This is a genomic window from Polaromonas sp. (assembly GCF_029945685.1).
In the GTDB taxonomy this organism is placed as follows: domain Bacteria; phylum Pseudomonadota; class Gammaproteobacteria; order Burkholderiales; family Burkholderiaceae_C; genus Polaromonas.
Map to the genome: position 1 here is coordinate 1 of NZ_JAQSDA010000020.1, position 226364 is coordinate 226364.

The 226364-nt window shown below is 62.5% G+C and carries 217 protein-coding genes and 2 pseudogenes (1 of these 219 running past the window's edge); 80 read left to right on the top strand and 139 right to left on the bottom strand.

Going from position 1 to position 226364, the window contains the following annotated elements; all coding sequences use genetic code 11:
- Window positions 1-31: 31 nt before the first annotated feature.
- The 14 genes from PSV26_RS11615 to PSV26_RS11680 all read right to left on the bottom strand — a co-directional run bounded on the left by PSV26_RS11615 (window position 32) and on the right by PSV26_RS11680 (window position 12316).
- Entirely contained in the window at window positions 32-550 is a 519-nt protein-coding gene (locus tag PSV26_RS11615; protein ID WP_300570830.1) for a lysylphosphatidylglycerol synthase transmembrane domain-containing protein, read from the bottom strand.
- Window positions 547-987 (bottom strand): hypothetical protein, encoded by a 441-nt coding sequence (locus PSV26_RS11620; protein ID WP_300570833.1) that lies wholly within the window; start codon window positions 985-987, stop codon window positions 547-549. Before PSV26_RS11620 ends, PSV26_RS11615 begins: the two co-directional genes overlap by 4 nt.
- Window positions 988-1413: 426 nt before the next feature.
- Window positions 1414-3366 (bottom strand): M48 family metallopeptidase, encoded by a 1953-nt coding sequence (locus PSV26_RS11625; protein WP_300570836.1) that lies wholly within the window; start codon window positions 3364-3366, stop codon window positions 1414-1416.
- A 28-nt stretch (window positions 3367-3394) separates the two neighbouring features.
- Window positions 3395-3991 carry a LemA family protein gene (locus PSV26_RS11630; protein WP_300570839.1) on the bottom strand — a complete coding sequence of 199 codons (597 nt, stop codon included), beginning with the start codon at window positions 3989-3991 and terminating at the stop codon, window positions 3395-3397.
- Between the two features lie 90 nt (window positions 3992-4081).
- Entirely contained in the window at window positions 4082-4342 is a 261-nt protein-coding gene (locus tag PSV26_RS11635) for a DUF5676 family membrane protein (protein ID WP_300570842.1), read from the bottom strand.
- A 9-nt stretch (window positions 4343-4351) separates the two neighbouring features.
- Window positions 4352-4591: a DUF2933 domain-containing protein gene (locus PSV26_RS11640; protein WP_300570845.1), complete on the bottom strand. Its 240-nt coding sequence runs from the start codon at window positions 4589-4591 to the stop codon at window positions 4352-4354.
- Window positions 4592-4615: 24 nt separating this feature from the next.
- Window positions 4616-5293 (bottom strand): isoprenylcysteine carboxylmethyltransferase family protein, encoded by a 678-nt coding sequence (locus tag PSV26_RS11645; RefSeq protein WP_300570848.1) that lies wholly within the window; start codon window positions 5291-5293, stop codon window positions 4616-4618.
- 244 nt (window positions 5294-5537) lie between these two features.
- A complete protein-coding gene (gene ppk2, locus PSV26_RS11650; RefSeq protein ID WP_300570851.1) occupies window positions 5538-6413 on the bottom strand; it encodes a polyphosphate kinase 2 in 876 nt (291 codons plus the stop codon).
- Entirely contained in the window at window positions 6410-6652 is a 243-nt protein-coding gene (locus PSV26_RS11655) for a heavy-metal-associated domain-containing protein (RefSeq protein ID WP_300570854.1), read from the bottom strand. Before PSV26_RS11655 ends, ppk2 begins: the two co-directional genes overlap by 4 nt.
- A 24-nt stretch (window positions 6653-6676) precedes the next feature.
- Window positions 6677-7270 carry a ubiquinol-cytochrome c reductase iron-sulfur subunit gene (gene petA, locus PSV26_RS11660; RefSeq protein WP_300570857.1) on the bottom strand — a complete coding sequence of 198 codons (594 nt, stop codon included), beginning with the start codon at window positions 7268-7270 and terminating at the stop codon, window positions 6677-6679.
- Window position 7271: 1 nt separating this feature from the next.
- Window positions 7272-10028 carry a heavy metal translocating P-type ATPase gene (locus PSV26_RS11665; protein WP_300570860.1) on the bottom strand — a complete coding sequence of 919 codons (2757 nt, stop codon included), beginning with the start codon at window positions 10026-10028 and terminating at the stop codon, window positions 7272-7274.
- On the bottom strand, window positions 10025-10417 hold the full coding sequence (locus tag PSV26_RS11670; RefSeq protein WP_300570863.1) for a cation transporter: 393 nt from the start codon (window positions 10415-10417) through the stop codon (window positions 10025-10027). Before PSV26_RS11670 ends, PSV26_RS11665 begins: the two co-directional genes overlap by 4 nt.
- Before the next feature lie 70 nt (window positions 10418-10487).
- Window positions 10488-10892 carry a hypothetical protein gene (locus PSV26_RS11675; protein WP_300570865.1) on the bottom strand — a complete coding sequence of 135 codons (405 nt, stop codon included), beginning with the start codon at window positions 10890-10892 and terminating at the stop codon, window positions 10488-10490.
- On the bottom strand, window positions 10889-12316 hold the full coding sequence (locus tag PSV26_RS11680) for a glucoamylase family protein (RefSeq protein ID WP_366946002.1): 1428 nt from the start codon (window positions 12314-12316) through the stop codon (window positions 10889-10891). Before PSV26_RS11680 ends, PSV26_RS11675 begins: the two co-directional genes overlap by 4 nt.
- Window positions 12317-12817: 501 nt before the next feature.
- On the opposite strand from PSV26_RS11680, the gene gnd reads away from it, so the two are divergent.
- The 12 genes from gnd to PSV26_RS11740 all read left to right on the top strand — a co-directional run bounded on the left by gnd (window position 12818) and on the right by PSV26_RS11740 (window position 30280).
- Window positions 12818-13846 carry a phosphogluconate dehydrogenase (NAD(+)-dependent, decarboxylating) gene (gnd, locus tag PSV26_RS11685; RefSeq protein WP_300570868.1) on the top strand — a complete coding sequence of 343 codons (1029 nt, stop codon included), beginning with the start codon at window positions 12818-12820 and terminating at the stop codon, window positions 13844-13846.
- A 214-nt stretch (window positions 13847-14060) separates the two neighbouring features.
- Window positions 14061-14792: a PRC-barrel domain-containing protein gene (locus PSV26_RS11690; RefSeq protein WP_300570871.1), complete on the top strand. Its 732-nt coding sequence runs from the start codon at window positions 14061-14063 to the stop codon at window positions 14790-14792.
- Window positions 14793-14808: 16 nt separating this feature from the next.
- Entirely contained in the window at window positions 14809-15723 is a 915-nt protein-coding gene (locus tag PSV26_RS11695; protein WP_300570874.1) for a PRC-barrel domain-containing protein, read from the top strand.
- A 143-nt stretch (window positions 15724-15866) separates the two neighbouring features.
- A complete protein-coding gene (locus PSV26_RS11700) occupies window positions 15867-16094 on the top strand; it encodes a hypothetical protein (protein WP_300570876.1) in 228 nt (75 codons plus the stop codon).
- 110 nt (window positions 16095-16204) lie between these two features.
- Window positions 16205-20167, top strand: coding sequence for a hypothetical protein (locus PSV26_RS11705; RefSeq protein WP_300570879.1), 3963 nt, complete (start codon window positions 16205-16207; stop codon window positions 20165-20167).
- Window positions 20164-20883, top strand: a complete 720-nt coding sequence (locus PSV26_RS11710) for an HAD family hydrolase (protein WP_300570882.1) — start codon at window positions 20164-20166, stop codon at window positions 20881-20883. The genes PSV26_RS11705 and PSV26_RS11710 overlap by 4 nt, the downstream gene beginning before the upstream one ends.
- Window positions 20880-21986 carry a transaldolase gene (gene tal / locus PSV26_RS11715; RefSeq protein ID WP_300570884.1) on the top strand — a complete coding sequence of 369 codons (1107 nt, stop codon included), beginning with the start codon at window positions 20880-20882 and terminating at the stop codon, window positions 21984-21986. The genes PSV26_RS11710 and tal overlap by 4 nt, the downstream gene beginning before the upstream one ends.
- Window positions 21983-22942, top strand: coding sequence for a 2-deoxy-5-keto-D-gluconate 6-phosphate aldolase domain-containing protein (locus PSV26_RS11720; RefSeq protein WP_300570887.1), 960 nt, complete (start codon window positions 21983-21985; stop codon window positions 22940-22942). Before tal ends, PSV26_RS11720 begins: the two co-directional genes overlap by 4 nt.
- Entirely contained in the window at window positions 22939-25089 is a 2151-nt protein-coding gene (gene tkt / locus PSV26_RS11725) for a transketolase (protein ID WP_300570889.1), read from the top strand. Before PSV26_RS11720 ends, tkt begins: the two co-directional genes overlap by 4 nt.
- A gap of 7 nt (window positions 25090-25096) precedes the next feature.
- Entirely contained in the window at window positions 25097-26788 is a 1692-nt protein-coding gene (gene pgm, locus PSV26_RS11730; protein WP_300570892.1) for a phosphoglucomutase (alpha-D-glucose-1,6-bisphosphate-dependent), read from the top strand.
- 11 nt (window positions 26789-26799) lie between these two features.
- The gene (locus tag PSV26_RS11735; protein ID WP_300570895.1) at window positions 26800-29178 is read left to right on the top strand and encodes a phosphoketolase; all 2379 of its coding nucleotides are present in this window, start codon (window positions 26800-26802) and stop codon (window positions 29176-29178) included.
- 10 nt (window positions 29179-29188) lie between these two features.
- Complete coding sequence (locus tag PSV26_RS11740) at window positions 29189-30280, top strand: acetate/propionate family kinase (protein WP_300570908.1); 1092 nt, start codon at window positions 29189-29191, stop codon at window positions 30278-30280.
- A gap of 147 nt (window positions 30281-30427) precedes the next feature.
- On the opposite strand, the gene PSV26_RS11745 is transcribed toward PSV26_RS11740, so the two are convergent.
- The 3 genes from PSV26_RS11745 to PSV26_RS11755 all read right to left on the bottom strand — a co-directional run bounded on the left by PSV26_RS11745 (window position 30428) and on the right by PSV26_RS11755 (window position 33300).
- Window positions 30428-30811 carry a hypothetical protein gene (locus PSV26_RS11745; protein WP_300570910.1) on the bottom strand — a complete coding sequence of 128 codons (384 nt, stop codon included), beginning with the start codon at window positions 30809-30811 and terminating at the stop codon, window positions 30428-30430.
- A complete protein-coding gene (locus tag PSV26_RS11750) occupies window positions 30808-32655 on the bottom strand; it encodes an N-acetylglutaminylglutamine amidotransferase (RefSeq protein ID WP_300571740.1) in 1848 nt (615 codons plus the stop codon). Before PSV26_RS11750 ends, PSV26_RS11745 begins: the two co-directional genes overlap by 4 nt.
- A gap of 450 nt (window positions 32656-33105) precedes the next feature.
- Entirely contained in the window at window positions 33106-33300 is a 195-nt protein-coding gene (locus PSV26_RS11755; protein ID WP_096698832.1) for a heavy-metal-associated domain-containing protein, read from the bottom strand.
- A 175-nt stretch (window positions 33301-33475) separates the two neighbouring features.
- On the opposite strand from PSV26_RS11755, the gene PSV26_RS11760 reads away from it, so the two are divergent.
- Together PSV26_RS11760 and cueR are read left to right on the top strand one after the other, a co-directional pair.
- The gene (locus PSV26_RS11760) at window positions 33476-35905 is read left to right on the top strand and encodes a heavy metal translocating P-type ATPase (protein WP_300570913.1); all 2430 of its coding nucleotides are present in this window, start codon (window positions 33476-33478) and stop codon (window positions 35903-35905) included.
- A complete protein-coding gene (gene cueR / locus PSV26_RS11765) occupies window positions 35902-36357 on the top strand; it encodes a Cu(I)-responsive transcriptional regulator (protein ID WP_300570915.1) in 456 nt (151 codons plus the stop codon). Before PSV26_RS11760 ends, cueR begins: the two co-directional genes overlap by 4 nt.
- Before the next feature lie 25 nt (window positions 36358-36382).
- Here cueR and PSV26_RS11770 read toward each other — a convergent pair whose 3' ends face one another.
- The 3 genes from PSV26_RS11770 to cadR form a co-directional block, all read right to left on the bottom strand.
- Window positions 36383-36799, bottom strand: a complete 417-nt coding sequence (locus PSV26_RS11770; protein WP_293595772.1) for a DUF305 domain-containing protein — start codon at window positions 36797-36799, stop codon at window positions 36383-36385.
- Window positions 36800-36822: 23 nt separating this feature from the next.
- Window positions 36823-37158, bottom strand: a complete 336-nt coding sequence (locus PSV26_RS11775) for a four-helix bundle copper-binding protein (protein ID WP_300570917.1) — start codon at window positions 37156-37158, stop codon at window positions 36823-36825.
- Window positions 37159-37358: 200 nt separating this feature from the next.
- Window positions 37359-37865 carry a Cd(II)/Pb(II)-responsive transcriptional regulator gene (cadR, locus tag PSV26_RS11780; protein ID WP_293595770.1) on the bottom strand — a complete coding sequence of 169 codons (507 nt, stop codon included), beginning with the start codon at window positions 37863-37865 and terminating at the stop codon, window positions 37359-37361.
- A gap of 239 nt (window positions 37866-38104) precedes the next feature.
- Between cadR and PSV26_RS11785 the strand changes: the two genes are divergently transcribed.
- Window positions 38105-40339 carry a heavy metal translocating P-type ATPase gene (locus tag PSV26_RS11785; RefSeq protein ID WP_300571742.1) on the top strand — a complete coding sequence of 745 codons (2235 nt, stop codon included), beginning with the start codon at window positions 38105-38107 and terminating at the stop codon, window positions 40337-40339.
- The gene (locus tag PSV26_RS11790; protein WP_300570919.1) at window positions 40329-40766 is read left to right on the top strand and encodes a DUF3703 domain-containing protein; all 438 of its coding nucleotides are present in this window, start codon (window positions 40329-40331) and stop codon (window positions 40764-40766) included. Before PSV26_RS11785 ends, PSV26_RS11790 begins: the two co-directional genes overlap by 11 nt.
- A gap of 82 nt (window positions 40767-40848) precedes the next feature.
- Here the strand turns inward: PSV26_RS11790 and lspA are convergent, their stop codons facing one another.
- The gene (lspA, locus tag PSV26_RS11795; protein ID WP_300570921.1) at window positions 40849-41376 is read right to left on the bottom strand and encodes a signal peptidase II; all 528 of its coding nucleotides are present in this window, start codon (window positions 41374-41376) and stop codon (window positions 40849-40851) included.
- 237 nt (window positions 41377-41613) lie between these two features.
- On the opposite strand from lspA, the gene PSV26_RS11800 reads away from it, so the two are divergent.
- From PSV26_RS11800 to PSV26_RS11820, 5 genes are all read left to right on the top strand, one after another.
- Entirely contained in the window at window positions 41614-41994 is a 381-nt protein-coding gene (locus tag PSV26_RS11800; RefSeq protein ID WP_300570923.1) for a hypothetical protein, read from the top strand.
- 87 nt (window positions 41995-42081) lie between these two features.
- On the top strand, window positions 42082-43362 hold the full coding sequence (locus PSV26_RS11805) for a TolC family protein (RefSeq protein ID WP_300570925.1): 1281 nt from the start codon (window positions 42082-42084) through the stop codon (window positions 43360-43362).
- Window positions 43359-45038 carry an HlyD family efflux transporter periplasmic adaptor subunit gene (locus PSV26_RS11810; protein WP_300570927.1) on the top strand — a complete coding sequence of 560 codons (1680 nt, stop codon included), beginning with the start codon at window positions 43359-43361 and terminating at the stop codon, window positions 45036-45038. Before PSV26_RS11805 ends, PSV26_RS11810 begins: the two co-directional genes overlap by 4 nt.
- 16 nt (window positions 45039-45054) lie before the next feature.
- A complete protein-coding gene (locus PSV26_RS11815; RefSeq protein ID WP_300570930.1) occupies window positions 45055-48168 on the top strand; it encodes an efflux RND transporter permease subunit in 3114 nt (1037 codons plus the stop codon).
- 44 nt (window positions 48169-48212) lie between these two features.
- On the top strand, window positions 48213-48590 hold the full coding sequence (locus PSV26_RS11820; RefSeq protein WP_300570933.1) for a hypothetical protein: 378 nt from the start codon (window positions 48213-48215) through the stop codon (window positions 48588-48590).
- Window positions 48591-48734: 144 nt separating this feature from the next.
- Here the strand turns inward: PSV26_RS11820 and PSV26_RS11825 are convergent, their stop codons facing one another.
- Window positions 48735-50057 (bottom strand): MFS transporter, encoded by a 1323-nt coding sequence (locus PSV26_RS11825; RefSeq protein WP_300570936.1) that lies wholly within the window; start codon window positions 50055-50057, stop codon window positions 48735-48737.
- 112 nt (window positions 50058-50169) lie between these two features.
- Between PSV26_RS11825 and PSV26_RS11830 the strand changes: the two genes are divergently transcribed.
- From PSV26_RS11830 to PSV26_RS11860, 7 genes are all read left to right on the top strand, one after another.
- A complete protein-coding gene (locus PSV26_RS11830; protein WP_300570939.1) occupies window positions 50170-50448 on the top strand; it encodes a metal-sensing transcriptional repressor in 279 nt (92 codons plus the stop codon).
- 30 nt (window positions 50449-50478) lie between these two features.
- Window positions 50479-50826, top strand: coding sequence for a hypothetical protein (locus tag PSV26_RS11835; RefSeq protein ID WP_300570941.1), 348 nt, complete (start codon window positions 50479-50481; stop codon window positions 50824-50826).
- Between the two features lie 99 nt (window positions 50827-50925).
- Window positions 50926-52056 (top strand): efflux RND transporter periplasmic adaptor subunit, encoded by a 1131-nt coding sequence (locus PSV26_RS11840; RefSeq protein WP_300570944.1) that lies wholly within the window; start codon window positions 50926-50928, stop codon window positions 52054-52056.
- Complete coding sequence (locus PSV26_RS11845; protein ID WP_300570947.1) at window positions 52056-55139, top strand: CusA/CzcA family heavy metal efflux RND transporter; 3084 nt, start codon at window positions 52056-52058, stop codon at window positions 55137-55139. The genes PSV26_RS11840 and PSV26_RS11845 overlap by 1 nt, the downstream gene beginning before the upstream one ends.
- Window positions 55132-55434: a DUF3240 family protein gene (locus tag PSV26_RS11850; protein WP_300570949.1), complete on the top strand. Its 303-nt coding sequence runs from the start codon at window positions 55132-55134 to the stop codon at window positions 55432-55434. Before PSV26_RS11845 ends, PSV26_RS11850 begins: the two co-directional genes overlap by 8 nt.
- Window positions 55431-56669, top strand: a complete 1239-nt coding sequence (locus PSV26_RS11855; protein ID WP_300570951.1) for a TolC family protein — start codon at window positions 55431-55433, stop codon at window positions 56667-56669. Before PSV26_RS11850 ends, PSV26_RS11855 begins: the two co-directional genes overlap by 4 nt.
- A gap of 101 nt (window positions 56670-56770) precedes the next feature.
- Complete coding sequence (locus PSV26_RS11860) at window positions 56771-57127, top strand: hypothetical protein (RefSeq protein ID WP_300570953.1); 357 nt, start codon at window positions 56771-56773, stop codon at window positions 57125-57127.
- Window positions 57128-57463: 336 nt separating this feature from the next.
- On the opposite strand, the gene PSV26_RS11865 is transcribed toward PSV26_RS11860, so the two are convergent.
- From PSV26_RS11865 to PSV26_RS11875, 3 genes are all read right to left on the bottom strand, one after another.
- Window positions 57464-58138 (bottom strand): transmembrane anchor protein, encoded by a 675-nt coding sequence (locus PSV26_RS11865; RefSeq protein WP_300570955.1) that lies wholly within the window; start codon window positions 58136-58138, stop codon window positions 57464-57466.
- A 20-nt stretch (window positions 58139-58158) separates the two neighbouring features.
- On the bottom strand, window positions 58159-58896 hold the full coding sequence (locus tag PSV26_RS11870) for a HupE/UreJ family protein (RefSeq protein ID WP_366946005.1): 738 nt from the start codon (window positions 58894-58896) through the stop codon (window positions 58159-58161).
- 65 nt (window positions 58897-58961) lie between these two features.
- Window positions 58962-59366 carry a hypothetical protein gene (locus PSV26_RS11875; RefSeq protein ID WP_300570958.1) on the bottom strand — a complete coding sequence of 135 codons (405 nt, stop codon included), beginning with the start codon at window positions 59364-59366 and terminating at the stop codon, window positions 58962-58964.
- Window positions 59367-59435: 69 nt separating this feature from the next.
- Here PSV26_RS11875 and PSV26_RS11880 point away from each other — a divergent pair, with 69 nt between their 5' ends.
- The 4 genes and pseudogenes from PSV26_RS11880 to PSV26_RS11895 all read left to right on the top strand — a co-directional run bounded on the left by PSV26_RS11880 (window position 59436) and on the right by PSV26_RS11895 (window position 64003).
- Window positions 59436-59714 (top strand): metal-sensing transcriptional repressor, encoded by a 279-nt coding sequence (locus tag PSV26_RS11880; protein ID WP_300570961.1) that lies wholly within the window; start codon window positions 59436-59438, stop codon window positions 59712-59714.
- Between the two features lie 47 nt (window positions 59715-59761).
- Window positions 59762-61104 (top strand): annotated as a pseudogene (locus PSV26_RS11885) (MFS transporter).
- Between the two features lie 693 nt (window positions 61105-61797).
- The gene (locus tag PSV26_RS11890; RefSeq protein WP_300570966.1) at window positions 61798-63516 is read left to right on the top strand and encodes a ThiF family adenylyltransferase; all 1719 of its coding nucleotides are present in this window, start codon (window positions 61798-61800) and stop codon (window positions 63514-63516) included.
- Window positions 63509-64003 carry a Mov34/MPN/PAD-1 family protein gene (locus PSV26_RS11895; RefSeq protein ID WP_300570969.1) on the top strand — a complete coding sequence of 165 codons (495 nt, stop codon included), beginning with the start codon at window positions 63509-63511 and terminating at the stop codon, window positions 64001-64003. Before PSV26_RS11890 ends, PSV26_RS11895 begins: the two co-directional genes overlap by 8 nt.
- 35 nt (window positions 64004-64038) lie before the next feature.
- On the opposite strand, the gene PSV26_RS11900 is transcribed toward PSV26_RS11895, so the two are convergent.
- A complete protein-coding gene (locus tag PSV26_RS11900; protein WP_300570972.1) occupies window positions 64039-64476 on the bottom strand; it encodes a helix-turn-helix transcriptional regulator in 438 nt (145 codons plus the stop codon).
- Window positions 64477-64608: 132 nt separating this feature from the next.
- On the bottom strand, window positions 64609-65673 hold the full coding sequence (locus PSV26_RS11905) for a tyrosine-type recombinase/integrase (protein ID WP_300570974.1): 1065 nt from the start codon (window positions 65671-65673) through the stop codon (window positions 64609-64611).
- Between the two features lie 124 nt (window positions 65674-65797).
- On the opposite strand from PSV26_RS11905, the gene PSV26_RS11910 reads away from it, so the two are divergent.
- From PSV26_RS11910 to PSV26_RS11925, 4 genes are all read left to right on the top strand, one after another.
- Window positions 65798-66721 carry a DNA-binding protein gene (locus tag PSV26_RS11910; RefSeq protein WP_300570978.1) on the top strand — a complete coding sequence of 308 codons (924 nt, stop codon included), beginning with the start codon at window positions 65798-65800 and terminating at the stop codon, window positions 66719-66721.
- Between the two features lie 141 nt (window positions 66722-66862).
- Window positions 66863-67363, top strand: coding sequence for a hypothetical protein (locus tag PSV26_RS11915; protein WP_300570981.1), 501 nt, complete (start codon window positions 66863-66865; stop codon window positions 67361-67363).
- The gene (locus PSV26_RS11920) at window positions 67356-68057 is read left to right on the top strand and encodes a hypothetical protein (protein WP_300570984.1); all 702 of its coding nucleotides are present in this window, start codon (window positions 67356-67358) and stop codon (window positions 68055-68057) included. Before PSV26_RS11915 ends, PSV26_RS11920 begins: the two co-directional genes overlap by 8 nt.
- A gap of 24 nt (window positions 68058-68081) precedes the next feature.
- Window positions 68082-68579, top strand: a complete 498-nt coding sequence (locus PSV26_RS11925; RefSeq protein WP_300570987.1) for a hypothetical protein — start codon at window positions 68082-68084, stop codon at window positions 68577-68579.
- Window positions 68580-68636: 57 nt separating this feature from the next.
- Here the strand turns inward: PSV26_RS11925 and PSV26_RS11930 are convergent, their stop codons facing one another.
- From PSV26_RS11930 to PSV26_RS11950, 5 genes are read right to left on the bottom strand one after another with little or no spacing between them, the layout of a single operon-like run.
- Window positions 68637-70055, bottom strand: a complete 1419-nt coding sequence (locus tag PSV26_RS11930; protein WP_300570990.1) for a CBASS cGAMP synthase — start codon at window positions 70053-70055, stop codon at window positions 68637-68639.
- Between the two features lie 28 nt (window positions 70056-70083).
- Window positions 70084-70548, bottom strand: coding sequence for a Mov34/MPN/PAD-1 family protein (locus PSV26_RS11935; protein ID WP_300570993.1), 465 nt, complete (start codon window positions 70546-70548; stop codon window positions 70084-70086).
- Window positions 70545-72182, bottom strand: coding sequence for a ThiF family adenylyltransferase (locus tag PSV26_RS11940; protein WP_300570996.1), 1638 nt, complete (start codon window positions 72180-72182; stop codon window positions 70545-70547). Before PSV26_RS11940 ends, PSV26_RS11935 begins: the two co-directional genes overlap by 4 nt.
- A gap of 39 nt (window positions 72183-72221) precedes the next feature.
- Window positions 72222-73391, bottom strand: a complete 1170-nt coding sequence (locus PSV26_RS11945; RefSeq protein WP_300570999.1) for a CBASS cGAMP synthase — start codon at window positions 73389-73391, stop codon at window positions 72222-72224.
- A gap of 2 nt (window positions 73392-73393) precedes the next feature.
- On the bottom strand, window positions 73394-74440 hold the full coding sequence (locus tag PSV26_RS11950) for a CBASS cGAMP-activated phospholipase (RefSeq protein ID WP_300571002.1): 1047 nt from the start codon (window positions 74438-74440) through the stop codon (window positions 73394-73396).
- A gap of 171 nt (window positions 74441-74611) precedes the next feature.
- Between PSV26_RS11950 and PSV26_RS11955 the strand changes: the two genes are divergently transcribed.
- On the top strand, window positions 74612-75559 hold the full coding sequence (locus tag PSV26_RS11955) for a WYL domain-containing protein (protein WP_300571005.1): 948 nt from the start codon (window positions 74612-74614) through the stop codon (window positions 75557-75559).
- 92 nt (window positions 75560-75651) lie between these two features.
- Here PSV26_RS11955 and PSV26_RS11960 read toward each other — a convergent pair whose 3' ends face one another.
- The 7 genes from PSV26_RS11960 to PSV26_RS11985 all read right to left on the bottom strand — a co-directional run bounded on the left by PSV26_RS11960 (window position 75652) and on the right by PSV26_RS11985 (window position 80481).
- Entirely contained in the window at window positions 75652-76443 is a 792-nt protein-coding gene (locus PSV26_RS11960; RefSeq protein WP_300571008.1) for a hypothetical protein, read from the bottom strand.
- Window positions 76444-76740: a competence protein CoiA family protein gene (locus PSV26_RS22670; RefSeq protein ID WP_366946006.1), complete on the bottom strand. Its 297-nt coding sequence runs from the start codon at window positions 76738-76740 to the stop codon at window positions 76444-76446.
- A gap of 72 nt (window positions 76741-76812) precedes the next feature.
- Window positions 76813-77625: a hypothetical protein gene (locus tag PSV26_RS11965; protein WP_300571011.1), complete on the bottom strand. Its 813-nt coding sequence runs from the start codon at window positions 77623-77625 to the stop codon at window positions 76813-76815.
- A 60-nt stretch (window positions 77626-77685) separates the two neighbouring features.
- A complete protein-coding gene (locus tag PSV26_RS11970) occupies window positions 77686-78429 on the bottom strand; it encodes a hypothetical protein (protein WP_300571014.1) in 744 nt (247 codons plus the stop codon).
- 27 nt (window positions 78430-78456) lie between these two features.
- A complete protein-coding gene (locus PSV26_RS11975) occupies window positions 78457-78831 on the bottom strand; it encodes a DUF2384 domain-containing protein (protein ID WP_300571017.1) in 375 nt (124 codons plus the stop codon).
- A 25-nt stretch (window positions 78832-78856) separates the two neighbouring features.
- Window positions 78857-79450 carry a hypothetical protein gene (locus PSV26_RS11980; protein WP_300571019.1) on the bottom strand — a complete coding sequence of 198 codons (594 nt, stop codon included), beginning with the start codon at window positions 79448-79450 and terminating at the stop codon, window positions 78857-78859.
- 560 nt (window positions 79451-80010) lie between these two features.
- Window positions 80011-80481 (bottom strand): hypothetical protein, encoded by a 471-nt coding sequence (locus tag PSV26_RS11985; RefSeq protein ID WP_300571021.1) that lies wholly within the window; start codon window positions 80479-80481, stop codon window positions 80011-80013.
- A gap of 53 nt (window positions 80482-80534) precedes the next feature.
- Between PSV26_RS11985 and PSV26_RS11990 the strand changes: the two genes are divergently transcribed.
- The 4 genes from PSV26_RS11990 (at window position 80535) to PSV26_RS22680 (ending at window position 84361) form a co-directional block, all read left to right on the top strand.
- Window positions 80535-80840: a helix-turn-helix transcriptional regulator gene (locus PSV26_RS11990; protein WP_300571024.1), complete on the top strand. Its 306-nt coding sequence runs from the start codon at window positions 80535-80537 to the stop codon at window positions 80838-80840.
- A 358-nt stretch (window positions 80841-81198) separates the two neighbouring features.
- Window positions 81199-81714 carry a helix-turn-helix transcriptional regulator gene (locus PSV26_RS11995; protein ID WP_300571027.1) on the top strand — a complete coding sequence of 172 codons (516 nt, stop codon included), beginning with the start codon at window positions 81199-81201 and terminating at the stop codon, window positions 81712-81714.
- A 471-nt stretch (window positions 81715-82185) separates the two neighbouring features.
- The gene (locus PSV26_RS22675; protein ID WP_366946011.1) at window positions 82186-83016 is read left to right on the top strand and encodes a VC1465 family Xer recombination activation factor; all 831 of its coding nucleotides are present in this window, start codon (window positions 82186-82188) and stop codon (window positions 83014-83016) included.
- Between the two features lie 418 nt (window positions 83017-83434).
- Window positions 83435-84361: a VC1465 family Xer recombination activation factor gene (locus tag PSV26_RS22680; protein ID WP_366946007.1), complete on the top strand. Its 927-nt coding sequence runs from the start codon at window positions 83435-83437 to the stop codon at window positions 84359-84361.
- Window positions 84362-84918: 557 nt separating this feature from the next.
- On the opposite strand, the gene PSV26_RS12000 is transcribed toward PSV26_RS22680, so the two are convergent.
- The 6 genes from PSV26_RS12000 to mltG form a co-directional block, all read right to left on the bottom strand.
- A complete protein-coding gene (locus PSV26_RS12000) occupies window positions 84919-85590 on the bottom strand; it encodes an ankyrin repeat domain-containing protein (protein WP_300571030.1) in 672 nt (223 codons plus the stop codon).
- Complete coding sequence (locus PSV26_RS12005) at window positions 85587-86384, bottom strand: TatD family hydrolase (RefSeq protein ID WP_300571033.1); 798 nt, start codon at window positions 86382-86384, stop codon at window positions 85587-85589. The genes PSV26_RS12000 and PSV26_RS12005 overlap by 4 nt, the downstream gene beginning before the upstream one ends.
- A 109-nt stretch (window positions 86385-86493) precedes the next feature.
- On the bottom strand, window positions 86494-86898 hold the full coding sequence (locus PSV26_RS12010) for a PilZ domain-containing protein (RefSeq protein WP_300519528.1): 405 nt from the start codon (window positions 86896-86898) through the stop codon (window positions 86494-86496).
- Window positions 86899-86947: 49 nt separating this feature from the next.
- Window positions 86948-88048 carry a DNA polymerase III subunit delta' gene (locus PSV26_RS12015; protein WP_300571036.1) on the bottom strand — a complete coding sequence of 367 codons (1101 nt, stop codon included), beginning with the start codon at window positions 88046-88048 and terminating at the stop codon, window positions 86948-86950.
- Entirely contained in the window at window positions 88048-88731 is a 684-nt protein-coding gene (tmk, locus tag PSV26_RS12020) for a dTMP kinase (RefSeq protein WP_300571038.1), read from the bottom strand. The genes PSV26_RS12015 and tmk overlap by 1 nt, the downstream gene beginning before the upstream one ends.
- Window positions 88732-88906: 175 nt before the next feature.
- Window positions 88907-89914, bottom strand: a complete 1008-nt coding sequence (gene mltG, locus PSV26_RS12025; protein ID WP_366145807.1) for an endolytic transglycosylase MltG — start codon at window positions 89912-89914, stop codon at window positions 88907-88909.
- A 47-nt stretch (window positions 89915-89961) separates the two neighbouring features.
- On the opposite strand from mltG, the gene PSV26_RS12030 reads away from it, so the two are divergent.
- A complete protein-coding gene (locus PSV26_RS12030; protein ID WP_300571040.1) occupies window positions 89962-90939 on the top strand; it encodes a folate-binding protein in 978 nt (325 codons plus the stop codon).
- A 9-nt stretch (window positions 90940-90948) separates the two neighbouring features.
- Window positions 90949-91809, top strand: a complete 861-nt coding sequence (locus PSV26_RS12035) for an NRDE family protein (protein WP_300571043.1) — start codon at window positions 90949-90951, stop codon at window positions 91807-91809.
- A gap of 18 nt (window positions 91810-91827) precedes the next feature.
- Here PSV26_RS12035 and PSV26_RS12040 read toward each other — a convergent pair whose 3' ends face one another.
- Window positions 91828-92685 (bottom strand): YbgC/FadM family acyl-CoA thioesterase, encoded by an 858-nt coding sequence (locus PSV26_RS12040; protein ID WP_300571045.1) that lies wholly within the window; start codon window positions 92683-92685, stop codon window positions 91828-91830.
- 3 nt (window positions 92686-92688) lie between these two features.
- Window positions 92689-93648 (bottom strand): alpha/beta hydrolase, encoded by a 960-nt coding sequence (locus PSV26_RS12045; RefSeq protein ID WP_300571047.1) that lies wholly within the window; start codon window positions 93646-93648, stop codon window positions 92689-92691.
- Window positions 93649-93818: 170 nt separating this feature from the next.
- Between PSV26_RS12045 and PSV26_RS12050 the strand changes: the two genes are divergently transcribed.
- Both PSV26_RS12050 and PSV26_RS12055 read left to right on the top strand, forming a co-directional pair.
- Window positions 93819-94955, top strand: coding sequence for an iron-containing alcohol dehydrogenase (locus PSV26_RS12050; RefSeq protein WP_300571050.1), 1137 nt, complete (start codon window positions 93819-93821; stop codon window positions 94953-94955).
- A 14-nt stretch (window positions 94956-94969) separates the two neighbouring features.
- Window positions 94970-95341 (top strand): hypothetical protein, encoded by a 372-nt coding sequence (locus tag PSV26_RS12055; RefSeq protein ID WP_300571053.1) that lies wholly within the window; start codon window positions 94970-94972, stop codon window positions 95339-95341.
- 9 nt (window positions 95342-95350) lie between these two features.
- Here PSV26_RS12055 and PSV26_RS12060 read toward each other — a convergent pair whose 3' ends face one another.
- The 4 genes from PSV26_RS12060 to PSV26_RS12075 all read right to left on the bottom strand — a co-directional run bounded on the left by PSV26_RS12060 (window position 95351) and on the right by PSV26_RS12075 (window position 99729).
- Complete coding sequence (locus PSV26_RS12060) at window positions 95351-95737, bottom strand: transcriptional regulator (protein WP_300571056.1); 387 nt, start codon at window positions 95735-95737, stop codon at window positions 95351-95353.
- Window positions 95734-96039 carry a type II toxin-antitoxin system HigB family toxin gene (locus tag PSV26_RS12065; protein ID WP_300519501.1) on the bottom strand — a complete coding sequence of 102 codons (306 nt, stop codon included), beginning with the start codon at window positions 96037-96039 and terminating at the stop codon, window positions 95734-95736. Before PSV26_RS12065 ends, PSV26_RS12060 begins: the two co-directional genes overlap by 4 nt.
- A gap of 65 nt (window positions 96040-96104) precedes the next feature.
- Window positions 96105-97232: a phospholipase gene (locus tag PSV26_RS12070; RefSeq protein ID WP_300571058.1), complete on the bottom strand. Its 1128-nt coding sequence runs from the start codon at window positions 97230-97232 to the stop codon at window positions 96105-96107.
- A 112-nt stretch (window positions 97233-97344) separates the two neighbouring features.
- Entirely contained in the window at window positions 97345-99729 is a 2385-nt protein-coding gene (locus tag PSV26_RS12075; protein ID WP_300571061.1) for a Tex family protein, read from the bottom strand.
- A gap of 133 nt (window positions 99730-99862) precedes the next feature.
- Here PSV26_RS12075 and PSV26_RS12080 point away from each other — a divergent pair, with 133 nt between their 5' ends.
- The 3 genes from PSV26_RS12080 (at window position 99863) to PSV26_RS12090 (ending at window position 103205) form a co-directional block, all read left to right on the top strand.
- Window positions 99863-101737, top strand: coding sequence for a monovalent cation:proton antiporter-2 (CPA2) family protein (locus tag PSV26_RS12080; RefSeq protein WP_300571064.1), 1875 nt, complete (start codon window positions 99863-99865; stop codon window positions 101735-101737).
- A gap of 95 nt (window positions 101738-101832) precedes the next feature.
- Window positions 101833-102351: a hypothetical protein gene (locus tag PSV26_RS12085; RefSeq protein ID WP_300519490.1), complete on the top strand. Its 519-nt coding sequence runs from the start codon at window positions 101833-101835 to the stop codon at window positions 102349-102351.
- Between the two features lie 161 nt (window positions 102352-102512).
- Window positions 102513-103205 (top strand): DUF1223 domain-containing protein, encoded by a 693-nt coding sequence (locus tag PSV26_RS12090; protein WP_300571067.1) that lies wholly within the window; start codon window positions 102513-102515, stop codon window positions 103203-103205.
- A 61-nt stretch (window positions 103206-103266) separates the two neighbouring features.
- Here PSV26_RS12090 and PSV26_RS12095 read toward each other — a convergent pair whose 3' ends face one another.
- Entirely contained in the window at window positions 103267-104235 is a 969-nt protein-coding gene (locus PSV26_RS12095) for a LysR substrate-binding domain-containing protein (protein WP_300519484.1), read from the bottom strand.
- Window positions 104236-104325: 90 nt separating this feature from the next.
- On the opposite strand from PSV26_RS12095, the gene PSV26_RS12100 reads away from it, so the two are divergent.
- Window positions 104326-104640 (top strand): DUF2917 domain-containing protein, encoded by a 315-nt coding sequence (locus PSV26_RS12100; protein ID WP_300571069.1) that lies wholly within the window; start codon window positions 104326-104328, stop codon window positions 104638-104640.
- A gap of 30 nt (window positions 104641-104670) precedes the next feature.
- On the opposite strand, the gene PSV26_RS12105 is transcribed toward PSV26_RS12100, so the two are convergent.
- The 20 genes from PSV26_RS12105 to PSV26_RS12200 form a co-directional block, all read right to left on the bottom strand.
- On the bottom strand, window positions 104671-105030 hold the full coding sequence (locus tag PSV26_RS12105) for a VOC family protein (protein WP_300571071.1): 360 nt from the start codon (window positions 105028-105030) through the stop codon (window positions 104671-104673).
- Complete coding sequence (locus tag PSV26_RS12110; RefSeq protein WP_300571074.1) at window positions 105009-105926, bottom strand: AraC family transcriptional regulator; 918 nt, start codon at window positions 105924-105926, stop codon at window positions 105009-105011. Before PSV26_RS12110 ends, PSV26_RS12105 begins: the two co-directional genes overlap by 22 nt.
- Before the next feature lie 13 nt (window positions 105927-105939).
- Window positions 105940-106845 carry an SDR family oxidoreductase gene (locus PSV26_RS12115; RefSeq protein ID WP_300571077.1) on the bottom strand — a complete coding sequence of 302 codons (906 nt, stop codon included), beginning with the start codon at window positions 106843-106845 and terminating at the stop codon, window positions 105940-105942.
- Complete coding sequence (locus PSV26_RS12120) at window positions 106835-107311, bottom strand: GNAT family N-acetyltransferase (protein ID WP_300571079.1); 477 nt, start codon at window positions 107309-107311, stop codon at window positions 106835-106837. The genes PSV26_RS12115 and PSV26_RS12120 overlap by 11 nt, the downstream gene beginning before the upstream one ends.
- Window positions 107308-108261, bottom strand: coding sequence for a glutathione S-transferase family protein (locus PSV26_RS12125; RefSeq protein WP_300571081.1), 954 nt, complete (start codon window positions 108259-108261; stop codon window positions 107308-107310). The genes PSV26_RS12120 and PSV26_RS12125 overlap by 4 nt, the downstream gene beginning before the upstream one ends.
- A 24-nt stretch (window positions 108262-108285) precedes the next feature.
- Complete coding sequence (locus tag PSV26_RS12130; protein ID WP_300571084.1) at window positions 108286-110022, bottom strand: acyl-CoA dehydrogenase family protein; 1737 nt, start codon at window positions 110020-110022, stop codon at window positions 108286-108288.
- A 39-nt stretch (window positions 110023-110061) separates the two neighbouring features.
- Window positions 110062-111078, bottom strand: coding sequence for an NADP-dependent oxidoreductase (locus PSV26_RS12135; protein ID WP_300571086.1), 1017 nt, complete (start codon window positions 111076-111078; stop codon window positions 110062-110064).
- A 92-nt stretch (window positions 111079-111170) separates the two neighbouring features.
- Window positions 111171-111611, bottom strand: a complete 441-nt coding sequence (locus PSV26_RS12140) for a PaaI family thioesterase (RefSeq protein WP_300519463.1) — start codon at window positions 111609-111611, stop codon at window positions 111171-111173.
- 7 nt (window positions 111612-111618) lie between these two features.
- Window positions 111619-112410 (bottom strand): SDR family oxidoreductase, encoded by a 792-nt coding sequence (locus PSV26_RS12145; protein WP_300519460.1) that lies wholly within the window; start codon window positions 112408-112410, stop codon window positions 111619-111621.
- Between the two features lie 80 nt (window positions 112411-112490).
- Window positions 112491-112721 carry a hypothetical protein gene (locus PSV26_RS12150; RefSeq protein WP_300571088.1) on the bottom strand — a complete coding sequence of 77 codons (231 nt, stop codon included), beginning with the start codon at window positions 112719-112721 and terminating at the stop codon, window positions 112491-112493.
- Window positions 112721-114553, bottom strand: a complete 1833-nt coding sequence (locus PSV26_RS12155; RefSeq protein ID WP_300571091.1) for an acyl-CoA dehydrogenase — start codon at window positions 114551-114553, stop codon at window positions 112721-112723. Before PSV26_RS12155 ends, PSV26_RS12150 begins: the two co-directional genes overlap by 1 nt.
- Before the next feature lie 22 nt (window positions 114554-114575).
- Window positions 114576-115007 (bottom strand): PaaI family thioesterase, encoded by a 432-nt coding sequence (locus tag PSV26_RS12160; protein WP_300519453.1) that lies wholly within the window; start codon window positions 115005-115007, stop codon window positions 114576-114578.
- A 14-nt stretch (window positions 115008-115021) separates the two neighbouring features.
- On the bottom strand, window positions 115022-116197 hold the full coding sequence (locus PSV26_RS12165) for an acetyl-CoA C-acyltransferase (RefSeq protein WP_096662402.1): 1176 nt from the start codon (window positions 116195-116197) through the stop codon (window positions 115022-115024).
- 44 nt (window positions 116198-116241) lie between these two features.
- The gene (locus tag PSV26_RS12170) at window positions 116242-118341 is read right to left on the bottom strand and encodes a 3-hydroxyacyl-CoA dehydrogenase NAD-binding domain-containing protein (protein ID WP_300571093.1); all 2100 of its coding nucleotides are present in this window, start codon (window positions 118339-118341) and stop codon (window positions 116242-116244) included.
- A 300-nt stretch (window positions 118342-118641) separates the two neighbouring features.
- The gene (locus tag PSV26_RS12175) at window positions 118642-119337 is read right to left on the bottom strand and encodes an ABC transporter ATP-binding protein (protein WP_300519446.1); all 696 of its coding nucleotides are present in this window, start codon (window positions 119335-119337) and stop codon (window positions 118642-118644) included.
- A 2-nt stretch (window positions 119338-119339) separates the two neighbouring features.
- Window positions 119340-120110 (bottom strand): ABC transporter ATP-binding protein, encoded by a 771-nt coding sequence (locus tag PSV26_RS12180; RefSeq protein WP_300519443.1) that lies wholly within the window; start codon window positions 120108-120110, stop codon window positions 119340-119342.
- Between the two features lie 148 nt (window positions 120111-120258).
- Window positions 120259-121548, bottom strand: coding sequence for a branched-chain amino acid ABC transporter permease (locus tag PSV26_RS12185; RefSeq protein WP_300519440.1), 1290 nt, complete (start codon window positions 121546-121548; stop codon window positions 120259-120261).
- Window positions 121549-121551: 3 nt separating this feature from the next.
- Window positions 121552-122586 carry a branched-chain amino acid ABC transporter permease gene (locus PSV26_RS12190; RefSeq protein WP_300519437.1) on the bottom strand — a complete coding sequence of 345 codons (1035 nt, stop codon included), beginning with the start codon at window positions 122584-122586 and terminating at the stop codon, window positions 121552-121554.
- An 83-nt stretch (window positions 122587-122669) separates the two neighbouring features.
- Window positions 122670-123854, bottom strand: a complete 1185-nt coding sequence (locus PSV26_RS12195; RefSeq protein ID WP_300519668.1) for a branched-chain amino acid ABC transporter substrate-binding protein — start codon at window positions 123852-123854, stop codon at window positions 122670-122672.
- 328 nt (window positions 123855-124182) lie between these two features.
- Window positions 124183-125811 (bottom strand): 3-(methylthio)propionyl-CoA ligase, encoded by a 1629-nt coding sequence (locus tag PSV26_RS12200; protein ID WP_300519434.1) that lies wholly within the window; start codon window positions 125809-125811, stop codon window positions 124183-124185.
- A gap of 328 nt (window positions 125812-126139) precedes the next feature.
- Between PSV26_RS12200 and PSV26_RS12205 the strand changes: the two genes are divergently transcribed.
- The 3 genes from PSV26_RS12205 (at window position 126140) to PSV26_RS12215 (ending at window position 129187) form a co-directional block, all read left to right on the top strand.
- Entirely contained in the window at window positions 126140-126850 is a 711-nt protein-coding gene (locus tag PSV26_RS12205; RefSeq protein ID WP_300519432.1) for a Crp/Fnr family transcriptional regulator, read from the top strand.
- Between the two features lie 561 nt (window positions 126851-127411).
- Entirely contained in the window at window positions 127412-128131 is a 720-nt protein-coding gene (gene phbB, locus PSV26_RS12210) for an acetoacetyl-CoA reductase (RefSeq protein ID WP_300571096.1), read from the top strand.
- A 147-nt stretch (window positions 128132-128278) separates the two neighbouring features.
- Entirely contained in the window at window positions 128279-129187 is a 909-nt protein-coding gene (locus tag PSV26_RS12215; protein WP_300571100.1) for a hypothetical protein, read from the top strand.
- A gap of 117 nt (window positions 129188-129304) precedes the next feature.
- Here PSV26_RS12215 and PSV26_RS12220 read toward each other — a convergent pair whose 3' ends face one another.
- The 3 genes from PSV26_RS12220 to PSV26_RS12230 all read right to left on the bottom strand — a co-directional run bounded on the left by PSV26_RS12220 (window position 129305) and on the right by PSV26_RS12230 (window position 130517).
- Entirely contained in the window at window positions 129305-129598 is a 294-nt protein-coding gene (locus PSV26_RS12220; protein WP_300519424.1) for a hypothetical protein, read from the bottom strand.
- Window positions 129599-129646: 48 nt separating this feature from the next.
- Complete coding sequence (locus tag PSV26_RS12225) at window positions 129647-129853, bottom strand: hypothetical protein (protein WP_300519421.1); 207 nt, start codon at window positions 129851-129853, stop codon at window positions 129647-129649.
- A gap of 208 nt (window positions 129854-130061) precedes the next feature.
- On the bottom strand, window positions 130062-130517 hold the full coding sequence (locus PSV26_RS12230) for a CHRD domain-containing protein (RefSeq protein WP_300519665.1): 456 nt from the start codon (window positions 130515-130517) through the stop codon (window positions 130062-130064).
- A 351-nt stretch (window positions 130518-130868) separates the two neighbouring features.
- Here PSV26_RS12230 and PSV26_RS12235 point away from each other — a divergent pair, with 351 nt between their 5' ends.
- From PSV26_RS12235 to PSV26_RS12255, 5 genes are all read left to right on the top strand, one after another.
- Window positions 130869-131786 carry a Ku protein gene (locus PSV26_RS12235; RefSeq protein WP_300571103.1) on the top strand — a complete coding sequence of 306 codons (918 nt, stop codon included), beginning with the start codon at window positions 130869-130871 and terminating at the stop codon, window positions 131784-131786.
- A gap of 22 nt (window positions 131787-131808) precedes the next feature.
- Window positions 131809-134472 carry a DNA ligase D gene (gene ligD / locus PSV26_RS12240; RefSeq protein WP_300571106.1) on the top strand — a complete coding sequence of 888 codons (2664 nt, stop codon included), beginning with the start codon at window positions 131809-131811 and terminating at the stop codon, window positions 134470-134472.
- A 182-nt stretch (window positions 134473-134654) separates the two neighbouring features.
- The gene (locus PSV26_RS12245) at window positions 134655-134801 is read left to right on the top strand and encodes a hypothetical protein (RefSeq protein WP_300571109.1); all 147 of its coding nucleotides are present in this window, start codon (window positions 134655-134657) and stop codon (window positions 134799-134801) included.
- A 101-nt stretch (window positions 134802-134902) separates the two neighbouring features.
- Complete coding sequence (locus tag PSV26_RS12250) at window positions 134903-135160, top strand: hypothetical protein (RefSeq protein WP_300519409.1); 258 nt, start codon at window positions 134903-134905, stop codon at window positions 135158-135160.
- A gap of 190 nt (window positions 135161-135350) precedes the next feature.
- The gene (locus tag PSV26_RS12255; protein ID WP_300571112.1) at window positions 135351-135788 is read left to right on the top strand and encodes a hypothetical protein; all 438 of its coding nucleotides are present in this window, start codon (window positions 135351-135353) and stop codon (window positions 135786-135788) included.
- 72 nt (window positions 135789-135860) lie between these two features.
- Here PSV26_RS12255 and PSV26_RS12260 read toward each other — a convergent pair whose 3' ends face one another.
- The 4 genes from PSV26_RS12260 to PSV26_RS12275 form a co-directional block, all read right to left on the bottom strand.
- A complete protein-coding gene (locus tag PSV26_RS12260; RefSeq protein WP_300519403.1) occupies window positions 135861-136817 on the bottom strand; it encodes a PA2169 family four-helix-bundle protein in 957 nt (318 codons plus the stop codon).
- 279 nt (window positions 136818-137096) lie between these two features.
- The gene (locus PSV26_RS12265; RefSeq protein ID WP_300571115.1) at window positions 137097-137825 is read right to left on the bottom strand and encodes a glutathione S-transferase; all 729 of its coding nucleotides are present in this window, start codon (window positions 137823-137825) and stop codon (window positions 137097-137099) included.
- Between the two features lie 76 nt (window positions 137826-137901).
- On the bottom strand, window positions 137902-139101 hold the full coding sequence (locus PSV26_RS12270) for a class I SAM-dependent methyltransferase (protein ID WP_300571118.1): 1200 nt from the start codon (window positions 139099-139101) through the stop codon (window positions 137902-137904).
- Between the two features lie 190 nt (window positions 139102-139291).
- Window positions 139292-139888, bottom strand: coding sequence for a hypothetical protein (locus tag PSV26_RS12275; RefSeq protein ID WP_300571123.1), 597 nt, complete (start codon window positions 139886-139888; stop codon window positions 139292-139294).
- Between the two features lie 338 nt (window positions 139889-140226).
- On the opposite strand from PSV26_RS12275, the gene PSV26_RS12280 reads away from it, so the two are divergent.
- Both PSV26_RS12280 and PSV26_RS12285 read left to right on the top strand, forming a co-directional pair.
- A complete protein-coding gene (locus tag PSV26_RS12280; RefSeq protein WP_300519392.1) occupies window positions 140227-140397 on the top strand; it encodes a hypothetical protein in 171 nt (56 codons plus the stop codon).
- 237 nt (window positions 140398-140634) lie between these two features.
- Window positions 140635-140748, top strand: a pseudogene (locus PSV26_RS12285) (OmpA family protein); the annotation flags it as partial.
- Between the two features lie 69 nt (window positions 140749-140817).
- Here the strand turns inward: PSV26_RS12285 and PSV26_RS12290 are convergent.
- Complete coding sequence (locus PSV26_RS12290; RefSeq protein WP_300571126.1) at window positions 140818-141987, bottom strand: acyl-CoA dehydrogenase family protein; 1170 nt, start codon at window positions 141985-141987, stop codon at window positions 140818-140820.
- Window positions 141988-142169: 182 nt separating this feature from the next.
- On the opposite strand from PSV26_RS12290, the gene PSV26_RS12295 reads away from it, so the two are divergent.
- Together PSV26_RS12295 and PSV26_RS12300 are read left to right on the top strand one after the other, a co-directional pair.
- Entirely contained in the window at window positions 142170-143375 is a 1206-nt protein-coding gene (locus PSV26_RS12295; protein WP_300571129.1) for an acetyl-CoA C-acetyltransferase, read from the top strand.
- Window positions 143375-145534 (top strand): 3-hydroxyacyl-CoA dehydrogenase NAD-binding domain-containing protein, encoded by a 2160-nt coding sequence (locus tag PSV26_RS12300; protein ID WP_300571132.1) that lies wholly within the window; start codon window positions 143375-143377, stop codon window positions 145532-145534. The genes PSV26_RS12295 and PSV26_RS12300 overlap by 1 nt, the downstream gene beginning before the upstream one ends.
- A 4-nt stretch (window positions 145535-145538) precedes the next feature.
- Here PSV26_RS12300 and PSV26_RS12305 read toward each other — a convergent pair whose 3' ends face one another.
- From PSV26_RS12305 to PSV26_RS12325, 5 genes are read right to left on the bottom strand one after another with little or no spacing between them, the layout of a single operon-like run.
- Window positions 145539-147029: an AMP-binding protein gene (locus PSV26_RS12305; RefSeq protein ID WP_300571135.1), complete on the bottom strand. Its 1491-nt coding sequence runs from the start codon at window positions 147027-147029 to the stop codon at window positions 145539-145541.
- Between the two features lie 12 nt (window positions 147030-147041).
- Window positions 147042-148328 carry an acyl-CoA dehydrogenase family protein gene (locus PSV26_RS12310; RefSeq protein ID WP_300571138.1) on the bottom strand — a complete coding sequence of 429 codons (1287 nt, stop codon included), beginning with the start codon at window positions 148326-148328 and terminating at the stop codon, window positions 147042-147044.
- Window positions 148329-148349: 21 nt separating this feature from the next.
- A complete protein-coding gene (locus PSV26_RS12315) occupies window positions 148350-149126 on the bottom strand; it encodes an alpha/beta fold hydrolase (RefSeq protein ID WP_300571141.1) in 777 nt (258 codons plus the stop codon).
- A gap of 9 nt (window positions 149127-149135) precedes the next feature.
- Entirely contained in the window at window positions 149136-150182 is a 1047-nt protein-coding gene (locus PSV26_RS12320) for a peptidase M29 (RefSeq protein WP_300571144.1), read from the bottom strand.
- A gap of 19 nt (window positions 150183-150201) precedes the next feature.
- On the bottom strand, window positions 150202-150735 hold the full coding sequence (locus tag PSV26_RS12325; RefSeq protein WP_300519370.1) for a flavin reductase family protein: 534 nt from the start codon (window positions 150733-150735) through the stop codon (window positions 150202-150204).
- Between the two features lie 74 nt (window positions 150736-150809).
- Here PSV26_RS12325 and PSV26_RS12330 point away from each other — a divergent pair, with 74 nt between their 5' ends.
- The 5 genes from PSV26_RS12330 (at window position 150810) to PSV26_RS12350 (ending at window position 154393) form a co-directional block, all read left to right on the top strand.
- Window positions 150810-151280, top strand: coding sequence for a MarR family winged helix-turn-helix transcriptional regulator (locus tag PSV26_RS12330; protein ID WP_300571147.1), 471 nt, complete (start codon window positions 150810-150812; stop codon window positions 151278-151280).
- Between the two features lie 70 nt (window positions 151281-151350).
- Window positions 151351-152292, top strand: a complete 942-nt coding sequence (locus PSV26_RS12335; protein WP_300571150.1) for a helix-turn-helix domain-containing GNAT family N-acetyltransferase — start codon at window positions 151351-151353, stop codon at window positions 152290-152292.
- 16 nt (window positions 152293-152308) lie between these two features.
- Entirely contained in the window at window positions 152309-153226 is a 918-nt protein-coding gene (locus PSV26_RS12340) for a DMT family transporter (protein WP_300571153.1), read from the top strand.
- A 7-nt stretch (window positions 153227-153233) separates the two neighbouring features.
- A complete protein-coding gene (locus PSV26_RS12345) occupies window positions 153234-153818 on the top strand; it encodes a chromate transporter (RefSeq protein ID WP_300571155.1) in 585 nt (194 codons plus the stop codon).
- Window positions 153815-154393: a chromate transporter gene (locus PSV26_RS12350; protein ID WP_300571158.1), complete on the top strand. Its 579-nt coding sequence runs from the start codon at window positions 153815-153817 to the stop codon at window positions 154391-154393. Before PSV26_RS12345 ends, PSV26_RS12350 begins: the two co-directional genes overlap by 4 nt.
- Window positions 154394-154495: 102 nt before the next feature.
- Here PSV26_RS12350 and rlmB read toward each other — a convergent pair whose 3' ends face one another.
- Window positions 154496-155245 carry a 23S rRNA (guanosine(2251)-2'-O)-methyltransferase RlmB gene (rlmB, locus tag PSV26_RS12355; RefSeq protein ID WP_300519354.1) on the bottom strand — a complete coding sequence of 250 codons (750 nt, stop codon included), beginning with the start codon at window positions 155243-155245 and terminating at the stop codon, window positions 154496-154498.
- A 122-nt stretch (window positions 155246-155367) separates the two neighbouring features.
- On the opposite strand from rlmB, the gene PSV26_RS12360 reads away from it, so the two are divergent.
- Window positions 155368-156297 carry an adenylate/guanylate cyclase domain-containing protein gene (locus PSV26_RS12360; protein WP_300571161.1) on the top strand — a complete coding sequence of 310 codons (930 nt, stop codon included), beginning with the start codon at window positions 155368-155370 and terminating at the stop codon, window positions 156295-156297.
- A gap of 73 nt (window positions 156298-156370) precedes the next feature.
- Here the strand turns inward: PSV26_RS12360 and PSV26_RS12365 are convergent, their stop codons facing one another.
- Window positions 156371-157108 (bottom strand): ABC transporter ATP-binding protein, encoded by a 738-nt coding sequence (locus tag PSV26_RS12365; RefSeq protein WP_300571164.1) that lies wholly within the window; start codon window positions 157106-157108, stop codon window positions 156371-156373.
- 91 nt (window positions 157109-157199) lie between these two features.
- Between PSV26_RS12365 and PSV26_RS12370 the strand changes: the two genes are divergently transcribed.
- Both PSV26_RS12370 and mnmH read left to right on the top strand, forming a co-directional pair.
- Window positions 157200-157838, top strand: a complete 639-nt coding sequence (locus PSV26_RS12370; protein WP_300571167.1) for an arylesterase — start codon at window positions 157200-157202, stop codon at window positions 157836-157838.
- Window positions 157835-158890, top strand: coding sequence for a tRNA 2-selenouridine(34) synthase MnmH (mnmH, locus tag PSV26_RS12375; RefSeq protein ID WP_300571170.1), 1056 nt, complete (start codon window positions 157835-157837; stop codon window positions 158888-158890). Before PSV26_RS12370 ends, mnmH begins: the two co-directional genes overlap by 4 nt.
- A 153-nt stretch (window positions 158891-159043) precedes the next feature.
- Here mnmH and PSV26_RS12380 read toward each other — a convergent pair whose 3' ends face one another.
- The 22 genes from PSV26_RS12380 to PSV26_RS12485 form a co-directional block, all read right to left on the bottom strand.
- A complete protein-coding gene (locus PSV26_RS12380) occupies window positions 159044-159217 on the bottom strand; it encodes a hypothetical protein (RefSeq protein WP_300519340.1) in 174 nt (57 codons plus the stop codon).
- Between the two features lie 27 nt (window positions 159218-159244).
- Window positions 159245-160432 carry a PLP-dependent transferase gene (locus PSV26_RS12385; protein ID WP_300571172.1) on the bottom strand — a complete coding sequence of 396 codons (1188 nt, stop codon included), beginning with the start codon at window positions 160430-160432 and terminating at the stop codon, window positions 159245-159247.
- Between the two features lie 160 nt (window positions 160433-160592).
- Window positions 160593-161117 (bottom strand): phosphoribosyltransferase, encoded by a 525-nt coding sequence (locus PSV26_RS12390; protein ID WP_300519334.1) that lies wholly within the window; start codon window positions 161115-161117, stop codon window positions 160593-160595.
- Between the two features lie 81 nt (window positions 161118-161198).
- On the bottom strand, window positions 161199-162527 hold the full coding sequence (locus PSV26_RS12395; protein WP_300571746.1) for an adenylosuccinate synthase: 1329 nt from the start codon (window positions 162525-162527) through the stop codon (window positions 161199-161201).
- A gap of 59 nt (window positions 162528-162586) precedes the next feature.
- Window positions 162587-163801 carry an ATP phosphoribosyltransferase regulatory subunit gene (locus PSV26_RS12400; protein WP_300571175.1) on the bottom strand — a complete coding sequence of 405 codons (1215 nt, stop codon included), beginning with the start codon at window positions 163799-163801 and terminating at the stop codon, window positions 162587-162589.
- A 127-nt stretch (window positions 163802-163928) separates the two neighbouring features.
- Entirely contained in the window at window positions 163929-164117 is a 189-nt protein-coding gene (locus tag PSV26_RS12405; RefSeq protein WP_300519328.1) for a DUF2065 domain-containing protein, read from the bottom strand.
- Between the two features lie 8 nt (window positions 164118-164125).
- On the bottom strand, window positions 164126-165028 hold the full coding sequence (hflC, locus tag PSV26_RS12410; protein ID WP_300519325.1) for a protease modulator HflC: 903 nt from the start codon (window positions 165026-165028) through the stop codon (window positions 164126-164128).
- Window positions 165029-165037: 9 nt separating this feature from the next.
- Window positions 165038-166453: an FtsH protease activity modulator HflK gene (hflK, locus tag PSV26_RS12415; RefSeq protein ID WP_300519322.1), complete on the bottom strand. Its 1416-nt coding sequence runs from the start codon at window positions 166451-166453 to the stop codon at window positions 165038-165040.
- Window positions 166454-166495: 42 nt separating this feature from the next.
- Window positions 166496-167635: a GTPase HflX gene (hflX, locus tag PSV26_RS12420; protein WP_300519662.1), complete on the bottom strand. Its 1140-nt coding sequence runs from the start codon at window positions 167633-167635 to the stop codon at window positions 166496-166498.
- 38 nt (window positions 167636-167673) lie between these two features.
- A complete protein-coding gene (gene hfq / locus PSV26_RS12425; protein WP_293592174.1) occupies window positions 167674-167943 on the bottom strand; it encodes an RNA chaperone Hfq in 270 nt (89 codons plus the stop codon).
- A gap of 50 nt (window positions 167944-167993) precedes the next feature.
- On the bottom strand, window positions 167994-169337 hold the full coding sequence (der, locus tag PSV26_RS12430) for a ribosome biogenesis GTPase Der (protein WP_300519319.1): 1344 nt from the start codon (window positions 169335-169337) through the stop codon (window positions 167994-167996).
- Window positions 169338-169519: 182 nt separating this feature from the next.
- A complete protein-coding gene (gene bamB, locus PSV26_RS12435) occupies window positions 169520-170686 on the bottom strand; it encodes an outer membrane protein assembly factor BamB (protein WP_300571178.1) in 1167 nt (388 codons plus the stop codon).
- Complete coding sequence (locus PSV26_RS12440) at window positions 170683-171393, bottom strand: tetratricopeptide repeat protein (RefSeq protein ID WP_300571181.1); 711 nt, start codon at window positions 171391-171393, stop codon at window positions 170683-170685. The genes bamB and PSV26_RS12440 overlap by 4 nt, the downstream gene beginning before the upstream one ends.
- Before the next feature lie 51 nt (window positions 171394-171444).
- Window positions 171445-172758 carry a histidine--tRNA ligase gene (hisS, locus tag PSV26_RS12445; protein WP_300519310.1) on the bottom strand — a complete coding sequence of 438 codons (1314 nt, stop codon included), beginning with the start codon at window positions 172756-172758 and terminating at the stop codon, window positions 171445-171447.
- Window positions 172759-172769: 11 nt separating this feature from the next.
- Window positions 172770-173999 (bottom strand): flavodoxin-dependent (E)-4-hydroxy-3-methylbut-2-enyl-diphosphate synthase, encoded by a 1230-nt coding sequence (gene ispG / locus PSV26_RS12450; RefSeq protein WP_300519658.1) that lies wholly within the window; start codon window positions 173997-173999, stop codon window positions 172770-172772.
- Between the two features lie 44 nt (window positions 174000-174043).
- Window positions 174044-175051 (bottom strand): helix-turn-helix domain-containing protein, encoded by a 1008-nt coding sequence (locus PSV26_RS12455; RefSeq protein WP_300571184.1) that lies wholly within the window; start codon window positions 175049-175051, stop codon window positions 174044-174046.
- Entirely contained in the window at window positions 175044-175856 is an 813-nt protein-coding gene (gene pilW, locus PSV26_RS12460; protein WP_300519304.1) for a type IV pilus biogenesis/stability protein PilW, read from the bottom strand. Before pilW ends, PSV26_RS12455 begins: the two co-directional genes overlap by 8 nt.
- Entirely contained in the window at window positions 175853-176998 is a 1146-nt protein-coding gene (gene rlmN, locus PSV26_RS12465) for a 23S rRNA (adenine(2503)-C(2))-methyltransferase RlmN (protein ID WP_300571186.1), read from the bottom strand. The genes pilW and rlmN overlap by 4 nt, the downstream gene beginning before the upstream one ends.
- A gap of 18 nt (window positions 176999-177016) precedes the next feature.
- On the bottom strand, window positions 177017-177442 hold the full coding sequence (ndk, locus tag PSV26_RS12470) for a nucleoside-diphosphate kinase (protein WP_096662563.1): 426 nt from the start codon (window positions 177440-177442) through the stop codon (window positions 177017-177019).
- Between the two features lie 111 nt (window positions 177443-177553).
- The gene (locus PSV26_RS12475) at window positions 177554-179215 is read right to left on the bottom strand and encodes a pseudouridine synthase (RefSeq protein ID WP_300571189.1); all 1662 of its coding nucleotides are present in this window, start codon (window positions 179213-179215) and stop codon (window positions 177554-177556) included.
- 10 nt (window positions 179216-179225) lie between these two features.
- Entirely contained in the window at window positions 179226-179939 is a 714-nt protein-coding gene (gene scpB / locus PSV26_RS12480) for an SMC-Scp complex subunit ScpB (protein ID WP_300519298.1), read from the bottom strand.
- Between the two features lie 105 nt (window positions 179940-180044).
- On the bottom strand, window positions 180045-181079 hold the full coding sequence (locus PSV26_RS12485) for an RluA family pseudouridine synthase (protein WP_300571192.1): 1035 nt from the start codon (window positions 181077-181079) through the stop codon (window positions 180045-180047).
- Between the two features lie 17 nt (window positions 181080-181096).
- Here PSV26_RS12485 and PSV26_RS12490 point away from each other — a divergent pair, with 17 nt between their 5' ends.
- The gene (locus PSV26_RS12490; RefSeq protein WP_300519292.1) at window positions 181097-181918 is read left to right on the top strand and encodes an outer membrane protein assembly factor BamD; all 822 of its coding nucleotides are present in this window, start codon (window positions 181097-181099) and stop codon (window positions 181916-181918) included.
- On the opposite strand, the gene PSV26_RS12495 is transcribed toward PSV26_RS12490, so the two are convergent.
- On the bottom strand, window positions 181881-183887 hold the full coding sequence (locus tag PSV26_RS12495) for an ATP-dependent DNA helicase (RefSeq protein ID WP_300571195.1): 2007 nt from the start codon (window positions 183885-183887) through the stop codon (window positions 181881-181883). The two genes, PSV26_RS12490 and PSV26_RS12495, sit on opposite strands and share 38 nt — an antisense overlap.
- Window positions 183887-184090, bottom strand: a complete 204-nt coding sequence (locus PSV26_RS12500; protein ID WP_300519653.1) for a DUF465 domain-containing protein — start codon at window positions 184088-184090, stop codon at window positions 183887-183889. Before PSV26_RS12500 ends, PSV26_RS12495 begins: the two co-directional genes overlap by 1 nt.
- 84 nt (window positions 184091-184174) lie before the next feature.
- Between PSV26_RS12500 and PSV26_RS12505 the strand changes: the two genes are divergently transcribed.
- Entirely contained in the window at window positions 184175-184933 is a 759-nt protein-coding gene (locus tag PSV26_RS12505) for a protein phosphatase 2C domain-containing protein (protein WP_300519286.1), read from the top strand.
- 13 nt (window positions 184934-184946) lie between these two features.
- Here PSV26_RS12505 and PSV26_RS12510 read toward each other — a convergent pair whose 3' ends face one another.
- From PSV26_RS12510 to PSV26_RS12530, 5 genes are all read right to left on the bottom strand, one after another.
- Window positions 184947-185591 carry a hypothetical protein gene (locus PSV26_RS12510; RefSeq protein ID WP_300571197.1) on the bottom strand — a complete coding sequence of 215 codons (645 nt, stop codon included), beginning with the start codon at window positions 185589-185591 and terminating at the stop codon, window positions 184947-184949.
- Window positions 185588-186685 carry a cell division protein ZapE gene (zapE, locus tag PSV26_RS12515; RefSeq protein ID WP_300571200.1) on the bottom strand — a complete coding sequence of 366 codons (1098 nt, stop codon included), beginning with the start codon at window positions 186683-186685 and terminating at the stop codon, window positions 185588-185590. The genes PSV26_RS12510 and zapE overlap by 4 nt, the downstream gene beginning before the upstream one ends.
- Before the next feature lie 23 nt (window positions 186686-186708).
- A complete protein-coding gene (gene lpdA / locus PSV26_RS12520) occupies window positions 186709-188136 on the bottom strand; it encodes a dihydrolipoyl dehydrogenase (protein WP_300571203.1) in 1428 nt (475 codons plus the stop codon).
- Window positions 188137-188256: 120 nt separating this feature from the next.
- Window positions 188257-189534 (bottom strand): 2-oxoglutarate dehydrogenase complex dihydrolipoyllysine-residue succinyltransferase, encoded by a 1278-nt coding sequence (odhB, locus tag PSV26_RS12525; RefSeq protein WP_300571205.1) that lies wholly within the window; start codon window positions 189532-189534, stop codon window positions 188257-188259.
- A gap of 54 nt (window positions 189535-189588) precedes the next feature.
- A complete protein-coding gene (locus tag PSV26_RS12530; protein WP_300519274.1) occupies window positions 189589-192468 on the bottom strand; it encodes a 2-oxoglutarate dehydrogenase E1 component in 2880 nt (959 codons plus the stop codon).
- Window positions 192469-192834: 366 nt separating this feature from the next.
- Between PSV26_RS12530 and PSV26_RS12535 the strand changes: the two genes are divergently transcribed.
- Both PSV26_RS12535 and PSV26_RS12540 read left to right on the top strand, forming a co-directional pair.
- Window positions 192835-194163: a surface lipoprotein assembly modifier gene (locus PSV26_RS12535; protein ID WP_300571208.1), complete on the top strand. Its 1329-nt coding sequence runs from the start codon at window positions 192835-192837 to the stop codon at window positions 194161-194163.
- Between the two features lie 38 nt (window positions 194164-194201).
- On the top strand, window positions 194202-195593 hold the full coding sequence (locus PSV26_RS12540; protein ID WP_300571211.1) for a FecR family protein: 1392 nt from the start codon (window positions 194202-194204) through the stop codon (window positions 195591-195593).
- Between the two features lie 149 nt (window positions 195594-195742).
- Here PSV26_RS12540 and PSV26_RS12545 read toward each other — a convergent pair whose 3' ends face one another.
- The 6 genes from PSV26_RS12545 to PSV26_RS12570 all read right to left on the bottom strand — a co-directional run bounded on the left by PSV26_RS12545 (window position 195743) and on the right by PSV26_RS12570 (window position 201220).
- Window positions 195743-197656 (bottom strand): propionate--CoA ligase, encoded by a 1914-nt coding sequence (locus PSV26_RS12545; RefSeq protein ID WP_300571214.1) that lies wholly within the window; start codon window positions 197654-197656, stop codon window positions 195743-195745.
- A 29-nt stretch (window positions 197657-197685) separates the two neighbouring features.
- Window positions 197686-198663 (bottom strand): MDR family oxidoreductase, encoded by a 978-nt coding sequence (locus tag PSV26_RS12550; RefSeq protein WP_300571217.1) that lies wholly within the window; start codon window positions 198661-198663, stop codon window positions 197686-197688.
- Between the two features lie 255 nt (window positions 198664-198918).
- Entirely contained in the window at window positions 198919-199413 is a 495-nt protein-coding gene (locus PSV26_RS12555; RefSeq protein WP_300519264.1) for a heme-binding protein, read from the bottom strand.
- A gap of 240 nt (window positions 199414-199653) precedes the next feature.
- Window positions 199654-199941: a ferritin-like domain-containing protein gene (locus tag PSV26_RS12560; protein ID WP_293592198.1), complete on the bottom strand. Its 288-nt coding sequence runs from the start codon at window positions 199939-199941 to the stop codon at window positions 199654-199656.
- Between the two features lie 100 nt (window positions 199942-200041).
- Window positions 200042-200665, bottom strand: coding sequence for an isochorismatase family protein (locus PSV26_RS12565; protein ID WP_300571220.1), 624 nt, complete (start codon window positions 200663-200665; stop codon window positions 200042-200044).
- A gap of 87 nt (window positions 200666-200752) precedes the next feature.
- Entirely contained in the window at window positions 200753-201220 is a 468-nt protein-coding gene (locus tag PSV26_RS12570; protein ID WP_300519260.1) for a DUF2721 domain-containing protein, read from the bottom strand.
- Window positions 201221-201513: 293 nt separating this feature from the next.
- On the opposite strand from PSV26_RS12570, the gene PSV26_RS12575 reads away from it, so the two are divergent.
- Window positions 201514-202218 (top strand): hypothetical protein, encoded by a 705-nt coding sequence (locus tag PSV26_RS12575; RefSeq protein ID WP_300519258.1) that lies wholly within the window; start codon window positions 201514-201516, stop codon window positions 202216-202218.
- Window positions 202219-202455: 237 nt separating this feature from the next.
- The gene (locus PSV26_RS12580; RefSeq protein ID WP_300519255.1) at window positions 202456-203343 is read left to right on the top strand and encodes a DMT family transporter; all 888 of its coding nucleotides are present in this window, start codon (window positions 202456-202458) and stop codon (window positions 203341-203343) included.
- A 17-nt stretch (window positions 203344-203360) separates the two neighbouring features.
- On the opposite strand, the gene PSV26_RS12585 is transcribed toward PSV26_RS12580, so the two are convergent.
- The 3 genes from PSV26_RS12585 to PSV26_RS12595 form a co-directional block, all read right to left on the bottom strand.
- Window positions 203361-203819 (bottom strand): Lrp/AsnC family transcriptional regulator, encoded by a 459-nt coding sequence (locus PSV26_RS12585; protein WP_300571222.1) that lies wholly within the window; start codon window positions 203817-203819, stop codon window positions 203361-203363.
- Window positions 203820-204049: 230 nt separating this feature from the next.
- Window positions 204050-205315, bottom strand: a complete 1266-nt coding sequence (locus PSV26_RS12590) for an Hsp70 family protein (protein WP_300571225.1) — start codon at window positions 205313-205315, stop codon at window positions 204050-204052.
- Window positions 205315-205833: a hypothetical protein gene (locus PSV26_RS12595; protein ID WP_300519246.1), complete on the bottom strand. Its 519-nt coding sequence runs from the start codon at window positions 205831-205833 to the stop codon at window positions 205315-205317. Before PSV26_RS12595 ends, PSV26_RS12590 begins: the two co-directional genes overlap by 1 nt.
- A 202-nt stretch (window positions 205834-206035) precedes the next feature.
- On the opposite strand from PSV26_RS12595, the gene PSV26_RS12600 reads away from it, so the two are divergent.
- Window positions 206036-207010 (top strand): tripartite tricarboxylate transporter substrate binding protein, encoded by a 975-nt coding sequence (locus tag PSV26_RS12600; RefSeq protein ID WP_300571228.1) that lies wholly within the window; start codon window positions 206036-206038, stop codon window positions 207008-207010.
- A gap of 364 nt (window positions 207011-207374) precedes the next feature.
- On the top strand, window positions 207375-207971 hold the full coding sequence (locus PSV26_RS12605) for a thioredoxin fold domain-containing protein (protein WP_300571231.1): 597 nt from the start codon (window positions 207375-207377) through the stop codon (window positions 207969-207971).
- Window positions 207972-208062: 91 nt separating this feature from the next.
- Here PSV26_RS12605 and serA read toward each other — a convergent pair whose 3' ends face one another.
- The 3 genes from serA to PSV26_RS12620 all read right to left on the bottom strand — a co-directional run bounded on the left by serA (window position 208063) and on the right by PSV26_RS12620 (window position 212745).
- Window positions 208063-209292 carry a phosphoglycerate dehydrogenase gene (gene serA / locus PSV26_RS12610; protein WP_300571234.1) on the bottom strand — a complete coding sequence of 410 codons (1230 nt, stop codon included), beginning with the start codon at window positions 209290-209292 and terminating at the stop codon, window positions 208063-208065.
- Between the two features lie 128 nt (window positions 209293-209420).
- Entirely contained in the window at window positions 209421-210365 is a 945-nt protein-coding gene (locus PSV26_RS12615; RefSeq protein WP_300571237.1) for a DMT family transporter, read from the bottom strand.
- 136 nt (window positions 210366-210501) lie between these two features.
- Window positions 210502-212745, bottom strand: a complete 2244-nt coding sequence (locus PSV26_RS12620) for an ATP-binding protein (protein ID WP_300571240.1) — start codon at window positions 212743-212745, stop codon at window positions 210502-210504.
- A gap of 252 nt (window positions 212746-212997) precedes the next feature.
- Between PSV26_RS12620 and PSV26_RS12625 the strand changes: the two genes are divergently transcribed.
- Entirely contained in the window at window positions 212998-213600 is a 603-nt protein-coding gene (locus tag PSV26_RS12625) for a restriction endonuclease (protein ID WP_300571243.1), read from the top strand.
- A 241-nt stretch (window positions 213601-213841) separates the two neighbouring features.
- Here PSV26_RS12625 and PSV26_RS12630 read toward each other — a convergent pair whose 3' ends face one another.
- From PSV26_RS12630 to PSV26_RS12665, 8 genes are all read right to left on the bottom strand, one after another.
- The gene (locus PSV26_RS12630) at window positions 213842-215044 is read right to left on the bottom strand and encodes a YbfB/YjiJ family MFS transporter (protein WP_300571747.1); all 1203 of its coding nucleotides are present in this window, start codon (window positions 215042-215044) and stop codon (window positions 213842-213844) included.
- A gap of 41 nt (window positions 215045-215085) precedes the next feature.
- Window positions 215086-215766 carry a hypothetical protein gene (locus PSV26_RS12635; RefSeq protein WP_300571245.1) on the bottom strand — a complete coding sequence of 227 codons (681 nt, stop codon included), beginning with the start codon at window positions 215764-215766 and terminating at the stop codon, window positions 215086-215088.
- Window positions 215763-216767, bottom strand: coding sequence for a mammalian cell entry protein (locus tag PSV26_RS12640; protein WP_300519222.1), 1005 nt, complete (start codon window positions 216765-216767; stop codon window positions 215763-215765). Before PSV26_RS12640 ends, PSV26_RS12635 begins: the two co-directional genes overlap by 4 nt.
- A gap of 54 nt (window positions 216768-216821) precedes the next feature.
- Window positions 216822-217616 carry an ABC transporter permease gene (locus PSV26_RS12645; RefSeq protein ID WP_300571246.1) on the bottom strand — a complete coding sequence of 265 codons (795 nt, stop codon included), beginning with the start codon at window positions 217614-217616 and terminating at the stop codon, window positions 216822-216824.
- Between the two features lie 44 nt (window positions 217617-217660).
- Window positions 217661-218089, bottom strand: coding sequence for a hypothetical protein (locus tag PSV26_RS12650; RefSeq protein WP_300519216.1), 429 nt, complete (start codon window positions 218087-218089; stop codon window positions 217661-217663).
- A 110-nt stretch (window positions 218090-218199) separates the two neighbouring features.
- A complete protein-coding gene (locus PSV26_RS12655) occupies window positions 218200-218514 on the bottom strand; it encodes a hypothetical protein (RefSeq protein ID WP_300519213.1) in 315 nt (104 codons plus the stop codon).
- A 326-nt stretch (window positions 218515-218840) separates the two neighbouring features.
- Window positions 218841-219701, bottom strand: a complete 861-nt coding sequence (asd, locus tag PSV26_RS12660; RefSeq protein WP_300571248.1) for an archaetidylserine decarboxylase — start codon at window positions 219699-219701, stop codon at window positions 218841-218843.
- A 53-nt stretch (window positions 219702-219754) separates the two neighbouring features.
- On the bottom strand, window positions 219755-220900 hold the full coding sequence (locus PSV26_RS12665) for a PQQ-dependent sugar dehydrogenase (protein ID WP_300519207.1): 1146 nt from the start codon (window positions 220898-220900) through the stop codon (window positions 219755-219757).
- A 235-nt stretch (window positions 220901-221135) separates the two neighbouring features.
- Between PSV26_RS12665 and PSV26_RS12670 the strand changes: the two genes are divergently transcribed.
- Window positions 221136-221684, top strand: a complete 549-nt coding sequence (locus PSV26_RS12670) for a C40 family peptidase (RefSeq protein WP_300519204.1) — start codon at window positions 221136-221138, stop codon at window positions 221682-221684.
- 71 nt (window positions 221685-221755) lie between these two features.
- Here the strand turns inward: PSV26_RS12670 and PSV26_RS12675 are convergent, their stop codons facing one another.
- Complete coding sequence (locus PSV26_RS12675) at window positions 221756-222754, bottom strand: tripartite tricarboxylate transporter substrate binding protein (protein WP_300519201.1); 999 nt, start codon at window positions 222752-222754, stop codon at window positions 221756-221758.
- 188 nt (window positions 222755-222942) lie between these two features.
- Between PSV26_RS12675 and PSV26_RS12680 the strand changes: the two genes are divergently transcribed.
- Window positions 222943-223689: a hypothetical protein gene (locus tag PSV26_RS12680; protein ID WP_300571250.1), complete on the top strand. Its 747-nt coding sequence runs from the start codon at window positions 222943-222945 to the stop codon at window positions 223687-223689.
- Between the two features lie 334 nt (window positions 223690-224023).
- Here PSV26_RS12680 and lpdA (PSV26_RS12685) read toward each other — a convergent pair whose 3' ends face one another.
- A complete protein-coding gene (gene lpdA / locus PSV26_RS12685; protein WP_300571252.1) occupies window positions 224024-225859 on the bottom strand; it encodes a dihydrolipoyl dehydrogenase in 1836 nt (611 codons plus the stop codon).
- Window positions 225860-225887: 28 nt separating this feature from the next.
- Window positions 225888-226364: the 3' portion of an MFS transporter gene (locus tag PSV26_RS12690; RefSeq protein WP_300571254.1), read on the bottom strand. The gene runs 108 nt beyond the window's last position; the window shows 477 of its 585 coding nt (coding positions 109-585); its start codon lies off the right edge, out of view — the gene reads right to left on this strand; its stop codon occupies window positions 225888-225890.

Sequence of the window (226364 nt, forward strand, 5' to 3'; positions counted from 1 at the left end):
GACATTGAGTTATGGCCGTTTTTGCGGTCTTCTACATGAATCCCTGCCAACCCTCCTTACGAATACCGCCGCGGGGGCCGTCGAACACGACAGATAACAACGCTAGCGGCACCAGGCAAGCGAACACGATCCCGTCGGTCAGCCGATCGAGCGCAACCGTAGCCAGGACGCTCGCGAGCTTCAATTCCTCGCGACGCACAACCAGCCAGGAGCGGGCAATGGTGCCAAATCCAAGCGGGATCAGGGCCGCGAGCAGATAGCCAGCCACGATGGTCCCAAACAGGCGAAGCACGCCAATCGGACGCAAGGGGTACAGGAGCTGGCGCCACTTCCATGCGCGCACGAGTTGGTCGATCAGGATGGACAAGGGCACAAGGACCAGCCAGCGCAGGTCCGCGCCTGCGAGGATGCTGCGAAAGCGGTTGACGTCAAAGCTGCGCAGCACCCAGGCCAGCGCCAGGAGGCCGAGCAGTCCACCAACCCACGGCAACCAGCGCCGAACATCGCTCAAGCCCAGCGAGGTGGCTGGTCCGCGTTTCACTTCAGTCACCGCATGAGTCCGGGCCCTAGTTGCCGTTTGCAGAACCAGATGGTCAACGGCGGAAGGGCGATCCACTGCAACACAGGTGTGATGCCGATGCCGAACACCGTAAACATTCGCTCAGAATAGGACCAGCCTTGCACCCAACCTCCGGAGACGGCCAACTTCTCAATGAGGATGGTGATGCCTACACCCACGGCAACCAGGGATCCGATATGCGCGAACTTGGGTCGCAAAAGCCAATACCTTCCCGCAAAGGCTGCAACGCACCAGAAAGCCATCAGCATAATGACGGCGTCGCCAATGGTGGCCTGCGTGCACGACTTGACGCCCTGCCAATGCTCTGCGGTGGGCATGCCCTCAAAGAAAGGGACCTGAAGAAATTCCCAGGGGAAATTCAGCAGGAGGGCAAAGATCACGATGTTGAACTCGGGCAGGTAAGTCATGCCCTGGGTCTCTTGGTTGAGTTGTTCAGGAATGCTTTTTCTCCTTTTCACGCGTCAAACCGCTAAGAAGAAGTGTAATTGCATATCTGCGTGGACTTGAGGTGGCGCGAGGCCCTAGCCTCCATGCACGTCATTGTCTCCGGCGTCCCGATAGCGGCTTGCGGGCCAGAAGCGGACGTTGGCGAGTGACCGGTATCAGGCAATCAATATGGCGGCCTGATACCGATTCCAAAAATTATAAATTTCCGTTCTCGGATTGCTCATCTAGACCCGCTGAGCCCGCTGGCATTAAAGCAGCTTCAAACTGGAAGTTGAAATATGTCTAAGAAAGCGGGTCAAGTCCAGTTTGAGGTTTATTAATAGCGTTGCAAAGCCGCGTCGTAGTCGCGGGGCGACAACACGATGACGGGGTCTACATCCGTCATCTCACCGACTCTCCGGCGCAATGCGCGGTGGCATGGGGCAATCCAGAATGCTGGCGAATGCACGCAACAGCTCCACCTCTGCCGGCGTGGCTCTCTGATCGTGCAAGGTGCTGATCACGCACGCCGTCAACAGGCGCGATTTCGCCACGGGAGCCAATTGACCCAGCTTGCCGAAGGCTTGATCCAGATTCGCAATGCTGATCTGGTCTTTCGCCAACAATGTCAGTCCCTTTTCAGCCAGCGAAAGCGCGGAAGCATCGAACGCACCCTGGGCGCTGCTTTGACCTGTCGCGCCGGCGTGCGCCATCACCGACAAGACGATTCCAGATTCCCGCGTGAGTTGCCCGGGATCCGATAGACGCGCTCCGGTCGCTGAGGGTTTGTGAAAGTGCCCGTCCAGATGGCTGAGAAGAATCTTTTGCAATGACCACTCGAACAGGTCAACCCTCGCGTCCATGCCGATCAGTGCCGCCAGATTCGCCTTGAACAACGGGTACTGGCTGTTGGACAACTGCTTGAGTGCAGGAATAGCAATGTCGATGATGGGCAGCCGAAACCTGATATTCAGCGCGTCCCTCTGTGGCAGTAACCCGATCGTCAACGCGTAGACGCCCTTGTCGGCGCGGCTTCGCAACAGCCCAAGTTGCTGTGGGCGCAGCTTTGGATCCTTGTCAAGCAGCAGACAATAGATCACTGCCCGAGCGCCATAGGGCTCCCTCGCGGCTTCCCGAATCGCCGCGGGCAGTTCAGACAGCAGCGAGCGGGCGTACAAGACTGATTCCTGCGTTGGTTTGCCGATGCTATCCATCACTGCGTTTGCGTCGGCTGCCGCCGCAACCGCCGCGACGGTCGCCATGTGTACGGCCGTGTCCGGTCGCCCCACCGCAGGTGAACCATCGGCTTGAGATTGACTGTCAGCAGGTGATGGTGCATCGGAGACATCGAAACTGCCGTCCCACTGGGGATCGATGCGCAGGATGCGACTGGCAAGTGGTGGATGGGTGGACGACAGCCACTGCGTGAAACCTTTGACCCCCTGGGCGAAAAAAGCATGGCTGACTTCGGGTGCGCCCGGATTGCGCACGATGGATCCAGCCTTCAAGGCCCCAATCCGCTTCAATGCACCCGCGATCCCGCTCGGGTTGCGGGTGAACTGGACCGCCGACGCGTCTGCCAGGTATTCCCTTTGCCGGCTAACCGCCGCCTTGATAAGTCCGCCGAAAAACGTGCCGGCGAAGCCGATCACCATCAGCCCGACCGCCAAAGCCAATATTGCGGCTCCGCTATTGCCGTTGCCACGCCGGCGCCCCGAGAACGATGCCGAGTACATCAGGTAGTAGCCCAGAATGCCCAGGACCAGGATTCCGTACAACGCACCGATCAGGCGAGTATCGAGCCGCATGTCACCATTGAATATGTGACTGAACTCGTGAGCGATGACGCCTTGCAGCTGATCACGGCTCAGCTGCTCGATCGCCCCCTGCGTAATTCCCAGGACCGCGTCACGCGGCGAGAACCCGGCGGCGAAAGCGTTGATGCCCGGCTCATTGGCCATCAGATAGACCGGTGGTGCCGGCGTTCCCGACGCGATGGCCATTTCATCCACGACATTGAGCAGCTTGCGTTGATGGGGGTCCTCGGTATTGCGTAGAATCAACTGCCCACCCAGCGTCTCGGCGACAACCTTGCCACCCGCGGACAAGGCCATCATCTTGTACAGGCTGCCGACAAGCACCACCACGCTGACCCCTGCGCCCACGGTGGCAAACATCTTCCAGTCAACTTGCGCGACAAAAGTCTGGCCGTCGCGCAGCTGCTGGCTATTGACAAAACCAAACACCACCAGCACCAGCACATTGGCCATGACAATCAATGCGACAACTGCGACAGCAAACAGGACGATCAGCAACGTCGTGTGCTTGTGCGCGCGTTCCTGGGATTCGAAGAAATTCATTGATCGACCGCCGGGCTATCCGCCTCGGTCAGAACGACACTTTCGGCGCCGCCTGAATCGCGGCGCTGTCCGCGAACTCCAGCAGCGCCGCATCCTGTGCGTGGCCAAACATGGGCGCAAAGACAACAGGTGGGAAAGACTGCTTGTAGGTGTTGTAGGCCATCACCTGGTCGTTGAACGCCTGGCGCGAAAACGAGACCTTGTTCTCCGTCGACGTGAGCTCCTCGCTTAGTTGCATCATGTTCTGGTTGGCCTTGAGGTCCGGATATGCCTCCATCAGCATCTTGAAGTTCGTCAGGACGCCGGACAGCCTGCCTTCGGCGCCGACCAGCCCTTTCATGGCGGCGGGGTCGCCGGGCGCCGCCGCGGCGCTGGACAACATGCCGGACGCCTCGTTGCGCGCCTTGACGACCGACTCAAGCGTTTCACGTTCGTGTTTGATGTATCCCTTGGCGGTCTCGACCAGATTGGGAATCAGGTCATAACGACGCTTGAGTTGTACTTCTATCTGGGCGAAGGCATTCTTGTACCGATTTTTCAGCATGACCAGCTTGTTGAAAATCACGATTGGAAAAAATGCCGTCAATGCAATGACGACCAGAACGACTATCAGTGTGGTACTCATGTTTTTCCCTTTTGATTTGGTTGACTGGAAACGCAAGAATGGATATTCGGATGGGCCTGTTGGAATAGGCCGACGTGCTCGATTACAGTCTCAGCCGTTGTTCCAACACCGTTTGAAGAAGTTGAAGACCGGCACGTAGACCATTCCGGCATATGCGCCATACAGGAAGCTCTCAATCAAGCCAATGAAGAAGCCCGGCCAGGTGAGCCACTTAAACCCTGGTAACACTTGCTCGAGAAACCCGGACATGTGCAGGCTCGTAGGAGTGGCAAGCCCATAGCTCACGCAAACCAGAAACGAAATCATCGATGTGACGCCAAGGGCCCAGGAAACAACCTTCATGTTGAGCATGTCGTTCCCCTAGTGGCGATGTGCGCTTTTGGTGTCATTTGACGCCGTTGGGGAGGCTCCGCCGACCCGCTCGTCATCGGGCCTCTTGGCACCGCCCGCTCCACCGTGCCCGCCATGCCCGCCGCCGTGTCCGCCGTGCCCAAACATGTGCATCGCGATGAACGCAACGCCAAAAATTGCCCAGATCCAGTTTTCAGATAGCCAAGCCATTTGCAGCTCCTTGGGTGAATAAAGTTTGATTGCCAACATGCCTCGAACGGTGTTTCCGCGGCTTCAACGAGGCCGTTCTTCTTCTCTGCGAACGGTCGGGCTGGAACCGTCCAGCAGCTGACGCCATTTGCCAAATCGCGGTATGAACATCGGCACGCGCCGCTGATACGCGCGGTACTCGTCGTCGAACTGCTCCAGCACCCGCCTTTCCTCGCTGCGAGCCAGCAGGTAGTAGGTCAGCACGATGACGGGGAACAAGGCGACCGAGAAAATCGTCGGCCAATGCACGACACCTTCACCGAAGAGTGCCAGAAACAGAGCTGTGTACTGTGGATGCCTGACCAGAGCGTACAAGCCGCCAGTGACCAGTCGGTTCTGCTGGCGTGCGCGGTAGAGTTGGCGCCAACCCTGGATGAAAAGCCCGATCCCGACAAACAGCAACGCGTATCCAAGCACCATGGCAATCATCATGCCGAGCTCTCCCATGCCCAATGCCGTCGACCAGAGGCTGGCGCTGAGATTGGCCCCATCGAGGCCAAAGAAACGCACCATCAGATAGATGGTGAGCGGAAAACCATACATTTCCGCATACAGCGCAATGATGAACGCTTGTACCAGACCGACACTGGCCCACTCGCGCCAGCTCTTGGGGGCCAAATAGCGGTACAACACCCAGGACACGACCACGATCATGATCGCGGCAAGACCCCATACACCGGTGTGTGCAACTGCTTCATTCATGATGAAACGCCTTCCTGCTTGATGGATGGATGCAAGCGGACGACGCACCGCCATCCACAGCCTGCATGCGGTATCTCCCTTCGGAACGCACGCGTCGCGATGTTGGCCGGTCCGCCGGACATGGACAAGTACCGCCTCCTCCGGAGCGCGTGAAGGGAGAACGGACACGGGCGGCCAGCGTCCATACCGACCCGCCAATCTTGGTCGTGCCGGTTTTCACGGAGGCTCAGCTTTCTTCATCGGCTCAGCTCGCCAATCGCTTGTCGTCGATGCATTCCGGGGTGAACTCAAAAGCAATCTCCGTGTCCGGTTGAACCAGCCTGGACTCTTTGCCGGCATAGTCAAGGCGTGACAGGATGTCGCGCATCAGGTTCAGGCGGGCCAGGCGCTTGTTGTCCGTGCGGATCACCCGCCAGGGAGCAATGGCGGTGTGCGTGCGCATGAGCATGGCATCGCGTGCATCGGAATACGCTTTCCAGCGCTTGACGGCGACAGCATCAATCGGACTCACTTTCCACTGCTTGAGCGGGTCGCGCCTGCGGTCGGCCAGCCGTTCGATCTGCTCCTTCTTGCTGATGTCGAGGTAGTATTTCAGCAGCTTGATACCGGAATTGACCAGCATTTCTTCGAATTTTGGCACCGAGTTCATGAACTCCTCATGCTCTTGCTTCGAGCAAAATCCCATGACATGTTCGACACCGGCGCGGTTGTACCAGCTGCGGTTGAACAGCACGAGTTCCTCGGCAACCGGCAGATGAGCGACGTAACGCTGGAAGTACCAACCCTTGATATCCCGATCCGACGGTTTGCCGAGCGCCACCACGCGGGTCTCGCGCGGGCTGAGGTGCGCGACAATGCGCTTGATACTACCGTCCTTGCCTGAACTGTCGCGCCCTTCCAGAAGCACGAGAATTCGGTCGCCGCAGCCAATGAAATGGTGTTGCAGTTTGACCAGTTCCACCTGAAGCATGTGCAACTGCGCGTCATAGTCGTCACGCGAAATACCGGACTGCGACTCCACGCTCGCCCGGCCCACTTCGACTGGTGTAGCGCCCTTCGCAACCGGCAAAGCTTCACTGGCATGACGTTTGTTCTTGCCACTTTTTTGCTTCTTGCTCATTGTGTGCTCTCGCTGGCAGACGGCTCCTGGTGCACGTTTGCGACGTGGCCCAGACCGGAAATGGCTGACATGATTTGCAGCGATGTCACCCGGGATGGGTCGGCTTGCACGGTGGCGCTGCCCGGCTTGAGGGGTACCTCAACCTGATCGACCCCGTCGAGAGAAGACACTGCACGGCGCACCCCAGCCACGCAGCCGCCACAGGTCATACCGTAGATATCGAATTTGAAGGTTTGCATATTGTTTACTCAGTTTGAAAGTGATCAGCCCACCGGATCAACACCGATCACCAGCCGGTTGTCGCCGGCGAAGTGATAAACCGGAACCTCAAGGTTTGTCGGCGCCGGAACGCTCTTGAACACACGGCCGGAGAGGTCGAACTTGGAGCCGTGGCAAGGGCAGAAGAAGCCGCCGGGCCAACTCGCACCGAGGTCGGCTGCGCCAGGGACGGGTCGAAACGTGGGAATGCAACCAAGATGGGTGCACAGTCCGACCATGACGGAGAACTCTGGCTTGACCGATCGGCCGGTGTTGCGGGCGAAGGCCGGCTGTTCAGATCTCAGAGAGTGCGGGTCTGCGAGCAAGTCGTCGTGACGGGTGAGTGCGTCCAACATTTCCGGCGACCGCCGCAGCACGAAGACCGGTTTTCCTCGCCACGCCACAGATCGCAGCTCACCCGGCGCGATGTCGTTCAGGCTGAGCTCGACCGGCGCTCCGAGCGCACGCGCTCTTTCGCTGGGGGCCATTGAGGCGACAAATGGCACCGATGTGGCAATCAGACCTGCTCCGCCGGCGACCGCCGTGGCGGTCAGCCACCTGCGGCGCTCGGGGTCCTTGGGAGAATTCGGCCCTTGCATGTCACGCGGCCTTCTCATGATTGGGCTGCGGGACGGCGTCCGTGACAGGCGTCTTGCTGCTTGCCACGGCCTTGCTCGGCTGTCGGATGCCCGCCAGCTTGGTGCGCTTGAGCATCAGCGCATTGATCGCCACGATCAGCGTGCTGCCCGACATGGAGATCGCAGCGACCTCCGGGCTCAGCACGAACGGGTACAGCACGCCGGCGGCCAGCGGGAAAGCAACGGTGTTGTAACCGACGGCCCACCACAGGTTCTGGTGCATCTTGCGCACCGTGGCGCGCGACAGCTCGATCGCGCCAACGATGTCGTAGGGGTCGCTTTTCATCAGCACTACGTCGGCGCTTTCCATCGCCACGTCGGTACCCGCACCGATGGCAAAACCAACGTTGGCCTGGGTCAGGGCAGGCGCGTCGTTGACGCCATCGCCCACCATGCCGACCTTCTTGCCAGTGGCCTGCAGCGCCTTCACCTTCTCCGCCTTCTGACTGGGCAGCACGTCGGCCAACACCTGGTCGATGCCCAGATCGGCTGCGATGCGCGTGGCCGTGGCAAGGTTGTCGCCGGTCAGCATCACCACTTCGATTTTGCGTTCGCGCAACTTGGCCACTGCCGCCTTGGAAGTGGGCCGGATCGCGTCGGCAATCGCGATGAGTCCGATGACGCTGCCTGCCTGCGCCACGTGCACCACCGTGCGCCCGTCGCCCTGCAGGCGCTTGGCTTCTGCCTCCAGCGCGCCGAGCGCAAGCTTTTGCGTGTCCATCAGCAGGCGGTTGCCCAGGTACACCGTACCGGCCGCTGTTTCAGCACGCGCACCCATGCCGTCGAGGCTTTCGAAGCCGGTCGGTGGCACGATGGTGAGCTTGGATGCACGACGCACGATGGCCTGCGCCAACGGATGGTCTGAGCCCTGTTCGACGGCGGCGGCGGCAGTCAGCAGTACGTCCTCGGTGACGCCGTCTGCCAGCACGGTCTCCACCACCTCGGGTTGCCCCACCGTAAGCGTTCCGGTTTTGTCGAAGATGATGACGTCGAGCTTGGTGGCGTCTTCCAGCGCTGAGGCGTTCTTGAACAGGATGCCGTTGGCAGCGCCGAGGCCCGTGCTGACCATCACGGCCATCGGTGTTGCCAGGCCCAATGCATCCGGGCAAGCAATCACGAAGACGGTGATGGTGAGTGTCACTGCGAACAGCAGTGGCTCGCCGATGACCCAGAACCACACGGAGAAGGTTGTCAGACCGATGGCGATGGCGGCAATCACCAGCCATTGCGCGGCCCTGTCGGCCAGAAGTTGTGCCGGCGCCTTCGAGTTCTGTGCCTCTTGAACCAGCTTGACGATCTGTGCCAGCGCCGAGTCTGCGCCGACCTTCGTGGCCTTGTAGCGAAAGCTGCCACTCTTGTTCATGCTGGCGCCCACGACGGTGGCGCCCGGCCCTTTCTTCACGGGCATCGACTCGCCGGTCAACATTGATTCGTCCACCAGCGACTCGCCGGTTTCGATGGTGCCGTCCACCGGAATCTTGTTGCCTGGCCGGATGACGACGATCTCGCCGGCCAGCACCTCGGCCGTCGGCACTTCGACCTCGGTACCGTTGCGGATGACGTTGGCCTTGGACGGCGTCAAGTTCATCAGTGCCTTGATCGCCGATGAAGCGCCGGCACGTGCGCGCATCTCCAGCCAATGCCCGAGCAGGATGAACACCAGCAGCACGGCAACGGCCTCGAAGAACTGCCCCTCGCCCTTGAAGAAGAACGTGGTGCCGACGCTGAACAGGTACCCGGTGCCGACGCTCAGAACGATCAGCGCGGCCATACCCAGAACGCCCTTCTTGAGCGCACGCCAGGCTGACACGAAGAAGGGCCAACTCGGATACAGGATGGCCGCGCTGGCGAAGAAGAACAGCCAGAGGTTCAAGTCCAACCCGAAGGGCGGCGCGGGCGCTGGCCACATGTCGCCCATCGGGGCATAGACGAAGATTGGGAGCGTGAAGGCCAGGCAGATCCAGAAGCGGTTGCGCATGTCGCGCACCATCGCTCCCATGTCACTGCCGCTGTGGCCCATTTCATGGGCCATATTGGCCGCCTTGTCGGGCTTTGCGCCGGGTGCTGCATGGCCCCCGGGACCGGCGTGGCCGGCGGCAGCATCGCCCGCCGCGGGCGAGGGCGCGAAAGCTTTGGGTGGCGCAACGTCGGATGTTGGAGAGGGCGCTTCGGGCTTGCCTTTGTCGTCACCGGTCAATGCCTCGCGCACCCAGGCGGTCGCGGCCTCGATGGGTCCGGGTGCCTCGCCATCGGGGTCAGCTTCGGTCGCGGCCCCAGGCGGCGTGGCTTCGCTCACGGGGGTCGCTGCGGCAGCGGTGGTTGGCTCGGGGGGCGCGCCAGGCCCGGCATCCTTTGGCGGGTCGGCAACCGGAGTTACCGATGCAGCGTCCTTGGCGGGCGTGGGAGGTGCTGCGCTCTCGGCGTCCGTCTGAGGTGGTGAGGGCACTGGAGATTGTGTTGGCGGCGCCTGCCCCGCAGGCTTGGCCGCGACACTGGGTTTCGGCATCGGTTGGTCCGCCGCCTTGTACCCGCGCTGGCGAACGTCCGACTTGATATCGGCCACTTGCAGTCGTGTTTCGTCATAACGCACGGTGGCCGTCGCTGCAGCGTGATTGACGGTCACGCTCTCGACGCCCGGCACCTCGCCGATGCGCGCTTCGACGCCCGGCACACTGAGCACCGACAGCATGTCGCTCACGTCGATCACGCTCGTTTTCATGGCGCTTTGTCCGGTTCGACCGGCTTGTCCGCCGGAGCCTCGGCGGGGTTTGCGTCGCCTTCAGCGGCGGCGGCTGGGTGAGGCGTGGGTGTCTTCGGCGCAACGGGCTCGGCGGCATCCTCCTTCGTCACAGCGGGCGCTGCGTGGCCTTCGTGGCCGTCCGACGTCGGCGCCTTGGACTGCGCATCGACCTCGGAGCCGCGTTGGCGAACGTCCGACTTGATATCGGCCAGGTCGAGCCGCGTTTCGTCAAATCGTACCGTGGCGTTGCCGGCCGCGAAGTTCACGGTCACGCTCTCGACGCCCGGCACTTCACCGATCCGCTCCTCAACGCCCACCACACTCAGTACCGACAGCATGTCGTGTACGTCTATCACACTCGTTTTCATCGTATCTCCTTGGTTGTCTGCGGGTTGATCCCTGTGCCACCGGCCTGTTAGCGGGATGGAAAAAGCGCGATCAGTGGTCTTGAATCATCTTGTGTTTGACGCTCTGCTTCGCCTCGTCGTCAGGCCAACCGGTGTCCGCCATCTCGCATGCCGCAGCCACCGTCGACGCGCCGGCGCGCCAGAACCAGCCGACAGGAAGGAAAGATGCAGTCTGGTTGACGATCTCATCCAGTCGCTGGAAACTCACGGCCAGGCCGGATTCCACCTGGGTCACGTCGGCTGACAAGGGCTGAAATTCACCCGTGGTTTCGTCATGTTGGTGCGGCATGAAGATGCCGAGCTGAAACGCAGACAGCCTGCGCAGCATGTGCTGCACTTCGGGCAACTGCATGGCCGCTTGGGCAGTTTTCAGCGCAGGGGGCAGCCCGCAATTGTTCGTGGACGTGCTCGTTCCTGAAACAGTGGCGATGGTCATGTGACTCTCCTGTTTGACGGTATTGACCCATTGGAAGTGGCTGGGTCGATGGCCACCTTGTCTTTAAGCCAGCCGCCGGTGAAGCCGGCTCGCAGCAGTCCGGTGGTGATCGGCGCGCAATCTCGCATCAGTCGCCACAGCAGGCCGGAGCGGTGGTTTTCGATCATCAACACGATCGGCCCCTGGTTGAGACCGAAGTGCCACGGCGACACCCACCAGCCGTAGGGGTTGCCCGGCTCGCCGGGATGCGAGGGGTTGAAAGAGGCCTTGAAGCCGTAGGAATTGAATTCGGTCAACTTGGCTTGATGAATGCAGTAGTCCAGCGCTGGCAACACGATCTCGGGTGCGAAAGGTAGCGATGCCACCAGAGCCCACGGTGCAAGCGTGCCGTCATCGGGACCGTAGGGCACGCCGCGTGCCAGGTAGTCGAAGAACTGGCGCTCGATACCGCCGACCTTGAGGGCGCCGGGACCCGGTCCTTCGCTCGCCGTGATTCCCCAGCAGTGGCTTCCGTAGCCTTCGAACTTGCGCGGGTTGTCGATCGCGTAGCGCTGCTGCGCATAGGTGGCGCGCCGGCTGTTCTCGAAATAGTCAATGCCCTTGCTGAGCATGAACGTGTCCTGAATACCACGAAAGTCGATCCAGATGTGAGACAACTGGTGCGTGAACAGTGGTCCCGCGTACAAATAGTCCTGACCTTCACTTTGCTCCCAGCGGTAGGTAGCGGTCCATGCCGTGTAGCTCTTCGCAGGCAACGGATATGTCGGCGAGCCCAGACCCAGCACGTAGAGCAGGAGTGCCTCGTCGTAGCCTTCCCAGCGGTAGGGGAGGAATCCGCTCTCGGGCTTCCACCCGTGTGTGACCGTTGCGCCCCCATCTTGCGCCCATTGCCAGTTGGCGCGGCGATAGAGCGCGTCTACCAGGGTGCGCACTTCGATTTCGTCGGCCGTGTCGGCGCCGAAAAACATGCCAGCCGTCAGCGCACCGGCCAACAAAAACGTGCTGTCCACCGTGGATAGCTCGCACTGCCAGGCGCGCCGACCCGTCTGCATGTCGAGAAAGTGGTAGTAAAAGCCCTGGTACCCCGTAGCGTCTGCCTCGGTGCCTTGCGGGCTGTTCCAGAAAAATCGAAGCGTTGCAAGCGTCCGCTCCAGCGCTGCTGCCCGTGTCATGAAGCCGCGTTCGACGCTCACGGGGTAGCACGCCAAGGCCAGGCCTGTGGCCGCTATGCTCGAAGGCCAATCAGGCGCCGTCTTGTCGATCACCAGTCCGTTGGCAGGGTTAGTTTCATGCAGGAAGTAGCCGAAAGTCTCGCGCTGAAGTTCATCGAGTAAGGAGTCGATAGTCGGTCTCATGCCGCCGCTCATGCGCTCACTCGGCAGGGTTGGCGTGCTGCCGGCGGGATGAGTTGTGCGATCGCGCATGTCGTTAAAATTCTAGTTAGGAACGCACTGCCAGCCGAGGTTACCGAGCTGCGTTTGCTTTATCGTCGACTGAAATTACACGAGTTCAGTCGTTCGGTCTGTGCGGCAACGAACGGTACAGCCTGGGTCCTCCAAAGATTACGAGTAGCAAGATTTTCCATCCATCCGCTGATTTTTCTGCCTGATATCCGTCGGGGACTACAAGAAGTGGAGCTCTGTGACTACGCTGGTCGTAGTGGCGCACCGCAACATAGACCAGCACGGCGTATGCGAAGGGTCTCGGAGCTGTCGAGATGGACAGTTCGTTCGATTCAATGAAAGACCATTGGCTTGCTGCGTGGTTGGACGCGATAGGAGCGCTGGACAGCCTTAAAAGCTGGCTGCGCGTACACACGGCAGTCCATTCATTGATTGTTTGCAGTGGAACGCGCGCGGCGACTTCTCCGATGCGCGCATGTCATGTGATCAATTTGCGTTGACTCTGACAGAAAGGTAAGCCAGATGCAGCTCGGCATGATCGGATTGGGGCGGATGGGTGCCAGCATGGTGCGGCGCTTGCTCGGGGATGGTCACACGTGTGTGGTTTACGACGTGCAACCTGCGACAGTGGCTGGGCTTGTCAAGGACGGTGCGACAGGGGCGGAGTCACTAAATGAGATGGTTTGCCAACTTGCCCAACCCCGCACAATCTGGATGATGGTGCCGGTGGCAATCGTGGATCAAGCGCTCGGTGACCTCGTACCCTTGCTGGACGCGGACGATATCGTCATCGATGGCGGAAATTCATACTACCGCGACGACATGCGGCGAGGCGCGCAACTACAGGCGCGGGGCATTCACTACCTCGACGTCGGGACCAGCGGTGGCGTTGCCGGACTGGAGCGCGGCTACTGCCTGATGATCGGGGGCGAAGGTGGTGTGGTTGAGCATCTGCGGCCGATCTTCTCGTCTTTGGCGCCGGGTATTGAAGCTGCAAAGCGGACTCCCGGCCGCAACGCCGGCACGGGAACGGCCGAAGAAGGCTTCCTGCACTGCGGTCCGCATGGGGCAGGGCACTTCGTCAAGATGGTCCACAACGGCATCGAATACGGGTTGATGGCGGCGTACGCGGAAGGGTTGAACATTTTGCGAAGCGCCAACGTTGGCCGGCGCGACCAGCAAGCGCAGAGCGTGCACGATGCCGAAACAACGCCGCTGCGCGACCCTGAGTCGTATCAGTATGACCTGAATCTTCCCGAGATCACTGAGGTCTGGCGCCGCGGCAGCGTCATCGGATCCTGGTTACTCGACCTGACCGCGACCGCCTTGGTCAAAGATCCCGAGCTGGCTGATTACGATGGCCATGTGTCGGACTCAGGCGAAGGCCGCTGGACGATCCAGGCGGCGATCGATGAAGGGGTACCGGTGCCGGTTCTCAGCGCCGCGCTCTTCGAGCGTTTCACCTCGCGAGGCAATGCCGAATTTGCGAACCGGGTCCTGTCCGCGATGCGGTATGAATTCGGCGGCCATGCCGAGAAGCCCGCGCCATGACAACCCCGCCTGACGTCGTGTTCGTGCTCGACGCGGTCAACACTGCTCGATAACGACCCGGTCATCAAGACCAGCTTTTACTTGGGGCAATGTACGGTGACGCACAGACGCAGTCAACGCGAGACGCGCACTGTGCGTGGGTGACTCCCACTCTGGCGTCGCGCGTACCTGACGGCCGCAACGTCCAGGTTCTCGACTACAACGAAAGGCTCACATGTTACGCAGCACGAATGATCTGAAGAAGTATGTCGTCGGCGCGACCGACGGTGAGATTGGTCAGGTGAAGGATTTCTTCTTTGATGACGAAAAGTGGGTTGTACGCTACCTCGTCGTCGAGACGGGTGACTGGCTGTCCAGCCGCAAAGTCTTGATCTCGCCGTTCGCGATCAGCCGATCAACGTGGGCGGCAATGCTCCTGCCGGCCTCGATCACCAGAGCGCAGGTGAAGAACAGTCCTGACGTTGATACCAAGAGGCCGGTCTCCCGCCGACATGAAATGCAATACGCCGGGTACTATGGCCACCCAACTTATACAGAGAACCAGGCGCGCGCCGAGGCGGTGCGGAATGAAAGCGACGATCCTCATCTTCGCAGTTGCAAGGCCGTGGCGGGCTATCACATCCATGCCGCCGATGGCGACATCGGTCATGTGCAGGGCTTTCTGGTCGAGGACGATACATGGGCCATTCGCTATCTCATCGTGGACACGAGCAACTGGTGGCTGGGGCGGCAGGTGCTTATCGCGCCGCAGTGGATCAAGAAAGTCAACTGGAGCCAACGTACGGTGTCGGTCGATCTGACCCGGCAGGCCGTGCAAGACGCTCCCCGCTACGACCCGGCCGTGCTGCTGAACCGCAAGCAGGAACTGCAGATCTACGCGCATCACCGTCGCCCCTCGTATTTGGCGGATGGGTTGAAACGTGACAACGAACTATCGCGCATCTAACCAAAGGAACCGAACCATGAAACACATCCACAAAGTGCAAGCCGTGAAACCCTCAACGCTGCGACCTTCGATGGCAGTGCTTGTTTGCCTTGGCCTGGCGGCTCCGATTGTCTCGGCCCAGACGGCCCAAAACCCGCCGGTCCGGACTTCGACACCGCAGGTGACGGAGGTCGTTGTTACACAGCCGGCAGAAAAGTGTTCCAGCGATCTTCAGGACTTCAACCGCGTGATGCAAAAGGACGGCTATTGGTTGCGTGGTTCCGGCTACGGATACGGCTATCCGATCTACGGCTACGGCTATGGATATGGCTACGCCGGGCTTGGCGCGATTGGCACCGGCGCTGTCCCGACCGCGATCGGCCATGGTCGTATGCGGCCAGGGTATGAGATCCGGACACTCATTGCCTCCGCAAATATTCTCGCTCAGAGTGGTCAACAGCAATCGTGCGATGCCGTGCTCGTCGCCGCGCGGGATCTGTACAAAGTCTATGCGGCGGACCTTGCAAAGAACGGCGTGCCCAAGTCCGACAGCACAGGTTGGCGGCATCAGCAGATCGCCGCCGCTCAGCCGATCGACGGCACCAAGACGCCCTACCGAACCGATCAGTTGATCGGTGCGGATGTGGTCAATCCGAAAGGTGTGGACCTGGGCAGCGTTGACGACATCGTCGTGGACCCGCAGACAGGCAAGTTCGCCTACCTCGTCATCGGCCGCGGAGGCTTCTTTGGCTTCGGCGAAAAGTACGTGCCGGTGCCCTGGGGCCATTTCAAGGCGGCCCCGGGAGCCAACCTTCTGGTCCTCGACATCACCAAGAGCAGCCTAGACGGCGCGCCACGGGTGAAGTCAAGCAACTCGTCCACAGCGTATGACAACTTCCGCGACCAGAGTCAGAAGGTGGACGACTACTGGAAAGCCCACGTGATGAAGTGATGGTTCCGCAGGCGGTCATCAGGGCAGGGTGCGTCACCGCACCGACGGCGGGCCCGGCCGACCGCAAACTCAATTCCACAATTCCACAATTCACCAACGAATTGCGAATCACCCGAATGTCCACGTTTCACCAGGAGAATATCATGTCCGACACCAAGAGCCACCCGGCGTGTGAGCACCACCACATGGCTGCTGCGCGCCACGTCGCCGCGGCGTACCACCACTTTCAAGCCGCCGCTGCACTCGACAGTTGCAACCATGAGCAGGCCCAGACTCACGCAGCCACCGCCGATGCAGAGAGCGGCGCCGCTCACAAGTGTTCGATGGCAGCCGGCCAGCACTCGCACAAGGCGCCTGTTGAGACCGCATGAACAGCACGGCCTGACCGGCGGTATGCAGTCATGGTTTCATTTGCCTTGCTGATCTACGTTGGGACCGGTTCGCTCCCCGCAGCGACCTCGATGGTGCGCGGTCCTCCTCTATGAGTGCCGTCGACTCCAAAGCGCTCTTGCGCGCTGCCAGCGGGCCGCAGGTGCAGTTGCTGTCCAACGGCAGCTACCACGTCATGCTCACGCGCGCCGGCGCAGGCTACAGCCGCTGGAAGAACCTGGCCGTCACGCGCTGGCGTGAGGACGCCACCTGCGACGACTGGGGCAGCTTCTGTTACCTCCGCGACCTCGTCAGCGGCGACGTCTGGTCGAGCACCCATCAGCCGACGCTGCGGCGCGCCGACAGCGACGAAACCACGTTCACGCCGGGTAGCGCCGCTTTTGCGACCACGTTCCACGGCATTCAGGCGCAGACCGAGATCGTCGTCTCGCCGCAGGACGATATCGAAGTACGGCGGGTCCGGCTGACCAACCACTCTGCCACGCCCAGGCTGATTGCCATCACCAGCTACACCGAAGTTGTGCTCGCAGCAGCCGCCAGCGATGCGGCTCACCAGGCATTCAGCAAGCTGTTCATCGAAACGGAAATCCTGCGTGAGCATCAGGCGATTCTTTGCAGTCGCCGCGCGCGCGCGCCCGACGAGCCGACTCCGTGGCTGTTCCAGTTTCTCACCGCGTCGCAGCCGCCCGTGGGGGACGTCTCGTACGAGACCGACCGCATGCGTTTCATCGGTCGTGGCCGCTGTAGGGCCGACCCGCAAGCGATGGACGACGACGGGCCGCTGTCGGGCAGTGCCGGCCCGGTGCTCGACGCCATGGCTGCGATCCGCCGCACCATCGCGCTCGATCCCGGTGCAACGGCGTGCGTCGATCTGATCACCGGGGTTTGCGGGTCACGCGAGGAATGCCTTGTGCTGATCGCCAAATACCGGCATCGTGCGATGGTCGATCAAGCGCTCGCCGTCGCGCCGAAGCGCGCCAGGGAGGTCCTGGCTGCGCTGAAGGCCACCGAGGCAGACGCGCTGTTGTATGCCCGACTTGCCGGTGGCGTCATTTATGCCAACGCCGCGTTGCGCGCCGCGCCTGACGTGCTGGCCAGCAACCTGCGGGGCCAGCAGAGCTTGTGGGCCTACGGCATCTCGGGCGATCTGCCGATCGTGCTGCTGCGCATCGCTGTTCCGGCCGACATCGAGCTGCTGCGCCAGGTGTCACAAGCCCATGCCTGGTGGCGCCTGAACGGCCTTGCCGTGGATCTGGTGGTCCTGTGCGAGGGCGAGGCCGCTGCTCGTCCCGCCCTGCAGCAACAGGCCCTCGAGTTGATCGCCGCCGGCGCGGGCGACGGCCACATCGACAAGCCGGGCGGCGTCTTTGTCCGCCTCGCCGAGAGGGTGTCCGAGGCCGACCTCGTTCTGTTGCAAGCGGTGGCCCGCGTCCTGCTTACTGGCGCCGCCGGACCGCTGGCACGACAGCTCGATGGTCTCGCTTCAGCGTCTGTGTCGATGCCGAACCCGCTACAGGACGCCGCGCCTGGAGCTCGCGACGGCTGCTACGACACCGACCAAACAACGACACGGCAGCCCGTCGAGCCAGCCCCGCGCGATCTGCTCTTCGACAATGGCACCGGTGGCTTCAGCGCCGATGGTCGCGAGTACGTCATCACCAGCGCGACCGGAAGGATGACACCGCTGCCTTGGGTGAATGTGCTGGCCAACGCGTCGTTCGGCACGCTGCTCTCGGAAAGCGGCAGCGCCACCACCTGGAGCGAAAACGCGCAGGCCTTCCGTCTGACGCCGTGGTCCAACGACCCGGTGGGCGACCCAAACACCGAGGCCTGCTACATACGCGACGAAGACACCGGCCACATCTGGTCGCCCACGCTGCTACCCTGCGGCGGCACGACGTCCTATGTCACGCGGCACGGCTTCGGCTATAGCGTGTTCGAACACGACGAGGACGGCATCAGCTCCGAACTCGTCGTGTACGTGGCCCAGGACGCGCCGCTCAAGTTCGTGCAGTTGACCCTGAGCAATGCGTCGGGCCATACGCGGCGCTTGTCCGTTACGGGCTACCTGCAGTGGGTGCTGGGCGACGAGCCGGCAAAAACACGCATGCACGTCAGCACCGAGATCGACAACGAATCCGGTGCCCTGTTCGCGCGTAACCCCTACAACACGGCGTTCGCCGGGCGGGTGGCGTTCTTCGCGGCAGACGCTGACGACACGGCGGGCACCAACCCTGGCAGCTCTATCAGCCATTGCGCCGATCGCGCCAGTTTCCTCGGCCGCGACGGCACCTTGCGCAATCCCGCCGCGATGAAGCAAGCGCGGCTTTGCGGAAGTATTGGTGCCGGCCTGGATCCGTGCGCGGCTATCCGCATTCCAGTCGATCTGGCGCCAGGGCAGACGCGCGAGATCGGCTTTCGTGTTGGCGCCGCAGGTGGTGCGGAACAGGCGCGCCGGCTCGTGCAACGCTGGCGTGGGCCGGTCGCTGCGAAAGAGGCGCTGGCGGCGGTGAAGCAACATTGGCAGCACACGTTAGGCGCGGTACAGGTCGAAACGCCCGATCGCTCGCTCGATGTATTGGCCAACGGCTGGCTCGTTTACCAGGTGCTGGCTTGCCGGCTCTGGGCCCGCACCGCCTTCTACCAATCGAGCGGTGCCTACGGTTTTCGAGACCAGCTGCAGGACGTTATGGCGCTGGTTCACGCCGTTCCCGCGTTGGTGCGCGAACACCTGTTGCGCAGCGCGGCGCGCCAGTTTCCTGAAGGCGATGTTCAGCACTGGTGGCACCCCCCATCGGGCGGCGGCGTGCGCACGCGTTGCTCGGACGACTACCTGTGGCTGCCGCTGGCCACTTGTCGCTATATCACCGTGACGAGCGACTTTGCCGTGCTCGACGAGCCCGTGCATTTCCTGCAGGGCCGCGCGATCCAGGACGGTGAAGAGTCGGTCTACGACCAGCCTGCGCCGTCCGACGAGGTGGCCAGGCTCTACCAGCATTGCGTGCGAGCCATCGAACACGGCTTTCGCTTCGGCGAGCACGGTCTTCCGCTGATGGGTTCAGGCGACTGGACCGATGGCATGAACCTTGTCGGCCCAGCCGGCAAGGGCGAAAGTGTCTGGCTCGGCTTCTTTCTATGCGCCGTGCTGACGCAATTCGAGACATTGGCACGGCAGCGTGGCGATGCCGCCTTCGCCGGTCGCTGCGCCAGCGAGTCGGAGCGGCTGCAGGCTGCCATCGAGCAGCACGCCTGGGACGGCGCCTGGTACCGCCGCGCCTGGTTCGACGACGGCTCGCCGTTGGGCACGTCGGGCAATACCGAGTGCCGTATTGATTCGATTCCGCAGAGCTGGGCGGTGCTGTCTGGCGCGGCCAACGCGCAGCGCGCGCGTTTGGCGATGAATGCGGTCGATGCGCAACTGGTGCGCCGCGACGCTGCCCTGATCCAGTTGCTCGACCCACCGTTCGAACACTCGGACCCCACCCCGGGCTACGTACAAGGCTATGTGCGTGGCGTCCGCGAAAACGGTGGTCAGTACACCCACGCCGCCGTCTGGGTGGCGATGGCCTTCGCGGTGCTCGGCGACGCCGAGCGCGCGTGGGAAATGTTCACTCTGCTTGACCCCAGCCGTCACGCAAGAACGGCGAACGCCGTGACGCGTTACAAGACCGAGCCTTACGCCATGGCGGGCGATGTCTATTCCATCACTCCGCACGCGGGTCGTGGCGGCTGGTCCTGGTACACGGGTGCAGCTGGTTGGATGGTGAGGTTCATCCAGGAATCGCTACTGGGCCTGCGGATCGAGGGCGACAAATTGTGGATGACCCCTTGCATTCCGGCGCATTGGAAATCGTTTGAGCTGCATTACCGCTTTCGGCGCACTTATTACCACATCACAGTCAGGCAAATTCCCGGCACGGCTGGCCTGCTGGGCCTTGGGGACCTCACGCTCGACGGCGCCACCCTGCCAGGCAAGGTGGTTCCTCTGCTCGATGACGGACGCGAGCATCGCGTGGAGGTGGCCTGGCATGGGCCGGAAGGAGATTGCCCATGACTGCACCAATAGACACCGTGTTTCTGCTCGACGTGGACAACACGCTGCTCGACAACGACAGCATCACTACGGACCTGCGAGCGCATCTGGAAAGGGAGTTCGGTGCCGTCGCCGCAGCCCGCTATTGGGCCCATTTCGAGACCTTGCGCAATGAGCTTGGCTACGCCGACTACTTGGGCGCACTGCAGCGCTGGCGGCTTGACGCCGAGCCCCTGCCGGGTGAAGAGATGCGCTTGCTGGAGATGTCGAGCTTTCTGGTCGACTACCCCTTCGCCGATCGCCTGTACCCCCACACCATGGATGTCATCCGGCGCCTGAACGCCTTCGGGCGCACGGTCATTCTGACGGATGGCGATGTGGTGTTCCAGCCGCGCAAGGTTCGGCGCTCGGGCCTGTGGGATGCCGTGTCTGGCCGGGTCCTGATTTACATCCACAAGGAGCAGATGCTCGACTCGATGCAGCGCCACCATCCGGCGCGGCACTACGTGATGGTCGACGACAAGCTGCGCATCCTTACTGCCATGAAAGAAGTCATGCGGGATCGCCTGACCACCGTCTTTCCGCGGCAGGGCCATTACGCGCTGGATCCTGCCGCTGCCGCCAAGTATCCGGCCGCTGACATTTCCATCGAGCGCATCGGCGATCTGCTCGATATCGACATCGGTGCGTTGTGGGCTGCCGAAAACCCGAGCGCCACAACACAGGACACGCCATGAATACCAACACACAAACACTGCACGACCTGGGCCAACGCCTTTGGCTCGACAACATCACGCGCGACTTGCTGACCAGCGGCACCCTGGCGCGCTACATCGCCGACCTGTCGGTGACGGGGTTGACTTCCAACCCGACGATTTTCGAGAAGGCCATCGGCAGTGGCGCTAGCTACGACGATTCGATCCACCGACTGGCTGCGCGCGGGCTGTCGGACGAGGACATCTTCTTCGAGCTGGCGCTGCAGGACCTGACGCAGGCCGCCGATCTGTTCCGCCCGGTCTTCGATGCCAGCGACGGCGCCGATGGCTGGGTTTCGCTCGAGGTTTCACCGCTGCTGGCGGCCGACACAGCCGGCACCATCTGCGCCGCAGCGCAACTGCACGCACGCGCTGGCCGGCCCAACCTGTTCATCAAGATTCCCGGCACGACCGAGGGCTTGCCGGCCATCGAGCAGTGCATCTTTGATGGTGTTCCGATCAATGTGACCTTGCTGTTCTCGCGCCAGCACTACCTGGCGGCGGCCGAGTCTTACCTGCGCGGCATCGAGCGCCGCATTGATGTCGGGCTGTCGGCGAAGGTTCAATCCGTGGCATCGCTTTTCGTCAGCCGCTGGGACGTCGCGGTGAAGCAGGAGATCGCGCCGTCGTTCCGCAATCGCCTGGGCATCGCCGTCGCCATGCGTTGCTACAAGGCCCAGCGCGAGCTGCTGGCCTCAGAGCGCTGGCGCAGACTGGCTGCGGCAGGTGCCCACCCGCAGCGCCTGCTGTGGGCCAGCACTGGCACCAAGGACCCGGCGGAGCGCGACACTCTGTACGTGGAGGCTCTCGGAGCACCCGAGACGATCAACACCATCCCCGAGCCGACGTTGCTGGCTTTTGCCGACCATGGCCGGCCCGGCGCGGTGATGCCGGTCGACGGCGGGTATGCCGAGCCGGTGCTCGATGAGTTCAGGCGCGAAGGCGTCGATGCAGAAGCGCTGGCCGCCCGACTGCAGCGCGAGGGTGTGAAAGCCTTTTCCAAGTCATGGAGTGGCTTGTTGGCGCGGATCAGGGAAAAGCGCTCGGTACCTGAGGCTCCCACGACCAAGGAGCAGCCGCAATGAAGCCCGGATACGACCTCGGATATGACAAGGCGCTGTACCTGCTGCCGTTCGATCACCGGCACTCCTATGTCAAGAGCCTGTTCAACTTCGAGGCGCCGCTGACGGCAGAGCAAACCAGGCGCGTCTACGACAGTAAACACCTCATCTACGAGGGCTTCCTGGCTGCCATCGAGAAAGGTTTGCCCCATCAGGCGGGCGGCATTCTCGTCGATGAAGAATTCGGTGCCGACATCCTTCGCGACGCGCGGCGGCGCGGCTTCGTCACCGCGCTCTCCACTGAACAAAGCGGCTCCGAGGAGTTCGAGTTCGAGTACGGCGCAGACTTCCGGCGCCACATCGAGAGCTTCGATCCCACGTTCGCCAAGGCGCTGGTGCGCTACAACATCGAAGGCGAGGCGGACCTGAATCGGCGCCAGTCCGGCCGCCTGAGGCAGCTTTCCGATTACTGCAGGCGCAGCCGGCGGCGCTTCATGTTCGAGTTGCTTGTGCCAGCCACCACGGAGCAGCTGCAGCGCCTGGACGGTGACATGGATGCCTACGACCGGGACCTGCGCCCGATCCTGATGCAGGACACCATACGCCATTTGCAAAATGCCGGGATCGAGCCCGACGTCTGGAAGGTCGAAGGGCTGGCGCGCCGTGGCGACTGCCAACGCGTCGTCGCGGCGGCGCGCTGCGACGGGCGCGACACAGTCGGCTGCATTGTGCTCGGCCGCGGGGCCGATGCGACCCAGGTTCGCCACTGGCTGACCACTGCGGCCGGTGTCCCCGGCTTCATCGGCTTTGCTGTCGGCCGCACGACCTTCTGGGATGCAGTCGTCGGCTGGCAAGCGCTGACAGGGACACGCTCCGACGCGGTACAACAAGTCGCGGCGCGGCTGCTCGACTGGGTCGGTACCTTCGAGGCCGCGCGCCTCGCCAATACCACCGATACCCTGGCCGGAACCACGCCATGAGCGATCGGTCCAACGAGCTGGCCGACGCGCCCGCGAGCGAGGCCGGGCGACTCGACCAGCTGTGCATCGACACGCTGCGCACGCTGTCCATCGATGCCGTGCAGCAGGCGAACTCGGGCCACCCCGGCACGCCGATGGGCGCAGCACCGATCGCCTATTGCCTGTGGCAGCGCTTTCTGTGCTACGACCCGAGCGATCCCGATTGGCCTGACCGGGATCGCTTCGTGCTATCGGTCGGCCACGCATCGGCGCTGCTCTACAGCCTGCTGTACTTGTGTGGAGTGACGGGCACCGGCGCAAACTACCCACAGCCGGGCTCGCTGGCGGTGGCGCTGCAAGACCTGAAGACGTTCCGCCAAGCCGGTAGCCGCTGCACCGGGCACCCGGAATACGGCTGGACCGCGGGTGTGGAGACCACCACCGGTCCGCTCGGGCAGGGCGTTGCCACCAGCGTGGGCATGGCGATGGGACAGGCCTGGCTGGCAGCCACCTACAACCGCCCGGGCCATGAGCTGTTCACCCACCGCGTGTTCGCGTTGTGCAGCGACGGCGACATGATGGAAGGCGTGAGCGCCGAAGCGGCGTCGCTGGCCGGGCACTTGAAGCTAGCGCGGCTCTGCTGGATCTATGACGCGAACCGCATCAGTATCGAAGGCTCGACGGCCATCACCTTCACTGAGGATGTGGGGGCGCGCTTCGAGGCCTATGGCTGGCGCGTCGTTCGTGTGGCCGATGCCAACGACCTGGCCGCGCTCACGCGCGCCATGCAGGCCTGTGTGGACACGCCGGACCGGCCGACGCTGGTGATCGTGCAAAGCCACATCGGCTACGGGTCGCCGAGCAAGCAGGACAGCAAGGAAGCACATGGCGAGCCACTGGGCGCCGGCGAAGTGCGGCTGACTAAGCAGTTCTACGGCTTCGACCCCGATGCGTTCTTCGCCGTGCCCGCTGGTGTGCAGGCGCATTTCAGCGCCGGGTTCGGCCAGCGCGGCGCCAGCGCGCACCAGGCGTGGACCGCACGCTTCGCAGCCTACCGAGCGCAACACCCAGAACTCGCTGCGCAGATTGACGCCCTGCAGCACCGCCAATTGCCGCCTGACTGGGACCGTGCGCTGCCCAGCTTTGCACCCGACGCCACGGGACTGGCCACGCGCGAGGCATCGGGCAAGGTGCTGAGCGCGATCGCCCAGCAGATGCCCTGGCTGCTGGGCGGGGCCGCAGACCTGGGGCCTTCGACCAAGACGGCGCTGGCCAAAGCCGGCGAATTCGAGCCGCCGTCGGGTGGCGGCGAAGGTGGCGCGATGGAGGCAATCGACGTGATCGACTATTACTCCGGCCGCAACATTCACTTCGGCGTGCGCGAACATGCCATGTGCGCCATCGCCAACGGCCTGGCCCTGTCGAAGCTGCGCCCTTTTGCTGCCAGCTTTTTCATCTTCACCGACTACTGCCGCGGCGCCATCCGGCTCAGCGCGATGATGGGTGTGCCGGTCATCTACCTCTGGACCCACGATTCGATCAGCATGGGCGAAGACGGGCCGACGCACCAGCCGGTGGAGCAACTGGCGTCGTTCCGCGCTCTGCCTGGCATGGTGCTGCTGCGCCCGGCCGACGCCAACGAGGTGGTCGAGGCCTGGCGCGTGGTGATGCAACTGACCGATAGACCGGCCAGCCTGGTGCTGTCGCGCCAGACCCTGCCCACGCTGGACCGCAGCCGGTACGCCAGCGCCAGCGGTGTGGCGCGTGGGGCGTACGTGTTGGCCGACCCGCAGGGCGGCAAGCCTGACGTGCTGCTGCTGGCCACCGGCAGCGAAGTGGCGCTGTGCATCGAGGCATACGAGCAACTAACACGCGAAGGCATCCGCGCCCGTGTCGTCAGCATGCCGTCGTGGGACCTCTTCGACGGCCAGAGCGCCGAGTACCGCGACAGCGTGCTGCCGCCCGCAGTGGCGGCGCGCGTTTCGGTCGAGGCAGCGTCGCCGTTGGGTTGGGAACGCTATGTCGGCCGGGACGGGACGATCATCGGCATGCATTCGTTCGGAATCTCGGCCCCTGGAAAGGTTGCGCAGGCGCATTTCGGCTTCGATGTCGCTCATGTTGTCGCGGCGGCCAGGGAACAGAAGGCGCGGCACGCGCGGAAGGCGTAGGCCCAACATGGCAAGCGGCAGGATCAGCTCCCTGGCCGGCCACCCGGCGCCTGAGTCGTCGCTCGTCGACGTGTCCAGGCTCGTTACCGCCTACTTTGCGAGCGTGCCCGACCCCACGGTCGTGGCCCAACGCGTCGCGTTCGGCACCTCGGGCCACCGCGGCTCGGCCCTCGACGCTTCGTTCAACGAATGGCATTTGCTGGCGATCACGCAGGCGATATGCCACTACCGCAAAGCCAACCACATCGACGGGCCGCTGTTCTTGGGCATCGATACGCATGCGCTTTCGGCGCCTGCGTGCGCCAGTGCGCTGGAAGTGTTGGCGGCCAATGGTGTCGATGTAATGTTGGCGACCAACGACGAGTACACGCCAACGCCAGCGGTCTCGCATGCGATCGTGGGCTACAACCGCCGGCGTTCGCACTTGAGTGACACTGGCCTCGCCGACGGCATCGTGGTGACGCCTTCGCACAACCCGCCGCGCGACGGCGGTTTCAAGTACAACCCGCCGCACGGCGGCCCGGCTGGCCAGGACATCACGAACTGGATCGAGGCCGAGTCCAATCGCCTTCTCGAAGCACGCCTCGAAGGCGTGAGGCGCGTCTCTCACGCCAGAGCACTTCAGGCCGCAACGACGCATCGCTACGACTTTCTGAACTCCTACGTCGGTGACCTCGGCAACGTGATCGACATGGACGTGATCCGCCAGGAGAAGGTGCGCATGGGCGTCGATCCGCTGGGCGGCGCCGGAGTGCACTACTGGGCGGCCATTGCCGAGCGCTACCGCCTCGACCTGACCGTCATCAGCGAGGTCGTTGATCCGACCTTTGCCTTCATGCCGCTCGACTGGGACGGCAAGATTCGCATGGACCCGTCGTCGCCGTATGCCATGCAACGGCTGGTGGACATGAAGAGCCGCTTCGACATCGCTTTCGCCTGTGACACCGACCACGACCGTCACGGCATCGTCACCTCAGGGGGCGGCTTGCTGGCGCCTGACCACTACCTGGCGGCGGCCATCGACTATCTGTTCCAGCACCGCCCGGATTGGGGGCTTTCGGCTGCAGTTGGCAAGACCGTCGTCAGCAGCCGGCTAATCGATCGACTCACGGCCAGGCTCGGTCGCCGACTGGTCGAGATGCCGGTCGGTTTCAAGTGGTTCGCCGGCAGTCTGCAAAACGGTGCGCTTGGCTTTGCCGGCGAAGAGAGTGCAGGCGCCACGTTCCTGCGCCGAGACGGGTCGGCCTGGACGACCGACAAGGACGGCATCGCGGCTGCACTGCTCGCGGCCGAGATCACTGCGGGCATCGGGTGCGACCCCGGCCAGCGGTATGCAGGCTTGGCCGAGGAGTTCGGCGGGCCAGTGGCACGCCGGGTGCAGGCCCCTGCGACGGTGCAGCAGAAAGCGCAACTAGCGGCGCTCGCACCACAGCACATCACCGCGACTGAACTGGCCGGGGAACGTATCGAGAACATCCTCAGTCACGCTCCCGGCAACGGTGAGCCGATCGGCGGCATCAAGGTCAACACAGCCAGCGGCTGGTTCGCCGCGCGGCCCTCTGGCACCGAGGATATCTACAAGATCTACGCCGAGAGCTTTGTAGGCGCCGAACACCTGCAGCGCATTCTGCAAGAGGCGCAGGCCATCGTCGATGCGGCGATTTCCCCTTCGTCTGCACTTAAAATCAATACTCCCTAAAGGGCTCTTCCATGTCTGATTCCTTGAACCCTGACACCCTGCAGAAGATGCACGCCTACTGGCGTGCGGCGAACTACCTATCGGTCGGGCAGATTTACCTGCGGGACAACCCGCTGCTGGAGCGCCCGCTCACGCTCGGCGACATCAAGCCTCGCCTGTTGGGCCATTGGGGCACGACGCCGGGCTTGAACCTTCTCTATGTTCACCTGAATCGGCTGATCAAAGAGAACAACCTGAACATGATCTACGTCATGGGTCCTGGTCACGGTGGGCCAGGCATCGTAGCGAACAGCTATCTGGAAGGGTCTTACACCGAACATTACCCAGCCATCGAACGCAACCGCAACGGCTTGAAGCGGCTGTTTCGACAGTTCTCTTGGCCGCACGGCATCCCCAGCCACGTGTCACCAGAAGTGCCAGGTTCGATCCATGAGGGTGGCGAGTTGGGCTACTCATTGGCCCATGCTTATGGCGCTGCATTCGATAACCCCGATCTCATCGTCGCCTGCGTTGTCGGTGATGGTGAGGCCGAGACCGGCGCGCTGGCGGCGAGCTGGCATTCGAACAAATTTTTGAACCCTGCTCGCGACGGAGCGGTGCTGCCGATCCTGCACCTCAATGGCTACAAAATTGCCAACCCCACGGTGCTGGCGCGCATCAGCCGGGAAGAACTGACCGATCTGATGCGCGGCTACGGCCACGAGCCGTATTTCGTCGAAGGCGACGACCCGGTGCTCGTGCACCAGGAGTTGGCCGGCGCGCTGGATGCGGTGCTGGCACAAATACGCGAGTTTCAACAGCAGGCGCGAGCACTCGACCCGGGGCAGCCTCTGCCACGCCCACGCTGGCCGATGATCGTCTTGTGCACACCCAAAGGCTGGACAGGGCCGAAACGCGTTGACGACAAGCAAGTTGAAGGCAGTTGGCGGTCGCACCAGGTGCCGATTGCTGAGTTCAAAACAGGCGGGCATGTGCAGCAGCTCGAAGCCTGGCTCAAGAGCTACCGGCCCGAGGAATTGTTCGACGAGGACGGCCGGTTCCGTGAGGAGTTGGCTGCGCTAGCACCGACGGGCCAGCGCCGTATGGGCTGCAATCCGCACGCCAACGGGGGCGTGTTGCTGAAACCGCTGGACATGCCTTCCTTCCGCGTCTATGCCGTTCCGGTGACCGAGCCGGGAGCCATGGAGGCTGAGGCCACACGCGTCCTTGGTAGGTTTCTGCGCGACGTGATGAGACTCAACCTGAAAGCGGCCAACTTCCGACTCTTTGGCCCGGATGAAACTGCGTCAAACCGGTTGGATGCGGTGTTCGAAGTTTCAGGCAAAGTGTGGCTGGACGGTGTGCAGGAGGAGCGTGACAACCACCTCAGAGCCGATGGCCGCGTAATGGAAGTGTTGAGCGAGCACCTGTGCGAAGGCTGGCTCGAGGGCTACCTGCTCACGGGTCGTCACGGCCTGTTCTCCTGCTACGAGGCCTTCATCCACATCATCGATTCGATGTTCAACCAGCACGCCAAGTGGCTGAAGGTGTGCAACCAGATTCCCTGGCGCAAGCCGATCGCGTCATTGAATTACTTGCTCACCTCGCATGTCTGGCGGCAAGACCACAATGGCTTTTCGCATCAAGACCCCGGCTTCATCGACCATGTGGCGAGCAAGAAGGCGGACGTGGTGCGCATCTACCTGCCGCCCGACGCCAACACGCTGCTTTCGGTGGCCGACCACTGCCTGCGCAGCCGCAACTACGTCAACCTCATCATCGCCGGCAAGCAGCCTTCGCCGCAGTGGCTAGACATGGACGCGGCCGTGCGTCACTGCGCGGCCGGTGCAGGTGTGTGGGAGTGGGCCAGCAGAGATGCGGGTGTTGGTCAGGTCGACCCCGACGTTGTGATGGCCTGCGCCGGCGATGTGCCAACGCTGGAAGCTCTGGCCGCCGTGACCCTGCTGCGGACATATGTTCCCGATATCCGCATCCGCTTCGTTAACGTCGTCGATCTCATGGTGTTGCAGCCGCCCTCAGAACACCCCCACGGCCTGGCCGACCGCGAGTTCGATGCCCTGTTCACCACCGACAAGCCGGTGATCTTTGCCTTCCACGGTTACCCTGCAATCATCCATAAGTTGACCTACCGGCGGCACAATCACGACAACATTCATGTGCGCGGTTACAAGGAAGAGGGCACCACCACGACGCCGTTTGACATGGTGGTGCTGAACAACGTGGATCGCTTCCAATTGGCGCTGGACGCGATCCAGCGCATTCCGAGGCTGGCGAACCAGGTCGCCGCGGAAACCGCGCGGTACGAGACAACCATGCAACGCCACAAGCTCTACATCGGCGAACATGGCGAGGACATGCCGGAGATTTTGGACTGGCGGTGGACAGCGTGAAAGTTTGTGGATGCACTCGCTGAACGTTCTCGCGATGAACAGCGGCTCGTCGTCGCTCAAGTTCGGCTTGTACCGCGTCGATTCGACCGGAGCCCAGAAGTTGCTCGGTGAGACCATCGCCACGGCTGAGAATCCGGACGCGATCACCCAGGTCGCCAGCGTTCTGGCAGCATCCGGGATGCCGCCACCGGATGCCATCGGGCACCGCATCGTGCATGGCGGGCCTGCGCTGCGGCAGCATTCCCGCATCGACGATGCGGTGCTGCGCCAGCTGCAAGCCGCCGCCGCCTTTGCGCCGCTGCACGCGCCCGCCGCGCTGGCGCACATCCGTTTCGCACAAGCGCACTTTCCCGGCGTTCCTCAGGTCGCGTGCTTCGACACCGCCTTTCATGCCGAGTTGCCAGAGGTCGCCCGTGTGCTTCCGATCGCCAGGGAACTGCAGTCTGAAGGCATCCAGCGCTACGGCTTCCATGGACTGTCGCTCGAATCGATTGTGCAGCAATTGGGCAATGGCATGCCGGTGCGGCTGGTCATCGCCCATCTCGGCAACGGTGCAAGCATCACCGCAGTCAAAGGTGGTAAGTCGATCGACACCAGCATGGGCTTGACACCAACCGGCGGTGTGATCATGGGCACGCGCAGCGGCGACCTGGACCCGGGCTTGCTCGTGTACCTGATGCGCGAGAAGCGGCTTGACGCTGCCCAGATCGAAGCCCTGGTCGATCACCAATCCGGCCTCAAGGGGATTTCTGGACTGGATAGCGACATGCGGCAGTTACACGAAGCGGCGCCGTCCAACCCGGACGCGCGGCTGGCCATCGAGATGTTTTGCCAGTCCGTGCGCAAGCAGATCGCTGCGATGATCGCCGTGTTAGACGGGCTTGACCTGCTTGTTTTCACTGGCGGAATCGGCGAGAACGATGCAGTTGTGCGTGCGTCTATCTGCGCTGGTTTGTCTTGGATAGGCGTAAATCTGGACGAAGCCCGCAACTGCTTGGCGAGCAATCCGATCAACAACGCCACATCGCGATGTTCGGTGCAGGTTCTCGTGTCCAAGGAAGACGAGCAGATTGCCCGCCATGCGTGGGCCTTGGTCGCATGAACTCGCATGCCGTCAGCAGGAGGGAGAGGGTCACTCGTTCTCGACTGGCCACAATGGTCTGGACCCCTCCCATTCGATCGAGCACATCAGGTTGATGATGGCGAAGCTGCCTTCGGAGCATCGTTGGAGACGCGTAGTAGCCGAAGTCTATCTGCCCCGGAACCGATTGGCCCGACCGACAAGACTGATCATCTCGGCGGCCGCATGAATCGTCAGCCGATGCGGTGTAAAATCCCGTCTCGGCAAGATGTACGCCGCCATATCGCGAATCGCTTCAAGCTGTTGTTCACCGGCTTGAGCCAGCAACGCGATGACGAGGTTTTCGAGCGCAATGACGCGCACTTGAAGCTGCACCAGCTCGGCGTTGCTCAACGGTGGTGAATCGGCCCGTGGCTTGCGAAGGCCAGAGCCAGAGTCCGGGTCGGCGGGCCCAGCGCCGCCCTCGTTCTCCCAACGTGCGAGTGCACGGTCGCGCAAGCGCTGCGAAGAATCGGCGCGTCGGTCAGGCGCGTTGGTCGAGTCGAAGGTCATGCGTGCGACGTGCTGGAAAGCGCGTCTGAGCCAGGTTGCATGACGGTGCCATGAGGGACGCCATCGATGTGCACTTGCAGCCACCATTCCAGCAGCGCCAGATGCCACAGCTTGCTGCCCTGGATGCGCGTGAAATGCGCCTCCGGGTTGGCCAGCAGCTTTTCGACATACGCGCGCTGGTACAGCCCGCGCCGGATGCAAGCATCCGACTGCAGAATGCCCCGCATCAATTCCAGGAACGGGCCGCGCACGTGTTTCAAAGCCGGCACAGGGAAGTAGCCTTTCGGACGGTCGATCACTGCATCCGGGATCACGCCGCGCGAGATCGCCTTTAAGGGAAATTTTCCCCCCTCCTTGAGTTTCAGTTCGGGCGGCATCCTGGCGGCAAGTTCGACCAGCTCGTGGTCTAGGAAGGGCACCCGCACTTCCAGGCCCCAAGCCATCGGCATGTTGTCCACGCGCTTGACCGGATCATCGACGATCAAGGTCGTCGCATCAAAGCGCCAAACCTCGTCGAGAAAGGTGTCGGCCTGCGGCGTGGCGAGTTCGCGCGCGACCAGCTCCGTTGTCACGTCGGGCACGTGCCATGCCGGCGCAATCATCTCCAGATACTCCGCATGATCACGGTCGAAGTAATGCCGGCCGAAGCGTTCGACTGGCGGGCCGGTTTCAGCATCCATCAACGGGTACCAGAAGTAGCCGCCAAACACCTCGTCGGCGCCTTGCCCGGCCAGTACCACCTTCACTTCCTTCGACACCCGCTCGCTAAGCAGGTAGAACGCGATGACGTCGTGGCTCATCATCGGCTCTGTCATGGCCGCCACGGCTTCTGGCAAGCGGGCAAGCACCTCGCTGTTGGGGATTAAGTGCTTGTGGTGGCGGGTCTTGAACTGCGCAGCGATCAGGTCCGAGAACTCGAACTCGTCAGCCTTCTCAGCGCCCACACTGACCCCCGGGATGCCCTCAAAGCCAATCGAGAACGTCAACAGGTCGTCCACTTGATCGGCCAGCAATCCAACCAGCAGGCTCGAATCCAGCCCCCCCGACAGCAGGACCCCCACCGGTACGTCGGCGGCCAGGCGGTGGCGGTCAAGCGCGCGCACCAGGACCTCGCGCGTCTTTGCAAGCCATTGCGCTTCTGAAAGCGGCTCTGTCAGTCGTGTCGCATCCAGCGTCCAGTAAACCTTCTGCGCGACGGCCCCGCCCATGCTGACTGTCATCGTGCTGGCGGGCGGAAGTTTGCGAACGCCGGTCAGTATCGTGCGCGGTGCCGGCACCACGGTGTGCAGCATGAAGTGGTGGTGCAATGCGACAGGATCGAGACGTGTATCGACGCCGCCGCCAGAAAGCAGCGCGGGCAAGCTCGATGCAAACCGCAGACGATTGTCATCCTGGGTCAAGTACAAAGGCTTGATACCGAAGCGGTCCCGCGCCAGAAACAGACTGGCGCGACGCATATCCCAGATGGCGAAGGCGAACATGCCGTAGAAACGTTGTACGCACTGTTCGCCCCATGCAGCGTACGCCTTGAGAATGACCTCGCTGTCACCTTCCGAGACGAAGGTATGGCCCATTGAGATCAGTTCGGCACGTAGTTCCCGGTAGTTGTAGATCGTGCCGTTGAACACCAGAGCGAGGTGCAGTGTGTCGTCCACCATCGGCTGTTCGGCGTTTGCAGACAGGTCGATGATTGCGAGGCGCCGGTGCCCAAAGGCAACCGGTCCGTTCGCATATGTTCCCGCGTGGTCTGGTCCGCGGCGTGCCAGCGTTTCGGATATGCGTTTGATTACCGCCATGTCAGGTGACGTGGCGTCGAATCTCAGTTCACCGCAAATGCCGCACATGGAAGGCCTGGCGTAGGATGGGTAAGCCGTTCCTCGACACGGCCAGATGCACTGCGGCACCTTCCAGAGAACGGGATGCGATGCTGCCTGTTCTTGAAGGCGCATCCATATGCGGTGATGGTAGAAAAGCGTTCACGGGTTGGGACAGGTTAGGTTGAGCATTCGGTATGTCTAAACAGGATATCAGTCGTTGCCTCCCCCTGTCTGTTCGATGGACGATCCGGTGGCGACAGTGACATATCGATGTAAGGCAGTGCGCTGAGTTCGGTAGCAATGTGTCGCTTTGTAGGCTGAGCAGCGCGGGCGGGCGTACTATGGGGCAAATGTCTGAATCCCTCTCCTTTCACCCAACCGGGCGTCGATCTTCATGAGCTTGGCTGCACACAGCTGATATTTCGTCCGGAGATATCGCCTCCCAAAAATGTCGGGTGGCGTGCTGTCAACCGGACCTCAAAGTGCCGGCGGGTAACCAGCCTCGGTCAGCGCTTCGACGAAATCCGACCGGTCTTCGGTCGATTCGATCTTGACCCTTTTGGTGTTTATGTCGACATCCACCTTGGAGTTGGGATCGACGAGCTTGGCGGTCATGGCGACGGTGCTGGCGCAGTGGCCGCAGCTCATGTCTGGCAGGTTGAATTCAAGCATCAAAGGCTCCTAAAAAATTGGAATGTCTAAATTTAGACCTTGCCACCGTGGCAAGGTCAAAATGTTTCGTCACATATCCACATGCTGGGCAGGGAATTAACTTCTACCGGCTTGACCCTTCCATGGTGGGAAGGTTCAGAATTTCCTCATCGCCGCCACGCCGGCCTAAAAGCAGATGAGGAACACCGTGAACACAGCAACAGCAGTTCAACCCAGCGCGCCAGGCCAAATCGACTGGACCTTACCAGTCGAGGGAATGACCTGCGCGTCCTGCGTCAGCCGCGTCGAGAAGGCCCTTTCGGCTATTCCGGGTGTCAGCGAGGCGAACGTGAACCTGGCAACCGAGGCGGCCACCGTCCGGGCCGATAAGGGCGTGGCCCTGAATGCGTTACGCGCAGCCGTCGAGAAGGCCGGATACACGGTGGGCGAACAAACGGTGCAATTGAGTATCGAGGGCATGACCTGCGCATCCTGCGTTGCTCGCGTCGAAAAAGCCTTGCTCAAAGTGCCCGGCGTGACCTCCGCCCAAGTCAACTTGGCCACCGAAACCGCCGAGGTTAAGCTGGCGAGCCGTGATCTGGACGTCAGCGCTCTGACTGCGGCGGTGGCCAAGGCCGGCTATGCCGCGCGCGCGATCGCCGAGGAGAAGAGGCAGGGGGAGGCGGTCAAGGGCGGCAACGAATGGTGGCCGGTGGCTGTCGCGGCCGTGCTGTCGATTCCGCTGGTCATTCCGATGGCCGCCATGCTGTTCGGCATCGAATGGATGCTCCCTGGCTGGGTGCAATTTGCCTTGGCAACGCCAGTGCAGTTCTGGCTGGGCGCCCGGTTTTACCGCTCTGGGTGGAAAGCACTCAAGGCGCGCGCCGGCAACATGGATCTGCTGGTGGCGCTTGGGACCTCAGCGGGTTATGGCTTGAGCGTGTACCAATTGCTGGTCCACGGTGACCATGGGATGGCACACCTCTACTTTGAGGCCTCAGCAGTAGTGATCACCTTGGTACTGCTCGGCAAATGGCTGGAAACCCGTGCTAAACGCCAGACGACAGAAGCCATTCGCGCGCTCAATGCGTTGCGGCCGGAAACAGCCCGGGTGCGCCGGGACGGACAGGATCACGGAATACCGATCAGCCAGGTGCTCAAGGACGACATCGTGGTCATTCGCCCGGGGGAACGCGTACCGGTGGACGGCGTGGTGGTGGAAGGGGCCAGCCAGATCGATGAATCCCTGATCACGGGCGAAAGTCTGCCCGTGGCCAAACACGAGGGTGACAAGGTCACCGGAGGTTCAGTGAATGCGGAAGGCTTGCTGCTGGTAAAAACCACCGCCATTGGCGCCGAATCGACCCTGGCGCGCATCGTGCGGCTGGTCGAATCCGCCCAAGCGAAGAAAGCGCCCATACAGCGCTTGGTCGACAGGGTCAGCGAGGTCTTTGTGCCGGTGGTGATCGGCATTGCGCTGGTCACCTTGCTGGGCTGGGGCCTCAGCACGGGGAACTGGGAAAACGCCATTCTCAACGCTGTAGCGGTGCTGGTTATTGCCTGCCCCTGTGCTCTGGGCCTGGCCACTCCCACAGCGATCATGGCTGGTACCGGGGTTGCTGCCCGGCATGGCATCTTGATCAAGGACGCCGAAGCACTCGAAATTGCACATAGCGTCAAAGTGGTTGCGTTCGACAAAACCGGTACGCTTACCGAAGGCAAACCAGAGCTGGTAGCAGCCGATGCCGTCGATGGCAATCGTCTGGCTTTTCTTGCGGCAAGTGCCTCTATCCAGGCGGGCAGCGAACACCCTTTGGCACGCGCCGTCATGGATGCCGCTGTTCAAGAGGGCGCTCAACTGACATCGGCGTCCAAAGTTCGCGCTATTGCCGGCCGCGGCATGGCTGCCGTAGTGGCGCAGCGTGACCTGCGCCTTGGCAGTTCACGTTTCATGGACGAACTGGGAGTGGGCCTTGGGCCCTTATCGGGACGTGCCGCCGAGCTCCAGGCCCAAGGCCGGACGGTGTCGTGGGTGGCTGACATCACAGACCAACCGGTGCTTTTGGGCTTGCTGGCGTTTGGCGATGCTGTCAAACCGACGGCGGCACTAGCCATCGCTAAGCTCCACGAACAAGGTGTCAGGTCCGTACTGGTGACTGGCGACAACCGCGGCAGTGCCCAGGCGGTGGGCAAGCAACTCGGCATTGATGAAATCCGTGCCGAAGTGCTGCCGGAAGACAAAGCCAGGATCGTGGGTGAACTGAAAGCCGGGGGCGTCATCGTCGCCATGGTTGGGGATGGCATCAATGACGCGCCGGCGCTGGCAGCTGCGGACGTCGGAATCGCCATGTCCACAGGAACAGATGTCGCGATGCATGCTGCGGGCGTGACGCTCATGCGCGGCAATCCGGCCCTGGTAGCTGATGCAATCGACATCTCGCGCCGTACTTACGCGAAAATCCGCCAGAACCTGTTTTGGGCATTTATCTACAACGTGGTGGGTGTGCCGCTGGCAGCCTTCGGTCTGCTGAGTCCCATGGTTGCTGGCGCGGCCATGGCTTTTAGCAGCGTCAGCGTGGTGACGAATGCCTTGATGCTGCGCCGCTGGAAAGGAAGCAACACATGAACCAATCGAATATGGGGGGGCCATTCAACATCGGCGAAGCCGCTCGCCAATCCGATGTCTCCGCAAAAATGGTGCGGCATTACGAGTCGCTGGGTCTGCTGCCCAGCGTTGATCGAACGGACTCAGGGTACCGCCAGTACTCTGATAAAGAGGTTCACACCCTTCGCTTTATCAAGCGTTCCCGGGCCTTGGGCTTCAGCATGGCCGAAATTGCGGAGCTGCTCAAACTTTGGCAAAACCAACGACGCTCAAGCAGCGATGTTCGAAAGATCGCGCTCAAGCAAGTGGCTGATCTCAACGAGAGGATGTCAGAGATGGGGGCAATGAAGCGGGCCTTGGAGACCTTAATTCATTGCTGCCATGGCGATCACCGGCCTGACTGTCCAATCCTTGACCAGTTGGGTCAAGTTCACAACTTGCCGGCCAGCGTTAAGGCTCGACGCAGCGACTGATCCATCAGGTTTATTTGGCAGGACCTTACTTTTTGGCGCCTTCGTGAGGATGCTTTGCCAGGTATTTATCAAACTGGGCAATTTCTTTTTTCTGGTCGGCAATGATTTTTTTGGCCATTTTGAGCATTTCAGGATCTTTGCCGCTGCGCAGTTGAGCTTCCGCCATGTCGATGGCACCCTGGTGGTGCATCCGCATCATCATGGCGAAATCTGCGTCGGCATTGCCGGTCATATTCATCCCGGCCATCTTGTCGTTGTTGTCCTTCATCATTGCCTTCATATCCATGCCGCCTTGCATTTGAGCGGCGGCTGCTGGCATCCCTGGCATGGCGCCGCCAGTGGATCCAGACGATTGTGCATGCGCGACAGGCCAAACTAAAGATACTGCCAAGGTCATTGCACCGAGGCGGCAAGTGTTTAAAAGAGTGAACTTTGAAATCATGATTGTTCCTTTATTGAATTGTTTTAAGCCATCGTCGCCATGTTGCGGCACTCTTGGGCGCAGGCATGGCAGGCCTTGGCGCAGACTTGGCAATGGTCCATGTCATGCTTGGCGCACTCGTCACCGCAGGCTTGGCAGACGTCCGCGCACGCTTTGCAGATCGCTTTGGCGTTTTCGCTGCCTCGTGCCATAGCCGCAGCCGCGACCGCACAAATCTGAGCGCAATCCATGTCCAGCGCAATGCACCGGATCATCATCTTTACATCGGGCTCCTGCAGGCATGAAGCGGCGCAGTGATTACAGGCGATGACGCAAGCGTTACAGGCCTCTATGCAGGCGGCATGAATTTGGCGTGGCATATCTAACTCCTAACGTGAATTTGTTTGGGCCGACATTGGCTCCTACATTCAGAGATTAGTTTGCGAACCCGAAAATCGTGTAATCAAAAGGCTTTAAATGCAGTAATCTCTAAAGCATCAACAATTAAAAGCAATATCCGAAGCAGTGCCGATCCGTACAAGGAAATCCATGCAACGGCTCCGTAGGGTGACCACTTAGACTATTTGCGAAGCTTCGGGGCGCTACTGTGTGGGGACGGCGCAATTTGCTGGTGGGTTCTCTGAATATGCGCTGCATGCCCCAGATTCCGGGTGTTGTGATGCTTTGTATTCCGGGAGGCTTTTTCCAGACCGGAGAGAATGCCGCAATCGGCTGACGCATTGCCTGCCTGGCATTGCAGGCGCAGCGACTTCAACTCTTTCTCAAGAATACGAAGCTCGCGAATGCGTGTAGCAACATGGTCAATGTGCGCATCAAGTAGTGCATTGACCTCGTCGCAGTTCTCCTCCGGGGCATCCTTGAAATGAAGCAGGGTTCGAATCTCACCCAAAGTCATGTCCAAAGATCGACAGTGGCGAATAAAGGCAAGCCGTTGGATGTGACTCTCGTCATAGACGCGATAGTTCGCCTGATTCCTGTTGGCCTCAGGTAGCAAGCCCTCTCGCTCGTAGAAACGAATGGTTTCCGATTGTGTTTGGGCCAGCTTGGCCAATTCTCCGATCTTCATGGGGAAATCCTCCTTCAAACCAAAGGCAATACGGCTGACAAAGTTCGGTTTATCAGCACTTGACCTTAAGGCCGCTACAGGGTTTCCAATTAGGCATGAAATCAGAAAACTTGCCAAACACCCAATCCGATACCTGCTGCAATGCGGGTCAATCTTGCGCGCCCGCCGAGACGGCTCCCATCGCCGCGGCGAAACCGCTACCAGCGACTCAGTCCGACGACTGTTGTACTCCAAGAGAAATCTCCACACCAGCTTCGACAGCTCCCGCGCCCAAAGCAAGGGGTTCCGGACAGTTCTTTCGTATTCCCACCATGGACTGCGCCGTCGAAGAGTCCGAAATTCGTCAAGCGCTTGAGCCTATTTCGGGGATACGCTCCTTGGGATTCCAGCTCGGAGCGCGCACATTGCGCATTGATGCGACTTCGGAGGCGTACCCGCTGGCGCTAGCGGCTATTCGCAAGGCAGGTTTCGACCCCGAGCCGCTGCCAGCGGCTGGCTCTGAGCCAGCTTTGGAAGGCGCTGAAGCGGCGCACGACCATGAGCATGGCATTTCGGGGGGCGTGTGGCGGATGGTGCTGGCCCTGGCTTTTGCGATCGGTGCAGAGATTCTTTCGTATCTCGCGCCTGACACGATGGCATGGAAGATAGGTGGCATGGCCGTGGCGGGCGTGGCGATTGGTCTTGCCGGTCTGGAGACCTATAAAAAGGGCATGGCAGCGCTGCTGCGCGGCAAGCTGAACATCAACGCCTTGATGGCGGTCGCCGTTACGGGGGCATTCTTCATCGGACAGTGGCCCGAAGCGGCCATGGTGATGGCGCTCTACGCCATTGCCGAGCTAATTGAAGCGAAAGCCGTCGATCGGGCCCGCAATGCCATCAAAGGCTTGCTGGACATGGCTCCAGCACAGGCGCTGATGCTCACACCCGACGGGTCGTGGGTGGAGACGCCGGTGGCATCCGTCGCGCTGGAGGCCACTGTTCGCATCAAACCTGGAGAACGCATCCCTCTTGATGGCGTGGTGATCAAAGGCAGCAGCGCAGTGAACCAGGCGCCAATCACGGGCGAAAGTATTCCGGTCGACAAAAGCACCGGAGACCAGCTGTTCGCAGGAACCATCAACGAAACCGGTGAACTGGATATGCGCGTCACCGCAGGTGCCAATGACACGAAGCTTGCGCGCATCATTCATGCGGTCGAGGAAGCCCAGGGAACACGCGCTCCTACCCAGCGATTTGTGGACCGGTTTGCGGCCATCTATACGCCAGCAGTTTTCGCCATTGCCATTGCTGTGGCGGTTTTGCTGCCGGTACTCACCAGCTTCACGTGGATGGAGGCACTGTACAAGGCGCTGGTTCTCTTGGTGATTGCTTGCCCTTGTGCTTTGGTCATATCCACTCCTGTTACGGTGGTAAGCGGTCTGTCGGCGGGTGCGCGCAGGGGTATCCTCATCAAGGGCGGGACATACCTGGAAGATGCTCGTCTCTTGAAGGCCGTGGCGCTGGATAAAACCGGCACCATCACAGAAGGCAAGCCCAAACTGGTGGCTTCGCGCGCCTGGGGCAGTGCTGACGAGTCCTCCGCCATGCAACTGGCGGCCGCCCTGGCAGCCCGATCAGACCATCCAGTGTCAAAAGCCATTGCGCTTGGGCTCGGTGTGCCGTCAGCCGAGGTCGACGGCTTTAAGGCCCTGCCAGGCCGGGGCGTCGAAGGGACGATCAATGGCCAGCGCCTGATCCTCGGCAACCATCGGTTCATTCACGAACAGGGGTTTTGCGGCCTAGAACTGGAAGCCGAGCTGGCCATTCATGAACAGCAGGGCCGCTCGATAACCATGCTTGCCGACGACAAACGCGTACTGGCCATACTTGCTGTTGCTGACACGATCAAGGAAACGTCCAAACAGGCTATCGTTGACCTTAAAGCGCTGGGCGTGACTCCAGTGATGTTGACGGGCGACAATGTTGCGACCGCGAAAGCGATTGCCGGGCTGGCAGGTATCGACGATGCCCGCGGGGACCTGCTGCCAGAGGCCAAGCTGGAAGCGATCAAAGAAATGCAGCAACGCTACGGCGCCACGGGCATGACAGGCGACGGCATTAACGACGCGCCGGCGCTGGCGCAGGCGGACATCGGCTTTGCAATGGGTGCCGCCGGCACTGACACCGCCATGGAAGCGGCCGACGTGGTCATCATGAATGACAACTTGCTGCGTGTGGCGGAGACGGTCCGCCTGTCCAAGCGCACACACGCCATCCTCTGGCAGAACATTACTTTGGCCCTTGGCATTAAAAGTGTGTTTTTAGTATTGGCCGTTGTCGGCGGCGCAACGATGTGGATGGCAGTGTTTGCGGACATGGGGGCCAGTTTGCTGGTGGTTGGCAACGGCTTGCGGCTGCTGCGAGGGTCTAAAGCGCCTTCCGTAATCAATAAAGGCAGCCTGGTCGGCCAACAGGAGCATCCTCATGCCCACTGATACCGCAGGTCACCTACCCGCCGACAGTCGACTGCAGAGCAGACAGCTCTATAAGCAACTGATGCAGGGGTTCGCTGAAAGCAAGGGGCAGGACATAGAGGGCCGCTGGCGTTGGCTCATGGCCGCGCATATTGTTGGACAACATCACTTTCCTCTTCATTGGCACAACCATCGCACGATGCTGAGCTTTGCGTTGTCCAAGCGAGACTATCCTGAAGTTTTTGGCCAGTTGTTCAGATTGAGTCTGGTGCCTGTAGGACACCTCATCGGCAAGCTGCCTAGTGGCAATATCGGCCGCGCCACTGTCAGCGCGTTCAAGCGGATGGAGCCTGATCAGGAAATGAAGCGATTGATCACCGAAGCGCGCGAAAAGTCTTCGAGGACAATGCTACTGGAGGGATCTGGTAACTCTCAGGCGAGGATGTGAGCGGGACGGACAGCACAGTAGCCCAGGGTCTCAGCCTCTCAGCCACCAAGAGGGCCTATGCCGCCCAAGATATGCAAACGCCTCAGGAAGCGTTCGAGCCGGACCGCTTAAACGAGGACAGCACCAGCAGTAATGCGCCACAGACAATGCCAATATCCGCAATATTGAATGCTGGCCAGTGCCAGTCCTGCCAATAGAAATCGAGAAAGTCAACGACATAGCCACGCATCGCCCGGTCCAGCCCATTGCCCAAAGCGCCGCCAAGAACGAGGCTGTAGCCCAGGCCCTCCGCCGTGCGAAGCGGCTTGCGCAAAACCCACACAAGCCAGGCTGAAACAAGCAAAGCAACAACCAGAAAGAAAAATCTTTGCCAACCACCGGCATCGGCGAGAAAGCTGAACGCCGCGCCCTGATTCCACACATGCACCAGATTAAAAAATGCCGTGACGGGCTGGCTCCACCTGAAGGGGGTGTATTCGTGCACCCAAAACTTCACCGCGTGGTCCGCGAGAAAAATGGCAAGCGCTACGCCATACCAAATTGCGGAGCCGCCGAGAATTGCGGGACTGTTTGCTGACGAGGAGATAACTGATGACGAAGGGTTGGACATTTTTAGTTGAGGTTACAGGGCTTCAAGCTAACCCCGATTCAATACGCGGCTCGCCAACTGCCCAGTACATATTCAGGAACTGTAAAGCTGCAAGTTTTACTTGACCTTGAAGTGGGTTGAGGGTTTCCAATCATGCATCACTTTGCTTTTACTAAAAATTCAATGTCTGCCCACTTGAAGTCCCGGCCTCTTCCCTTGCGCGGCGCGGGGGCTTTCGCGGCTGTTAGCATACGGTCCGTGAAACGTCTTGTTTGTCACTTCCTGATTGTCTGGCTGGCATTGCTTTCGGGCGGAGCCTATGCACACGCAGCAACCGATGCTGCGAAGGAGCTAAGCCATATAGTGGCCCACGCCACCGAGGCCCAGCTGGCAGTTGCGGATGGCACCGATGCGCGCTCCTACGCAGACGGGGGGCATGGGCACTCCGAGACCTGCAGCCAGAGCCACTGCGGCCACAGTCACACCACCGGCATGCTGACAATGGCTGATCTGCGTTTCAGTGACGCCGTGTCGGGTGCCGCGCGCCCCTCGCCGAAATTCTGGGCCAGCCGCGAACATCCCAACAGCATCGAGCGGCCCAAATGGAGCACCACCACCTCATTGGTGGTGAGCCTTTGACCTGACGGGCGCTTCAAAAGTCTTTCTTTTTCCAGTGGCCTGAGTGCAAAGGTTCGCCGAAGTCTTGATTTGCTTCGGAGAACGCTCTTGCTTGATTTTTCCTCTTTCCGGTTGTCGCGGCTTGCCTGCGCATGGCTGTTGGTGCCGGCCGCGATTACGCTCGCCAGTGCCCAGACAGCGCCGCCGCGCCCCATACCCTCCTTAGCCGGAGCCGCAGCGCCCACCGGCGGCACCACCCTGCGGGAGGCGGTGGACGCGGCCTGGGCCCTGAGCCCGGCGGCCCGCAGCGCAGACAGCCGCCGCGCCCAATTGCAGGCCAGGGAGCGCGCGGCATCGTCCTGGATTAACGGCTCCCCCAGCGCCTTGCTGGCGCAGCGCAGCGACCGCTTCAACAACAACGGCGGCTTGCGAGAATACGAAGCCGAGTTGGATTTGCCGATCTGGAGCCCGGGCGTGCGTAGTGCCGCGCAGCGTGAGTTGGCAGCTATGCGTTTAGGCTTCGATCCTCAGCAACAGGTAGCGAGGCTGAAACTGGCTGCGGAGGTGCGCGAAGCAGCCGCCAGCATGGCTGTAGCCCGTACTGAACGCGACCTGGCCGAACGCAAACACAGCGAAGCGCTTACGTTGGCGCAAGACGTGGCGCGCCGCGTGACAGCTGGCGACAGCGCCCGCGTAGACGGCTTGCAGGCGCAGTCCCTGGCCCAACGAGCCGCCAGCGGACGGGAGCAGGCGCAGCAGGCACTGGCCCGCCTGCAAAACCAGTGGCTAGCCCTGACCGGTCTGGCAGGTGTGCCGCTGCTGGATGAAACGCAGCCGTCCGCCAACCCCGTCTTGAGTCCTGAACACCCCGCATTACAGGCCGCGCAGACGCGGGTCCAGGCGGCGCAAGCAACGCTGGAACTGAGCGAAACCGACAAGCGCGACCCCATGTCAATCGGCGTCGGAATCACGCGGGAACGCTCGGCCTTTGGCGCCGCGAGCGAGAACAGCGTGCGTCTGGCGATAAAAATTCCCTTCGGCACGGACAACCGCAATGTGCCCCGCATCGCGGCAGCACGCGCAGAACTCGACGCCGCACAGGCCGAACTGGATGCTACCCAGCGGCAGGTACAGACCGAACTCGCATCGGCACTGGCCGAGCTCGACGCCGCCCGCCGCACGCAGGCCAGCATGGCCGAACGCGCGCGCCTGAGCAGTGAGGTGCAAAGCCTGGTGGCCAAGTCCTATCGTCTGGGCGAATCCGACCTGCCAACCCGTCTGCGTACCGACAGCGAAAAGTTTGAAGCCGATCTGTCCCTGGCGCGTGCCCGTGTGGGCCTTCAGCGCGCCGTTTCCCAATTGAATCAAGCCCTTGGATTGCTCCCATGAACCTCATTTACAAGCCAAATAAGCCTCTAGCCCATATCCAGAAGTCGTTAGTAGCTATTGTTTTCATAGCGTCGAGTTTGTTCGCCACGGCCTGGGCTGCGGGCGACCACGGCGCCGAGGCGCCAGCGGCGGCCGGCGCAGTCACCTCACCGCGTATGACCAGCCACTCCGACCTGTTCGAACTGGTCGGCGTTGTCGAAAACAGCGAGATGAAAATTTACCTGGACCGCTACGCCAGCAACGAGCCGGTTACAGATGCAAAGATCGAAGTCGAGGCCGGTGCAGCCAAAGGGATTGCCGCGCCCCAGCCGGACGGCAGCTACAGCTTCAAACATGACTTGCTGGGCCAGCCGGGTACGCTGGCCGTCAGTTTTGTCGTCGCCGCAGGCAAGGACACCGATTTGCTGGCCGGCGACCTGGTGATACCTGACCCGCATGCCGAAGACGATCATGCAGCCACGACACGGCCCTGGCTGCGCTGGGCAGCATACGTGGGCGCTGCTCTGCTACTGGCGGCTATTGCCGCTGCGGCATGGCGAAACCGCCGACGTAAAAGCCTGGCCGGCATCTTGATGGCCGTCTGCGCCCTGGGCCTGGGCGCAACAGCCACCCTGGACGCGAAGGCAGGACCGGGCCACGACCACGGCGACGAGTCCGCGCCCACTGCTGGCGGCAACGCCCCACGCCGTCTGGCCGACGGCGGCGTGTTTTTGCCCAAGGCCAGCCAGCGCCAACTCGGTGTGCTAACCGTGGTCGCCCAGGAGGCTTCTTTGCCGACTACGGTCGAACTCACGGGCAGGGTAGTACTCGACAGCAATGCCGGCGGCAAGGTGCAGCCGACGCAGGCCGGGCGCATCGAGGCTGGTCCGCGTGGCCTGCCGCAACTCGGGCAAGCAGTGCGCAAGGGCGAAGTCCTCGCCGTGGTGCGCGCCTCCAGCAGCGCGATTGACCGCGCCAACCAGCAGGCGCAAAGCGCCGAACTCAACGCCAGCCTGAACCTCGCCCGCCGGCGCGTGGAGCGTCTGCAGCAACTCGAAGGCACAGTACCGCAAAAGGATATTGAAGCCGCACAGTCAGACGTGGTCAGCCTGCAGCAACGTGCGGCAGCTGTCGCGGGCAGCGTGTCGGCCACCGAAGCCCTGGTGGCGCCCGTATCGGGCGTGATTGCCGCCGCCAACGTAGTAGCCGGTCAGGTGGTTGAAGGGCGCGAGGTGCTGTTCGAAATTGTCGATCCCGCGCGCATGAGTGTCGAAGCCAGCGCCTTTGATGCTGCGCTGGCCGCGAACATCGCGTCGGCCAGCGCCAGCCCGGCGCCCGGCGCAAGCGTGCCGCTGCAATTTGTAGGTGCGGGCAGCAGCCTGCGCGAAGGCGCGATTCCCCTGGTGTTTCGCACCCTGCCAAGCAAGAACGCTTTGCCCCTGTCGATCAACCAGCCGGTCAAGGTAACCGTGCAGACCAAAAGCCAGCTCAAGGGTTTTGCCGCTCCCCTGGGTGCTGTGGTCAAAAACGCCAGCAACCAGGACATGGTGTGGGTGCACACCGGCGCCGAAGTATTTCAGCCCCGCACTGTGCGCCAGGTGCCACTGGACGGCAGCACCGCCGCAATTGTTGATGGCCTGAAAACCGGTGATCGGGTAGTGACGCAAGGTGCGCCGCTGGTCAACCAGGTTCGCTGAAGCAGGGGCCGCACACATGTTCGAAAAACTCATACACGCCTCGCTCTCCAACCGCCTGATGGTGGTGGTGCTGTCGGTGGTGCTGCTGCTGGTCGGTGCGCTGACGCTGGTCCAGATGCCGGTGGACGTATTCCCCGATCTGAACAAACCGACGGTCACGCTGCAGGCCGAAGCCGGTGGCATGGCGCCTGAAGAAGTTGAGCAGCTCATCACTGCGCCGCTGGAGATTGCGATGGGCGGCATACCGGGCGTGGAAAGCATCCGCTCCATTTCCAGCGTTGGCCTGACCTTCGTCTACGTCACCTTCGATTGGAAAACCGACTTCTACCGCGCCCGCCAGATGGTGGGGGAACGGCTGCAACTGGCGCGCGAGCAATTGCCCCAAGGTGTGACACATGTCGGCATGGGGCCGATCAGCTCCATCATGGGCGAGATCATGCTGCTGGCCCTGCCGATTGACACCAGCAAGATCAGCCCGATGGCGGTGCGTGAATACGCAGATTTCGTGATGCGCCCGCGCCTGCTGACCTTGCCAGGCGTGGCCCAGGTGGTGCCGATAGGTGGCGAGGTGCGCCAGTACCAGGTGCAGCCCGACACCGCACTCATGGCAGCGCTGAAGATTGACCTCGAAAGCATCGAAGCGGCGCTCAAGGGTTTTTCGGGCAACTCCAGCGGCGGCTTTCTTGAGCTGAACTCGCGCGAGTACCTGATCCGCAACATCGGCCGCACTACGCGGCTGCAGGACCTGGAGCGCCTGCCGGTGGCGTTTCAAAACGGCAAGCCCATCCAGCTCAACCAGGTCGCCAAAGTCACCTTTGCGCCGGCCATCAAGCGCGGTGACGCCGGCCTGAACGGTCAGCCGGCGGTCATTCTGGGCATTCAGAAGCAGCCTGACGCCGATACCGTGGCACTGACGGAAAAAGTCGAGGCCGCCATCGAGGAGCTGAAGAAGGGCATGCCACCCGGCATGGGTACCCCCCAAGTCACCATGCGCCAGGCGAACTTTATTGAATCGTCTGTGAATACACTCAAAGGCAAGTTGATGCTGGCGTTTGCTGTTGTGGCGGTAGTGCTGTATTTATTTCTGCTGAACGTTCGCACCACCGTGATTTCTCTGGTGGCCATACCGATTTCGTTCATGGCAACCGTGCTGGTTTTCAAGTATTTCGGTTTCTCCATCAACACAATGACGCTGGGTGGTCTGACAATTGCCATCGGCGAGCTGGTAGATGACGCTGTGGTGGGTGTGGAAAATGTGCTGCGCCGCTTGAAAATGGACCGCGCAGCACATCCCACCCGACGACTTGGCCCCTTGGAGTTGATTGCCAAGGCCACTCTCGAAGTGCGCTCTGGCATCGTGATTGCCACCTTGATTGTTGTGCTGGTATTGGTGCCGCTATTCTTTCTGCCAGGTGTTGAGGGGCGCTTGATGCAGCCGCTGGCTGTGGCTTACATCGTCGCCATGCTTGCATCAATGCTCGTCTCGGTGACGCTCACGCCAGTGATGGCGTACTACCTGTTGCCGAAAATGAAAGGGCTGGACCATGGCGATACGCGGGCCCAGCTTTGGCTGAAAGCACGCTACGCCAAAGCACTTGCATATGTGCTGGGGCGTCCTCGCACATGGGTACTGGCCGGCGCTGCGGCGGCGGTGCTGGCCATGGCGGCCGTGCCGTTCTTTCCCACCACCTTTTTGCCCCCCTTCAACGAAGGCGTGGCACTGGTCGGTTTGCGCTTGAACCCCGGCACCACTCTTACAGAATCGGCTCGCATCGGAAGCATTGCTGAAAAAGCCCTGGCGGAAGTGCCGGAGGTGGAACATGTGGGCCGACGTTCGGGCCGTGCCGAGCTTGATGAACACGCCGAAGGGGTACATGTGTCGGAGCTGGACCTCAAGCTAAAACGCAGTGACCGCAGCATGGAAGATATCTATGCCGATATTCGCAAACGCGTGGCCACATTGCCAGCAGCCATCGGCATCGGACAGCCGATCAGCCACCGTATCGACCACATGTTGTCAGGCGTGCGCTCGCAAATCGCTGTCAAGATTTTTGGCGACGACCTGGACACTCTGCGCACGCAGGCCGAGGCGCTGCGCCAAAAACTCCTTGGCATCAATGGCGTGGTCGACCTTGAGGTGGAAAAGCAGGTGCTGACGCCGCAGATCAAGATCCAGGTGGACTATGACCGCGCGCTGGGCCTGGGCCTGCCGCCGGCCAAACTTCTGCAGGAGCTGCAGGTGCTGATCGATGGCGAAAAGGTCACGCAAATCGTCGAGGGCAGCCGCCGCTTCAACCTGGTGCTGCGCCTGCCTGAGGCCTCGCGCGGCATCGAAGGTCTGCGTAACCTGATGATAGACACACCCGGCGGACGGGTGCCGCTGAGCCAGCTCGCCAGCGTGGAGGAAGGCGACGGCCCGAACCAGGTCAGCCGCGACGATGGCCGCCGGCGCATCGTGCTGTCAGCCAACGCGCAAGGCCGGGCTCTGAGCGAAGTGGTGGCCGACATGCGGGCGGCAATTGCTGCAACCGACCTGCCGGAGGGCTATTTCATCACCATCGGCGGGCAGTTCCAGGCGCAGGAAGACGCGTCGCGCCTGATTGGTCTCCTGTCGCTCGCCTCAGTGGCAATGATCTTTTTAATTCTTTACTCGCGCTACAGATCCGCGGTACTGGCGGCCATCATCATGGCCAACATACCGCTGGCGCTGGTCGGTGCGGTGGTAGGACTTTGGCTTTCTGGGCAACCGCTGTCGGTCGCGGCGCTGGTGGGTTTTATCACCCTGGCAGGCATCGCGATCCGCAACGGCATTCTGAAGGTATCGCACTACATCAACCTCTGCGCCTTTGAAGGGGAGAACTTCGGCAATGCCATGTTGCTGCGCGGCTCGCAGGAGCGGCTCACGCCGGTGCTGATGACCGCGCTGGTGGCGGCACTGGCGCTGGCCCCGCTCTTGTTCGAGGCCGACATGCCGGGCACAGAAATACTGCACCCGGTGGCGGTGGTGATTTTCTCGGGACTGATCACCTCGACCCTGCTCGATTCCTTCTTGACGCCTGCCATGGTGGCCTTGTTTGGTCGCAAGCCAATTGAGGTGCTTGTCGCCGATTCCGGTTCTGAAACGTTTTAACCTCACCCGTTCATTTTTTATCACCCACTTGAAAGGTAACTTCAATGAAACTCCATCCCCTCGGTCTGGCCATCTGCCTTGCACTTTCCAGCACAGCCGCCCTGGCTGCTGGCAACCACGGCCACGACCCCAAATTCGGCGGCGTGGTGGTCGAAACCAAAGCGGGCGATCTGGAAATCGTCGCCAAGCCGGATGCCATCGTGATTTACGTCAGCGACCACGGAAACCCCATGAAGCTGGACGGCGCCAAGGCCAAGGTCACGCTGCTCAATGGCACCGACAAATCCGAAACCGAGCTGCTACCTGCCGGCGACAAGCTGGAAGCCAAAGGCGCCTTCAAGGTCGCCAAAGGCACCAAAGGTGTTGCGGTGGTCACGTTGGCAGGCAGGCCTCCGGCCACGGCGCGTTTTGAAGTGAAGTAAGCGTCAATCTGCGCAGCATGCTAGCTCGCGGCACGCCATCGTCACTTTGAGCACCAAAGGTGGGTACACCGCGATAAAACGCGTCCTGTAAGGACTGCTTAGAGCTGTCACCCTTGTTTGCAATTTTCATGCGTGACGGCCTTGTCAAGAAGGCCAGCGCTGGTGTTCATCGTCAATGACATAGGCATGGGAATGTCTGCGGTCGGCAGACGCTGTATCGGATTCGCCGCCGAGGTGTGGATGCTCCGGGACAAGGTCTTCGTGCCGATGCGAGAGTTCAATCGGATCTGCTGCCGGCCAAAGCCGCATCGAGAGCACCAACGCCGCGCTGGCGACTACCCCCAGCGTAACGAAACTGGCGGTCAAACCGAATTTGGCACCCAACCAGCCTGCTAGGGGGTAAGTTATCAGCCAGCAAGCATGAGACAAGGCGAACTGTGCTGCAAAGAGTGCCGGACGATCTGTATCGCTAGAAGAGCGGCGGAGCAGCCGCCCCGACGGCGTCTGCGCTAGCGAATAGCCAAGGCCCAGCACAAACCAAAGCGGCAGCAACACGGTGTAGCGGGAAGCCAGCGCAGCACCCACGAGAAGGCCAATGGCAATTACGCCAGCTCCCACCAGCATCGCGCGCCGTTCCGGGACACGGTCGAGCACTTTGGGTAACACCAACGCAATCAACATCGAACCAGCTCCGAAGCAGGCCAAAGCGATGGCGGTTGCGGTCTGAGTCAAGCCAAAACCAGCCTGCACCAGCACCACGGTGTTGACAATGACCATCGCACTGCCTGAGGCGATAGCGAGGTTGAGGGCGAGAAGGCCCCGCAGCCGCGGCGTGGCAAGGTAGATGCGTATCCCACGGGTGGTTCGCTCATAAATGCTGCGCTTCGGCGGAATCTTGGGTCGGGGCAGGACGGCTGAAACGACAAGTGCTGCGGAGGCCAGGAAGCCAACCACGGTACCGCCGAAGAGGCTGTGATAGCTGACCACGGTCAAAAGCAAGGCGGCCAGCATCGGGCTGACCAGGCTTTCGAGGTCGTAAGCCAGTCGAGACAGGGACAAGGCCTTGGTGTAGGCGTTCTCTCCGGGCAAAACGTCCGGAATTGTTGCCTGGAAGGTGGGTGTAAATGCGGCGGAAGCCGATTGCAGTACGAAGATCAATACATAGATCTCCCAGATCTGCGTCACAAAGGGCAGGATCAACGCCACAGCGGCTCGAACCAGATCCAGCGCCACCAGCACCGCGCGACGCGGAAGGCGCTCGGCGAGGGCCGATGCAATGGGGGCAATGCAAATGTAGGCCAGCATTTTGATGGCCAGTGCGGTTCCCAGGACGGCTCCAGCGTTTGCACCGGCCAGGTCGAAAGCAAGCAGGCCCAAGGCGACCGTGGCCAAACCGGTTCCCAGGAGCGCAATAACTTGCGCGAGAAACAGGTGCCGGTAAGTTCTGTTGGCGAGGACTTCAAGCATGTTTTGGTTCCCTCAAAAGGCTCGAAAATGCCGACATGGCCTGCCAAATGCGCCTCATCTGTGACGGTGATGACTTGACTTTAACCTATCCTGGGGGGTAGGATACCTATAAATGTCCGAAAACCATCTTCATACGGCTCATCCTGATGTGGTCAAGCGCCTGAAGCGGGCGCATGGGCATCTGAAAAATGTCATTGTCATGATCGAGGAAGAGCGATCGTGCATTGACATTGCCCAACAACTTCACGCGGTGGAGCGCGCCATCAGTGCGGCAAAGAAGTTGGTGATTCACGACCACCTGGATTACTGCCTTGAAGAGGTCGCAGGGGCAGGTCCTGCCGCAATGCGTTCTTCCATTGCGGAGTTCAAGGACATTACCAAGTATCTGTAAATGCGCAGAGCTACTCGAACCGTTCTGTCGATGTTGATGCTGGTCTTCCTGCTGACGAGCATGGGTGCACGCGGATTCCATTCGAAAGAATTTGTCCACGATTTGGACCATCACGGTCAAACAAGCGTTGCAACTCTGGACAGCGTCCACACACGTTCGTTTGAGCCTGGCGAAGCGTCTAAGGCAGACCCGATCGACGAACTGGAGCACCAGCTGTTTCACGCTGTCAGTACGCTGTACATGCTGGCGAGCGCTACTGCAAGTTTTTCCTGGGATGCTTCAGCCCAGATATTGGTGCCTGCCTCAAGTTCCTCCAGTCTGCCAGTAGCGGAGCTTGAGCCTCCCTTCCGACCTCCCCGAAGCTCCGCCTTCATCTAACTCCGCCTGCGCCGCGGAGTTCCTCGCGCTTTTTCTTTCTCCTGCTCGTCGAGCGGCGTAGCCACGTTTGGCACGTCTTCACACTATTTGAGGTTAGCCATGAGACTAAAAAATCCGTCCTTCCGGGGCCGCGTATACGCGGGTGCCGCAGCGGCGTTGTGCGTTTTCACACTTTCTGCGCAGGCACAGAGTCGGCCAGCCAAGTTTGCTGTTGCCAATGCGCAGGTGCAGGCTCTTGGCATCCAGACAGCGCCCTTGCAAACTCAGGCAGAGTCGGTGCGAACCAGTTTTCCTGCGCAGGTCGTGATTCCACCAAATGCGGAGCAGGTGATCAGTTCGCCGGTAACGGGTCTGATCTCTCAGTTGCTGGTGCAGCCGAACCAGATGGTGCGTGTCGGTGCGCCGTTGGTCCGCATTGCCAGCCCGGAACTTGGTCAACTGCAACTGCAACTGCTTCAGGCGAACACGCGCGCAACACTGGCAAGACAGGCGGCCAAGCGTGAACAGTATCTCTTTGGCGAGGGCCTCATTGCGCAGCGCCGTGTGCAAGAGGCTCAAGCTGCCTTGCAGGAAGCCGAGGCGACATTGAAACAGGCTAAAACAGCATTGCGACTGAGCGGTATGTCGATGGCGGCCATCGACAAGGTTGCTGCCTCTGGCAATCCCCAGGACAGCATGGTGCTGGCCGCAACGCAGGCGGGGGTTGTTACCGAGATCAAAGCCAAGCCAGGTCAACGGGTTGACTCGGCTACTCCTTTGATGCATCTGGCCCAGACCGATACGCTATGGCTCGAAATTCAGGTGCCAGTTGCCGAAAGCGCGAGTTGGGCACCGGGCAGCAAGCTGAAAGTTCAAGGGCGCGACATCACGGCGCAAATCATGAGCAGCAGCGCCATGGTGGCGTCCGGCAGTCAGATGGTGGTGATGCGCGCCCTTGTTCAGGGCAAAGCAGGCCAAGTACGCCCCGGCGAGTTGTTGACCGTCGAACTGCCGGCAGCTGCTACGGCTGGCGCATGGGATCTTCCACTTTCTGCGGTGGCTCATGACGGTGATCAGGGCTACGTTTTTGTGCGCACACCGGACGGATTTGAAGCGAGAGCTGTCAAAGTTTCGGCCAGCTCCGGTCAGCGCGTCCGGGTTCAGGGGCCCGTTAAAGCGGGCGAGGAGGTCGCGATCAGTGGCGTGGTGGCACTCAAGGGCGCATGGCTTAATGAAAAGGGGAGCAAGTAATGCTTTCCCGCCTTGTTCAATTTTCCCTGGCGCAACGTCTGTTTGTGCTGATGGCGACCTTGATGGTGGCCGGTGCAGGCTGGTACGCCTTGCGCGGCTTGCCGATCGACGCGTTCCCTGACGTATCCAGCACGCAAGTCAAAATCATCATGAAAGCGCCCGGGATGACCCCGGAAGAAGTTGAGAGCCGCATTGCGGTGCCGATTGAAGTCGAGATGCTCGGCATCCCAAAAACCAAAATTCTCCGCTCCGTCACCAAGTACGGTCTGGTCGATGTGACGATTGACTTCGAGGACGGCACCGACATTTACTGGGCGCGTCAACAGGTGAGCGAACGCTTGGGCGGCCTGACAGAAAATCTTCCTACCGGCATCTCCGGTGGCATGGCTCCGGTCACGACCCCGCTCGGAGAAATGTACATGTTCACGGTGGAGGGCGAGACGCTGTCCCTGGCGGAAAGGCGCAGCGTGCTCGATTGGGTTATCCGTCCTGCGCTAAGAACCGTGCCGGGCGTTGCAGACGTTAATGCGCTGGGGGGAGTCGTCAGAGCCTTTGAGGTGGTTCCGGATCAGGCCAGTATGGCGGCGAGTGGCGTGACCATCATGCAACTGAAGGAAGCGATCGGAGCGAACAATCGCAACGATGGTGCCGGCAGGCTTGGTGAAGGTGACGAAGTCTTGCTGGTCCGCAGCGAGGGCAGCATCACCAGCCTTGAAGATCTGCGCGCCATCGTGGTGACCATGAAGGATGGCGCACCCGTTCGCCTGGGTAACCTGGCCGAGGTCAAGATCGGGACTGTGACCCGCTACGGTGTTGTGACGCAAAGTGGACGCGGCGAGGCCGTGCAAGGCTTGGTACTGGGCCTGGCCGGAGCCAACGCGAAAATGGTGGTGGAGGGCGTACGCAAGAAGCTGGAGGAACTCCAGCCGACCCTGCCGGCAGGCGTCGAGATCAAGACTTTTTATGACCGCGCTTCGCTGGTTTCCAAGGCGGTTAACGCCGTCACGACCGCACTGATCGAAGCAACCGTACTGGTCATCGTGCTGCTCGGCCTCTTTCTGGGCAATATACGCGCGGCGCTGACGGTGGCCATGGTGCTCCCCTTGGCGGCGCTGATCACTTTCATCCTGATGCGGACCTTCGGCATGTCGGCCAACCTGATGAGCCTGGGCGGCTTGGCCATCGCGATCGGCATGCTGGTTGATGCTGCCGTGGTCGTTGTGGAAAACATCGTGCAGCGTCTGGCGACCGATCCCACCGCCGGCAAACTCCCCCGGTTACACACCATTTACCGGGCAGTGCGTGAAGTAGCGGTTCCGGTCACGGCCGGGATTTTGATCATCATCACCGTCTTTCTGCCGCTGCTCACTCTGCAAGGCCTGGAAGGCAAGTACTTTGTGCCGGTGGCGCTGACCATCGTCTTCGCCTTGGCCGGTTCGCTGGTGTTGTCGCTGACCATCATTCCGGTGTTGGCGTCTTACCTGCTGCGCGAAGTCAAACACGAAGACCCGTGGCTGCCGCGCAAGCTTTTGAAACTCTATGAACCAGCGCTTGTCTGGGGCCTGCAACGGCAGCGTGTCGTTGCAGCCGCCGCAGCTGTCATGCTTTTGGCGGCCGGGTTGATTTACACCCAGGTTGGCAAGACCTTCATGCCGACAATGGACGAAGGCGACTTGATCGTGGGCATTGAGAAACTCCCGTCGATCAGCCTGGAACAAAGCGCTGCGCTTGACCTGAAAATCCACCGCGCTCTTATGCAAGCCATCCCGGAAGTGCATGGCATCGTCGCGCGTGCTGGCTCCGATGAAATCGGCCTCGATCCGATGGGACTGAACCAGACCGATACCTACTTGCTGTTGAAGCCGCAAGGCGAGTGGCGCATGAAATCCAAAGAAGCGCTGATGGACGAGGTGCGCAAGGTCCTCGATCCCATGCCTGGTATCGAATACAGCTTCACGCAACCCATCGAAATGCGGGTTTCCGAGATGATCATCGGTGTGCGTGGCGACCTGGCCGTCAAGATTTTTGGCCCCGACCTGGACAAGCTGAACGAGTATGCAAACCAGGTAGAAACGCTGCTCAAGACCGTTTCTGGAAATCAGGACGTGTACACCGTGCAAAACGACGGTGTGCAGTATCTGCGGGTAGCGGTGGATCGTTTGCAGGCCGGGCGACTGGGCTTGAGCGTCGAGGAGATCCAGGATGCCCTGCGTACGCAGATTGAAGGCCAGCGGGCTGGCGTTGTTATTGAGGGCAACCGCCGCACGCCCATCGTCTTGCGTGGTGCCGAAAGTGTCCGGATGTCGCCAGCCGATTTCGGTGCCATGCGTATCACGACCAAGGATGGCAATACGGTCCCCTTGACCAGCGTCGCAAAACTTGAACGAGCAGCGGGTCCGGTCAAGATTGACCGCGAAATGGGGAGCCGTTACAGCGTGGTCATTGCCAACGTAGCCGGCCGGGACCTGGTGGGGTTTGTGGAAGAAGCAAGGACGCTGGTGACGCAAAAAGTGCCGCTAGACACAGGTTACCGCATCAGCTGGGGTGGTCAATTCGAAAACCAGCAGCGCGCCGCAGCCCGGCTGACGGTGGTCGTTCCGGTCGCACTGGGGTTGATTTTCGTGCTGCTTTTTTCTACCTTCCGGTCCGTGCGCCAGGCCCTGCTTATTTTGAGCATCATCCCGTTTGCGCTGGTGGGCGGAATCGTCGCCTTGTGGGTGACCGGCGAATACCTGTCGGTGCCGGCATCGGTGGGCTTCATCGCTTTGCTGGGCATCACGGTGCTCAATGGGGTCGTGCTGGTGAGTTATTTCAATCAACTCCAAAGCGAGGGAATGAAACTGAGTGAGGTCGTTTTGCAGGGAGCGAAGCGCCGGCTGCGGCCGGTGCTGATGACGGCCTCCATTACCGCCTTTGGCTTGATTCCGCTGCTGTTCGCAACCGGCCCAGGGTCCGAAATACAACGCCCACTGGCCATCGTCGTGATTGGCGGATTGATCACGGCCACAGCTTTGACCTTGATGTTGTTGCCCATCCTGTATTTACGCTTTGCGTTTCCGAAACGAAAGGTTTCCGATGTCTGAACTTTGCTTAACCATCCTTTGCCCGCCAGCCGTCGAGGAAAAACTACTCGACCTGCTCCTTTTGTCCCCCAACGCGGCGGTATTTACAAGTGCGCCGACAGCCGCTCATGGCCTGGCTTTCGGCAGCCTTAACCAGACCGAGCAGGTGCTCGGCCGCGCGTTTGCGACCCAGGTGCAAGTGGTTATTCCTGAAGCCGACCGGCAGGCACTGCTGGGCGATATCCAAGAGCAGTTTGCCGGTGCTGGCCTGCGTTACTGGATAACGCCAGTCATCGACGCGGGAGAAATTGCATGATGATTCGACTGCTCTTGGCAACCCTGATCATGGTGGCTGGTTCTGCCTACGCACTGCAGCCACCGAATGTCCCCGGACTTTTGCCTATGGAGATCGCGCGTCCTCTGTTGGAGCAGGACCCGCGTGTGGCTGCTGCGCGCGCAGGTTTGGAGGTCGCAAAGCAAGAGGCCAGCATTCTTGACAAATCACCTTACGAATGGACCGGCAAGGCACTGGGGCAGCGGCGATCTCTCGACACGGGGCCCCGCTACCGGGAGTGGAACGTCGGCATTGAGCGGACCATCAGACTTCCCGGCAAGGGCTCGGCTGACCGCAACATCGGTAAGGCCACTATCGAGGAGTCCGAGGCACGGTATGGAGAGGCGTTGCATGAATCCGCCCGAGAACTGGCTTCACTCTGGGTGGATTGGCTTGCTGCGGAGCGCGGTCGCGAGCTGGCTGCGTCAAATCTTGTGGCGGTGCAGGAAAATCTGAAGGCGGTAGACAAACGCCTCCGTGCTGGCGACGCATCCAAACTTGATCTCAACCTTGCTAGCGCCGAGCTAGCGGAGCAAAAACGGATGGACAACGATGCTCGAACGCAGGCTTCGGCTGCCTGGGCTCGACTGTCGGTCCGTTTCCCCGGTATCAACCGCCAAAGCGTGCTTTTGCCGGCCCCCATGTTGATTGCTGAGGATGAGGCCCTGTGGCGGGATCGGATCATTGGCGAAAGCGACGAACTCAAGGTTGTGCAGACCCAGTTGCGTATAGCGCAAGCCCAAGCCGACCGTGCGCAGGCCGACCGGGTTCCCGATCCGACTTTTGGCGTTTACACGGCTTCGGAGGTCGGTGGCCGCGAACGGATTTCAGGTATCACCCTCAGTATTCCCCTGCCTGGAGGCTTGCGCGATTCACGCAGTTCCAAGGCTCTGGCGGCCGTTGAAGTGGCCCGTAATGCCGCTGACCTCAAGAAACGTGAGCTCGAAACCGAGATTGCCTCGGCATTGGTCACTGCCCGGGGAACATATGAAAGCCTGCAGATTGCCAACGAGGGCGCTCTCGCCATGCAGGAAAACGCCAAGCTGGTGCAACGCGCTTACGCACTCGGTGAGGGAGATTTGCAAACTTTGTTGCTGGCGCGCCGGCAGACCACCGCTGCAGCCAATAGCGCATTGCTCGCGCAGGTTGGCGCTTTGAAAGCTTACTACGGGCTGCTGATTGACGCGCACCTGATATGGGGTTTGGACAGTGAGTGACGAGAGATCGATTTCAAAAGTGACGAAAGGCAACGAGGTGAATGTGCGTTCAGTCAACCTCCACGCTCACTATCAACAATCTGTCTGTGAAGGAAAACAGAATGAAGCTGACATCTAAATATTTACTGCCGATGGCTTCTTTGTTGGTTCTGGGCGGTTGTCAGACCATCTACGAAGGCAAGTATGACTGGGACGAAGGTTGGCGCCCCGGTACGGTGCTCGAGGTTGGTTCAGCGGATCAGGCTGCCAAAGAGCCTTTTCGGGATTGTCGTAAGGGTCTTAGCGTTGTGGAGAAAAGTGCAGTCAAGTTTGCGGTGGTGAGATATTCCCATTTAAGTCACCCCCAAAAAGCAGTGATCCCAATTGCACCCGAATCGACATGGAGCCGCGGGGACCCGGTATACATCAACGTTCTGAATTGCCAAATTGCCTTGGAGCGACGATCAAATGGTGGCTAGTTGACTGACCAGCCATCCCGACACTAGATTGGCCCGACTTCCATCAAATTTCACCGCATTCTGGTGGCCAGTTCCTGCGACGGAACACTCGCTCCGTACCGAACGGCCGGAGACAAGAGATCTCCGGTCCTGATCGGCATCACTCGTGGCTGTGTCCGTGACCGCCTTTTCCATGTGAGCCGGCCTTCTCGCATCCGGCCAGCGTGGCCAGGAAGACGACCATAAGAATGGCGCTGACAACAGTATTGAGAGTTTTCAGAAGAGTACTGAATCGAAGAGGCTTGCAGAGGGTGTGTTCAAGGCGGGCGCCACGGCAAAGGGCGCAGCGCCCTTCATTCACATCATTTTTTTGATATCGGTGTAATCACCGCGCGTGCGCAGGATGACCTTGACGTTTGACTTGCCCCGATTGCGCCAGTACCAGCCGTGGTTGCCCGTGAATGCGGCTTCCAGCACGCCGTCATCTGACGCAACCGCACGGCCTTTCTCGTAGCTGATCGACTTGCCAGATGCATCACCGTGGGTGTCGAAGTTGACCACACCGCCCTCGACGACCCACGAATATTGAGCCTTGGCGCCTTGGACCATCTTCAGCTTGATTTCCGTGCCCTCTCCTGGAGTCAGAGTAACGGGCATCTCGTCGCGCCATTCAATCTTGGGGGCGGCAGCTTGGATTGTCTCCTTCGGGGTAGTTGCCGCCGCTGGACTTGCGGGCGATGGGGTCGCATCGACCGCAGCCATGCCCGTCGCTGCTCCGGCCGCCGGTGACTGTGTTGCCGATGTCGCGGTGGCAGCATCGGCTGCGGCCTGCGACGCCAGCTGTTGCTTGACGTCGCCCATTTCAGTCATACGCAGGACTCGACCGATGCCGGTGGGATCGATGCCGTATTCGGCCGGAAGCACGACCGCAACCAGCAGCACCAGCGCCGAAATGACGGCCAGGATGGTGGAGCGCACAAGCTGTTTGGAAGAGGGCAGTTCGGCGCGCAGGGGGGTATCGCTGTTATACATGTTGAATATTCCTTGGGTGTTCAGGACACAAAGTAGCCGGTGAGCTGCATGCCCACCAGAATGAAGCCCGCGCTCATCATGGCGACGTTGGCTGTGTAGGCGTGGCGGATGAAGCTGGGTGTGCGGCGCCAGTAGCTCATGCCAATCAGGATGACCGCCAATGCCAGCAACTGGCCGATTTCCACACCCACGTTGAAGGCCAGCAGGTTGGGTAGCAGTCCGTCGGGTGAGATCTCGTACTCCTGGATCTTGGTCGCCAAACCAAAGCCGTGAAACAGGCCAAACACCAGGGTCGCGATCCTGGTGTTGGGCTGGAACCCCAGCCATCGCTGGAAAGCACCGATGTTGTCCAGAGCCTTGTAGACGACGGACAGACCGATGATCGCGTCGATCAGGTAGCTGTTGATTTCGACGTTGAAGTAAACGCCCAGGATCATGGTGGTGGAATGACCCAACGCAAACAGGCTCACATAGATGCCGATGTGCTGGATCCGGTAGAGGAAGAAAATCACGCCGAACAGAAACAGGATGTGGTCGTAACCCGTCATCATGTGTTTGGCGCCCAGGTACATGAAGGGCAGCAGATTGATGCCCGAAATTTCCTGGATATAGCCCTTGTCGCCTGCGGTGACTGCGTGGGCCAAGGCCTCTGTGCCGCCAACGAAAAGGCAGATGAAGAATGCCGAAAGAAGCAAGAGACGGGATCGCCAGATCGCCCATGGCGAACGTGGCAGCCTGTCGTGAACATGGCCGTGCATAAAGACTCCTGTGGTCTGAAAGAAAGGGAAGCGCTGCGTGGCGCAGCGCGAGGACGGGAAGCGTCTCAGCCCATGGGCGGGCGTTCGAGCCGGGACGCCTGAATCATTTCAATCCGCGGCTGCACCAGCCCCCGCCAGCCGGGAAGCTGCGGTGCTGCAGAACTCCAGGCAACGGGCAAGGCATGGGCCTTGTCGTGCGAATGATCCGCCCCGTGGTGGGGATGGTCGGCACCTGCACTCTGATTCACCATCGCCAATTCGCCGCCTCTGTCCTCGTGCACATGTCCGTGCGACTCGGCCGAGGAAGATGGAGCGCCGTGGAGCGCTGCTGCGATGACTGCGAGGCCATGGGAGCCCGTGCTCCCCATCGAGGAGATGATCGTCCCGAACAGGATCACCACCAGAACCAGCCATCGCACGCCCAGCGTTGCCCCGTCAGGGCGCAAGGAGCATGAGACAAGCAAGGTCATGGAGTGCAATTGAGTTTCAAGGCCAAAGATGGGGATTATAGTAACCCCCCCGGGAGGATAAAGTCAGCCATGAAACAACCGCATACACATGCATCTCATCCAGCCATCATCAAACGCCTGCGCAGAGCCAGTGGGCACTTGAGCAGCACCATGGACATGCTGGAGCAGGGCCGACCCTGTCTCGATGTCGCGCAACAGCTGCAGGCGGTGGAGAAAGCGATTCAGCAAGCCAAAAAAGCCCTGATCCAGAGCCATCTGGACCACTGCCTTGAAGATCTCGTGGGCCCTCTGGGTGTCGGCCAGCGCCACTCCCTGGACGAATTCAGGGAAATCACACGCTACCTCTGAACCATGGGCTCCCACTGTTCCCGAGCGCATCGACCCCGAGACACAACATGCTTGACGTTCTTTCCCACCGCACCTACCGCCATTTGTTTGCCGCTCAGGTGATTGCCTTGTTCGGAACCGGGCGGGCCACGGTGGCGCTCGGGCTGCTGGCCTTTGACCTGGCCGGCGACAACGCGGGTATGGTGCTGGGCACGGCGCTGGCCATCAAGATGATCGCCTACGTTGGCGTGGCGCCGGTTGCAGCTGCATTTGCCGAGCGCCTGCCCAGGCGCACCATGCTGGTCACGCTGGATCTGGTTCGGGCGGCTGTGGCGCTGCTGCTGCCATTTGTCTCCCAGATCTGGGAGGTGTACGTGCTGATTTTCGTGCTGCAGTCGGCGTCGGCTGCCTTCACGCCCACTTTTCAGGCCACCATTCCCGACGTGTTACCAGAGGAAAAGGACTACACCAAGGCCTTGTCGCTCTCACGCCTTGCGTACGACATGGAGAGTCTGGTCAGCCCTATGCTGGCAGCTGCTCTGCTTACTGTGATCGGGTTTCACGATCTGTTTGCCGGCACAGTGGTGGGCTTCCTGGCATCGGCGGCGCTGGTGGTGTCGGTGGCGTTACCGGCACATCCGGCTCCGCAGCGCCGTGGTATCTACGACCGGACCACGCGCGGGCTGCGCATCTACCTGGCCACACCCCGGTGCGCGGGCTGCTTGCCGTCAATGGGGCCGTGGCTGCGGCAGGCTCCATGGTGTTTGTCAACACGGTGGTGATTGTTCAGGTCGGGTTGGGCCTGACCCAGAGCGCGGTGGCTTTGGCGTTGGCGTTGGCGTTGGCGTTGGCCAGTTTCGGCGCCGGTTCCATGGTGGCTGCACTGGTTTTGCCACGCCTGTTGGAGAAACTGACTGATCGCAGTGTGATGCTGGGCGGCATTGGGGTGATGGTCGCGGGCCTGTTCGCGGGAACCCTGGTGGTAGGACATGCTTCGCTGATGGTCTTGTGGTTCGTGCTCGGTCTTGGCTACTCCACTGCCCAGACGCCCTCCGGGCGCTTGTTGCGGCGATCCTCGAACCCCGAAGATCGCCCTGCGTTGTTTGCCGCGCAGTTCGCGCTTTCTCACGCCTGCTGGCTGTTCTTATACCCCTTGGCCGGCTGGCTCGGTACTCGCTTTGGGATGACCGCGACGTTCGTGATGCTGGGCTGTGCAGGCGCATTGGCCGTCTTGGTCACCACGATGGTCTGGCCATCTGAGGATCCCGACATCATCGAGCACGAACACCCGGACTTGCCGGCCGGGCACACGCACACCCAGGGTGCTGTCGACAATGGCGATCGGGTGCGTCATGCGCATGCTTTCGTGGTCGATCACCAGCACTCCCACTGGCCCAGCGCGGGTCGCTGATGTCGGAACTTGCGGCCTGCACTTACGGCGCCGCGTGCGCGGATGAAGCTTGCTGGGCAGAACCTTCAAGAAGTCGGAAAGGCCGTCAGATAAATCAACATGGCGCCTTTTCGAGAGCTTCACACAGTAGGGAGCGGACATTTGCGACAAAAAATGCCGTTATTCTCATACAGGTTGTTGAATTGCACTGAAGTCTGACCAGTTTTCCATCGAATCTTGACCCACACTCTTTGCGAGCTCATCGGCTTCATCTATCGTCTCCTGGTTGCCTGCAGCGACAGCGCGGCAGATCACTCAATAGTGGACTTGATTAGAGTTTCCCTTGGCGGGAGTATGGTAGCCCTTGCGTTCCGAAGTTGACCGTCTAAAAATTGGCGCAGACCTCCCCCAATCAGAGGATGCAATCGGGACAGACAGGGATTACTATCAAATACCGTAAGCTCAACGGCCGAGATGAAATTTTCCGCGCTTGCATAAACCGTGATGGCTTTGACGCAACTTCTCTTTAACGCGGTCGTCTATATCGATCCAACGACAATCAATCAAGGAATATACGTGGCTCAAAGTACACCTAAAAAACCGGGGCATCCCGAGCATCCAGAGCATCCGAATGTGCCGCCAGGTCCGCCTCTCCAAGTCCCCCCTGGACCAACACCCCCGCCTCGTCCGCCAAAGGACCGTGAGGTTGGTTAATTGTTCTGGTACGACGAATTCCCCGCACGTTTGCAGTTTGAGCTCGATGAGCTTGAAAATGCTGGTTTTTCGGTCGTCATAGACCCGGAAAGACGAGCTGCTGGCCAGCTGGTCTTGACCGTCGTTTACCGGATCGCAGAGGCTGAGCACCCTCTGATGGTGGTGTTTCCCTCAGACTATCCGTATTTTGCGTTTCAAGTTTTTGCTCCAACTTTGGCCTTGGCAAAACACCAGGACCCTGTTTCGAAACTACTTTGCTTCGTCGCGCACATCGACTCGGAGTGGAACATGGCAGCCGACACGGTTGCCAAATATCTGCTCGAACAGTTACCTGAGGTTCTGAAGGCTGACAAGGGTGATCCGTCGGTTGCTGAAGCTCGGGAGGGTGCACCCATCACAGGGTTTCTCAACTATATGACCGATAGCCTGGTCGTGACTTCCGACTGGGCGCTGCCACCGGAAAATGGACGCGGCAAGCTGGTCATCGGCGTGGAAAACGACGTCGATCTGAACAAGCTTTTTAGGTGTGCGATTCTCGAAGTGCATGATATAAACGGCGACGTGCTGGGCCAATCGGATCTCAGCATCCAGGCCAGATATCCAGGCCGATTTCATGCACGTTGGGTCCGGTTGACTGGCCCACCCAAGTCAACCGAACCATTGCGCGTCTTGGATGAGGCGATCAAGATTTGGCCCGAGCTTCTAAAGCCCAACTTTAACGGCGAACCAGATGTTGTCGGCCTTGTTTTCGCCGACCAAGCCCGATTTGAAGAGCAACACGATATTTGGCTATTTTTGGTCAGGCGCCGGTTTCGAGCAAGCGTACCCGTCAAAACCGGAAGGAGATTGCCCCCGGGCGATCAAATTCAATATTTCCTTGCCCGTGCAGACCGAGGTAGCCGCGACGATCTGCAAACGCGTGTGCCGCGTCTGAAACCGGCGGCCGAAAAGGTTGTCTCAGTCTTTGGACTTGGTGCCCTAGGCTCAACTGTTGCATGGCAGCTTGCACGAGCCGGAATCGGACGTCTAAACCTGATTGATCATGATTTTGTTCAGGCGGGCAATATTCCGCGATGGATTATGGGTTGGGCGGCTGCAGGCTATGGCAAAGCAGATGTGCTGGCCAAGCACATTACTCACAATTATCCCTTTGTTGAGACCCTCGCAATCCCACTGAAGGTGGGCTCTCCCATGGACGTTAAGAGTCCAGTGGGAGATTATGAAAGTCGGATGGCCCGCGCATTGGAAGGGACCGACCTCATCATCGATTGCACCGTGGAGTTCACGGTCCAGAACTTTCTAGCGGACTACGCATGGAAGCATGGCATTCCATACCTCTGGGGCACCGGAACTCCGGGGGCCTGGGGCGGTATCGTCGGTCGGGCTATTCGGGGAAAGACCCTAGGGTGCTGGAGATGTTTCAGGCATCAGCTATTCGAGAAAAAAATTGACGCTCCAGTTTTCGAGGAGGGTCCCACTGTACAGCCCATCGGTTGCTTCAGCCCCACGTTCACCGGCTCCGGTTTCGATATGGATTCAGTGGCGCTGCAAACGGTGCGTATGGCGGTGGCGACATTGTGCGTGGGTGCTGAACATGGCTATCCTGATTTCGATTGGGATGTTGGCGTTGTCAACCTCTGGAAAGACGGGCATCCGATTGCGCCCTCGTGGCAGACCTGTCCCCTCGACCAACATCCAGCCTGCGATGCCCATGGGTGAACCCATCTGGATACCGCGTCAAGCATACGGGCTGATGTGCGCCCTCGGGGAAAAATCTTTCCCATTGGAGACCGGCGGCGTATTCCTCGGCTACAAAGCAAACAACGGAGAACTAGTTGTAACGGCACTGATCGGCCCGGGTCCCAATGCCCGGCATAGTCGATACAGATTTGTGCCCGACGCGGAGTACCAACAAGAAAAAATCGAGGTGCATCACGCTCGTTCCGAGGGTCGAGAAACTTATTTGGGGGATTGGCACACCCATCCGCGAGGCAGCGCCGACTTGAGTTCGCTGGACAAAAGGACGCTCATAAGAATCGCTGATACGCCGTCTTCTGGAACGGACACACCTGTGATGGCAGTTTTGGGTGGCGAAAGCGAAAAGTGGGATCTAAACGCCGTCCGGTTTGATGGTTGGATCAGGCGCTTTCCGTTCAAACGGTGCAACTTGGTGCCGCTTCTTCCCCGGCTCTACGATCAGGCATAGTTGTCAGTGCTTGAGTGATCGAACATTATCGATAGTTAGCGCGACGATGCATCAAGCCGACTGGCGGCCTCCTTCTTACTCATTCCTCGCAACGCCGCAATCGAGGCAAACTGGCTGGCCCTTGGCCGCGTTTTGCCCTTTTCCCATTTGTAAACAGATTGATCTGAAACTCCGAGGAGGAGGGCTGCTTCCGACGCGGACAGAGCAAGCCGCTTTCTTTGCGCCTGCAAGCCGCTCGCGCTAAAGCGGAACCCGTTGGCCGGCTGACCGGTCACAGAGCTTGGCGCCTTCCTTGCGGCACCTTTGCTCAGGTGTCCAACAAGTTGTTCGATTGCAGCAATGCGACGTTTCAGGGCCGCAATTTCTGAGCGGTAATGCGCCGATGCCTTCTTTAGTTGATGTGTTTCGGTTCGCAACTCTTTCCGGGCAACACGTGCAATTTCTTCTTTCAAGACCTTGGCAATATTGGGCATAGCTCTGCTCTTTTCGTGAGGACGCTACGATCATAAATCCCATCCCTGATGTCCGCTTAAACGGCTTCACGTGCAACTGAACTGATCCCTCGACTGGCAAGATGGCCGTGGGCCCACAGTACCGCGATTAACTTATTTCTCTTCCAGCAGCCGGGCTGCAGCACCGGATAAGGACGACCGGGAACGGGCGTACCCCAGCACCGTAGCAATGCTGTGATGTCCCGTCAGTGCCATTGTTTCCGCCAGCGAAACATTCTGCTGGCCCGCCTCAGTCACAAAGCCCGACCGCAACGAGTGGGCCGAGAACGCACCCTCAATCCCGGCCAAGGCACAGCGCTCTTTCACGATGGCCCGAACCGCGGCAGGGGAGAGCGCTTCGCCCAGATGCCCGCCCTTGCGAACACTCCGAAAAATCGCCCCCGCCGCGATCCCGCTTGCCTGCAGCCAGTCAGCAAGGGCGAGCGCGGCCGCACCCAGCAGCGGCTTGTTGTTCTCAGGCAAATCCATACCCGCCTGGTTGGTCTTGGAATAGGCCAGGTTGTAGACAAAGCCCTCAGGGATCGGTTTCAGGAACCGCATGTCCGCCCCCGTGACCTCGGAGCGCCGACGCCCGCCGCTGGCCCAGGCAAACAGGAGCAAAGCGCGGTCGCGCTTGCCGCGCAGCGAGTCATCGCAGGTGGCCAGGATGGCCTGCAGGGGCGCCTTGGTCAGTGCCTCTTTCTTCTGGGGCAGGGCGCCGCGCTTGGCGTAGGCCTTGCGCGTGCGGGACAGCAGCTCACGTACCGTCGGATCGCGGCAGGGGTTTTTCAGCTCGCGCAGCTGGTGCGCCTTGGACAGCACGGCCATCCGGTGCACCAGGGTGTTGTGGGCCAGCGCGCCCAGCTTGCCTTTGTAGCCGGCCTGGACCAGCGTCTGGTCGATCAGCGCCGGCAGCTCGGAGACCAGGCCCTTGTCGGAGGTTCGCTCGGCATGGTCCACGATGAACTGCAGCACACAAGGGGAGGGCACCGGCAGCTGGATCTGGCCGCCATAACGGATGCCGTACCAGGCGGCCCAGTAGCGCAAGGCGCTTTTGTAGCTGGCCATGGTGTTTTTCGACTCGCCCTCGCGCAGCAACTCCTCGACAGCGCGGCGCGTGACGTCGCTGAGCTCGGTCGGCTGCAGGGCCGGGACTTTCTGGAGGACTGGCAGGCGCATGTTTGGCTCAGGGCGAGTTATTGATTAAAAACATACATGTTATGTATGATGTATTACGTATAAACGAAATAGATCACGATAACAATCTCTTATCGTTGGTAAATATAGCCACTGGAGCCCACCCATGCAACCGAAAAGTACGAGAGGTGTTCAGCAGGAAGAAGTGTGGGCTGCGGCGGACGCCCTGATCGCCGCCGGTGAGCGGCCGACGATTGAGCGGGTGCGTCTCAAAATCGGGCGCGGCTCACCGAATACCGTCAGTCCCATGTTGGAGGCCTGGTTTGCCACGCTCGCATCGCGGCTCGGGGTTGCGGCCGCAGGCACCCAGGCAGAGGAGGGTGCGCCCAAGGAACTGCGCCAGGCGCTGGACAAACTCTGGGCCGCGGCTGTTGCAGCTGCGCGTGACAAAGCGGATAGGGCGCTCGAACCCGAGCGCGACAGGCTTGGCCAGCAAGGTCTAAAACTGGATATCGCGCGTCAGGAGCTCCTACAGCGGGAAGCTGCGCTCACTGAACGAGGTATCGCCTTGGAACATGCCCTGGAGTTGGCCAAGTCCCAGTTGCGGAATCAGACCGCCCAGCTTGAAAAGGCCGGCCGCGAACTCGAACAGGCCCGCAGCAGCCTCGCCAACCTGGTTCAGGAGCGAGACGCAGGCAGGCGGCAGTTCGATGAGCAACTGCGTACGCTCGCGGAGGAGCGTCAGCGCACAGAGCAGCGGACAGCTGCTAATGAGCGGCGTCTTTTGGAAGAAGTGGGCCGCGCTCGCCAAGAGGCGAAACAGTCTTCTCAGGCGATCGAGGACGGCCGCCAAAAGCACGCCGCGGAGAAGAAGGATCTCGAGCGAGCGAACTCCGCGCTGAACAATCGTGCTCATGAGGGGCAAATCGAGGTGGCCACGCTAAAGGAGCGGTTGGAAGGGGCCGATAAACGAGCAACCGAGCTTGAGAACGCCCTCGCGGCTGCTGCCCTGGAACTGCGGCGCAACGCGAAAAGTAGGCCGCCAAAGCCATCCCCAAGCAGCCGGCGCGCCCCTGGAGCGCGAACATGATTTCACGAACACCAATTGCTCGCAGCGGATGATCTCGAAAGACTGGGCGTGAGGGCCCTCATCCCCACCGGGTTGTCGAGCTTGTTCACCAAGCCCTTGGGCGTAAGATCCAATGCTCCGACGGCTTCTTGAAAGACCTAAATGTCATATGCACAACCAATGGCCTTGCCAAGCATTGTGGGCAACGTGGCACTTCAGGTGATGATGGAGCTCAAGCGCCTTCGCACGTCCGGTTTTTCCGGCATAGGCGTGGTGTTTTACAAACCACCGTTAAAGCTCCCCATCGCACCCTTGGGAAAACCCAGTACAACAAAGCCTGGGCTACCAGTCCAAGGTGTGTCCGATATTGCCATGACGCTCGCATCGGTGTCGGACAAGGCATCCCCTTGGCACGATGGTTTTCACTTGGTCGATGTTCAGTCTCTTGCGTTAACCCATATCGCTCAGTTCATTTCGCCACCTTTAGTCCACGTTTCGGACATTGCCTCCGATGCGCAGCCTGCCGGGGCGCGTCAAATGACAGCGCTGCTGACTTCAAGAATTCCATGTGTTTATTCAGTTGCTCTGCTTTCGGCTGCCGGCGAGATCAGCTTCTATTCTGAAGGGATGCTGAATACGTTTTTAGGCGACAAGCATGAATAATCTGAGTTTGACGCTTACCGAGTTTCAACGCTTGCTCAAAGTCTTTGCGACGCTGACGATAATTGCATGGGCGCTTATTTTCTTCATTCAGTGGCACCTCATGGGGACGGCCCTCGTCACGGCAGGATGGCGTTCATTCACCGCCGCATTGACGATCGCCACAATCGTGTTCGGCGTTTTCTACAAAGTTGCCTGGAAATTTCCACGGATTGCTAAGTGGATGGGTCGGCCTATTGTGCATGGGGTTTGGAGAGGAATTCTCTTGTCTGATTACAAGACGGACAAGGAAAATCCGCGCGAAATTCCAATCTTCTTCGTCATCCGTCAGACGTACCTGACGCTGTCCGTAGAATCGTTCACAGAGACGCAAGAAGGAGAATCGAAACTTGAGGCACTAATTCGGAATGCAAAAACCGAAGCCACTCGACTCAGCTACGTGTTCGAGTTGCGGCGACAGTACCGTGGGGAGAACAAACTCACCATCGGTGCCGGCGAACTGCGGCTACAGGACAACAGCACCGTACTGCGTGGCTTTTACTGGACAAGCACGCCCACGCACGGCGAACTTAAGCTCAAGCTGATGTCCCGCGATTGCGACGACGTCAATTGCTATGATGTAGCCGAGAGAAAATTTCCCGTCAATCCGATATCTCCGCCACAACCAACTGTTGCCGCGGCAGCTGACAAGAGCTGAACGATGTGGCATTGCATTCCGGGTATGGCTGCGGAAATCCGCCGTTGCGAGGCTGCAGGCGCCACTGCTGCTGCCCTCGCCATGGCATTCATCAGCATAGATACCATGACCTTCCTCTCACTTCCCGGCGGAGTTGAAGCGCAGGGGCGTACTGATTTCATTAACTGGGTGGACACCTATCTGAAAGGACACCCAGATCAACCGTACCAATATCGAGGAATTGACGTCTACGGCGCGAGATGTGCAATGCTCCATTCGTTCGGATCTGCTGCTCAATTTCACGACCGTAACGGTGAGGCCTTTCTGTTCGGTTACCACGATGGCGGCATGCATATGCGCAACCTGGATGTCGATCCACGGTTGGTCATGATCGGATCGGCCTCCTTCTTGAACGACGTCATCTCCGCACTCTCCGAATTTATGGACGCGTGCGGTACATCGCCGGAACTCAGGACCCGGGTGGAGCCACGCCTACCAAGGGTCCTTGCGGTGGTTCCTCTAACGACGGGCTGCGGCGCCTAAACGCCACGATTGATGTGTGTGGCGAGCCGGTAAGTCGACGCGCAGGCGCTTTCCGCATCAACGCCGACGCCCTTTGCGGGACCGCAATGTGATCCAGTTGCGCGGCGTCGCCCTTGGCTTTGGCAGCATCGGCCGATCTTCAATCAACACCATAACTCGCCTGGCCGCATAGACTGATCCATTGCATCGGACCGTCAGGTCCATGTATTGCTTTCCGACATATTCTGTTCGTTCCTCGGCGACGAACATCTGCATTCCACCTCTGGTGTGCCCCAGGTCACCTAGGTAATCAGCGTCCGCCCCTTCGTTACGGACTGTCCACTCGATCATGGCCATCGCAGGGATGATTTGCGGATTGATGATAGTGAACCGCAAGCACTGGCCTTTAGCAATACTGGGAACTTCATTGCGATAGGTTTGCAAGATGTTCCTGAAGCTCCAATCGGCAGCGACCTCAATTTTCACTTCCGGAATCTGCATCAGCGCCGTCGTCGAGGATGGGTCAGTTATTTCAACGCCGTCCATCTCGGGTAAAGGCATCAGGTAACTAAGTGCCTCGTCCCATGCCAAGGCCGCTGCAACTTCATCTTCGGCCGCCTCGGCAGACTCGGCGGCTTCCTTAAGCAGCTGCAGACGGGTGAGGAACGCGCCCCAGGCCTCGGCAGGAATCCGATTCAGGGACTCCTTGGCATTCACAGGGTTGACCACATCGCGGTTTTTGTTCAAGCGTTTGTGCATCTCCTTGATCACGGTAATAAGTGCATCGTCATCATCCATCGTCATAAGTCGCTGCAGCCACATTTCGTCGCTGTAGATGTTAGCCACCAAGACCGTAAGCACGATGGAGGAGGGGCGCGAGTCCGGTGCGGTCTCGAATGCAATAGCAGCCCAAGCCTTCAGATACCGGATCAAGCGCCTGAGTTGCTCTCTCTCGTCTCCACTCACCACACCTTTAAACCATTTGTAAATGGCCTTCGGATCACTGTCCTCCCATTGGCCGGACATGGTGGCTAGCTCACGTTTTTCCCTCTTGGAATCAAGATGATAGGTCGGGGTGTCGATGTGGAAACGCTTCGCATAGATTGCCCTGGAACAACGCTCCTTGGGCGGATCAGCCACGTCCTTGACAGCGGGATGTCTCGATTTGAATGTCAGCAACTCCCGTTGCACCCACGTCCGCAGTTGCTGCGCAGTCGGTGCAATCTCCACAGCCTTAGGATCCCAATCGAAATAGATTCCCAAGTCCACATCGTATTCTTCGTCTCGGTGAACCGGTTTGATCAAAGTACCGTATTTGTAGGAGCCCTGCAGCCACGTAGTGATAGGGTAACCGTACCCGGTCAACTCGGCTTTGAGGTGTTCAGCGAGTTCATTCCACTGCTGCTGCAAAAACTCTCGCTGCTCGGTCGTGGGGGTAACGCGCTCGTACAGCGTGTGTTCGGCCTGGCCATTGAAAAGTCGCGAAGCTTTACCCATAACGTCTCCTCTTGTGTACGAACCGGCGTTAAACCACAGTCGGCATAGCCTGCCGGATATCACTGGTGTCACCGACGCCCAGCCACAGGCTCGCGAGCGTTCCAGCGATCAGAAACACCATGGGCTTGTGCTGAAACAGGCAAATGGAGTTCCATTCGCGGCTGTCGATAGGCGAAGGTGACGGGTGTCGTTCGGGATGGGAATGCCACTCCCCGATATAGTCCACGACGCCGCCGGAATCTCGCCAAGCGAGAAAGGCTCTGGCTTGGTGCGCCTTATCCTTCCGCTGGAAGCTAGTACGAGAGCGCTTGTCATCGGGGTAGGGCGTGGTCAGATCCGTCACGTGCAGATGGTCGTCACGCCGGAGGCCTAGAAGAATTCCTCCTGATTCAGCGTCGGTGCTCTTCAGCTGGCGATTCCTCATCACTGCTTCCAAGACCGCATCGTCAATGAGCAGCCGGGCCGTGGGGATGAACGGGTGCTGCAGCATCATGACGTCAGGCAAGCCGGGCAGCCCGCCAGACGCAGTGGATTGTGGTTTTCAACGATAAACAGGTCGGCGTTTTCGCTCTTGCGGGTCCGAAACCGTGGGCTGGGATTGCCCTTCAACCAATCGCAGATGATGTCCGCGGCAAGGGCCGTCGCATGCATTGGCGCGGACACTGCATACGGTGTAAAGGAGTGGCAACCGAGCACTTTACTGGCAGGCGGCCGCTTGAGGATCGGGAAGCGGTCCTGCCGATGGACGGCGGGGTTGACCTCCTTTAGGCATCGAAAGCAGGCCAGTTCCTCCTTGTCGGTCCACAAGCACTGAACGCATTCGCCGTTGCCTTTGATCCAAACGTACAACACTGGAACGTTCCTACCGCTGCGAAGCCAGGTTTCGTTCAGATACTCGCTCACAGCTTCCTCGCCAGTGGCATCAACAATCAGGTCCGCAGCGAGCAGGGAGGGGCAGTTCACCACACTCGCATTAACGGCTTCGATGCTAGCAAGCGGAAACTGCCGGAGCAGCTCACTACGCAGCTTGTCGGCCTTTGGCTTGGCAAGCGCATCGTAGCCAAGGTAGTGCCGTCCCAGGTTTTCCGGACCTAGGATGTCGTAGTCCACGAGCCGCAACAGGCCGCCGCCAGAACCCGCTCCTAGCCTGATCAGCGCTGCGGCCAGGTGGGAGCCGATCGCCCCGCATCCGGCCAGCGTGATCCGCTTGCTACTGAGATCCCGGAAATTCAGGTTACGGCTGTGCACGAAGTCCGGACTGATGTCCGTGAACGAAAGTCGGCGGATGTCAAAAGTCTTCCCATGATCGTGCAGACGCCGCTTGTATTCGGAAGGCTGAGTGGCACCTTTCATCGCGTTGTCCACGTTGAAGCTGAAACCAATCCATCCCACTGGGCTATGGATGGCCATGAGCAACCCTCTGAAGCCATAAGCGGTTTTTTCTCCGAGAAAATGCTGAATCTCGTGGTACATCTTGAGGTCCCACTCGCGAAGCCACTCAAACAATTGGGCTACCGTTCTGGGAAACTGGACCGGGACCGGTGGTAAGTGGGTGGATCGAAAAATCCAGCAGCGGTTCTCCCCGGGCCGCAACGCGCCGAGAGCCAAGGTCTTGGCCAGAACCGCAGCGTCTTCAAGCGTGTCGGCGATGATGCCCAGGTTCTCGCTATCTTGTTCCAGAAAGCCGATTGACGCCGATTGCGCACCGCGTGCGGAGCTTCCCATGTAAACACGGATAGGTTGAGGCTCTTCCCTGTCCCAATGCACGAGGAATTCGTTCTGAACGTCACCGGAAAGGTACGCTTTGTCCTTGAGGACTTTTTCGAGAACGGACTGGGCCTGCTCCAGACATTGTGCGATCGCCGTGGCCGGATCGTATCGATCAAGCACCACGGTTCCTGGTGCGAAGTAACACAGTGCCCCATCCTTACTCAGGTGCGGACGCAGGCGAGGGAATTTCTGCAAGCCACCCGTTACCCGGATCTCCGGGTAATTGATAAAATTCCAGTCCTTGATGAAGAACACGACGGGAAGGTCTCCGGCCGAAGTGGTCAGGCTACCCTTGTATAGCCGCCAGCCTTTGACCATGCCCCTGTCGACGAAGCCTCGGGCCGCAAGTTCGCGCATGGCGCCGCCCATTCGTTCATTCGTGGGCATGGGCAGCGATCACCCTGCGCTTGTAGCCCGCACGACCGGCTGCACCACTGCCTTGGGCGCGACCGCCAGGATAGCTGCGACCTCGGTTTCAACATCCACGAGGTCTACATCGGAAGGAATGCGGTCCCCGAGGAGGTCGCGTATCTCGGTGACTGCCTGCAGCTTTTGGTCGTCACGCCGGTTTCTGGCCTGAAAGATAGCGACCGCGCATGCTGCCGCTTTACGCGAAACATCCTCGCGCTCCTCAGGCGACAAACGATTGAAGGGTTCCTTGCCTTGATCGATGCCAACTTCCCGAATGTCAGTTTTGATGGATTCGGAAAACGAGCGCATGGAATTTTCGAATGCAACGTCGTCGCGCCCAGGCTGGGAGACAAATTTCTGGGCTATAGCGATCATGATCGCGACGGACGTCGGCCCTCCACCATCGGGCCACTGGTAGTCACGCCATGCCTTGGCATACCGACAGATGCGGCGCAATTGTTCAGTGTGTTGTACGACGCGGTCGTTGAACCAGCGCGACACGTGCTCTGGATCTGAGGGAATCCATTCACCTGACCGGGTAGCCAGCATCACGCAATCAAGGTCTTCCCAAACCTGCTGAGGAAGCTCGCCAAATTCAAAACTTTCGTCGAGCGCGATAGAGTCATGGACGCTGTTGCTCCATGACTTGGCCCTTGCCTCCTTGATCTGAGAGAACTGCGCCGCGGGCGCAGCATACAGCGGCACGTCGATATGGCCCCACGGAGCAATTTTGATGCGAATGCAAGTCGACTTTCCGGGAAGCAAGGTCCAGTTTTTTTCTTCACACAGATCTTCAAGAAAGCCTTCGACCAGTTCGAAATAAGCTTTGGCCATCGCGTGAGGTGGCCCTTTTTCCTCCCACACCTCGACGGGCAGGTAGGTGCCGAAGTCCCAGTCCATCTCCTGCGGCGGCATACAGGGCGGCTGCACGCAGGTTTTGTACGACCACGAGCCTTGCGTTCGAAAACGCGGTTCGACTTGCCGCGGCATTCCCAGCAATGCAACTGTGGCCGCGGCGATGCGCGGCCGCAGATGGTCCCGGATGTCATTTTTCGCCTGCGTCAGCACCTTGCGCTGATCAGGCGTGGGCTCGATTTCATCGCTGAACACTTGGCGGTCGGTCGACAGATACAAGAGCTTGTTGAGCTTGAGCATGATTACACCTTTGAAGTGGCATTTGCACCGTAGTGAAAGATCGCGCGGGCCGGCGCGTGGGACAGGAACTGCTGAATCTTCGAGTTTCCGATAGCGGCCTTCGAACGCTCCGCGCCCGACCCAAGCAAGACCTCGCGGGCTGCCGCGTCGGCCTTGTCGAGAGCTACGGCGCCCGCCCGCCTATCCGTCAATTCGTCGTCCAGATGGACGTAGTGTTCGCCGAGCATGTGCTTGACGATGAAATCGGTCAGTGACTCCTGGACCGAAATCGCCAACCCAAACAGCCGCTTTGGCGTCTCTGCCGGGCTAAGGCCGCCCCAGTCCATGGTCCCACCCCGCCGGTTGGCGTGTGGATCAACCGTGAATCGGGACGACAGGGTACCGATTGACAGCATCCACACGTCCTTGACATCGCGGGCAAAGAAAGTTTGAGCTTCGTGAACTCCCAGCAAGCCTGGTGCGTTGGCAAAGAGCCCACCGTCAACATACTGGTTGTTGCCGAAGCAATGGCGAGGAAAGTAGGCTGGCGCGGCACTCGTCGCCATGCCGAGGTCGACCAGACGATGCAAATGATCGCGTTTGAAATCGGGATGGTGAGGTGTCTTGAAAACCACGGGCATGCCTGTCGAGTAATTGATCGACGGGACAATGACGGGGTGCTGGCACTGGCCCAGCAACTGCTCGCCGAATACCTCTTTGTCGGCAAGCAGTCCATTGAGAGGAGCGGGCGAGTAGGGCGCGCGCCATACCCCCCAGAAGGACCGGCGCTTTTTGAAGATCTCCTCGCCATGCTCGACGAAGAGGTCGACCATGCGTTGCGCAGGAATCTCCATGGCAATCGCGAGAGCAAGGATTCCGCCGATGGAGGTTCCGGTGATGAGGTCAAACCGCCGACCGATCGGGATACCCCCTATCTCAGCTTCTAGATCCGCCAGAATCTTGGCCGTATACAGACCCCTGTAGCCGCCGCCGGACAGCGCCAAAATTTGAAAGCGGCTGTTCTTGGGCTGAGGGTCGCTTTCAGCTCTGGGCGGGCTCGAATTAGTCATAAAGACCTCTTTATTAGGTCGAATGACAGCCTCGAACGAAAATTTTGAACAATAACTGCCACAAAACCTCCATAAGCCCAGCGCTACCAACTGATACGCAAATTTGCTAAGCTAACGATATTCTAGGTCATATTTAATGTGACCATCATAACTATTGTTATAAAGGGCTGTATGGAAACACATTTAGAGTCGGTATATGGCTCGCCAGGGGACCCGCCCGAGCCCCTAAGCTGGAGTCAGGACCGACGGCTCAAATTCATCGACTTCCGGCTGCGCTGGGAAGGCCGCGTGAATCGCAATGACTTGGTTGAGTTCTTCAAGATATCTTTGCCGCAGGCATCGCTCGACCTGTCCAAGTACACAGAAGCGGCCCCCGACAACCTCAAATACGATCCAAAGGCGAAGGCCTACATCAGGACCGAGTACTTTCACCCGATCTACCAGCGAAGTGCGTCAAAGACCTATCTCAACGAGTTGCTTGCCTTGGAGGCGGGCACTATGGAGGCGGCGTCGTGCTTTGTAAACTGGACTCCGCCCATGGCTACGGTCCCAACGCCAGGCAGAGAGGTTGATGGCACTCTGTTGATGCATCTCTTGAAAGCCGTTCGTGAGGGGCGGATGATCAATGTGCAATACCAGACCATGGGTAAAGAAGATGCGACCCACCGAATCCTGTCGCCACACGCTATTGCTCATGATGGGCAACGTTGGCATGTGCGAGCCTATTGCCACACACGCAATAAATTCCGTGACTTTGTGATTGCGCGTCTTAGCAACGTTCAAGTTGGAGAGCAGAGCGCTATACCGGTCGCAGAAGATCAGGAATGGCACACGATCCTCACGCTCGTGCTAACTCCGCATCCCGCACTTCCTCATGCCAGCAGAAGGGCACTGGAGCTCGATTACGCGATGAGTGACGGGAGACTTGAAGTCAAATGTCGACATGCCATGCTGTTGTACACCTTGATCCGACTCGGCTTGATGTATGAGCGAAGCGTCCCTGCCGTTCAGCAGATTGTTCTTTTCAATGAAGAAGAGATCGAACCATATCTACAGATGCTAGGCGCCAGCGTCGAAGGCCAACAAGGTCGATTATTCAGTGGGAATATGGGCGCATGAACTGGCCTTGATGAACTACGGTGTCCGCTTTGCCCCGGATTTATGGGAAATTCAGACAGTTTGATGATTTCTGCATAGTTCATTTTTTTTCGTTAGTACCTGAATAATTCTTCAATGTTGGATGTGTTCCTCGACGTTGCAGCCCTGGCATTCATCCAGATCATGGCATTGGCCAAGTCTTTGACTTTGTATGCAGCAAGCGCGAGGTCGGGAAATCCAACGGTTTCAGGAAGAGCTTCGTCCCAGCCCTCCACGGTTTCGGGCCATGGCGCGATGCATCGCAAGTGATCAATTCGGTCATACATCACCCAGGCCTCCCCGGACTTCAGACGCCAAAAGAAGAGCATTGACATTGGCCTGACCTGGTCGGCCCAGGGTATTTCGTGGGCCCGCCGCTGCGCAGGCTGCACCGTGGGAGCGGATGGCGCCTCAAGTTGAGCCTGTTGTCTCTCAAGATAAGCGTCACCCATCCGTTGACGGCTGTGGTGGAGTTTCATTCCTCTTTCCACGGCGCGAATCTCCAGCGGGTGTAGGGCACCCTCCATTTGCTGGAATCGGTCGACCAGGCGCCGGTTCGCGCTTGCTACATACCCATTTACGTCCGGCTGATAGATCCATACAAACTCTCCCTGATATCTCAGCCACTCCCTTGCCTTGTCCTGGGTGCGTAGCGATTCCGGGTCCGGCAACGGGCAATTGAAGACGATCTTGCCGTGACTAAGGTGGCTTTGATGGCTTGGCCGTTGATTGCCGATGTCAATGAACATGTCGACGTTGGAGCCATCCTGCAGTCTCAGCACCCCGATGGGTTGCCCTCTGGCTGCAGCCAGGTTCCAATCCGTGACCTTGACCGCTTCGGATTGCCACTCGGCGACTTCGCGCATTTACCCGAATCGCCCCTGCCTGGTTAGCACATGCCGGTAGGGTGGAAGGTCGAGCTGGGGAAGGTCGTGGAGGAACTGGACGCCCAGCCGGCGAAGGAGGTTATGAGCGCCGACCTCGCATTCAGGCCGCTCCTGCATTGCCAGGTGGCCGAAATGCCACTCGTTGACTTCCCCATGTTTGGCAACCAAGGGACTATTGCAGGACGGACAAAAGCAGCCGCACGCGGCTCCCCGTGCAACCTCGCCGATGAACCGCGTTTCGCCTTCGGTCGTGATGCCTGCAAAAAGCTCAGTCATTGCTTAAATTTCCCAAAACACCTGAGCATAGCCATTGGGGGGGAGGGCGAAGGATTTCTAAGGAGTACTGGTCTATTCAACCGAAGTACGTGATCGAGCCAAGGCTGGCAATACTGCTTGCTCGAGTGCTGCAGCGAATGAAGAGAACGGGCAGATCGCTAACGTTCGGATCGATGGGTACCACGCGCTTTGGACCCCAATTAGCCCATACCGCCACCCGGCTTCGTCCCCATATTTAAGGTTGACAACGGGCCCTCCGCTCATGCCGTCGATGTCCTTAACAACGCCTTCATAATCTTCGGCGAGTCGAGCGTAAAACTGGTTCTCAGCGCGTTTCCCAGCTTGCTCCGGAGCGTCTTCCTTGATCAACGGTGCCAACACGAACCGGGCACCGATATTGGTTTTACCGTCATACGATACCGACTCGGAAGGAATGCCAACTAGCGCCCAGTGATCGGACGCCACCATGTGATCACTCCAGGCTTCCTTTTCAAATGCTTCGACACTTCCCGCCTCAAGCTGCAACCGGTAGAGCGTGCCAAGGTGGACTGCAGCATAGTCGATGCCCAGCGTCTCGTCCTCGATAACCAGCCAACTCTCTAGGTTGAAGTCGAAAGGGATAGCGGTGTGATTGAACTTACCACGAGCCGCCGTCTGATCGCCCAATCGCCAGATGTCAAAGGTCGAGCCGCTCTTAAGAGCGGCGCGTACTGCGCGCAAAATGTGCCCAGCTGTCACATAAAACCATTGATCAGCAATTGCCATCACGAATCCCGAGAACACATGAGGCTTGTCGGGTTTGCCGGGCACGAACTGCAAGCATGAAAGGGAGACGAAATGCCTCCCGATGCTGAGGCCGACTCGCTCTGTGAGTGTGTTGGACATGATATTTATTTGGAGAGGTCGTGGACGGGAGCTCAGGTGATGTGTTCTGTCCCGATATCGCTAGCCTGAACCCCAGATCCACCTGACACGAGACAGTTCTTCACTCACAACATCTAGAAAAGCTGCGGACCACTCTTCAGACGTCAGCGCGTCATAGCCAGGCGGTGAAGCACCCAGCATCATTTCCATTGGGGTAAAGCCAACAAATTCCTTTTGCCGGCTCCGCAGGAAACTCCAGAGCAACGTGGTGGAAACGCCAGCATCGCGGTACTCCTGAATAACCTGTTTAAGCAGCGACTTGTCCAGGCGCTCACTGAGCTGAAACTTAGGGTAGCGCGGATCACCCGCTCGGCCGGGAGTGAGGGCCGCGAAGAGATCGCCCGCAACTTCTCGCTCGCGAACCTCCTCGAGCGTGCATTTCATCCGGTCAGCCATCTCGTCAATGGTCAGAACACCATATTCATGCTTGAAGCGATCGTGGTCGTGATCGTCAACTGCTGGATTGAGCTGTTCGATGATTGCCGCAATCTCCTCCTTAGACATTCGACTAATTGCCTTCAATACCTCACTTACGCTCACTAGCTGCGACCGTGCTTCGTCAATGCTCTCCCTCGGTGTCTTGAGGCGTCCGACCATGATTTTGGGGGAATCGATATCAGCGTTTGCAGCTTCGCCGGTGGAGGAGGGTGGACAGGGCACAGCGTCGATCAAGCGTATGTCCAGGCCAGCAGCCACAAGCGCGGCAGAGCTAGCCACAACCAGCAGCAGTTCATCTTTTTTGATACCACTGGTTGATGTTGACATGAGACTCTTTGATATCAATCGAACGGGCTAGCCTGCAGCGCCACCATGAAGAGAATCAATCAGGCGGATAACGTCATCTGCCCGGCCTGCTGAAACCGCTTGTTCTGCGGTCCGTTGACCGAATGCTGGAAGTGACTCTGCTCGAAACCAGCTAAGTGATTTCGCCAGGTTGCCACCGGATATGTCATAAGCGGCTTTGATGACGCGAAGGTTGTCCCTCAAATGGCTTTGGATGGCGGCAGCGCCCGGGGTTTTAGTGATTGCGCTCACGGATACCCGTGCATTTCGAGCCAGCGTTTCGACGTCCATCTCCAGCGGGCTAATGTAGCGAGCGGGCGAAATCATCGGTGCAAGCTCCGGATCCTGCAGGTCTTCGATGAACTTAGAAAGCGGTAGCGGCATGGCAATTTCCGGGGAAGGGCGGCTGTCAACGAAGCATCTGAACGTGACAGTCCTGCGCGGCGGTAATCACCTCCTGATCTCCGCCCTGTTGGATGATCTCGCGAGGCTTTTTACCGCCTAGATAGGATGAAGAGCTTTCAAACCAGGCGGCCAGCCGCCACGGATCGATTCTGGGGAACAGCTTAAGCACCATCCGGATTGCCGGCACCGGTCGCCAGTCAGCTCCAAAGGCATATCTTGGGTACCGATTTTTCCCCTCATACCTGACGGCGAAAATTTCGCCACTGCGCCTCCAGCGGTTTACGGTTGCGGCCGGATTGACTGGAGTACTTCCAGCGAACTGTCCGAGAGATACACCTACCTCGGTCGCAGTGAGCCAATCCGTGCCTCGATAGATGGCCTTGATTGCCTCGACATTCATGCGGGCGCGTCGAAGGTCCATGGCTTTTGGCGCCGCAGCACCGACCAAGATGCGAACCAGGTTTTGCACCTGTTCCGCTTTGTGAGCCTTAAGGCCGTCTACCAGGACTGGAGCCACGTTGGAGAGGGTGGCCCGCACTTGTTCTAGGTCGCCTGCACTCAGTTCCTCTGCGACGGAAATGACGAGATCGGTGGTCATAAGTCCCGGAAAGTTTGGCTCTCTCCGCTGCATGCCGCGGACTATCGCCGGCGGTTGGACTGCGATACAACGCTACCCGCCAAAGTTTTGGTCACCGGCGCCGAGTTGGGATTGTCCAAGGCCCGGGATGCTCGACTCTCAGTCTGGGCACCGGTCTGGGCTGAACTACCAGCCTGACGCAGCGCGGAGCCGGCTAGCGATCTTTGGACGGCGCTGGATGACGAACTGCCTAGCGCCTTGCCGGCGACGGAGGCAACGTGGGGCGAGGTTTGCTTGCTGTTCTTGCTCATGCTGAACTCCTGGCCCCATGATTCAAAGAAGGTGCCGTTGAGGCCCTGACACCTTAGCTGTATTTTCATACAGCACGTTGAGAAGTGCAAGAGCAAAGACCTGACTTATTGCGGTCAGCCAAGCATCTAAAGTTCAATAGGGTTTACGACCAAATGCCCCGCGTACAAGCGGTGGCTATGGCCAAGTAACGCATCCTTTGCCAGGTACTCTGCAGGGCAGGTGGTTCAATTTCGTTTCGCCGGACGCATGTCAAATTCGGCGAAGTCTGGCTATTGCTGCAAAGGAAAAGTGCAACGGAGGATTTTTTTGCGTAGCCGCTTGGGGGGAATGTCCAGCACTGAGTCGACATACATCACGCCCTCCGCTGTCTCGTAGATATCGACTTGACCAAGAGCCGATGGTTCCTCAGCCCTCCATACCGCCCGCAGAGGTTCCATCTTCCATCGGTTCGTACCGTTGACGTGACCTGGGGTCACGATCATCACTGAGTCCAGCTGAAGTTGATTCGTCGTGGCCTCCATTTGAGCCAGTTCTTCCACATCTGCAATTTTGGAAATCAACATCGTCCGGTTAAGCCCGAAGGAGTCACCGTCGATTGGGGGCTCAAACTGACTGAGGGATACCAGAAACCACAACCGGTGGAAGGCAAGTTCCGCTGTTCTCCAATGCGTCAAATCATCCCCAAAAAGGTTCAAAAATGGCGCGCGGTGTTCTTCGTAGGTGACGAACATATTAGTCAAGATGAAACCTATAGATTGTAGCTCTATAGGTCTCTAAAATTACTAATAGCGGGATGGTCCGCAAAGCAGAACATCAGAATAAATTCTCAAAAGCACTAAGGCTGACGCGTGCCGCTCGTGGGCTACCTCAGGAAGCCTTCAGCTTGGTCTCCAGCAGGACCTATGTCAGCAGCCTGGAGAGAGGGTTAAAAAGTCCAACTTTGCTCAAGGTGGATGCCCTGGCGGAGGTTTTGGAAGTTCATCCGTTAACGCTGTTAACACTCGCATATGTTGACCACAAGCATCCTAGGAGTGCGGATGCTCTTGTGGAGGGAGTGTTGAAAGAACTCCATCTCCTGTTAGCGCGAGAAAAAATTTGAGAGTCTCAGCAGTCAGCCGGTATTTCCAGTGAACTGTCCTAGAGATGTACCGACCTCGGCCGCAGTGAGCCAATCCGTGCCTTGATAGATGGCCTTGATTGCCTAGACATTCATCCGCGCGCTTCGAAGGTCCATGGCTTTTGGCGCCGCAGCTGAAACCTAAGCGGCATACTTTTATCTGAAACCGTCATCTAAGTTTACGTTATCGCTGTAATCCTCTGTGAAGTGACCTCAAAGGGCAGGGTGAGGGTGAGCAGGGCGCTCAGTCAACCAGCCAAACCTCCTGATTTTCAATATATTTATCACAGAGAAGATGGATATATTCGACAATTTCTAAATAAGCTGCTAAGGTTCCAGCATGCCGATACTTAGTGAGCTCGCTGATATCGTAAAACGCCAGAGATCCGAAATGGGTCTCAGCCAGGAGCGTCTTGCAGAGCTGGCCGGGTTATCGCGCTCCACGATCAACGCGCTTGAAGCCGGAAAGCTAGCCAACCTAAGCCTCACGCGCGCCGAGCGCCTGGTTAACGTGTTGGGTTACGGGCTGGGAGTGACAGGGGTCCGCAGGTCAAAATCAGATGAACAACCTGGCAGCGCGCTAGAAGTGGCCGCACGTTCAGGCGGCATCAGCTACGGCGAGCCGATACCGCCTGAGACACTACGTCACTCATTGATGACCGGCACCGTTCCTCCCAAGCACATTGCGCAACTGCGGGCCGTGCTGGACGAGGCGCCGTTGAGCGTGCTGACGGCGGCCGCTGCTGAATTGGAGTTGCAAAGCGGTGCGCCTCGCAGGGCAACTTGGCAGAAAATGCGTCAGCTGGCAGTGGTAATTGCCTGCACCCGGGACATCTGGGTCACCCCGCAGGCCTAGTTCAAGCCGCGGTTTCAAACTGGATTGACAGCCATAATTCCGCAAGCTAACCTAGAAGAAGAGCGAAGAGCTTGATATCCTATTGAATCAATGAAGAGGTGATCAACAAGAACCGGCGGGTAACCTGCGGGTTTTGTTGTTTTGGTGGTGTTGATTAGGCAGCGACCTTGGCCATCTGTCGGACATACGTAAGCAGCGCTGGCCAGGTGTTGACGATGCGGCAGTAACGGTGGCCAGGAGTCGCCGAAACGGGCCACTCAGCCAACCGAAATGGTTGGCAAGTTGTTTACAACTTTGCTTAATTAATAGCTACAACTTTGCTTGGGTAGTCGTGCGGCCCGTAACCGGGCTCCGGATCTGTGGATTTTTGATTTAACATAATATACATCGTGGAACATTAAACGTAATCGGAAAAAGGTCCGCCAGTGCCCCTCAGACCGCGCCGAACATGCCAAGCGCTTCCGGGCGCTGCTGGCCGATCAGGGCCTCAAGCACCCTGAGGCGGCGCAGTTCCTGCACGTCTCCCTGCGCACTTTACAGAACTGGCTGAGCGGTCGCCATGAAGTGCCTTACAGCGTTTTGAAGCTGCTGCGGCTGCTGCGCTACATGGAGCTTCCGGGCGACTCGTGGGCCGGCTGGCACTTCAGCCGGGGCCAGTTGGTCACGCCTGAGGGTCGGACCATCTCGGGCAAGGATGGCTCGTGGTGGTCGCTACTGGTTCGTCAGGCTCAGGGGTTCGGCCAGCTCTACCGGGAGGCACAAACGGCTTGCATGGACGCCTCATACGCCGTATCGTTGAATCAGGTGCCTGGACAGGAGGCGCGAGCCGCAAGGGACGACGCGGTCGCGCCCGGTCCCGCACCCGAATTAGCTACCCCCCCGAGTAACACGGGGGTAAATGACGGTAAGTGGTGCGAGAGTGGTGCGACAATGGCACCATGGCCACAAATATCCGACTCTCTCCTGCCCTCGATTCCCTCGCCCGCGCCTACTGCGAGCGGGTCGGAATTAGCCTCAATTCCCTCGTCGGTGTCGCCTTGGACGCCTATCTCCGAGGGCCTCAGACCCCCTCAGACCCCCCTGCTGCCGTCCAGTCTGTGGCCCCTGCACCACAGCCGCAAATCTCTCCAGGGGAGCAAGTGGCCCAGTTACGCCGTGAGTTTGCAAGGCCCCTTCCAGCTCCCAAGCCCAAGCACCCCGGCCCCAAGGCTCGACCCATCGAGCTTCACAACTACCGCGTCGAGCTTGAGGCGTGGAAGGCCGCTAACCCCGGCTCCTGACCCTCTGAGGGGTGCGGCATGAGGCGGGCCATGGATCGGGTCCGCTGGCTGGCTCCTGCTGTGCGTTGGTCGGCGCGGCTGGCCAATGAGGCCCGCTGGCTCCCGCTGCCCCTTCGCTGCCTGCCGCTGCGCCTGTGCGCCCTGCTCGTGAGGGCCATCGTATGAGCGCCTTCACAGACCGCATCTACGCCTCTTGGCTGGCCTCCAATGGCTCCACGCGTTCGCCTCGGCGGCCTTCGGGGTATGGGGGCGTGCCCCCATGGAAGCGAAGCGAAGCTGACCCCGTATCCAACGCACGCCGCCCAGCCTCTGAGCCGGTCGCGGAACGGGGCCTCGCACGGGCTCCCAAAGTGCCCGGCGCGCCCTGAAAGACGGTCCCCGGCCACGCTCTAAAAATTTACCCAACTCATGAAGAAACTGCATTAATCTAAAGGTACTCAATGACCTATACATCGTGGAACATTAAACGTAATCGGAAAAAGGTCCGCCAGTGCCCCTCAGACCGCGCCGAACATGCCAAGCGCTTCCGGGCGCTGCTGGCCGATCAGGGCCTCAAGCACCCTGAGGCGGCGCAGTTCCTGCACGTCTCCCTGCGCACTTTACAGAACTGGCTGAGCGGTCGCCATGAAGTGCCTTACAGCGTTTTGAAGCTGCTGCGGCTGCTGCGCTACATGGAGCTTCCGGGCGACTCGTGGGCCGGCTGGCACTTCAGCCGGGGCCAGTTGGTCACGCCTGAGGGTCGGACCATCTCGGGCAAGGATGGCTCGTGGTGGTCGCTACTGGTTCGTCAGGCTCAGGGGTTCGGCCAGCTCTACCGGGAGGCACAAACGGCTTGCATGGACGCCTCATACGCCGTATCGTTGAATCAGGTGCCTGGACAGGAGGCGCGAGCCGCAAGGGACGACGCGGTCGCGCCCGGTCCCGCACCCGAATTAGCTACCCCCCCGAGTAACACGGGGGTAAATGACGGTAAGTGGTGCGAGAGTGGTGCGACAATGGCACCATGGCCACAAATATCCGACTCTCTCCTGCCCTCGATTCCCTCGCCCGCGCCTACTGCGAGCGGGTCGGAATTAGCCTCAATTCCCTCGTCGGTGTCGCCTTGGACGCCTATCTCCGAGGGCCTCAGACCCCCTCAGACCCCCCTGCTGCCGTCCAGTCTGTGGCCCCTGCACCACAGCCGCAAATCTCTCCAGGGGAGCAAGTGGCCCAGTTACGCCGTGAGTTTGCAAGGCCCCTTCCAGCTCCCAAGCCCAAGCACCCCGGCCCCAAGGCTCGACCCATCGAGCTTCACAACTACCGCGTCGAGCTTGAGGCGTGGAAGGCCGCTAACCCCGGCTCCTGACCCTCTGAGGGGTGCGGCATGAGGCGGGCCATGGATCGGGTCCGCTGGCTGGCTCCTGCTGTGCGTTGGTCGGCGCGGCTGGCCAATGAGGCCCGCTGGCTCCCGCTGCCCCTTCGCTGCCTGCCGCTGCGCCTGTGCGCCCTGCTCGTGAGGGCCATCGTATGAGCGCCTTCACAGACCGCATCTACGCCTCTTGGCTGGCCTCCAATGGCTCCACGCGTTCGCCTCGGCGGCCTTCGGGGTATGGGGGCGTGCCCCCATGGAAGCGAAGCGAAGCTGACCCCGTATCCAACGCACGCCGCCCAGCCTCTGAGCCGGTCGCGGAACGGGGCCTCGCACGGGCTCCCAAAGTGCCCGGCGCGCCCTGAAAGACGGTCCCCGGCCACGCTCTAAAAATTTACCCAACTCATGAAGAAACTGCATTAATCTAAAGGTACTCAATGACCTATACATCGTAGAAGATAAACCATGCAGGCCAAAACAGCAGAAATCGCTGCCAAGGCGCCCCAGCCCTGAAACCGCCCGCATCAGCCTTCCGCATCTGGCCGCTCATTTCAGCGTCATCCCCGATTCAACGATTTACCACTTGCCCGTGGCTTGCCGCTTGCGAACGGCTGCGGCGATGAGGTCTGCCGAATCTGTGCGGCTGACGCGCTGGGCAAAACCGATGGCTGTCAGGCCTTGCTGGTTTTTCAGCAAGGGATCGGCGCCGGCGTCCAGCAGCAGTTTGACCGCAGGTGTGGTGCCGTATTGGGCGGCCATCATCAGCGGTGTGGTGCCGTTGGGTGATTCGGCATCGATGTAGGCGTGGTTTTCAAGCAGCAGGTTCATGATGGCCAGGTGCCCCTTGCTGGCGGCGTAATGCAGCGGTGTCCAGCCGGTCTTGTTGACGTCGGCATCCCGCTTGATCAGGGCCGCGACCATTTCCGCGTCGCCCTTGATCGCGGCCAGCATCAGCGGGCTTTCCCCATTGGCGTTGAGCGCGTTGACATTGGTCTTGGGCCAGTCCAGCAAGGCCTGGGCGGCTTTCGGCGAGGGTTCCTGGATCGCCAGGGACAGGCCATGCTGGCCTTTGGGGTCGACCGTGTTGGCATCAAAACCGCGGGTCAGCAGTTGCCGGATGGCGCCAGGGTTGTCCTGCTTGATGGCCACGAAAAAATCTTCGTAGGAACCGGCGTGTGCTGAAATAAATCCAGTCAATACAGCTAGATAGACGGCTTTTTTAAAGTGATTAATGAGGTATGTTTTCATGCCAGAACACCCGAAAAAAGCCGCTCGAAGTTGCGGCTGGTGGCCTCGGCAACGGCCTCGACCGGCATCTGCCGGATCTCGGCGACCTGCCTGGCCACATAAGGAACATAGGACGGGTTGTTGGTTTTGCCGCGGTAAGGCATGGGCGCCAGGTAGGGGCTGTCGGTCTCGATCAGGGTGCGGTCCAGTGGCACAAAACGGGCCACTTCGCGCAGGTCGGCGGCGTTCTTGAAGGTCAGGATGCCGGAAAACGAGATGTAGAAGCCCAGGTCCAGCGCGGCGCGGGCCACCTCGGCGGTTTCGGTGAAGCAGTGAAACACCCCGCCGGCCCGCCCTGCTCCGTCGGCGGTTTCGCCCTCTTCCTTCAGGATGGCCAGCGTGTCGTTTGATGCGCTGCGGGTGTGGATCACCAGCGGCTTTCGGGTCTGACGGGCGGCGCGGATGTGGGTTCGAAAGCGTTCGCGTTGCCAGTGCATGTCGGCGATGCTGCGTTCGCCCAAGCGGTAGTAATCCAGTCCGGTTTCGCCAATGGCCACCACCTTGGGCAAGGCGGCACGTTGCACCAGGTCGTCCAGGGTCGGCTCGGTCACACCTTCGTTGTCGGGGTGGACGCCGACGCTGCACCAGAAGTTGTCATAGGTGGTGGCCAGCGCATGAACCGTCCCGAACTCTTCGAGCGTGGTGCAGATGCACAGCGCGCGGTCCACCTGGGCCTGCGCCATGGCTTCGCGTATCTGCGGCAACTGGGCCTGGAGCTCGGGAAAACTCAGGTGGCAATGGGAGTCGGTGAACATCGGCAGGGCATTTTCAGTATCAAAAATGGCTGTAGCCCATGCTGGATGGGCGCAGACAGCTATAAAAAAAAGAAGCGGGCCCGCAGTGGACCTGCAAGGGCCTGGTGCACTAGATCGTCTGCGTGGGACGGTCGGAGGCCAGGTGGGCGCCGAGGATTTCCTCGATCTTGATCTTCAGCAGGCGGGACTTTTCGTCGTTGGGAAAACGCACGCCCACACCCTGGGTGCGGTTGCCGGAAGCCCGCGCAGGAGTGACCCAGGCCACTTTTCCGGCCACCGGATAGCGCTGCGTGTCTTCGGGCAAGGTCATCAGCACATACACGTCGTCGCCGAGTTTGTAGTCCCGTGCCGAAGGGATGAACACGCCGCCTTCGGCGAACAGCGGGATATAGGCGGCGTAGAGCGCGGCTTTTTCGCGAATGGCCAGCTGGATGACACTGGGCCGGGCTGCGCTGGAACTGGTGGCGGTGGCACCGGCGGCACCGGGAGAACCAGCAGGAGGCGTTGTACTCATGGGCCTAGTTTATCGGGTTGACCGCCGGACTGTCAGCAAGAAACGGCGCTTATTTTGAATTGAGTGCCAGCTGTGCGCGGCTGACCAGGGCTTCGAGCATCAGCCCGGGGTTGTAGGGGTGTTCCACGGTACGGGCCGTGGCGGCCAGTTCCTTGGCCCAGGCGCTCAACGCGGCAAAACCGGGGCCAACACCTGTGCCAGCCGCGCCCGCCGCACCGGGTTTGCCGGCAGGCTGCACCGGCAAGTCAGCGTGGCGAAAAAACCGCGGTTCGGCGCCGGCCCGGGTGGCCAGCATGTCGTGGCAGAGCTTCTGCAGCGCGTCAACGGCCTGGGCCGGCCCGAAGTCGCTGAGCGCCCCGACCTCGCCCCGGGCCATGGCTTTGGGCAGGGCCTGCCAGTGCTGGGCGATGGCGCTGCTCGGTCCGGCCTGCGCGCGTTCCAGCGCGTCGGCGGGCCGGCCGCCGGCGGCGGCCAGCAGCGTGTGGAGGTCGGCAGCGGCCGGCAGTTTGCCGGCCTTGCCTTCCGGCCCGGCCCGCTCGGCCAGCCAGGCCAGCGCCTGGTCGAAATCCGGCCAGTGCATGGTGTGGCCCTGGCAGCGGCTGCGGATGGTGGGGAGCAACTGGTGCGCGGCCTCGGTGGCGAGGATGAACTGCACCGCCCCGGGCGGCTCTTCCAGCGTCTTGAGCAGCGTGTTGGTGGTGATCGCGTTCATGCGTTCGGCCGGATAGACCAGCACCACCTTGGTGTTGCCGCGCGAACGCGTGAACTGCGTGAAGGTCACCGCCTCGCGTGCCGCGTCGACCTTGATCTCCTTGCTGGGCTTGCGTTTCTTGCTGTCCAGGTCGTCCTGGGTTTTTTCGTCCAGCGGCCAGCCGAGGCTCAAGGAAAGGGTTTCAGGCATCAGCATGCAGAGGTCGGCATGGGTGTGGACGTCGACCGCATGACAGCTGCCGCACACGCCGCAGGCGCCCTGCGCCGTGGGTTGCTCGCACAGCCAGGCCCGCGCCAGCGCCAGCGCCAGGTCGAACTGGCCCAGCCCGGACGGACCGCTGAGCAGCCAGGCATGGCCGCGCTGGGCCAGCAGGGTTTCCAGCTGGGTCTGCAGCCAGGGAGCCAGGGGCGGGCTGGGTGCGGTGGAATCGCTGGTCATCAGAGCCAGCCCTTGCCGGTAAACACACTGTGCACCGACTGCCACACGGCCTCGCGTGTCTGGCCGGCGTCGATACGGGCAAAACGCCCGGGGTCGGCGGCCATGCGGTCGGCGTAGCCCTGGACCACCCGGCGGAAAAACGCCACCGGCTGGGCTTCGAACCGGTCGGGCACGCGGGCGCCGGTCAGGCGCCGGGCGGCTTCTTCGGGCGGCAGGTCGAACCAGACCGTCAGGTCGGGCTGGACCATCGGCGCAGGCTCTTCCTTTGGGCCGAGTTCAAGAACAAAATCACGCCCCAGCCCCCGTGCATCCTGCGCCCACAGCTCCAGTTTTGATAGCACATCCAAGTCGAAGCCGCGTCCGCCGCCCTGGTAGGCAAAGGTCGCGTCGGTGAAGCGGTCGCACAGCACCACATCACCGCGTGCCAGTGCCGGGACGATCACGGTCGTCAAGTGGTCGCGCCGCGCCGCAAAAATCAGCAGGGCTTCGGTCAGCGGGTCCATCACATCGTTGAGGATCAGGGCGCGCAGCTTCTCGGCCAGTGGCGTGCCGCCGGGCTCGCGGCTCAGGGTCACGGCCCTGCCCTGCGCCTTGAAGGCCTCGGCCAGCGCGCTGATGTGCGTGGATTTGCCCGCGCCGTCTATGCCTTCGAAGCTGATGAACAGGCCCGCAGCGACAGTCACAGGCGTACCTCTTTTTCAGCCGGGGCTGCGGAACCGGCTTTGCCGGGCCGCAGGTGCAGCGACGACACGTCGGTGCGGCGCGTGGGGGCCATCGAATTTTCCGACGGGCCGCCCCTAGGAAAATTAGCCCCCTCGGGGGGCAGCGACGACACGTCAGTGCGGAGCGTGGGGGCCATTACTGATTTCGTTGGAACTTGTTGACGGCACGGTTGTGCTCGTCCAGCGTGCTGCTGAAATGGCTGGTGCCGTCGCCGCGCGCCACAAAATACAGGGCCTTGGTCTGGGCCGGCTGCACCGCGGCCAGCAGGGCGGCCTTGCCGGGCATGGCAATCGGTGTGGGCGGCAGGCCGGGGCGGGTGTAGGTGTTGTACGGGGTGTCGGCCAGCAGATCGCGCTTGCGCAGATTGCCATTGAACTGCTCGCCCATGCCGTAAATCACCGTCGGGTCGGTCTGCAGCAACATGCCGACGCGCAGGCGGTTGCTGAACACCCCGCCGATCTCCGGCCGGTCCGAGGGTTTGCCGGTTTCCTTTTCGACAATGCTGGCCAGGATCAGGGCTTCATCGGGCGTTTTCAGGGGCGTGTCCGCGCTGCGCAGGGCCCAGGCCGCTTCCAGGCGTTTGTCCATCGCGCGGGCCGCGCGTTTGAGGACCGCCAGGTCGCTCGAGCCCTTGGCATAGGTGTAGGTGTCGGGGAAAAACCGGCCCTCGGGATGCACGCCCGGCTTGCCCAGCTGCGCCATGATGGCTTGCCCGTCCAGCCCCTGGGTGTCAGGCTTGAGGGCTTCTGCCTTTTGCAGGGCGGCACGCACCTGGCGAAAGGTCCAGCCCTCGACCAGGGTCACGCTTTTGAGGCTTTCCTCGCCGCGCACCAGCATGCTCAGCAGCGTGCGCGGCGTGGTGCCCGGCGTGATCTCGTAACTGCCGGCCTTGATCTGGCGCGCCTGGCCCGAGAGGCGAAACCAGGCATACAGCAACACCGGCTGCACCTCGGCACCGCTGGCCGCCACGACCTCGGCCACGCGCTGGGCGGGGGTGCCGGGCTCGATCTCCAGGTCCAGCACCTGGCTGCCGGGCTGCAGCTTCAGGGTCAGCGGTTCGTGCAGCCACCAGCCGACGGCACCAAAGACCACCAGACCGGCGAGAAACGCCAACACGAGCAAACTCATCAAGAAACGACGCACAACCCTGTTACCTTCCAGAAAACGACTGGTCTATGATAATTCAGCCCATGTTGACCTTCCCTTCCGATTCCCCTCCTTCCCCTGCTGCTTCACTGCCATGGACCACCTTGCCGTCCGGCGTTGCCGAGCTGACGCACCTGGGCCTGATCCGGGTCGCCGGTGAAGAGGCCGCCAAATTCCTCCAGGGCCAGCTGACGCAGGACGTGGCGCTGCTGGGCCTGTCCGAAGCGCGCCTGGCCGCGTTCTGCAATGCCAAGGGCCGCATGCAGGCCAGCTTCATTGTTTTCAAACGCAGCGAAGGCGAGATCCTGCTGGTCTGCAGCCGCGACATTCTGGCCGCCACCCTCAAGCGCCTGTCCATGTTTGTGCTGCGTGCCAAAGCCAGACTGAGCGACGCGACCGCGGACTACACCCTCTGCGGACTGGCTGGTGGTGCTATCGAAACCATAGCTGTTGACGCACATCCCGCCTGGGCAAAGCTCAATTTTGATGCTGCAAACCTGGTGTTTCTGTATCCCGGCGCCGGCCAGCCGCGCGCCTTGTGGTGTGCACCGGCCGGCACGCCGGTGCCAGCCGGTGAGGCGTTGTCGCTGGCGCACTGGCACTGGCTCGAGGTGCAGTCCGGCATCGCCATGATCACGCAGCCGATTTTCGAAGCCTTTGTGCCGCAGATGCTCAACTACGAGTCGGTCGGCGGCGTGAGTTTCAAGAAAGGCTGTTACCCCGGCCAGGAAATCGTGGCGCGCAGCCAGTTTCGCGGCACGCTCAAACGCCGCGCCCATGTGGCGCACACCAATGGCACACCGCAGGTCGGCCAGGAGGTGTTCCATGCCGCCGACTCAGAACAACCTTGCGGCCTGGTGGCCGCCTGCGCACCCCACCCGGCGGCAGGTTTTGATCTGATCGTGTCCCTGCAGACCGCGGCGGCAGCCGATGCCGCCGGCGGCCGGCTGACCCTGGGCAGTGCCAGCGGTCCTGCCCTGGCGCTGCTGCCCCTGCCCTATGCTTTGCTTGAAGATATCTGACACCAAGCGATGTGCCTGATCGCCTTTGCCATTGGCGCCTCGCAGCGCTGGCCGCTGGTGATCGCCGCCAACCGCGATGAATTCCTGAACCGGCCCACGGCGCCGCTGGCGCGCTGGACCACCGATGCTGGCCAGGAAGTGATCTCCGGGCGTGACCTGCGCGCCGGCGGAACCTGGCTGGGCCTGAGTCCCGGCGGGCGGGTGGCGATGCTGACCAATGTGCGCGAGCCGCACCCGGTCGCCGGCGAACGCTCCCGCGGTGAGCTGGTCATGCGCTGGCTGGAAGGCCAGATGGATGCCGGCGGGTTCATGGCGCAGACTGACAGCGCGGCCTATGGCGCCTTCAACCTGGTGCTCGGTGATTTCCAGTCGTCCGCCTGGCACTGGCTCAGCAATCAGACCGACCCAGACGCCGGCCCGATCCGGGGCTGGCAATCGTGCGCGCTCAAGCCCGGCGTGTATGGCCTGTCCAACGGCGCGCTGGACACGCCCTGGCCCAAAACCCGCGCGCTGAAAGCCGCGCTGCGCAACGCGCTGGATGCGGACCGACAGGAGGACCTGCAGGCCGGGCTCTGGTCCGCCCTGCAGGACAGGCAGCGCCCCGGCGACGCCCAGCTGCCGCGTACCGGTGTGCCGTTGGCGCTGGAACGCGCGCTCTCCAGTGTGTTTGTCGATTTTCCCGAACATGCTTATGGAACGCGCAGCAGCACGGTGCTGGTAGCGCGGGCCGGGGAACGTGCGTCTACGGAGGTCACGTGGGACATCGAGATCGATGAAGTCACCCACACCCACGACGTCCGGCATGGCGCGCTGCGGGGCAGCGACAAACGCTGCCAGCTCATCTGGCAACAGGGCCGGGCCCCGCTGTAAATTCAGACGGCGGTTTTTCTAAAGCGGCTTGACCATCTCGATGTGGGCAATCGCCACCTCATCGAAAGGCTCGCCGCGTGGCGTGAAACCCATGCGGCTGTAAAAACCTTCGGCGCTGCGCTGGGCGTGCAGCAATACCTCGGTGTCGCCACGTAGCCGGGCCTGGGCCATCAGGGCGTGCAACAGGTCGCGCCCCAGGCGCGTGCCGCGCAGCACCCGGCTCACCGCCATGCGACCGATTTTTCCGGTGCCGGGGGCGTGTTGCAGCAGCCGGCCGGTGGCCACCGGCTGGCCCAGGCCGTTGTAGGCCACGGCGTGCACGGCGCTGTGGTCGGCTTCGTCCCACTCCATCTCCAGCGGAATGCCCTGCTCTTCGATGAACACTTCGGAGCGAATGGCACCCGCATGGGGGCCGAGTTCGGCCCAGGAGCCGAGCTTGAGCGACACCATGGGCTCGCCGGCTTCATAGGCAGTCAGAATGCGGCGCAAGCCGTCGGGCACCGGCCGGGAGGTTTGCGTGACCGGGTCGGCAAACACATAGATCAACTCGCTGGTGATCAGCAACTGATCGCCACGGAAAATCGCGCCGGTGAACACCATCGACGAGGTGCCGATGCGCGAGCACTTCATGGCAACGTCGAGCTGGTCGTCGCAACGCGCCGAAGCATGGAATTCGACGGTGGCTTTCTTGACATACAGCTCGCCGCCCAGCTGGTGCATGGCCTGTTCGTACGGCAGGGCCAGCGCACGCCAGTAGTCGGTGACCGCCGTGTCGAAGTACATCAGGTAGTGTGCGTTGAAGACAATCTTCTGCATGTCCACTTCGGCCCAGCGCACGCGCAGGCGGTGAAAAAATCGGAAGTCCTGTCGTTTCATGGGTCAGTCGCTTTCAGAAAAAGCACGGTGCAAGGCGCTGGCCGCGTCGGCATGGGCTTGCCGCGCCTCGGGAATCATGCGTCCCATCTTGATGAACTCGTGGGTGACGCCGCGATAGATTTCAAGATCAACCGCCACGCCGGCGGTGCGCAGCTTGTCGGCGTACATCACACCTTCGTCGACCAGCGGGTCGCATTCGGCCAGGCCGACCCAGGCGGGGGCCACGCCGTCCACATCGGGCGTGTTCAGGGGCGCGAAACGCCAGTCCTCGCGGTCGGCCGGGCTGCGCACGTAGCGGCTGAAAAACCAGTTGATCTCGCGCTCCTCGAGCACAAACCCGCGTGCAAACTGGCGGTGCGAGGCTGTGTCCTGGTGGGCCGAGCAGCCAGGGTAAAACAGCAGTTGCAGGGCCAGCGGCAGGCCGGCATCGCGGGCCAGCACCGCACACATCGCGGCCAGGGTGCCGCCGGCGCTGTCGCCACCCACCGCCATGCGGCTGCCGTCCAGACCGAGCCCGCCCGCATGGGTGGCCAGCCAGTGCAGCGCATCCTCAGCGTCATGGGCGGCCGTCGGAAACCTGTGCTCCGGGGCGAGCCGGTACTCCAGCGACACCACCGCGCAACCGGCCAGGAGGCTGAGCTGGCGGCACAAAATGTCATGCGTCGCGATGCTGCCTATGGTGAACCCGCCGCCGTGGAAATACAGCAGCACCGGCAGCTTGTCGGTTGAAGGCGCGCACAGCCGGGCCGGCAAGCCATGGCCGTCGCGCGCCGGAAGGTGGAAGTCTTCGACCCGGGCCAAGGCAGGTTTGGGAATTTCCAGCACGCCGGCGCCGGCCTCGTAGGCCACGCGGGCCTGGGTGGCGGTCAGCGTGTGAAACGCCGGGTGCCCTGCCCGCCCCATGCGGCTGATCACGTCGCGCATGGCGGGCGTCAGCAGGGCGTGTGCTGCCTGTCCCCGCATTTACCGGCCGGCCAGAAACATCGTCTGGGCGCCCGCTATCGCCAAAGTGACCATCATCCGGGTATGCATGCAAGTCAAGAGAGTCTCCAGCCGGTAAAGTAGTGTGTTCAGGTTGGGGCAGGAATACGCCAACCGCCCAGCATCGTACAACGCCGAAAGACAAGCAAACCATGGCCTTTATCTACTACGTGACACAGATCCAGTTCGACTACGGCGCGGTCAAGCTCCTCAAGCAGGAATGTGAACGTGTGAGCATCAGCCGGCCGCTGGTCATCACCGACGCCGGCGTCAAGGCGGCCGGCGTTCTGCAAAAAGCACTCGACGCCCTGCCCGGCATGACGGTGGCCGTGTTTGACCAGACGCCGTCCAACCCGACCGAGGCCGCCGTGCGCGCCGCAGCCGCCATGTACAAGGCCCAGGGCTGCGACGGCCTGATCGCCGTCGGCGGCGGCTCGGCGATCGACTGCGCCAAGGGCGTGGCGATTGCCGCCACCCACGAAGGCCCGCTCAAGACCTACGCCACCATCGAGGGCGGCTCGCTCAAGATCACCGACCGCGCGGTGCCGCTGATTGCCGTGCCCACCACCAGCGGCACCGGCAGCGAGGTGGCGCGCGGCGCCATCATCATCCTGGACGACCACCGCAAGCTCGGTTTTCACTCCTGGCACATCGTTCCGAAAGCCGCGATCTGCGACCCCGAACTGACACTGGGCCTGCCGCCCCAACTGACGGCGGCCACCGGCATGGACGCGATTGCGCACTGCATGGAAACGTTCATGGCGCCCGCCTTCAACCCGCCGGCTGACGGCATAGGCCTGGACGGCCTGCAGCGCGGCTGGGCCCACATCGAGCGCGCCACCAAAGACGGCAGCGACCGCGAAGCCCGGCTCAACATGATGAGCGCGTCCATGCAGGGTGCGATGGCCTTCCAGAAAGGCCTGGGCTGCGTGCATTCGCTGAGCCACAGCCTGGGCGGCGTCGATCCGCGCCTGCACCACGGCTGCCTCAACGCGATGTTCCTGCCCGCGGTGATCCGCTTCAATGCGGGTGCCGAATCGATTCAGAGAGAAAAACGTCTGGAACGCATGGCCCACGCCATGGGGCTGGCCGCCGGCAGCGATGTGGCCGACGCGGTACGCGACATGAATGCCCGCCTCGGCCTGCCCACTGGCCTGGCCGCCATGGGCGTCACACGTGAGCAGTTCCCCGACATCATCAAGGGCGCGATGGCCGACCACTGTCACAAGACCAATCCAAGGATTGCGACGGCTGAGGAGTATGCGGGGATGTTGGCTGATTCATTTTAATCAAGGTTCGCGTCATGATCGACTCGATTCTCAAATACTTATCTTTGATTACTTTGGCAGGAGCCGCTGTCTCGTTCGCTTTTGGATTCATTAAATATATGGATCAGCGCAATCGCGAGGAACGTACAAAGCGCTTTGAACTATTTCATGGTTTGATGCGCAGGGTTTCGGCGCGAGGAGATGCTGCGGGCGAGGGGCTTCCCCTCACCCAGCAACTAGCCGCAATTTATGAGCTGCAGCAATTCAATGAATATGCGTACGCTTCCATCCCGATCCTGGAACATCTCAGAACGAGTTTTGCGACATCAACGGCATCTGCTCCCTTGCTGACAGCTATTGACAGCACCATCGCGAAGCTCCGCCAAGGTTACAAACCTACACTCTGACAAGCTTGATCACCCCTCCGCAGGCTGCCGAATCAAACTTTCGGCCGGAATCCCCAGCCCGATGTGCAGCTTCCACACCATGGCCATGGTGAGTTTTCTTTTGCCATTGAGCACTTCGTACACCCGGTTGCGCTGGCCAATCATGGGCTCCAGGTCTTTGGGTTTGAGGCCTTGCTGCTCCATGCGGAATTTGATGGCTTCCACTGGATCGGGCGGATCTATCGGGTAATGCTTGGCCTCGTAGGCTTCGATCAGCGTGAGCATGGCTTCAAAATGCGCGCCGGCGTCGCTGTCAACCTCAGGTTCGTTCTCGAAATACGGCGCCACCAATTGCAGCGCGGCCTGGTAATCGGTCTCGGTGCGAATCGGGTGAATGGGATAAACATTCCTTTTCATGGCTGGTTCTCCACGGTGGCGGCGTCGATGGCATCGTATTGCGCATGGGTGCCAACAAACTTGATGTACAGGGCCGCAAAGCGGTAGGCTACCGCCACCACCAGACGGTAATCGTTGCCCTTGATGTTGAACACCACCCGGTTGGCCCCCACAAAACTGGCACTGGCATACCGGAGCTTGATGTCCTGCGGGGTCTTCCACTGTGCGTGGCTGGCATCTTCAAACCAGGTTTGAAAGGCCTGCTTTGAAGCAGGGTGCTTGCACCAAAAATCCACCAGCGTCGCTTTTGAAATGACCCGCATATGCGTATTTTAGTCCCATTTTGGGATCAATGTAAAACCATTAGTTCTGGAGATCAGCGAGTTCGTCAGATCGCCTCCACCCGCCCCATATCCGGCTTCGCCAGCCAGCCCTGAAACTCATCAGCCAGTTGCCGGCTCGCGGCCACCGCCGTGCTCCAGGCCTTGATGCGTCCCGGCAGGTCGTTGCCATAGCGCAAGAAGTCGTTGCGGTCGGGCAGCTTGGCATTCGGCAAGGTGCTGATCCAGGCCGGATCGGGTGCCAGCAGCAGCATGTTGTCGAGAAAATGGGTGGCGCCGTGGCGCCATTTCAGGCCCTTGTCGAGCCAGCCGGGCACCACGGCTTTCTGGAAGTGCGGGTACAGCACCAGGCCCTGGTTTTTGGAATGATTTTGGCCGCTAGCCCCCGCCCCATCTGCGCCAGTAGCTATCAAATCAGAAGCATAGTTGAGGTGCAGGTGGTAGTCGGTGATGCCGCCGTCCCAGTAGGCACCGGGCGGGGCGCCGGGGATGTCACGCACCGAACGCAGCATGAAGGGAATCGAACAACTGGCCTGCAGCGCCGGGTTGAAGTTTTCTTCCGTCAAGGCCACCTGCCGAGTGCGATAGTCGCTGGTGGCGAAGGGCAGCGGCGCGTGCTGGCTGGAAAAAACCACGCGCTCCAGCCAGGCGCCCATGGCCTTGCGGTGCACGGTGTTGGTCAGAAACGCGCCGAAGTACCCCAGCGGCGTGCGCAGGCCATGCTCACGGCCCAGCAGGTGCCGGCCGCGCGACGTCACGATGTGCAGGCGGTAACGTGGGTGCTGCAGCACCTCCTGCACACGTCCGCCGTAAAAGGCCGCCAGGCTCCGCCCGAACATCTCGCTGACCAGGTCGGCGCTGGGCCGCTTGCGGCCGGGCTCGGCCGCGAAATGCTGGGCGATGTAGTCGTCTTCCAGCCGCTGGAAGGCCTCGACCGGGTTGGCCAGACAGGCCGTCGCCATGCGCCAGGCACCGATCGACGCGCCGACCAGGTGCACTGGCTGCTCGGGCGACGCCAGCCAGTCGCCGAAGATGAAGCGGTCCAGCGGCCCCAGCACCAGACCCTTGGGCCCGCCGGCCGCGCCCGGCACCACGCGCACGTCCTGCGGGCGCAGGCCGTGTTGTTCGATGTGCCGCCTGGCCTGGGGGCCGGCGTAAAGGCGGAGGGCTTGCATGGATGAATCGCGGTTGCTATGGTTCTGGTAGCTGCTTGCGCCCGTTTTTATTGGGCTGCAGGCCGATTTGACATCAAAAACCGGCGCCCCGCAGCCTTCTGCGCGACAAACGCTATTTCTTCAGGGCGGCCAGCTTGCTGAAGGCAGACTCCATCGCCGTCGATGTCGCCGGCTGCGGCGCCCGGCCTTGCCCGCCACTGTAGTTGCCGCCGCGGCCCTGGCTCTGCCCCGGCCGCGCGCCTTCAAAGCGGTTCTCGCGCGGGCCTCCTTCCCTGCCCTGGCGCGCCGGGGCAGCGTCCAGCTTCATGGTCAGGGCGATGCGCTTGCGGGCGACGTCGACCTCGGTCACGCGCACCTTGACGATGTCGCCGGTCTTGACCACCTCGCGCGCGTCGGTCACAAACTTGTTGGACAACTGGCTTACATGAACCAGGCCGTCCTGGTGCACGCCGATGTCGATGAAGGCGCCAAAGGCGGCCACGTTGCTGACCGTGCCTTCCAGCGTCATGCCTTCCTTCAAATCCTTGATGTCTTCGACGCCGTCGTTGAAACGCGCCACCTTGAAGTCGGGGCGCGGGTCGCGGCCGGGTTTTTCGAGCTCGGCAATGATGTCCTTCACGGTAATCACGCCGAACTGCTCGTTGGCGAACAGCTCGGGCTTGAGCGTCTTGAGCATGTCGGCGCGGCCCATCAGTTCGGCCACCGGCTTGCCGGTGTGCGCCATGATTTTTTCGACCACCGGGTAGGTTTCGGGGTGCACGCCGGTCATGTCCAGCGGGTTGCTGCCCTCGGCCTGGCTGCGCAGGCGCAAGAAGCCGGCGCTTTGCTCGAAGGTCTTGGCGCCCAGGCCGCTGACTTTCAGCAAATCGGTGCGGCTGGCAAAGGCCCCGTTGGCATCGCGCCAGCGCACCACCGCCTTGGCGACCGTATTGCTCAGCCCGGAGACACGCGCCAGCAGCGGCACGCTGGCGGTGTTGAGGTCCACACCGACGCTGTTGACGCAATCCTCGACCACGGTGTCCAGGCTGCGCGCCAGGTCGCTCTGGTTGACGTCATGCTGGTACTGGCCGACACCGATGGACTTGGGATCGATCTTGACCAGTTCGGCGAGCGGGTCCTGCAGCCGGCGCGCAATACTCGCGGCGCCGCGCAGACTGACGTCCACGTCGGGCATTTCCTGGCTGGCAAATTCACTGGCCGAATAGACCGAGGCGCCGGCTTCGCTGACCACGACTTTTTCGATCACCTGCCCGACCTTGGCCAAACCCTTGATCAGGTCAGCAGCGAGCTTGTCGGTTTCGCGGCTGGCCGTGCCGTTGCCGATGGCGATCAGGTTCACGCCGTGTTTCTCGCAGAGTTTGGCCAGGGTGTGCAGCGAGCCGTCCCAGTCCTTGCGCGGCTCGTGCGGAAAAACCGTGGCGGTTTCGACCAGCTTGCCGGTGGCGTCCACCACCGCGACCTTGACGCCGGTGCGTATGCCCGGGTCCAGGCCCATGACCACACGCGGGCCGGCCGGCGCGGCCAGCAGCAGATCGCGCAGGTTGTCGGCAAACACCTTGATCGCGACTTTTTCAGCCTCTTCGCGCAGGCGGCTGAACAGGTCGCGCTCGATCGACAGGCTCAGCTTGACCTTCCAGGTCCAGGCCACACACTTGCGCAGCAGGTCGTCGGCCGCCCTGCCCTTGTGGCTCCAGCCCAGGTAAACGGCGATTTTTCCTTCCGCGATGCTCGGCTTGCCCGGCTCGGGGATCTCGGGCAGCAGCAGCTTGGCGTCGAGGATTTCCAGCCCGCGGCCGCGGAACACCGCCAGCGCGCGGTGCGAGGGCACGCGGCCAATCGGCTCGTCGTAGTCGAAATAGTCGCGAAACTTGCTGTTGTCGATGTTGTTTTCATCCTTGCCGCTGACCAGCTTGGACGACAGCAGCCCTTCGCTCCACAGCCACTGGCGCAGCATCTGCAGCAGGCCCGCATCTTCGGCCCAGCGTTCGCTGAGGATGTCGCGCACGCCGTCCAGCACCGCCTGCACCGTGGTGAAGTCGTCGCCACTTTCCATTTTTTCGGCCTTGACAAAGGCGAGCGCCTCGTCGGCCGGCACCAGCGCCGGATCGGCAAACAGTTTGTCGGCCAGCGGTTCAATACCGGCTTCGCGCGCCATCTGGCCCTTGGTGCGGCGCTTCTGCTTGAAGGGCAGGTAGAGGTCTTCGAGCTCCTGCTTGGTAGGCGCAGCGGCAATCGCGGCCGCCAGCTCGGGCGTCAGTTTGCCTTGCTCCTGGATGCTTTTGAGCACGGCCTCACGCCGCTCCTCGAGCTCGCGCAGGTAGCCGAGGCGAAATTCGAGCTCGCGCAGCTGGATGTCGTCGAGACCGCCGGTGACTTCCTTGCGGTAACGCGCGACAAACGGCACGGTGGCGCCGCCGTCGAGCAGCTCCACGGCGGTTTTGACCTGGTGTTCCTGGACCTTGATTTCTGCGGCGATCTGGCGAATGATTTTTTGCATGGATGTCTGAAATGGCTCTGCTGGAATGGGCGGCAAAGTGGGCGAGTGTGCCACACCGCGAAAGCCGCCCTGCCGGGACAAACTCCGCTACCATCCTGACTCCCCTTTCATCAACCCGGCACCCAGGAATTTCATGGCAGTCGAACAAGGCAGCGAGCTGGTCAAGGTGGTGGTGTTGCTGGCTGCCGGTGTGCTGGCCGTGCCGTTGTTCAAACGGCTGGGCCTGGGCTCGGTGCTGGGTTACTTGGCCGCCGGGCTGGCCATTGGACCCTTCGGCCTGGGCTTGTTCAGCGAAGCGGGAACCATCCTGCACCTGGCCGAACTCGGCGTCGTGATGTTCCTGTTTGTCATCGGGCTGGAGATGCAGCCGACCCGGCTCTGGACGCTGCGGCGCCAGATCTTCGGCCTGGGCCTGATGCAGGTGGTGGTTTGCGGCGCCCTGCTGACGGGCCTGGGCATACTAGCCGGGCTCAAACCCGTGGTGGCTTTCATCGCGGCCATGGGTTTTGTGCTGTCGTCCACCGCCATCGTGATGCAGCTGCTCGAGGAACGCGGCGACACCTCCACCCCGCGCGGCCAGCGCATGGTGTCCATCCTGCTGCTGGAAGACCTCGCCATCGTGCCCTTGCTGGCGATTGTGGCTTTCCTGGCGCCTGACGAAACCGATGGCGTGTCCCGCTGGGTCAGCATCGGGGTGGCGCTGGCGGCCATCATTGGCCTGGTGGCGGTGAGCCGCTGGCTGCTCAACCCGCTGTTTCGCGTGCTGGCCAAGGCCAAGGCCCGCGAGGTGATGACGGCCGCCGCCCTGCTGGTGGTGCTGGGCGCCGCGCTGGCCATGCAGTGGGGCGGGCTGTCGATGGCGTTGGGCGCGTTTGCTGCCGGAGTGATGTTGTCGGAGTCGACCTTCCGGCATCAGCTGGAAGCCGACATCGAGCCCTTCCGCGGCATTTTGCTGGGCCTGTTTTTCATGGGTGTGGGCATGTCGCTGGACCTCACGCTGGTGCTGGCCGACTGGCCGCTGATTGTTGGCGGCGTGCTGGCCTACATGGCGTTCAAGGGCCTGGGTATTTACACCGTGGCCCGCATCACCAAGTCCAGCCATGGCGACGCGCTGCAGCGCACCGCCATGATGGCCCAGGGCGGTGAATTTGCCTTTGTGCTGTATTCGGCTGCGGCCGCGGCCGGCATCGTGCAGGCCAGTGTCAATGCCGTGCTGACGGCCGCCATCATCATCTCGATGGCGCTGACGCCGCTGGCCGTCCTGTCGCTTCGATGGCTGCTGCCCGACAAGCCGGGCCAGGACATGGAAGGCGTGGAAAGTGTGGAAGAAGCCCAGGGCCTCAAGGGCAGCGTGCTGATCATCGGTTTCGGCCGCTTCGGGCAGATCGCCAGCCAGTCGCTGCTGGCGCGCGGCATCGACATCGCCATTATTGAAAACGACACGGACATGATCCGCGCGGCGGCGCAGTTCGGTTTCAAGGTGTATTACGGCGACGGCACGCGGCTGGACGTGCTGCACGCCAGCGGCGCAGAGCATGCCCGGGCCATTCTGGTCTGCGTGGACAAAAAAGAGGCGACCAGCCGCATCGTGGAGCTGGCCAAGCATGAGTTCCCGTTGACTCCGGTGCTGGCCCGCGCCTACGACCGCCAGCACGCGATCGAGCTGATCCGCTTCGGCGTGGACTACCAGCTGCGCGAAACCCTGGAGTCGGCCCTGGCCTTCAGCAGCGAAGCCCTGCGAAAACTCGGCGTGGAAGAAGTCGATGTGGCCGAGATAGCTGAAGACATCCGCCGCCGCGACGCCGAACGACTGCAGCTGCAGTTGTGCGGCGACATCAGCAGCGGCATCGACCTGATGCATGGCGGGCGCTGGACACCGGCACCGCTGACCAGGCCCAAACAGTCCGGGAAGGCGCTCAACGAGCAGGCCGCCCAGGCCCTGGAGCCTACCGGTCCCGGCGCGGCCGACGGGCCGCAAGTAGCCGGCGACCGCGCCAGACCCGGCTGATCGCACCGTTTGCGCTCGCACGATCAGGCTTTTTTCCTACAGACAAGACAGCCGGCGGCGACCATCATCAGGACTTCAATTCCTGGAGCCCGAACATGCGTATCCGAACCATTGTGTTGATCATTGCCATTGTGCTGATGGCCGGTTTTGCGGCGCTCAACCTCGACGAGTTCAGCCGAACCTCCGTGCTGAGCCTGGGCTTCACCACTGTGCAGGTGCCGCTGGGCCTGGTCATGCTGGTGCTGCTGGCCGCAGTGCTGCTGGTGTTTCTGGCGACCACGCTGTACATCCAGAGCACCCACCTGCTGGAAATGCGTAACGCCACCCGGGCGCTGGCGGCCCAGCGAGAGCTGGCCGACAAGGCGGAAGCCTCGCGTTTCACCGAACTGCGCCAGTACCTCGAAGCCCAGGCGCTGAGCACCCAGCAGCGGGATGCGGCCCAGGCGACGGTGCTGGCGGAGCGACTGGCCCAAAGCCAGGAAGCCTTGTCGAGCAAGATCGACCAGTCCGGCAACACGCTGGCGGCCTATATCGGCGAGCTCGAAGACCGGCTCGAAAAGCGCGATGGCGTGAGCCGGCCTGTGTTGCTCGCGGACAGTTCGACGCGGCTCTGATGGCCCCCCGCAAGCGCGGGCAGCGCAAACCGCTGTAAGAACCCGCCGGGCCCCGCGACCAACGGACTTCACCGTTGCACAAGGACGCCGTCGTGGTCATCTTCACTCCTAAATTCATAGCTGCTTGCGCCCTATTGACGGGGGCTACATCCACTTTTTGCATGCAAAACCAGTGCACAGCAAGCTCCGGGCCCCTGGTCACGCCGGTGCTGGAGTTGTACACCTCGGAGGGCTGCAGTTCCTGTCCGCCCGCCGACCAGTGGGCGTCGAGCTTCAAGGGCAAGAAGGTGGTGGTGCAGGCCTTTCATGTCGGTTACTGGGACTACATCGGCTGGGTAGACCGCTTTGCAACGCCCGCCTACACCCAGCGCCAGCGCGACGTGGCGGCGAAAAACCGGCTGCGCAACATCTACACCCCGCAGGTGGTGCTGGACGGCCGCGACTGGCCGCAGTGGCAGGGCGCGTCATCGGGTGTCACGACCGGGCGCGAAACCGCACAGCTCCAGTTGATGATCCGGCGGCTGGCCGACGACCAGTTCGAGGCCACCGTCACCCCCTCCGGCGCGGGCGCTGGCGCACCAGCCTGGGCGGCCTACTGGACGGTGACCGAACATGGTCACCACTCCAGCGTGAAGGCCGGGGAAAATGCCGGTGAGTTCCTCAAGCACGACTTCGTGGTCCGCCAGTACACCCCGGCCGGGGAATACACAAGCAGCGACGCAAGCCCGAAAAGGCTCGGCTTGCGCAGCATTGCCGCCACGCCGGGCCACGAGCGTCAGGTCAACCTGGTGGTGTTCGAGCCGCGAAGCGGCAAAACCCTGCAGGCCCTGAGCCTGCAGTGCCCGCCGGGATGACCCCGCCTTGCGCGGAAGGAAAAGGCATGGCCATGACTGGCGTCACACGCCGCTGCACAGCTCAGGCACAAACGATTTTTGCGGATTCGCCTTCCGCCATCAGCCAGCCAACGAAATCCTGCGCGTCCTGATTGGCAGCCGAGCGCGGCCCGAGGGTCACGAAATAGCCAAAACGGGAGACCGCACCGCTGAAAGGCGCGACCAGCCGGCCTTCGCGCAACAGTTCCGCCAGCAGCGGCAGGCGACCGATGGCCACACCCTGCCCTGCGACGGCCGCCGCGACCACATCCGAGTACTGGGAAAAGCGCAGCGTGTTCTTCATGCGCAGGTCCGGCAGGCCCATGACGCGGAACCACGGCTCCCAGTCCATCGTCAGGGGCTGTCCCTGAGGCATGTCGGTCGCCAACAGGGTGTGGCCGGCCAGGTCGGCCGGTTTCCTCAAAGGCAGGGCGCGGTTTTTCAGCAGCTGCGGTGAACACACAGGTGTGACGGTTTCCTCGAACAGGACGCTGCCCACGGCGCGGCTGAGGGCGCTCAGGCGCACCGAAACGTCAATGCCGCTGCGATCCAGGTCCAGTACTTCCAGCGTCGCGGAAATCCGCACGTCCACCCCCGGGTGCGTGGCAGTAAAGCGGCTCAGGCGCGGAATCAGCCAGAGCGACGCAAAACCCGGCGTGGTGGTGATCGCGACCTGCCGCATCGCTGTGGTGGCACGCACGCTGGCGGTGGCATCACGCAGCCGCTCCAGGCAATCAGAGACGGCACGTTGCATCACGCGCCCGGCTTCGGTGAGTGCCAGGGCGCGGTGCCGTCGCTCAAACAGGACTGTGCCCAGGTCGGCCTCGATCTGCTGGATCTGCCGGCTCACGGCCGATTGCGTGAGGAACAGTTCATTGGCCGCGCGCGTGAAACTCAGCGTGCGGGCGGCCGCCTCGAAGCTGTAAAGCAAGTCCAGGCGCGGCAGCTGATTGCGGCGGATGGCCGGGGTGGCAGCTTGCGGCGAGGTGGTTTTCACATTCTCTGGACGCATGCAAATGATTCCAAATCATCGTTTGAACACAATGGGGGCGCCCAGTATATTCATTTCCTCCACGAATGTGAAACGAAAGCGAGGCTTGTCATGACGACCCATTCACCCGCTCTGGACCTGAACCTTGCCCACCAGGCGATGTTCACTGTGTCCGACGCTGCCGGCGTGCAGATCCGCTGCCATGAAGGCTGCTTGTGGCTCACGCTCGATGATGACCCACGCGATATCGTGCTGGACGCGGGCGCAAGCTTCCTGACCACGGAACACCGCCGTGCGCTGATCTACGCGATGCAGCCGTCTTCCCTCAGCCTGGTCGTGGCGCCTTCGGTTGCCACCACGCATCCCGCCCGGCGCGCGCAGGCGGCGCCCGCCGTTCAGGTGACGTTTGCGCTTCAGCCCGCCTGAGGGGCGGTGCCGCTCCCCGCCAACGGTTGCTCAGGGACAGACGGCTTCGACATTGTTGCCGTCAGGGTCGATCAGGAAGGCTGCATAGTAGGTCGGGCTGTAGTCCGGGCGCGGGCCGGGGCCGCCATTGTCACTGGCGCCGGCCTTCAGGCCAGCCCGATAGAAGGCGTCCACCGCCTTTTGGCTGGCCGCACGGAACGCGATGTGGGTGCCCGGACCCTGGGCGCCTTTGGCCGCATAAAGCCACAGGGCCGGCGCGTCGGCCGGGCCGATGCCGGCGTAGCTGTCGTCGTGCGAGCCCAGCACATGGCCCAGCGGTGCGAGTGCGGCTTCGTAAAAACGGATGCTGGCTGCGAGGTCCCTGACCTTTATGCCGAGGTGGTCGTACATGGTGATTTCCTGCTTGAAGAGTGGATCAAGCGGTCATCATCGAGCAGTGTGGCCATGCGGTCTTGGAGAATCTTGCGCTCTCCTTTCAACCCTTTTCTGGCGGCCTGGCGGAAGGCACGCGGCGAGACGCCGGCCGCGCGGTGGAAGGTGCGTACAAAGTTGCTGAGGTCGGCAAACCCGACGTCCAGGGCCACATCGGTGACGGACCGGTCGCCATCGGCCAGCAACCGCGCCGCATGGCGCAGCCGGGAGCGCACCAGGTACTGATGGGGCGAGACACCCAGCACCCGCGAGAACAGCCGCAGGAAGTGAAACGGGCTCAGCCCCGCATGGCTGGCAACGTGGTCCAGCGCGATGTCGTCGTGCGAATGGGCGTGGATCCACATCGCCGCGTCGACAGCGCGCTGGCGGTCGCGCCCGCCTGCGCGCTGCGGCGTCCGCCTGCGGCCCGACACCACTTCCACAAAACGGGAGGCAAACCACAGGCCGGCTTCGTTCAGGCCGACATCGCTCCGGTTTTCGGCAGCCGCCTGTGCCAGCTCGCCCAGCACCATGAGTTCGGGCAAAGGCGGCAGGCCGCCGGTGCGCCAGGAGTTGGCGTCGCCGCCGAGGAGGTCGACAAAACCCGGCGAAAGGTGAAAAGCCAGGCATTCGTCGCCGCAGACGTGGTGGTCATGTGTGCACATGAACTCGTCGCCCGGCTGGCCCACCAGCACCGAGCCGGCCACCAGTTCATAACACTCGCCGCGCACCCGGTAGCCGAAGCTGCCCTTGCGTACATAGGAGACCGAGTAACCCTGGTGCACCTCGGTGAAAGGCCTGGCATCGGGTCCGGTGCTGCAGCGGTAGTCCACGACCTCGATGGGTCCGGACTGCAGTTCGGTGGCGGTCAGCATGAACGCCTCTGCTTCAGGCCTCGCGCAAGGCCTTCTTCAGCTCGATGCCGATTTCCGGCTTGTGCGCAAACGGATTCGTCGGGTTGCGTGCCTGCAGGATGTCCTCGAGCCGGGTCTGCACCGAGCCGATGGCCTTGGGATGGCTGTAGATGTAGAACTGGTTGGCGGTAATCCCGTCGAACACTTTTTGCGCCACCTCGGCCGCCGTCACCTTGCCGGAGCCGACCGCCTTGTCGCTCATGGCCTGGCCAATGAGCTGGCTCTTGGTCGGCTTGGCGGCCGGCAGCTCATCGGGCCGGTTGCGCTGGCTCTGGCTGATGCCGGTGGGCACAAAGAAGGGACACAGCACCGAGGCACTGATCTGGTCGGTGACCAGCGCCAGGTCCTGGTACAGGGTTTCGCTGAGGCTGACCACCGCATGTTTGCTGACGTTGTAGATGCCCATGTTGGGTGCGTTCAGCAGGCCGGCCATGCTGGCGGTATTGACGATGTGGCCCTGCCAGGCCGGGTCTTTTTTTGCGGCCTCCAGCATCATGGGGGTGAAGACGCGCACGCCGTGTGCCACGCCCATGAGGTTGACGCCGATGACCCATTCCCAGTCTTTCAGCGTGTTCTCCCAGATCAGCCCCCCTGCCCCGACGCCGGCGTTGTTGAAAACAAAATGCGGCGCACCGAAACGTGCCAGCACGGCAGCGCCCAGAGCTTCGACCTCGGCGGCCTTTGAAACGTCCAGGCGAAAGGCCAGCACTTGCGCACCGGCAGCCGTCGTTTCTGCAGCAGCCTTGTCCAGCGCATCCTGCTGTACGTCGGCCAGCACCAGGTTCATGCCTAGCCGGGCGCCTATACGTGCGCACTCGAGGCCGAAGCCCGAACCCGCGCCGGTCAACACGGCTGTTTTTCCCTTGAAATCACTGATCATGCTTGGCTCCTTGAAATGAAATGGGACGAAGCATCTCGATGTGAGGAATGCCGTCTTCGATGTAGGGTTCTCCTGCTTTCGCAAACCCGTGCTGCAAATAAAACATCTCAAGCCGCGCTTGCGCGCCTATGCGTATGGGCTGCGCACCCCACTGGGCAAACACGCAGGCAATGGCCTGTCGCATGAGTTCATGACCTATGCCGCTTCCACGCATCGTCTCGCGGATGATCACGCGCCCTATGCTGGCTTCCGCAAACTTGACGCCGGCGGGGAAGCAGCGGGCATAAGCTACGAGCTGGTCGCCGGAGGCGCCAAGCACATGCACGGCCGCGTGGTCGGCACCGTCCATGTCCTGATAGATGCCGGCCTGTTCCATCACGAAAACCTCCGTGCGAAGCTGCAGGACCTCATACAGCTCGGTGGTGCTCAGTGCACCAAAGGGCACAAAACGCCAAGCGACCGTCATGCGGGTGTCGCTGCTTTCAAAACGTAACCGATGCGCGGGAAGTGCACATGCAGCGTTCCGGCGCGTTCGTCGCTGCGGCTGATCGTGTAGTGCGTGCGGGTGGCGGCGATCAGTTCGCCTTCAGTGGGTTCCGGGCCGAAACTCTCGGCGGTGATGCTGACGCGGCTGCCAAGCGGAATGCCGTGTTCGTCCTGAAAGGTGCTGTCGCGCAGCAGGCCGTGGCCGACCGCCATGGGGTCGGCGGCCGCCGCTGCGGCGATGGCTTGGGCCGCATCGAATTTTTCCATGCTGCCGTGGCCGATGGCGGCCATGCGGTCCATCCAGTCGAGCACGGCCGGTGTGAGCTGCAGGATGTCGGCCACCACGGGCGTGCGCACCCGGGTGAACCACAGCGGGTGGTAGGCGGAAAAGTCGGCGATGCCGGGCACCTGGCCGAGCAGGAAAGGTTGCTCGTCAAGCATGTCCGACAGGCGCCGCAGGTAAGACTTGTAGGCTGCTGCGGCGTCCGCCGGCCGCAGGCGCACCATGCCGGCGCTCATGGCCTTGCGGTCGTCGCCAAACGCGCGGGCGGCTTCAGGCGGCGCACTGGCAAACATGTGGGCCGCGCCTCTGGGGCCCAGGTTGTGCGCCATGGCGGCCCAGAACAAGGTGCTGTCGGCCCACTGCGCCAGCGTACGCGCCATGCCTTTGCCCGGTTCTGGGTAGATGGACGGGTCGGGTTGCAGGTGTTCGAGCACGTCGGAGATCAGTGCACTGTCGCAAAAAATGTCGGCACCCACCTGCAGGAAGGGTGTCTTGCGGTAGCCGCCGGTCAGCGACAGCACGTCGGGCTTGGGCATGATGCTGGGGATGATCACCGACTTCCAGGCCAGCTGCTTGTAGCCCAGGATCAGCCGGATCTTTTCCGAAAAAGGCGAATTGGGATAGTGGTGAAGAATCAGGTCGGGCATGGTGTGTCTCCTTGTTTGTGTTGCCTATCGCGGCATGGCGCGGGTGATCAGCGCGTCGAAGTCCACATCGGCGCCCAGGGTGCCGAAAGCCTGGCCCCAGTCGCCGCCCAGGCGTGAATCGCAGAACGCCTCGAACACGGCCGCCGGCGCGCTCTGGTACAGCAGCGACGCCTGCACGGCCAGCGCCACGTTCTGCGCCAGCCGCCGGGCTTCCATTTCGGTGGCCATCTCCTCGACCCGGGTCGGCAAGGCCGCGGCCAGCCGGTCCAGCGCCGGGTGTGCGCCTTGGGCGGGTGCCAGTTCCTGCGCCAGCGCGGCGGCGGCATCGGCCTTGCGCAGGGCGCGCAGCAGGTCCAGCGCCATGATGTTGCCAGCACCTTCCCAGATCGAGTTGAGCGGCATCTCGCGGTAGATGCGGGCCATGATGCCTTCGCCGCCCTCTTCCACATACCCGTTGCCGCCCAGGCATTCCATGGCTTCCTGCGCAAAATGGCTGCCGCGTTTGCAGATCCAGAACTTGGCAACCGGCGTGAGCAGGCGCGCCATCGCCTGTTCATGCGGGTCGGCGCTGTGATCAAAGGCCCGCGCCAGGCGGATGGACAGCGCGGTGGCCGCTTCGGATTCGAGTGCCAGGTCGGCCAGCACGTTGCGCATCAGCGGCTGGGTGATCAGCGGCCGGCCGAAGGCCTCGCGCTGCGCGCAATGGTTCAGCGCAATGCTCAGCGCCTGGCGCATCAGGCCGCTGGTGCCGAGCGCGCAGTCCAGCCGCGTCATGGTGCCCATCTCGAGGATTTGCGGCACGCCGCGTCCTTCCTCCCCGACCAGCCAGGCGGTGGCGCTGTCGAACTCGACCTCGGAGCTCGCGTTGGCCTTGTTGCCGAGTTTGTCTTTCAGGCGCTGGATGCGGATGGCGTTCAGGGCGCCGTCAGGCAGCACGCGCGGAATGAAAAAGCAGCTCAGCCCCGCGGGCGCCTGCGCCAGCACCAGAAAGGCGTCGCACATGGGCGCCGAAAAAAACCATTTGTGGCCGGTCAGGCGAAAGCGCTGGCCCCAGGCGTCGCTGCCGTCGGGTACGGCCTGCGTCGTGTTGGCGCGCACGTCCGAGCCGCCCTGCTTTTCGGTCATGCCCATGCCCATGGTCACGCCGGCTTTTTCCGAGAACAACCTGAGTGCCGGGTCGTAGGCCCGGCTGGTGAGCCGGGGCGCCCAGTCGGCATGAATGGCGGCGTTGCTGCGCAGCGCCGGCGTGACCGCATAGGTCATGGAGATCGGGCAGAGGATGGAGGGCTCGAGCTCGGTGAACAGCATGAAACCTGCGGCCCTGAGCACGTGCGGAGAGGTGCCTGGCTTCGGCGCCGGGCCGCCCCAAGCCGAAGCAGCCCCTTCCTCAGGTGAAAGGGGCAGCGCAACGCCGGAGGTACGCGAAGCGACAAGCGTGGGGGCTATATCTTCTTTCCACGGCGTGCCGTGCAGCCCGGCCCGGGTTGCGGCATCCATGAGCACGTGATAACTCGGGTGAAACTCCACCTGGTCCAGCCGCCGGCCAAAGCGGTCATGGCTGTGCAGCTGCGGCGTGTGCGTGTTGGCCAGACGCGCATGGGCCTGCATGTCCGCGCCGCCCAGGCTGGCACCCAGCGCACTGAGTTCCGCCGTGGCCAGCTGCGGCGCATTGAACTTCAGCGCGTCGCGCAGGCCCTGGTTGGTGTCGAACAGGTTGTAGTCGACCAGCGGCTCGGGCTGGTTGAAAACTTCGTGGGTCATGTACGCATCTCCCTGGCTGGAGGGCCGGCGGCGGCTGGTTTAGATCAACTTCACGAGTTGCTTGCCGAAGTTTTTTCCCTTGAGGAGTCCGAGGAAGGCTTCAGGCGCAGCGGCAATGCCCTGGGCCATGGTTTCGCGCGGCTTGAGCTTGCCGGTGCCGACCAGGGTGCCGAGTTCCTTGAGCGCTTCGGGCCAGACTTCCATGTGTTCGCTGACGATGAAACCCTGGATCTTCAGACGGTTGGTCAGGATCAGCTGCGGATACGTCATGGGCAGCGGCTGGCCGTCGTAGCCGGCGATCATGCCGCACAGCGCGATGCGACCGAAGGCGTTCATGCGCGTCAACACAGCGTCCAGCACCATGCCGCCGACGTTTTCAAAATAGCCGTCGATGCCGTCCGGACAGGCTTCCTTGAGTGCCTTGGACAGCGAGGCCGCATCCTTGTGTTGCTTGTAGTCGATACAGGCGTCAAAGCCAAGTTCTTCGACCGCGTACTTGCACTTGTCCGGTCCGCCGGCGATGCCGACGGCGCGGCAGCCGCGCGCCTTGGCCAGGGCGCCAAAGGCACTGCCCACGGCGCCGGTGGCGGCGCTGACGACCACGGTCTGGCCAGCTTTCGGCTCGATGATTTTCACCAGGCCGTACCAGGCTGTCACGCCCGGCATGCCGACCGCGCCCAGGTAGTGCGACAGCGGCACGTGCGTGGTGTCAACCTTGCGCAGCGCGCCGGGCTGGTTCGCGTCCACGACGCTGTATTCCTGCCAGCCGCCCATGCCGACCACCTTGTCGCCGACGGCGAACTTCGGGTTTTTCGACTCGACCACTTCACCGGCCGTGCCGCCGCCCATGACCTGGCCCAGGGCCTGCGGCTGGGCATAACTCTTGGCGTCGTTCATGCGGCCGCGCATGTAGGGGTCCAGGCTCATGAAATGGTGGCGCACCAGCACCTGGCCGTCCTGCAGCGCCGGGGTGTCGCTGCTGACGAGCTTGAAGTTGCTGGCGACGGCTTCGGAGGTGGGGCGGTTGTCGAGAAGGATTTGCTGGTTGAGTGGCATGGGGTGTCTCCTGGGGAATGTGGTTTGCTATGGATTTAAGAGCTGCTTGCACCCATGGCATAAGGGCTGGAGCATGTTTATTCGTATAAAAATCAGTCTGTCGAGATGACGGTCTTGAGCGGGTTCACGTCTTTCGGTCCGACGGCCAGGCGCTTGACGTATTTGAAAGTGCCGGTGGCATGCGAGCAGATGCCGCCCTTGGCGTCGTACACCGTGCCTTCGGTGAAGGCCATGGTCGCCGTGCGGTGAATCAGCCGGCCCCTGGCCGTCAGCTTGCTGCCGTCGCCGGGGGCCGGGCGCATGAAGCTGGTTTTCATCTCGATGGTGACCACACCCATGTCGGGCTCCACACTGCGCGCAGCGGTCGCCATAACCACGTCCTGCAGCGTCATCAGTGCGCCGCCATGCGTGACATGAAACGAGTTCAGGTGCTCCGGCAGGGGCGTGTAGTCGATCTGCGAGGCCCCGCCTTCGAACAGCACCAGCTCGAAACCGAGGTGGTGGACGAAGGGAATGTCTACACCGAAGCTCATGATTTGATCAACCACCCGTTACCGAAGACACACCGCCGTCGACAGCCAGCCATTGCGCGGTGATGTGCTTGCCGGCATCCGACGCGTACAGCACACACAGGCCCTTGAGGTCCTCGTCGTCGCCCAGGCGCTGCAGCGGCGCGTGGGCGGCGAGTTTTTCCTCGCCCAGGGCCTTGAGCGTGCCCACGGTCATCCTGCTCGGGAAAAAGCCCGGGCAGATGGCGTTGACGGTGATGTTGTACTTGCCCCATTCGCAGCCCAGCGCGCGCGTGAAGTTGATCACTGCGCCCTTGGAGGTGTTGTAGGCCACGGTGGTCATCTCGGGCGGGTTGCCGCCCAGACCGGCGATGGACGCCACGTTGATGATGCGGCCGGAGCGGCGCGCAATCATGCTGTGTTTGGCAATGTGCTGGCTCAGGATGAAGTAGCCGCGGATGTTGAGGTTCATGACCTTGTCCCAGGCCTCGACCGGGTGGTCTTCAGCCGGCGCGCCCCAGGCAGCGCCCGCATTGTTGACGAGGATGTCGACATGGCCGAAGCGCCGGATGGTTTCGTCAGCCAGCGCACGGATGTCTGCTTCTTTGGAGCAATCGGCAGCGATCCAGTCCACGTCAATACCGGCGGCCTTGAGTTCGGCCGCGGACTCCTGCAGGTCTTCGGCCTTGCGCGAGCTCAGCATGATTTTTGCGCCGGCTTCGCCCAGCGCCTGCGCCAGCTGAAGGCCCAGGCCCCGCGAACCGCCGGTGACGAGGGCGGTTTTGCCGGTGAGGTCGAACAGCTGCTGGATGGTACGGGTCATGAGGGGCTCCTTGTTGTGTTGGGAAGATGGCAACGAGTGTCGCCCAAAGCGCGCCTGCCGGCTGTCGCAGGCCGGACGGGTCAGTCGTTGCTGGTCAGGCGGGAGCGCACATAGATCAGCACAAAACCGATGGCCGCCACGACGCCGCCGGCGACCACCATGGACCAGCCGAGCGCGGCATCCAGGCGCTGCACCGACAGGCCCAGCACCAGCGTGAGCAGTCCGCCGTAGATCAGGATCCAGATCAGCTGCTGCAGCCGGGCAATCGACTTGCTCGACGTGGTGCCACCCGATTCCTTGAAAAAACCCATCAGAACGCCTCCTCCGGCAGGTCGGCGCAGGTCAGGTCGCGACTGGCGACCACCTTGAGCCAAGCGTCTATTTTAGGCAATTCGTAGTGATAGAAATAGCGCAAAGCGCCCAATTTACCGGCGGTAACTGCTACTGATTTTGTAGCGTCGGCCTGCAGCGCGGCCAGCGCCACGTCCAGCCAGATCCAGGCCAGCACGGTGTGGCCAAAGCCCTGCATGTAGGGCACGGCATTGGCCAGCGCCTCCTGCGGGTTGCCGCTGGCCCAGGCCGCTTTTGTGGTCGCCCCCACCTGCTGCAAGGCCTGGCCCAGGGCGTGGGCATAAGCCGCGAGTTCAGGCACCTGGCTCGCCCGCTCCACCGTGCTGTTGATACGAGCCGCAAGCAAAGTCAGGCCCTTGCCGCCTTCCATCAAGACCTTGCGGCCCAGCAGGTCGGTGGCCTGGATGCCATGGGTGCCTTCGTGGATCATGTTCAGCCGGTTGTCGCGCCAGTACTGCTCCACCGGGAAGTCCCGCGTGTAACCGTAACCGCCGTGAATCTGGATCGCCAGCGAGTTGGCCTCCAGGCACCACTCGCTGGGCCAGCTCTTGGCGATCGGTGTCAGCACCTCCAACAGCAGCCGGGCGTCGTCCGCCGCACCGGCCTCGGCCGTGTGTTGCTCGTCCACCAGGCGCGCGCAGTACAGCTCCAGCGCCAGCGCGCCTTCGCAATAGGCTTTTTGCGCCAGCAGCATGCGCTTGACGTCGGCGTGTTCGATGATGCGCACCTGCGGCTGGGCAGAATCCTTGCCCGCCGGTCCGACCGGCCTGCCCTGCGGCCGGTTCTTTGCATAGTCCAGCGAGGCGTAATACCCGGCCATGCCCAGCATGACAGCCGCCGTGCCCACGCCGATACGGGCCTCGTTCATCATGTGGAACATGCAGCGCAGGCCTTCGTGCGGCTTGCCGACCAGGTAGCCGATGGCGCCTGCTTTTCCAGCCACCGGGTATTTACCTTCGCCGAAGTTCAGCAGCGTGTTGGTCGTGCCGCGCCAGCCGAGCTTGTGGTTCAGGCCAGCCAGGGCCACATCGTTGCGTTCGTCCGCCAATTGGCCATCAGGGCCCACCATTTTCTTGGGCACGATGAACAGCGAAATACCGCGCGTACCGGGGATCAGTTTGCCGTCCGGCCCGGGGATCTTGGCCAGCACCAGATGAATGATGTTCTCGGTCAGCTCATGTTCGCCGCTTGAGATCCACATCTTGTTGCCGGTGAGGCGGTAGCGCGGGCCCAGCGGTTCGGTCTCAAAGTCCGCACCGTCCGGCACGGCGCGTGTCGAGATGTCGCTCAGCGAGGAGCCAGCCTGTGGCTCGGACAGGCACATGGTGCCGGAAAACCGCCCGGAAAACTCGTTGCGCGCAAACACCTCTTTCTGCGCTTCGGTGCCATGCACCAGCAGCAGGTTGGCATTGCCCTTGGTCAGCAGGCTGGAGCCTATGCTGACCGAGGCCATGGCAAAAAAACAGTTGGCCGCCGCCTCGATGGTGTAAGGCAGTTGCATGCCGCCTTCGTCGTAGTCCTGCGCGGCGCTGAGCATGCCGGAGCCGGCGTAGGCCTTGTGCGCGTCGTGCGTGGCCTGCGGCAGGATGACCCTTTCACCGTCGAAATGCGGCTCCTGCGTGTCAACCAGCCGGTTGAAGGGCGCAAATTTTTCCCGCGCGATGCGTTCGCAGGTGTCGAACACCGCGTCAAAGGTCTCACGCGAATGGTCGGCAAAACGCTCACGCTGGCTCAGCGACTCGGCGCCCAGCCACTGATAGAGCAGGAAATCGAGGGTGGGTCTCAGGCTCATGGGAATCCGATCTGGAGAAGGTTCAGGTGGCGCCGGCTTGACCCGGCAGCCGGACAATCGTGCCCTGGGCCACGGCGCAAAGTTTTTCCTGGCCGGCCGCCACGACAAACACGTCGCAGCGGCACACTGCCTGCGACTTGCCAGCGTGCACGACCTCGGCCCGTGCAATCAGGCGTTCGCCGATCGCGGGCCGCACATAGTTGATCTTGAATTCGGAGGTGACGACGGCCCAGTCCAGCACCGTGCCGCCAGCATAGGTCAAGGCGTTGTCGGCAGCGTAACTGACCACGCCGCCATGCACAAAGCCGTTTTGCTGGAGGATGTGGGGTGTGACCGGCACGTGCAGTTCGCACTTGCCGGTGGACAAGGCGTGCAGCTCGGCGCCTATCAACACGCTGAAAGGCTGCAGGGCGAGAAACGCCTGCCCTTTCTGAAGGAGCAGGGTTTCATCCATTTATTGCCCGCCTGTTACAGGACTTCGAAAATACCGGCCGCCCCCATGCCGCCGCCAATACACATGGTCACGCAGACACGTTTGGCACCGCGGCGTTTGCCTTCGATCAGGGCATGGCCGGTCAGGCGCTGGCCGCTGACGCCGTAGGGGTGGCCGACCGCAATCGCCCCGCCGTTGACGTTGAGCTTGTCCATGGGAATGCCCAGCTTGTCGCGGCAATAAATCACCTGCACGGCAAAGGCTTCGTTGAGTTCCCACAGGTCGATGTCGCTGACCTTCAGGCCCAGACGTGCCAGCACTTTGGGGATGGCGTAGACCGGGCCGATGCCCATTTCGTCAGGCTCGCAACCAGCAACCGCAAAACCGAGGAAGCGGCCCAGCGGGGCCAATCCTTTTTTCTCGGCCACTTTTTCGTCCATCACCACGACAGCGCCGCCGCCGTCGGAGAACTGGCTGGCATTGCCGGCTGAAATCACGCCGCCCGGGATAGCCGGCTTGATGCCGCTGATGCCTTCCTTGGTCGTGCCTTCGCGGATGCCTTCGTCCTTGCTGACCGTCACCTGCTTGGTGGTCAGGCCCATCACCGCGTCGGCCACACCCATGGTGACGGTGATCGGTGCAATTTCGGCATCGAACAAACCGGCAGCCAGGGCCGCCGAGGCTTTTTGCTGGCTGGCGGCGCCGTATTCGTCCATCTGCTCGCGCGTGATGCCGTAACGCTTGGCGACCTGTTCGGCCGTCTGCAGCATGTTCCAGTAAATCTCGGGCTTGTTCTTGACCAGCCACGGGTCGGCCAGCATGTGGGTGTTCATTTCCTGCTGGACGCAGGAAATGCTTTCAACGCCGCCGGCCACATAAATGTCGGCTTCGCCGGCAATGATGCGCTGCGCGGCCAGGGCAATGGTTTGCAGGCCGGATGAGCAGAAACGGTTGACGGTCATGCCCGACACGGTGATGGGGCAGCCGGCGCGCAGCGCGATCTGGCGCGCAATGTTGGCGCCCGTCGCGCCTTCGGGGTTGGCGCAGCCCATGATCACGTCCTCGACCTCGCCAGCTTCGATGCCGGCGCGTTTGATGGCGTGTTCGACCGCGTGGCCGCCCAGGGTGGCACCATGGGTCATGTTGAAAGAGCCCTTCCAGCTTTTGGCCAGGGGGGTGCGGGCGGTGGAAACGATTACAGCTGAAGTCATGAAAATCTCCGGAAATTAATTGAACGTCCTGCCTTGGGCGGACATCAGTTGAAGGTCTTGCCTTCAGCGGCAAGACGGGCCAGCAGCGGCGCCGGTTGCCAGAATTTCGCGTCGTCCAGCGGGTTCTGGGCAAAACGCTTCATGCTCTGCACCACGTTGAACAGGCCCACCTGGTCGGCGTAATTCATGGGGCCGCCGCGGTAGATCGGGAAGCCATAACCCATGAGGTAGACCATGTCGATGTCACTGGCCTTGGAGGCTATGCCTTCTTCCAGAATGTGCGCTGCCTCGTTGACCAGGGCGTAAACCAGGCGCTGGACGATTTCCTCATCGGAAATCTTGCGTGGCGTGATGCCCAGCGAGGCGCGATGGTCTTCAATCATCTTGACCACGTCGGCATTCGGAATCGCGTCGCGCTTGCCGGGCACATAGTCGTACCAACCGGCCCCGGTTTTCTGGCCGAAACGTCCCTTCTCGCACAGCAGATCAGCGGTCTTGCTGTATTTCATGTCCGGCTTTTCCTGGTAACGGCGCTTGCGGATGGCCCAGCCGATGTCGTTGCCGGCCAGGTCGCCCATGCGGAACGGCCCCATGGCCATGCCGAACTTCTCCATGGCCTTGTCCACCTGCGCGGGCGTGCAGCCTTCGTCGAGCAGGAAGCCGCCCTGGCGGCCATACTGCTCGATCATGCGGTTTCCGATGAAGCCATCGCAGACGCCAGACACCACGGCGGTTTTCCGGATCTTCTTGCTGACGGCCATCACCGTGGCCAGCACGTCCTTGGCGGTTTTTTCACCGCGGATGACTTCGAGCAGTTTCATGACGTTGGCCGGGCTGAAGAAATGCATGCCGACCACATCCTGCGGACGCTTGGTGAAGGAAGCGATCTTGTTGACATCCAGCGTCGAGGTGTTGGACGCCAGGATGGCACCCGGCTTCATCACGCGGTCGAGTTCCTTGAAGACTTTTTCCTTGACGCCCATTTCCTCGAAGACGGCCTCGATCACCATGTCGGCGTCTTTCAGGTCGTCGTAGCTCAGCGTGGTGCTCAGCAGGCCCATGCGCTGCTCGTACTTGTCCTGCTTGAGCTTGCCTTTCTTGACCTGGGCTTCATAGTTCTTGCGAATGGTGGCAAGGCCTTTGTCCAGCGCCTCCTGTTTCATTTCCAGCATCTTGACGGGGATGCCGGCGTTCAGGAAGTTCATCGCAATGCCGCCGCCCATGGTGCCGGCACCAATGACGGCGATGGACTGGATGTCGCGTTTGGGCGTGTCTTCCGGCACGTCCGGAATCTTGGATGCGGCACGCTCGGCCATGAAGATGTGGCGCAGCGCTCGGCTCTCAGGCGTGAACATCAGGGCGGTAAAAATTTCCCGCTCAAAGGCCATGCCGTCGTCGAATTTTTTCTTGGTGGCAGATTCGACCGCGTCCACACACTTGCCCGGCGCCGGGAAGTTTTTCGCCATGCCCTTGACCATGTTGCGCGCGAACTGGAAGTAAGCATCGCCATTGGGGTGTTTGCATGGCAGATTGCGTACCAGCGGCAAGGGACGGGTGTCAGACACCGCTTGCGCGTAGGCCAGAGCTTCCTCTGCCAGCGACTCGGCGGACGCTGCCATCTTGTCAAACAGCTTCTGGCCGGGGATCTGGGCAAGAAGCTCGCTTTTGACGGGCTCGCCACTGACAATCATGTTGAGTGCGGGTTCCACCCCCAGTGCGCGGGGCAGGCGCTGCGTACCACCGGCGCCCGGGATCAGGCCGAGTTTGACTTCTGGCAAGGCCACGCTGCAGCCCGGCGCCGCAATGCGGTAATGGCAACCGAGGGCCAGCTCCAACCCGCCGCCCATACACACCGAATGAACCGCAGCCACCACGGGCTTGGAGGAATTTTCAACCGCGAGGATCACGCTGAGCAAATTGGGTTCTGCCAGTGCCTTGGGGGAACCAAATTCCTTGATGTCGGCACCGCCGGAAAAAGCCTTGCCGCCACCGGTGAGCACAATCGATTTGACTGCAGCATCGGCATTGGCTTTTTGCAAACCGTCGGTGATGCCCACACGGGTGGAATGACCCAGGCCGTTGACCGGTGGGTTATTCATGGTGATCACCGCCACGCTGCCGTGGACTTCGTATTTCGCTGTCATGTGTTTTCCTTGGTTGCTTGGTGGCCAGCTGCTGGGTGCTGCGAGACCTGACAAGGCCGAACTGGCAAAAATAGTACGACCGTTCTTTTCTTATTGTAGAGAGCTTATGTTGCAGTGCAACCCTGGGGCTGGCTGCATTGTCCCTGCCGCGACAAAACCAGGGGTTATGCCTCCGCATGGAGGCTGTGAAGATTTCCTAGCGAGCGGGCCGAGGTGACTTCGAGGACTGGAGCCGTACAAGGGTACGGTGAGCACCACAGGAGCCAGATCGGACCGCGCAGTAGAAAGATTCATAGTCACTCAGACTTCCAGCCACTCCTTGCGGATATAGGCGTCTGCACGCAGGCTGTCTGGCGTCCCCTGAAACACGATGCTGCCATGGCCCATGACCAGTGCCCGGTCTGAAATCGCCATGGCAATGGTGAGTTTTTGCTCAATCAGCAGCACCGAAATACCCTTGGCCTTGAGCGTCTGCAGGTACTGCCCCACCAACTCGACAATTTTCGGAGCCAGGCCCTCGGTTGGCTCGTCAATGATGATCAGGTCGGGATCGCCCATCAGGGTGCGGCACAAGGTCAACATCTGCTGCTCGCCGCCGGACAGTACCCCTGCCTCGGTGTGCTGGCGCTCCTTCAGACGCGGGAACATGCCGTACATGTCGTCAAAAGACCAGCGGCTGCCCTTGCCCTTGCCTTTTTGCCCGAGCATCAGGTTCTGGTGCACGGTCAGGGTGGGGAAGATGTCCCTGTTCTCGGGCACGTAACCAATGCCCAGGTGTGCGACTTCATAGGCTTTGTGCCCGGCAATCTGCTTGCCGCGCCACTGAATATCACCCTGACACTCCACCAGACCCATGATGGCCTTGGCAGTGGTCGAGCGGCCCGAGCCATTGCGCCCCAGCAGCGCCACAATTTCGCCCGGTTGCACGTCAAATTGCACCCCGTGCAAAACATGGCTCTTGCCGTAATAGGCGTGGAGGTTTTCTATTTTGAGCATGTTCAGTGGCCTCCCGCCTGCGAATCTGCCACGGAAGAGCCCAGATAGGCCTCTTGCACACGCTGGTTGGCGCGCACGGCCTCTGGTTCGTCAAAGGCCAATACTTCGCCATAAACCACGACCGCAATCCTGTCGGCCAGGCCGAAGACCACCCCCATGTCGTGCTCCACCGTCAGCAGGGTTTTTCCCACGGTCACCTCCTTGATGAGGCTGATGAAGCGGGTAGTTTCGCTGCGGCTCATGCCGGCAGTCGGTTCATCCAGCAGGATCACATTCGCGCCGCCGGCAATGGTGATGCCGATCTCCAGTGCGCGCTGTTCGGCGTAGGTCAGGTTGATGGCCAGCACATCACGTTTTTTGTCGAGCTTGATCATCTTCATCAGCTCGTCAGCCCGGTCGTTGGCGTCATCCAGACCCGCCAAAAACTTCAGAAAGGTGTACCTATAGCCCAGACTCCACAAGACACCACAGCGTAAATTTTCGAAGACGCTGAGCTTGGGGAATATGTTGGTGATCTGAAAACTGCGTGACAGACCGAGCCGGTTGATTTCAAAAGGCTTTTTCCCCTCAATCCGTTGGCCATTGAGCAGCACCTGGCCGCTACTGGGCTCAAAACGGCCGCTGATCAGGTTGAACAGCGTGGACTTGCCGGCGCCGTTTGGACCGATGATGCCGACCCGTTCACCGGCAGTCACTGCCAGATTGATACCGCGAATGATTTCAGTCTTGCCGAAACTCTTGCGCAGGTCTTTGAGTTCAAGTGCGTAGGTCATATTGCTTTCCACCCAGCCAGTGCACCGTAGACGGCGGAGCCAGGGTATCGTCTGTACGAACTGGGGCCGCGGAACCGGCTTTGCCGGGCCGCAGGCGCAGCGCCCCCCCGGGGGGCAGCGCAGTACACGCAGTGACAAGCGTGGGGGCTCATAGTGCCTCCCGGCGCTTGATTTCTTTTTCGATGTATTCCTGAATCTCGCTCCACTCGCGCAAAAAGTGGCGGCGTGTGACCTCAAACAGCCCCAGCCCGGTCAAGGTGACAAATGCCGCGCCAAACCAGCTGTCCAGCCCCTTGGCGTCCAGCGGAATACCCGCAAACCGCAACTCGGAGCCCAGCGTGGTGCTGAGCTGGAGGTGGTACACCATTTCGATCATCGCGGCGGCGCCCACCAGCAGGATCAAAGCAGTGACGGCAAGCGCCAGATAACTGACCCAGAGCTGTCTGAGCTTGCCAAAGGCGGCCACACGCAGGTTCATCATGATCAGGCTGGCAATGCCCCCGGGCGCGTACATGACCATGAACAGGAAGATCAGGCCCAGGTAAAGCAGCCACGCCTGGGTGAACTCCGACAGCAGTACAAAAGCCAGCACCATCAAGATGCCGCCAATGATGGGCCCAAAGAAAAACGTCGCGCCGCCCAGGAATGTGAACAGCAGATACGCACCCGAACGCGCAGCACCCACCACTTCAGCAGTGACGATTTCGAAATTCAGCGCCGCCAGCCCACCCGACAGGCCGGCAAAAAATCCGGCAATGATGAAGGCGAAATAACGTACCTTCTGCGTGTCGTACCCGACAAATTCAACCCGCTCCGGGTTGTCGCGGACTGCGTTGAGCATGCGCCCCAACGGTGTGCGGGTGAAGGCAAACATCGCGCCGACCGCCACAAAGGTGTAGACCGCGATCAGGTAGTACACCTGAATCTGCGGGCCAAAGGTGATGCCCATCACGGCTTTTCCCGTCACCCGGTTGCCGGACACGCCGCCTTCGCCACCAAAAAATTCGGGAATCATCAGCGACAGCGCAAACACCAGTTCGCCCAGCCCCAGTGTGATCATGGCAAACGTGGTACCCGACTTGCGCGTGGTGACATATCCGAACAAAACGGCAAACCCCACACCGGCCAATGCGCCCACCAAGGGCACCAGGGACACCGGCAGTGGCAACGAGCCATTGCCGATGTTGTTGAGCGCGTGGATGGCCAGAAACGAGCCCAGGCCGGTATAAACCGCGTGGCCGAAGCTGAGCATGCCACCCTGCCCCAGCAACATGTTGTAGGACAGGCAGGCGATGATGGCAATGCCCATTTGCGACAGCACCGTCATGGCCAGACCACTGCCAAACAAAAGCGGCGCCACGGCAAGCACCAGCGCAAACAGACCCCAGGTGAGCCAGCGCCCGATATTGAGGGGCGCAAAGGTGTAATGTGTTTTCATGGCTTATCCCTCCCGCTTGCCGAGCAAACCGCGCGGCCTGAAGATCAGGATCAGCACCAGAAACAGGTAAGGCAGGATGGGTGCCACCTGGGACAAGGTGAGCTTGATGTACGAGTTATTGGCCACGGCAGCACCGAGAGGCACGCCCAGCTGCTCCGCCAGGGTGGCCAACGAGTAGTCGAAGGCCACAGCAAATGTCTGGATCACACCTATGAGCAGGGAAGCCACAAACGCACCTGACAACGAACCCATGCCACCGACCACCACCACCACGAAGATGACAGAACCCACAGTGGCCGCCATGGCCGGTTCTGTCAGAAAAGTGCTGCCGCCAATCACACCTGCCAGCCCCGCCAGCGCGGAACCGGCACCAAAAACCAGCATGAAGACGCGAGGCACGTTGTGTCCCAGCGATTCGACTGCGTCAGGGTGCGTCAGCGCGGCCTGGATCACCAGCCCGATTCGGGTGCGGGTCAGCAGCAGCCAGACGGAACCCAGCATGATCACGGCGACCAGCATCATGAAGCCGCGCGTGGCGGGAAACGGCGAGCAGACAATCCGCACGGCCGCATCGGCGCTGCTGCAAAGCTCTGCAGGGGCGCTGCCCCAGATCAAGCGCAAACCCTTGATCGAATCGTTGATCAGCGTGAAAGCCGGTCCCTGAAGTACCTCTGGCGGGCGAAACTCCACCGCAATGCGGCCCCAGATCAGCTGCACCAGTTCCACGATCACATAAGACAAGCCGAAAGTGATCAGCAGCTCGGGCACATGGCCAAACTTGTGCACCTTGCGCAAGCTGACACGCTCAAACAGCGCACCCAGCCCGCCCACCACCAGCGGCGCAATCAACAAGGCGGGCCAGAACCCGACAAACTGCGCCACGGTGTAACCCACATAGGCGCCCAGCATGTAAAAGCTGGCGTGCGCGAAGTTCAGCACGCCCATCATGCTGAAAATCAGCGTCAGCCCGGAACTGAGCATGAACAGTAAAAGCCCGTAGCTCAGCCCGTTCAGCATCGAGATGATGAAAAACTCCATTCAGCTTGACCTTCCTCGTCGATAAAAATAAAAGAGCCCGATACGGCAACCCGCTCGGGCTCTGTCTCTTCAGGCGCCGGTGTTTACGGACGCTTCATCTGGCAGCTGGTCGGAGTGCTCGAAATGTAGTTCGGGTACTCCTTCAGCATCGCCAGGGTCATGCCGGTTTTCTCAGGACTGTATGGGCTCTTGGCATCTGCCTTTTGCCAGACCGACATGTACAGTGGCTGCTGCAGCTGGTGATCGGCCTTGCGCATCTCCACCTCTCCGTTGAAACTCTGCACACGCAGGCCCTCCATCGCCGCCGCCACCTTGACAGGGTCGGTGGATTTGGCCTTGGCCATGGCCGCGCCCAACATTTCATAGATACGGATGGTTGAGCCGGTGTAGAAGTCGTCGTTGTACTTGGCGTTGAACTCCGCCATCCACTTGTCCATCTGCCCACCCATGTTGTAGTGGTTGTAGGCGATCTGATAGACACGTCCGGCGCCATTTTGGCCCAGGGCGGTTGGCGTGCCAGTGACACCGGCGTAGTAGGTGAAGAACTTGCCGTTGTAACCATTTTCGTTGGCAGCCTTGATCAGCAGCGACAGGTCGGAGCCCCAGTTGCCGGTGATCACGGTGTCTGCGCCGGATGCCTTGATTTTGGCGATGTACGGAGCAAAGTCACGCGTTTGCGCCAGCGGGTGCAGGTCTTCGCCGACGACCTGGATATCCGGACGTTTGCGCGCCAGGGCATCCTTGCCGAACTTCACTACCTGGTGGCCGTGCGAGTAATTCTGGTTCAGGAAATAAACCTTCTTGATGTCTGGCTGGCCAGCCATGAAGCTGGACATCGCTTCCATCTTCATCGAGGTATCGGCATCAAAACGGAAGTGCCAGTAACTGCACTTGCTGTTGGTCAGGTCCGGGTCCACCGCCGAGTCATTGAGGTACATCACCTCTTTGCCCGGGTTGCGCTCATTGTGTTTGGTGATTGCGTCGGACAGGGCCAGCGCGACGGAAGAGCCGTTGCCCTGGATGATGTAACGCACGCCCTGATCAATGGCCGCTTTCAGCGCGTTCAGGCTTTCTGCCGGGCTGAGCTTGTTGTCGATGGTCGAGAACTCGAAATTCACGCCAGCAGGGTTGCCGGTTCCGCTGTATTTTTCAGCAAAAAACTGGTAACCCTTGGTCTGGGCGACGCCCACTGGACCCAGCAGCCCGGTCAGGGGATCAATCCTGACCAGCTTGACGGTCTGACCTTTGAGCGGCCCGGGTGCAAACATCGGCGCGCCGGCCGCCTTGGCGGGAGCGGCTTTGGCCGCAGGTGCAGCCTTGGCCGCGGGTGCGGCAGGTTTTGCTGGCGCAGCAGGCTGCGCAAAAACGGTACCGGCGCATGCAAAAGCAGCGGCCAGTGCGAGGTGTCTGATCTGAAAAGTCATCAATGTCTCCTAGGTAATCACAATGAAACAAGCGTACAAGTTTTGTGCAGTGCAGCGATCAGGGAATGCCCCTAAGCAGCCCGGTTTCTATCGCCCATGCGACAGCGGTGCCGCCACAGCCGGACTGCCCGTTCTGCACTGCAGCAGTGCAGGTCGCAAGGCTGCCCTGACTTCAGGACGAAGGCAGCTGATAGTCCTTTAGTTGTTCGCGCAAGCGGGTTTTCAACATCTTGCCTGTCGCCCCCAGAGGAATGGCGTCGACAAACACCACATCATCGGGAATCTGCCATTTGGCGGTCTTGCCTTCATAAAACTGAAGCAATTCCTCACGGCTGACTTCTGCGCCCGGCTTCTTGACCACTGCGATGATCGGGCGCTCGTCCCATTTGGGATGCCGCACGCCAATGCAGGCCGCCATGGCCACGGCCGGATGCGCCACAGCGATGTTTTCGATGTCGATGGAGCTGATCCATTCGCCGCCGGACTTGATCACGTCCTTGCTGCGGTCGGTGATCTGCATGTAGCCGTCCGGGTCGATGGTGGCCACGTCGCCGGTCGGAAACCAGCCGTCCACCAGCGGGTCGCCGCCCTCACCCTTGAAGTACTCGGCCACAATCCAGGGACCTTTGACATGCAGGTCGCCGAAGGCCTTGCCGTCCCAGACAATTTCCTTGCCTTCGGGATCCACGATCTTCATGTCCACTCCGTAGATGGCACGTCCCTGCTTGAGCCGGATCTTCATCTGCTCCTCCTTGGACATGCTCAGATGCTTGTTCTTCAGCGTGCACAGGGTACCCAGCGGTGACATTTCGGTCATGCCCCAGGCGTGCAGCACCTCGACGCCGTAGTCCTCCTGGAAGGCGTGGATCATCGCCGGCGGACAGGCCGAGCCGCCAATGACGGTGCGTTTGAGGGTCGAGAACTTCAGTCCGGCGGGCTTCATGTGGCCCAGCATCATCTGCCAGACGGTGGGCACGCCAGCAGCATAGGACACTTTCTCGGCTTCGATCAATTCATAAATCGACTTCCCGTCCAGCGCCGGACCGGGAAACACCAGCTTGGCGCCGGTCAGGGCCGCCGAGTACGGGATGCCCCAGGCGTTGACGTGGAACATCGGCACCACCGGCAGGATGGAGTCGCGCGCGCTCAGGCACATCACGTCGGGCAGCGCGGCGGCGTAGGCATGCAGGATGGTCGAGCGGTGGCTGTACAGCGCCGCTTTCGGGTTGCCCGTGGTGCCGCTGGTGTAACACATGCTCGAGGCCGAGTTTTCGTCGAAGCTGGGCCACTTGTAATCGACCGAATGCGGTGCAATCCAGGCCTCGTAACTGCTCAGGTTGGGGATGCCGCTGTCGATGGGCAGCTTGTCTGCATCACACATCGCGATGTAATGCTTGATGGTGGTGCACTTCGCATGGAAAGCCTGCACCAGCGGGAGGAAGGACATGTCAAAACACAACACCTGGTCTTCGGCATGGTTCGCGATCCAGGCCACCAGGTCGGGGTGCAGGCGCGGGTTCAGCGTGTGCAACACGCGGCCGGAGCCGCTGACGCCGAAATACAGCTCGAGGTGGCGGTAGCCGTTCCAGGCCAGCGTGGCGACCCGGTCGCTGAACTGCAGCTTGAGCGCATCCAGCGCGCCCGCCACCTGGCGCGAGCGGCGCGCCACGTCCCGGTAGGTGTAGCGATGAATGTCGCCTTCAACACGGCGCGAAACAATCTCTGCGTCGCCGTGATGGCGCTCCGCAAAATCGATCAGCGATGAAATCAGCAATGGCTGGTTCTGCATCAAACCCAACATGTTTTGTTTCCTTTTCTTGTCCGCAAAAAATCCGTGCCGTCTGGCCGCTTGGTAACCGCATGGTAACGCCCGAGCCGCAGGTTCCCGGCTCACCAACGACTCAATCAGCACCTTGGCGACAGCGCGGGAACGGTGTCCTTGTTTTTCCTGACGTGCATCTGGGCCGGATGGGCGCCCCCAACACAACACCATGCCGCACTATGCACTGCTGTGGCCGGAGCCAGCAAGAGATGTCGCTGCTCCGACAGTTCGTAGGTACAAACCCCATGACGCTCGGGCATCCCCATCACGGCCATGCGCTGGCCCCCGCTGCGTAGACAATCGCTTCATGTCACTTGACGAAGCCGCTTTCCCGCACCACCGTTTTCTGCGCGGCCAGCCATGGTTTTCCGCCTTGTCCGCCGATACCCAGACCCGCCTGCTGGAGCGCACCCTCACGCTGTCGGGCCGCAAGGGCGAGGTCTTGCTGGCGGCGGGTTCGCCGGTCAAGGGCTGGTATGCAGTGTTGTCGGGCCTCGTCAAGCTGCAAAGCACCTCGTGCACAGGTCGTGTTTCGGCTTTTCTGGGGGTCCCGGACGGCGAATGGTTTGGCGAAGGCTCGGCCCTGAAAACCGAGCCGCGCCGCTATGACGTGATTGCCCTGCGCGACACCCTGCTGCTGTGCCTGCCACGCGCCCAGTTTGATGAACTGCTGGCCCACAGCCTGCCTTTCAACCACTTTCTGGTCGCGCACCTGAACCGGCGCCTGGGCCAGGCCATGACCATCATCGAGGCGGAACGCCTGCGCTCCCCGGAGCAGCGCGTGGCCCTGTACCTGAGCCGCGTGTTCTGGCAAGGCCGGCGCCGGCTGGTGCTGTCGCAGGAAGAACTCGGCCATCTGGCCGGTTTGTCGCGGCAGACAGTCAACCGGGCCCTCAAGGCGCTGGAACTGGAGGGCCTGGTGTCTCTGGAGTTTGGACGCGTCGCCATGCTTGACGAACAGGCACTGGCCGCCTATGCCGTCCGACCCGAGACGACGGCGGCTGGCGTCCGGATCTGAGCGCCAACTTGCCTTGTCCTTGCGGGCAGGTCCATTCGCAGGGCTCCAGCATCTGGACGGCAAGGTGACCTCGATTATTTCCAGAGCAACATCGACAGATTGCCCCATCCCGACCGATCCGCTGTTTACCTGGTCGGCGCAGCTTCCTGACCTGCCTGTCGACGCGCGGCTTCCACAGCCTTGTCTGCGGCATCCCTGGGGGCGCGAGAGGCTTCTCGGCTGGCTTCTTCGGCTTTATGCAGGGCGTCGCGAGCCGCCTGGACCGCCTTGATGCAGCGCAAGAGGTGCCTCCACGCGGCCGGCCCGTCCACGACAGCCTTGCCTGGATCAGGAAAAAACCGACACACCAGCCCCGACACACCAGCCCCTTCACTTGATCCATCTCAACGCTAGGCAACCCGGCCCTTTCTACAGTGGCATGCAAGGGTGCGAACCCTGTGTGAGGCATACAACCGCAGCAAAGGAAACGATGGCAACAAGCAACAAACACCCCGACCACCGACACCATGCTCACGGCGGACGCTGTGCTGGCGCTGGCAAACCTCGCCCGTCAGGCCTGAGATGAGGGTCGCACTGGTCACCGGCGGCACCGCCGGCATTGGAGCAGCCACGGCGCAAGCGCTGCTCGCTGCGGGTTACCGCGTGGCCGTCAACTACGCAGGCAACCAGCCCGCGGCCGGGGCGTTCACGGCCCGCACCGGCATTGCGGCCTTTGCCTGGAACGTGGCCGACGCTGACGCCTGCACCGCGGGTGTCGCGCAGGTCGAGGCCGCGCTCGGGCCGATCGAGGTTCTCGTCAACAACGCCGGCATCACGCGCGACGCGATGCTGCACAAAATGAGCGCCCAGCAATGGCGCGAGGTGATCGATGTGAACCTGGGCGGCTGTTTCAACATGTGCCGCGCAGTGATCGAAGGCATGCGCGAACGCCGTTTTGGCCGGTTGATCAACCTGAGTTCGGTCAACGGGCTGTCCGGCCAGGCCGGTCAGACCAACTATGCCGCGAGCAAGGCCGGGCTGATCGGTTTCACGAAGTCGCTGGCGCTCGAAAGCGCTTCCCGCAACATCACGGTCAATGTCATTGCCCCGGGCTACACCGACACGGCCATGGTCAGCGCCGTGCGGCCCGAGGTGATGGAGCAGATCCTGAAAACCGTGCCGGTCGGCCGCCTGGCGACACCAGCGGAAATCGCCCGCGCCGTCGTTTTCCTCGCCGCCGATGACGCCGGCTTCATCACCGGCATCACGCTGTCGGTCAACGGCGGCAAATACCTGGACTGAGAAAAATTACCGCTGGTTGCATCTTTTGACGCCCGAACAGGGGTTTTGCGCTGACTTGCCACTTTAACTTTCTCCTTCGCGCCCAAACCATGTAGGACGGAAGAGCAAGCCGCCAAATACTGTCCCTGCGGAAGGCAAACTGTCACGATGATTCAAGCACGCAAGAAATCTTTTTCCTGGCAAGCCGCCGCAGCCCTGATCGCCGCCACGGCTTTTGCCGGAAGCGCCATGGCTGGTTCGAGCGACTCGGGCGCTGCGGCGCTCCAGGCCAGATACACTGCCCTCGCCCCCCAGCTGGCAAGCAACGAATTTCAGAGACCGCTGGTCATTGAATCCACCGAAGCCGCCCATGCCGTGAGCGGCAACGCCTACGCGGTCATCAACTACCCGTTTTCAGCCGTGACCACGGCTTTCAAAAACCCCGACAACTGGTGCGACGTACTGATGCTGCACCTCAACACCAAGTTCTGCCGCACCACTGGCGGCAACGGCAGCCCGTCGGGGCTGGAAGTCAGCATCGGAAAGAAGGTGCCGCAGGAGGTCAAGGACGCTTACACCCTGGCCTTTGACTTCAAGCTGGACAGTGCCACGCCGGACTACATGGCGGTACAGATCAACGCAGACAAGGGCCCGCTGGGGACCAACAACTACCGCATCAACCTGCGGGTGGTGCCGCTTGCGGCCGGCAAGTCCTTCATGCACCTGCAGTATTCCTATGGTTACGGCATCGCGGGACGCATGGCCATGCAGGGTTACCTGGCCACGGTCGGCAGCGGAAAAACGGGCTTCACGCGGATGGACAACCCGGCCGGTGGTGAAAAAACCTATGTGGACGGCATGCGTGGCGCGGTGGAGCGCAACACCATGCGTTACTACCTGGCCATTGACGCGTACATGGCATCGCTGTCAGCGCCACCTGCCGATCAACTTGAAAAGCGCCTTCAGCAATGGTTTGACGCCACGGAACGTTATCCTCGCCAACTGCATGAGATCGATCGCACGGCCTACCTCACCATGAAGCGCAGCGAACTGCGGCGCCAGCAGGCGGCTGAATAACGCCGCCCTGGCGGGCGACGTCCGGGGCGGAAAGTCGTCCGCACCCGGTTGCTTGGGCAACAGCGGCTGGGCAGGTTCTGGCGCCAGCAGGCGTGGCGCCCTCCCCTTCGCCTTGGTTTACTTGCGCAGCAACTGGCGCGCAGCGGCCATGTCGCGGTCGTATACCGCCTTGGCCTCACGGCGGCATGCGGTGCGTTCTGCAGCCGCCATCTTTGCGCAGTCTTCCAGGTAAAGCTTGTAGCCGCCGCCTGCCTCATTGATGGCCGTGCGGTATTTCTGCTGCGGCGTGCTGTCGGCGACAGCGCCACGTTCGAGCAGGCGTTCCTCCATGGCCACAGGTTGCGCCAGTACGGCGGAACCGCTGGCGAGCAGCAGTGATGAAATAAGAAAAGTGGAAAATTTTCTGCTCATGGTGGCATCCTTGAATCAAGTGGTTGGCGAAGTGGCTGGGCTGGCGTTTTATTTCCGGCCCGAACTGTTGGGCGTGTGCTGGTGATCCAGCGGCGGTTTGTCGGGCATGTGGGTCGAGTCGACCCGCGCTTTCACGCTGGCGGGACTGTTGGCCGCTTTTTCGGACAGGGCCTGCTGGCTGCCACTGTCGGGCTGAGGCCCCTTGGGCATGTTGTGCGCCGGCGTATGGCCGGGGGGTGCGGGATGGTCGCTCATGGCTGCTCTCCTGGGTTGCCCGCCGGCTGGCAGCGGTGTTGACATTGCCAGATCAGGCTAGCGCGAGATGAGGCGAGCGCCCGTCAGCGCCCGGGGTCCCTGCCTGTAGGACGGGTGGTCGGATCTGCCTGGAACCGCCAAAAGGCAGCGGGAGCCCTGCCCGCCAGGCTCCAGGCGGGGCGCCGCCTGACCTTCCAGACTCAGTCGCTCAGGGTCGGGCGGTCAATTGCCCGCGAATTTCACCACCGGGGAATTTGGCGGTGTGGATGTTGGCATACCATTTGCCCGCCATCAGGTCGGCCACCTGCGCCGGGGTCAGCGTGGCCTGGCCGGACATCGGACTGGTGATGGGGCCGGTGAAAGGCAGTGCCACACCTGCATTGGCACCGACGGGGGCCGGACCATGAAAGTGGCCAGCGGTCGCAGGGCCACTCAGGTCAGCGTAGCTCAGTTGCCAGCGCAGCAGGTTGGTGTCCTTGTTCAGCACGGCATCGACCTGGCCACTGGCGCCGGAGGCGACTGGCGGCACCTCGTTGGCGCCACGCATTTGCGTTGTGAAGGCCATCAGGTTGGACTGCGACGGCATCATGCTGCAACCGGAAACCAGGGCCACTGCGGCTGCAGCCGCCAGGGTGGAACGAACGACGTGGCGGCGGGAAATCATCATGGTTGTCTCCAGTGGAAGGGCAAAAGATCCATCTTAGGACCGCGCGGCATGGCGCCTTGTAGGACGCCGGCTTGATCCAAAACGGCCGGCAATCGTCCCGACGCGCAGCCTTTTCCTCAGAACGATGGATAAAACAGGCTCCCAGCCCAATGGACGCGGGCGGCAGCAGCTATCTATTTGATAGCGACTCAGGGGGCACCACCAGCCGAAGCCGGCCCGCGCCGCCGTCCTACGGCAGCAACGGACAGCTGCCGACAGCACCCGGCAACCCCCGCGAACTAAGGTCAGACACTGGTACCCGCGTACAGGTACAGGAGAGTTTTACATGGCAGACAGGAGGCGATAGGCATGGCTTCAAGAGCGTTGTGGAAAGGAGCCATCAGTTTTGGCCTGGTGCACATTCCGGTGTCACTGCATTCAGCGACCGCCGAGAGCGGCGTCGACTTCGACTGGCTGGACAAACGCAGCATGGACCCGGTGGGTTACAAACGCATCAACAAGAAAACCGGCAAGGAAATCACGAAGGAAAACATCGTCCGCGGCGTGCAGTACGAGGACGGTCAGTACGTGGTGCTGAGCGACGATGAGATCACGGCCGCCTTTCCCAGAACCACCCAGACAATAGAAATCGAGAGTTTTGTCGCCAACACCGACATTCCTTTTGTCTACCTGGAACGGCCCTACTACATTGCGCCCATCAACAAGGGCAAAAAGGTTTACGCGCTGCTGCGCGACACCTTGCTCAAGACTGAAAGGGTGGGCATTGCGCGCGTGGTGATACAGACCAAGCAGCACCTGGCCGTGCTGGTGCCCTCCGGTCCCGGGCTGGTCTTGAACCTGCTGCGCTGGGGCACCGGCATCCGCAGCTGGGACGAACTGGACCTTCCTCCCGAGGGCGCCAAGGCTGCCGGCCTGTCCGAGAAGGAGTTGTCCATGGCCCGGCAGCTGGTCGACGACATGACCGACACCTGGAAGCCGGAGCAGTTCAAGGACTCGTTCACCGATGCCATCATGGCCCTGGTCCAGCAGAAGGTGAAGCAGGGCAAGGTGGAAAGCGTCGAGCAGCCGGAAGCGGCCGCTGAGTCATCCGGCGGCGCGGGCGCAAAAATCATCGACCTGACCGAGCTGCTGCAACGCAGCCTGCGCCACAAAAACGGGGCGGCCGGCAAGCCCACCGCCAAAACACCGGCCAAGCCCACCGGGAGCACATCGGCCCGCAAGCCGGCCGCCAAAACCGGGGCCGCGAGGCGGCGCCGCGCCGCCTGAAGACGAAGACGGCCGCGCACCCATGGCTGCCGACGACCCGCTCCAGGCTTACCGTGCCAAGCGCGACTTCAAACACACGCCGGAACCGGCCGCCGGAGGCAGACGCTCTACCGCCCGCAGCTTTGTGGTCCAGAAGCATGACGCCAGCCATCTGCACTACGACTTCCGGCTGGAACTCGAAGGCACACTGAAAAGCTGGGCCGTCCCGAAAGGCCCCAGCCTGGACCCCGGGGTCAAACGCATGGCCGTGCAGGTGGAAGACCATCCGCTCTCGTACGCCAGCTTTGAAGGCACCATTCCCGACAGGCATTACGGCGCCGGCAATGCCATCGTCTGGGACCGCGGCACCTGGCGGCCTGTCGGCGACCCGGTGGCAGGACTTCAAAGCGGCAAACTCAAGTTCGAGTTGCAGGGCGAAAAACTCCATGGCCGCTGGTCACTGGTGCGCATGCACGGCAAAAGCGAAGAGCGACAGGCGCCCTGGCTGCTGATCAAGGAAAGGGACGACGCGGCCCGGCCGAGCGCCGACTACGACGTGTTGCAGGCGCTGCCCGACAGCGTGATCACCGGCAACCCGCTGACACCGCGCAAAAAAGCCGCCGCCCAAAAAGCGCCGGCCAAGGCCGCCCCCACCGGCAGCACCGTCGGCCGGAAAAAGAGACCCGCCCCACCCCGCCAGCTGCCGGGCGCGGTAATGGACGCGCTGCCGCTCACGCTGGCCCCGGAGCTGGCGACGCTGGTCGCCCAGGCGCCGACTGACAGCCAGGACTGGGTGTACGAGATCAAGTTCGACGGCTACCGCCTGCTGACACGTGTGGAGGGCTCCTCCATCCGCTGTTTCACGCGCAACGGGCATGACTGGAGCGCCAGGCTGCCGGCACTGGTGAACACCCTGTCACGGCTGGGCCTGAGCGCCGCCTGGCTGGACGGCGAAATCGTGGTGCTCGACGGCAAAGGGCTGCCTGACTTCGGCGCACTTCAAAACGCCTTTGACAGTGGCAGCACCGCCCGGATCATCTACTACGTTTTCGACCTGCCGTATTGCGACGGCTACGACCTTCGCGCGATGCCGCTGCTGGAGCGGCGCAAGCTGCTGCGGACCCTGGTGCAGGCGGCGGCGCTGGATGCCGTCCGTTTCAGCGAGACCTTCGATGCCGGCGCGTCGGACCTGATGGCCGCCGCACGCCGCCTGGGGCTGGAGGGCGTGATCGGCAAACGTGCAGCGTCCCCCTATGTGTCGCGCCGCTCACCGAGCTGGATCAAGCTCAAGACCCAGCTGCGCCAGGAGTTCGTGATTGGCGGCTACACCGACCCCAAAGGCTCGCGCGCCGGCCTGGGCGCCCTGCTGCTGGGCGTGTATGACGACCAGGGCGCACTGCGTTACGCCGGCAATGTGGGCACCGGATTTGACGACAACACCCTGAACACCCTGCAAGGCAAACTCGCCGCATTGGCAGCGCCCCGCCCGGCTTTTGCCGGCCTGCCCGCCTCGGTCAAGGGGCACTGGGTGCAACCGGAGCTGCTGGCCGAGGTCAGTTTTGCACAATGGACCCACACCGGGCGCATCCGCCACGCCGTGTTCCAGGGCCTGCGCACCGACAAGGACGCGCGCAAGGTCAAGCGTGAATCGGCGCAACCCATCGAGGGCATCATGCAGGCGAACAAAAAACCGGCGCCATCTTCGGGCAACGCAGCTTCCGGCAAGCGCAGCATGAGCCACCCCGCGGCGGGCACCGGGGCGCTGCGCGTGACACATCCCGAACGCGTCATCGATACGGACAGCGGCCTGACCAAACTCGACCTGGTGCAGTTCTACGCGCAGGTGGCACCACTGATCCTGCCGCACCTGCGGGCCAGGCCGGTGGCGCTGGTGCGGGCCCCGGACGGCGTGCAAGGCGAACTTTTTTTCCAGAAACATGCACAGGCAACCGCCATCCCCGGCATCAAGCTGCTGAACCAGGCGCTGGATCCCGGCCATGCTCCCCTGCTGGAGATCACCACGGCAGAAGTGCTGCTGGCCGCCGCCCAGCTCAATGTGATGGAGTTCCACACCTGGAACGCCACCACCCGGTCCATCGGGAAACCCGACCGCATGATTTTTGACCTGGACCCCGGTGAAGGGGTGTCGTGGGCGCAGATCCGCGAGGCCGCGCAAGTGGTCCATGCCCTGCTGAAGGAGCTCGGCCTGCCGGCGTTTTTAAAGACCAGCGGTGGCAAGGGCCTGCATGTGGTGGTGCCTCTGAAGCCGGCCTTCGGCTGGGACACGGTCAAGGATTTCTCGCAGGCCATCGCGCGGCATCTGGCTGCGGTGATTCCCGACCGGTTTGTGGCCAAAAGCGGGCCACGCAACCGTGTCGGGAAAATTTTCCCCGACTACCTGCGCAACGGTTTCGGCGCCACCACGGTCTGCGCCTGGTCGCTCCGGGCCCGGCCCGGACTGGGCGTGTCGGTACCTGTCGGCTGGGATGAGCTGGACAGCCTGAGCGGCCCGACGCACTGGACGGCGGCCAACATCGCCGATCGCGTCGCCAGCGGCAACTCGCCTTGGGAGGGCTACGGGCAGGCCCGCTGCACGCTGTCGGCCGCCATGAAAGCGCTGGGCTTCAAGGCGCAAAAGCCTGCCTCATCGCCCAGACCGGCCCGGGCGCGGGCCGTGGCCCAAAACGGGACACCCCGCAAAGTCTGAGCACCTGGGTGTAGGACCGTCTTGACAGACTCACGCGCGCCTTCCTGACAAGGGCTCGGGTGGCGGTCGGCTACGCAGCGGACAGGTCTCGGCGTATCTTCAGACCAGCTACCGGCGGCACGCAGCATGCGCCCCGCAGGACCGGCGGTTTGGACCATTGTTGTTTCTTTCAGGAGCCTGCCATGAAGCACTTTTTGACGGCACTGGCTGTACTTTTTGCAGTGACGCTGCTCGCCGGATGCCCGCAGTCGAAGGTGCCCGACAAACCCTCGCTGGTGCCCGAGCCCAAGGCCACCATGAACCAATACTTACCCAAGTCATCCCTTTGAAATCACCTACTTTCCACCTTCCCTGCCAACCGGCCCCACTGTGGCGCACACCTGCGGCCGGACTGGCCTTGGCCTGCCTGGCTGTCCTGATGACCGGATGCGTGGGCCCAGTGTCCCAGCTGGAGTCACCGCCGCAAACCGTACAGCTCGACGGCGACGCCTACCGGGTCGAGCAGATCACGGCGAGCACCTGGTCGGCGCAGGCGCCGCGTCACCTGCCGGACGGACCGCAAAAAACAGCCAATCTGGTCCGGGCCGTTGAAAAGGCCTCGAACTGCAAGGTGACCGACAGCAGTTATGGCGCCGCGGGTGCCGCACTCCATGCCCAGGTGGACTGCGGCAGCAAACTGAAAAACTAGACAAATCGCGCTACAGCCCTTGTCCAGTATGCGCAAGCAGCTACTGAAACAATAGCGAGCTCGGGCCTCGCACAAAGCTTTACACCTTCGCACCCGCAGCAGACGCAACTTTACGCGTCGTGCGGTACGGCGGCGCAAACATCCCGCCACACTCGTCTCAAACCCGCATCAGCAACCCAAGGAGATCTTCATGATCATCAGTCCCCCACTCAAAAAAATCATGCTTGCCATCGTGCTGGCCGGCGCTGCTGCTGCACCTGCCCTCGCGCAGGTCAGCATCAACATCAACCTGGCGCCGCCCGCGCCGCAGTACGAGGCGGTGCCGGTGCTTGCACCCGCTCAAGTCTGGGCGCCGGGTTACTGGGCCTGGACCGGCGAGCGCCATGTCTGGGTTCGCGGTCACGCCATCCAGAAGCGCGACGGCTACCGCTGGGCGCCAGACCGCTGGGAGCAGCGCGGCAACGCCTACTACCGCCAGCCCGGAACCTGGGTGCGTGATGCGAACTACGTGTACGTCAAGGACAAAAAGCCGAAAAAAGACAAACACGACAAGTACGACAAGTACGACAAGCACGATGACAAAGGCCACGGCAAGGGCCACGGAAAAGGCCACGGAGATCATGACTGACCACTGATCCCGCTGTCACAGCAAAAAAAAAGCTGGCACTGGTGCCAGCTTTTTTTATGGCTGATTGAGCGTTCAGGCGGCGGTCTTCAATGCGTCACGCAGTGCTTTGACCTGGTCATGGTTGCGCTGCACGCCCTGGGCCTGGCGCTCCACCATGCTCCGGATCGCCGGGGGAAGATTTTCCTTGAGGGCGTTGCGGTAGCGGGCCTTGGCCGCGTCCTCGCCGCGCTCGCATTCATCGAGCATGGCCAGGTCGGTATACCCGCTGAGGGTGCCGCGCACCGACACCCAGCCACGATGCATGGCACCGCTGGTGGTGCCGCCTTCTTCAGGCTCGCCACCGAGCTGGCGAATCTGCGCGGTCAGCTCGGCAGCCGCACCGCGGCATTCGTCGGCATGTCGCAGCAGCAGGGTTTTGAGGTCCTGCGCCTTCACATGCTCGGCGCATTCGGTAAACCCGAACTCGCCATCGCGACAGGACTCCAGCAACTCGTTGAGCGTATCGATCACGTCGTCGTTGTCGGCCACTTCCCCGGCCAGGGTCTGGCGCGACGCCAGCTGCTCGTCCACCCGCGTCCAGGCGGCGCGGCTGGCTGCTTCGGCTTCGGGCCAGCTCAGCGTGGAGCGTTCTTTGTGATTGTCCCAATGGACAGCCAGGTCGCTTTGCGCATCGTCAAAGGTGCCGGTGTAGTTGCTGCGCCCGTACAGGCCCAGACGGTAGGCCGGCGCGTAGTCTTCGTAGTTGCGGTTGGCATCGTAATAAGACTCCCGGGTGTACTGCTCGCGCCAGTAGGCTTCCTCAGCGGTGGGGTTGACGGCCTCGGCGACCGCCTTGCCGCCCAGGCCGCCGGCAACCGCGCCAACAACCGCTCCGGCCGCAGCGCCCACCGGTCCGCCAAATGCGCCGGCGGCGGCTCCCGCGGCAGCGCCGCCCAGGGCAGCGCCGAGACCGGTACCGACCGGGTGGGCGCCAGGGGCGTCAGTGATGGGGTCCAGATTCAGGTTCTTGTCGTGTTCGTCAAGTGACATGGTGAAGCTCCTTCAGAGGTTTGGATGGCAAGGGTGCCGATGGTCAGCTTGTGTGGACTGGACAGGCGCCCCGGTGATGCCGGGGTGCCCTGCTGCCAAAGCAGTTTTTTCCAGTTCAGAAGCCATCGTCGGACGCGCTCCAGCAGGCCGCGGTCAGGCAGGGACAACCCAGCCTGTAGGAGAGGACGCCGTACGCTCGCCCCTGCATCCAGGGCCGGTGCGCATGCGCCGGTCTCGGGTTCAGGCACCAGGCTCAACCGAAAAGTTCAGGCACGCGGCTCAGCCATCCAGCTCGGGATAACGCCGGAAAATGCCTTCTTCGTTGAAGGGAATGCGGCGCGCGCTGGCGAGATAGGCGGCCACGTGCCGGTGTTGCGCCACCCGGGCATGCAGACTGGTCACCAGCGGGGCTTGCTGCAGGGCGCGCCCCGTGGCCAGCGGAAAGGCGTAAAGCAGGCCTGCCACGAGCTGAAACAGCGACAGATCGGCGTAACTCAGGCGGGCGCCCACCAGGCAGGCGCTGCCCCGGGGGTTGCGCGCCAGCACGCTTTCGAACCAGTCAAAAAATTTCGGGATGCGCTGTTCCCGAAAGGCTCTGGCCCGCCGTACGGCCTCGTTTTTCTGGTCTTCGAAATACAGGCCGGTGGCTATCGGGTGGTGGGTGTCGTGGGCTTCCATCACCGCGTCGGCAATGGTCAGCTGCAGCTGGTGGGTCCACAGGCGCTGCCCTTCATTTTTGGCAGCCAGACCCAGGCGCGGGCCGAGGTAAAGCAGGATGGCCGCGGTCTGGCCGATGACGGCCTTGCCGTGCACCAGGAAGGGCGGCGCGAACGGCGGGTGCGGTACCGTCGGGCTGTCGAGGTAATGCCTCATGGCCGCGACGCCCTGCCCCCGGTTTTCGGGACCGCGCCCCACGTCCACGTAGTCGGCCCCGGCCGCCTCCAGTGCGAGCCGCACAAACTCTCCGCGCCCCTGGATGGTGGGCCAGTAATGCAACTCATACGGCATGGAGATCTCCTTGTGCAAGCCAGAAAATCATGGAAAAAAGGCCTGTAGCCCTTTATTCATGGGCGCAAGCAGCTATTTAATTCATAGCAACCGGCGTTTCCTCCACCCTGGCAGCCAGTCGCCAGAGCGAGGTGACTTCCGCCGACCGGGCCGCGTGCAGGGCGTCGCTGGCATCGGCTGCCTTCGGATGCTGCGGCTTCACGTCCACACGCGACAACACCTGCAGCCCCGCCGCGGCGATCCACTCCAGCAGCTCGCTGCGCGAGCGCAGACCGACGTGTTCGGCCAGATCCGACAGGATCAGCCAACCCTCCCCGCCCGGCGCCAGATGGGTCGCCAGCCCCTGCAGGAAGCCGCGCAACATGCGGCTCTCGGGGTCGTACACCGCGTGTTCGACCGGCGAGCTCGGACGCGCCGGCACCCACGGCGGGTTGCAGACAATCAGCGGCGCACGTCCGTCGGGAAACAGGTTGGCCTGCTGCAGCGTGACGCGCCCGGCAAGGGCCAGCCGCGCGAGGTTTTCCCTCGCACAGTCGAGCGCGCGCGGGTCCTGGTCCGTCGCAATGACCTGCTGCACCCCGCGGCGCGCCAGGATCGCCGCCAGCACGCCGGTGCCGGTGCCGATGTCAAAAGCCAGGCTGTCGGCGCTTGCGGCCGGCGGCAAGGGGGTTTCGGCCACCAGGGCCAGGTACTCGCCGCGCACCGGCGCAAACACGCCGTAGTGCGGGTGAATACGTGCGCCGTCCAGCGCGGCGATCTCCACGCCCTTCTTGCGCCATTCGTGCGCGCCGATCAGGCCCAGCAATTCGCGCAACGAGCTCACGTAGCTGTCCTGCGCCGCGTCGCCCGGGCCATACGCTTCGCTGCAGGCCTGCGCGACATCCGGCGCCCTGCGCAGGCGGCTGTGATGCGCCCCATCAAACTCGAGCACCAGCATGGCCAGTGTGCGCGCACGCTGCGACTGGGCCTGGCGGTGCTGGTTGAAGGCATCCAGCGGCGAGACCGCGGCCGCGTCGGCCCTGGCCTTGGTTTTCTTGATCTTTTTCGGCTTGTCGATGCGTCTGGCCAGGGCCTGCAGCAACTGCCGTGCATTCTGGAAGTCCCCGCGCCACAAAATGGCCGTGCCCTCGCTGGCCAGGCGAAACGCCGCGTCGGCCGTCAGGGTGTCGTCGGCCACCTGCACCCGTCGGGGCGGGACCGTGCCGTTTTCGGAACGCCAGCGGGCGGAGCGGGTCTGACCATCCTCGACCCAATCGATGCGGGCCGGCTCGCTCATGCCGGGGCTTTCGATGCCGGGACGCAGTGGGGGGCATCTGCCCGGGCAGGCAAACGCAGGAAAAAAAGAGGCATCGGACAAACCCGGTCGGTGAACAGACCGCCATTATCCCGCGCTGTGCGGCATCCAGGTCTGTAGCACGGAGGCGCGAGGGCGCGCTTTCATGCGCCGGTATTTTCGGCTAGCGCTGCTAGCGGCTGTCCTTGCCGTCGGCGCCGGTCAGCGGCGCGAGGTCGGACGAGTAGGTGCGGTCGCCGATGGTCATCTCACTGCTGCTTTGCCAGGCAGACTCGAAAGCTGCCAGTTCCTGCGCCGTGGCCCGCTCATAGCGACGCAGGTTGGAAGCTCGCAGTGCGTCGGGGCTGGCGCTGTCCGGCCCGGCGGCAGCTGCTGCGCGTGGGGGGTCAAAGCCCTGGAGTTCTTCGTTGACCCGCCAGTACACCGCCGGCACGCCCAGGCCATACCGGGCGAGCGCGTTTTTCCCGATCAGGGCACCGAGTTCAGCCAGGGATTTTTGCTGCCCCTGCTCACTCTCCATGAAATCGGTGGACAGGTCCACCATCACAACAAAGCTGTGACCCCGCTTGTCGGCGCGCACGACCTTGAAACGGTAGCTTCCGCTCAGGATGCCCCGGCTTTCCATGGTGGCCTTGACTGAATCAAAAAGCATCTCACGGCGAAACGCCATGCGTTCGTCGAGATTCATTTTGACGGGGCCGGTCTCCGGTCCCGACCCGCCTTCCTTGGGGCCCTGCGAGGAAGAAAACAAGTTTTGGAAGAACGACATGGCGTGCTCAATGTTGAATGACTTGTGCCAACCCTGGTCAATTTAGTTCTGGTGTTGCCGTGGGCCTTCCCCGGAGAGCTTAGGCCTTGACAACTGAGCCATCGTATTCTTTTAGTTACAGGCTGTCATCTTCTGATACAGGTTAATTTGATCGCAAGCGGCTGTGATAAATATCAAAAAAACCAGTCCACAAACGTGGGGCACGCCGTTGAGTAATACCTTTTTGCTCATTCTTCCTTCCAGGCCGTCGGTGTTCTCCGACATGGCTAAAAGCCTGCGCCCGATAGTTGTGGGGAGTTCCATTGCAGATACTTGCTCATCAACTTCTGGAGGAAACAATGTCTTTTGCGCTGTATATGGTCGGTTTTGCAATTTTTATGGGTGGCCTGATCTGGGGCGCGGTGGAGGCCGGCATCCCGCACGTCTACATTGGCATCGGCGCTCTCGTGATTCTGGGCATAGGCATCTTCAGCGCTGTCGGCCGCACCCGCAGCAAGGATCCCTCATGAGGTGGTCGCGGGCACATTGAGTTGGTGCTCCGGCGGACTTTCCGCAGAACCACCATTCAGGCATTTTGTGTCTGCACCGGCCCCGCTTCCAGCGGGGCTTTTCTACGCCAGAGGTGGCCTGCAAGCGGGCACGCAACCATGGGGCAAAGGTAGGCGCTGTCCCACAGATTCACGTGAGCTGCTCTGATACGGAACAACCTGTCGCGGCCCGATGCTTGGCCATCGCTGCGCCAGCGTTCCGACCCGGTCGTCACCTGCAATGACCGCAAGCGTGCGGACCTGATCAATTGCCTGGCACCGAACCGCCGTGTTGAAGTCGAGGGAATCGTCATCGAGCGCCGCGTCAACTAAGCCAGCATCCAGCCAGGAAAAGGGTTACGGGGTTGTCCCGAAACCCTTTTTTTTGGTCCGGCGGCGCCGTCAGGACGGCTTGGCGCCCAGGCCCATGGCCCGCGTGATCACTTCCTTCATGATCTCGTTGGTGCCGCCGTAGATGCGCTGCACGCGTGCGTCGGCATAGGCTCGGGTGATCGGGTACTCCCACATGTAGCCATAGCCGCCGAAAAGCTGCACACACTCGTCCATCACCTTGCACTGCAGGTCCGAACACCAGTACTTGGCCATGCTGGCCGTCGCGGTGTCGAGCTTCTCATCGGCGAGCAATTCGGTGCATTTGTCGACAAACACGCGCGCCACCTGCACTTCGGTCTGCAGCTCGGCCAGGGTGTAGCGCGTGTTCTGGTAGCTGGCGACCGGCTGGCCGAAGACCTTGCGCTCCTTCACATAGTCAACCGTCCAGCCGATCGCCGCCTGGGCCGCGGCGACCGCACCAATCGCGATCTGCAGCCGCTCCCAGGGCAGTTGCTCCATCAGGCAGATGAAGCCGCGATTCTCCTGCGCTGGTCCGCCCAGCAGGTTCTCTGCGGGCACACGTACATTGTCAAAAAACAGCTCCGAGGTGTCCTGCGCCTTCAGGCCCAGCTTCTTCAGGCGTTTGCCCACCGCAAAGCCGGGCGTGCCGCGCTCGACCAGCAGCAGGCTGGTGCCCTTGGCGCCGGCCGCGGGGTTGCTCTTGGCCACCACAATCACCAGGTCGGCATGCCAGCCGTTGGTGATGAAGGTCTTGCTGCCATTGAGCAGGTGGCTGCCATCGGCCTGCTGCATCGCCGTGGATTTGACGCCCTGCAGGTCGGAGCCGGCGGCCGGCTCGCTCATGGCGATGGCGCCCACCATCTCGCCGCTGGCGAGTTTGGGCAGGTATTTTCTCTTCTGTGCCTCGGTGCCGTAATGCAAGAGGTAAGGCGCCACGATCTCGCTGTGCAGACCGTAGCCGATGCCGCTGAACCCGGCGCTGCTGAGCTCTTCCATCTGGACCACGGAGTACAGCTTGTCAGCGCCGGCGCCGCCGTATTCCTCGGGCATGGTCATGCACAGGAAACCATTCTCCCCGGCCTTGTTCCAGACCGCGCGGTCCACATAACCCTGCTCCTCCCATAACGCGTGGAACGGTGCAACTTCCTTGTCCATGAAGCGGCGAAAACTGTCGCGAAAGGCCTCGTGGTCGCTGTTGAAAAGTGTGCGTTCGATCATGGTGTCACCTGTTGGAGGAAGTCAAAGGGTAAAAAGCAAACAGAGGGCAAGGCGCGGGGGTCATATTTATGCAAAGCGTTTGCTTGGTGAAATGAATATACTCGTTCCTGCGGCTTTTTGGCGCAGCAACCGGCACCTACCCTTGCCGGCACTGCCCTTCCCCCATCCAGCAGGAGAACCCCATGACCGAAGCATTCATTTACGACGCCATCCGCACACCGCGCGGCAAAGGGAAAAAGGACGGCAGCCTGTACGAGGTCAAGCCCGTCAACCTGCTGGCCGGCGTGCTGACCGAACTGCAGCGCCGCAACAACTTTGACACCGCGCAAGTCGATGACGTGGTGATGGGTGTGGTCTCGCCGATTGGCGAGCAGGGCTCCGTCATTGCCAAGGTCGCTGCGCTGAAAGCCGGCTGGGACTTTCGCGCCTCCGGCGTGCAGATCAACCGTTTTTGCGCCTCCGGCCTGGAAGCCGTGAACATGGCCGCGCAGAAGGTACGCTCCGGCTGGGAAGACCTGGTGGTGGCCGGTGGCGTCGAGAGCATGAGCCGCGTGCCCATCGGCTCGGACGGCGGCGCCTGGGCACAAGACCCGGAGACCAACAGCGCCACCGCCTTTGTGCCGCAAGGCATAGGCGCTGACCTGATTGCCACGATCGAAGGTTTCAGCCGCGCCGATGTCGACGCTTTTGCACTGGAGAGCCAGAAGCGCGCGACCCAGGCACGGGCGGCCGGCTACTTCGACCGTTCGGTGGTACCGGTGAAGGACTTCCTCGACCAGACCATCCTGGCGCAGGACGAGTTCATCAAGCCCCACACCACCCTGGAAGGCCTGGCCTCGCTGCGGCCGGCTTTTGAACAGATGGGTGGTATGGGGTTCGACCAGGTCGCGCTGACACGTTACCCGCAGGTCGAACGCATCCACCATGTGCACCACGCCGGCAATTCCTCGGGCATCGTCGATGGTGCGGCGGCAGTGCTGGTCGGCTCGGAAGCCGCCGGAAAAACCCACGGGCTCACGCCGCGCGCCCGCATTGTCGCAGCAGCCCTCAGCGGCGCCGACCCGACCATCATGCTGACCGGCCCCATGCCGGCAGCGCGCAAGGCGCTGGCCAAGGCCGGGCTGACGATTGACCAGATCGACCTGTTCGAGGTCAACGAGGCTTTTGCCGCGGTGGTGATGCGTTTCATGAAAGAGATGAAGGTGCCGCATGACAAGGTCAACGTCAATGGCGGCGCGATCGCCATGGGCCACCCGCTGGGCGCCACCGGCGCCATGATCCTGGGCACCTTGATTGACGAGCTGCACCGGCGCAGGCTGCGTTACGGACTGGCCACGCTGTGTGTGGGCGGCGGCATGGGTATTGCCACCATTGTGGAAAGAATCTGATGAAAACCATCCAGTACGAACTGATCGACGGCATTGCCACCCTCACCTTCGACGAGCAAGGCTCGCCAGTCAACACCATGTGTGCCCAGTGGCAGAAGGACCTGACCGAAGCCACCGCACAGGTGCTGAAAGACAAGGATGTCATTCGCGGCATTGTGCTGGCGTCGAACAAAACGACTTTCTTCGCCGGCGCCGACCTCAAGGCCACGATGCGGCTGAAAGCTTCGGACGCGGCGGCGGTGTTCCAGGAAATCGAGCAGACCAAAAAGAACTTCCGCACGCTGGAAACCCTGGGCAAACCGGTGGTCAGTTGCCTCAACGGCACGGCGCTGGGCGGCGGCTGGGAGGTGGCGCTGGTTGGCCATTACCGTATTGCCGTCGATGACAAAAAAATCCAGTTCGGCCTGCCTGAAATCACGCTGGGCCTGATTCCCGGCGCCAGCGGCATCACCAAGATGACGCGGCTGTTGGGCCTGATGGGCGCGCAGCCCTATATTCTGGAAAGCAAACTGTTCAACCCGCATGAAGCACTGGAGCTGGGTCTGGTGCAGGAACTGGTACCGAACGCCGCCGCGCTGCGGCCTGCGGCGCTGGCCTGGATCGCCACGCATGATGGCGCAGCAGCCCCCGCTCACCACCCCTGGGACGACAAGAACTACAAGATGCCTGGCGGCACACCCGCCAACCCCAAGATCGCCGCCATGCTGGCCGTGGCGCCGGCCGTGCTCAAGCAGAAAACACGCGGCTTGTACCCGGCGCCCGAATATGCGCTGGCCGCCATGGTCGAGGGCGCGCAGGTCGATTTCGACACGGCGCTGCGCATCGAGTCGCGTTACCTGGCCAGGCTGATCGTGAGCCCGGTGGCCAAGAACATGATCAACACCTTCTTCTTCAACATGAACGCGATCAAGTCGGGCCGCTCGCGTCCGAAAGATGTCCCGCGTTACAAGCCGCAGAAAGTCGGCCTGCTGGGCGCCGGCATGATGGGCGCGGGCATTGCCTACGTCCAGGCCAGCCGCGGCATCAGCACCGTGCTCAGGGATGTGAGCCAGGACAAGGCTGATGCGGGCAAGGCCTACAGTGCCAAACTCACGCAGGCCCGCGTGGACAAGGGCCGCATGAGCGTGCCTGACCAGGCGGCCCTGCTCGCGCGCATCAGCGCCACCGGCCAGGTGGCCGATCTGGCCGGCTGCGACCTGATCATCGAAGCCGTGTTCGAGCGCCGCGACCTGAAAGCCAAGGTCACCCAGGAAGCCGAGCCCCTGCTGGCACCTGGCGGCTTTTTTGCCTCCAACACCTCCACCCTGCCGATCAGCGGGCTGGCCACGGCGAGCGCGCACCCGGACAAATTCATCGGCATCCACTTCTTCAGCCCGGTCGACAAGATGAAACTGGTCGAGATCATCCGCGGCAAGCAGACCGACGACGACACCGTGGCGCGTGCCTTTGACTACGTCCAGGCCCTGGGCAAGATTCCGATTGTGGTCAATGACTCGCGCGGTTTTTATACCAGCCGCACCTTCGGCACCTTTGTGATGGAAGGCGCGGCCATGCTGGGCGAAGGCATTCCCGCGGCAGCAATTGAAAACGCCGGCATCCAGTGCGGCATGCCGGTGGGCCCGCTCGCCGTGCTCGACGAAACCGCGCTGTCACTGAGCGTGCATGTGCTGGACCAGACCCGCGCCGACTATGTGGCCGAGGGCAAGACCTACATCGCCACACCGGGCGAGCTGATCGTCGAACGCATGGTCAAGGAGTTCGACCGCAACGGCCGGGCCGCGGGCGCCGGTTTTTACGACTACCCCGAGGAAAAGGGCGCAAAGAAAACCCTGTGGCCTGAACTCAAATCCCTGCTCGAAAAGCCCGGCGTGGCCTGGGACATCACCGACCTCAAGGATCGCCTGCTGTACCGCCAGGCCGTGGAGACCGCGCGCTGCCTCAGCGAGAACGTGTTGACCAGCGTGCACGACGCCAACATCGGCTCCATCTTCGGCATCGGCTTTCCAGCCTGGACTGGCGGCGCCATGCAGTTCATCTACAGCATGGGCGTGGACGCCTTTGTGCAGCGCGCCGGCGAACTGGCGGCCCAGTACGGGCCGGGCTTTGCACTGACAGAAGAAGTCAAGGCCGCCATCCGCCAACACCAGCCGGTGTATTGAGGATTTATTGCGCTGCGAGGCCGGCGAGCAGGCCGGCTTTCTGCACCTTGCCCAGGGCCGTTTTGGGCAAGGCCTCGCAGAACACGATGCGCTTGGGGTGTTTGAAGCGTGCCAGCCGGCCCTCGAACAGCTGCAGCACCTGCGCCGTATCGAGATCCGCGCCGGGCGCTTTCACAATGACGGCCACCACCACCTCGCCCCAGCGCGCATCTGGCTGGCCCACCACGGCGGCTTCCAGAATTTTCGGGCATTCGACCAGCAGGTTTTCAATCTCGGCCGGATAGACGTTTTCCCCGCCCGAAATGATCATGTCTTTCGAGCGTCCCACCACTTCATAGAAGCCGGCGGCATCACAACGCGCCAGGTCGCCGGTGTGAAACCAGCCATCGGCAAAGGCCGGGTTGTCGGCGTCGGCCCAGTAAGCCACCATGACATTGGGTGCAGACACGCAGATTTCGCCGACCTCGCCCGGGGCCACGGTTTCGCCCTGCGTGTTGACGAGTTTCACGTCCACATGCAAACCCGCCTTGCCCGCCATCCCCACATGCTGCATCGCATCGGCACGGCGCAGGTAGATGGAGACCGGGCCGGTCTCGGTCGCGCCATAGACCTGGCCCAGCGGCACACCACGTGCATGGATGGCCGCGATCATGGCCGCGGGAATCGTGGACGAACCCGCGGCCAGAAAACGCAGGGACGACAGATCAGTAGCCGCAAAATCGGCATGGTCCAGCACCGCGCGCAAGGTGGCCGGCACCATGAGTGACAAGCTTGGCCGCCGCCTGGCCACATCGGCCAGCCAGGCCGCCGCCTCAAAACGGGCATGCAGGGTCACGGTGGCACCGGCATGCAGGGCCGGCAGGGTCTGGATGCACAGGCCGCCGACATGAAACAGGGGCAGTACGCTCAGCACATGGTCGTCCTGCCGAAGCTCATGTGCATGCGCGGAAATCACGCAGTTCCAGATCAGACCGGACTGCGTGTGCACAGCACCCTTGGACCGACCGGTGGTGCCCGAGGTGTAGACCAGCAGCACGGGCGAGGCGTAGCCGCCGGCGAGGACACCGGTGCCGTCACCCCTGCCATCCACAGCCAGACCATCCACAGCCAGACCATCGGCAGGCAGCAAACGGCAGCCCTGGGCCGCGGCCAGCGCGGTAGCTGCCGCAGCATGTGCGCTGTCGCTGACCAGCAGGCTCACTCCGGCATGGCCAAGAATGGTCGCATGTTCGGGCGCGGCCAGCCGGTGGTTGAGCGGCAGCAGAATTGCCCCGATGCGGGAAAGTGCAAACAGCAGCACCAGCATGGCCGGATCATTGAAGCCCAGCCAGGCCACCCGGTCGCCCGGCTGCACACCTGCGGCCAGCAACACCCCGGTCGCGCGTTCAATGCGCTGCCACAGGGCAGGATAGGTGATGTCTTCCCCCGCCGCGTGGACAGCCACCTGCTGCGGCGAAAACTGCGCGTGCCGCTTGATGATCTGCGCGAGATTCACTCCGGCTCCGGCTTACAGCACGGCCTGTTCGTCCTGTTCACCGGCCTCGTACAGGCATTCACGGCCGAGCCGGTCAATGCAGAGCTCCGCGGTCCAGGGCAGCATCAACGAGCCGCAGCGCGAATCACGGTACATGCGCTCCAGCGGCAGGGTCTTGAGCATGGACTGACCGCCGCAAGTGCGCACCGCGAGGCGGCAGATCTCGTTGGCGTTTTCCATGATGGTGTAATGCGCCGCGTACAGGCCCAGGCGAATCTCCTTCGAAGGATCGACACGGGCGGCGCGGGCATTCTGCAGAAAAATCGCCCGGGTCTGTTCCAGCCGGACCTTCATTTCTGCCACGGCGATCTGTTTGGTCGGGTACATGCGGCGTTTGACCGGTGGTGTGCCGGGCACCTCGCCGCGCAAATACTGCACCGTGAAGTCGTAGGCCGCCTGGCAGATGCCCATGTAGGTCGGTGACAGGGTTGCAAACATGTGCGGCCAGCGCAGCGCGGCCTGGGCATACAGGCCTTCGGGAATCAGGCGCTCGATCTCGGGCACAAACACGTCCTTGAAGATCAGTGTGCGCGAGACGGTGCCGCGCATGCCCAGCGGGTCCCAGTCGCCGGTGACGCTGACGCCTTCCCCGTTTTTGTCCACGGCCAGGTACAGCGAATCGCGCTGCGTGGCACCGGGTTTGTCCAGCGTGCACAAAATGCCGTAGTAGTCGGCCGCCCCGGCCAGCGAGGCAAAAATTTTCTTGCCGTTGACAATGTAGCCGCCTTCGACCTTTCGGGCCAGGGTGCCGAAAGGCGCCTTGCCGGCAGCAGCGGCACCGCCTTCGGAAAACGGCTGCGAGTAGACCTTGCCCTGCTTCACCACACGCTCGTAATGCACCTTGCGGTGCGCTTCATGGTTGGCGCGCTGCTCAGGCGTCATGTCGAGGTCATCGGCGATGAAACCGGTCCACATGGTGGAGCTCACGTGCATGTTCAGTGTCAGCGCGGTGGCGCCGCAATGCCGGCCAATTTCGGCGGCGGTCATCACATAGGTGGCAAAGTCGGCACCCCAGCCGCCATGTTCTTCCGGCACGCAGATGCCGAGCAGGCCGGCTTCGCGCAGATCGGCGTAGTTCTCAAAGGGGAACACCGCATCGCGGTCAATCTGCTGCGCGCGTGGCGCGAATTTTTCGCGCCCGAGACGGGCAGCGATGGCCAGCAGTTCGGTCTGCTTGGGCGTGAGTTCGGTGTAGTCGCCGGCAATCGAAGGCGGCAGGTAGCGGGCGGCAGGGGGTGGAGAGACAGGCAGTGCAGACATGGGTCGGTTCCTCGGGTCGGGTCAGGGCAGAAAATGTTGCTTCAGGAATGTCAGGACAGCGTGGTTGAACAGCTCGGGCTGCTCGAGATTGGCGATGTGGCCCACCTGCGGCAGGCAGGCGTAAGCCGCGCCGGGAATGCGGCCGGCCATTTTTTCGACCACGGCGGGTGGCGCGTTGAGGTCCAGCTCACCGGCCAGGCACAGGGTGGGCACGGCGATGTTGCCCAGCGCGACCAGCCGGTTGAAGGACACGATGGCCGACAGCGCGGCGCGGTAACTTTCCGCGGGGACACGGGCCATCAACGCGGCGGCCTCGGCGATACGCGCCGGCTCGGCGTCGGGTGCAAACATGGTCGGCACCAGTTGGCGGGCGAGGCCCGCCATGCCCAAGCCCTGGTCCAGCGGCGCAAAGCGGCTCTGCAAGAATTGCTGCTGCCAGGCGCCATCGGCCTTGCCGAAAGCCGGCGAGGTGCTGTAGAGAATCAGGCCGTGCACCAGCGCAGGATGCAGGGCCGCCAGCTCCTGCGCAATCATGCCGCCCATGCTGTGGCCCAGCAGCACGTTGCGCCTGGCGCCGACGTGTTCGATCAGGGTTTTCAGGGCATCGGCCAGCAGCCCGTTGGTGCAGGTCGATATGGCTTGCGAATCGCCGTAGCCCGGCATGTCCCAGGCAATAGTTCGAAAACCATGGCCCGCCAGAAACGGCTGGTTGTGCACCCAGGCTTCCTTGCCGCCGCCCACGCCGTGCAGCATGAACACGGCGGTGTCGCCCTCCCCTTGCTCAAGATAAGCCGGCATGACCATGGCTCAGGCCAACTCGCCCGTCAGTTGCCCGGCGTCCACGATCACCTGACCGTCCAGCGCCACGGTGCAGCCGCGCAGCGGCAGGTCGAAGTGTCCCAGGGTGTGGCGCCCCGCCACCTCGTTGGCGCCGGTCGAGTACAGGAAGTTGCCGGCAAAGGCGCGCAGCTCGGTGCCGTTGAAGTCCCTCTTGTCATACAGGGACATCGCGTCCCAGCGCGCTTTCGGGTTCATGCCCCAGCCCACATGCGAGACGGCGTAGGCTTCGCGGTCGCCCCAGGCGGCCCAGTAGCTGCGCATCAGGTCGGCATCCACATGCTGGCCGGCAATGTCGGTCACGAAGTCGTTTTCAATCGTCAGCACCACGGCTTGTTCGAGATAACGCTTGAAGGTCAGGTTGACATCGCCGGGGGCCAGCACCAGCCGGCCATTGACGCTGCCCCGGGCCGGAAAGGCCAGGCACAAACCGCCCGGCCAGTGGGAAATGGTGCCGGGCCGGGCCGTGTAACCCCAGCCGCCGCCAGCCTGCGCCCCGACCAGCGAGATGCTCAGGTCGGTGCCCGCGGGCGAAGTCACACGCATGGCTTTGGCGCTGCGAAGCAGCTTGATGCCGGCCTTGACCTTGGGCTCCAGCGCCGGATCGGGAACGCAGCGCTCGAGGATTTCGGGGTGTTCGTTGGACACCATCAACACGCGCGCGCCACCTTTCAGAATATCCGGCAACTCGGCCGCATGCAGCAGGCCCTCCACCGTCAGGTCGGCCACAAAGGTGCTGGCGGCCAGGGCCTGCACCACGGGCGCGAGCTGGCCAATGGCGTCAGACGCGCCGGTGGAACGCACCGGCACCGGTGCGGCCAGCCGGGGGGTGCTCAGCACCAGGTGAAAGGCCCGCGCGCCCAGCCTGGCCAGCGCAAGCTCGGCGAGCTGCACATTGACGGGCCGCGACTGCGTTTCGGACAGGATGGCCGCCGTGTCGCCCGCCTTGACGCCACACAGCGCAAAGGTCTCGGCGAAGCAGTTTATCCATTTGGCTTCAATTCGTTCCTGCAGCATGAAAACTCTTTCTTGAAGGCTAAAGGCGTGAGCCAAGCGCGAAATATCCGCCGGCATGAAACAGCAACGGCGCCGCCTCGGACAGCGTGAAGCGCTCGACCTCGGCAATGAACAGACAGTGGTCGCCGGCGATTTGGCACGACACCGTGCGGCATTCGAACCAGGCGCTGGCGCCATGCAGCAACGGCAGACCCCAGGCGTTTTCTGCATGCGGCACCCCCTCGAACTTGTCGGCCTGGGGCGAGGCAAAACGGCGCGACACCTCCACCTGGGCTTCCGCCAGCACATTGACGACAAAACGTTCCGCTGCTTCAAAGACCGGCAGGCTGGGGGAGCTGCAACGCAGTGACCAGAGGATCAGCGGCGGCTCCAGCGACAGCGCCGAAAACGAATTGACCGTGAGCCCGACAAAGGCCCCGTTGCCGGCACGGGTGGTCACCACCGTGATGCCGGTGGCGAACTGGCCCAGCGCGGTACGCAGGGCCCGGCTGTCCGGCGCGGCGACGCGGGCAGGAGCGTCGGAACCGGGGGTGGCTTGCAGGACGATTGTCATTCGTCGCATAATATATGAATATTCATGCAATACGCAAGCGTACCAACCCGGCCTCCCCTTCGGCGAGGCACACCATGAGCCGCCCCGGGAAAACGGGTGGCCCGCCCGAGCCGACCAGTCGTTTCATCGACGGTTACCTGTCTTACCTGCTCGCGCGGGCCAGCCACACCGTGTACAGCGAATTCCACGCCCAGGTTCAGGCCGCCGGGTTGAGCCAGCTGGAATGGCGGCTGCTGGCCACCCTGTCGGACGGTGACGGCCTGACCATTGGCGAGCTCGCGCGCGAGATTCTGGCCCAGCAACCGACGCTGACCAAACTCGTGCAACGCATGGAAAAAGCCGGTTGGGTGCGGCGCGGCGAAGACCCGGCCGACGCGCGGCGCACCCTGGTGTTCGAGACCGAACAAGGCCGCGCCACCGTGGCCGCGCTGCTGGCCCAGGCGAAGGCGCACGAAACCGGGCTGCTGCGGGACTTCAGCGAACGTGACGTGAGCGCCCTGAAGAAGATCCTGCGCACCCTGATCAGCCGCGGCGACGCGGCCTGACCGCCGCCGTCGGCCATCCGCCGACCCCATTTACTTGACTGAGTCAAGTAAACGGAAGATCATGGCGGCCATGAACCCAGGTGTTTCCGCTGTTTCCGCCGTCCACGTCAAGGCGGTTCGCCGCTTCAATCGCTTCTACACCCAGCGCATCGGCGTGCTCGACCCCTACCTCGGCAGCGAGTTCTCGCTGACCGAGGTGCGGGTGCTGTACGAGCTGGCGCACCGCGACCAGCCCACCGCCACCGAACTGGGCCGCGAGCTCGCACTGGATGCGGGCTACCTCAGCCGCATCCTGCGCCGTTTCGAGCGCCAGGGCTGGATGGCGCGCAGTCCTTCGCCCGCCGATGCCCGGCAAAGCCTGCTGCGGCTCACCGAAGCCGGCTACCAGGTTTTTGCGCCTCTGCAGCAACGCTCGCGCGATGAAGCTGCCGCGTTGCTTGCGCCGCTGCCCGGGCCCGCGCAACAAGAACTGACAGACGCACTGGCCACTGTTCAGCGCCTGCTGGACCCCACCGCCGCCCCGGCGCCGTCGCCAACCGTGGTCCTGCGCGACCCGCGACCCGGCGACATGGGCTGGGTGGTGCAGCAGCATGGCGAGGTTTACGCGCGCGACTACGGCTGGGACAGCACTTTCGAAGCGCTGGTCGCCGGCATTGTGGCGGGCTATCTGCGCGACTACCAACCGGAATGGGAACGCTGCTGGATCGCCGAGGTCGATGGCGAACGCGTCGGTTCGGTGTTTGTTGTGCGCAAGTCCAAAACGGTGGCGCAGCTGCGTCTGCTGATCCTGTCGCCGCAGGCACGCGGGCTGGGCCTGGGCGCACGCCTGACCGATGAATGCCTGGCCTTTGCGCGCAGCAAGGGCTACAAAAAAATGGTGCTCTGGACCAACAGCTGCGTGGGCAGCGCCCGGGACATCTACGCCAGGCGCGGTTTCAAGCTGGTCAACAGCGAGCCCTACACCGGCTTCGGCCAAGACCTGGTGGGCGAAACCTGGGAACTGCGGCTGTGAACCGCCCGCCGCCCCGGTGAAGCTCAACCTGGCCCTGCTGGCCGCGGCCGCCACCGGCGTGCAGGTCGGCGCCGCCATCGTGGCCTCGCGTTTTGTCGTGGCCGACGTGCCGCCGCTGACCCTGGCCCTGCTGCGCTACGCCATCGGTTTTACCTGCCTGCTGCCCTTCGTCTTGAAGTCTTTCATGGCTCCAGCCCTTGATGGACGGGCGCGAGCTGCTCTCAACACCATAGCAGTCGCAGACTGGTTGGCGATGGCTGCACTTGGCACCGGACAGTTTGCGGTGTTGATCGCACTGCTCAACTACGGCCTGCAGCACATCGGTGCCGCCCAGGCGGCGCTGATTTTCAGCCTGTTCCCGCTGCTGACGCTGCTGCTGTCCAGCGCGCTCGGGCGCGAACGCATTTCGGCCGCGCTGCTGGCCGGCGTGCTGCTGTCCATCACGGGCGTGGCGCTGTCGCTGTGGCCCAAACTGCAGGCGCCGCACCCGGGCCACTGGTGGGGTGAGGCGGCGGTGCTGGCCAGTGCCAGCGTCGGCGCGCTGTGCAGCGTGTTGTACCGGCCTTACCTGCAGCGTTACCCGACGCTGGCGGTGTCCAGTTTTGCGATGCTGGTGTCGGTGCTGTTTCTCGGCCTGCTGGCCTTGAGCGAAAACTGGCCGGCGCGGGTTTTGGCGCTTGGCGTGCAGAGCTGGACCGTGGTCGCCCTGATCGGCATCTCCAGCGGCATCGGCTACTTCTGGTGGCTCTATGCACTCAAGCACGAGTCGCCGACACGGGTCACCGTGTTTCTGGCGCTCAATCCGCTGACCGCGGCCCTGCTGGGTGTGCTTTTTCTGGGCGAAGCCCTTTCCTCATGGGCGGCGACAGCTATCTTTTTAATAGCGTCCGGCTTGTGGCTGGCGACCCGCGTCGCAACGCAGCCCCGGCGATAATCAAGCCATGAATGCACCGCCTGGCACGCAAGAAGCCACCCGCCCGCAGCCCCAATCCCTGACCGACCTGTTTGTCTCCTTCACCCTGCTGGCGCTGCAGGGTTTCGGAGGTGTGCTGGCCGTCGTGCAGCGGGAACTGGTCGAGAAAAAATGCTGGATGACACGCGAGGAGTTTGTCGAGGAATGGGCCGTGGCGCAAATCATGCCCGGGCCCAACGTCGTCAACCTCTCGCTGATGATTGGCCACCGCTACTTCGGCCTGCGCGGCGCCATGGCGGCGCTGGCCGGCATGCTGACCGTGCCGCTGCTGGTGGTGCTGCTGCTGGCGCTGGTATACGCGCAGTTTGCCGACCACCCCGGCGTGGCCGGCGCGTTGCGCGGCATGGGGGCGGTGGCCGCGGGCCTGATCATCGCCACAGGCCTCAAACTCATGGGCGCGCTGAAAACCCACCCGCTGGGGCTGCCGGTCTGTCTTGCCCTGGCGGTGGCGTGTTTTGCCGCCATCGCCTGGCTGCGCCTGCCGCTGGCCTATGTGCTGCTCGGCCTCGGCGGGCTGGCCTGCACCCTGACCTGGCGCAAGCTCGCGCCATGAGCCTGAACCTGAACCTGCAATGGACCGACTGGCTCGGCATGTTTGTGCATTTCCTGTCGCTGTCGCTGCTGTCGATAGGCGGCGCCATCACCACCGCGCCGGACATGCACCGCTACCTGGTGGACCGGCAGCACTGGCTGACCGACCCGCAGTTCAACGCCTCGGTGGCGATAGCCCAGGCCGCGCCCGGCCCGAACGTGCTGTTTGTCGCGCTGATGGGCTGGCAGGTGGGCCTGAACGCCGGCGGCCCGCTGCTGGGCCTGTTCGGCGTGCTGGTCACCATGCTGGGCATCATGCTGCCCAGCACCACGCTGACCTACCTGGCCGCCAGCTGGGGCCACCGCAACCGCAACCTGCGCGGGGTGCGCGCCTTCAAGCAGGGCATGGCGCCCATCGTGATTGCCCTCTTGATCGCCACCGGCTGGATTCTGGCCAGTGCCAACGTCAGCGGCCTGAAAGACTGGCCGGTGGCGCTGCTGACCGTGGTGACGGCGCTGGTGGTCTGGCGCACCCGCGTGCACCTGCTGTGGCTGCTGGGCGCCGGCGCCCTGCTCGGCTGGTTTGGATGGATCTGAATAAAAACGGGCATGCGCCCTTATGGACCGGGCGCCAGAAGCTATCAAAAAGATAGCTTCCGGCGACATGACTTGAAGTGACGCAACTTGGAGCGACGCAATTCAGCTGCGCTGCCGCAATGCCTCGTACAGGCAAACGCCGCTGGCCACCGAGACGTTGAGGCTTTCAACAGCGCCGCGCATCGGGATGCGGACCAGTTCGTCGCAGGTCTTGCGTGTCAGCTGGCGCATGCCCTCGCCTTCGGCGCCCAGCACCAGCGCCACCGGGCCCTTGAGGTCCACGTCGTAAATGGTTTTCTCGGCATCGTCGCTGGTACCTATGCACCAGATGTTGCGCTCCTTGAGCTCGCCCAGGGTGCGCGCCAGGTTGGTCACCATGAAGTAAGGCACGGTTTCGGCGGCGCCGCTGGCCACCTTGGCGACCGTGGCATTGATGCCGGCCGCATGGTCCTTGGGCGCAATCACCGCGTGGGCACCGGCGCCGTCGGCTACGCGCAGGCAGGCGCCGAGGTTGTGCGGGTCGGTCACGCCGTCGAGCACCAGCAGCAGCGGCGACTCTTCCCCAGCGGCTTCGAGCTGCTCCAGCAGTTCGTCCAGCGACTTGACCTGCGGCACGGCATCGACCCGCGCCACCACACCCTGGTGGCCGTGGCTGCCGCACATCTTGGCCAGCCGCAGCCCGTCAGACTCGATCAGCCGGATGCCGGCTTCTTTGGTGCGGTCCACAAACTGACGCATGCGGGCGTCACGCCGCGACACGTCAAAAAACACCTCGAAAACAGATTGCGGGGCAGTTTTGATGCGCACGCCGACAGCATGGAAGCCGAACAGGACTTTGGGGGAAGAAGACATTCTCCGATTATCACTGCACCACCTGCCCACCTGCCCATCTGACGGCAGGGGGCACCGGGGGGATGGGCGGCCAGAGGGCGAGTCTAAAATAGTAACAAAATGTTTTTCAGAAGACGCCTCTCTTGAACCCGACCACGCCGCGCCACCAAGCCACCGACCGGGAAGCCGACGCGGGGCGGGAGGACGTCGCGTCCCCACCTGACGGCCTGGCAGCTGCGGATGGCCACACGCCTGCGCTCACCCCGGCGACGCCGGACCAGGGCGCCGCAAACCCGCGCAGGCATGTGCTGGGCACCGCGATGTTCCTGAAGCTCGTGACCCCATCAAAACATTCGCTGGACCAGCCGCTGGCGCTCAGGGACCGCTTCAACGAACTGATCGGCAAGGCACTCAGGGGGACCGAATCCTCGCGCATCGTGACGGACACCGGCGACGGCGTGGCAATCTGCTTTTTCGGCGACCCCGAGGAGGCGCTGCAATCGGCGCTGCTGCTGCGCGGGCTGCTGCTGCAGAAGTACGGCCACTTGCTTGCAGTGCGCATCGGGCTGCACCTCGGGCCGGTGCGCAGGGTGCATGACGCCAGCCAGCGCATCAGCGTTGTGGGTGACGGCATCAACGTGGCCCAACGCATCATGGACTTTGCCCAGCCCAACCAGATCGTGGTCTCGCGGGCTTTTCACGACCTCATGACACGCATCATGGACAACGCCACCGGCATGTTCAGCGCCCTGGGGCCGCACCTGGACAAACACCTGCGTTCGCACGAGATCCATGCCGTGCTGGAGCGGCCATCAGCGCCACCGCCCGTCGCACCCGCGAACCACACCGGGTTCGAAAACACCGCCTCGTTCGCGGCGCTGGCCACGCTGACGCCCGGGGCGGTGGCCGACATCGAGGCCGAGCTCGCCGCAAGCATCGGCCCGCTGGCCAAAGTACTCGTCAGCAAGGCGCTGCCACGCATCGTCAGCGCCAGGGGCCTGCGCGACCTGCTGGCCATCTCCATCCCCGACCCGGCGGCGCGGCTTCTGTTCACCCACCCGGACAGGCACTAGACCCGGCCCCGGCTTGCTCCTGTATCCATAGCACCAGCCGCAGGTTCATCAGCGGCTGGCATTCGTTTTGACCTCAAGCGGCGACGACCTGGCCCGCTTCGATGGTGATGCGACGCTCGCAGCGCGCAGCGATGCCGGGGTCGTGGGTGACCAGCACCAGCGTGGTACCCAGCTCCTGGTTGAGTTCGAACATCAGCGCCATGACTTTTTCGCCGGTGGCAAAGTCCAGGCTGCCGGTGGGCTCGTCGGCCAACAGCACCGCCGGCTGTACCACAAAGGCCCGGGCCAGCGCCACCCGCTGCTGCTCGCCGCCCGACAGCACCTTGGGGTAATGGCCGAGCCGCTCGCCCAGGCCAACCCGCTTGAGCATCTCGGTGGCCTGCGCCCGCGCGTTCCTTGCGCCCGACAGCTCAAGAGGCAGCATGACGTTTTCCAGCGCATTGAGGTTGCCCATGAGCTGAAAACTCTGGAACACAAACCCGACCTTCTGCGCCCGCAGCGCCGCGCGGTCGTCTTCGCTGAGCGCAAACAGGTCCTGGCCGGCCAGCCGTACCGTGCCCTGGGTGGGCGTGTCCAGCCCGGCGATGATGGACAGCAGCGTGCTTTTGCCGGAACCGGAAGCACCGACAATGGCGGCAGTCTCCCTGGGCGCGAGTGCGAAGTCAATATCGCGCAAAATGGTCAGCGTGCCCGTCGAGTCGCTCACGCTCTTGAAAACATGCTCGACGGAAATAATTGAAGATGAACGGTCTCCCGCCCCTGCCGCTGAAGTGGGCGGCGCCGGAGAAACAGGAACAACGGGTTCAAACATGCCAGCCTTGTCGGATATTTGGGAAACAGTTTTTGGAACGGATCGCCCTGACTTTACCAAGCCAGGGCGACGCGCGGGTCTGCTGGGCCTGATGTTCTGCACTTTCATGCTGGTATTGCCGCAGAACGGGCAGGCCCAGGCTCAGGCTGCGGCGAAAGCCGTGGCCGGCGCCGGACCGACGATTCTGGTGGTCGGCGATTCGCTGAGCGCTGAATACGGCCTCAAACGCGGCAGCGGCTGGGTCAACCTGATGGCGCAGCGCCTGGCCAGCGAAAAAATTCCGGCCCGGGTGGTCAACGCCAGCATCAGCGGCGACACCACCTCGGGCGGGCGCTCGCGCCTGCCGGCCTTGCTGAGCCAGCACAAGCCCGGCGTGGTCATCATCGAGCTGGGTGGCAACGACGCCTTGCGCGGCCTGCCGCTGGACATGACCGAAGGCAACCTGCGCGCCATGACGCAGGCGGCGCAAAAGGCCGGTGCCAGGGTGCTGCTGGTGGGCATGCAGGTGCCGCCCAACTACGGCAGCGACTATGCAGCCAAGTTTTCCGGGCTGTTCGCCAAGGTTGCGAAAGAACGCAAGGCGGGACTCGTGCCTTTTCTGCTCAAGGGCGTGGGCGACACGGAGGATGCCACCCGGCTCTTCCAGGCCGACCGCATCCACCCCAATGAGCAGGCGCATCCCCTGATGCTGGCCAATGTCTGGCCGGAACTGGGAAAACTTCTCAAGTGAGCGTCGACCGCATCACGGCCCAGGAGGCGCTGGCCCGCCTTGCCGACTTTTCGATCCTCATCGACGCCCGCAGTGAAGGCGAATACGCCGAGGACCACCTGCCCGGCGCCGTCAACTGGCCCAGCCTGAACGACGAGGAACGCAAGATCGTCGGCACGCGTTACAAGCAGATCAGCCAGTTCGAGGCCAAAAAGCTGGGCGCCGCCCTGGTTGCCAAAAACATAGCCGCCCACATCCAGCGCGAGGTGCTGGACAAGCCGCGTGATTGGCAGCCACTGGTGTATTGCTGGCGCGGCGGCAAACGCAGCGGCTCGCTGGCGCTGATCCTGGACCAGATCGGCTTCAAGGTGACCCTGGTGGACGGCGGCTACAAGGCCTTCCGGGCCGCACTGGTGGCCGACCTGCCGCAACTCGCCGCCCGCCACAGCTTCCAGGTGGTGTGCGGCACCACCGGCAGCGGCAAGACGCGCCTGCTGCAGGCCTTGCAGGCCCAGGGCGCGCAGGTGCTGGACCTGGAGGCACTGGCGAACCACCGCAGCTCGGTGCTGGGCCTGATCCCGGGTGTGCCGCAGCCCAGCCAGAAGGCGTTTGACAGCCTGATCTGGGCCGCGCTGCGTGCTTTCGATCCGGCCCGACCGGTCTATATCGAGAGCGAAAGCAAGAAGGTCGGCAACGTGGCGGTGCCCGAAGGCCTGATCGCCGCCATGCGCGCCGCCCCCTGCCTGCAGCTGGACCTGCCCGAGGACGACCGTGTCGCGCTGCTGCTCGAGGACTATGATTTTTTCGTCAGGGACATCGCGTTTTTCTGCGAACGCCTGGGCGCACTGACCGAAGCCCGCGGCAAGGACACCGTGCAGGACTGGCAGGCCCGTGCGCGCAGCGGGGACGTGGCCTCTGTGGTGCGCGAGTTGCTGGTCAGGCACTACGACCCGGTCTACCTGCAGTCGATGCGGCGCAACTTCACGCACTATGAAACAGCCCGGGTCCTCGCGCCGCGCGACCACACGGCAGCGGCGATGACCGAGCTCGCGGCCCGCATGCTGGCGAGCTGAAGCGCTGGCCCCAATAACAAGGCCCCGGAGGAACAGCTGCCTGTTCCTGCGGGGCCTGGTGCTCGCATCAGCTATCAAAAAGAGAGCTTCTTGCGCCCGTCAATCAAGGGCTGGAGCCCGATTTGATTCAAATTTTCAGAAGTCTCCGGCACCTCAGGGTGCAGGATCGGCCGGTGGCGGTGTGCCGCCGCCGTCTTCGCCATCGGGCGTGTCGTCATCGGGCAGGTCCGGCTTGCCTTCAGCCTTGCGCTTGAGCTTTTCTTCTTTCTTCTTCTTTTTGGCCAGCTCTTTCTGGCGTTTTTCGTAGGAATAATTGGGAGTTGCCACAGCGTGCTTTCTTCAGGGGAATATGTCCTAACTGTACTGCATCGCAGCGAGCGCGTTCGCCAGGTCGGCCTGCAGGTCGGCCACCGCCTCCAGCCCGATTGAAAACCGCACCAGACCGCCCTGGTAGGGCCAGGGCGTGGTGCGTATCGCCGGCACGTCGTAAGGCGCGCACAGGCTCATGGGGCCGGCCCAGCTGTAGCCCAGCTTGAACAGCTGCAGGCTGTCGCAGAAGCGGTCCACCTCGGCCTGCGGGTAGCCGGCCTTGAACACGATGCTCAGCAGGCAGGCCGCGGCGCTGCAGTCGCGCTGCCAGATCTTGTGGCCGGGCGAGCCCGCCAGCGCCGGGTGCAGCACGGCATCGATCTGCGGCTGCTGCTGCAGCCACGCCGCCAGTGTGCGCGTGGCGCTGTCCTGCGCGGCATAACGCAGGGCCATGCTGCCCAGCCCGCGCAGCACCAGTTCGGCGTCGTTGCCGGCCACGCCGTAACCAACGCGCATATGGCAGAAATGCACCAGGTGATGCAGCGCCTCGTCGCGCGTGACGACCGAGCCCATCAGCACGTCGGCGCCGCCGCTGGGGTACTTGGTCAGAGCCTGCACGGAAATATCGGCGCCCAGCGCAAAGGCGTTGAAGGCAATGCCCGCGCCCCAGGTGTTGTCCAGCGCCGTCACGATGCCTTGCGGATGCACGTCACCGTGCGCCTTGACGGCGGCCACCAGCGCCGGCAGGTCCGGAAACTCCAGCGTGATCGAGCCCGGCGCCTCGAGCCAGACCAGGCGCGTCTGGCCGCTCAGTTTGGCGGCCAGGTCGGCCGGCTGCATGGGATCGTAATAACGGAAGCTGACGCCCCAACCGGCCAGCTCATGCTGCGCAAAAGTCTTGTTCGGTCCGTAGGCGTTGTCGGGAATCAGCACCTCGTCACCGGCCCTGAGCAGTGCCATGTCCACTAGCGCCACCGCCGCCAGCCCGCTGGGCACCAGCGTGCAGAACTTCCCGCCTTCAAGCGTGGCAATGCGCTCCTCGAGCGTGAAGGTGGTCGGCGTGCCGTGCAGGCCGTAGGTGTAGCCGGTCTTGTGTTTCCAGTCGCGCTGGCGCAAGGCCGCCACATTCGGAAAGATGACCGTCGAGGCCTTGTGGACGGCCGGGTTGACAGCCTCGAAGCCGGCGGGCGGCTGGTAGGCGTGGTGAATCAGCTGGGTGGAAATATCGCTCATCTGCCGATGTTAACGGCTGGCGATGATTGGCATCGGCCGCAGAACTGCGAGGTCGAGGGTCTCCCTTTCAAGCAGGGGCCGCGGGTCCGGCTTTGCCGGCCCGCAGGCGCAGCGCCCCCTCGGGGGGCAGGGAGCTACACGCAGTGAGCGACCGTGGGGGCTATATCTTCCACTTTTCCATCAGTTGCGCGGGTCGCAGTGCATCGTAGCCCTCGAAGGGCTGGTGAATCCACGGGTTGGTCGGCAGGAACTCGACCGAGTAGTCGGGCTGGAAGGTGGACACGCCCTTGGTCCAGATCACCGCGCTGCGCAGCTCGGAAATCGGCTTGTAGTTGTTGCGCAGCTGGTGGATCACGGCGTTGAGCGTGTGGCCGGTGTCGGCCAGGTCGTCAACCAGCAGCACCTTGCCGGCGATTTCGCCCTTGGGCGTGGTGATGAAACGTGCAATGTCGAGGTTGCCCTGCACCGTGCCGGAGTCGGCGCGGTAGGAGCTGGTGGACATGATGGCCAGCGGCTTGTCGAAAATGCGCGAGAGGATGTCGCCGGGCCGCATGCCGCCGCGCGCCAGGCACAGGATGGTGTCGAACTGCCAGTCCGACTGATGGATCTTGATCGCCAGTTTTTCAATCAGGTTGTGGTATTCGTCGTAACTGACATAAAGGTGTTTGCCGTCTTCGGTCAACATGAAAAATGCTCCTGATTCGATAGCTGCTTACGCTCTACCCCATTGGGCTGGCGGACGATTTGACGATAAGAAACGGAAACCTCAGGCGACAAACGGATGCCGCAGCAAAATGGTGTGGTCGCGGTCGGGGCTGGTCGAGATCATGTGGATGGGCACGCCGGTGACCTCCTCAATCCGGTGCAGATAACGCTGCGCCGCGGCCGGCAATTTATCGTAATCCGTCACCCCCACCGTGCTCTGGGTCCAGCCCTGCAGGGTTTCGTAAATCGGCTTGCAGCGGGCAATGTCTTCGGCCCCCATGGGCAGGATGTCGGTGATGTGGCCGTCGAGCTCGTAACCGGTGCACAGTTCGAGTTGTTCAATGCCGTCAAGCACGTCGAGCTTTGTGATACACAGGCCTGACAGTCCGTTGACCTGAGCCGAACGTTTGAGCAGCGCCGCATCAAACCAGCCGCAGCGCCGACTGCGCCCCGTCGTCACACCTTTTTCGGCACCGACAGTACTCATGTGATAACCCGGCGTGCCGGGTGTTTCCCAGTCAAGCTCGGTTGGGAAAGGGCCGCCGCCCACACGGGTGCAATAGGCCTTGGTGATGCCCAGGATGTAATGCAGCATGCCCGGTCCAACGCCGGCGCCAGCGGCCGCATTGCCGGCCACGCAGTTGCTGGAAGTCACAAAGGGGTAGGTGCCGTGGTCCACGTCGAGCAGCGTGCCCTGCGCGCCTTCAAACAGAAGGTTGGCGCCGTCACGGTGCGCATCGTTGAGTTCGCGCGAGACGTCGGCCATCATGGGTTTGAGCAGTTCGGCGTGGCGCATGGCTTCGTCATAGACGGACTGGAACTCGATGGCCGGCGCATGCAGGTAGCCGGTCAGCACGAAGTTGTGCAGGTCCAGCAGCTCACGCAGCTTGGCGGCAAAACGCTCGGGGTACTTCAGGTCCTGCACGCGCAGGGCGCGGCGGGCGATCTTGTCTTCATAGGCCGGGCCGATGCCGCGGCCGGTGGTGCCGATCTTGACCGTGCCGCCGGTTTCGCGCCGGGTTTCGCGTGCAATGTCGAGGGCCGCGTGGAAGGGCAGGATCAGCGGGCAGGCTTCGCTGATGCGCAGGCGCGAACGTACCTCGACACCGGCTTTTTCCAGCCCTTCGATTTCCTCGAACAGTTTGGCCGCCGACAGCACCACGCCGTTGCCGATGTAACACTTGACGCCGGGGCGCATGATGCCGCTGGGGATCAAATGCAGGGCCGTCTTGATGCCGTTGATGACCAGCGTGTGGCCGGCATTGTGGCCGCCCTGGAAACGCACCACGCCCTGCGAGCTTTCGGTCAGCCAGTCCACCAGCTTGCCCTTGCCTTCGTCACCCCACTGGGTGCCCACGACCACCACGTTGCGGCCGGCGGTTGCGGCAATTGTTTTTGTCATCTTCAGTCTGCTTTCAGGAGGGGTTACGGTATGCGGGCGGCGCGGCTTCAAGCCGGCTTGTTGTCCAGCGGCTGGACCTGCCACTGGCCGGCCACGCTGGCCAGTTCGCGGTCACAGTCAAATTCATCAACTTCGTGTTCATGGCCGGGCAAGACGCAGGCCACGGTTTCACCGCCGGCGCGCAGTGCGGCAATCGCGCTGCGCAGCCCGGCTTCTTCGCCCCAGGGGGCGCGGATGGCGGGACGCAAGGGTTTGGGCGTCAGCACGCTGACCAGTTCCTTCAGGTCCAGGCTGAAGCCGGCGGCTGGACGGTTGCGGCCGAACACGGCGCCGACCTCGTCATAGCGGCCGCCGCGCACCAGCTCGGCGCCCTGGGCGCCGTCACGCTGGCCACGGCCATAAATCGCAAAGCGGGTGCCGCTGTAGTAGGCATAACCACGCAGGTCGGCCAGATCAAACCCGATGCTGACGTTGCCGGCGAGGCTGCGGACATGGGTGGCCAGCCACTTCAAATTCTGGAGCGCCCTGAGCGCTTCGGGCACGGACCTGAAGGCCTTTTCCGCCTCCTCCAGCACCTGATCGTCGCCATACAGTTGCAGCAGCGCCAGCAGGCCATGGCGTGCCGCTGGGGACAGTTCGCCATCAAGGCTGGTCATCAGGCTCGCCAGTTCACTGGCGTCCTTGGCCGCCAGCGCGGCATGGATGCGTGCCAGCATGGCGGCGCTGACCCTGGCGCCCGCCAGCAGGCTGCTGACGATGCGTACGTCGGCCATGTCCACCGACAGCTGCGTGACACCGGCGGCGCTCAGCCCTTCCAGCGCCAGCAACTGGGCTTCGAGGTCGGCTTCAAGCCCCGCATGGCCGTAGATTTCAGCGCCGAACTGCAGCGGCTCACGCGTGGCATGCGGGCGGTCGGCACGGGTGTGCAGCACCGGGCCGCAGTAACACAGGCGGGCCACGCCCTGGCGGTTGAGCAGGTGGGCGTCGATGCGGGCGACCTGCGGCGTGGTGTCGGCGCGCAGACCCAGGGTGCGTCCGGAGAGCTGGTCCACCAGCTTGAAGGTCTGCAGATCCAGCGCCTCACCGGTGCCGGTGAGCAGGGATTCGAGGTGTTCGAGCAGCGGCGGCATGACCAGCTCGTAACCGTAGCTGCGCGCCGTGTCGAGAAACAGGCGACGCAGCTCTTCGATGTGACGCGCCTCGGAGGGCAGGACATCGGCAATTTGATCCGGCAATTGCCATGATGACGACCAGGCGGGCATGTATTTATCGTGAGCTGTTAAAAACAGGATTTTACCGGGCTTGCGGGTTGTTTTCGGCCCGCGCCGGCACACAGGTGGCTGGCAGACCCAAATACAGCGGCGGGAACGCCGTGTCAGCGGCGGGCGCTCAGAGCAGAAAGGCCATCCACACCAGGCCGGCCACGATGCTGCCGAGCCCGAAAAAGCGGATCTGCCCGTCCGTGAGCCTGAAGATCTTTTCGAACATGCCGCGCCAGCCGCGCGGTGAAAAAAACGGCAGCAGCCCCTCGATCACCAGCATCAAGGCCAGAGCCAGCCAGAAGGTGCTGCCGTCCAAGGGGACTGTTACTTCTTGCCGGCCGGAGCCGTACCGCTGCCGGAGCTGCGCATGGCCTTGAAGAAGTCGGATGAAGGATCGATCACCATCACGTCGCCCTTTTTGTCGAAGCTGGCCTTGTAGGCGTCCAGGCTGCGGTAGAACTGGGCAAACTGCGGGTCACGGCCAAAAGCGTCGCTGTAGGCGGCAGCGGCCTCGGCATCGCCCTCCCCCTTGATTTTCTGGGCTTCGCGGTAGGCGTTGGCGATGGTGACCTCGCGCTGCCGGTCGGCATCGGCGCGGATTTTTTCGCCCTCGGCCGCACCGGTGGAGCGCAGCTCGTTGGCGACCCGCTTGCGCTCGGCCTCCATGCGGCGGTAAACCGATTCGGTGATGGCTTCCACATAGTCGACACGCGTGATGCGCACGTCGATCACGTCGATGCCCCAGGGCTTGGCGCCGCGCACGACTTCCAGCACCTCGGTCTTCACGTCGGCCATCAGGGCTTCACGCTTGAGCGACAGCAGGTCTTTGACGGTACGCTTGTTGATGGCTTCCTGGAAAGCGTTGCGCACCACCCGGTTCAGCTGGTTGGCGCCGGCCCGCTCGTCCAGACCCACATTGCGGATGTACTCCGAAGGCTGGGTGATGCGCCACTTGACGTACCAGTCGATGACCACGCGCTGCTTCTCGGCAGTCAGCATCGGCTCGGCATCGGTACTGTCCAGGGTCAGCAGCCGCCGGTCGATGTACGACACGTTCTGGAAGGGTGGCGGCAGCTTGAAGTTCAGGCCGGGCTCCAGGATGACCTCCTTGATCTGGCCCAGTGCATACACCACGCCGAACTGCCGCTGGTCGACCACAAACAGCATGGAACTGAGCAATGCCAGCGCCACCAGCATCGAAGAAGCAATAAATCCAACTCTATTCACGGCAGTTCCTTAGCGTGTTTCGCGATCGCGGGTGCGTGAGGTGTCACGGGCCCGCGTATCAAGGGTCGAAGTGGATGGAGCGACCGGGGGCAAGGCAACCGATCCGGCCGGCTCCGCGCCGGTCTTGGCAGCGCCGCCCTGGGCGGTGGCCTGCATCAGCTTGTCGAGCGGGAGATACAGCAGGTTGGATCCCTGGCGCGACTCCACCAGCACCTTGGTGACGTTGCTGTAGACCTGTTGCATGGCATCGGTGTACATGCGATCGCGCGTCACCTGCGGCGCCTTCTGGTACTCCGCCAGCACGGAACGGAAGCGCTGCGCATCACCCTGCGCCTGGGCCACCACTCTCGCCTTGTAGGCTTCCGACTCTTCCTTGAGGCGCGATGCCGAACCGACTGCACGCGGAATCACGTCGTTGGCATAGGCCTGGGCTTCGTTCTTGGCGCGTTCGCGCTCCTGCCCGGCCTTGAGCACATCGTCGAACGAGGCCTGCACCTGCTCGGGCGGACGCACACCGCTTTGCTGCAGGTTGATGCCGACCACTTCAACACCGACCTTGTAGCGGTCCAGGATGGTCTGCATCAGGGTACGCACGCGCGGCGCGATCTGGTCTCGTTCCTCGGCCAGCGCGGAGTCCATTTTCATCTTGCCGACGACCTCGCGCACCGCGGTTTCGGCCGCCTGGACGACCGTGGCGGCCGGATCCCGGGTTTCGAAAAGATAGGCGCGCGCGTCGTTCAGGCGGTACTGGACCGCAAACTTGATCTCGACAATGTTCTCGTCTTCGGTGAGCATGGCCGATTCACGCAGGCCGGTAGCCTTGATGATGGTGTCGCGGCCCACGTCAACGGACCGGATCTGGGTCGCCACTACGACTTCATGGCGCTGCACGGGGTAAGGAAGGCGCCAGTTGAAGCCGGCACCAACGGTCGAGTTGTACTTGCCGAACTGGGTGATGACGGCCTGCTGGCCCTCCTGCACGATGAAAAAGCCGGTGCCCAGCCAGATCAGCACGGCCACACCGGCGATCAGGCCGACACCGATACCCGCACTTTTCATGTCGGGCTGGAAGCCGCCAGGCCCGCCACGGCCCCCGCCGCCACCGGTGCCACGCCCGCGCTGCCCGGCATTTTTGGCGCCGCCGAAAAGGCCGCCCAGCTTGCGGTTGAAGTCACGCCACAACTCGTCGAGATCGGGTGGTCCCTGGTTGGGGCCCTGACCCTGGCCCTGCGGACGGTTAGGCGCTGGTGGGCGCACAGGCGGCACGTCGTCGCGGCCGGCCTCGGGCCTGGACTCGTCGGGCGGGGTCTTGTTGTCGTCGTCGCGGCCCCAGCGCGGATCGTTCAGATTGAACATTCCGCGGGCGCGTTGCCTCAGCCTTCCCGGTAGCGTCGTCAGCGTCTGTAACACAGGGTTCAGGTTCATGAAATAGAGCTCACTTTTTTATGATTCCCATATTGTGCCTAATCACGCTACGGCCTCATTGATTGGGGGGCTATCTTCGACGGGCGCTTGCGAGGCATGCCTGGCCAACAGCTCGCGCAACAGCGGTACACCCTCGCCCGTCTGTGCGCTGACAAAAACCCTGTCCACACGCCTGCCCGTGTCCGAAAAGGCGTCCTTGATCTCGAAACTGTCACTTAACTGCAGTGGCCGGCGCGATTTTTCAAGGGCGTCGAGCTTGTTGAAGACCAGAATCTGCGGCACGTCGGCCGCGCCGATCTCGGCCAGAACGCGCTGCACCTGCTCAATCTGCTCAAGATGGTCCGGGTTGGCGCCATCAACCACGTGCAGCAGCAGGTCCGCGTCTGCCGCTTCCTGCAGCGTGGCGGCAAAAGCGTCCACCAGCCCGTGCGGCAGGTCGCGGATGAAGCCGACCGTGTCCGACAGCGACACCGACCGGGCGGCGTCGCCCAGGTACAGCTGCCGGGTCGTGGTGTCCAGCGTCGCAAACAGCTGGTCGGCCGCGTAGGCGCGCGCCTTCACGAGGGCATTGAACAGTGTCGTCTTGCCGGCATTGGTGTAGCCGACCAGGGAAATGGTGAAGGAGTTGCGCCGCTCGCGCTGGCGCCGCTGGGTCTGGCGCTGCTTCTTGACCTTGGTAAGGCGCTCCTTGGTGCGCTTGATGGACTCGCCGATCATGCGTTTGTCGAGCTCGATCTGCTTTTCGCCCGGGCCGCCGCGAACACCGGCGCCGCCGGTCTGCCGCTCAAGATGGGACCAGCGCCGGACCAGACGTGTCGACAGGTATTGCAGACGCGCCAGCTCGACCTGCAGCTTGCCTTCGTGGCTGCGCGCGCGCTGGGCAAAAATCTCGAGAATCAGCAGGGTGCGGTCGTTGACAGGCAGGCCAAGCACCCGCTCCAGATTACGCTGCTGCGCCGGGCTCAGGGACTGGTCAAACAGGATTTCACTGGCGCCGGTTTCCAGCGCGAGCATCTTGATTTCGTCGGCCTTGCCGCTGCCGATGAAAAGCGCGGCGTCGGGGGCCCGGCGTTTGCAGACCACGCGGGCAATCGGCTGCAGGCCGGCTGTCTGGGCCAGCAGGCCCAGTTCTTCCAGACCGGCATCAAAATTGGGGAGGCCCAGATCCACCCCGACCAGAATGGCCAGAGGCGCTGCCGCCTGGGAGAGGTCCTGGGAACTCAGCTGGCTGGGCTTTCTTGGGATTCTGCAGCAGCAAAATTGACTGCACGACCGGGAACAATGGTCGAAATGGCGTGTTTGTAGACCATCTGGGTGACGGTGTTGCGCAGCAGGACCACGTACTGATCGAAAGATTCGATCTGACCCTGAAGCTTGATGCCGTTGACGAGGTAAATCGATACCGGCACATGCTCACGGCGCAAAGTATTGAGGAAAGGGTCCTGCAAGAGCTGACCTTTGTTGTTGCTCACGATATTTTCCGTGTTCAAGAGTTGGTAGGACTTCACCTTACCACAGCCGATTGGCCGCGCCTGTAGTCCTAAGTGGAATCTTTGTCCGCATAGGGGTTGCTGGACGACTTCATCTGGATGCGCAGGGGCGTGCCCACCAGATCGAACTCCTTGCGGAAGCGCCCTTCCAGAAAGCGCTTGTAGGCGTCGGTGACGTGTTCGAGCGAATTGCCGTGAACAATGATGATGGGCGGGTTCATGCCACCCTGGTGCGCATAACGCAGCTTGGGGCGGAACATGCCGGCCCGCTGCGGGCTCTGGAATTGCACCGCCTCCAGCAGCAGGCGCGTCAGCACCGGCGTGGACATCTTGCGGTTGGCCGAGGCGTGGGCCTGGACAATCGACTTCCAGACCGGTCCCAGGCCCTGGCGCTTGATCGCCGAAATATTGTGGATAGTGGCGAACTTCAGGAAGGATAGCCGCGTTTCGATGGACCGCTGCAGGATTTCCTTCTGGTAGGCGTCCACCGCATCCCACTTGTTGACGGCCAGCACCACCGCGCGCCCGCTTTCCAGGATGTAGCCGGCAATGTGGGCGTCCTGGTCGGTCACGCCCTGGGTCGCATCCAGCAACAGCAGCACCACATTGGCGCTTTCGATGGCCTGCAGGGTCTTGACCACCGAGAACTTTTCAATCGCTTCGAACACCTTGCCCTTGCGGCGCAGACCGGCGGTGTCGATCAGCTCGAATTTCTGCCCACCGCGCTCGAAGGGCACCGAAATGGCATCGCGCGTGGTGCCGGGCTGGTCAAACGCCACCAGGCGCTCTTCGCCCAGCCAGGTGTTGATCAGCGTCGATTTGCCCACGTTGGGGCGACCTGCCACCGCCAGCTTGATCACCGTCGGGTCGCTGGGCTCGCCCTCCTCGTCCGGATCGGGCAAATTCAGGGGCTGCAGGGCCATATCGACCAGGGTCCGCATGCCCTGCCCGTGCGAAGCCGACACCGGCAGGACCTCCCCCAGCCCGAGCTCGAAAAACTCGGACAGCTGCACGCCCTCGGTCATGCCCTCGGCCTTGTTGGCGGTCAGCACCGTCGGCTTGCCCAGCTTGCGCAGGTATTTGGCGATCTCGTGGTCCTGGGCATTGACCCCGGCGCGCGCATCAACCACAAACACCACGACGTCGGCTTCAGCCACCGCCTGCCGGGTCTGCTTGGCCATTTCCTTGTAGATGCCATCGACGGCCTTGGGCTCAAAGCCGCCGGTGTCGATCACGATGAACTCCTGCGCGCCCAGATGGCCATTGCCGTAATGGCGGTCCCGCGTCAGGCCGGCATAGTCGGCCACGATCGCATCACGCGACTTGGTCAGGCGGTTGAAAATCGTCGACTTGCCCACATTGGGACGTCCGACCAGGGCGATAACAGGTTTCACAAAAAGGCATTCAAGGCGTGGCGATCAGCCCCTTGGGGGCAGCGAAATAAACGAAGCGACAAGCGCAGGGCGCCCACCTTCACAAGCAGAGGCCGCGGAACCGGCTTTGCCGGGCCGCAGGCGCAGCGCCCCCTCGGGGGGCAGCGACGACACACGTCAGTGCGGAGCGGGGGGGCCAACATCTACTCGGGCGCGAAGCCGAAAACAGCGCCTGAACGGGTGACCGCAACCAGGATATTGCCGGCCAGCACCGGGGTGGCCGCCACTGGCGAGCCGTCGGTCACGAGGCGGTTCAGCGGCGAGCCGTCCGCACGGGACAACAGGTGCACAAAACCCGCAGAGTCTCCAATGGCGATGGAGCGGCCCACCACCAGCGGCGCGCTCAGGCTGCGGTAACGCAGGCCGTCCGAGCTCCAGGCGCTCTCGCCGTCGCTGCGGCGCCAGGCCAGAACCTTGCCGTCGGCTTCGGTGCCAAACACCAGGCTGTCGTCGCCATCGACACCCTGCGCGCCATTGGCGGGCTTGGTCCACAGCAGCACGCCGCGCTGAGCATCCACACAGCCAACGCTGGCCTGAAAAGCCCGGGCGCAGACCGTGTTGCCGGTGCGGCTCACGGTGCCCACCAGGTCCACCAGGCGTTCCACATCATTGATGCCGCGGGGCGAAGCAATCGGGGCTTCCCAGCGGATGCTGCCATTGAGCGGGTTGAGTCCGGTCAGGCGGCCGGCCAGGCCTACCACCAGCGTGTCGCCAACGGCGAGCATGACACCCGACTGGCGCAGCACCAGCGGTTCGCTGGGGCGCTGCTGGGACCATAGCTTGCGGCCGGTCTGTCCGTCAAAGGCATTGACCGACCGGTCGGCCGCGAGCACAAACACCCGGCCACCAGCCACAAAAGGTGCGGTGAAGGCCTGAGCCGCCAGTTTCTGGCGCCAGAGCTCCTTGCCACCCGCCACGGCCACCACTTCGTTGGTCCGCGTAACCACCGCTGCCACCTTGCCGTCGCTGCCCACGCCGGCGGCGACTGGTGCGCCGACATTGGTGCGCCAGAAGTCACGGCCGCTGCGGGCGTCGAGCGCCACCACGGTGCCGTCGGTGCTTGCTGCCATCACGGTATCGCCCGAGACGTTCACCTGGAGCGGGAAAGAAACCTCGCCGATGCGGGCGGTCCAGACCTGTTTGGCCGGCACCAGTGCCATCACGGGCTGCAACTCGGCCGGCTGCGGCTTTTTGACGGAGCTGCCGAAAAAGCCGCTGAACGTCGAGCAGCCGGCCAGGACCGCTACCAAAAGAATAGCTGCTGGCGCTTTGCCAGCTTGGGCCAAGGGCCGAAAAGACTTGAAAATCACGGCTTGACCTCCGGGGCGGGCGCGGGAGAAACTGCAGCGGTGGCTGCAGCAGGGACCAATGCCGCCGAGGGGTTCAGCCCGAGCGCATTGAGTTTGACTTCGACCAGGCGCCGGTACTCGGTGCGGTCATCCATGGCCTTGAAGGCTTTTTCGTATTCGGCCCGGGCTTCGGTTTTTTTGCCTTGTGCAGCGAGGACGTCGCCGCGGCGATCCGCCGCCAGCGCAACAAAGTCCTTGGGGAAGGTGCCGCTCAGCTGCTGCAAGGCCTCGTCGTAGGCTTTCGCCTCAAGCAGCAAGCCCGCCAGACGCAGCTTGGCAATCGCCTGGTAACCCTCATCCGCGCTCTTGCCGGCCACCCATCCCAGGGAGGCTTTGGCGGCATCGATGTTGCCTTTGTCGTAATAGGTCCTGGCCGCCAGCAGGCCGGCCTGCTGGGCGAAAGCCGTCCCGGAAAAACGGTCCTTCATGTCGCCCATGGCGCGGTCCAGCCGGCTGGTGTCTCCCGACTGGGCGGCGCGCTCGACCTCGTCGTACATGATGGCCGCCTTGGCGGCCTGATCACGCTGCCAGTAGTTGTAGCCGTTCCAGGCGGCAAAAGCGCCAAAAATGACAATCAGGCCCCAGGTGATCAGGTTGCCATACTGTTTCCAGAAGTGCTTCAGCTCGTCGAGCTGCTCCTGTTCTTCCAAATCGAGATGTTTTGCCATAGAGCTCTGCGGGTTCCGCCAAATGAATTGTGTTGATTGTAGGGGTCGCTGTCAGGCGCCAGCCCGCAGGCCGTGCGCCCACAGCGCCACGGACTCCAGCGGCTCCAGGGTCTGCGACTGGACGGCCTCGACCTTTTCGCCACGCAGGGGCTTGACGGCCACGCAGCCCTGCGCCAGTTCCGCCGCGCCAAAGATCAGGGCGAAGCGGGCGCCGCTGGCGTCGGCCTTCTTGAACTGGGATTTCATGCTGCCCATGCCGTCAGCATTGCCGGCGTGCATCTGCACACTGACACCGGCGGCGCGCAAGGCCTGCAAGGCACGTGAAGCCACCGGCCAGGCGGCAGCGTCAGGAACGATGGCGTAGGCATCCGGCACCGGCAGCTCAACGCTGGTCCCCTGCTCCTTGATCAGTTCAAGCACACGCTCGACACCGAGCGCCCAGCCGACGGCTGGCGCCGGCCTGCCGCCCATTTGTTCGATCAGGTAGTCGTAACGGCCACCGGCGCAAATCGTGCCTTGCGCACCAAGGCGGTCGGTCACGAATTCAAACACCGTCAGGTTGTAATAGTCCAGGCCGCGCACCAGCCGGTGGTTCAGCGTCCAGGGCACGTCGTTGGCATCGAGGATGGCCTTCAGGCCTTCAAAATGCGCGAGCGATTCGGGGCCGAGGAAATCCAGCAGCCGCGGCGCACTTTCGACGACTTCCTTCATGGCCGGGTTTTTGGTGTCCAGAATCCGCAGCGGGTTGCTATGCAGGCGGCGCCGGGCTTCTTCATCGAGCAGGTCGCCATGTTTTTCCAGATGGGCAATCAGCTCCGCCCGGTGCTGGGCACGCTCTTCGGGCTGGCCGAGACTGTTGATCTCCAGCCGCCAGTCGTTCAGGCCCAGCTCTTTCCAGAGCGCCGCTGCCAACAGGATCAGTTCGGCATCCACATCGGGCCCAGCAAAACCCAGGGCTTCCGCGCCGATCTGGTGGAACTGGCGATAACGCCCACGCTGCGGGCGCTCGCGGCGAAACATCGGGCCCATGTAAAACAGGCGTTTGCCGCCCTCGTACAGCAGGTTGTGTTCGACCACAGCGCGCACCACGCTGGCGGTGTTTTCGGGCCGCATGGTCAGTTGGTCGTGTTTGCCGTCCTTGTCGGCACGGTCATCAAAGGAATACATCTCCTTCTCGACGATGTCGGTGACCTCGCCGATGCCGCGGACAAACAGCTGTGTGTGCTCGAGAATCGGGGTGCGGATGTTGCGGTAGGCATAGCGGCCCATCAGGGCGCGGACTTTGTCCTCCAGCCACTCCCAGCGCGCCGAATCGGGCGGCAATATGTCGTTCATGCCTTTGACGGCAGTCAGTTTTTCAGCCATGGAATCTTTGTCTAAGCGGTCTGGGCGACGGCTGGCGTGCCAAAGCGCTTTTCAATATAGTTTTCGACAATCACACGGAACTCCTGCGCAATCTGGTCGCCGCGCAGCGTCATCGCCTTTTCGCCATCAATATAAACCGGTGCGGCCGGTGCTTCGCCCGAGCCGGGCAGGCTGATGCCGATGTCGGCATGTTTGCTCTCGCCGGGCCCGTTGACGATGCAGCCCATCACCGCGACCTTGAGTTTCTCAACACCGGGGTACCGGGCACGCCAGACCGGCATCTGCGCGCGCAGGAAATCGTCGATTTCCTTGGTCAGTTCCTGGAAAGTGGTGCTGGTCGTTCGGCCGCAACCGGGACAGGCGGTGACACTGGGCACGAAGCTGCGCAGGCCGAGCGCCTGCAGGATTTCCGAGGCAATCAGCACTTCCTGCGTGCGCGCTTCGCCGGGCTGCGGCGTCAGGGAGACGCGAATGGTATCGCCGATGCCCTCCTGCAGCAGGATAGCCAGCGCGGCGGTGGACGCCACCGTGCCCTTGGTCCCCATGCCGGCTTCGGTCAGACCGAGGTGCAGCGCATAACGCGAGCGTCTGGAAAGTTCACGGTACACCGAGATCAGGTCCTGCACGCCGCTGACCTTGCAGGAGAGAATGATCTGGTTTCTGTCCATGCCCATCTGCTCGGCCAGTTCGGCTGAACCGAGAGCCGAGGTGATCAGCGCCTCGTACATCACCTGTTTGGCGTCCCAGGGCTGGGCCCGGCGGCTGTTTTCATCCATCAGGCCGGCCAGCAGTTCCTGGTCCAGGCTGCCCCAGTTGACACCGATGCGCACCGGTTTGTTCCAGCGAACAGCGGCTTCTATCATCTGCCCGAACTGCCGGTCGTGTTTGTCGCCCTTACCCACATTGCCCGGGTTGATACGGTACTTGGACAGTGCCTCGGCACAGGCCGGGTAGTCGGTCAGAAGGCGGTGTCCGTTGTAATGGAAGTCGCCAACGAGCGGCACATCGATGCCCATGCGGTCGAGCTGTTCGCGGATGTACGGCACCTGCGCCGCAGCCTCCGGCGTGTTGACAGTGATACGGACCATTTCCGACCCGGCAATGGCCAGTTCCTTGACCTGGATGGCCGTGCCGATCGCGTCCACCGTGTCGGTGTTGGTCATGGACTGCACACGCACGGGCGCATCGCCGCCCACGGTGACCACACGCGAGCCCCAGACCACACGCGCCTGGGACGACATGCGCGCCTTGGGCGCGGCCGATTCCACGGGAAAACATGCTGCCACTACTTCACCTCAAAACGCGCAACGTTGTCTTTGCTCACAGCGCCCAGGTCGAAGGCCTTGCCCCGCACTTCGACCTGCGTCGCATCGACCCGGCCAACCACCGCGGCCAGCGGCGGGACGCCCGATGCTCCCGCTTCCTCACCGGCAGCCAGGGTACGACGCAAAACCACCGTGCCTCTGGCATCGGTCACTTCGACCCACGACTCCCCTTTGGCCCGAAACACGATGATGCCGGCGGCCGCGGCCGGGGCCGAGGCGGCGGCCGGCGACGCGACCGCAGGCGACATGACCACTGCAGCCTGATCGGTAGCAGGCAGGCGCGGTGCGAGTAAAGGGGCCGCCGGCGCCGTGCCGCCAGGAGTTGCGGGCTGGGCCATGCTGTCCGTCCCGGCGGGCTTGTCCACCTCGATCAGTTCGGTCCTGGCCATGGCAACCCCCGACTGCCCCCCAGACGGGGCCGCAGGTGCATCGGCAACGGCAGGTGATGGTGTCGCTGGCTGCGTGGCGACGCCGGGCTGCTGAACAGCCGGCAGAAAGATCAGAACCAGGGCACCCAAGACCAGCAACAGTCCCGCCAGAACGGCGGGCCTGGAAATCTGGGCCACCAGGGAGGGCCCGGGTCCGTCACCGGGAGAACGAAACGGTGCGTTGATGGGCGCACTCTGCTGCCCGAGATTGGGCTTGCCGGTTTGTGGCAACAGCGTCAGCACCTGACCCGCATCTATCTTCAGGGTGCGACAGACGCTCGCCGCCAGAGCGCGTACAAACACGGCATCAGGCAGCAGGTCCAGGCGGTCAGCTTCCAGGGCTTCGAGCTTTTTGACCGGCACCTTCAAGGCCACCGCCAGTGCGGCGATATGCAGGCCTGCAGCCTCGCGTGCCTGCCGGATCAGGGAACCGGCACTGACCGCAGGCCCGCCATCTGCCTGGTCCAGCGGGACGTGGGGCGCCGGGTCTCGCTGCGTCATGGCAGCGTTGCCCGGCAGCAGGCCGTCGGCATCAGTCATTGAAGGCTCCCCTTTCGTAAGCTGCAGCCTCGCGTGACTGGCCGAAGCGCTTTTTAAGCTGATCGGCCAGTTGCAGCATCGCCTCACGGTTGCCCAGGCCGCGCTCCACCTTGATACCCAGCCACAAGGTTTCGGCATTGGCCAGATCACTGTTGTTCAAACGGCGAATGTAGAACTGCGCACGAACCAGCTCTCCGCGCTGGAAAAGCAGGTTGGCCAGGTTATAGCCGGTAACCGGGTTACCGGCGTCCAGCTCATAGGATTGCAACAGACTGCGCTCACCCTCCGCTTTCTGCCCCGCCCTCACCTGACAAAGCCCCTGCGTCATGAGTGTTTTGGCCTGGCCGCCGTACTGGGGCAGGGCAATGGCGCGGGCAAATAATGCAGCCGATTCGCTGTAGCGGTTTTGCTGGCAGAGCAGCCAGCCATAGTTGTGCAGCACGTCGCCGTCCCGCGGATTGAGCGTCATGGCCCGGCGGAAACTGTCCTCGGCAAGCACATTGTCATTCATGCGCATATAAACCAGGGCGCGCAGGTTGTAGGCCTCTGCATAGGTCGGATCGGTCACCAAGGCCTGCTTGATTTCATCGAGGGCGACATTGGTCTGCCCCTGCTGAAAATAATTCGCGGCCAGTTCCAGGCGGATGCGCGCCCGTTTGCGAACGTCCGGTTCGTCCGACTCCGTCATGATCTCGGCGCGCCCGCTCGCGGCGCCAGGAACGGAACCCGGTTTGCCGGCACACCCGGCGAGCAGCACAGCCGCCCAGCAGACAGACATTAACAGGACATTGCGGACACGACTCATACACCGACCTCTCTGGAGACTATCTTGATGCCCTTGAGCATACCCTGCCGCTGCGTGGCCATGCGCTGCTGCACACCGGTGCGGTCCTGGACATCGCCGGCCAGCTGGCCACAAGCGGCGTCGATGTCATCGCCCCGGGTTTTTCGCACGGTGGTCACAATGCCGGCATCCTGCAGAATTTTGCCGAAAGCCAGCACCCGCGACATGGCGGAGCGTTTCAGACCTGAGGCCGGAAACGGGTTGAAGGGAATCAGATTGAACTTGCAGGCCAGGCCCTTCAGCGAATGCCTGCGCATCAACTCCACCAGCATGTGCGCATGTTCGGGCTGGTCATTGACGCCGTCGAGCATGCAGTACTCGAAGGTGATGAAGTCCCTCGGTGCCGCGGCCTGGTAACGCGCGCAGGCCTCGAGCAACTCGGCGATCGGGTATTTTTTGTTCAGCGGCACCAGATTGCTGCGCAGCTCGTCCTCAGGCGCGTGCAGCGACACCGCCAGGGCTACCGGGCAATCCTGCGCCAGACGATCAATCATGGGCACCACGCCGGAGGTCGAAACCGTTACACGCCGGCGCGACAGGCCGTAGGCATGGTCGTCCAGCATGACGCGCAGGGCCGGCAGCAGCTGGGAATAGTTCTGCAGGGGTTCACCCATGCCCATCATCACGACGTTGGACACCACGCGGTCCTGCCGGCCCAGATGCCGGCGCAGGAAGTGCTCTGCAAACCAGAGCTGGCCGATGATCTCGGCTGTCGTCAGGTTGCGGCTGAAGCCCTGGTGGCCGGTGGAGCAGAAACGGCAGCCCACGGCACAGCCGGCCTGGGACGAAATGCAAAGCGTTCCGCGGTCGGCCTCGGGAATGAAGACAGTTTCAATGACATCGCCCGCGCCGACATCGAACAGCCATTTGATGGTGCCGTCGGCCGAATCGTGGCGTGACACCACCTTGAGGCTCTGGATGTGGGCGGAAGCAGGAAGTTTTTCACGCAACGATTTGGCCAGATCGGTCATCTGGGCAAAATCCGTCGCGCCTTTTTGGTGAATCCAGCGAAAAAGCTGGGTGGCCCGGAAGCGTTTCTCCCCGAGGCCTTCGCAGAAGGCCGCCAGCCCGTCCAGATCGTAATCAAGCAGGTTGGCGGTCATTTGCGGGAAACTTGCGCCTTAGCGCGAGTAGATGTTCATGCCCGCGAAGAAGAAACTGATCTCCACCTGGGCAGTTTCGACCGCGTCGGAGCCATGCACGGCATTGGCATCGATGCTGTCGGCGAAATCGGCACGAATGGTACCGGCGGCGGCTTTCTTCGGATCCGTCGCGCCCATCAGGTCGCGGTGTTTCAGGATCGCGTTTTCGCCTTCCAGGGCGGAAATCATGACCGGGCCGGAAATCATGAATTCAACCAGATCCTTGAAGAAAGGACGCTCTTTATGCACTGCATAAAAGGCCTCAGCTTCGCCGCGGGACAGATGCGCCATCCGGGCAGCAACCACTTTCAGGCCGGCGGCCTCAAAACGGGCATAAATTTGACCAATGACATTTTTTGCCACTGCATCGGGTTTGATGATGGAGAGAGTGCGTTCGATCGCCATGGGATTTCCTTAACCTTGATTTTCTGGGATTTATTCAAATCGAATAAAGCCTCTGATTTTAACCCGCGGGCAATGTCCTTTGGGCAAAGCGCGTTGGGATACGCCGGGCAGTTACCGGTTTCCGCCGCGGTTACCGCCCCCGCCGCGGTTTCCACCGCCACCGCCGCTACGACGCGGGCCCGGAGCGCCACCGCCACCCATGCCGCTACCACCGCGACGTTGCCCCTGACCAGGAGCCTGTCGCTGGCGGGTAAAGGTTTCCGCGCCGATATAACCAAACGAGGTCTTCATCGGGTCCGGCTGTGCACCGCCTGGACCCTTGTCACCGCGGTCACCGCCCCGGTCGTCACGGCGCTTCTGCCCTTGTCCGCCCGTATTGCCGCCAAACTTGCCGGGCGGGCCGGACCGGGGACCGGCGCCGGAGTTGCCCCCATTGCCGCGACCACCCTTGGCACCCCGGCGCCGGTTCGCGTCGCGTGGCGCTTCGTTGCGATTCATGGGCGGCTGCAGATCCAGCGGATCGTGGCCGGCCTCCTCGCCTTGTTCCCTTGCCTCCGCGGTCCGGCTTTTGTCCGGCATGGCTTGCGCATCCGGTGTCCGGGGGGCGCCATTGTCGGGTCGTCCCCGACCTCCGCGTGAGCGGTCGTTGCGGCGCGGCCCGCGCCCTGGTCGGCCCTCGCCGAAGCCGGCTTCCCCGGCCTCTCCTGCTTCCCCGGTATTCCTGTTGGCAGCGCGCGGATCGGCGCGGGCCTCCGAACGCCCCACAGCGCTGGTCAACGCGTCGATGTCGCGCTCATCGAGCTCGACAAAAGCACCACGCTTGAGGCCGCGCGGCAGCACCACCGCGCCGTAACGGATGCGGATCAGGCGGCTGACGGCGTGACCCACCGCCTCGAACATGCGGCGCACCTCGCGGTTGCGCCCCTCGGAAATCGTCACGCGGTACCAGCAGTTGGCGCCCTCGCCGCCGCCGGCTTCGATCGTGCTGAACTGGGCCAGGCCGTCGTCGAGTTGCACGCCGTCGAGCAAGCGCTTTTTCTCTTCGTTGTTCAGTGCGCCCAGCACACGCACCGCGTACTCGCGCTCCAGGCCAAAACGGGGATGCATGAGTTTGTTGGCGAGTTCGCCGGAGCTGGTCAGCAGCAGGAGCCCCTCCGTGTTCAGGTCGAGCCGGCCCACTGATTGCCACTTGCCCTGGAACAGCTTGGGCAGACGGCGAAACACCGTGGGGCGGTTTTGTGGGTCGTCATGCGACACCACCTCGCCGGAGGGCTTGTGGTAAGCGATGACCCGCGGTGGTGGCGGGTCGATGCGCACCCGGATCGGCTTGCCGTTGACCTTGACCGTGTCGCCAAACTGGATACGCTGGCCAATATGGGCCGGTTCTCCGTTGACGGAAATCCGGCCTTCCAGAATCAGCTGCTCCATTTCCAGCCGGGAGCCGAGTCCTGCCTGCGCCAGCACCTTGTGCAGCTTGGGCGTTTCCGGCTGGGGCAGCAGCACCCGCTTGGGGAGCTCAAGCGCCACGTCTTCCTCTTCGTCGGCATCGAACTGGCCGGTCACCACGTCTTCAAAACGGGCCAGCGCCGGCGCCATCTGCGCCACGCTCTCGGGCCTGCCCGGCGCCGCCTTGGCGGAACCACCGGCTGGCGGCACCTCCGCTATCAAATCAGGAGCTGCCTGCGCCAATGAATCGGGGGCTGGCGGCACAATGGGCTCTTCAACCTGGGCAGGGGGAGCGGGGGCCGGAGCCGGATTGTCTTTTTGATTCATGCGTTTGCGTTCAGGCGTTGGGATCGGTGGCCGTGAGGCTGGTTAACGAAGCGTCCTGCGAATGGCCGGCCTGCGCCGCATCGGAAAGTTCTGCGACCAGCAACCCGGTCCCGGAATCATCGGGCAAAGCGGCATCCCCGGGCGCTGCAGCGTCTGCAGCCACAGCCGCCGACATGCCAAACTCGATCTGATCGAGCATCGAGGCCTGCGCCTCCGTGGTGTCCATGACCGGCAGCTGGTCCAGCGACTCGATCCCTAGATCGTCGAGAAACTGCCGCGTTGTTGCGTACAGCCCGGGACGCCCGACGGTTTCGCGATGACCGATGACCTCGACCCAACCCCGGTCCTCGAGCTGCTTGAGAATCATGCTGTTGATGGTCACGCCCCGGATGTCTTCCATGTCGCCACGCGTCACCGGCTGGCGGTAGGCGATGATGGCCAGCGTTTCCAGCGTGGCTCGGGTGTAGCGCGGCGGCTTTTCGGGATGCAGGCGATCGAGGTACTCTCGCATCTGAGGTCTGCTCTGGAACCGCCAGCCGGTCGCGACATGCACCAGTTCCACCCCCCGTCCGGACCAGTCGTTTTGCAGATCCCCCAGCAACAGCTTGAGGGTGTCGGCAGTCAGTGCCCCGTTGAACAATACACCCATCTCACGCAAGGGCAGTGGCTGCTGCGCGCAAATAAGTGCCGTTTCGAGGACGCGCTTGGCATCCGTCGTATTCATGGTCTTGGTTCCGAAATGATTCGAGATAAAGGCGCCTGGCGGCGCAGTTCACATTCATGCGCAACCACTTTCATCTGGGCGCGCCATGCGGCGGGTAGCAGAAAACTACTGGATTTGATTGTATCCCAGCCCCAGTTGGGCAAGCGCCATGGCCAGATCCGCGGGCAGCGGCGCCTTGAACTCAAGGGCCTCACCGGTCACGGGGTGGGTGAAAGCCAGTCGGCAGGCATGCAGGGCCTGACGCGCCAGGCCCGCGGCAGGCTTGCCGCCATAAACCTCATCGGCCACCAGCGGATGGGCGATGGAGGCCATGTGCACCCTGATCTGGTGGGTCCGGCCGGTCTGCAGCCGGCAGCGCACCAGACAAAACGGCCCTTCGTTTTGCAACAGGTAAAAACCGGTCGAGGCGGTCTTGCCGGCCGTTTTTTCGAGGTCCACCACCGCCATGCGCAGGCGATTGCGCGGATCGCGGCCTATCGGCGTCTCGACCTGGCGCGACTTCGGTCCTTCCCAAGCGCCATGGGCCAGCGCGATGTATTCGCGGCTGACACTGCGCTCGGCAATCATGGCCACCAACTGGTCCATGACCTGGCGTTTGCGCGCCACGACCATGAGGCCGCTGGTGTCCTTGTCGAGCCGGTGAACGATGCCCGCGCGCGGCAACAGGCTGGCCCGGGAATCGCGCGCCAGCAGCCCGTTGAGCAGCGTGCCACTCCAGTTTCCGGGCGCCGGATGCACCACCAGGCCGGCCGGCTTGTTGATGACCAGCAGATGTTCGTCCTCAAAAAGAAGCTCCAGCGCCATCGCCTCCGGCTTGAAGGCCTGGCTTTGTGGCGTGGGTTTGAGTTCGATCTTGAGGTTGTCGCCGGCCTTGACTTTGGCGGAGGCCTTGGCCACCGTGACGCCATTGAGTTGCACGGCCCCCGCTGTTATCAGTTGTTGCAGATAACTGCGGGAGAACTCGGGCACAATGCCTGCCAGTGCCCGGTCCAGACGCGCGCCGTGACTCTCCACGGGAACACTGAACTCACGCAGCTCGGCGTCGGCGGCCGTCTCGCCGTCCCCCAGGACGTCATCGGCCAGAGTGCCCGCCGCAAGAGCGCTCGATATAATCAATTTGCTTTGTACAGAATCAGTCATTAACAGGATCAATTGCGATGTTTTCCTCCAAATTATCGGTTGTTCCAGCCACACGCCCCGTGGTAGCGGCCATGCTTGTCTGTGCATTCGCGCTTTCAGCGTGCTCCTCCACCGTGAAGGACCCCACGGCCAACTGGAGCCCCAACAAGATTTACACGGAAGCCAGGGACGAGGCAAATTCCGGCGCCTATGACAAGGCCGTCCCTCTGTTTGAAAAGCTCGAAGGCCGCGCAGCCGGTACGCCGCTGGCCCAGCAGGCCCAGCTGGAAAAAGCCTACGCCCAGTTCAAAGGCGGAGAGCAGGCACAGGCATTGGCCACGCTGGATCGCTTCATGAAGCTGCACCCTGCCAGTCCGGCGATCGACTATGCCCTGTACCTCAAGGGCCTGGTGAACTTCAACGAAAACCTGGGCCTTTTCAGCTTCCTGTACAAGCAGGACCTGTCGGAGCGTGACCAGAAAGCCGCCAAGGAGTCCTTCGAGTCCTTCAAGGAACTGGTCAACCGTTTTCCAGAATCCAAGTATTCGGCCGACGCGCGCCTGCGCATGAACTACATCGTCAATTCCCTGGCCCAGTATGAAGTTCATGTGGCCCGCTACTACTACACCCGCGGCGCCTACATCTCGGCCATCAACCGCGCGCAAACCGCGATTGCAGACTACCGCGATGTGCCGGTGCTCGAAGAAGCCCTGTTCATTCTGTACAAATCCTATGACGCGCTCAACATGGCCCAGCTGCGCGACGACACCAAACGCGTGATGGAAAGAAGCTTTCCCCAGAGCGAATACCTGTCCAAGGGCTTCAAGTCGGTTGAGGGGCCCTGGTACAAGTTCTGGTAAGCAGATCCAGCCGCTCGTTCAACTGTTCTTCCGACGCGAGGCGCTGCATGGGCGGCAGCGCGCGCAGCAGCCGCTTGCCGTAACCCATGGATGCCAGCCGGCTGTCGCAGACGACCAGCACGCCCTGATCGGTTTCGCGGCGTATCAAGCGTCCCGCACCCTGCTTCAACGCCACGGCGGCTTCCGGCAGGAAATAGTCGTTGAAAGCGCTTTTGCCTGCTGATTCCAGCAAGCGCGACCTGGCCTCCACCATGGGATCGTTGGGCGGCGGAAAAGGCAGTTTGTCGATGATCACGAGCTGCAGCGCATCACCCGGCACATCGATGCCTTCCCAGAAGGAGGCAGACGCCACCAGCACGCAGCCGCGTCCACCGTGGCTGTCGGCCTGGCGGAAACGTTCAATCAGGGTCCGCTTCGGCATCTCTCCCTGCACCAGCACCTCGATGTCAGCCGAACCCGCAAAGCTCGCCTGCAGGGCCTCACCGATCGCCCGCAAGGCGCGCAAGGTGGTTGTCAGCACCATGGTGCGGCCGCCCAGTCGGCGGGCCCAGTCCGCTGCGGAGGCCGCCACCGCAGCCGTGTGCGTGGGGTCGCCCGGCTTGGGAAAGTTGCGCGGAATGTACAACGCGGCCTGGCGCGCATAGTCGAAGGGGCTGCCCACCTGCAACACCGTGGCCTCTGTCAAACCACAGGGCTGCGTGAACCAGCTCAACTGCGCATCGTCGCCCAGAGTGGCCGAGGTGAATATCCATGTTTTGGCAGCCGCCTTGTCATCGGTGAACACCCTGGCCTGGATGGCCTGGGCGATATCCAGCGGGGACTCCACCAGCCGCAGCTGGGTGCCCACATCCAGCCAGCGGACCCCGCCGGGCTCGGGGGCAAGACCGAAAGCGCGGGCGCGCGCCTCCAGTTCAGTAGCGCGCTCGTGCAGGCGCGCGAAGTCCGGGGCGATGTCACTGACCGTGTCCAGGGCTTCACATGCACCCGCCAGCGTGGTGCTGACAGCCACCAGTGCTTCCGCCCATTCTTTGGGGGCCAGGCCCTCAGGCGCAGCATCGGTCCAGCGCAGCTTGCTGCCCGGATAGACTTTGCCCACTGAGAGGCGCAAGTCGCGGGCTGCATGTTCGGTCGCGCCGGCCAGCGCCTGCCAGTCCAGCAGGCCGCGCGCCAGCTGCAGCCCGGTGCCCAGCATGTCGCGAGCGAAATCGAGAAGCTGCCCGGTCGACAGGTTTTCTCCCAGAAACTGGACACCCGTTTCATTGAGCTGGTGCGCTTCGTCAAAGATCGCAATGCGCACTGTCGGCAGCAGCTCGGCCACGCCTGATTCGCGCACTGCCAGATCGGCAAAAAACAGGTGATGGTTGATCACCACCACGTCGGCCGCCAGCGCTTGACGGCGTGCCTGGTTGACGTGACAGGCGCGAAACCGCGGGCACGGGGAGCCAAGGCAGTTTTCCCGGGTCGAGGTGACCCAGGGAATCACCGGTGAACGTTCATCCAGCCCGGGTAGCTCCGCCAGATCGCCGGTGTCCGTTCCCCGAGCCCACTCCTCCACTTTGGCAAGCGCGCGAAGCGAGCTGCGCTCGGGAAAACTCGCGTCATGGCGGGCCATCTCCATCCGGTGCAGGCAGAGATAACTGCCGCGCCCTTTGAGCAAGGCGGTGCTGACCGGCACGCCCAGCGCCTGGACCAAGGCCGGCAGGTCGCGGCCGAACAGCTGGTCCTGCAAGGCCTTGGTAGCGGTGGACAGCAGCACCCGCTCACCGCTGAGCAGGGCCGGCACCAGGTAGGAAAAGGTTTTACCGACACCGGTGCTGGCCTCCACCACCAGCGGATAAGCACCTTCGATGGCGCGCGCCACGGCGAGCGCCATGTCGGTCTGTCCGCTGCGCGGGACAAAATGTTCAGCTGCTCGCGCCAGCGCACCATCGGGGGCAAAAGCCTCCAGGACTTGAGATTCCAGGTTCATCAGGCGGGTTCGGGAGGCTCGAGGGTCAGTTCGAGCCGGGCGATCAGGTCGCGCAGGAGCAAACGGCGCTTTTTCAGGCGCCTGAGCATCAACTCGTCAATCGGCACGGCATGCGCGGTGAGATCCACCATGGCATTGAGATCCGCATGTTCGATTTTGAGGTCTATGAGTCGACGCTCCGGGGAATGCAGGTTGAAGTCCAAGTTTTTTATGCGGGCGAGCAGCTTCATCTGATAATACGTTGATTACGGAGATTAATCGAGTCCACATGACTCGGCCATTTCAATATGTCCAAAGGTTATCGAATCACGGCGTCCACCGGTATCCACAAGGGAGACCGCGACTACCAGCAGGACCAGGTGGCCCTGCTCAGCCATGCGCGCATCGCCGGGTGCATGCTCGGCATCGTGGCCGACGGGATGGGCGGGCGAAGTGGCGGGCGCAAGGCGTCCGACCAGGTCATGATGACGGCCAAACAACTGTTCGAGCGTTATGCCCCTGACACCGACGACGCTGTGGCCATGCTCAAACAGCTGGTGGAAGAAGCCCACACCGTGATCAAGCTCACGGCCATTTCCGCCGAACAGGAGCCACACAGCACGCTGGCAGCGTTTCTGATCAACCCCGGCGGCGACTGCCACTGGGTGCATGCCGGCGACTCGCGCATCTACCATTTTCGGGGCGCCAAGCTGGTCAAGCGGACCATCGACCATTCCTATGTCCAGACACTGGTGGACAAAGGCGAACTCACCGAGGAAGAGGCCAACGTGCATCCACAGTCCAACATCCTGATGGGATGCCTGGGCACCGAGGAAGTGCCGCCGGTGAGCCAGCACTACATTCCACAGCTGGGGCCGGGCGACTCACTGATCGCGTGCAGCGACGGTGTCTGGCATTATTTCAGTCCCAGTGAAATGGGCTCAGCCCTGTCCATGCTGTCACCTCGCGAAGCCACCGAATTCCTGATCCAGAAAGCACGCTCGCGTGCCCATGGCGGCGGCGACAACCTGTCGCTGGTCATCGTCAAGCTCGAGGCGCTGGCCTGAATCTGACTGAACCTCAGCCGGGTCCAGGCAGGGGCTTGGCGGCCGGCTTGGTCTGTTCACGCAGCCTCTGCTCGCGGCTGGCTTTTCTCTCCTGCGCTTCCTGCTGCTTGTCCTTGTATATCTGGGCTTCTTTGGCGCTGGCGGCCTGCTTGTCCACACGCGCCTGGGCCCGCTGCTTCGCGCCCTGGTCCTTGCCCGCGGCCGTGGCCGCATTGGCTGCTTCGTTCTGCTGCAGATCGACGCGGTCGCTGGCTTTCTGGCGCGTGCGCTCTTCCCGGGCCTTGGTGTCTTCGAGCGCCTTGGCGCGACGCTCGGCGGCCTGCCGCTCGGCCTCGGGTGAGGATTTTTCCTCGATCTTGCGAACCTGCTCGGCTGCCTTTTGCCGGCGTTCCTGTTCATTGAGGGCGACTTCCCGCAATTTCAAATCGGCCATCGCTTCACGCCGCCTGGGTTTGATGGCGTTCAGGCAGCTGTTGACAAAAAACTTCTTGTAACAGGCGTCTTCTTCCGCATCAAATGCTGCCTCCAGCGTGGCGCGCTCGGTGTTGATGCGTTGCCGCTCCCGATCGGTGGCAGCCGACACCAGTTCATCCGGGGTCTGAGCACTTGAGGCAACACCCAGAGTGGAGAACAGCAAGAAAAGAAACAGTTTTTTCATGTCAGGGTGGTATCCACATTTCTGCGCTCCAGTGCCAGGAACTCGGCAGACTGCATTTCATTGAGCCTGGACACCGTCCGGGGAAACTCGTGTGCCAGGGGACCTTCCGTGTACAACGCCTCAGGGGGGACTTCCGCCGACATGATGAGTTTGACGCGACGGTCGTAGAGGACATCGACCAGCCAGGTAAAACGCCTTGCTTCGGATGCCATGCGCACCGGCATGTGCGGCACATTGCTGAGCAGCACCGTGTGAAACTGGGTGGCGATTTCCAGGTAGTCATTTTGCGAACGTGGCCCGCCGCACAGGGTCTTGAAATCGAACCAGACGACGCCGCCCGCCTTGCGTCTGGCATGGATTTTCCGTGATTCGATGTGCAGCACCGGCGATTCGTCGTGAGACTCCGCCAGCCGCTGAAAAGTTTCCTCCATTTCCGCATCTGCCTGCGGCCCCAGCGGCGTGTGGTAGAGCCTGACCTGCTCGAGCGTGCGCCGGCGGTAGTCGGTCCCGTTGTCCACGCTGATCACCTCGAGGTTCTGCTTGAGCAGCGCAATCGCCGGAAAAATGCGGTCGCGGTGCAGGCCATTCGGGTACAGGTCGTCAGGATGAAAATTGGAGGTGGTGACAAAACCCACGCCGTTGTCGAACAACGCCGCAAGAAGGCGGTGCAGGATCATCGCGTCGGTGATGTCGGCGACATGAAACTCGTCAAAACAGATGAGGCGGTAACGTTTGGAAATACGTTTACCCAGCTCGTCCAGCGGGTTGACCACACCCTGGAGGTCGCGCAGTTCACGGTGGACTTCGCGCATGAACTCGTGAAAATGCAGTCGCGTCTTGCGCTTGAGCGGAACCGCGTTGTAGAAACAGTCCATCAGGAAGCTCTTGCCGCGCCCCACCCCACCATGCATGTAGACGCCCCGCGGAATCTCGGGCCGGTTGATCAGCTTCTTGAGCGGATTGGACCGTTTTTCCTTGAACGCGGCCCACTCGGTGGCGCAACGCTCCAGTGCATCCACCGCCCGCAACTGGGCAGGGTCACTGGTATAACCCCGCGTCTTCAGTTCAGACTCGTAATCCGAACGAACTGACATCGTCAAGGCTTCGATGCCGGAAATCAGAAGTTCAACGTCCGCTTGTCGACGGCCAGCGCAGCCTCCTTGGTGGCCTCGCTGAGCGATGGATGGGCGTGGCAGATTCTCGCAATGTCCTCTGCACTGGCCCGGAATTCCATGGCCACCACGCATTCGGCAATCAGTTCGCTGGCGAAGGGTCCAACGATGTGTACGCCGAGAATTTCGTCGGTGGTGGCATCCGCCAGCATCTTCACCATGCCGGTGGTGTCACCGAGCGCCCGCGCACGCCCGTTGGCCATGAAGGGGAAGGTGCCGGCCTTGTAGGCCCGACCGGCCGCCTTCAGTTGCTCTTCGGTCTGACCCACCCACGCGATCTCAGGGTTGGTGTAAATCACCCACGGAATGGTATTGAAGTTGACATGGCCGTGCTGGCCGGCAATGCGCTCGGCCACCGCGACGCCCTCTTCCTCCGCCTTATGCGCCAGCATGGGGCCGCGCACCACATCACCGACCGCCCAGACATTGGGTAGATTGGTTTTGCATTCCTCGTCGACCACGATGGCCCCGCGTTCGTCGAGCTTCAGGCCCACAACTTCCGGCGCCAGGCCAATGGTATTGGCGGTCCGGCCGATCGAGACAATCAGCTTGTCGACCTCAAGCGTCTGGGCCTCGCCCTTGGCGTTGGTCCAGGCGACGGACACGCCCTTTTTTCCGGATTTGATCTCGCCAACCTTGACGCCGAGCTCGATCTTCAGGCCCTGCTTGACAAAGGCCTTGTGCGCTTCCTTGGCAATTTGCTGATCGACGGCGCCCAGGAAGGTTGGCAGGCCTTCCAGAATGGTCACCTCGGCACCGAGGCGCCGCCAGACCGAGCCCATTTCCAGGCCGATCACGCCGGAGCCGATGAGGCCCAGTTTTTTGGGCACGGCACCGATGCGCAGGGCGCCGTCGTTGGACAGAATGGTTTCCTCGTCGAAAGGAGCACCGGGCAAGGCGCGCGCATTCGACCCGGTGGCCACGATGACGTGTTTGCCAGAGATGGTTTCTTCGGCGGCGCCCGCCACCTTGATGTCATAAAGACCGTCCTTCGCCGCGACGAAAGAGCCCCGGCCATGGAAGAAGGTGACCTTGTTCTTCTTGAACAGGTAGACGATGCCGTCGTTGTTCTGCTTGACGACCGTGTCCTTGCGCGCCAGCATTTTCGCGACGTCCAGGCCCAGTCCCTTGACCTCGATACCATGGTCGGCAAAGTGGTGAGCGGCATGGTCGTAGTGTTCGGACGATTGCAGCAAGGCCTTGGACGGAATGCAGCCGATGTTGGTGCAAGTACCACCCAGGGCCGGTCCGCCCTTGGCGTTTTTCCACTCGTCGATACAGGCGACGTTGAAACCCAGCTGGGCTGCGCGGATGGCGGCAATGTAGCCGCCGGGGCCGCCACCGATGACGATGACATCGAATTGTTTACTCATGCAAAACTCCTTTGCCCCACGTGATGGGACGTTTCGGGAGACACCGCGGAACCGGCTCTGCCGGGCCGCTGGTGTCGCCCCCTTGAGGGGGAGGCGGCCGAAGGCCGCTTCGGGGGTGTCTCAAATATCAAACAGCAGGCGTGCCGGGTCTTCCAGCGCTTCCTTCATCGCCACCAGGCCGAGCACGGCTTCGCGGCCGTCGATGATGCGGTGGTCGTAACTCATGGCGAGGTAGTTCATCGGGCGGATCACGATCTGGCCGTTCTCTACCACCGCGCGGTCCTTGGTCGCATGCACGCCCAGGATGGCCGACTGGGGCGGGTTGATGATCGGGGTGGACAACATGGAGCCGAAGGTGCCGCCGTTGGAGATCGAGAAGGTGCCACCGGTCATGTCCTCGATGCCGAGCTTGCCGTCCTGGGCCTTCTTGCCGAACTCGGCGATTTTCTTTTCAATTTCGGCAAAACTCATCTGGTCGGCATTGCGCAGAATGGGCACCACCAGGCCACGCGGCGAACCGACGGCGATGCCGATGTCGAAATAGCCGTGGTACACGATGTCATTGCCATCCACCGACGCGTTGATCACCGGGAATTTTTTCAGCGCATGCACGGCGGCTTTCACAAAGAAACTCATGAAGCCGATCTTCACGCCGTGTTCCTTGGTGAACTGGTCCTGGAACTTCTTGCGCATTTCCATCACCGGCGCCATGTTGACCTCGTTGAAGGTGGTCAGGATGGCGTTGGTCGACTGCGATTGCAGCAGGCGCTCGGCAATACGGGCGCGCAGGCGGCTCATGGGCACGCGCTGCTCGGGCCGGTCGCGCAGGTCGCTGACCCTGGCCGGCGCCGCCACTTGAGGCAAGGAAGTGGCCGGAACCCCCGTGGGTATTGCGCTGGCAGCTACGGATTTGGGAGCAACTGGCGTACCACCGGCGACCGCACCTAGCACGTCGCCCTTGGTGACGCGGCCATCCTTGCCGGTCCCGGGCACCGAGCCGGAAGCCAGCTGGTTGTCCGCCATCAGCTTGGCGGCGGCAGGCATGGGCACACCGGCCATGCTGCCGGCGGCCGCGGTCGGTGCGGCGGCGGGGCTCGCTGCAACGGCGGCCACAGGTGCTGCTGCTGCCGCAGCGGGCGCCGCGGCAGCAGCCTTGCCTGCGGTGTCGATCCTGGCGATCAGCTGTTCGGCCGTGACCGTGCCGCCGTCGGCGACCAGGATTTCGGCCAGGACACCGGCGGCGGGCGCGGGCACTTCCAGCACCACCTTGTCGGTTTCGATCTCGATCAGGATTTCGTCGATGGCGATGGCGTCGCCGACTTTTTTCTTCCACTGCAGCATGGTGGCTTCTGCCACGGATTCGGACAACTGCGGGACCTTGACTTCTACGATAGCCATTTGAATTCTTTCGGGTTGTGGGTTCGATGGGGTGCGCCGTCGGGCGCAGCCTTCTTATTTGGTCAGGACAAAGCCCTTGAGCTTGCCGAAGGCGCCGTCGACCAGCGCTTTTTGCTGCTCCTGGTGCAGGTGCGAATAACCCACGGCCGGGGACGCCGAAGCCGCACGGCCCGAGTAACCGAGCTTCTGGCCTTCGGCCATGTTTTCATGAATGTAGTGCTGCACAAAGAACCACGCGCCCTGGTTTTGCGGCTCGTCCTGACACCAGACAATGTCGGAGGCATTCGGGTACTTTTTCAGCTCGGCTGCAAAAGCCTTGTGCGGGAAGGGATAGAGCTGCTCTACACGCAGGAGGGCGACGTCGTCGACGCCCTTCTCCTCACGCTTTTTGGCCAGGTCGTAGTAGACCTTGCCCGAACAGGCGACCACACGTTTGACCTTGTCGGCCTTGAGCCCGCCACTGTCGGGGATCACTGTCTGGAAACCGCCTTTGGTGAACTCTGAAAGTGGAGAGGTGGCGTCCTTGTTGCGCAGCAAGGACTTGGGCGTCATGATGATCAGCGGCTTGCGCAGGTTGCGCACCATCTGGCGGCGCAACACGTGGAAAATCTGGCTGGCCGTGGTCGGCTGGACCACCTGCATGTTGGTGTCGGCCGACAGCTGCATGAAACGCTCCAGGCGCGCCGAGCTGTGCTCCGGCCCCTGGCCTTCGTAACCGTGCGGCAACATCAGCGTGATGCCGTTGACACGGCCCCACTTGACCTCGCCCGAGGCGATGAACTGGTCGATCACGACCTGCGCGCCGTTGGCGAAGTCGCCGAACTGGGCTTCCCAGATGACCAGCGTGTTGGGATCGTTGGAGGCATAGCCGTATTCGAAGGCCAGCACCGCCTCTTCCGACAGGATGGAGTCGATCACGACAAACGGGGCCTGGTTATCGGCCACGTTTTGCAGCGGCACATAGGTGCCGGTGTCCCACTTCTCACGGCTCTGGTCATGAATCACCGAGTGCCGGTGGGTGAAGGTGCCGCGCCCGCAGTCCTCACCGGACAGGCGCACCGGGTAGCCACTGGCCACCAGCGAGGCCAGCGCCATGTGTTCACCCATGCCCCAGTCCACCGGTATGTCGCCGCGGCCCATCGCTGCGCGGTCGTCGTACACCTTCTTGACGAGCTGGTGGGCTGTCACCGTTGGCGGAATGGTGCTGATCTTTTCGGACAGGCGTTTCCACTCGGCCATCGGAATGGCAGTGTCGCCGGCGTCGGTCCACTTCTTGCCCAGGTAAGGGCTCCAGTCCACCGCGTACTTGCTCTTGAAGTTGGTGATCACCGGGTCAAAAGTGCTTTTGCCCGCATCCAGCGCGGCGCGCACGGCCTTGACCATGTCGTCACCCAGCGTCTCGCCCATGCCTTGCGCTGCCAGCTTGTCGGCGTACAGCTTGCGGGTACCGGGGTGCTGCGCAATTTTTTTGTACATCAACGGCTGCGTTAGCGCCGGCGTGTCCTGCTCGTTGTGACCCAGTTTGCGGAAACAGATGATGTCCACCACGACGTCTTTCTGGAACTCCATGCGGAACTCGAGCGCGAGCTGGGTTGCCAGCACCACGGCCTCCGGGTCGTCGCCGTTGACGTGCAGCACGGGCGCCTCGATCATCTTGACGACGTCGGTGCAGTACAGGGTGGAGCGGCTGTCGCGCGGGTCGCTGGTGGTGAAACCGATCTGGTTATTGATCACGATGTGCACCGTGCCGCCGGTGGAATAACCGCGGGTCTCGGCCAGCGCCAGCGTTTCCATGACCACGCCCTGCCCGGCAAACGCCGCATCGCCGTGCACCAGCACGGGCAACACCTGCAGGCCCTTGGGGTCGGCGCGGCGGTCCATGCGGGCACGCACCGAGCCTTCAACCACCGGGTTGACGATTTCGAGGTGCGAGGGATTAAACGCCAGGCTCAGGTGCACCGGTCCACCAGGGGTGGTGACGTCGGAACTGAAACCCTGGTGGTATTTGACGTCGCCGCTGGGCAGGTCTTCGGGAGCGGTGTGCTCGAACTCGGCAAACAGATCGGCCGGCACCTTGCCCAGCGAGTTGACCAGCACGTTCAGGCGTCCGCGATGGGCCATGCCGATCACGATTTCCTGCACGCCGATGCTGCCGCCGCGCTGGATCAGCTCGTCCATGCTGGCGATAAAGCTTTCGCCGCCTTCGAGCGAGAAGCGCTTCTGCCCGACATATTTGGTGTGAAGGAAACGCTCCAGGCCTTCCGCCGCCGACAGGCGGTCCAGGATGTGGCGCTTTTTTTCCGGTGTGAAGTTGGGCTTGCTGCGGATCGCTTCGAGCTTTTGCTGCCACCAGCGCTTCTGGTTCTGGTCAGTCATGTACATGTACTCGGCACCGATGGTGCCGCAGTAGGTCTCGCGCAGCGCATTGAGCAGCTCGCGCAGGCTCATGGTTTCCTTGCCGAAGAAGGTGTTGCTGGTGTTGAACACCGCTTCCTGGTCGGCATCGGTGAACCCGTAGAAAGACGGGTCGAGCTCGGGAATGTTGTCGCGCTCGGTGCGTTTGAGGGGATCCAGGTCGGCCCAGCGGGCACCGACGTTGCGGTAGGCAGCAATCAGCTGCTGGACGGCGGTGCGTTTGCGGCCCCACTCGGAGTCGGCGGTGGAAGCACCCACCACACGGGTCACGCCCTGCTTGGCGCGTTCAGCAAAGGCGTTGACGACCGGCAGGTGCGGCACGTCTTTGGCATTGCTGCCGTCAACGGCGGGCACATGCTGCAGGGCGTCGAAATACTCGCGCCAGTTGTCGGGCACGCTGCCGGGGTTGGCCAGGTAGTTTTCGTACATCTCTTCGACATAAGGCGCATTGCCGCCGAAGAGATAGGTGTTGCCTTGATAGGCAGAATAGACGGAAGATGCCGCCGCGCTTGAACTCATTACGCTGACCTCCGTTTCCCTTGAGGAAACATTAGCTGGCCACAACGGGTGTGGCTGGTTGATTAACCTTCCGCAACACGGCTGGACCGATTAGCGGATGCGACTGTGGCAAGGAAGGGCCTTCAGAAACAGGCTCCATTGTGCCACCGAATGACAAAATGACGAAAACCGGACCGATCCGCGGGTGCCCGGGTTTTGTCATGAATCTGTCAATTGACAGCTGGAACGAAGCCGACGCGCACCAGGCCCGGTCGGGATACCGACGCAACGGCCAGCGTGGATAAAGTCACTGTAATAAATGCTCCTTTTGTGCTACTACGTGATATAAAACCATTGGCATCCAGTGGCTTTTTTGGGCGGGTTGTTATGTCCTTCAAACGATTCTTTTTCCAGATGTCTGCCGCCTGGCTTGCTGCAGTGTTCTCCTGCGCCGCGTATGCAGAGGCAGATGCACTGGTTCGTGAATCACTGGCGCTGGTCGAGCAGGGCAAGGCGCAGCAGGCGTTTGACCAGCTCGCCACGGCAGAAGCCTCACGTGCGGGTGATCCTGACTTTGATACCGTTCTTGGCATTGCCGCCAACGACACCGGCCAGTTCACCCGCGCCGTGTTTGCGCTCGAACGCGTCCTGACTGTCCAGCCGGGCAACTCGCGGGCCCGCGCCGAATTGGGGCGCGCCCTGTTTTCCCTGGGCGATAACCAGGCGGCGCGCCAGGTGCTGCAGGAAACAAAACGCGACGACATTCCACCTGAAGCCGCCCGAAAGATTGACGAGTTCCTGCAGGCCATTGACCGCAACGAGGAAGCCGCACGTTCGTCGATCAGGGGCTACCTTGAGGGCAGCATCGGCAGCGACAGCAACATCAACAGCGGCCCGGGCAATGCGAACGTCGCGGTCCCCTCGCTTGGCGGATTGGTTCTGACCCTGAGTCCCACCAGCGTCAAGCTCAAGGACTCCTTTTACAGCGTGAGCGCCGGCGTCTCGGGGCGTTTTGTGATTGATCCGCGCCTGTCCCTGATTGCCAGCGCTTCGGGCAACTACCGCTTCAACAACGACTACAACGACTTCGACACCAACCAGTTCGATATAAGCGCCGGCGCCAGTTACAAGGTCGGCAAAGACGAATACACGGCCGCAGCGCAGGTCGGCACCTTCTCCGCCGACAACCGCGGCGTGAGGGACCAACGCGGCGTGGTCGGGGAATGGACCCACCGACCTGATGCGGCCAGTCAGTGGACCAGCTACCTGCAGATGTCCACCTTGCGTTATCCGGGCCAGAGTCTGCGCGACGCCGAACGATATGTGCTGGGCACCTCTTACGCCAGGGCATTTCGCGCAGGCTTGCTGGCCTTCGGCGGCGTGTATGCGGGCACCGAGAACGAGCGCGCCGCCAACGTTCCCCATCTCGGGCATCGTCTGGCCGGGCTGCGCGCCGGCTTGCAGCAAACCGTCAATGCCGACGTGGACGTGTTTGGCAATGCAGGTTACGAGGAGCGGCGCTACGGCGGCGCCGACCCCCTGTTCCTGGTCACCCGCCGCGACAAGCAAACCAGTCTCAACCTCGGGCTGACCTGGGTCCCCTTTGTGAACTGGCGTGTCACGCCGCAGTGGTCGCTGCTCCGGACGGACTCCAACATCGCCATTTCGGACTTCAGCAAACGTGTTTTCTCCGTGACAGTGCGCAGGGACTTTTAATCACTCCGATCTTCGCAAAGGCCTTCGAGGTTCGCACCATGAAACAAACCTTCAGACTCGAAAACACCGTCCTGCTGATGGCGCTGGCGGCAGCCTACCCGTTGCAGGCGCACGCACTTGCCGGCGTCGCGCAGTTCACTGCGGGCGAAGTAAATCTCCGCCAGACGGATGGCCGCATGACCACCCTTACCAAGGGCGGCGATATCAACAGCGGCAACGCCATTGTGACTGGCACGAACGGACGAGCCCAGGTCCGGTTCACTGACGGTGGACTGGTTTCCCTGCAGCCGAACACGGAGTTCAAGATCGCCAGCTATGTCGACCAGAACAACCCCAAGGAAGACCGCTTTCTCGTTGACCTTCTGCGCGGCAGCATGCGCGCCATCACCGGCCTGATCGGCAAACGCAACCGGGACAACTACCGCCTCACCACCACCACGGCCACTATCGGCATTCGAGGATCGGGCTTCAAGGTCGGCTACAACCCGGACGGTAGCCTGGGTATCACCAGCGAACTGGACAAAATCGAGGTCTGCAACCAAAGCGGCTGTATCGGCCTCGTGGCGGGGGAATCCGTGAGGGTTCTCGACAACGTGACGCCACCGGTGCGCACCAGCGAACAGCCGAAGATCGAAACGCCTGACAGAAAGAACGACCCCGTGGTCGTGGGGGACAAGGTGGACGAAGCGGGCAAGGCAAAAGTTGTGACAGAAAAAACGGCAACAACAACAACAACAACAACAACAACAACAACCACAACAACAACAACAACAACAACAACAACGCCCCCCGTCGAGCGCACTTTCACGGATATCAAGGTCGCAGCGGTCGGCGTCAACAGTGGCTCGGCGTACACCCTCTCCACTGGCACCGGAGCCACCACCGTTTTCAGCGACAACAAGCTGCTCAAACTGCAGGACACCGCGGCCAACACGCCGAAGTGGTCGGAAGCCGGCACAGCGCAGCCGGTGACCAGTTTCAAGTCTGTCGGCAATGTGAGCGACGCCAACTTCATCGGCTGGGGGATGTGGACCACCGGTCAGAAAGAAGATCCAAGCGCCCTCTCGCTGGACAACGTGCATTACGTCGCCGGACGGCCGACGTCACAGACAGAGCTGTCCTCGCTGTTCTACAGCGGCGTTGCCAACTACACGCTGGCGGGAAATACGGCCCCCACACAAAACGGTGTTGCCGGCACCCTCACCAGTGCGACCTTCTCGGTCAATTTCCAGACGGGCTACACCATCTCAGTGGCCATCAACACCTCGTTCGGCAACTTCACGGACTCGGCGTCCGGCAGTACGCCGACTTTCAGCGGCACCTATATTCAAGGCATGTTCGTCGGGACCAATGCCGCGTATGCGGGCCTGACCTATGCCAAGAACCCCGGAGCCGGCTTGGTCACCGGTGCTGTGGTGTTCAAGAAATAGCCTGTCTCCGGATGCAGACGAGCACGACGAAGTACTTCCCCCCGTCCGAAACGAACGAGGCAGCCGAAACGCTACCTTTTTTATAGCTTATGGCGCCAGCACCATGGGGGCCAGAAGCACTTTTTGCATCGAAAATCTGACCCGACTTTTCAAGCCGCACCCATCAGGTCCCTGATCTGCTGCAGCGCCACCGGGTCGTCCATGGTTGTCAGGTCGCCGGCGTCGCGCCCTTCACACACGGCCTGGATGGCGCGCCGCAACAGTTTGCCGCTGCGGGTTTTCGGAAGTACCGACACAAAACGCACACGTGAAGGCCGCGCCAGCGCGCCCAGATCCTGGTCCACGCGCTTCATGATCTCGCCTTCGAGCTTGCGCGCGGCGGCGGCATCAAGCAGCACAGCGCTGTCCTTGGGCACGACAAACGCCATGGCGACCTGCCCCTTGAGGCTGTCCGCCACACCGACCACCGCCACCTCGGCCGCGCCGGCATGGCCGGAAATGCTCTCCTCGATCTCGCGCGTGCCCAGCCGGTGCCCCGCCACGTTGATCACGTCGTCGGTGCGACCAAGGATGAAGTAATACCCGTCCTCGTCCCGAATGCCCCAGTCGAAGGTGCTGTAGACCATCTTGCCAGGCACACTTTTCCAGTAGGTATTCACGAAACGGGCATCGTCTTTCCAGATCGTCTGCATGAAACCGGGCGGCGTCGGGCCCTCGAGCACGACCACGCCCTTTTCGTTGGGCTGCGTCAGCTCTTCGCCGGTCGACTCATGCAGCAGCTTGACGTTGTAGCCGTACATCGGAATGCCGGGGCTGCCGAACCGGGTGGCCTTCTTCTCGACCGCGTTGGCAATCGTCAGAATCGGCCAGCCACTCTCGGTCTGCCAGTAGTTGTCGATGATGGGCACCTGCAGCCCTTCGCTGATCCAGCGTGCGGTCGGCTCGTCCAGCGGCTCGCCCGCCAGAAACAGGGCGCGCAGGCTGGACAGGTCGTACTTCCTGAGCAGCGCCGGGTCCTGCTTCTTCAGCACGCGCACCGCCGTCGGCGCGCTGAACATGCCTGTGACCTTGTACTTCTCGACCAGGCGCCACCAGATGCCGCCGTCGGGCTGCTTGTCCAGGCCCTGGGTCGGCAGGCCCTCGTACATCAGCGTGGCCATGCCCGCAATCAGCGGGCCGTAGATGATGTAGCTGTGGCCCACGACCCAGCCGATGTCGCTGGTCGAAAAGAAGGTTTCACCCGGCCGGCCCTCAAAAATATGCTTCATGCTGGCGGCCAGCGCCACCGCGTAACCGCCGGTGTCCCGCTGCACGCCCTTGGGTTTGCCGGTGGTGCCGCTGGTATAGATGGTGTAGCTGATGTCGGTGGACGCCATCCACTCGCACGGCACCTGGTCGTCCAGGTGTCTGGCGCGCAAGTCCGACCACAACTGGTCGCGCCCGGCCACCAGCGGCATGGGCGAGAGCCCCCGGTCCACCAGCAGCACCGCCTCGGGTTTGTGGCTGGACAGGCGAATCGCCTCGTCGAGCAGCGGCTTGTAAGGCACGACCTTGCCACCGCGCGAACCCGCGTCGGCACTGACGACGACTCTGGGCGTTGCGTCCTCGATGCGCGAGGCCAGCGAGCCGCTGGCAAACCCGCCGAATACCACGCAGTGGATGGCGCCGATGCGCGCACAGGCCAGCATCGCAAACGCTGCCTCGGCAATCATGGGCATGTAGATCAGCACGCGGTCGCCCTTTTGCACGCCCAGTGCCTTCAGGCTGGCCGCCATGCGCTGCACTTCGCCATGCAGCTCGGCAAAGCTGTAGGTCTTCTCGATGCCGGTTTCGGTCGACACATAAATCAGTGCCGCCTGACTGGCCCGGTCTTTCAGATGCCGGTCCACCGCGTTATGGCACAGGTTGGTGGTACCGCCTTCAAACCAGTGCACAAACGGCGGCTTGTCGTAGTTGCATACACGCGTGAAAGGCTGCTGCCACTCAATCAGTCTGGCCTGCTCGGCCCAGAAGGCGTCGGGCTGGGCTATCGACTGGCGGTAAAAATCGGCGTAACTTGTCATGCACTGTCTCCAGTTTTTTGTTCCACGATTCAGATTTTGACCACGATGCGGCCGCGCACCTTGCCCGCCATCAAGTCGGCGGCTTTTTCCGCAGCCCGGCTCAGCGGCACTTCTTCCACAATGGCTTCGAGTTTCGCCGGGTCCAGGTCCGTCGCCAGCCTGTCCCAGGCCTCCTGGCGGCGCGCCAGCGGGGCCATCACGCTGTCGATGCCCGCCAAGGTCACACCGCGAAGAATGAAAGGCATCACCGTGACCGGAAAGTCCGCCCCCTGGGCCAGCCCGCAGGCGGCCACCACGCCGCCGTACCGCGTTTGCGCGCAGGCATTGGCCAATGTGTGTGATCCGACCGCGTCCACCACCGCGGCCCAGCGCTCCTTCTGCAGCGGCTTGCCCGGCGCGGCCAGCTCGGCGCGGTCCATCACGGCGCCCGCGCCCAGTTGCCTCAGATAGGCTTCCTCTGTGGCCTTGCCCGTCGCTGCCACGACCTTGTAGCCCAGCTTGCCAAGCAAGGCGACCGCCACGCTGCCGACGCCACCGGTGGCGCCAGTCACCAGCACTTCGCCGTCACCGGGTTGCAGGCCATGCCGCTCCAGGGCCAGCACACACAACATGGCGGTGTACCCGGCCGTGCCAATGGCCATGGCCTGCCGCGTGCTGAAAGCGGCCGGCAGCCTGACCAGCCAGTCGCCCTGAAGGCGCGCGCGTTCCGCCATCAGGCCCCAGCGCGTCTCGCCCAGGCCCCAGCCGTTGTGGATGAACTTGTCGCCCGTCTTCCAGAGCGCATGACCGGATTCGAGCACCGTACCCGCACCGTCAATACCCGCCACCATGGGCCAGCTGCGCACCACCGGGCCGGTATGGGTGATGGCCAGCCCATCCTTGTAGTTCAGGGTCGAATACTCGACCTGCACCAGCACATCACCGACGGGCAGCTCGGCCTCATCGAGGGAAACAAGCGCGGCTGAAAAGCCGGTGTCGGACTTGTTGAGTTGCAGGGCTTTGAACACGGTGTCTCCGGTTGTCTTTAAACTGAATTTATAATTATTTATAACAGACTTGCGTGGGGCTGACAGAGTCTTGCGGATGTCCCGGATTCCTTCGGCGGTCCCTCCTCCCTCCGCTGAACAACCTCCCGCCCAGTGGTTAACCGTGTCAGCGCAACCAAAGCGGGAACCGCTTGTGGCGGCCTTGCTGCTGGAAAAGGGTGGGAAGCCTTGCCATGAAGTCCGCGACCCGGAGACTGACACGGCCCCTTGAGGAGCCTAGAACTCCAACGTGCTGGAGATCGCCTTGATGCCGGCCTGGGCGCAGACCTCATCCACTTCGCCGCCAGGGGCGCCGGAAACACCGATGGCGCCATAAATCGAGCCACCACCTTCGATCAGAAGACCACCCCCCACCGCGAGCATGCGCGACACGCCGCGAATGCCGCTCATGGGCTTGCCGGCCTCGGTCTGCGTCGCCAGCACCAGGGTGGACGTGCGAAAACTGACGGCCGTCCATGCCTTGTTGGTGGCCACGTCCACGGTGTGTGGGCCCGCAAACCGGTCACGCAGAAAGACCTGGGTCAGGCCGGCACGGTCAACGACGGCAACGCCCACCTGGTAGCCCTGCTGGCGGCAAGCCTCCATGGCCGCCCTGGCCGCTGTCAGCGCCGTTTCCGGGGTGAGCGATTTGGTCTGAAACGTTGCCTGTTGTGCGAAGGCAATTCCGGCCAGCCCAAAGAGCACAGGGGCGAGAAAAGTAGAAGTACGCATCGATGTCTCCTGCAGATCGCTGGGTTTGACGGATAAACGGGACTTCCACATTCCAGGCGAACCGCGACGCCTCGTGCTGGATGAACAGCGACAAAAAGCCGCACGGGAGGAGTCCAACGCCACCCGCCTGAAAGGCAAGTCCATCGCTATCGTAGTGGCTGGCGCCGATTTGGCAACGGCCGCTTCACCAACCCATCACTTCCCTGAACGTCGCCTGCTTCGCCGCCAGAAGCGCGTTTGTCACTTGTGCGCGATGGGTTTGTCCGTGAAAAGATAGTCCTTCATCTCACTGGAAAACTTCGGATCCTTACGGCGGATCCATTCGAGCACCATGGCCGCATGTTCCTTTTCCTCGTCACGGTTGTGCTGCAGGATGGCCTTGAGGTCGGGGTCCTTGCAGGCATCGGCGCGCTGGTTGTACCAGTCCACCGCTTCCAGCTCTTCCATGAGCGAGACGATGGCGCGATGCATGTCCCGGGTTTCGTCGGACAGTTCGTTGACGGGTTCGTGGTAACCAACACTGGACATGCGTTTTCTCCTGTTGCCAAGACTTCTTATAGCAGACCCCGGCCGGCGGACGGTGTCCGGGGTCTCGTTCGGCAGCGTCGCCGGGTGAGTCCGGCGTGCCCTACTTCACCAGAGCCAGCATGTCCCTGAATGCTGGATGCTCCGCGGTACGCAGCCACTCGAAGGCCACCATCTCGGTCGTCACCAGTTCGGCGCCCGCGCCGGCCAGGCGGTCGAAGGCGGCGTCGCGGTTGCGTTCCGTGCGCGAGCTGCAGGCGTCGGTGACGACCCAGACCTCGAACTCTTCTTCGAGCAGGCCCAGCGCGGTCTGCAGCAGGCATACGTGTGCCTCGCAGCCGGCCATGACGATGACGCCCCGCCCCTCTTCTTCCGTCGGCGCGGTTTTCTGCAGGTGTTTGGGCAGGCTGCGGGCGTTCCCACCCGCGGGAGCCTTGCGCGCCGGCGGCCGCAGCCAGTCGGTCAGGCCCTCATCCACCGCGTTGAAATGCATCTTGTCCAGCGTCCTGCCCCCGGCCGCCGTGATGGCAGCAGCAACCCCGGGCACCTGGGGGCCCAGCTTGTCGGGCGTCTGCGCCGTGCCCCACACCGGCACAGCCATCAGCCGGGCCAAGCCGGCCAGGCGCAGTGCGTTGGCCAGGACAAGCTCGCCTTCAAAAATGGCGGGCATCAGGCGAACCTGGTAGTCCACCAGCACGATTTGGGAGTCATCGGCATCAAGCAACATGGTTATTCCTGAAAGTTTTGTTCAAAGAGGGCTTTCCGACAAACACGGCAAGAGCAGCAGGGTGCCTTCGCCGCAAGCCGGGCAATGTCAGGGCGTCGGCGGTTGTTGCGGCAGTTGCGCAAACTTGAGCAGTCGGGTGGCGAGCAAGGTTTCGGCCAGAAAACACAGCAACGCCAGCAGAAAGCAAAACACACCGGAGAGAAAACAGACCGTCGCGATTTTGAGGATGGGCAGGTTGCTGGTCTCGCCAAGAAAAAGTAACACAATGGTCAAACCGATCAGGATGGCGCAAAACGTCAGCAGGGCCAGGCAGCCGTTGACCAGCCAGCCCCGGTGCCGGAGTTCGCCCAGTTCCGCGTACATCCGGTTCGCTTTGGTCTCTTCCACGCCCCCGCTCTCGAGACGGTTCTCAAGAAACCGGGCGCGATCAATGATGCGGGCCAGGCGGCCCGCCACGGCGGCAATCATCCCGGACACGGCCGTCAGCAAAAACACGGGGGCAACGGCCAGCTGTATGCCGTGAGTGACCGTTGCAAGGTCCGACGCAAAATTCATCCAGGGCTCCGTGTGCATCAGTGGGACGACCGTATTCTGTCACGCAAAACGCCGCCGGGAACCCGGGGGTGGCCCCCTTCCTACGCAACAGTCGTCACTGTCCGACAGGGTGCAACGGCAGCATGCGTCACACTGTGCAACTGTATCGCTGCCAATGGCTGCCTCGCCCGGCCAAGGAGCCTGCATGGTGCCCCCCGATCCGGACATCGCATCCCCGCTGCCAGGTTCATGGACCACCGCCGGCACCGGTGCTAGGATCATCACGTACCCATTTCGCCCCTGATTGAAGACGCATGAAACTCCCCGATACCCCTCCCGAGAGCGCCTGCAGCCCAGTCCCAGCCAATCTGCGTGAAGAAGCTGCCCGCTACGCGCTGCTGCGGCGCATCGCGCCGGCCATCCGACACCACCTGGCGGGCACCCTGCAGCCGATAGGCATGATTGCCGCCATTCTCGACCGGCGGCTGCAGGCAGAGACACCCGACCTGGCCGTGCTGCGTGACAACAGCAAGTCGATCAGCACGCTGTCCCGATCGGCATCCACCGCCAGCATGAATCTGATCACCTGGGTCGTGCCCAAGGAAAACGGCAGCATCGCCCTGGAGGCCGGCATCGAGGAAGCGTTGGGCATGCTGGCGACCGATCTGGCCTTTCGTGGCTTCACCGTCACCAACAAGGTCAACGCGCCCGATGTGATGACCTCTGTTTTTGCGCTGCGCACCGTGTTCACCGCCAGCCTGATTGCGCTGACTGACGCCGCGCAGGCTCCCGCCAGCGTGGTCCTCAGCAGCGAACCGGCCGGTGACCAGACCCGGGTCTGCATCACCGTCACCCGCTCCGAGGGTGAAGTGGTGCCGGACGAGGCGCGCGGCTACCGCGCCCTGAGCTGGGACGATGTGCAGGTCCTGGCAGACGCTGAGCATGTGCGCATCCGCTACAGCGCGGCGCACGCCGACATGCTGTTCAGCGAGGTCGAACAGGCGCTGGTGACCGGCTGAAGCAAGCCTCGGCCGCTCTTTTTTTGATAGCTGCCTGCGTAAACGGCAAAAGGGCTGGCGGCCATTTTTGCTTCTGAGGTTTGAACCGGCGGTTCACCGCTACGCCCGGACGCCCGCGCCGCCCCCCTGCCCGGCGCCCGCAATGGTTATGCTTGGAGGAGCAAACCGTCACGGCCGGCCAACGCTCCAGCCCTGCGCCGGCATTCCCGCCACCACCGACCCGTTCCCCCTGGCTTCATGAAAACAAGCGGCATTCTTCTTCACATCGCCGGCCTGTGGCTGCTCTCGGCCCTGGACGCCTCCGGAAAATGGCTGGTCATGGCCGGCGTGTCCGTCCTGATGGTGGCCTGGATGCGTTACGCCGTGCATACCGCACTGATGACGGCCGTGGTGCTGCCCTCGCGCGGCCGGGCCATCTTTCAGACCAGGTCGCTGCCGCGCCAGCTGGTCCGTGGCCTGCTGATGATCACCACCACCGTGCTGTTCTTTTCGGTGCTGGGCCGCCTGCCGCTGGCCGAGGCCACCGCCATCAACTTCATGGCGCCCCTGTTCCTGATGATGATGGCGCCCTGGCTGCTGCACGAGGCGCACCGGCTGCACCGCTGGCTGGGTGTGCTGGCCGGTTTTGCGGGCATGCTGATTGTGGTGCGGCCCGGTGCGCAACTGGACCCGGTCGGTGTGGCGCTGGGCCTGGCCACGGCCCTGGCCTTTGCGTTTTTCCAGATCGCGACACGCCGCGTTGCGCACGACGATCCGCTGACCACCAATTATTACGGCGGCCTGATCGGCACCATCGCCCTGACACTGGCACTGCCCTGGTTCTGGCACACGCCCGACCTGTCGCCCTGGCAATGGCTGCTGCTGGTGTCCACCGGTGTCACCGGTTTTCTCGGGCACTGGCTGCAGATTGCCGCCTTCCGCCAGAGCCCCGCCACCCTGCTGGCGCCCTTCAGCTACCTGCAGATCGTGGCGGCCGCCACGCTGGGCTGGCTGGTGTTTGGTCAGGCCCCGGGCCGGACCACGGCGCTGGGCATCGCACTGATCTGCCTGGCCGGTCTGGGTGTGGCGTTGACCGAGGCACGTTTGGCCTGGGTCCGCTCCCGCGCGTTGCGCGAAGGTGGCTGAAGGCCTGTTCCGGGGCCTCAGGCCTGGAACAGCGGCAGATCGGCTTTCTTCAGCGTGCGCAGCACAAAGCTGGACTTGCTGTGGCGTATGCCCTTGATCTTGTAGAGCCGCTCGCGCAGCAGCCGCTCATAGTCGCGCGTGCCGCTGACGGCGATGCGCAGCAGGTAGTCGTAGTCGCCCGAGACCAGGTAAGCCTCGATCACCTCGGGAATTTTCGCCAGCGTTTCGCCAAATTTTTCCAGCGTGTTGTCCGAGTGGCTGTCCAGCGTGACCTGCACCAGCACGGTGTCGCTGAGGTCCAGCGCCGCGGGGTTGATGCGCACGGTGTAGCCCTCGATGACGCCGGACTCCTCCATCTTCCGGATACGGGTCCAGCACGGCGTGTGACTCAGGCCGACCGCCTGGCCGATCGCCTGCAGACTGGCGCGCGCATTGGCCTGCAGCACCTGCAATATTTTCCGGTCTGTTTTATCCATAGAGCAATATTTCCTTCATTTATCATATTTTGAAGGAATTATTACTTAATCTCAGTTGAATCAGAAGAAATACAGAAGCACTTTCTCCAGCTCAAAGCAGATACTTCTTTCTGGCAAACGGATTTACCGATACGTGTTGCAAGGCAAACGCACCAGCGGGTTACCGCCCGCTGGTGCGTTTGGGCATGTCCGGCATGAACTGCGGGTCGGGCCCGCCACGACAACCAGGCTCAGCCGAACTTGCGCAGCGCATCGAGCGCCAGCCCGGTGCCAATGCTGCCGGACAAGTCCCCCTCGACGCGGCGCGCCTGCGGCAGCAGGGCCGCGATACGCGCCCGCAGCAGGGGCACGCTGCTCGACCCGCCGGTAAAAAACACCGTGTCCACCGCGCCGGCATCACGCAGCATGCCGCTCACGCTGCGCTCGACCGTTCCGACCAGCTCGCCGATGGCGCTGTCGAAATCGGCGCGCTGCAGCACCAGGGTGTCGCCAGGAGCGATGCGGCCCAGGTCCATGGACGTGCGGGACGCATCCGACAGCGCGATCTTGGCCTGCTCCACCTGCATGGCCAGCCAATGCCCGGCGCGTTCGCTCACCAGGCGCTGCAGGCGCGCGAGTTTGTCTTTCTCCTGCGCCTCTCGGTGAAGCTCGCCGATCTGCGACCCCGCCTGCCGGGTGTAGGCGAAGTTGATGGTGTGCCAGGTCGCCAGGTTGAAGTAAATCGACGACGGCATCTGCAGCCCGTTTTTGAGCCGGCTGCCCAGGCCCAGCATCGGCATCACGCTGGCCAGGCTCAGGACCTTGTCGAAATCGGTGCCGCCTAGGTGCACACCGCCGCTGGCCAGGATGTCGTCCCGCCGGTCGGCCCGGCCGGCGCGCTCGGGCGCCAGGCACACCAGCGCAAAGTCCGAGGTTCCGCCGCCGATGTCGACCACCAGCACCAGCTCTTCGCGGGTGATCTGCGACTCGTAGGCAAAGGCTGCGGCAATCGGTTCGTACTGGAAGGCAATGTCGCGCAGGCCCACGCCGCGCGCGATCCCGGCCAGCGTGTTTTCGGCCTGCCGGTCGGCCGCGGCGTCGCCGTCGACAAAAAACACCGGCCGCCCGAGCACGGCGCGGGTGAAGTCACGGCCCGCCGCGTGTTCTGCGCGGCGCTTGAGTTCGCCGATGAACTGCGCCAGCAGCGCACGAAACGGCAGCGCGCGGCCGGCCACCTCGGTCTGCTCGTCGATCAGCGAGGTGCCGAGCAGGCTTTTGAGCGAACGCATCAAGCGCCCTTCATCGCCCGCCAGGTAGTCGGCCAGCGCGGCGCGGCCGTAACTGATGTGCCCGTCTTCGGCGTGGAAAAACACGACCGACGGCAGGGTGGCCTTGCCGTCCTCCAGCGGCAGCAGAACCACCTGGCCGGGGCCGGCGCCGCCGCAGCCGGCTGTCGAGTTGGAGGTCCCGAAGTCGATGCCACAGGCATCGATCCACGCGGGAAAAGCGCCCGTCATCAGGGCTTGAGAAAACCGCCGTCGGCCCAGGCTGTGGCGCTGGCGCGGCTGAGCTTGAAGGCCGGCGACACGCGCACCTGCGCGAGGGGTTCACCCGCCTCGTCATGCGCACTGAGCAAGGCAGAAGGATTGTCTTCGTCCGGCTCGATATCGAGCGACACGGTGATACGCGCGCCGCGCGATTCCACCTCCAGGCGCTGGTGCAGCGTGGCATGCAGTTGCTGCTCATGCCGGCGCACAAATTCCGACGCGGTCTTGACGAGCGTGCTGAAGGCGGGGCCGTCGAGCGGCTTGGGGTTTTTCTTGTCGCGCCCCATGGTCCAGGGGCCCACCAGCGCAGGCTCGGGCTCTCCGTCCTTGATCATGGCGACGGCCCAGCCATCGTCGTCTTCGTTCTTCAGCACACGGGCCGTCCAGCCGTCGCCGCACCACAGGCGCGGCTGCTGGACCGGGGCGTCGGGATCAGGAGAATGCCCGGAGGAAGAAGGGTCGGACGGGAAGCTGGCGGTGTCGGTCACAGGGTGTCGTCTCAGTCAAAAAAAAGCGCGGCAATGCGCTGTCTGCAACGAGTCATTTTACGCCCGCACTCCGGTGCGCGGCCCGCGCCGGCCGACTGTTCTGCTTTGCAGAATCCGCTCCCCGCGTAAACCTTGATGACACGCCGGCCGCAGGCCGCTACGCTCAAATCTTCAGATTTTTGTAACCTCCGGAGACCTATCAATGACCAACCGCCGCGCGTTTATTGCCAGCACCACAGCGGCCGTGGCCGGTGTGGTCCTGCCCTCCCTGGGCCGTGCGCAGCAGGCCTTTCCATCCCGCCCCATCAAATACATCTGCCCCTGGCCGGCAGGTGGCTCCACCGACGCCGTCATCCGTTCGCTCGCCGAAAGCGCCGGCAAGACCCTGGGCCAGACCATCATCGTCGAGAACAAGCCCGGCGCCGGTGGCATGCTGGGCGCCATCGAGATGCTGAGCGCCAAACCCGACGGCTACACCCTGACGCAGATACCGCACGGCGTTTTCCGCATTCCGCACATGCAGAAAACCGCTTACGACCCGCTCAAGGACTTCACCTGGATCGCCTGCCTGACCGGCTACACCTTTGGCCTGGTCGTGCCCGCCGATTCACCGATCAAAAGCATCAAGGACCTGGTGGCCTACGCCAAGGCCAACCCCGAAAAATTCACCTATGGCTCGACCGGCACGGGCACCAGCCCGCACCTGGCAGTCGAGGAGTTTGCGCAGCGCGCCGGCATCAAGCTCACCCATGTGCCGTTCAAGGGCAACGCCGACAACATGCAGGCCATCCTGGGCGGCCACGTCATGGGGGCGAGCGACGCCACCGGCTGGGGCCCGCACGTGGAATCGGGCAAGCTGCGCCTGCTCGCCACCTACGGCAGCAAACGCACCAAGCGCTGGCCCAACGTGCCCACGCTCACCGAGCTGGGCTACGACACCGTGTCGGACTCGCCTTTCGGTGTTTGCGGACCCAAGGGCATGGACCCGGCCATCGTGGCGACCTTGCACGAAGCCTTCCGCAAAACGCTGAACGACCCGGCCGTGCTGGCCACCTTCGACAAGTACGACCAGTCGGTGATCTACATGAACACCGCGCAATACACCAAGTTCGCCCGTGAAACCTTTGCCGCTGAAAAAGCGACCATTGAGCGATTGGGCATGAGCTTCAAGGGCTGAGAGGCTAAGAAGCTGAGACCCGGGCCGGCCCGCCGGCGCTTAATTGGCAGGCAAACTGTCGCAAGCCACGACTGGCAAGCCTTTCGTGGCTTTTTTGCGGGCTTATCCACAGATTCGTGCACAGGATGCGTGGGCAACCTGGGTACCGCATTGGCGGGAGCACCCGGCACAGGGCATGCCTGCGGGTCACAATGCCGCCCTTGGGGAAGGCCAGCTCGCCTCAAGATGTACGGTTTTATTTTCATTTTGTTTCAATTTGACCAGCGTCTGGCCCAGGCCTCTTGTCCCCAGGATCCGGGCAGCGGCGAGTGGACCCCCAGCAGGCCTGCGTTATGCTGGCTGTCTACCTTCTTCCGGTGTCGACATGACCTTCCAAGCTTTCAAGAATCTCCCGGCCATGCTGCTGGCAGCCACGCTGCTGTTGGCCGCCTGCCAGGACACGCCCGCGCCCGACGTGACGGCGAAAGGCGGTACCACCCCGGTGTCCACCGCAGTCATTGCCGCCGAGGCCAAGGGCTTCACCGCCGGTCAGGCCATGAGCGCACGCACGGTGTATGTGTTTTTTGATGCCCAGTGCCCGCACTGCACCGCGCTGTGGATGGCAGCCAAACCCCTGAAGTCGCAAGCCAGATTTGTCTGGATTCCCGTGGGTTTGCTGAACGCATCGAGCACGGCCCAGGGCGCGACGCTGCTGGCCGCCAAAGACCCGGTGGCGGCGATGGATGAGCACGAAGCGTCCATGCAGGCCAAGGGCGGCGGCATCAGTGCCGGCAGCGACATCGCCGCGCAAAAGGAAATGGTGGCAAAAAACACCGCGCTGCTGACCCGCCTTGGCTTTGCTTCGATCCCGACCATCATCGGCACCCATGCCCAGAGCGGCGCGCTGGTGACGCAGGAGGGTTCCATGCCGACCGCGGCCCTGGCCGCGCTGCTCGGCCTGCAGGTGCCCCCTGCGCAGTAGGCAACCTGCTTTTTTGCAGTAAAAAGCAGCTGCAGCCCAATAAGGGCGGGCGCAAGCAGCTCTCTTTTTAATAGCTGCCTGCCGGCGAAACCTAGAACAGCACGCGGCTGCGGATGGTCCCGGGCACGCCGGCCAGTTTGGCCAGCGCCATGTCCGAAGAAGCAGCGTCGATGTCGATCACCACATAACCAATGGCTTCGTTGGTCTGCAGAAACTGCGACGCGATGTTGATGTTGTTGTCCGAAAACACGCGGTTGATCTCTGCCAGCACACCGGGCACGTTGCGGTGGATGTGCAGCAGCCGGTGTTTACCCGGGTGCGCCGGCAGCGCCACCTCGGGGAAGTTGACGGACGAGGTCGAGGTGCCGTTGTCGCTGTACTTGACCAGCTTTTCCGCGACTTCGACGCCGATGTTTTCCTGCGCCTCCATGGTGGAGCCGCCGACGTGCGGCGTCAGGATCACATTGTCCAGGCCGCGCAGCGGCGACTCGAACACGTCCTTGTTGCTCTTCGGCTCGACCGGGAACACGTCGATCGCCGCACCCAGGAGTTTTTTCTGGCGCAGGGCCTCGGCGAGCGGCTCGATCTCGACCACGGTGCCGCGCGAGGCATTGATCAGCACGCTGCCGGGCTTCATGGCCGCGATCTCGGCCGCGCCCATCATCCACTGCGTGGCCTGGGTCTCGGGCACATGCAGGCTGACCACATCGGACTGGGCCAGCAGGTCCGTGAGCTTGCCGGCCTGGCGTGCATTGCCCAGCGGCAGCTTGGTGACCACGTCGAAAAACACCACATGCATGCCCAGCGCCTCGGCCAGCACCGACAGCTGCGTGCCGATGGAGCCGTAACCGACGATGCCCAGCGTCTTGCCGCGGATCTCGTAGGCGTTCTCGGCCGACTTGAGCCAGCCGCCGCGGTGGGCAACGGCACTTTTCTCGGGCACGCCGCGCAGCAGCAAAATCGCCTCGGCCAGCACCAGCTCGGCCACCGAACGGGTGTTGGAAAACGGCGCGTTGAACACAGCAATGCCGCGCTCGCGCGCCGCATTCAGGTCCACCTGGTTGGTGCCTATGCAAAAGCAGCCGACGGCCGCCAGTTTGGTCGCATGGGCAAACACATCGGCGCTCAGCTGGGTGCGCGAACGGATGCCGACAAAATGGGCGTCGGCGATCTTGCGCTTGAGCTCGTCGCCCTCCAGGGCTCCTGTCAGGCTTTCAATCTGCGTGTAACCCGCCGCCTGCAGCACCGCCACGGCCGAAGGGTGGATGCCCTCCAGCAGGAGGAACTTGATCTTTTTCTTGTCGGTCGAGGTTTTGCTCATGGCGCTCAGGCAGGTGGTGGAGCACCGAAGTATGAACCAAGGCCTGCGGGCGGGTCGCCCGGGCCGCTTTTGCCCGCACGGCCAAAAGGTTGTCGCAACCGCGCGGTCGCGCTTTGCCGCCCAGCCTCTCAGTCGACCGGTGCAGGCGCCTCGCGTGCCAGGGTCTGGCGCCGGCTGGTGAACTGCGCCAGCGCCACCCCCACCAGCGTCAGCGCGGCCCCGGCCAGCTTGATGGTCGTGTACTGCTCGCCGGCAAACAGCCAGGCCACCAGGCCGGCGACCGGCGGCATCAGATACATCAGCGGCGCGGTGCGGGCCACGCCGCGCACCGCGTTGACCCAGCCCCAGACGAGCCAGCCGAGAAAGGCCGACACCGTGACCGACCAGACCAGGCTGGCCCACACCGCCAGCGAGGCGCTGCCCCAGGGCGCCGCCAGACCGTCAGGCAGGGAAAACAGCAGCACCGGCACGCTGCCGAGCAGGGTTGCATAGGCCATGGTCACGACGCCGCCGTGGCGCTCGATCAGCGGTTTGGCGGCCACCGTGTACCAGGAGAAAAAACTTGCCGCGACGAGCAGGAACAGGTCCCCGCCGGTGGCGCGCCAGTTACCGCCCAGCAGCTTGTCGGACAGGAAAATCAGCACGCCGGCAAAAGCCACGGCCACCCCGCCCATCTGCGCCCTGTGCAGTTTCTCCACCCCCATGAAACGCAGGATCAGCAGCGTGAAGATGGGGCCGCAGGCCAGGATCAGGGAGCTCGAAAACGCGGTGGACCAGTGGATGCCGTAAGTCACCATGCCCACATGCAGGAAATGCCCGGCAAAGCCGAGGCGCGCGAGTTGCCAGAACTCCCGGCGCGTGATGCGCGGAAAGCGCGTTCCATAACGCCAGACCAGCAAGGCCAGCGCACACAGCGGCATGATCAGGTAACGGGCAAACAGGAAGCCACCCGGACCCACCACGTTGAAGACAAACTTCTGCAACGAAAAGTTGATGCCCCAGATCACCACCAGAACCAGCGCGGCGGCCAGGGCCATGGACGCCCGGCGGAGCTTTTTCTGTTCGGGGGTCATCGCGCTGTGTTTCGTGAAAATTTGAGGTCAAACAGGCCTTCAGCCCAATGGATACAGGCGCTAGCAGCTATCAATTTGGAAGCATGCCAGTTCCCGACCCATGTCGCAGGGCCGCCGCGCCGACGCCGGGCGGGCTTCAGAGATTGCTGCCGACCAGCGCCTCCAGCCGGGCCGGGTCCACCGGCTTGGTGAAGTGGTGGTCAAAGCCGGCCTCCTGCGCCTTGCGTTTGTCGTCGGCCTGACCCCATCCGGTCAGGGCGACGACGACCGGGGCAGGCACCTGGCCGAGAGCGCGAATCCAGCGGCAGGCTTCGTAGCCGTCCATGCGCGGCATGCCGATGTCCAGAAAAATGATGTCGGGCCGGAAGGCCGCAGTCACCTCGATGGCCTCGGTGCCGTCATGCGCGGTGCGCACCTCGTGGCCCAGCATGCCCAGCAGGCTGGCCAGCGTCACGGCGGCATCGACATTGTCGTCGGTGACCAGAATGCGGCGCGGCTCGAAAACACCTTCGGGGTGCCGGACCGGCGCCGGCGCCGCGGCCTGGGCCGTGCCTGACTCTGCCGCAGCCGGCGTGGCGGCAGCGTCGGCCACGGGTAGCCAGACGATAAAGCGGCTGCCGGGGCCGTCGCTGCGGCTTTCGGCCCGAATGCTGCCGCCGTGCATCTCGACAATCTTGCGCACCAGCGTCAGGCCGATGCCCAGTCCGCCCTGGGCCTGCGGCGTGGCCGGGCTGGGCTCGCCCTGAACGAACATGTCGAAGATACGGGTGCTCAGGTGCTCGGGTACCCCGATGCCGTTGTCCTCGATGCTGACCGTCACGCCGTGAACGTCGGCGGCCACGTACAGCGCCACCGAGCCGCCTTCGGGCGTGTATTTCGCGGCGTTGTTGAGCAGGTTGGTGAACGCCTGCGACAGGCGCACCAGGTCGGCCGTGAGCACAATCGGCTGGTCCGGCATGGTGACGGTGAACACGTGCTGCCGCTCGAGGAGGACCGGCCGGCTGGTTTCCGCCGCACTGCTGATGACGTCCCCGAGCCGTATCGGCTCAAGGCGCAGCCCCAGCTTGCCGCGGCTGATGCGGCTGACATCGAGCAGGTCATCGACCAGGCGTGTCAGGTGCGCAATCTGGCGCTCCATGATGGCCCGGGTGCGCTCCAGGACGGCCGGATCGTTCGCCCCCAGCCGCAGGATTTCCGCGCTGGCGCGCAGCGGTGCCAGCGGGTTGCGCAACTCATGGGCCAGCATGGCCAGGAACTCGTCCTTCATGCGGCTCATCTGCTCGGCCTCGCTGCGCGCGGCGCGCTCGTTGTCGAGCAGCTTCTCACGTTCCTGCGCGGCCTGCCGGGCCACTTCATACAGCCGGGCGTTGTCGATGGACACGCCGGCCTGCGCAGCAATGCCGGTCACCAGCCTTTCGGCCCGTTCGTCGAAAACACAGGCATCCGGATGGCCGAAAAACAGGCCCCCTATCACCTCCGCAGAACCCGACGCCACCGGCACGGCCAGGTAACTGCGGATAGCCACACCCCCCGGCCAGGCCGCGGCGTCGTAGCGCGCGTCCTTCGACAGGTCGTCGAGATGGACCATCGGCGCGCCGCTGAGCGTGAGATCGAACAGCACACCGGCCTGCGGCAGGCCGCAGCTGTCGAAATCTTCCGCAGCGATGCCAGCCACCGTTCGCAGGAACGGGCTGTGGCCGCCAGGGGCCGCGGTGTTGTAGAAAAAGGCCCCCACCGTGGCGCCGCTGACCTCCGTGGCCGCGTCAATGACCGCCTGCGCCAGCATGCGCACGTCGAGCTTGGCCGTCAGGATGGTGCCGGTCTTGTTGAGCAGTTCCAGCACACGGGCCTTTTTGCGCAGGGCATCCTCGGTGCGGCGCTGTTCCGTGATGTCGCGAAACACCCAAACCCGCCCGACATGCTGGCCTTCCACCACCTGGATCTTGGAAGTACGTTCATAAACCCGGCCGTCGCGCAGCTGCAGCAGGTCAAAACTTTCCGCCGGCAAGTGTCGGTAGATATCATGGACCCGGTCGATGAAATGTTGGGTATCCTGGACCTGCCGGCCCACCTCCGGCAGCAGCCTTTCGTGGTCGCGAAAGGCCAAGAGTTCGTCGGGCAGCCCCCACATGCGGACGTACTGCTGGTTGAAACCCGTGACGTGCGCGTCGTCATCGGTGACCAGGATGCCGTCGCGGCTGGCCTCGAGGGTGGCCCGCATCATGGACAGCGACAACGCCAGTTCAGCCGTTTTCTGCCCCAGCCCGTCCCTGGCGGCCACCCGCACCCCTTCGGCCTGCTGGCGTGCCTGCAGAATGCTCTGCGCGTTCTGCAGGGCGACCGAGCGCTGCTGGCGGTCTTCGTCGTCGGAGGCCTGCATCATCGTCCTTCGTCAGGGATCTCTGCCCTGGTCCGGACCGGCGACACTGCGCTAACAGGCATGCGCGGGCACGGCTGGAGGTGCAGGGGCTGTGAAATGCTGCCAATAGGCGGGAGCGCAATCTGCATGGTGCTTTACTATAAGGAAGTTCGATCCGTGCGTGTGTAGGTCAAAGCGGATTGTGAAACAAAACCCCGCTTTCCCAACCTCTGCCGCCCATGCCCGCCTGTCCCCTCACCCGAAAGGAAGACCTTGAAATTCAAAATGGCTGAAAAGTCACTTTTTGCCATCCTGCTGCGCTCCCCCTGGTGGATCAGCCTGGCCATTGCCGTCGCCTTCGGGCTGGCCTCCAAAGCTCTGCTGCCCGCGCAGTATTTTGTCTTTGGCGCCCTCGGCGGCCTGCCCTTTGTCGTGATCGGCGTGATTGCCGCCTGGCGGCAGTTCAGTGCGCCCAGCACCGCCCATGTCGAGGGCACGCTGGCGCAGCTGGAGGCCATGACGTGGCGCGATTTCTCGGCCGCCGTCGAGCAGGCTTTTGTCCGCGAGGGCTATGCGGTGCGGCGCCTCGACGGCGCAGCGGCGGATTTTGTGCTGGTCAGGGCCGGCCACACCACGCTGCTCGGCTGCAAGCGCTGGAAAGCCGCTCACCTGGGCATCGAACCCTTCCAGGGCCTGCAGGCCGCGCTGGGCGCCCATCAGGCCGACAGCGCCCTGTGCATCGCCACCGGGCAGGTGACGGAGAAGGCGCGCCAGTTTGCGGCCGAGCACCAGATCCGCGTCTTGCAAGGCACCGAGCTGGCCCAGCTGCTCAAGCCGGGGCTGGCGAAAACCGCTAGTACTGCAGCACGGAAGTAGCGAAACAAGATGAAAGTGATGACTTCGTTCCCAGGGCAAGGCGCAAACCGCAGCGAAGGCTGTGCGCCTTCGCAAGGATTGCAACGCCGCCATGGGTGCGAAGGCGCGCTTTCATGTTTCGATATTTTCGGGTTGCAGTACTAGAGCCTGAGGCCGGTTTTGCTCCTGTTTTTGTAGCTGCCTGCGCAGGTGCCTATTGGGCTAGAGGCCTTTTCAGCTATAAGACTCCAGCCAGCCGGGTTCAGCGCTGCCGCACGGCCTTCATCACCGGGTAGGAGCTGGCCATCCACAGGTACATCAGCGCACCGGCCAGCAAGGCCGCCGCGGCGATTTCCAGCGACAGCGTGAAACCCTCGCCGAGGCTGCGGCTGTGCCGCAGCAGCACGGCGACCAGCGGCGGGCCGGCAATCTGGCCGATGCCGTACATGGCCGTCAGCAGGCCCATGTAACTGGCGGCCGCGGCCGGCCGCAGCCGCCGCACTTCCTGCATGGCAAAAAAGGTGATGGCGGTGAACGGGATGCCCAGCAGGAGGCTGCCGATGGCAAAACCGGCCAGGTTGGGACTGAAGACGCTGGCCGCGATGCCCAGCGCCTGCACCACGTAGGCGCCGGCCAGCAGGTAACGAAAGTCGCCGGTGGCCGGGATGCGGGTGGCCAGCAAGGCGCCGGTCACCACGCCTAGACCGAAGATGGGCCAGAAAAAATCGATCCAGACCGAGCCCGGCATGGCTTCGCGCGCGATCACCGGCAAGAAGGTGGCGGTGATGATGTAGCCGAAACCGGCCAGCCCGTACGCCAGGGCCAGCAGCAGCATCTGCTTCCTGCCGGCCGGCGCATGGCTGGTGGCTGGCGTGCTGACCGGTGTATTGGCTGCACTGCCGCCCTGCCCTTGCCCCCGCTCCTGGAAAGTGCGCCACACGGCGGCCGTCAACACCGCAGCGAGCACACCAAAAATCAGCCAGCCGGTGGCGGCCGTCCACTGCAGCGCCACCATGGCGCTGGCGAACAACCCGCTCAGGGCGATGCCCGCGCCCGGGCCGGCGTACATGATGCCGCCCAGCGCCGGCGCGCCCAGCCGGGCCAGCTGCGCCAGGCACCAGCCCGAGGTGTAGACAAACACCAGCGCACTGGCCACACCGGCCGCAAAACGCAGCAACGGCCAGACGGCCGGCAGGTGCAGGGCCATGCCCAGGGTCAGCAGCGTGGTGGCGACCAGGCCCGCACGCACCCAGCTGGAGGCGGCGACGGCTGGCAGAAAACGCAGGTGTTTCCAGATCCAGGGCTGGAAGGTGCACAGCAGCGCCCCGACGAGGTAACCGAGGTAATTGGCGCTGGCCAGCCAGCTGGCCGACGGCAGGTCGATCACGCCATCGCTGAGCATCATGGGCAGCAGCGGCGTGAAGGCAAAACGGCCTATGCCCATGGCCGCGGCCAGCGACAACATGCCGGCGATGGCAATCGCCCAGCGACTCACGGGCGCCCGGCTCAAGGTTTGCTGCCTGCGGCCGGATTTTGCGTCAGCGCGATGCGGCGGCGCAGGCGTGTGGCCGCCTCCGTGTCGCCACCCTTTTCTGCCAGCTGGAGTTGCACGCCCAGCCAGGCCAGCAGGGGCCGGCGCCAGCCCTGGCCGGAAGCCGTGTCCACCGCCTGCTGCAGCACGGCCGGGCTGGCACGGCCGGCGTGAAACATCACGCCGGCGGCGACCAGCTGCGACAGCGGGTCGCCCATGGCCTTCAGCGCCGCCGCATCCGCACCGGCTGCGGCTGCGGCACGTTGCGGTGCGGGCAACAGGGCCATGTCCTGCGGCTGCAATTGGCCGGCGAGGTAGTCGGCATAGGCGCGCTCGGCGGCCGGTGCGTCCGGCCGCAGCGGCTCAAACGCGGCACAGGGCTCCAGCACCAGGCTGGCGACGCGGCTGGCGCAACGCAGCAGTTCGGCCCGCGCCATCAGGTCGCTGCGGCCGGTGCTGGAGAGTTCGCTGCGGGCGCGCGCAAACTCCTGCGCTTCGACGCGCGAATTGCCTTCGAGGTAGGCGGCAACCGCCCGCTCCATGGCGGTCTTGGCCTCCATCTGCCAGTCGGGTGCCTTCGGGCCGCTGCTGCAGGCAGCCAGCGACAACAGCGCCAGCAGCGTCAGAAAGGACAGGACGCGTGAAAGAATGTTCATGGCAGCTTGATCTCCGTGTCGCGGGCAAACGGCCATTTGCGGTTGATCTCGTTGATCAGGCCGTCCACCTTGCGCAGGCTGGACTCCACCTCGCCGCGCAACGCGCCCAGATCGTCGGTGGCAGCCCGGGCGTTGGCGCCCACGGCCTGGGCTTCGACCAGCACCGCGTCAACTTTTTTCAGGCTGTTGCGCGCCTCACCGAGCAGGGTGTTGAGCTGAACCACCGTGGCCCGCGCTTCCGGCATCACGCCCTTGGCGCCAAACACCTGGGTGTCGGTCTTGGCTGCCAGGCTGTCGAGTTTGGTCAGCAAGGCGTTGGTGCGGTCCAGCGTGGCAATCAGCTTTTTGGCTTCGGCGTCGTTGCCCAGCAGCACACCCAAGGCGCCACTTGGGCCGTTGAGCCTGTCCGTCAGTTTCTGGACATTCGCGAGGCTGGCGCCAATCGCTCCGCCGCTGCCTGTCAGGCTGTTGAGGTTCTCAATCAGGTCCTTGGCGGCGGCCACCAGCTTGGGCACTTCGGCGCCGGCGTCGCCGCGCAGCACCTCGCGCACCGCGCCGTCCGGCAGCGGCGGGTCCTTGAGCATGCCGGTATAGGCGCGGATGTTGGTGCTGCCCACCAGGCCGCGCACCAGGGTGAAGACGCTGGACGTGCGCAGCCAGTGGGCGTCCTTGGTCGGCACATCCACGATGATGCGGGCCTTGCCGTCTTCGGCCAGTTCGATGCGGCGCACGCGGCCAATCGGAAAACCCGAAAACGTCATGTCCATGCCGACCACCACGCCTTCGGAGTCGTCCGACAGCAGCACCAGCTTCTGGGTGCTCTCGAAAGCGCCGCGCGCATACAGCACGTAAAGCGCCGAGCCCACCACCAGCACCGCCATGAAGGCCAGCAGCAACAGCGCCTTGAACTCGAGGTTGGCGACGGGCGGCATGCCCACGCTGCTGCCGGGAGGCGGCTCCGGCGGCTCGGGCGGCGATGGGGGTGGCAGGGCTTGACTCATGGTTTGGAAGAAAGGGTGAATAGGAAACGATGTCGGGAAGGATGGAAACAGGGGTCAGTAGTAGTTGCCCACAAGGGACGCCACCTCGATGACCAGGATCACCGCAAACATGCGCACCAGCATGCGCAGTTCGGCGCTGGCGCGAAAACGCAGCTCTGCCGTGTCGTACAGGGCGGACGCCATCGGAATCAGCGATACGGCAAGGCTGAAAAACAGGGTTTTCAGCACGAAGATCAGGGTCACGTCGGGGTTGAACACCTGGCCGAAGAGCCGGGTGTACATCGCCACGCCCGAGAGCGTGAAACCGTAACTGGCGAGGTAGGCCATCACCAGCGCGACCACACAACTCAGCGCAGCCAGCGTGACCGTGGCAAAAATGCCGGCCGTCACACGCGGCAACACCTCGTGGCGGACCGGGTCCAGGCCGCGCTGCTGCAGGGCTTGCAGCTCACCGCGCTGGCGCATCAGCGACAGCTCGACCCCGCTGGCGATGGCGCAGCGCAGGGCCACAAACATGGCGGCCGTCAGCGGAATCAGTTCCAGCACCAGCACCCGAATGACGACCTGCAAGGCGTACTGCGACAGGCCATAACTGAGCGCGGTGACAATGACGATGCGCGTGATCACCACGGTGATCAGCGCACACATCAGCGTGAAGCCGAGCAGATTGGGCGCCGTGTTGAGATAGATGTGGCGCGCCAGTTCCCGGCGGTTGTCACGGGCATAACTCGACGGCGACAGGGCCAGCACCAGGATCAGCGCGCCGAGATGGATCAGGCGCCACCAACCCACCAGCCAGTTCCGCGCCCTGTGGTTCAGTTCCGCCAGCGTTCCACGCCGATCAGCCAAGGGAGTCATCCGGCCATGATACTGCGCACCGCCGGCCTCCACCCTCAGGCCAGCGGCCCCGCTTCGAGCGGCAGCGATCCATTGGGAATGCCCGCGGACAGGTGGAGCGCCTGCGCGCAGCGCGCCACCTCGTCGCGCTCGCCCTGCCACAGGGCGCTGATGTAGGCCCGATAGGCCGGGTGCCAGCCGCCGGCTTCTTCGAGCGCATCCAGCACGCCGCCGGCAGAGATCAGGTCCTGCACATGCGCGGCCACCTCGGTGGCCAGGGTACAGGCGGTGTTGATGACCTTGTCCACATCCTCGTCCTGGGGATTCAAGGCGGTGAGCCCAAACAGGGAAAAAACCTGCGCCAGCATCGCCTCGGAGGAGGCGTCAAAAACCTCCTCGCCGGTGACGGGGTCCAGCGTTCTCTCGGCGGGAAAGGCGGCCTGCGCGGCGGCCGCCAGCAGTTGCTCGCGAAACAAGGCACTCATGCGTGTGGTCTTTCATGTCCATGGCTCGCCGCCGGAGCGGCGGCGATGACTGAAAGTTTAGGGCATGCGGGCATGGCCGCACTGGGCCTGTCGCCCCACAGGGGCGCGATCTAGGATGCGGGCCCAAGCCTGACATCGATATAGAGCTCTTCCAGCGCACCGGTGTAACCTTCGAAAGCAAGCAGTCGCGCCGCGGCTTCCGCACGCTCCCAGCGCACGATGGCCTGTTTTTCTTCCAGTGAAAGTGCTGAACCGGTCGCATCGTCCTCCCGGGTCTTGGCCTGCACCCAGGCGCGGCGCGCCTGCGCCACCTGCTCGGGACAGCCGAGCTGGTGGACCAGGGCCTCGTCATACCGCTGCTCGATGAGGCGGCATTGTTCCTCCGGAAATTCCGTGTTGTCCACCAAGCGTATGAGGTAATTCATCGCATCCTCGTTTCCCGGGAAGCTGCAGGAACGTTCACCCATCACGGCAGGCCCGTTGCCGCCGTTTGCACAACACCCAGTGATTCAATTTAGATGCCTTGTCCAGCTCGTGCAGCAAGACCCCTGTCAACTCTGACAGGGGTGGCGGGTAAACACGGACAATTTCTGCAGACCAAAGAGCAGCCGACTGGGTTTTCAGCCGGCGCGCGGTTTCGGCCGTCTTGACTGTTCTTCCAGGAGAAAATGGCCACCAGTCCTTATGGAACGGGCGCAAACAGCTATGTTATTCATAGCATTGAAAGGACGCTGCGGCGCAGCTGTCAGCGTCAGGGCGCCGGGCAGTCGGCCATCATCTCCCCGAGCCGGACGGCTGCGCCCGGCGCCCAAGCCGGGTTGAAGCGGCATGGCCCCCGGGGAAACAGCATCACCACGGTGGAACCAAGCAGAAAGCGGCCCATTTCGTCACCCTGTGCAAGCTCCACCGGCAGCTGCCCCGCGTCGGTGTAGCGCCACTCGCGGACCTCTTTTGTCCGCGGCGGGTTGACCACGCCGTGCCACACCGTGGCCATGCTGCCGACAATCGTGGCGCCGACCAGCACCAGCACAAACGGCCCGCGCGCCGACGCGAACACGCAGACCACGCGCTCGTTGCGCGCAAACAGCCCGGGCACGCCGCGCGCCGTGGCCGGGTTCACCGAAAACAGCTCACCCGGCACGTAAATCATGCGCAGCAGGCGCCCGCCCGCAGGCATGTGGATGCGGTGGTAGTCCCTGGGGCTGAGGTAAATCGTGGCGAAACTGCCGCCTTCGAACTGCGCGGCCAGTTCGCGATCGCCGCCGACCAGGGCGGTCGTCGAGTAGTGATGCCCCTTGGCCTGGAAAATCCGGTCGCCCTCGATCGCGCCGAACTGGCTGATCGCGCCATCCACCGGACAAACCAGGTCGGCTGCCGCCAGCGGCCGCGCGCCCGGCTTGAGCGCCCGGGTGAAAAATTCGTTGAACGTCGGGTAGCTGCCGATGTCGGGGTTGGCGGCCTCGGCCATGTTCACGCCGTATTTGCCAACAAACCAGCGGATGATGCGCGTCGTGACGGCACCGCCCCGCATGGAGGCAATGTGGCTGCCGAATTCGGTCAATGCCTGCTTGGGCAGGAGGTATTGCAGAAATACTTCAAATCGTTCGGACACACGGGCTCACTGGGGGCTGGGGAAGCGCCCATTCTATAGAGGCAGGCCGCGCGTCAGCCGGGCTGCAGCCGCAGCAGGCGGCCGCGCGGGCTGTCGGTCAGCACATACAGCAGGCCGTCCGGTCCCTGCCGCACATCGCGAATGCGTTCACCGCCGCCCTCGAGCAGCTTGTGCTCGCGCACCACCTTGCCCTGGAAAGGCGCGGTCAGTTCGATGCGGTTGAGGTAGCCGAACTTGAGTGAGCCGACAAACAGGTTGCCCTGCCAGGCCTTGCCGTATTTGTCGCTGGTCAGAAACACCATGCCCGAGGGGGCGATGGACGGCACCCAGTAGTGCAGCGGCTGCTCCATGCCGGCTTTGGCGGTGATGCCTTCGCCCATCTTGCCGCCGCCGTAGTTTTCGCCGTAGGTGATGACCGGCCAGCCGTAGTTGCGGCCAGGCTGCGGCAGGTTGATTTCGTCGCCCCCCTGCGGGCCGTGTTCGTGGGTCCAGTAGCTGCCGTCAGGTGCCAGGGTTGCGCCCTGCATGTTGCGGTGGCCGTAACTCCAGATTTCCGGCAAGGCCCCGGCCCGCCCGACGAAGGGGTTGTCTTTCGGAACGCTGCCGTCCTTGTTGATGCGCACCACCTTGCCGTGGTGGTTGTCGAGTTTTTGCGCATCCTGCATGCGTGAATAGCGGTCGCCCAGGGTCAGGAACAGCGTGCCATCGGGCTTGCCGTCCTTGTGGGCTTCGACAATGCGGCAGCCAAAATGCGCGCTGCTGGAAAACTTCGGCTGCTGGCTGAACAGCACCTGCACGTCGTCGATCCGGCTGTTGTCAGCGGCCAGCGTGGCGCGCGCCAGGGCCGTGCTGTTGCCACCACCCGAGGCGGCCGGCTCGGAAAAGCAGAAGTAGATCCTGCGGTTGGCCGAAAACCCGGCATCGGTGATGACATCGAGCAGCCCGCCCTGTCCACCGGCATCAATGGCGGGCAGACCGGGCAATGGCGGTCCGAGCCGGCCGTCAGGCTCCACCACCCGCAGCCGGCCGGGCCTTTCCGTCACCAGGAAGCGGCCCTGCGGCAAAAATGCGAGGGCCCAGGGGTTTTGCAGGCCTGTGGCGACGGCCTCGGGCCGCACGGTCTGCGCCTGCCCTTCCGCACTCGGCAGCGCTACCAAAAAGGTAGCGCACAAGACAACAGGCATAAGGGAAAGGTGCATATTTCTCTCCTTGATTGAGGCAAAAATCCGTGCCAGCGACGGCGCCGGACCCTGTCGCAATATGCCACTGTCGCCATGCCGGTATGGGTCTGTGGGTTTTCCCTGAGGAATACCCGCGATTTCTCCGAAAAAGGTGATGACTGTCGTAAATCGTTACAAATCAATGGCTTATCAACGTAATCTAGAAAAAACTTTAGCTTGACGTAGGACTTGTCCTTCAAGTACCCTTGCGGCCATGCGTATCCCCCTGCTCCTCACCTGCCTTCTGCTGGCTTCGACTGTGCAAGCGGCACCCGGCCATTCCGGTGACGACATGGACAAGTTCCTCGCTGACAAGGGCCTGCTCAACCGGATGGACCAGGTGCGGCAATCGGTCAGCCACAAGGCCTCCGAGCTGGTGGTCAACGCCATGGGCTTCCTGGGCGTGCCTTACCGGCGTGGCGGCAACTCGGCAGAAAGCGGCGTAGATTGCAGCGGTTTTGTGAAAGCCATCTACGAGCAGACCGTGGGCCTGGTCTTGCCACGCCGCGCCGAACAGCAGGCCGCGGCCACGCAGAACATCGACAAAACCGAGTTGCAGCCCGGCGACCTGGTGTTCTTCAACACCATGAAGCGCGCTTTCAGCCATGTCGGCATTTATGTCGGCGAAGGCAAATTCATCCATGCACCCAGGCCCGGTGCCGAAGTGCGGGTTGAAAGCCTCAGCGTCTCTTACTGGGCCCGCCGCTTCGACGGTGCGCGCCGGGTCCAGGCCAGCGCCCAAGCCAACGCTTCCGGCGAATAAGCGCCCGTCCGCGGCCACCTTCTTCCCTTTTCCGTCTTTCTTCCTGCCTGCCCTTTTTCGGCAGGCCGGCCTCAATCGGCCTTGACGCCGGCCTCCCGGATCACCTTCGCCCATTTGGTCGTTTCCAGCGCAATAAAGGCGTCGAACTCCTCTGGCGTGCCGCCTGCACCGAAGGTCCCCATGGCATCGAGCCGTGCACGGGTTTCATCGCTGCGGATGATGCGTCCGACCTCGTCCGACATGCGCCGGACGATGTCCTTCGGCGTGGCCGCTGGTGCCAGCATGCCGGCCCAGGTGCTGCCGGTGAAGCCGGCAAAACCCTGCTCGATGAAGGTCGGAACATCCGGCACCGCCGGCAGGCGGCGGTCGCTCGCGACGCCGATCAGCCGCACCCGGCCCGCCTTGCCCTGGTTGATCAGCCCGGTTGGCGCGTCAAAAAACAACTGGATCTGCCCGCCTATCAAATCCGTCAGGGCCGGCACCGCGCCGCGGTAGGGAATGTGCACCATGTAGGTTTTGGTGATGGACTTGAGCAACTCGCTGGTCAGGTGGGCGGCCGAACCGTTGCCGGAAGAACCGAAGCTGACCTTGCCGGGGTGGGCGCGCGCATAGTCGATCAGCTCTTTCGCCGTCTTGAAGGGTGCGTCGTTGTTGACGGCGGCCAGCAGCGGCGACACCCCCATCAGGGACACACCGGTCAGGTCCTTGCGCGGGTCGTAGGGCAGCTTGGGGTACAGGGTGGTGTTGGCGGCATAGGCGGCAATCACCACGGCAAAGGTGCTGCCGTCGGCCGGGGCCTTGGCCAGCATGTCTACGCCGATGATGCTGTTGGCACCCGGCTTGTTGTCGATGGTCACGGTTTGCTGCAGCCGGTTTTGCAGGCCCACCTGCACCAGGCGCGCCATCTGGTCGGTGAAGCCGCCCGGCGTGTAAGGCACGATGATGCGGATCGGCTTGTTCGGCCAGGCGCTTTGGGCCAGCAGGGGTGCGCAGACAGTCGCCGCACCGGCCGTGATGGCCAGATTGAAACGGCGGCGGGACAGCGTGCGCGTGGACTTGGGTTCAGACATGGCTTCTCCAGAGGGTGTCTTTCATTCTGGGCCACAGTCGCTGCAAGGGCCACCGGGTTTGCCCCGAAAAAGCATACGACTGAGCCGGCGCTGACACCTGCGCGACGCTTGCTGTTCTGCAAGGCGGAATACGGCGCAAGATGGCCCCATCCGGTATCCTTCCAAAGGCACCACGTTCAGGAGCTTCCATGACTTTCCAGCGGCCCCGCACGGGCCTTCTCGTTGCCCTCTGCGGGCTTGGTGCGCTGCTCCTGACCTCCGGGCTGGCGTTTGCGTGTATCAGCGATCGCCCCGCACGTGCCCAGATCCTGGTCAACATGGACCCCTGGAAGCGACAGGTCGCCGATGGCGACATTCCCGTGGAACACACGCTGCACGTGGGAGACCTCGTCACCTTGCTGCTGCCGGCCAAAGCGGTCGTCACCGTCATCGAGGCAACAGGTGCCACCGAGCCTGCACTGGTGGCGCTTGAAGAAACGCGCTACCTCGCCCTGTCTGACCAGGGAGGAGACGTCGCTTTTCCCGAGATGCGTGCGGCCAGACTCACGCTGCCCAGTGGCCCCGGCACCGGGGTACGGCGCTTCGGAGCAGCGAAGGCGGGCCGTGTGTATCTGCGGGTCAGCCACGCCGGGCGCATCCAGTGGGTCCGTATGGACATCAGCGCCGCGGTCGAGGTCTCCCGGGGCAAAGTGGTCCGTGGAAACGAAACCACTACCACCGCTGCCGGACAAGCACTCGGCGTGGGAGGCTACGACACCCTCGAACTCGAATTGCCCGGGCAAGCCGGCGCGGAGCCTGCGCCCCGGGTCAGGCTGCGCTTCGTCAAGGCCTCGCTGACCAACGCCAGCCCTGGTGTTGAGGTCCGGCTTGACGTGAAAAACCGGTCCAGCCAGTACAACTTCACGATCCATCGGCAGGCAACGCCGACGTGTTGAGCAGCCAGCCGACACCGGCAGAGAGCTCCTACGCAGGCGACTAGGGACTTCTTTTCGACGCAGCCCGTTTCGCGGCCTCGATCCGGTCCCGGTCCGGCCGGTGGCTTTGGTACACCTCGGCATAACAGGTCTTGTTTTTCAGCCTGGCACGCTCCCAGCAACGCTCACTGGCCTGCCCCGCGCTGTTGTCCAGGCAGGCACGCAGCAGCGCCGAGGCCATGCGATGGCAAACCTCAAACTCATTCGGCGTGGGCGAGGCCAAAGCCAGCGGCAGGAAGCTGCTTCCCAGGAGAAGCAGGCCCCCGCATGCTCGAATCCTCACAGGGCAGACCCCCTACTTGCGTGCCGGCGGCAGGTCGGTGCAACTGCCGTGCGCCACTTCCGCCGCCATGCCCATGCTTTCGCCAAGGGTCGGGTGCGGGTGGATGGTCTTGCCGATGTCCACTGCGTCCGCGCCCATCTCGATGGCCAGCGCGATCTCGCCGATCATGTCGCCGGCGTGTGTGCCGACGATGCCGCCGCCCAGAATCTTGCCGTGGCCGTGCGCTTCCGGGGAGTCATCAAACAGCAGCTTGGTGAAACCTTCGTCGCGGCCGTTGGCAATGGCCCGACCGGAGGCGTTCCAGGGGAACAGTCCTTTTTTGACCTTGATGCCCTGCGCCTTGGCCTGGTCTTCGGTCAGGCCGACCCAGGCGATTTCAGGGTCGGTGTAGGCCACGCTGGGAATCACGCGGGCATTGAAGGCAGCACTGGCCAGTTCCTTGTTGCCCTGCAGCTCGCCGGCAATCACTTCAGCGGCCACATGGCCTTCGTGCACCGCCTTGTGCGCCAGCATGGGCTGGCCGACGATGTCGCCGATCGCAAAGATGTGCGGCACGTTGGTGCGCATCTGGATATCGACCGGAATGAAGCCGCGGTCAGTGACTGAGACACCCGCCTTGTCGGCCGCAATCTTCTTGCCGTTCGGCGTGCGGCCCACAGCCTGCAGCACCAGGTCGTAGGTTTGCGGCACAGGAGCGCCCTCGCCTTCAAACGTCACCTCGATGCCCTTGGCCGTCGCCTTGGCACCGACGGTTTTGGTCTTGAGCATGATGTTGTCGAAACGCGGGGCGTTCATTTTCTGCCAGACCTTGACCAGGTCGCGGTCCGCACCCTGCATCAACCCATCCATCATTTCCACCACGTCCAGGCGTGCGCCCAGCGTGGAGTACACCGTGCCCATCTCGAGCCCGATGATGCCGCCGCCGAGAATCAGCATGCGTTTGGGAACTTCTTTCAGCGCCAGGGCGCCGGTGGAGTCCACCACGCGCGGATCTTCCGGCATGAAAGGCAGGCGCACCGCCTGCGAGCCGGCCGCAATGATGCAGTTCCTGAACGCAATCGTCTGCTTCTTGCCGGTTTTGTCCTGAGCGCCACCGGAGGTTTCTTCCACCTCCACATGGTTGGTGCCGACGAAGGCGCCATAACCGCGAACCACGGTGACTTGCCGCATTTTGGCCATCGCAGTGAGACCCCCCGTCAGCTTGCCTACGACTTTTTCCTTGTGGGTACGCAGCTTGGCGATGTCGAGCACCGGCTCGCCGAAGCTCACACCCAGGCTGTCGAAATGTTTGACCTCGTCCATCACCGCGGCGACGTGCAGCAGCGCCTTGGACGGGATGCAGCCGACGTTCAGGCAGACGCCGCCCAGGGTGGCGTAACGCTCGACGATGATGACTTTCAGGCCGAGGTCAGCGGCGCGGAAAGCCGCCGAGTAACCGCCGGGGCCGGCGCCCAGCACCAGCAGGTCGCAGTCCAGGTCGGCCTGGCCGCCAAAACTGGCGCCGGCTGGCGCTGGTACGGGTGCTGGCGCTGCTACCTTTTCAGGAGCTTCCGGCGCAGATGCAGCGGGGGCTTGCGCCTGTTTTGTATCTGAAACGGGGGCGCCGGCGCCGGCTGCGTCCAGCGTCAGCACGACCGTGCCCTGTTTCACCTTGTCGCCGAGCTTGATCTTGAGCTCCTTCACGACGCCGGCATGGCTGGACGGGATTTCCATCGAGGCCTTGTCGCTTTCCACGGTCAGCAGGCTCTGGTCGGCCGCGATGCTGTCGCCGGGCTTGACCAGCAGTTCGATCACGGTGACCTCGTCGAAGTCGCCGATGTCGGGAACGGTAATGTCTATCAATGCCATGTCTCTTGTCTCCGTTTGATACGTCGGCTTATTTTTTCAGCTTGACGGTGAACAGTTCCACCGGGCCGCCGGAGTTCTTGTCGAACTCGCAGCCCGCTTGCACGCCGGCCAAGGCCACTTCGCGCGCAGTTTTCGCCTTGCCCCAGGTGGCATGCATGGCCCCCAGTGCAAAGCTGCGCCCCGAACCGATGGCCCAGAACTCCTTGAATTCAAAAACCTCACGGTAGCTGTAGAGCCCATAGATGCCGCTGGCATTGGCAATCAGCGCGCTGAACTGGCTGGACTCGTAGGGGTCGTTGTCGTCTTCCTTGGTCTGCAGGAAAAAGGTGTCTTTCAGCACGGGATGCAGCTTGTGGAAGGTGTCGAACACCTCGTCCTTGCTGCCCAGCCGGAGCTGGTCCTTGGGCAGCGCCGCCATGGCCTTGCGCAGCACCGGAAAATGCGCCGCCGTGCCGGCCATGCCGATGTAGCTGACGCCGGCCGGTGTCTCGACCTTGAAGATTTT

What these genes read in the sequence shown, in the direction of transcription:
- PSV26_RS12010 (WP_300519528.1), bottom strand. Translation starts at nt 86,898, where the DNA reads ATGAGTACAACGCCTCCTGCTGGTTCTCCCGGTGCCGCCGGTGCCACC.
- PSV26_RS11840 (WP_300570944.1), top strand. Translation starts at nt 50,926, where the DNA reads ATGAGACTAAAAAATCCGTCCTTCCGGGGCCGCGTATACGCGGGTGCC.
- PSV26_RS11830 (WP_300570939.1), top strand. Translation starts at nt 50,170, where the DNA reads ATGTCCGAAAACCATCTTCATACGGCTCATCCTGATGTGGTCAAGCGC.
- PSV26_RS11820 (WP_300570933.1), top strand. Translation starts at nt 48,213, where the DNA reads ATGAAACTCCATCCCCTCGGTCTGGCCATCTGCCTTGCACTTTCCAGC.
- PSV26_RS11860 (WP_300570953.1), top strand. Translation starts at nt 56,771, where the DNA reads ATGAAGCTGACATCTAAATATTTACTGCCGATGGCTTCTTTGTTGGTT.
- PSV26_RS22680 (WP_366946007.1), top strand. Translation starts at nt 83,435, where the DNA reads ATGACCTATACATCGTGGAACATTAAACGTAATCGGAAAAAGGTCCGC.
- PSV26_RS12665 (WP_300519207.1), bottom strand. Translation starts at nt 220,900, where the DNA reads ATGCACCTTTCCCTTATGCCTGTTGTCTTGTGCGCTACCTTTTTGGTA.
- PSV26_RS12510 (WP_300571197.1), bottom strand. Translation starts at nt 185,591, where the DNA reads ATGAAAAAACTGTTTCTTTTCTTGCTGTTCTCCACTCTGGGTGTTGCC.
- ligD (WP_300571106.1), top strand. Translation starts at nt 131,809, where the DNA reads ATGGCTGCCGACGACCCGCTCCAGGCTTACCGTGCCAAGCGCGACTTC.
- PSV26_RS11975 (WP_300571017.1), bottom strand. Translation starts at nt 78,831, where the DNA reads ATGCCGCTACCGCTTTCTAAGTTCATCGAAGACCTGCAGGATCCGGAG.
- PSV26_RS12310 (WP_300571138.1), bottom strand. Translation starts at nt 148,328, where the DNA reads ATGTCTGCACTGCCTGTCTCTCCACCCCCTGCCGCCCGCTACCTGCCG.
- PSV26_RS12040 (WP_300571045.1), bottom strand. Translation starts at nt 92,685, where the DNA reads ATGAAACGACAGGACTTCCGATTTTTTCACCGCCTGCGCGTGCGCTGG.
- PSV26_RS11625 (WP_300570836.1), bottom strand. Translation starts at nt 3,366, where the DNA reads ATGAATTTCTTCGAATCCCAGGAACGCGCGCACAAGCACACGACGTTG.
- PSV26_RS12005 (WP_300571033.1), bottom strand. Translation starts at nt 86,384, where the DNA reads ATGTTCACCGACTCCCATTGCCACCTGAGTTTTCCCGAGCTCCAGGCC.
- PSV26_RS11965 (WP_300571011.1), bottom strand. Translation starts at nt 77,625, where the DNA reads ATGTCCAACACACTCACAGAGCGAGTCGGCCTCAGCATCGGGAGGCAT.
- PSV26_RS12600 (WP_300571228.1), top strand. Translation starts at nt 206,036, where the DNA reads ATGACCAACCGCCGCGCGTTTATTGCCAGCACCACAGCGGCCGTGGCC.
- PSV26_RS12650 (WP_300519216.1), bottom strand. Translation starts at nt 218,089, where the DNA reads ATGAGTGCCTTGTTTCGCGAGCAACTGCTGGCGGCCGCCGCGCAGGCC.
- PSV26_RS12245 (WP_300571109.1), top strand. Translation starts at nt 134,655, where the DNA reads ATGAAGCACTTTTTGACGGCACTGGCTGTACTTTTTGCAGTGACGCTG.
- PSV26_RS11865 (WP_300570955.1), bottom strand. Translation starts at nt 58,138, where the DNA reads ATGTATAACAGCGATACCCCCCTGCGCGCCGAACTGCCCTCTTCCAAA.
- PSV26_RS11925 (WP_300570987.1), top strand. Translation starts at nt 68,082, where the DNA reads ATGGCTGCGGAAATCCGCCGTTGCGAGGCTGCAGGCGCCACTGCTGCT.
- PSV26_RS11875 (WP_300570958.1), bottom strand. Translation starts at nt 59,366, where the DNA reads ATGACCTTGCTTGTCTCATGCTCCTTGCGCCCTGACGGGGCAACGCTG.
- PSV26_RS12280 (WP_300519392.1), top strand. Translation starts at nt 140,227, where the DNA reads ATGTCTTTTGCGCTGTATATGGTCGGTTTTGCAATTTTTATGGGTGGC.
- PSV26_RS12475 (WP_300571189.1), bottom strand. Translation starts at nt 179,215, where the DNA reads ATGAATCAAAAAGACAATCCGGCTCCGGCCCCCGCTCCCCCTGCCCAG.
- PSV26_RS11670 (WP_300570863.1), bottom strand. Translation starts at nt 10,417, where the DNA reads ATGAAAACGAGTGTGATAGACGTACACGACATGCTGTCGGTACTGAGT.
- PSV26_RS12505 (WP_300519286.1), top strand. Translation starts at nt 184,175, where the DNA reads ATGTCCAAAGGTTATCGAATCACGGCGTCCACCGGTATCCACAAGGGA.
- PSV26_RS11770 (WP_293595772.1), bottom strand. Translation starts at nt 36,799, where the DNA reads ATGATTTCAAAGTTCACTCTTTTAAACACTTGCCGCCTCGGTGCAATG.
- PSV26_RS11960 (WP_300571008.1), bottom strand. Translation starts at nt 76,443, where the DNA reads ATGCGCGAAGTCGCCGAGTGGCAATCCGAAGCGGTCAAGGTCACGGAT.
- PSV26_RS11995 (WP_300571027.1), top strand. Translation starts at nt 81,199, where the DNA reads ATGCCGATACTTAGTGAGCTCGCTGATATCGTAAAACGCCAGAGATCC.
- lpdA (WP_300571252.1), bottom strand. Translation starts at nt 225,859, where the DNA reads ATGGCATTGATAGACATTACCGTTCCCGACATCGGCGACTTCGACGAG.
- PSV26_RS11790 (WP_300570919.1), top strand. Translation starts at nt 40,329, where the DNA reads ATGCCCACTGATACCGCAGGTCACCTACCCGCCGACAGTCGACTGCAG.
- PSV26_RS12370 (WP_300571167.1), top strand. Translation starts at nt 157,200, where the DNA reads ATGTTCTGCACTTTCATGCTGGTATTGCCGCAGAACGGGCAGGCCCAG.
- PSV26_RS12295 (WP_300571129.1), top strand. Translation starts at nt 142,170, where the DNA reads ATGACCGAAGCATTCATTTACGACGCCATCCGCACACCGCGCGGCAAA.
- PSV26_RS11990 (WP_300571024.1), top strand. Translation starts at nt 80,535, where the DNA reads ATGGTCCGCAAAGCAGAACATCAGAATAAATTCTCAAAAGCACTAAGG.
- tkt (WP_300570889.1), top strand. Translation starts at nt 22,939, where the DNA reads ATGAGCGATCGGTCCAACGAGCTGGCCGACGCGCCCGCGAGCGAGGCC.
- petA (WP_300570857.1), bottom strand. Translation starts at nt 7,270, where the DNA reads ATGCAAGGGCCGAATTCTCCCAAGGACCCCGAGCGCCGCAGGTGGCTG.
- PSV26_RS11950 (WP_300571002.1), bottom strand. Translation starts at nt 74,440, where the DNA reads ATGACTAATTCGAGCCCGCCCAGAGCTGAAAGCGACCCTCAGCCCAAG.
- PSV26_RS11900 (WP_300570972.1), bottom strand. Translation starts at nt 64,476, where the DNA reads ATGCCCAATATTGCCAAGGTCTTGAAAGAAGAAATTGCACGTGTTGCC.
- PSV26_RS12590 (WP_300571225.1), bottom strand. Translation starts at nt 205,315, where the DNA reads ATGACGGGCGCTTTTCCCGCGTGGATCGATGCCTGTGGCATCGACTTC.
- PSV26_RS11740 (WP_300570908.1), top strand. Translation starts at nt 29,189, where the DNA reads ATGCACTCGCTGAACGTTCTCGCGATGAACAGCGGCTCGTCGTCGCTC.
- PSV26_RS12190 (WP_300519437.1), bottom strand. Translation starts at nt 122,586, where the DNA reads ATGGAGTTTTTCATCATCTCGATGCTGAACGGGCTGAGCTACGGGCTT.
- PSV26_RS12070 (WP_300571058.1), bottom strand. Translation starts at nt 97,232, where the DNA reads ATGCAAGCCCTCCGCCTTTACGCCGGCCCCCAGGCCAGGCGGCACATC.
- PSV26_RS12675 (WP_300519201.1), bottom strand. Translation starts at nt 222,754, where the DNA reads ATGTCTGAACCCAAGTCCACGCGCACGCTGTCCCGCCGCCGTTTCAAT.
- PSV26_RS12225 (WP_300519421.1), bottom strand. Translation starts at nt 129,853, where the DNA reads ATGAGCGACCATCCCGCACCCCCCGGCCATACGCCGGCGCACAACATG.
- PSV26_RS11850 (WP_300570949.1), top strand. Translation starts at nt 55,132, where the DNA reads ATGTCTGAACTTTGCTTAACCATCCTTTGCCCGCCAGCCGTCGAGGAA.
- PSV26_RS11635 (WP_300570842.1), bottom strand. Translation starts at nt 4,342, where the DNA reads ATGCTCAACATGAAGGTTGTTTCCTGGGCCCTTGGCGTCACATCGATG.
- PSV26_RS11905 (WP_300570974.1), bottom strand. Translation starts at nt 65,673, where the DNA reads ATGCGCCTGCCAGTCCTCCAGAAAGTCCCGGCCCTGCAGCCGACCGAG.
- PSV26_RS12575 (WP_300519258.1), top strand. Translation starts at nt 201,514, where the DNA reads ATGAAACTCCCCGATACCCCTCCCGAGAGCGCCTGCAGCCCAGTCCCA.
- ndk (WP_096662563.1), bottom strand. Translation starts at nt 177,442, where the DNA reads ATGGCGATCGAACGCACTCTCTCCATCATCAAACCCGATGCAGTGGCA.
- PSV26_RS11980 (WP_300571019.1), bottom strand. Translation starts at nt 79,450, where the DNA reads ATGACCACCGATCTCGTCATTTCCGTCGCAGAGGAACTGAGTGCAGGC.
- PSV26_RS11855 (WP_300570951.1), top strand. Translation starts at nt 55,431, where the DNA reads ATGATGATTCGACTGCTCTTGGCAACCCTGATCATGGTGGCTGGTTCT.
- PSV26_RS12580 (WP_300519255.1), top strand. Translation starts at nt 202,456, where the DNA reads ATGAAAACAAGCGGCATTCTTCTTCACATCGCCGGCCTGTGGCTGCTC.
- PSV26_RS11940 (WP_300570996.1), bottom strand. Translation starts at nt 72,182, where the DNA reads ATGCGCGAACTTGCGGCCCGAGGCTTCGTCGACAGGGGCATGGTCAAA.
- rlmN (WP_300571186.1), bottom strand. Translation starts at nt 176,998, where the DNA reads ATGACCGCCAACCTGCTTGATTACGATCTGGACGGGCTGGCGGCCTTC.
- PSV26_RS12300 (WP_300571132.1), top strand. Translation starts at nt 143,375, where the DNA reads ATGAAAACCATCCAGTACGAACTGATCGACGGCATTGCCACCCTCACC.
- PSV26_RS12335 (WP_300571150.1), top strand. Translation starts at nt 151,351, where the DNA reads ATGAACCCAGGTGTTTCCGCTGTTTCCGCCGTCCACGTCAAGGCGGTT.
- PSV26_RS12670 (WP_300519204.1), top strand. Translation starts at nt 221,136, where the DNA reads ATGCGTATCCCCCTGCTCCTCACCTGCCTTCTGCTGGCTTCGACTGTG.
- PSV26_RS12630 (WP_300571747.1), bottom strand. Translation starts at nt 215,044, where the DNA reads ATGTTGTCGCTGGCCGCGGCCATGGGCATAGGCCGTTTTGCCTTCACG.
- PSV26_RS12485 (WP_300571192.1), bottom strand. Translation starts at nt 181,079, where the DNA reads ATGACTGATTCTGTACAAAGCAAATTGATTATATCGAGCGCTCTTGCG.
- PSV26_RS12635 (WP_300571245.1), bottom strand. Translation starts at nt 215,766, where the DNA reads ATGAACATTCTTTCACGCGTCCTGTCCTTTCTGACGCTGCTGGCGCTG.
- PSV26_RS12655 (WP_300519213.1), bottom strand. Translation starts at nt 218,514, where the DNA reads ATGAATTACCTCATACGCTTGGTGGACAACACGGAATTTCCGGAGGAA.
- PSV26_RS11955 (WP_300571005.1), top strand. Translation starts at nt 74,612, where the DNA reads ATGGAAACACATTTAGAGTCGGTATATGGCTCGCCAGGGGACCCGCCC.
- PSV26_RS12330 (WP_300571147.1), top strand. Translation starts at nt 150,810, where the DNA reads ATGAGCCGCCCCGGGAAAACGGGTGGCCCGCCCGAGCCGACCAGTCGT.
- PSV26_RS11915 (WP_300570981.1), top strand. Translation starts at nt 66,863, where the DNA reads ATGTCATATGCACAACCAATGGCCTTGCCAAGCATTGTGGGCAACGTG.
- PSV26_RS12540 (WP_300571211.1), top strand. Translation starts at nt 194,202, where the DNA reads ATGAAACAAACCTTCAGACTCGAAAACACCGTCCTGCTGATGGCGCTG.
- PSV26_RS12315 (WP_300571141.1), bottom strand. Translation starts at nt 149,126, where the DNA reads ATGCCGGCTTATCTTGAGCAAGGGGAGGGCGACACCGCCGTGTTCATG.
- PSV26_RS12640 (WP_300519222.1), bottom strand. Translation starts at nt 216,767, where the DNA reads ATGAGTCAAGCCCTGCCACCCCCATCGCCGCCCGAGCCGCCGGAGCCG.
- hisS (WP_300519310.1), bottom strand. Translation starts at nt 172,758, where the DNA reads ATGGCTGAAAAACTGACTGCCGTCAAAGGCATGAACGACATATTGCCG.
- PSV26_RS11775 (WP_300570917.1), bottom strand. Translation starts at nt 37,158, where the DNA reads ATGCCACGCCAAATTCATGCCGCCTGCATAGAGGCCTGTAACGCTTGC.
- cueR (WP_300570915.1), top strand. Translation starts at nt 35,902, where the DNA reads ATGAACCAATCGAATATGGGGGGGCCATTCAACATCGGCGAAGCCGCT.
- PSV26_RS11970 (WP_300571014.1), bottom strand. Translation starts at nt 78,429, where the DNA reads ATGTCAACATCAACCAGTGGTATCAAAAAAGATGAACTGCTGCTGGTT.
- PSV26_RS12565 (WP_300571220.1), bottom strand. Translation starts at nt 200,665, where the DNA reads ATGTTGCTTGATGCCGATGACTCCCAAATCGTGCTGGTGGACTACCAG.
- PSV26_RS12535 (WP_300571208.1), top strand. Translation starts at nt 192,835, where the DNA reads ATGTCCTTCAAACGATTCTTTTTCCAGATGTCTGCCGCCTGGCTTGCT.
- PSV26_RS12350 (WP_300571158.1), top strand. Translation starts at nt 153,815, where the DNA reads ATGAGCCTGAACCTGAACCTGCAATGGACCGACTGGCTCGGCATGTTT.
- PSV26_RS12320 (WP_300571144.1), bottom strand. Translation starts at nt 150,182, where the DNA reads ATGCTGCAGGAACGAATTGAAGCCAAATGGATAAACTGCTTCGCCGAG.
- phbB (WP_300571096.1), top strand. Translation starts at nt 127,412, where the DNA reads ATGAGGGTCGCACTGGTCACCGGCGGCACCGCCGGCATTGGAGCAGCC.
- PSV26_RS12325 (WP_300519370.1), bottom strand. Translation starts at nt 150,735, where the DNA reads ATGACAATCGTCCTGCAAGCCACCCCCGGTTCCGACGCTCCTGCCCGC.
- scpB (WP_300519298.1), bottom strand. Translation starts at nt 179,939, where the DNA reads ATGAATACGACGGATGCCAAGCGCGTCCTCGAAACGGCACTTATTTGC.
- PSV26_RS11920 (WP_300570984.1), top strand. Translation starts at nt 67,356, where the DNA reads ATGAATAATCTGAGTTTGACGCTTACCGAGTTTCAACGCTTGCTCAAA.
- ppk2 (WP_300570851.1), bottom strand. Translation starts at nt 6,413, where the DNA reads ATGAGCAAGAAGCAAAAAAGTGGCAAGAACAAACGTCATGCCAGTGAA.
- PSV26_RS11655 (WP_300570854.1), bottom strand. Translation starts at nt 6,652, where the DNA reads ATGCAAACCTTCAAATTCGATATCTACGGTATGACCTGTGGCGGCTGC.
- PSV26_RS12075 (WP_300571061.1), bottom strand. Translation starts at nt 99,729, where the DNA reads ATGCAAAAAATCATTCGCCAGATCGCCGCAGAAATCAAGGTCCAGGAA.
- PSV26_RS12490 (WP_300519292.1), top strand. Translation starts at nt 181,097, where the DNA reads ATGTTTTCCTCCAAATTATCGGTTGTTCCAGCCACACGCCCCGTGGTA.
- PSV26_RS12290 (WP_300571126.1), bottom strand. Translation starts at nt 141,987, where the DNA reads ATGATCGAACGCACACTTTTCAACAGCGACCACGAGGCCTTTCGCGAC.
- PSV26_RS12170 (WP_300571093.1), bottom strand. Translation starts at nt 118,341, where the DNA reads ATGACAGCGAAATACGAAGTCCACGGCAGCGTGGCGGTGATCACCATG.
- PSV26_RS12385 (WP_300571172.1), bottom strand. Translation starts at nt 160,432, where the DNA reads ATGAGCGATATTTCCACCCAGCTGATTCACCACGCCTACCAGCCGCCC.
- PSV26_RS12165 (WP_096662402.1), bottom strand. Translation starts at nt 116,197, where the DNA reads ATGACTTCAGCTGTAATCGTTTCCACCGCCCGCACCCCCCTGGCCAAA.
- PSV26_RS11880 (WP_300570961.1), top strand. Translation starts at nt 59,436, where the DNA reads ATGAAACAACCGCATACACATGCATCTCATCCAGCCATCATCAAACGC.
- PSV26_RS12365 (WP_300571164.1), bottom strand. Translation starts at nt 157,108, where the DNA reads ATGTTTGAACCCGTTGTTCCTGTTTCTCCGGCGCCGCCCACTTCAGCG.
- PSV26_RS12085 (WP_300519490.1), top strand. Translation starts at nt 101,833, where the DNA reads ATGCGTATCCGAACCATTGTGTTGATCATTGCCATTGTGCTGATGGCC.
- PSV26_RS12195 (WP_300519668.1), bottom strand. Translation starts at nt 123,854, where the DNA reads ATGTTTGCACCCGGGCCGCTCAAAGGTCAGACCGTCAAGCTGGTCAGG.
- PSV26_RS12105 (WP_300571071.1), bottom strand. Translation starts at nt 105,030, where the DNA reads ATGTACGACCACCTCGGCATAAAGGTCAGGGACCTCGCAGCCAGCATC.
- PSV26_RS12125 (WP_300571081.1), bottom strand. Translation starts at nt 108,261, where the DNA reads ATGCCCGACCTGATTCTTCACCACTATCCCAATTCGCCTTTTTCGGAA.
- PSV26_RS11690 (WP_300570871.1), top strand. Translation starts at nt 14,061, where the DNA reads ATGTTACGCAGCACGAATGATCTGAAGAAGTATGTCGTCGGCGCGACC.
- PSV26_RS12235 (WP_300571103.1), top strand. Translation starts at nt 130,869, where the DNA reads ATGGCTTCAAGAGCGTTGTGGAAAGGAGCCATCAGTTTTGGCCTGGTG.
- PSV26_RS11620 (WP_300570833.1), bottom strand. Translation starts at nt 987, where the DNA reads ATGACTTACCTGCCCGAGTTCAACATCGTGATCTTTGCCCTCCTGCTG.
- PSV26_RS11630 (WP_300570839.1), bottom strand. Translation starts at nt 3,991, where the DNA reads ATGAGTACCACACTGATAGTCGTTCTGGTCGTCATTGCATTGACGGCA.
- PSV26_RS12015 (WP_300571036.1), bottom strand. Translation starts at nt 88,048, where the DNA reads ATGACCAGCGATTCCACCGCACCCAGCCCGCCCCTGGCTCCCTGGCTG.
- PSV26_RS11945 (WP_300570999.1), bottom strand. Translation starts at nt 73,391, where the DNA reads ATGCTCAAGCTCAACAAGCTCTTGTATCTGTCGACCGACCGCCAAGTG.
- PSV26_RS12080 (WP_300571064.1), top strand. Translation starts at nt 99,863, where the DNA reads ATGGCAGTCGAACAAGGCAGCGAGCTGGTCAAGGTGGTGGTGTTGCTG.
- PSV26_RS12495 (WP_300571195.1), bottom strand. Translation starts at nt 183,887, where the DNA reads ATGAACCTGGAATCTCAAGTCCTGGAGGCTTTTGCCCCCGATGGTGCG.
- PSV26_RS12185 (WP_300519440.1), bottom strand. Translation starts at nt 121,548, where the DNA reads ATGAAAACACATTACACCTTTGCGCCCCTCAATATCGGGCGCTGGCTC.
- PSV26_RS12455 (WP_300571184.1), bottom strand. Translation starts at nt 175,051, where the DNA reads ATGACTGATGCCGACGGCCTGCTGCCGGGCAACGCTGCCATGACGCAG.
- PSV26_RS11870 (WP_366946005.1), bottom strand. Translation starts at nt 58,896, where the DNA reads ATGCACGGCCATGTTCACGACAGGCTGCCACGTTCGCCATGGGCGATC.
- PSV26_RS11675 (WP_300570865.1), bottom strand. Translation starts at nt 10,892, where the DNA reads ATGACCATCGCCACTGTTTCAGGAACGAGCACGTCCACGAACAATTGC.
- PSV26_RS11640 (WP_300570845.1), bottom strand. Translation starts at nt 4,591, where the DNA reads ATGTTGGCAATCAAACTTTATTCACCCAAGGAGCTGCAAATGGCTTGG.
- PSV26_RS12215 (WP_300571100.1), top strand. Translation starts at nt 128,279, where the DNA reads ATGATTCAAGCACGCAAGAAATCTTTTTCCTGGCAAGCCGCCGCAGCC.
- PSV26_RS12160 (WP_300519453.1), bottom strand. Translation starts at nt 115,007, where the DNA reads ATGGATGAAACCCTGCTCCTTCAGAAAGGGCAGGCGTTTCTCGCCCTG.
- pgm (WP_300570892.1), top strand. Translation starts at nt 25,097, where the DNA reads ATGGCAAGCGGCAGGATCAGCTCCCTGGCCGGCCACCCGGCGCCTGAG.
- PSV26_RS11825 (WP_300570936.1), bottom strand. Translation starts at nt 50,057, where the DNA reads ATGCTTGAAGTCCTCGCCAACAGAACTTACCGGCACCTGTTTCTCGCG.
- PSV26_RS11935 (WP_300570993.1), bottom strand. Translation starts at nt 70,548, where the DNA reads ATGATGCTGCAGCACCCGTTCATCCCCACGGCCCGGCTGCTCATTGAC.
- PSV26_RS11705 (WP_300570879.1), top strand. Translation starts at nt 16,205, where the DNA reads ATGAGTGCCGTCGACTCCAAAGCGCTCTTGCGCGCTGCCAGCGGGCCG.
- PSV26_RS12095 (WP_300519484.1), bottom strand. Translation starts at nt 104,235, where the DNA reads ATGCGTCCAGAGAATGTGAAAACCACCTCGCCGCAAGCTGCCACCCCG.
- PSV26_RS11695 (WP_300570874.1), top strand. Translation starts at nt 14,809, where the DNA reads ATGAAACACATCCACAAAGTGCAAGCCGTGAAACCCTCAACGCTGCGA.
- PSV26_RS12090 (WP_300571067.1), top strand. Translation starts at nt 102,513, where the DNA reads ATGCAAAACCAGTGCACAGCAAGCTCCGGGCCCCTGGTCACGCCGGTG.
- rlmB (WP_300519354.1), bottom strand. Translation starts at nt 155,245, where the DNA reads ATGTCTTCTTCCCCCAAAGTCCTGTTCGGCTTCCATGCTGTCGGCGTG.
- PSV26_RS12440 (WP_300571181.1), bottom strand. Translation starts at nt 171,393, where the DNA reads ATGGCAAAACATCTCGATTTGGAAGAACAGGAGCAGCTCGACGAGCTG.
- PSV26_RS12120 (WP_300571079.1), bottom strand. Translation starts at nt 107,311, where the DNA reads ATGACGGTCGCTTGGCGTTTTGTGCCCTTTGGTGCACTGAGCACCACC.
- PSV26_RS12400 (WP_300571175.1), bottom strand. Translation starts at nt 163,801, where the DNA reads ATGCCCGCCTGGTCGTCATCATGGCAATTGCCGGATCAAATTGCCGAT.
- PSV26_RS11745 (WP_300570910.1), bottom strand. Translation starts at nt 30,811, where the DNA reads ATGACCTTCGACTCGACCAACGCGCCTGACCGACGCGCCGATTCTTCG.
- ispG (WP_300519658.1), bottom strand. Translation starts at nt 173,999, where the DNA reads ATGTCGTCCCAGGCGCGTGTGGTCTGGGGCTCGCGTGTGGTCACCGTG.
- PSV26_RS11815 (WP_300570930.1), top strand. Translation starts at nt 45,055, where the DNA reads ATGTTCGAAAAACTCATACACGCCTCGCTCTCCAACCGCCTGATGGTG.
- PSV26_RS12265 (WP_300571115.1), bottom strand. Translation starts at nt 137,825, where the DNA reads ATGCCGTATGAGTTGCATTACTGGCCCACCATCCAGGGGCGCGGAGAG.
- PSV26_RS12055 (WP_300571053.1), top strand. Translation starts at nt 94,970, where the DNA reads ATGATCGACTCGATTCTCAAATACTTATCTTTGATTACTTTGGCAGGA.
- pilW (WP_300519304.1), bottom strand. Translation starts at nt 175,856, where the DNA reads ATGAGTCGTGTCCGCAATGTCCTGTTAATGTCTGTCTGCTGGGCGGCT.
- PSV26_RS11845 (WP_300570947.1), top strand. Translation starts at nt 52,056, where the DNA reads ATGCTTTCCCGCCTTGTTCAATTTTCCCTGGCGCAACGTCTGTTTGTG.
- PSV26_RS12135 (WP_300571086.1), bottom strand. Translation starts at nt 111,078, where the DNA reads ATGCCACTCAACCAGCAAATCCTTCTCGACAACCGCCCCACCTCCGAA.
- PSV26_RS12145 (WP_300519460.1), bottom strand. Translation starts at nt 112,410, where the DNA reads ATGACCCGTACCATCCAGCAGCTGTTCGACCTCACCGGCAAAACCGCC.
- PSV26_RS12555 (WP_300519264.1), bottom strand. Translation starts at nt 199,413, where the DNA reads ATGCGTACTTCTACTTTTCTCGCCCCTGTGCTCTTTGGGCTGGCCGGA.
- lpdA (WP_300571203.1), bottom strand. Translation starts at nt 188,136, where the DNA reads ATGAGTAAACAATTCGATGTCATCGTCATCGGTGGCGGCCCCGGCGGC.
- PSV26_RS11735 (WP_300570895.1), top strand. Translation starts at nt 26,800, where the DNA reads ATGTCTGATTCCTTGAACCCTGACACCCTGCAGAAGATGCACGCCTAC.
- PSV26_RS12100 (WP_300571069.1), top strand. Translation starts at nt 104,326, where the DNA reads ATGACGACCCATTCACCCGCTCTGGACCTGAACCTTGCCCACCAGGCG.
- PSV26_RS11750 (WP_300571740.1), bottom strand. Translation starts at nt 32,655, where the DNA reads ATGTGCGGCATTTGCGGTGAACTGAGATTCGACGCCACGTCACCTGAC.
- PSV26_RS11645 (WP_300570848.1), bottom strand. Translation starts at nt 5,293, where the DNA reads ATGAATGAAGCAGTTGCACACACCGGTGTATGGGGTCTTGCCGCGATC.
- PSV26_RS11910 (WP_300570978.1), top strand. Translation starts at nt 65,798, where the DNA reads ATGCAACCGAAAAGTACGAGAGGTGTTCAGCAGGAAGAAGTGTGGGCT.
- PSV26_RS11760 (WP_300570913.1), top strand. Translation starts at nt 33,476, where the DNA reads ATGAGGAACACCGTGAACACAGCAACAGCAGTTCAACCCAGCGCGCCA.
- PSV26_RS12180 (WP_300519443.1), bottom strand. Translation starts at nt 120,110, where the DNA reads ATGACCTACGCACTTGAACTCAAAGACCTGCGCAAGAGTTTCGGCAAG.
- hflK (WP_300519322.1), bottom strand. Translation starts at nt 166,453, where the DNA reads ATGAACCTGAACCCTGTGTTACAGACGCTGACGACGCTACCGGGAAGG.
- PSV26_RS11665 (WP_300570860.1), bottom strand. Translation starts at nt 10,028, where the DNA reads ATGAAAACGAGCGTGATCGACGTGAGCGACATGCTGTCGGTGCTCAGT.
- PSV26_RS12200 (WP_300519434.1), bottom strand. Translation starts at nt 125,811, where the DNA reads ATGTTGGGTTTGATGCAGAACCAGCCATTGCTGATTTCATCGCTGATC.
- PSV26_RS12680 (WP_300571250.1), top strand. Translation starts at nt 222,943, where the DNA reads ATGACTTTCCAGCGGCCCCGCACGGGCCTTCTCGTTGCCCTCTGCGGG.
- PSV26_RS12230 (WP_300519665.1), bottom strand. Translation starts at nt 130,517, where the DNA reads ATGATTTCCCGCCGCCACGTCGTTCGTTCCACCCTGGCGGCTGCAGCC.
- PSV26_RS12205 (WP_300519432.1), top strand. Translation starts at nt 126,140, where the DNA reads ATGTCACTTGACGAAGCCGCTTTCCCGCACCACCGTTTTCTGCGCGGC.
- PSV26_RS12110 (WP_300571074.1), bottom strand. Translation starts at nt 105,926, where the DNA reads ATGCTGACCGCCACCGAACTGCAGTCCGGACCCATCGAGGTCGTGGAC.
- PSV26_RS12045 (WP_300571047.1), bottom strand. Translation starts at nt 93,648, where the DNA reads ATGCGGGGACAGGCAGCACACGCCCTGCTGACGCCCGCCATGCGCGAC.
- PSV26_RS12175 (WP_300519446.1), bottom strand. Translation starts at nt 119,337, where the DNA reads ATGCTCAAAATAGAAAACCTCCACGCCTATTACGGCAAGAGCCATGTT.
- PSV26_RS12570 (WP_300519260.1), bottom strand. Translation starts at nt 201,220, where the DNA reads ATGAATTTTGCGTCGGACCTTGCAACGGTCACTCACGGCATACAGCTG.
- PSV26_RS12050 (WP_300571050.1), top strand. Translation starts at nt 93,819, where the DNA reads ATGGCCTTTATCTACTACGTGACACAGATCCAGTTCGACTACGGCGCG.
- PSV26_RS12260 (WP_300519403.1), bottom strand. Translation starts at nt 136,817, where the DNA reads ATGTCACTTGACGAACACGACAAGAACCTGAATCTGGACCCCATCACT.
- gnd (WP_300570868.1), top strand. Translation starts at nt 12,818, where the DNA reads ATGCAGCTCGGCATGATCGGATTGGGGCGGATGGGTGCCAGCATGGTG.
- serA (WP_300571234.1), bottom strand. Translation starts at nt 209,292, where the DNA reads ATGAGCAAAACCTCGACCGACAAGAAAAAGATCAAGTTCCTCCTGCTG.
- PSV26_RS12620 (WP_300571240.1), bottom strand. Translation starts at nt 212,745, where the DNA reads ATGCAGGCCTCCGACGACGAAGACCGCCAGCAGCGCTCGGTCGCCCTG.
- odhB (WP_300571205.1), bottom strand. Translation starts at nt 189,534, where the DNA reads ATGGCTATCGTAGAAGTCAAGGTCCCGCAGTTGTCCGAATCCGTGGCA.
- PSV26_RS12275 (WP_300571123.1), bottom strand. Translation starts at nt 139,888, where the DNA reads ATGTCGTTCTTCCAAAACTTGTTTTCTTCCTCGCAGGGCCCCAAGGAA.
- PSV26_RS11720 (WP_300570887.1), top strand. Translation starts at nt 21,983, where the DNA reads ATGAAGCCCGGATACGACCTCGGATATGACAAGGCGCTGTACCTGCTG.
- PSV26_RS12390 (WP_300519334.1), bottom strand. Translation starts at nt 161,117, where the DNA reads ATGTTGACCGAAGACGGCAAACACCTTTATGTCAGTTACGACGAATAC.
- PSV26_RS11810 (WP_300570927.1), top strand. Translation starts at nt 43,359, where the DNA reads ATGAACCTCATTTACAAGCCAAATAAGCCTCTAGCCCATATCCAGAAG.
- lspA (WP_300570921.1), bottom strand. Translation starts at nt 41,376, where the DNA reads ATGTCCAACCCTTCGTCATCAGTTATCTCCTCGTCAGCAAACAGTCCC.
- PSV26_RS12545 (WP_300571214.1), bottom strand. Translation starts at nt 197,656, where the DNA reads ATGACAAGTTACGCCGATTTTTACCGCCAGTCGATAGCCCAGCCCGAC.
- PSV26_RS22670 (WP_366946006.1), bottom strand. Translation starts at nt 76,740, where the DNA reads ATGACTGAGCTTTTTGCAGGCATCACGACCGAAGGCGAAACGCGGTTC.
- PSV26_RS12255 (WP_300571112.1), top strand. Translation starts at nt 135,351, where the DNA reads ATGATCATCAGTCCCCCACTCAAAAAAATCATGCTTGCCATCGTGCTG.
- PSV26_RS12035 (WP_300571043.1), top strand. Translation starts at nt 90,949, where the DNA reads ATGTGCCTGATCGCCTTTGCCATTGGCGCCTCGCAGCGCTGGCCGCTG.
- PSV26_RS12530 (WP_300519274.1), bottom strand. Translation starts at nt 192,468, where the DNA reads ATGAGTTCAAGCGCGGCGGCATCTTCCGTCTATTCTGCCTATCAAGGC.
- PSV26_RS12615 (WP_300571237.1), bottom strand. Translation starts at nt 210,365, where the DNA reads ATGACCCCCGAACAGAAAAAGCTCCGCCGGGCGTCCATGGCCCTGGCC.
- tal (WP_300570884.1), top strand. Translation starts at nt 20,880, where the DNA reads ATGAATACCAACACACAAACACTGCACGACCTGGGCCAACGCCTTTGG.
- PSV26_RS12130 (WP_300571084.1), bottom strand. Translation starts at nt 110,022, where the DNA reads ATGACCCACGAAGTTTTCAACCAGCCCGAGCCGCTGGTCGACTACAAC.
- PSV26_RS12560 (WP_293592198.1), bottom strand. Translation starts at nt 199,941, where the DNA reads ATGTCCAGTGTTGGTTACCACGAACCCGTCAACGAACTGTCCGACGAA.
- zapE (WP_300571200.1), bottom strand. Translation starts at nt 186,685, where the DNA reads ATGTCAGTTCGTTCGGATTACGAGTCTGAACTGAAGACGCGGGGTTAT.
- PSV26_RS11755 (WP_096698832.1), bottom strand. Translation starts at nt 33,300, where the DNA reads ATGCTTGAATTCAACCTGCCAGACATGAGCTGCGGCCACTGCGCCAGC.
- PSV26_RS12060 (WP_300571056.1), bottom strand. Translation starts at nt 95,737, where the DNA reads ATGAAAAGGAATGTTTATCCCATTCACCCGATTCGCACCGAGACCGAT.
- PSV26_RS11835 (WP_300570941.1), top strand. Translation starts at nt 50,479, where the DNA reads ATGTTGATGCTGGTCTTCCTGCTGACGAGCATGGGTGCACGCGGATTC.
- cadR (WP_293595770.1), bottom strand. Translation starts at nt 37,865, where the DNA reads ATGAAGATCGGAGAATTGGCCAAGCTGGCCCAAACACAATCGGAAACC.
- PSV26_RS12345 (WP_300571155.1), top strand. Translation starts at nt 153,234, where the DNA reads ATGAATGCACCGCCTGGCACGCAAGAAGCCACCCGCCCGCAGCCCCAA.
- PSV26_RS12000 (WP_300571030.1), bottom strand. Translation starts at nt 85,590, where the DNA reads ATGAAAACATACCTCATTAATCACTTTAAAAAAGCCGTCTATCTAGCT.
- PSV26_RS11680 (WP_366946002.1), bottom strand. Translation starts at nt 12,316, where the DNA reads ATGCGCGATCGCACAACTCATCCCGCCGGCAGCACGCCAACCCTGCCG.
- PSV26_RS12155 (WP_300571091.1), bottom strand. Translation starts at nt 114,553, where the DNA reads ATGAGCCTGAGACCCACCCTCGATTTCCTGCTCTATCAGTGGCTGGGC.
- PSV26_RS12220 (WP_300519424.1), bottom strand. Translation starts at nt 129,598, where the DNA reads ATGAGCAGAAAATTTTCCACTTTTCTTATTTCATCACTGCTGCTCGCC.
- PSV26_RS11700 (WP_300570876.1), top strand. Translation starts at nt 15,867, where the DNA reads ATGTCCGACACCAAGAGCCACCCGGCGTGTGAGCACCACCACATGGCT.
- PSV26_RS12140 (WP_300519463.1), bottom strand. Translation starts at nt 111,611, where the DNA reads ATGAGCTTCGGTGTAGACATTCCCTTCGTCCACCACCTCGGTTTCGAG.
- PSV26_RS12150 (WP_300571088.1), bottom strand. Translation starts at nt 112,721, where the DNA reads ATGGGTTTTTTCAAGGAATCGGGTGGCACCACGTCGAGCAAGTCGATT.
- PSV26_RS12605 (WP_300571231.1), top strand. Translation starts at nt 207,375, where the DNA reads ATGACCTTCCAAGCTTTCAAGAATCTCCCGGCCATGCTGCTGGCAGCC.
- PSV26_RS12115 (WP_300571077.1), bottom strand. Translation starts at nt 106,845, where the DNA reads ATGATCAGTGATTTCAAGGGAAAAACAGCCGTGTTGACCGGCGCGGGT.
- PSV26_RS11895 (WP_300570969.1), top strand. Translation starts at nt 63,509, where the DNA reads ATGGGTGAACCCATCTGGATACCGCGTCAAGCATACGGGCTGATGTGC.
- PSV26_RS12065 (WP_300519501.1), bottom strand. Translation starts at nt 96,039, where the DNA reads ATGCGGGTCATTTCAAAAGCGACGCTGGTGGATTTTTGGTGCAAGCAC.
- PSV26_RS11930 (WP_300570990.1), bottom strand. Translation starts at nt 70,055, where the DNA reads ATGGGTAAAGCTTCGCGACTTTTCAATGGCCAGGCCGAACACACGCTG.
- PSV26_RS12030 (WP_300571040.1), top strand. Translation starts at nt 89,962, where the DNA reads ATGTTGACCTTCCCTTCCGATTCCCCTCCTTCCCCTGCTGCTTCACTG.
- PSV26_RS12270 (WP_300571118.1), bottom strand. Translation starts at nt 139,101, where the DNA reads ATGAGCGAGCCGGCCCGCATCGATTGGGTCGAGGATGGTCAGACCCGC.
- PSV26_RS11710 (WP_300570882.1), top strand. Translation starts at nt 20,164, where the DNA reads ATGACTGCACCAATAGACACCGTGTTTCTGCTCGACGTGGACAACACG.
- PSV26_RS12585 (WP_300571222.1), bottom strand. Translation starts at nt 203,819, where the DNA reads ATGGATAAAACAGACCGGAAAATATTGCAGGTGCTGCAGGCCAATGCG.